The organism is Mycoplasma sp. E35C, from assembly GCF_019873825.1.
Taxonomy (GTDB): domain Bacteria; phylum Bacillota_I; class Bacilli_A; order Mycoplasmatales; family Mycoplasmoidaceae; genus Mycoplasmoides.
Map to the genome: position 1 here is coordinate 403,701 of NZ_CP068418.1, position 230,686 is coordinate 634,386.

Sequence of the window (230,686 nt, forward strand, 5' to 3'; positions counted from 1 at the left end):
GAAAATCATATATTAACTGAATTTGGTAACAATTTATCTGGTGGTCAAAAAGCTAGAGTTTGTATTTCTAGAACTTTAATTAAAGATTCAAGAATCATGATTTTTGATGATTCACTAACTGCACTTGACAACATTACTGCTAAAAAAGTGCTAACAAATATCTTAGATAACTATCAAGAACGCACTAAAATTTTTATTAGTCAGCAAATTAGAATTATTAAAGATTTAGATAAAATTATTGTTTTAGATAAAGGTAATGTTGTAGGTTTTGATACACACAAAAATTTATTAAATAATTGTCAAATTTATCGTGAAATTTACGAATCACAAAAGAAAATTGGAGATGATGTCTAATGAAAAATATTAAACATTTAATCCAATTCTTAAAAGACGATAAAAGAGCGATTATTGTGATGATGGTTTTAACAACTTTTAAGTCATTATTTACCATCACAGGATCAATTATTTTTGGTTATGTTATTGAAAATATTTTTGTTAATATCACCACTGAAAATCCTGAATTAGCAAATAAAAATTGAATAGAATTATTAAAATTTTCGGGAATTTTAATTGCTGTCTATATATTTTTATTTGCAAGCTACATAACAAGTGCTAAATTAAGCATTCGTGTTGCTTATAAAACAACAGTTAGAATTAGAGACATTGTTTTTAGAAAAATTCATAAGCTTGATCTTTTAACATTAGAACGAATTATGAATGGTGAAGTGATCAATAAAGTTTCGGTTGATATTGATCTGATTTCAGCAAATTTATCAATGTTTTTAAGCGAAATTTTATCAACGCCAATTGTTTCATTTTTAATCATTATTTCGTTGTTTGTAATTTCACCATTTTTATCATTAATTACGGTATTTTTAATGATTTGTATGTTTGTTGTGCAAATTATAATGATCAAATCTGCTAATAAACATCAAAACAAAACTCAGGATTTATATGCGAAAGTTTCAACGTTTATTGAAGAGCATGTCCAACAATATGAATTGATTAAATCATTAGATATTACACAATCTGTTAATAAAGAATTTGAACAATTATTAGAACAATATTTAAAAGCCAATTTGAAATCTAGTAAGTTGTTTTCAGCAATTTATCCAATCAACTTTTTATTTGAAGATACCATCATTGTTTCATCATTTATTTTTAGTTTATTGTTTTATGCATTCAATATCACTTCTGGTTCTTCAATTGGTATTTGATCAACAATCAATATCGGTTTAATTACTACATACAATTTGATGCTGCGTTTTTCATTAGGAGAACTAGGATACTTATTTAGAATTTCAGCTGATGTTCAGATTACAATTGTTTCAATTAGAAGAATTAAGGAATTATTGGATTTAAAACAAAAGTTTGAATATGAAAATCACAAAATCAACCAATTGAATTCAATAAAATTTGAAAACGTTTCTTATTCTTATGATAATAAGAATTTAGCTCTTGATAATATTAGTTTTGAAATCAAAGCTAAAACCTCAACAGCATTAGTTGGTGAAACAGGTTCTGGAAAATCAACAATCATGAATTTAATATCAAGATATTACCAACCAACAAATGGCAGAATTTTGATGAATGATTTTGATTATAAGCAACTTGATGAGTTTGATTTTAATAATAAAATCAGCGTTGTTTTGCAAGATAGTATTATGTTTAGTGACACGATTTATAACAACATTGCTTGCATTAAAAAAGATGCTACTAAAGACGAAGTAATCAAGGCTGCGAAAGAAGCAAAAATTCACGATTTTATCGTAAATTTAAAGGATGGTTATGATACTTATATTGACGAAGATTTATCAAATTTATCTAATGGTCAATTGCAACAAATTGCCTTAGCAAGAGCGTTTTTAAGCGATGCTGAAATTTTAATTTTGGACGAAGCAACTTCAAGTGTGGATTCAAAGACTGAAAAGAATATTCAAGATGCTATTTTTAAAGTGATGAATAAAAAAACTGTAATTTTAATAGCTCATAGATTATCAACAATCATTAATGTTGACAACATTATTGTGATGAAAAAGGGTAGAATTATTGAAAGTGGATCACACGATCAATTAATAGCTAAAAAAGGTTATTATTACGAACTAAATCAAGCTAATGTTGATGAGTCTACGCTAATGTAGCTTGTAAATTTGGTATAATATATAAGACTTATTTAAATAATAAGCAAAATTAGACATTAAAATCTAGTTTCAACCGTTTAAAAGTGGTTATAAAAATAAATAATAAAAGTATTGATTAATAAATCAATCACCACCATAACGAGTCTATCTGGAGGAAAAAAATACAATGTTTGCAGTTATTGCATCTGGTTCTAAACAGTACCGTGTAAAATTAAACGACGAAATCTACGTTGAAAAAATTAATTCAGAAGTAGGTTCAAAAGTTGTTTTTGATAAAGTGTATTTTGTGAACAACGTGTTTGGCAAACCATTTGTAGCAGGAGCATCTGTTACTTGTGAAGTTGTTAAACAAGGTAAACAAAAAAAGATTAACGTAATCAAACACATCTCTCAAAAACACCACTTAAAGAAATACGGTCACAGACAACCATACACTAAGCTTAAAGTTGTAGAAATCAAGCACGGATAAAAATGATTCACATAACTTTGTACGCAAGTGCGATAAAAATCGAAGGCCACGCTTTTTTTGATAATCCTGGTCACGACATCGTATGTGCTGGAGTTAGTGCGATTGTTTTTGGTGGGATTAATTACTTCGAACAGAATGAAGTTAAGATTGTTAAAGATGATGAAAACAGCTTAATCTTCTTAGAATTATTAGAAGTAAATTTAAAAAACCTAACAGCAATCAATGTCATGAAAACTCAATTATGAGTGATTGCTAAAGTCTATGATAAAAACATCAAAATTATTGATGAAACAAACAAAATCGTAACAGGAAAATAAGCTATGAAAAAAATCTGATTTCAATTAGACCTACAATTTTTTGCTTCTAAAAAAGGTGTAGGGTCAACTAAAAACGGACGTGATTCAAACCCGAAATTTTTAGGTGCTAAAATTGCTGATGGTCAACAAGCAAAAACTGGTCAAATTATTTACCGTCAAAGAGGTAACAAAATCTGACCTGGTAAAAATGTAGGCCAAGGTAAAGACGACACATTATTTGCGCTAGCTAATGGTGTAGTAAGATACACTAAATTCATGGGTAATAAAACCAAAGTTAGTGTTGTTGTTGAACAATCTAAGTAATTTTTAAACAAAAAATTAAAATCTAAAACCAGTAGGGAAATTAATAAAACCTATATGGTTTTTTTATTTATATGACTAAAAAAAAGATTAAATATTTGGGATGTTTTGTTGGTGCTAAACGACCTAATTTTATGTTAGATATGGTTAAAACTGTTGTTGATTATAATGCAACAAGTTTTATGTTTTATAGTGGTCCGCCCCAGAATTTTAGAAGAGTTCCTACTTCTGAATTTAAGTTAAAAGAAGCTCGTGAATATTTAGCTAATAATAATTTAGCTGATTTGGGTGATAACTATGTTGTTCATGCCCCTTATTTAATTAATTTAGCTAACGGCGACAAAGATAAAAGAAAAAGAAGTTTTGATTTTTTTGTTGATGAACTAAGAAGAACATACGAGTTAGGTGCAAAATATTTTGTCTTACACCCTGGTTCTGCTTTAAATGTTAAAGATAAAAATGAAGCAATTCATCATTTAGCGAATGAATTAAATAACGCCATATCACAAACCAAAGATACAATTATTTGTTTAGAAACCATGGCTGATAAAGGTCAGCAAATTTGTTCAAAATTTGAAGACATCAAACAGGTAATTGATTTGATAGAAGATAAATCAAGAATTGGTGTTTGTTTTGATACATGTCACGTTCATGATGCTGGTTATGATTTATCAGATACAGAAGGAATTATTGCTGAATTTGATCGTGTGATTGGTTTAGAATACCTATATGTTATTCATTTAAATGATTCAAAAAATCCCAAGGGTTCTAAGAAAGACCGTCACGCTAATTTAGGTTATGGAATGATTGGTTTTGATAATTTAATTAACTTTATTTATCATGACAAAATTTGTGACAAAATCATCATTCTTGAAACTCCATGAATTGATGATGAAAAACTGGGTGAACGACCTTTATATAAAGAAGAAATTCAAATGATAAATCAAAAAAGATTTATTGATAATTTAATAAACAAAGATGAAAAATAATCAACTAGATAACTATTTAAAAATCTTGAATGACAATAAATATCGCATTACTAGTCCAAGAAGATTGGTATTAGAATGTTTATTAGACAGTTCAGATTATCATTCAATTGAAGACATTATTGATCACATTGAACAAAAAACCAATAAAAAACCAAATATTGCTTCAATCTATAATGTTTTGCAAACATTCATTCAACTAAATATTGTTGATTCTTTTTTAAATACTTCTCATGATTTAAAGCGCTATTACACAATCAAGCATGAACATCATGAACATATTTATTTCATCAATACAGCAGCTAATCAAAATAAAGATCTAAATACACTAGTAATTCCAGAAGAAATTAACAAATCATTAGTTGCTTATTTCAATAAACTAAAAATCAAACATCCGCAATATTACATTGTAGTTTCAGGCGAATGTAAAGACAACATAATAACGCATAAAAACGATGAAACCAAATAATTTAATTAACGATTCAGAATTGAATTTTAATAGTATTGATGAGATCATTAATCATTTAAAAAATGATAAGGATATTTCTGGTGATGAAAGCAAAAAGTTTTACATTTCATTATTAGAACTAATCAATCAAGATGTACATAAAAAAGCTTTTAAAAAAGCTTTAAGTGCTGTTCAAGAAGAATTAGATACAGACTATCTACCTTTTGATTTAATTAAGTATTTTGTTCAAGCTTCATATTTAATTAAACGTAAGATGTATGAAAGTGAATTTGATTGATTAGAAAAGCTAGAAAAACAAGAATTGATAAATAAAACAATTATCAATTTTTCCGATAATTTATGATATTTTGATTATTTAGCTACTAAAAATTCTGATTATTGAGAAAGTGATGATTTCGAATTTTTTCGCCCAATTTTTATTGCTAAAACCTATGATAATGCATCTAAATTAATGGCAGCTCAATTACTGCAAAATATCGAAGCTTTTCATGATTTAGAATTCAAAGTTTATAACAATAAACTTAAACAAAACTTTGATGTTAAATTAACAAAAGATAACATCTGATCTGATGGAACCGAAAACTATTTCAATGCAGTATTAGATGATATTGAAACGCATTTTTATAAAGATCCATCAAAAGACCAATTGGCTGGTGAAATTGTAAATAACATCATGCTTGAATATTATCCAAGTTATTGCGACTTGGCTAAACCAAAAGAATTAAGCACTGGAATTATTCAGTATGTCAAAAATTGCTTTGACAACCAAAAACCAAATCATAAAATTGATCCAATCATTTATGATTTGATTCATAACACTATTAATTAATAATTAATAATATTTGTTATTGTAAAATTATAAGAGTATATAAAATAGAAAATATCGTTGATAAACCAAAATAGTCATGTTTAAAATTCGCGAAAAGACAAATGCTGATCACAAAGTTAAATATTTATTAGATGTTGATCAAAAAACTTGAAATGATGCTTATACTAAAAAGGTTAAAGCTGCTGTTAAAAATGTAAAACTTCAAGGATTCAGAAAAGGACATGTGCCTTATGATGAAGCGATTAAGTACGTTAATCAAGCAAGTATTTTTGATAAAGCAATCAATAGTTTAACTAACCCGATTTACTTAGAATTAGTTAAACAAGAAAAGCTTGGTGAATCTGATACAGTTATTGAACTTCGTCCAGAAGTTGAAGTTACTGAATTAAGCGATGATAAATTAGTTCTTGCTTACATTTTTGAAACAGTTCCAGAAGTAACATTAGGTGATTACAAATCAATCGATGGCTTCATTGAGTTTAAAGAAGTTAGCGAAGAAGAAGTGCAAGCTGAAATTACTAGAATTTCAAAAACAGATAGCACAGTAGTAGAAAAAGCAGAAGGATCAACTTTACAAAAAGGTGATATTGCCTTCTTAGATTTTTCTGGTGAAATCGATGGCAAAGCGTTTGAAGGTGGTAAAGCAAAAAACTACGAATTAGAAATCGGTTCAAACTCATTCATTCCAGGATTTGAAGATCAAATGGTTGGTATGAAGGTTAATGAAAAACGTGATTTACACCTTAAATTCCCTGCTGATTATCATGTTAAAGAATATGCTGACAAACCAGTTTTATTCAAAGTTAAGCTAAATGCTATTAAAGAAGTTAAATTACCTGAAATGACTGTTGAAAAAATCAACGAATTAATGAAAACTTCTTACAAAACATTAGAAGAAGCTAAAACTGATATTAAAGCAAGAATTCACCGCAATAAAGCTGAACACACAAGACAAATGAACACTATGCTATTAAATGAATTTGCTAACAGCAAGTGTCAATTCTCTCACATGCCAAAAGCTTTATTAGATCCGGAAGTTGAACGTTTATACCAACAATTTGCTCAACAAATGGGTCAATTAAAAATGACTATTGAAGACGCTCTTAAATTACAAAATTTAACAAAAGAACAACTACTTAACCGTCTAACAGAAGAAGCAACTAAAACAATTAAATTAGTTTTAGTTTTAGAAAAAATTTCATCAGTTGAAAAAGTTGAAGTTAGTGAAGCTGAAATCAACGAAGAAATTGAAGAACAAATTAAATTAGTTGGTGGTGGTAGAGAGCTAGAAGCGGCTCAATCAGAGGCTTTAAAGAAATATTTAGAAAGCCAAAAAGAGATGTTCGAATCACTAATTCTTAATAAAAAAGTTGTAGAATTAGTCATCAAACAAAACCTTAAAAAATAAAATATCAAAAAATTAGCACTTAATAATAATGAGTGCTAATTTTCATGTTATAATTTATTATTATTCAAATTGGTTCTCATTTGAAAGGAATTAAAAACACTAAGATATGGCAACAGCAAAAGGCTCATTAAAAGCACCATTATTAATATCAAGAAAGATGGTTGTTTTTCCTTATAACAACTATGTTTTGAATATTGGACGCTCGCGTTCAGTAAATATTATTAAAAAGATTAAAGAAGAAAATGATAGCAAATCAAAATCTAGTAATGATGTTGCCAAGATTTTAGTTGTCGTTCAAAAGAACGATTCAATCGACAAACCAACTGTTAGTGATATTTATAAATACGGAACGCTTTGTGAAATTACTAAGATTCACGAAGAAGTTGACCGAGATACTGGCGACATAACTTATGAAGTATCAATTCGTGCGCTAGAACGTATCAAAATTAATACAACTAACTTAAAAAATGTTTCACTAGAAGAATACATTGAACCTGTTGGTTATAGTGTTTGCAAATCAACCCTATCAGTTCCAGCTAAAGAATTGTGTGAAACAATTCAAAAAGAAGGAATTTTAGATAAAGATGATTTTAAGAAATTATCAAAAGCAAGTTTAACCAGCAAAGAACTAGACCGTATTTCATTAAATTTAGCTGCTAATGCTAATTCTAGTTTAGGTTACAATTTATTATCTGAACACAACCAACAAGCAATCTTAGAACAAGACGATATTAAAGAACGTTTTGAACTATACTTTAAGTTCTGAAGAAAAAACCGTACAAACATCAAGAATTCTGAACGTAATGAAGAGATCAAACAAATTGAAAAAATGATTGATCTCAAGATGAAGAATCAATTAACTAAGCAACAAAATGAATATTACCTACGTGAAAAATTAAAAACAATTAAAGAAGAATTAGGTGATATTTCTAATCGTGAAGATGATGTTGATAACATCAGAGCTAAGGTTGCTAACAACCCATACCCACAACACATCAAAGATCGTATTATTTCTGAAATCGATCGTTATGAATCAACAGCTCCTTTATCGCAAGAAGCAAATGTAATTAAAACTTATCTTGATTGATTGGTAAATTTACCATGATGACAAGTTAAAGATAATAACTTCCAAATTGATAAAGTAACCAAAACATTAGATGAAAACCACTATGGTTTATCTAAGGTTAAAGAAAAGATTATTGAATACTTAGCGCTAGCAATGCGCACTAAGAAAACCAAAGGACCAATTATGTGTTTAGTAGGTCCTCCTGGGGTTGGTAAATCGTCATTAGTTAAATCAATTGCAGAAGCACTAAATAAAGAATTTGTGAAGATCTCACTGGGTGGGGTTCATGATGAATCTGAAATCCGTGGTCACCGTCGCACTTATGTTGGTTCAATGCCTGGTCGTATCATCAAAGGTATGAAAAAAGCAGGTGTAACTAACCCATTATTCTTATTAGATGAAATTGATAAGATGGGTCAATCTCAAAATCACGGAGATCCAACAGCAGCATTACTAGAAGTTTTAGACCCTGAATTAAACGATAAGTTTAACGATAATTACATTGAAGAAGATTATGATCTATCAAATGTAATGTTCGTGGCAACTGCTAACTATGTTGAAGGTATTCCAGAAGCTTTATATGACAGAATGGAGATCATTGAATTAACTTCATACACTGAACATGAAAAGCTATCAATCGCTAAGAATTATTTAGTTCCAAGAGCACTTAAAGAAGCCGAATTAACCAAAGAAGAATTAGACTTCACTGATGCTGGAATTATGCACATTATCAAACACTTTACCAAAGAAGCTGGTGTAAGAAGTCTTGAACGTGTTTTAAAACAAATTGTTCGTAAATTCTTAGTAGCAAGTTTAAGAAGTAAGAGTTTAAAATCACAAACCATTGATATTCCAGAAGTAAAACACTACTTGAAAAAAGAAGTGTTTGACTACACCCAAAAAGATGAACAAACAATTCCTGGAATTGTTAATGGAATGGCTTACACCCAATATGGTGGTGACTTATTACCAATCGAAGTAAGTTTAGCACAAGGTGGTAAGGGTAATGTTGTGATTACAGGTAACTTAAAAGAAACCATGAAAGAATCTGCTAATGTTGCCTTGGGTTATGTAAAAGCAAATGCTACTGAATTTGGTATTGATACGGACATCTTCCAAAAAGTAGATATCCACATTCACGTTCCAAGCGGTGGTATTCCAAAAGATGGTCCAAGTGCTGGAACAGCATTAACAACTGCAATTATTTCAGCATTTACTTCTAAAAAAGTTAGTCCTTCAATTGCGATGACTGGTGAAATTACTTTACGTGGTAAAGTATTGCCTATTGGTGGGGTAAAAGAAAAAACAATTTCAGCTCACCGTGGTGGGGTTAGAACGATCTTCTTACCAGAAAAAAATGAACGTTATTTAGACGAAGTTCCAAAAGAAATCTTAAAAGATTTAGAGATCATTCCTGTTAAACATTACAGAGAAATTTACGATAAAATTTTCGGTTAAATAATCGCTTAAATAAATTAAAATAAAGCTTGTTAAAACCAAGCTTTATTTTTTGTTTAATAATGACAAAACAAAGACAATTTTATGTTTATTTTAGTTTTTTAATGCGTCAAATCGTTAAAAAACCATTTGTTTGAGCGACATTTTTTGTTTATTTTTTAATGTTGCTTGTGATACTTTTGATCTTTCCTTTAGTACAAAGAATTTCATCGACTGAATATTGAAATAATCCTGTTATCAAGATTTCAACTTTCATAGTGCCAGTTGCTTCAATTTTTGGCATTATGTTAGCGATGTTTTTATTTAAACAAGGTGAAAGCGATGGTACAGAGCTTATTATTATTGCTAAACCTGTATCAAGAAAAATCTATGTATCAGCCAAATACTTAGTCTTATTTTTGGTATCACTAATATTCAGTTTCTTGATTTCATTAATGGGTTTAATTGCCAAAATCAATCCATTATTAAGTGAAGAAAACATGGCTGATTTAATGCTTGGTATTTTTATTGGAACATTCATTAATTCGTTATTTTTTGGTTCGCTTTCAATCTTAATTTCATTCGGATTATCAAAAAATAGCACAATTGTAACTGTTTTTTTAGCCACATTTTTATTAAATTTCCAAACCCCTTTATCACAACTATTTTTTGATCGACCATCAACAATTTTAAGAACAAAAAACATCTTATTAAACGATGTTGAAATTCAAACCAAAAAAAGATCTAATAGCAATAAACCATCAGCAAAGCTGATAGTTTATCAAGCTAATCCAAATGAAAGCAATTCAAACAATCAATCAATTAAAGAATTATACGAATGAGCTGAAACACAAAGCTTTTATAATAATTCTTACTACATTAATTTAGGTAATGCGGTTAATTCTATTTATAACCTACAAAGTTTATCGCCAGATAAAAATAGCTCAATTAACTTCTTAGCATTAAATACTAAATATAAATTCGAAAAAGTTTTTAATCCTAATGAGTTTCATAATGTTGATTTATATATTCCAACATCATCAAAAACTGGTGCGTTTAATTTAACCAGATATAAAGCTTTTTTAACTAATCCAGATCCTAATAAGAACACAGGACAAATCAGAGCGATTATTCCACCTACTTATAGTTATTTAGATGAACAAACTAATAATTATAAAACTGAAAATGCTAGTTATGATTTATATCCAAACCAGTATAATGAAGATGAAATTTTAACTAATTTATTTAATCATTTTTATGATGAAGTTTATACTTCAACAGATAATAGCCAACAAAAATCAATTGAAGCTATCATATCTGAAATGGTAGAAAAATACAGCATGATGGAATATGAAAATACTGAAGAAACCAAAAAAACCTTAATGCGTGAGTTTTCTTCTGATATTTCATTATTAAACGAATTATTCAGAACACCAAACTTGATGTATAAATTCATTAAAGCTGTTGATAATACACAAGGTTTATCAAATAAAGAAGCAGCCAGAGCTGTGTTTAAAAGAAGAGTTGAAACCTTTTATGCTTTGTCTGATACCAATGATTTAACAATTCTTAGTAAGAATTTAGCTAATTACAAAAAAACTATTGATGCAAAAGATACATTATTTAAGAATATTCCTGATGCTGATAATTATGAAGAATTTAAAAATTACATTCCACCAGCAGCTAGTTTAATTCTTAATAATTACATTGACATTAATTCTTTTAAAAATTTAAGTGTTCAAAACTTTAAGTTGTTATTTTATCACCGTATTTTTAGTAACTACTTAGCATTATATTTAGGCGGAATTATAAGCACTGATCGAATTAGACAAGAGATTGAAAACGATAATAAAAAACAACCATACTATGTTAATCTTAAATTTAATTTAATCAGGGATGATCAAATTAATGATGTCTTTGAAGCACAAAGATTACCAATCATAAATCCTTGAATTATTGTGATTGTGATGATTGCAATTTCAGCATCATTATTAGGAATTTCAGCAGTTTTATATTATTCAAAAGATTATGCTTAATAACGAAAATATTTTAGAAGTTTTTGACTTAACAAAACAGTTTAAGAAAAAACAACCACCAGTTATAAATAAGTTAAATTTTACGGTAAAAAAGAACCAATATCATGTTTTTATTGGTGCTAATGGCGCTGGTAAAACAACAACAATTAAAACAATAATTGGTGCATTTAAAAAAACTAGTGGAAAGATCTTAATTAAGGGTATAGATAGTGAAATTCCCCAATCTAGAAAATGTATTGGTTATGTTCCTGAAATTTCCAGATTTCCTAACACTTTAACTACACTTGAATATTTAACTTGAATGGGACGATTGTCAGGTTTAAATAAAAATCAAGCTAAAGAATTAATTATCAAAAAACTCAATGAGTTTAATATGATTAAATTAGCTGATGCTAATCCTAATAAATTTTCATCAGGTCAAAAGAAAAAGATTATTTTAATTCAAGCATTATTAACTAATCCTGAATTATTAATCCTAGACGAACCAACTGCTAACTTAGATCCAAAAGCTAGAATTGAATTCTTGAATTTTATTAAAGAATTGCAAATCAAAGATAAAACTTCAATCTTCATTTCGTCTCATGTATTAACCGAAGTTGATCAGTATGCTAATAGCATTACCATTCTTGATGGTGGTAAAGTTGTTTTTAGTGGTGAGTTGGATGAAATTAATAAAAATGGATTGAACGATAAAAAATATGTCTTAAAAGTTAAAGACATATCTGCTGCTAAAAAAATCTTTAATCAAGCAAAAATTAATTGAATATTTAACGAAAAAAACGAAGAATTTTATCTGTATTTAGAAAATGAAATTATTGCTAATGATTTATTGCATGATTTAGTTTTAGAAAAAAACACAATTTATCATTTTGCTAAACACATATTTTCAATCAATGAAATCTATGAACACTATATTAAAGTGGGTTCAGTTCAAACTGCTAAATAGTATTAAAATTTTCTTCTAAATAAGCAACGTCATCATCTTCTAGAATTTGAATTCTTTCAGTATGAATTGCTTTATTTGTTTTGTCATCAAATTCCATTAGAATTGCATTTAATTGCGCTCCTAATGGAGATACTTCTAGTCTAAAACGTTCATTATGATCTAAGAATTTGATGATTGCATTTTGTGCTCTTGCCCCAATAACACTACCAAACCCAGGACCACACAAACCAACATCAGTAACATAAACCATTTTTCTTGGCGTGATTCTTAAATCGGCTGTTGGAATGTGGGTGTGAGTTCCAAGGATTGCTGAAACTCTACCGTCAAAATAAACGCCTAAGGCATTTTTTTCACTTGTTGTTTCGGCGTGAAAATCAACAATATGCAAATCAGATTGATCATTTTCAACAATCTTATTTAAATCATGAAATGGATTGGTTAAACTAAAGTTTAATTTAACAGCTTCACCTAACAAATTGGTAATTCTGATTGTTTTATTTTTAACTTTAACAACATTTGTTCCCACACCAACATTAGCATACTGAAAACTTGGATCTAAGTTGTATGGTCGAACGATATTATCTTTTGTTTTAAGGATGTCAAAAACTTCTTTTTTAGCCCAGGTGTGGTTCCCCATTGTAAAAAAATCAATGCCATAACTCATCAATTCGTTATAGTGTTGTTTAGATAACCCTTTACCGTGCGTGCAGTTTTCAGCGTTTGCTATCACATAATCAACTGCATAATTTTTGATCAATGATTTCAAGTGTTTTTTGATGATCTTTCTACCATTTAAACCAAAGATATCACCTAAAAAAAGAATCTTCATATTATTAATAATGATTTATATTAAAAAAATACGATCAATTTTTGTATCAAATTGGTCGATGTCAAATTCATCATTTAACATAAAATCATAAGCTATTGATATTTTATAATTTTTGGATTTTAATTTAGCAAAAAATCGATCATAATATCCACCACCATGACCTAGGCGAATGTTTTTGTTATTAATGCTAACTGATGGAACGATAAATAAATCTAAATCATTATTTAATGATTTAATGTCAGCAATTGGCTGTTTGATTTTAAATTTTTGATCATACAAAAAGTTAAAATCTTGAATTTGATAAAAATTCATTTCATCATTTTGTTCAATTCTTGGTAAAAAAACTTGATATTGATTAGCTAATAATTTCTTTATTAAAGAACTTGTATCAAATTCATAAAATAAGTTACTAAAAATCCCGATTTTTCTATATTGATTTTGGTTAATAAAATCATAGACTTGATTAGTTAATAACTGATCAAGTTTTGGCTTTTGATCTGTGTTAGCAAACGCTTTTAATTGTTCTAATATTTTAGTTCTTATTAAGTTATTATTCTGGCTTTGCATAACTAATCAATTTATGATTTTTTAAGATCTCTTGCGTGCCTGCTTTTTTATCTTTAAAAGTTACTTTAATTGTTGAGTCATTAATTTCTCTAACAATACCTTCACCAAAGATTTTGTGATAAATTACTTCACTAATAAAATAATCGTGCTCTTCACTTTGAGTTGAGTTTCATGCGTTAAGAGTTGATGAATTTTTCTTGCTATCATACCAACCATCTTCATCGGTTAAAAAATCATAGCGTTTAGTTATGATTTTTGAATTATCTTGTTTATCAACTACATCATCACTAATTTCATTTAAAAATCTTGAAGGAAGATATTGATCGCCAGTTCGTTGTTCGCGATCTTGATGCGAACAAATTCATAATTGCTTTTTAGCACGAGTGTAAGCAACATATGCAATTCTGCGTTCTTCTGCAATTTTTTCTTTGGAATTAAACGCATTGATTGCTCTTGAACTTGGCATAATGTTTTCATTCATATTAATGATGAAAACATTTTCAAATTCTAAACCCTTAGCACTATGAATAGTCATTAATTTTAGTGCGTTTTTATTCTTGATATTTTGATTGCTGTCAATATCACTTTCTAATGCTAAATTTTCAATAAAATCGTTGATTGTTAATAATTCATTACTTTCTTGTTGGTATTCTTTTTCATAATTCAAGATGAAATCAGAAAACTCATTAACAGCATTGATCTTAGAAGGTTCAGCAATAAAATCTTGATAGTTAGTTTGACCAATTATGATTTTTAATGTTTTAGATGGAGTCAAACTATCTTGTTGGTCTCTTAAACTTTCAATAAGTTTTTTAAACTTATTGACATTATTTTTAGCATTCGTTTTTAAGTTAGTTTCATCTAAATAATTTAATGCTTCAAATTGTGTGATATTTCTTTTTTGCGCAACTTGCTTGATTTCAGCTAACGCACTTTCACCGATTGATCTTTTTGGTGTATTGATAATTCGTTCAAAAGCAATATCATCGTTTGTATCAACTAATTTTAGATAAGCAATTAAGTCCTTAATTTCTTTTCTTAAAAAGAATTTATAACCACCATAAATTTCATATGGAATACGATTTTCTTTAATTAATTTTTCTAATGTTAATGAACTAAAATTGGTTCGATATAAGATTGCAAAATCTGAGTATGAACATTTTTTTGAATCGACCATTTCTTTAATTTGTTCAATAACAAAACGGTTTTGATAATCAGTGTTATAAAAATGAACTCATTTAGGTTTATTACCTAAATCAGTTAAATCATAAGAAATTAAAGATTTAAAATAACGGCTATTGTTATGTTTAATTGCCTCATTTGCTAGATTTAAAATTGCTTGTTTTGAACGATAATTTTGCGTTAAATATTTAATATTTAAATCAATAAAATCTTCACTAATTGAATCACCAATTTCACTACTAGCACCACGTCAACCGTAGATTGATTGATCAGGATCACCTACTAATAAAAAGTTATGGTTTTTTTCTCTTAATAATTTAACAATTTTATATTGAATTTCATTAGTATCTTGGAACTCATCAACTAAAATTGCTTCATATCGATTTTGCCACTTCTTTAAAACTAATTGGTTTTCATTAAACAACTTATAAGTAACATTTAATAAGTCATTAAAATCGATTGCATTTAATTCAATTAATGCTTTTTGATAATCATGATAAAAACGATCAAGTGCTTCAAGCACTGCTGGTATGAAAATGTAATTTTCACCTAATTTATTTACATCAGATTTTAAGAATTGACGGATTGTTAAATTATAGGTTTTAGCATCATTGATTACTGACATTATTCTGGTTCTTTTGAAATCAGAATAATAAGCATAATAGTGTTGGTATTTTTCAGATTTTAATAAATCATCAATGATTTTTGATTGATCAACTTCGTCCAGAATATTGAATTTTGGATCTAATCCTTCAATGCTATGAACTTCTTCTCTTAATACTTGAGCACAAAAACCATGGAAGGTTTTAAAATTAACCTTTACTTTTTCTTTATTTAAAAGCCCTAACAAACGATGGTGCATTTCTTTAGCAGCTTTGTTAGTAAAAGTGATGGCTAAAATTTTATGTTCAGGAATATTGAAATGCTCAATTAAAAAAGCAATTCGTGAAGTTAAAACCTTAGTTTTACCAGTGCCAGCTCCTGCTACGACAAAAAGCGGAACTAAGTCACTAGTCACAATTTCATATTGTTGTTTATTTAAACCTTTTAGATAGTTATTCATTATGATTCGATCTCAAAATTACCTGGTAGATTTATTTCAATTTTGCTTGGTGTAATTGGTTCATTAATTTTAATTAAATCAACTTTAGTTTTTAAATCAATCATCACTAAATGCGCTATTGAATCATGCAGTGCAATTTTTTTAGAACGTACGATGATTGAAGCAAAAATAATGAATAAAATTAATGCATAAATTGAATAAAACCCTCTAAAAATACTAATAAAAATAATGATATGAATTGGTTGATTTAAGATGTTAATTACCAAGAACAAATTAGTAATCCTAATTTGTTCTTTCTTATCAAATGCAAATAAACTTATTCCCATCAATAAGATAATGCCAACCAACAATCCGTAAATTAATAAATTATGCAAGAACAAATGACCAATATATTTTTTGTATTCTTGTCGCTCAATTAGTTGAATCTTAAAAGCTAAACGAAATAACGTTTTACCCTTAGTTAAATAAGGAATTAAAACAAAATATAAGCTAAATAAAATAAAAGTATTGATTGCTACAACAATAAAAAAGACGCTAATCAAATAATCAGTTCAATATTTATCAAATAAGAAATTAATTAAATAATTAACACCAAAAGTAATTAAACTAACAAAAAATAAATCAAACAAACCAGCAAAAATTCTTAAAGATGCTTTTGCTGGTTCGTATTTTTCTTTAATGTTTTTTTGTTGGTTATAAAAGATAACATCCATTATTTACTATCATTAAATTTTGTTTGAATTCAAGATAATTTAGGTTTAAACTTCAAGAAATAATCTTTTCATAAAGGATCTGAAATTTCTTGAAGGTATTTGTTCTTTTCGTATTTTGGATAAAATCTTAACAACAATTCGTGAGTAATTTTAATTGCGTTACGTTTGTTGTAATCTGAGAAGTTTGAAGTTAATAATAATGAAATGAAGTGATAATAAGTTGTAATAACAGCAGCAAATTCTAATTCAGCTTGGTATTTATCATTTCATTCATTAACTTTTTTAAGGTGATCAAACTGGTTGATTTGAAACAAGATGTCATAAATGTTGTTACCTAAGCTGATTTCTTTTCTACGCTTAGCTGCTACTTTTTTGAACAACACACATTTTTTAGCCTTGCCATAAACTTTTAATACAAAAATACCTGGTTGGTAGTGAGTTGTATTAAACTTAATTTTTTCATCAACTAATAATTTAGTTTTAAATAGTTTGTCATAAAAATTAAGTGATGATTTTAAAATTAAACTTTTATTAAAAGTTTCATAGATTTCTAAATTGTTATTTTTAGCATCAGCAATTTCTTTTTTAACATCATAAAAAGAAGGTTCGTCAATTAAGAAATTAATAACATCAACTTCGTTATTTAGTTCTTTGATAACATTATTTAAGTCATCAAGAATAGCTGGTTTAAAAGTAACTAATTGGTTGGTTAATAAAGTATATTCGCCACTAGCTAACTGAATACCTAGATTAAAAGCTTCACCCATTCCTAGTGATTGTGAAACATTAACAATTTGATAATCTAAATCAGGATACTTGCTTAATTCTGTTTGTCAAATTTTAATCACATTTTCATTAACATCATCATTGACAAAGATTAGCTCATGATCTTTGAGATTGTTAATGTTGAATAAAGAGTTTAAAGAAGTTTTTAAATTGATAATCTCTTGGCTAAGATAATAAATGATTGAAATTTTTGACATAATTCTATTTATTATATAACATAATAAAACTAGTTTTATTAAGTGGTTTTATTAATAAGTTAGTTATAATATTTTTGATTATTTATGGATCTTATGAAGTTTAATGGTGAGAAAAAATTCGTATTCGATATTAAAAATATCGTTAATTTCAACATCCAACAAATTAATAAAACTTTTTTAGATTCCAATTTATTTAACGAATCATCATCAAAAATCTCTAAAAATAATTACAAATTACTAAAAGCCAATAATGAAGATTTTTTTGATGTTCAGTCATTATTAAATGAAGAATCAATTGGTGATATTGTTAATTTTTCTTTAAAAAAAATTAACAGTATTATCGGAACAAATGCATTAAATCATTTTGATGTGATTCGTCATGATGAATATGGTGAACCGTTTTTTGTAAACATCACTCATATTAATAATGATTTTGAAATCGAAGCAAACCAGTCACAAGACTTACGATTTGTTTTTGAATTATATGTTAAAGATTATTCTTATTTAAATCAGTATTGTGACAAGATCCAAATTAATTTAATGTTTGATGAAATTAATAAAATAATTTCAGGAAACTTTGTATTTTTTAAACAATCTTCTGAAGTTGATTTTAATAATTTTTTAAAACAAGTTTATCGCAATTTTTTCGCAAAAAACTTCTTAAAAGAACATTTAGCTAACAACTCATTAAGAAGCCAAATTCGTTTATTCGAAGATTTAGCAATTAACAAACAAGATAACTCGTTTTATCTATCTTCAAAATTAAAAAACCAATTTGTTAAATCTTTAAAAAACCTTGATGAAAATAATGAATTAAATATTGATCATGAAGAATTTTTTTATTCAATCAATATTTTAAATTTCATTATTTTAATGATTTATGAAGATTTAAAAGCATTCTTTCAATCAAATAAACCAGTAAGCTTTTTAGATTTCATTCAAAGAAAAACTAATTTAAGTAATGTAAAGTCTAATGCTTATGCTGAATTAGATTTTTTAAATCTATTTAATTACATTAATAGTAAGTATTTCTTTAACCACGAACTTAATATTCAACAAGAAGAAGTTGAAAGTTTAGAAGATGCTCTTGATTTGATTAATGAATTTTATGAACTGTATGAGTTTGAAGAAAAATCATTATCAGATCAGATTTTAAATTTCGAGATTTTATTAAAAGATAAACATTTAGATAATTATCAAATTATTGTTTTGATGTTGATGTATCCTGAAATTTTTGGTTTAGATACCAAGAATTATATGAATACCAGTTTGGAAGTTTTATATAAAACTTGTGAACAATTTAATGTTAACGACCAATCTGATTATCAAAAAAAACATGATGCAGTTTTATGTGAATTAAACCAAAACTATGAATGTTTTATTAATCCAAATAAAGATTTTTTAATTATTAAAAGTTTTTTTGAAAACCTCAATTTATTTGAAATTTATAACTGAGCATTGATATATGATCATTTATATGAATCGAAATATTTAAGTATTTCTAATGCTTTTTATCAACAAAAGAATGATCAACCGCAAATCATGCGTGAGTTATTAAATGAACTAAATCAGTTAAAATACTACACACTAAAACAAATTTATGGTTTGGGTAATATCGAGATCGTGCTTAATAAATTAATGCAATACAATGATTTTGACAACACGATTAATCAATTTATTAAAACGATTAATCGTGATGATCAGATGTATGGAAAATCCAAAGAACGGCGTTACTTATTATTAGGGATTATTACTGCATTTTTATTTGGTTTAATGGATTTTTTAACAACGATCTTTTCAATCCTTCCAGTTAAACAAGAAGATGCTGAAATCTCTTCAAAAAACATTGCAAGTATTATTGTTATTGCAGCTGGTTCGTTTTTAGCAACGGTTTTATTAATCATCTTGACAATCAATGTCTTTAAAAGACATTTTAAAAATAAAAAGAACAAAAATTAGGTTATGGATTCTATTAAAAAAAACTTAGAAAAATTAAACATTAGCACAACTTATCCTTTTTATATTGACAATGTTAATGTCAAGTTTTTTAACAGTTTACAACAACACCCCAATAAGTATTTTGTTAATAAAATCTTACCTAAAATCAAAAACCAACTAGATAGTGATGAATTAGAAAAACTAAAAGAACTAGATGATTTAACAAGAAAAGATCGCATTAAATTAATGCTAAATTTAGCATTAAAAAAGATTGTTTCAAAAACAGGTTCAGCTGATTATGATTTTTTTAAAATCATAAATTACGACCAATTCCACGAACCACTTTATATCTCTGAAAAAGAAAGTTCGATCAATGAACTGGCTAATGAAACTTATCAAGAAAGACGTTATAACTACTACATTGATGTTAATAAGGATAGTTATCTATACCAATACGCCCACCGAATCAACTTATGATTTTATTTAAATGAAGAAAATAAAATTTTATCTGGTTCATTCAGTTTTGAACTAGTTGATCTTGATGAACAAGATCTTAATGATGAGATGATTTATGAAAAAATTTATCTAGTTTCATTGGTTAGATATTTTATTTTCAAACAACTTTATCCATTATCATTAAACAATTTATTATCAATCATTGATAATGATGATTTCTTATCAAATTTTGATAAGAAAAACGAACGTGAACAACAAAATAATTTAAATAAAAATATTTATAAAAAATCATTAAGCTATGAAGTATTAAAAAGTAACTGGGACAATTTGATTACTGAAAAATTCTTAGTATATAAAAACTATGATGAAAATAAAATCAACCAATTAAAAGATGATTTATTTTATGCAGTAATGAATTTAACGATGATCAACTTGGTATTGTATCAAGAGTTAAAGTCTTACTTTAACTCTGATAATCCTGAATTGATTTTAAGTATTCTTAAAAACCCAACTCAGATTAAAAGCGATCCTGACCAAAGACCTTTTAATGACTTTATTGAGTTATCAAAATATTTAAAAGAAAAGTATAAGAAAAAACATCATAAGAAGATTGAATGAAACAAGATTGATAATTTTAATGAACTAATTGATGAAGTTAGTCGCCAGCAATCATCAGAAGATTATGAATCATTTAATACATCAATTAACTTTTTAGAATTAAAAGTTAGTGATGATCAATTGTTCTTATCATCTAGTGATTTATTGATGCAAAATCCGAACTTATTCTTAATATATTCATTAGTCATCAATCCACACCGCTTTGGTTTAAATTCTAATACTACTCAAATCGTTTCTTATAACGATTTGATGAAGAATCTAAAAAACCTACATTTAACGAATTTATCAAAACCAAATTTAATTAAAGACATCAACCAATCAGAAGTTGAAATCAATAAGAATTATATTAGTTACATCAATGCTTCTAGCGATGTCGTGATTATTAAAAAAGACGATCACAATTTAATTGATTTATACATCTGAGCATTAATTTATTCTGAAAGTCGTAAGTGGATTCATCATGATATTGAATATGACTTTAATAACGATCGGATTGTTAAGAACTCAACATTCTATCGTCAAAAAATTGAAGCACTCGAAAACTTAAAGTTTGACTGGTATGATGATTTTTATGGAATCCCAACAATAAAATCAATTGTTAAAAAAATTGATCAGATTTCTAATATTAAATCATCAATTGATATTTTAGTAGCAACAATTAAACAAAAAGATGCGTTACTAAAAAAAGACTTTGAACGTAAAACGATGGTAATTGCTTATGTGGTTGCTTTATTCATTGGATTTATTAACTTCTTTGGGATGATCTTTACGATTTTAGCCGTAACTGAACCAGAAAAAGGCGTTAATACAACCAACATTATTGTTATTTCAATTGCCTCGTTCTTAATTTCATCGCTAATAGGGATTATTAGTTTCTTCTTATTTAAGTTATCTAGAACTAGAAAGAAGAAGTAAGGATAAATAATTAGTTTTCACAAATATTAAGCACAACAAAGATGCTTAATATTTTTTTTATTTTTACAGCTACTAATCTATTTAGATTAATTTTTTTGTTTTAAAAAATTAAAAAATACATATTATATACAAAAAATATTTTTATGAATTATTTTTACATTTATTAAAATATCTTTTCGAGGGGCAAAAATATCACCTAAAAAATGTATATTAATTGACTTAATTTTTATTTAAGTCTTTGATTACATTGCTATTTAGGGCTGTTATGAATTTTTATTAATAATTTTATATAAACAATGATTACTGAAACGTTATCCAAGACATTGAGTAATACTGATTTATGAGCAGCTATTATCTCAACAATTGGTATTATTGCGCTCGGCTTCATTCTTGTTAAAGTGAAAGTCTTTAAACAAGAATGAAAGGGCATTTTAAATTCCATCGTACTAAAAGTAGCTCTTCCTGCATTAGCATTAACAGGATTCATGAGCAATATTAGTATTGAACAATTAAAAGAAGAAGGAGTAATTTTAGGAGTAGGTTTTGCTTTTTATATTGTCTTCAATATTATTGCATTAACATGAGTAAAATATTTCCCAAAATTATTACCTAAGAAATTTAATAAACAAACACAACTACAGATCCAAAATCAAAACGGATCAGTTCAAGATGCTTCAGTTAATACTGAAGCATTAAGCAATCAACAAGAAGATACTGCAAAAAGAGGGTTAGTGATGTGAATGATGCTAATCTTTGGAAGCACAACTTTCTTTGGATTACCTATTATCAGGGAGTTATATCCTAGTGATGGTGTAATTGCTGCTAATCTTTGAAATGTTCCATACCGTGTATTTTTATACTCATTATGTTTCATGGTGATGTCAGGATTGAAGTTTGATAAGCAAAATATTGCAAAATCAACTAAAACTGCTTTATTAAACCCAATTGTTATCTGTACATTCTTAGGTATTGTGTTGTGACTAACGCAATTAATTCCAGGTGCTTCTGATTTTGGCAAAAACTTTGTTGTACTACCTAAAAATGGTAATGGATGATTTAACTGAAAAGTTACCATGCCATATTTCCACAAGCCTATTAGTACAATTGGTAGTTTATCTTCACCATTAGTTTGATTATCAATTGGTATTACTTTAGCTGGAACTAAACTGGTTGATTCAGTTAAAAACCCGTGAGTTTGATTATTCTCATTCCAAAAATTAGTGATTATTCCATTAATTGTTTTCTTAATTATGTTGGGTCTGGTTTGAAGTGGATCAATTGGTAAAACTACAGCAATTCCAATGTTGATATTTGCTTCAACACCGCCTGCAACAGTTGTGGTAGCTTATTCAATGCAATACAAAGTTTGCGAAAAATTTGCTTCACAATGTTCAGCACTTGCAACATTACTAGCTATTATTTTTATTCCTTTATGAATTATTATTGGTGATGTTGCTTTTAGTGCAATTATTTAAGTACATTAAGGATATTAGTTAATAATGAAAGTAATATGTTTTGGTGTTAGAGAAGTAGAAAAACCATTTTTTGAAAAATTCAATAAGGGTTTTAATTATCAACTAACATTAAGAAGTGAAGCATTATCTAAAGATAATGTTGAATTGATTAAGGGTCATGATGCTGTTATTTGTCGTGCTAGTGACAAAATAAGCAAAGAAGTGTTAGATTTTGCAAAAGCAAATAATATCAACTATGTATTAACTAGAACTGTTGGTTATGATCATATTGATATTGCTTATGCTAAGCAATTAGGAATCAAGATGGCTAGAGTACCTAGTTATTCGCCAACTGCAATTTCAGAAGTTGCTGTTAGCATGGCTATTGCTTTAAGTCGCAAAATTATTCATTTTTCTCACAAAGCAACTAATAAAGATTTTAGATTTGATGGTACTGGTTTTGCTAAAGAACTTAAAAACTCTGTAGTAGGGATTTTAGGTACGGGTAAAATTGGTTATGAAACAGCTAAAATGTTTGCTGGTATAGGGGCTAAGGTAATTGGTTTTGATCCTTATATTAATGAGCAAGCTAAATCAATCCTTGAATATAAATCAATGGATGAAGTAATTGCGCAATCTGATATATTATCTGTTCATATTCCGTTTATTAAGAATGAAAATGAAAAGATGATTAATGATAGCTTTATTAACAAAATGAAAGATGGTGCGATTCTAATTAATTGTTCAAGAGGGCAATTACAAGATGATCAAGCAATCTTAAAAGCAATTAAGAGTAATAAGCTTTATGGTGCAGGCTTAGATGTTCTTTATGATGAGAAGCAATACTTTGGTAAACAACTAGAAAAAATCAATGATCCAGTGGTTCAGGAATTAATTGATTTATACCCAAGAGTTTTAATCACTCCACACATTGGTAGTTATACTGATGAAGCTGTATCTAATATGGTTGAAATTTCATATCAAAACCTTAAAGAATATTTAGATACAAAAGACTGTAAAAATAAAATTTAATCCATTGTTAAATTTCTTTAAAAATAATTAAATTTTACGGTAAAAATAGCTAAAAATAAAATATTAAGCTGATTGTTTTAATGCATAAAGCTTAATATTTTTTTATATCTAAATATACAAGAATTAAGAGTTTATTATTCTTGATATTTAATTACAAAATGAAGCAATAAAAAGTATGATATTTTTTTAATTTATTCAATGTAATAAACCTGATTAATTTAAATCTAAAATACAACAACCAAATAGTTCTATTTCTTTATGTTGTTATTTTTATTTATTGTGTTATTGATATTCTAATACAAATGTTAATATTACTTTTTCGTTATTAATAACAATAGTTATTATTTGCTTTAATTTCAAGGCAAAAAAATTAATGAATTGTGAGTTAATGTTAGAAAGGAAATAATGTGTCCAACAATTCACAAACTGGGCTAAACAGCAAACCAGAATCTAGTTTTGCTAACGCTCCAATGTCTAAAAAAATTGGATTTTTTTCTGCAATGTTAGTTGTAATTGGATCTTCTGTTGGTGCTGGAATTTTTATTAAAGCAGGTTCAGTATTAGGAAGCTCACAAAATTCAATTATCTTTGCAATTTTTGCTTGATTATTAGCTGCTTTTGCCGTAATTTCTATGGCAATGGCACTAATAGAAATAGGAAGTGCTAGAAATGATAATCTATCTTTAATCGGATGATGTCAAACGTTTAATTCAAGAATTATTTATAAATCATGTAAGAACTTCATGGTTTATATTTATTTACCATTAACATATTTTTTTATGCCACTTTATGTGGTTTTATCAATTCAAGATGGAATAAGTGCAATAATTCCTAACACTAATGGCTTTAATACAAAAGCAGACTGATCAATCTTAATGGTGATTACAATTTTAGTATCAGTTTATTTCATAGTAATTAATGGGATTTCTTCTAAAATGGGTAATATTCAAAATTGAATTATTACTAGTTTAAAATTCTTTCCACTAATGTTTGCAGCAATTTTAGGTTTTGTAATTGTTGGTATTAATGGCGCTGTTACTGATAAAAATTACCATGCTGAGTTTAGTCCAGAATTTAATTTAACTAATTTAGGGCAAGAAGGAAAAATTGATTTTTCTAAATTATTAAGTTTAAATTCGCTATCACCTGGATTTGGTTTATTCATTGCAATGGGTGCAATCTTCTTTGCATTTGATGGTTTTTATGTAACTGCTGGTATTCAAACTGAAATGAAAGAACCTAAGAAAACTCCTTGGGCAATCTTATTTGGAATGATTGTTGTTACTGTGATTTATTTAGTAATTGCAATATCAATGTCAATTGGTGCTAAACAAGGTTCACCAAGTGGGTTTCAAGAGTTTTTATCTAGCCATAACCTTAACTGATTGTATGCTTTATTCCAAATTTTAATTGGTGTAGGCATGCTTGGAATTATTAACGGATTTGCTTTATGATCAACTCGATTTATGGAAGATTTAATCCGTGCTAATGAGGTTCCGTTCAGCACAAAATTAGTTAATAAAATCAATGATAAAAGAGCTGTTATTGGGATTTTGTATAACTTGGTATTAGTAATTCCAATAATTATTGTTTTCTCAATAATTGGTGGTCTAGGTTATGTTGATTCTGCTGGTTATGGACAAAGTTATGGAACTGGTAGTGCTGAATTATATTCATTTGCTGATTTAATGGCAACATGAACATCTGTAATTGCATTTGCTTATATTTTATTTGCGATTATTGGAGCCATTAAAAACCGTAAAACTAATCGAATTAAGGTGCAAAAAAGTAAGTTCTTCTTACCAATGGCATACAGTTCAATCATTAGTATGATCTTACCAATCTTCTTTACGTTCTTTGCTCCGATTGCTGATTTCTTCTTGATGTTTTTAATTCCTATTAATGACAACTGAATTACGACAGTATTAGTGCCAAGATTAATGATTGTAATCGTATTAATGCTATTCTTAGCATTAATGTTTATTCCAATCTGAATTGAAGATTATATGATGATCAAAAAGTTTGGTTCAATTGAAAAAGGTGAGATTGATAAGATTAACAGAATGGCAATTGTGACCAACAAAACTTTAAAAGAAGCATTATTAGCTCAGATTAAAAATGAGAAACGCACCATTCTAAATGAAGAAGAAAAAAAGATCTTAAAAATCAATAATCTAGAAGAAAGTAATCTAACTTTTATTCCATTTAGATATTAGTTGATTAACAAAATCATTGCTTTTTATAAAAACTTGTTAAGTTGTTATTTTGTTTGTTTAATCTGTTAAAAAAGATTATTTTTTAAACACCAATAACTTATTATTGAATTCTTTGTGGATCAATAATAAGTTATTTTAATCAACAATGTATTTTAAAACATCTTGTTTAGTTCATCCTTGATTTGAATCGAAGTTAATTTTAATTCCCAGTTTATTAATATCTATACCTAACTCAAAATTAAAGTTAGTATAAGTAAATAAATTATTATGATCAACACTAACTACAGTAGGACAAAATTTTAAAGCATTTTTATCAAATAATCAGATATGATCTGATTTATAATCCAATTTCATTAATGTAATTCCGTCTAATTTTGTTGAAGTTAAATCTAAATAATCAATTAGATTTTTTTTAGCTAATTTAAGAGCTAGTTTATCTGGAATGATCATTACTAAATCCTTTTTTTGAATCGGTTTAGAATTAAGAACTAAATCATTGATCCATTTTGATCTATCTAGATAACCGATATTAAACTTATGAGTTTTATTCTTAGATAAAACATCAACAAAATTATTAATCGTTTTTTTAAATTCACTAAATTTATTAATATTAGCTTTTAGTGTTATTTGATTAGATAAAACCTTTTTAGCAAATATCTTATTCATTTGAGCTTGCAAACTGACAGTTTTGTTATCTAAACGATCATTGAAATCACTTAAATCACTTTTGAGTTCGTTTAATGATTTATCTCCAAAAATATCTTCTAAAAAAGCGTTTTGTGTTTTGATGTATTCTTCATAGAAAGAAAAAAGTACATATTCATAAAATTCTTTGACTGCTTTTTTAGTTTTTATTTCAGTCATTAAAACATTAGCATCAAATTTATTAATTAAAGAAAACTTAAAATCAGCAACAACAATTCCTTTGCAAGATTTAGCTTTTTGCATTGTTGCATTTTTGTATGCTTGTATTAATTTTTGGTTATTAAAAACACCAGGACATTTTAAATTATTAGCATAATAACTAAGCGGTTTGATTAAAAAAATACCAATATTTTCAGGTGTTTGTTTAAGCTGTTTGTATATATCAACAATAGATAGTGCGCTAAGTTCTGAAATTGTTTTAGCAGACAATAATTGTCTGATACTTGTTTTTTCTAGAAGTTTTTTAATTTCTTCTTTTTGATCTTTTTTAGTAATTAGTCCTTGTTTTTTAATAATCATTTAATGTTTGCTTCTTTATTTAATTTATTGATTATATTAATCTTATTATTTATCAATAATAAAAACCTAAATAAAGACGATTAGTAGTTGTGAAATTGGTTTTTAAAAAAGAATTGATTTAACAAAATCTATAGTTTTATAGTTTATTCTTAACTAACTATTGATAAGAATATTTATTTTAATATCCTTATTATTGAGATTCATTAATAAAAACAACTAACTAAAATTATTAATTAAGCGAACAATTATCAATATGGAAATGAATGACAATAAACAATCATTAGATTTAGAAGAGAATAATAATACCGACGATGATCAAAAATGAATTAATTCTTCTAATGAAGCTTTGGGCGAAGAAATTGAATATTGAAAAAATCAATTTAAAGACAAAATTATTTTAGTTGATTATGAGATAAAATATCAACAAGTTTTCTTTGATTTTTTTAAAGAACATTTTAATGATTTAAAGCTTAAAAAATTAATTGGTTTTGATTTTTTACAAAAAATAAAGCAGATTCGTGAATATGATTATAAAAATGATGAAGTACAAGAATTAATTTTAGAAGAAAAAGAAGAAAAAACTTATTCAAGATACGATCTTGTCAAAACACTGATAGAACAAAAAAGTGTGGACATTGTGTTGGCTGCACCTCCTTTTTTGAGTAAAGAAAAACAACAAACATTCAAAGAGTTTTGCGATTATCTTATCAAACATAATAAAAAATTCTTATTTGCTAATTTTGATTATGCATTTCAATGAATTAATGATTTTATTGTCGATAACAAGATCAGAATTGGGTTTAATGTTGCCAGTGGTTTTAAAGATCGATACTTTGGAAAAGGTGAAAACAGTACATGAAACAAATTATTTTATACCAATTTGGATTATGAAAAAACTGTTGAAACCAATCTTGAGACTAAAAGTATAATTTGAACTAAAGAAGATTTTAATGAACATCCTAAAGTTTTTATAAAAAATAAAAACAAAGAATTTTTGATATTTTTTCAAAGTGATAATCCAAAGAAAAAAGAATTGAAAGCAATTACTTCTAGAAATATAACTTGAAAAGATATTCCTACAGATTATTATGACGAGGTTATTTGTCACCGAGGATTGATGCAATGTTTAACATCAAATAATTTTATATATGAAGGTTATTGTTTATCTAGCGATTTAGAATTTGTTGATCGTTATAAAGAAAAGTTTTCAAAACTTTTACCTAATTCTAATAAAGAACCAATTCCATATGTGATTGTTAGAAGAAAGAAACCTTCTTTTGTTGATAAAAAAGTTAGCGAACCGATTATTGGTTATAACCAAATCTTTTATGGCGTTCCTGGTTGTGGTAAAAGTTATAAGATTTCTGAAAAAATAAAAAAAGAAGGTGCAAAATATTTTAGAACAGTCTTTCATCCAGATTATTCTAATGCTGATTTTGTTGGACAAATCATTCCTAAAATAAATGATGATCTAAGTGTTAGTTACTCATTTAACCCAGGCCCGTTTAGTTTAGCTTTACAAGAAGCTTATAATAATTTAAATGAACCAGTATATTTAATTATCGAAGAAATTAATCGTGGTAATGCAGCAAGCATTTTTGGAGAATTATTCCAGTTATTAGACCGTGATGAAAATGGTTGTAGTCAATACGGAATTAACCATGTTAATTTAATGGACTTTTTAATTAAAAACAACGGTAAAAAAGAACAAAACATTAATGCTTTAAAATTGTTAAATCAGAATAATTTTAGTTCTGAAAACGATCATGAAAATTATCAAATTTATATTCCTAGCAATTTGATAATTTTAGCAACAATGAACACAAGCGATCAGAACGTCTTTGTTTTAGATACAGCATTTAAAAGAAGATGAGAATTTGTTTCAATTTCAAATGAATTTAGCGAACAAGAAGAACATCAAAACTATTTCATACCAGGAACAAGATTAACTTGGAAAAAGTTTTTAAACAAAATTAATAACGAAATTCTTGACACTAAAAGATCGTTCTCAACCCTTGAAGACAAACGCTTAGGTAAGTATTTTGTTAGTAAAAAATTCTTAATTAATCCAAATGATAATAACCAAATTAATAACAACGAAATAAAAAATAAGTTTGCTCAAAAAGTCTTTGAATATTTATGAAACGATGTCTTTAAATTTGAACGCAAAAAAGTGTTTAAGGAATCATATTTTGATGATCAAAATATGAAACAAGAGATTAAAACATCAGAAGATTTGATTAATGCTTTTGTTCAAGGTTATGAAATATTTGATGAATCCGTTGATATCAAATTCTTTAAGAAAGATGAAATTAATCAACAACAATAAGAAATACTATTAAGCATAACTACATAGCGTTTAAGTTAATATTTGAATTAGGAATATTAAGCATAACTAAAGTAATCATTCAATATTTTTATTGTTTATTTTTCTTGTTAATTTAGATATAAAATTAAAATGGTGTTTTTATTAAAACAAACGATAAAGCATTTATTAAATAAAGATATTTGACAATGAGCGAAAATAACAAAACAGAAACTAATACTAGTAAAAATATGAATAAAACTTTAATACCAAATTCTCTTAAAGAATTAAAAAAAGCCATTTATGATTACAAATCACAATTTGAAAATAAAGTTATTCTTTGTGATTATGAAGAATTTTTACAACCAGTTTTCTTTAATTTTTTTAAAGAAAATTTTAAAGATTTAAAGATTAAAAAACTTATTGGTTTTAATTTAATGGATGAAAATAAGCAACCTATTAAGTATATTTTTGAAAACAATGATATAGTTAAAGAAAAACTTGATGGAACTAGTGGTTGGAACAACAAACTTTTTAATGATATTTTAGTTAAGGAAAACGTTGATATCGTTCTTGCTTCACCTCCTTTTGGTAGTGATGAAACGAAAAAAGCGGAGTTTAAAAAAAACTTAGAAGAACTTATAAAAGAAAATAGAAAGTTTTTATTGGTAACTTTTAATTATGCGATTAGATATATTAATGAATTAATTATTCAAGATAAAGTTCGTATTGGTTTGCGATCAAGCTCTTTTTTTAGAAATCGTTATTTTATAAAAGGTGATAATAGCGGTTGAAATAGGTTCTTTTATACAAATCTAGAATATGAATTTGTTGATCAAAAAAATGATGAAAAATACATAAAATGATCCAATAAAGATTATCAAGAGCACCCTAAAGTATTTTTTAAAAACGAAGAATTATTGCTTTTTACTTCAAATAATAGAAAGAAAATTAAAGCAAAAATAGCAAGAAATTTAAGTTGAAATAACATTCCGTCTGACTATTACGATAAAGTTGTTTGTGAAGTAGGTTTTGCACGACATTTAGCGCAGAAAGGATTTAAATATTTAGGTTCATGTGAAGCTAAGGATTTGGTTTTAAACAATGACACACAAGAAAAATATCCAAAAATTTTATCTAACGATAAAAGAACTACATACATCATTGTTCAAAGAAATAAACCCTTAAACGAAACTAAGAAATCTATTAAGGGATACAACGCAATATTTTATGGACTACCTGGTTGTGGTAAAAGTTATAAGATTTCTGAAGAAATAAAAAAAGAAGGTGCAAAATATTTCAGAACAGTCTTTCATCCAGATTATTCTAATGCTGATTTTGTTGGACAAATCATTCCTAAAATAAATGATGATCTAAGTGTTAGTTACTCATTTAACCCAGGGCCGTTTAGTTTAGCTTTACAAGAAGCTTATAATAATTTAAATGAACCAGTGTATTTAATTATCGAAGAAATTAATCGTGGTAATGGAGCAAGCATTTTTGGAGAATTATTCCAGTTATTAGACCGTGATGAAAATGGTTGTAGTCAATACGGAATTAACCATGTTAATTTAATGGACTTTTTAATTAAAAACAACGGTAAAAAAGAACAAAATATTAATGCTTTAAAATTGTTAAATCAAAATAATTTTAGTTCTGAAAATGATCATGAAAATTATCAAATTTATATACCTAGTAATTTGATAATTTTAGCAACAATGAACACAAGCGATCAGAATGTTTTTGTTTTAGATACAGCATTCAAAAGAAGATGAGAATTTGTTTTGATTTCAAATGAATTTAGCGATCAAGAACAACATCAAAACTATTTCATACCAGGAACATCATTAACTTGGAAAAAGTTTTTAAACAAAATTAATAACGAAATTCTTGACACTAAAAGATCATTCTCAACCCTTGAAGATAAACGCTTAGGTAAGTATTTTGTTAGTAAAAAATTCTTAATCAACCCAAATGATAATAGCCAAATTGATGACAACGAAATAAAAAATAAGTTTGCTCAAAAAGTGTTTGAATATTTATGAAACGATGTCTTTAAATTTGAACGCAAAAAAGTGTTTAAGGAATCATATTTTGATGATCAAAATATGAAACAAGAAATCAAAACATCAGAAGATTTGATTAATGCTTTTGTTCAAGGTTATGAAATATTTAATGAGTTTGTTGATATCAAATTCTTTGATGAAAAACAAACCAATCAAGAATAATTAATATTATTTGTTCTAATGAGAAAAATCGATGACATTAAATACAAATGATCTGATAAACATAATGAGATTATTTGTATGCCAAGCAGCGCTAATGAAAAAAGTGATAAACGTTTTGTTGGCATTAAGGTTGAAAAAAGTGATGAAAATAATAAGAAAAGAATTGTTAAATTCTTTTATCCAGAAGCATATAAATTAAGTATTGAAGATGATTATGAAAATGATGATTTAGTTGAAATTAATGATGATAAGAAAGATTTAATTCTTAATGATATTCAATTGATCTTAGAATCAATTTATTTGCTATCAAAACATGCGTCTGAAAACGATGAACAAGACGAAGAATTAGATCACAATTTGCCACTTAAAGCAATGGAGTATATTATTAATGACTATTTAATTAACAAAAGATACATTAATAATCAAAAAGAATATAAGGTTGGAATTTATGACAAGATCAACTGAAAAAGAACATTACAAAACCAACCATTTATTTCTAATACCAACATCATTTATCCTTATTTTGTTTCAGAAATTAAAACCCATAAAGATAATTTAATTACAGAAATCTATATGTATTGCGTTAAGCAATCATTTGATTATTTTGGTTGATTTTATGATCTTCAATTTGATGAAACAATTGATTATAATCAATTGTTTAATCCTGATAAATATCTAGCAGCCATTGATTCTGAATTACATAAAACATTCATTGAACAATCCCAAGAGCGATTAGTTAATATGAGAAATATTATTAGCTTTTTTGCTCGTAAAAAAGCTAATAATCAAAACCTTGGTTATGGAATTGATAAATATGAATTAGTCTTTGAAAAAATGCTTGATAAGTTGTTTAGTAATGTTACTGATAAAAGCATTTTTTATCCTCAGGGGTATTGAAAAATTGATGATAAAAATGAATTAAAAACTCCTTTACGACCAGATTGTATTATGGTTGATAATAATGATCTTTATATTATTGATGCCAAATATTATCGCTATGGTATTAGCAAAAACCCAAATGATTTACCAGATAGTAGTAATATGGCTAAACAGATAATTTATGGTCAATATAACTATTTTAGAAATATTTACAACCATGTTTATAACATCTTTATTTTGCCTTATAAAAAGCAAAATAAAGATGATCAAACCCTGAAATATTTTGGTTATGCCAGTCTTAATTGAAATTATGAAAATTTAGATCATCAAAAGATCAGAGGTCTTTTTATTGATCTTAACTTCTTAGTTAATAATTGGTTTAAAAACAACCACGAAATTAAAGAAGAATTTAAAAAAATAATCAAGAATCATTAATAAAAAATTACTATCCAAAATGGATAGTAATGATTTGTTAAAAAATAGAATTAAAACTTAATTAGAAAGTATGAATTGATTTAATTCTTTTTCATTTCCAGGAAACATGTCATATACTATTTCTTCTTTGTTTCCAATTATCGCATCTGAAATTTTAAAAGATATAAATTCAATTCTTATTCTAATCGACTTCATAAACATAGGATATATTAAATTAGGACCTACAGCAAAGATTATTAACATAATAATGCTCATTCCTGTAAGTGCTTTGTCGTATGTTTTGAAATAAAATCATGATCATTTAATTATGATGCTTAATAAAATGATTGGGGTTATATAACTAATAATTGATAAAGCCGCACCAACACCAATAATTGCGTTATTTTTCGAAATAAATCCATATATTAATAAACCTATTCCTATTATTAGTGATAATAGTGTTCCTCAAATGATTTTAGCGAATAAACTGTATTTATCTATTAAGCGTTCAATTTTTGTTTCTTGTTCAACTCAGAACGGAGTATTTCCTTTTACTACTTTCATATATTTTATTTAGTTTTTATCAATCAATTAAAGCTTGTTAATTTTTGTGTGATGATTTTAATATCGTTTTTTTAAGAAATAATATTAGCGATTTTTTATAAACACAAAACTAAATTAATGAAACCAAAAAAAAAAAAAAAACAAGACTATAGCAAAAATGATGATTGATAATCATTAATTTAAATAACAATATATTTGTTAATAAAAAATTACTATCCAAAATGGATAGTAATTTTAAAATCATTCTTTTAGATATATTAATACTGCTGAGAATAAAGGGTTGAAATTAACATATCAATTTCTTGCCATTTATCAGGGAATAAATCTGGAACTTGCATTTCATCTTTGTTTCTGTCCATAACTAAATTTAAGAGTTCAATTATGAAAAGAATTCTTATTTTAACAGCATTAATAAAGAAGAATAAAGCCATGAAGTAGAAAAGAAATGTGAATGGAGTTACGATAATTGCAAAGTATATCATCTTTCTATCGTACTTTTTGAAATACCATCACAATCATTTATATGTAATAATGGTTGAAGCAATATTAAATATAAGCGATAAAGCTATAAAAACTATAAAGTATATATAACCATTTTGGCTAAATAATCCAATGAATAAACCAATACCAATTGCAATTAAGATAATAGGTATAACTTGTATTCAAAACATTTTTGTTAGCTTATGGAATATTTTTTTTAGATTATTTTGATCGTTAAATCATTCTGGCTGGCTGCCTTTAATTATTTTATTTTTCATAATATAGATTAACGTGCTGCTTGTTTTTCATCATTAGCTAACTTATGAACTTTTTGCATTCAAGGAAAATTGCGAGACATACGAATAACTTTAATGTTATTTTTATATTTAACTTTTTCTAACGCCTTTAACATAGACGAAATTGGTTGAGTTATTCTTCTTTGCCCTATATTTATTCCGTGTAATAATAAATTGGTTTCTTGTACGATTTCTTGATTATCTGCAAAAATGTAAATTTTGTTATTTCTTAATTCTCTATATTCTTTGGTTTGATTAAATGCTGAATTTAAAAGCTTTAATGATATTTTAAAAGCAAAAGCTTCGCTAGCAATTCCTCCTAAATTAGAATTGGTGTAATGACCGTTATCGAATCAATCAGATCATTCTACTGGATCATTTGCTTCCCATTCTTCATTAGTTAAATAAGCTATTGCTGCTCCTGCCATTATTTCATCACCGTTAGAATAAGCTCCATCGATGAAAACGAATATATCACTTGCTTTACAAGTTTTTAAAAAGCTATCTCATTGGTTATTGTTAGTAATTTGCTCTCTAGCAACTTTGTTAAGAATTTCTTCTTTTTTCATAGATGATTATTTTTAGAATTATTTTTTAAAAAAATTAATGGTTAACAATCACAAACGGAATAAATTGTTCACGTTTGAAAAATAAAATCTTAATTTTATGTTTTTTAAGTAAATAAATATACAAAATCATCGAAGGAATAAAGTCCAACAACATTCCACAACCAAACATAATACTGATATTTAATAACGACGGAACAAACACACCTGTTGTGTATAAAATAAACATCATACCGTAATATCCGATATCAATACAAAGTGATTGGAATAACATGTAATTTGTTTTACCTAAACCATAAAAAGTACTATCAAAGATAGTAGTATTAAACATGAAAGTGATATAAAACCCAGTTTGAATTAAAACAATATAAAACACTGTTTCATAACTATCAACATTATAAACATACTTTAACAAGGGTTTTCATACAGGTATGAAAACTAGTCATAATGCAACAAAAATACTAATTAAAATTAGATAACTAAATGTTTTTTCTTTTATTGCAATTCTTGCTTGATTAGCTACGTCTTTTTTAATGACATCAGCCAGAGCTAATGTTGGTAATAATAATAAATCTCAAATAAAACTATTAGCAATTCAATAATTACCTTGTTGGGCAACTAAATTAATCATTCTAATAATCATTAATGAGAAAACTAAATTTCTTATTAATGATTCGATTCCTGAAAAAGAACCTACTTTAAATCATGATAATAATCATCTAAAAGTTAGTTTTTGAGGTTTAAAGAAGTCAAAAGTAATCTTGTTAATTAAAAACAAGGATATGACAACGATAATTGTGTTTACAATGATGTTTGTAATTGGTATTCCGATCACACCAATATTTAATGAAAAATTTAATTGGCTGACTAAAAATACATCAAATGTTATTGATAAACCTGACTGAATAAGCAGTATGAGGTAAATATATTTATCTTTTTCAAATAAATTAAACACTAAAACTATAAATCTTCATATAGTTAAGAATAATGCTGATATAGTTTCTAATCTTACATATGTTACAGTTTGGTCAATTAATTCTAAATTTTGACCCATCAAAACAACAAGTTGTTTTGCAAAAATAATAACTATAATAGCTATTAAAATATATGTTAAGCTAATGGTAATTAAGCTTGTTTTAATTCGATTAGAAAGCGTTTTGTTATCTGAATTTTGTTCTAGTGTTAAATTATTTTGTTTAAGATTTGCTTTTCCTAATAAAAAGAAAAGTGGCAAAATTAAACCTTCTTGAATAACTTCATAAATTAGATTAATCCATGAAAGTTGTGATGCAATGTTTATATTATTAGCATCAGGAAAACTTCCTAATATATGAATTCTTATAACTTTATAGATGCTAGGTATGAATAAGGTTAAAAAGATAGCAAAAAACATTTTGTAGTCAATTTCGCGAAAAATTGTTTTTAAACTAGTTCTGACCATAAATTATCAATCCTTGTTTTGTGATTATCAATTCATGTATATAAATAATCGACTCAGTCTTTTGTTTTCTGATATCACTTATTGTTTTTGTTTAGCGAAGCGTTAATTTTATCTATTCTGTAAATAAATTTATCTGATAGATTTTTAGCTATTTCGCTATCGTTATAAGTTTTTAAACCTATTTTCAACTCTTGGAAAATTTTATCTACTGGCTTAGATGGATCGCCAATATTTATTCATAAAATTAAGATATAACAAACATCTAGTCAATTATGATCAATAGAAACACTATCCCAATCAATAATTCCGTTTATTTTACTTAGGTTGTTATCAAAAACTACATTTAATGGCGAAATATCATTATGACAAATCACCTTATTGGATTGAGTGTATTTTTTTGATAATGTATGAAATTCCTTTGTGATATTAAGAATTTCTATTAAGTGTTTTTGATCAGTAAAACCAACTTCATCAAAGCAATATCCATCTATATAACTAAAAATATTGCGATGCTTGCTATCAATTCCAAGGAATTTTGGAGCATACTTAAAATTTTGTTTTTCAAAAAAGTTTAAAACATCATAAACTAATTCATCGTTGTGATGTTTTGGTCTTCTTACAGTGTCATTTATTCTTATGACATCTGGGTGTGTCCTACCTCCTTTTAATTTAATTTCAATTTTCATATTAAAAACATTAATGTTGTTAATACAAATTAATGAAAACAAAAAAAAAAAAAAAGCAACCCCCAAAATTCAAAGAAGATTGAGGGTTGCTAAATTTAATAGTTAAATTTAAATATTAGAAGAATTATCTAAAACACTATCACTACAATAAAACTGATATTCACTAATCATTAAAAATATGTTAGGATTTTTATGAATTTATTTTTGATGGAAATAAATTCAAAACATTAGACTCCTTTTTTATCTATAAATTTATTATTTAAAATTAGAGTTTCTTTTATCGTCATTTTCTTTGTTTTCTTATAAGTTTTTTCCTTTTTTACTGACTAAGTAATAGGTTGGAATTTTTGATTTTTTTCATGTAGGTAATATCTATTATCAAAAATAACATGAAGTTATTCTTGATAATTAAGACATATCTAAATGCATAATTATTATTTATTTTTGCATTAGTTAGAGACATTTATTATTTTTATAAAATAGCTTTATTATGATCTTTGTTTGTAGGGGATTCAAAGATATAATAAAGAAGAAATATGAGCTCATAATAAACAAAACAAACACAGCCATTAGATGGTATGGGCTGTGTTTTTTTTATTATTAAAACGATTTAAACCAATTAAATTAATTTTGTATATCAGAACTTTAATAAAAATAGATAAAAAAATTAAAAACTTGTGCGATATTAAGTGTTAAAAATCATAAATTTAATTAAGAATTTCTGATATTAATTTTTATTTTTTAATCTAATTAAAAATAGATGTAAAAAGAAAGAAGGGTCTTCTATCAACTTCAAAAAAACTGTTTATGAAATCTTAAAAACATCTTGTCATAACGAACAAAATTTAAAGTTGTTTAAATCAAAATTGCGTGTTTTGTTTATGAAGGTTTTATTTAAAGCTGAAACCAACATACCAAGTGCATTTACTGATCGTTTTAATATCATGATGGAAATTTTTGATGGTTATGAAGATGTTGCTAAGAAATTTGTTAAAGAATTTGATGCTGATGTATTTAGTCAGTTTGTGGCCGAAGGAATGGCATCAATTCAAGATTTTCAATTTGATGATTTTCAAACTTTCTGTTCTAAGAATGGCAAGTTTGTGATGGTATTGTTGTATTTATTAAAAGAGATTGTTGATAGTTCTTGATTTTCTTTTAAAAACGTTTGATTAACTGAAAAATTCAAAGAATGTTATGTAGATGAATTAAAAGCAAGCAAAATTAATTTATATAAAAAGATAAATGGATTTAAATCAGTTTATATCTTTGATGAACTGATATTTTTGATGAATTATCTAGACAATATAAAACTTGAAAAACAAGAAAAAACCATAAACCCTGATGATGAAAATAAGATATTAGAATATCGTAGAGCGAGTTTAGATTTAATTTCATTTATGAAATTTAAAAAGCCAAAAGAATTATTAAATAAAGGAAATTTACTTTATTGTTTAAATCGCAAACGCTTTATTTTAAATGTTATTCCAGCTCTTTATGAATATGGGCTAGAATGATTAGAAACAAATAAATACAAATTTAGCGATAAATGTTCTTTTGAATCATTCACTCAATTAGATGCTAAAACCCAAAAAGAACTGACCTTATATCCTGGTCTAAAAATGATGAAAGACTTGTTTATAGACAATGAATTTATTAAAAATGATAATTTTTTAAACAAGCATTGTTTTGAAAATAACTGCAATTATGACAAGTTAATTATGGAATTTTATGATGTTGCTAATGGTGCTAGAAAAAGATTTATTGATAAAAATGTAGATTAAACTTTTTTTAAATAAATTAGTTAAATTTACCGAATATTTTGATTATTTTTGAATAAATTATTTTGCTTAAAAATAATCAAGATAAATATAAATGGCATTTGTTAATTAATGATTTAATTCAATAAAAAATAAGAAATTTATTGAATAATTTGGTTTTTAATAAAAACAAATATTTTAATTAAAACCCCAAATAAAAAAAAAAAAAAAAACTATATTAAAAGTGTCAAATAATAAATTCATGAAGAAAAAAATTTTACATAAATTAATCACCACATTTTCATTTGTTAGCTTTTCTTCATTAGTGCTGTCTTCTTGTGTTAATGTGGAATCTATTAAAGCTGGAACAGAACCTCCAAGCGATACCGATAAAAACAAAGGAGGTGGTGATAATGTTAATAAACCAATCAATGGTTCTCCTAATGATCAAACACCGCCAGCTGATAAAACAGGTCCAGTAACTGATTTTGAATTAGGTGATCAACCACATGATTTTGATAGAGAAATAGAAGAAGTTCAAACGTATTTAGATTCTTTAAATGAAGAGTCGTTTAAATTAGTTCAATCTAAAGATAATGATCAAGAATTAGATAAATCTCAAACAGATGTTGATCAAGTTACAAGTGAAAACTTTAAATTAGTTAATGCTAGTTCTAATAGTCCAGAAGGTTGAAAATCAAGCTATGCTCTGACAACAAGTCAACAAAATGCAACAGTTACATTAACTGTTAGCCTTCAGAAAGAATCAGTAACATTACAATCACAAAGAATTACTTTTAGCGGATTTAAACAAATTAGCCAGACAATTTCAAGTAGTTTGATTACTGATGTAAAAGTTGGTGAGAAAGATCATCAAACTGATCAAAAAGCATTAGACTTAGGAAGTGCTGAATTTAAAACTCTTGTTGATTTGAATAAACAAGAATCATCAAGTCCTAACGCAACAACATTAGGATTAACCGAAGGATTACTTAAATCATTTAATGATAACGGTGTTAATAAAGATAAAATCCAATCAGTTTTAAGCTCAAGTCCAAAAGCTCAAAAAGAAAATTTCTACATCATAGGTAAAGCTAAAGTAGAAAACGCATGAAAAAATGAAGGCGATTTCCATGTTAATTTCTACCTAACACCAAAAGAAAATGAAAAGCTTTATTTAGGAATAAAGAATACAGACCTTAAATTAGAAATTCCAGGAATTTTAATTAAAGACATTATTCCTGATGATTTAGAACTTACAATTAGTAAATTAAAAGATAATATTGCTCAATTTGATGCTAGCCAACAATCAAATCTAGAAGCGTATAAAAACCTTATTAATTCTGAAGCTGATAGTTCAAAATATCGATTTAATGAATCTACTCAAAGATTAACATTTACAACCGATGCTGGATCTACATTTAGAATTAACCCACTTCAAATTCCTTATATTGAACAAAAAAATAATCACAAAATTTTATTCAAAGTTAGATATATCTTTGATGGTCAAAAAGTTAATTACGACTTCTGAAGAACAAAAGTTAGATACAAGAAAATAGTAAGAGATAATAACTTAACTTCAGAAGCAATATCAAGTTCAGAATTAAATAACAACGATAATTTAATGAATTTCTATAACAATAACACGAATGGTAACGTGGATACTGATAGTAAATTCTTCTGAACTGGAACCTACTATTCAATTACTGACAATAATGTGGATAGCACAGATACTGAAATCTGAGGTGACCAAAATAAAGATAATGGTGATGGTGTTTATCAAATGGTTAACTGAAAAGCTAATTCAAACAGCAACAACCGTGATGAATTAATGGACTCAAATAAAGATGAGGCATCAAACTACATTCTATACACAAGAATTGGGTATAACAAAGAAAATGCTGACTCATTTGCACACTACTGACCAAAAACACTAACAATTCTTCACATTAATAACAAAAAATAAACTAGATTAAATTCCAAACTTAAATAAAAATATAAGGACCATTAAGGTCCTTATTTTTTGCATATAATCTTCTATAAAATAAAAAAATCTTACCCAATTGCAATGGGTAAGATCATATAAAAAATCTCTAAATTATTAATGGTGCCGAATACGAGAATTGAACTTGTCTCTGATGCTTACCATGCATCTGTTTTACCACTAAACTAATTCGGCATAACTAAATAATTATACCTAAATAAAACTAATAACGACTTACAATCTTACGTTATTAAATACCAAATAATCTTGTTCAATGATATTTTGCTTATGAGTTGAAAGATCTGATTGATCCATAATTTTATTTTTAAGCTCGCTATCAATCAAATCTGAGATTTGGTAATGTTCTCTATTTAAAATGCTTAAAACCCTCTCAGAGCCCTTCCCTGTCGCTTTAGGAGTGTATTTTAAGATAGTTCTTGATTGTCAATCAGAATTTTCTGATTTTAATTCATCAAGTGAACTGTATTTCTTGCTTTTAAAGTTGGAAATATCAAAGTTGGAATAGATCTTAGCAACCAAATGGTTATCTTGATTAAGATAAACTGGAAAAAACTGAATGTTGGTTATTGTGTAATTGATCGTAATTACAACTTTGCCATCTTTGGTTTCACCATTAATTGTATTTGTTCTTATCCCTGAATTTTGATCATTAAAATAAACTACACTATGAAAAGTTGAATATCCTAATAGTGTGCTGATGGCTGAAAAAGGATTTTGGGATTTGTATTTATTTTCAAAATAATCAGCATATGGTTTTAATGTTTTATTGTTATCAAAGTATTGATTAGTTATTACTTTAGCTTGTTCAAAGGTTGTTATTTGATTGGTATCTGGTTTTGAGTTTGAACATGCTGATAAGACGGTTGGAATTAAAAATAATCCTGATAAGTTTAAAGCAATAACTTTAAAGCTAAATCGTTTTTTTGATAACTTCATTTGTTAATTTTTATTGATTATTTGCTTAATTATAAAACATAAGAATTTATAAAAAATTAATTAGAAACCACTATTAAAAATAATAGTTTTTACTTCCTTATTATATAAAGAGAGGATTTTAGCTAGTTTTAAATAGATATTTTTTAAGCACTTTTTTAATTCAACACACTTGCTTTTTTTGTTTAGAAACAAAAAATCAAAGCGATTAAACCATAAATCTAATAAGTTTTATTCTGATGAGTAAAAAAGTTTAAAAATCTTAATAATATAAATAATATTATTAACAAAAATTGTGGTTTTAAAACTGTTGAAAACAAGCTTTTAGCTCATTAAAATATTTGTAATTAGCATTCGAATTATGAAACTAAAACGCATCAATAAAAAAACTTTTTTAACCACATTAACAACATTACCATTACTTAGTCTTGGTGGTGTAGCATTAAGTGGTGTTACTTCTTGAAATAACGATCAATCAAGCTTTATTTTAAGCAATCATGAAGCTAGTGCTGTTAGTAATACTGATAAAAAAGTCTTAAAGAAATGAGATAACAATCTAGAAAAATACAGCAAAATTGATAATGATAGAACTTTATTTTTAGGTAAAAACTTCCTAAGATTAAACAATAGCGTTGTATTTGATACTAACCAAAAGAAATTGGTGCAAAAAACAACAATTGGTGTTTATGATGAACTAAACAACCAATTACAAGCTATCGAATTATCAAACGATTACAAACAACTATATTTTATTGATGATAATGATCCTTCTAAGGGTTTTGTAGTTTCAGATGATCAAAATAATGCTATTTACTACCCAATTGATATCAACGCTGGATTAATTGATAAAAACAATGCGTGATCAGTAAAAACTGCAGAAGCTGCAATCAATGTTGCTGCTTACCAAACAACACTTAGTGATGATGATAACAACTTATTAAATAAAGCTCGTATTGTTAGCTTTTCAGTAGTTAATAACAAATTAAAAGTTGTTGTTTATAACCAAAATGGTAGCTTTGAAGTTGAAAACATTCCAGACATCAACAAAGCATTTAAAAAAGTTAAGGTTGTTAAATCATTCTCAATTAATGGTGCGTTGTTTGCTGGATTAAACTTCTTTGATGAAGATAATCACTTAATTGGATCACAAATCATTAATATTAAAAATGGTTTCTATATTAATGGTGGTGCTAGTTTTGATATCAACCGTCAAATCAATGCGATGGTTTATGATGCAGAACACAATGCAATCTATGTTCAATATCACTTCATAAATGAAAACACAACAAGAATGTGATATTACTCAATTTCACCAACTGATCAGTTTGGTCAAATTGGCACAATTCCTAATGAAAATTATTTTTCAGACCTAATTTATATTAAAGGTGAAGGGATTGTTGGTGTTAATAAACAAAAAAGTAATTTAACTTTATACCCATTCCAAAAAGATCGCATTTTAGCTGCTCCAACATTTAAAGATGTTGCTTCAAGTTATACTAATGACTTCTTTAAGATTAATTCAGATAAAGTAACTAACATTATCTTTGATCAAAAAAACCAAAAGTTTAATGTCTTTTATAATGACAATATTTATACTGATGGTTTAGTTTCATTTAGTCTTAATGATTTCAAAAACAAATCAGATGTTTATCAATCAATTGTTCCTGTTTATGTTGATGAAGTTAAATTAATTGATGAAATGAACAAAGCTAGCTGACAACAAAGCTTTGCTTCAATCTATGCTAAAAATAATTTCAATGATGACTTTAAGAGTTTTTTAGTAATTCCTGAATTTTATAAAAATCTAGAAACTCAATCAAAATTAGCACAAGATCATAATTGAAACTTATCATACCAAGCTGATGAAAATGAAGGTTTAATTAATTTAAAACTGAAATTAAAATACGAAGACAGAACATTAGATTTATTAGATCGTAATATTTTTGGTTTTGAAAATGTTAATGTTGATGACATTAAAATTAATTACAACAAACTATCACCATTACTAAATAAAACACCAACTGAAATCAAACACTTATTAAGTGAAGAAAGAACTAAAGAAGCAACCAAACAAGCAATTTTTGATCTATATGGATTTGATTTAAAATACAAACAATTACCATTTGATGTCAAAATTAAAGATAGTTCAGTATTAGGCGATATTAACTTCGAATTTAGTTTTTTAACGATTAAAAACAATAAGATTACTGCTAACTTTAAACAAAATGATTTAGTGCAAAAAGACGCATTAATTACAGCAAATTCAACAAATAATGATGGTTTATTAACCTTTAATAATAACTTCAAATTATCAGTTGAACGTTGATTTATTCCAGTAGTATTAATTGCTGTGATCTTGGGAATTTTATCAATTGCTGCAATCATCTATTTTGCAATCATTCAAAGAAAATATCCAAAACTATTCGCTAACTTAAAACACAAAATCATCGCTTTAAATCCAAGTGCTAACTACAATTCAAACAATCAAGATAATTATGTAGTTAGTGATCAACTAAAACAAAAGATTAAAAAAGATCTTGATTACAAACCAACCAAGGAGATTAAATTAAAAGCAAAACCAAAAAATAAACCCTTTGACAAATTAATCAATAACATTAAAATAAGTAGAGCAAAGAAAGATTTAGAAATCAATAAAACAAAAGAGATCTTAATCGAAGATAAGCACACAACATCAAACACATACAAAACAACAAACAAGGCGGCAACGATTGACATCTTCCATCAAAAGATGGCACGAGATGAATTGAGTTGAAACCCTGAAATTAAATTAACAAAACAAATTGCATAAACTAAAATATATATACTATGGCAAAGATTAAAACACTAACAGCTGCTGAATACATTAAAGAAATCGCAGACCAAACTGATTTAAACGTTCAAGACATTAGATTAGTTATTAATTCATTACAAAACGTTTTAGCTAAAGAATTAGCTACAACTGGTGAAGTAAGATTATTTGATATTGGTAAATTCAAAGTTAAAACAACTGCTGCAAGAACTGGAATTAATCCAAAAACTAAAGAAAAAATCCAAATTCCAGAAGGTAAGAAATTAAAAGTTACCATCTCAAAAATCCTAAACGATAAAGTTTTTGGTGAAAAATAATCAATCTTAATCTTTTATAATACTTTTAATGAGCTAATCATTAAAAGTATTTTGTTATTTATATAAGTAATTTATGGCATCTAACTACAATGAAGGTAATATAAAAGTTCTTAAAGGACTAGAACCAGTAAGAAAACGTCCAGGGATGTATATTGGTTCAACTGATATTAGAGGATTGCACCACTTAGTGTGGGAGTTGTTTGATAATGCCGTAGATGAAGCATTAAATGGCTCAGCTAACAAGATTGAAGTAATTCATAAAGCTGATGGATCGATTGTTGTATCTGACAATGGTCGGGGGATTCCTGTTGGTAAAAATCCAAGCACAAAATTATCAACAGTTGATACGGTTTATACAATATTGCATGCTGGTGGAAAATTTGATGATCAGGCTTATAAAGTATCAGGTGGTTTGCACGGAGTTGGGGCATCTGTAGTTAATGCTTTATCATCAAAATTAATTGTTGTTGTTCATCGTGATGGTGGCATGTATCAATCAATTTATGGCAATGGTGGTGAGATCATTCAACCATTAAAAAAGATTGAAAAATCAACCAAACACGGAACAACCGTGCAATTTTGACCAGACAAAACAATCTTTAAAAATACGCAATTTAATTCTTCAATTATTAAAGAACGATTGCACGAATCATCATTCTTATTCAAAGGTTTAAAGATTGTTTTTATTGATGAAAACAATCCAGAATTATCACAAACATTTATTGCCAAAGATGGAATTTTAGAATACATCACTTATATCAATGAAAATAAGAAGGTTATTTCTAAATTAGTGCCATTTAAGGGTGAATATGAACGCATTGAAGTTGATGGTTGTTTGCAATATACTGACAATGAATCTGAGATCATCGTATCATTTGCTAACTCAGTAAAAACCAATGAAGGTGGAAGTCATGAAAATGGTTTTAAACAAGCAATGATTGAAACGATTAATGATTATTCTAAGAAATACAAACTAATTAATCAAAAAGATAAGGGCTTTGATTGAAGTGATATCAAAGAAGGGCTTAATGTTGTTTTAAGTGTTAAGGTTCCTGAAAAAATTATTGCTTATGAAGGTCAAACTAAAAACAAATTATTTACCCAAGAAGCAAAGAATGCAGTTTATAAAATTCTAAGCCAGCAATTGTTTTATTTCTTAGAAGAAAATAAAGCTGACGCAAAGCAATTAATTGATCGTTTTAAATTAATTAAAGAAGCTAAAGAAGCAGCTAAAAAAGCCAAAGAAAATACCAAGAAATTAAAGAGTGCTAAAACTGAACGGGTGTTGTATGGAAAACTTACTCCAGCACAACAAAAAAAACCAGAATTAAATGAGATCTTTTTAGTCGAAGGTGACTCAGCGGGCGGGACTGCTAAATCTGGTCGTGACAAGCGTTTTCAGGCAATTTTACCACTGCGTGGTAAAGTGGTTAACGTAGAAAAATCACGCTTACAAGATTTATTAAAAAATGAAGAAATTTTATCAATTATTACCTGTTTAGGTTGTGGGATTGGTAATAACTTCAACATTAAAAATTTAAAGTATCACAAGATCATTATTATGACCGATGCTGATACTGATGGTGCGCATATTCAGGTTTTATTATTAACGTTCTTTTATCGTTATATGCGTGAATTGATCGAACAAGGAAAGGTTTATATTGCACTAGCTCCACTTTATAAAATAAGTGCAAAAAACTCATCAAAATCAGCATTTGCTTGGGATGATTACCAACTTAATGAATTCAAAGAAAAATTCGGTTCATCATACGAAGTGCAACGTTATAAAGGTTTGGGTGAAATGAATTCTGAACAGTTATGACAAACAACAATGGATCCAGCCAAACGCCAATTAATTCAAGTATCAATTGAAAATGCCGTTCAAGCTGAAAGAAAAGTAGCCATCTTAATGGGTGAAGACGCAGCGATTCGTAAGAATTGAATTAATGAAAATGTTGATTTTAGTGTGGAAGAATAATGGATAAAAAAAGAATATTTAAAAAAGATCTTGATGACATTATGTCATTGAGTTTTGGGCGATATGCTAAATACATCATTCAAGAACGTGCATTGCCTGATATCCGTGATGGTTTAAAGCCAGTGCAAAGAAGAGTATTATACGGGATGTATAATTTAGGTTTGTATTACAACAAACCCTACCGTAAAGCTGCTGCTACGGTTGGTGAAGTAATCGGGAAATTTCACCCACACGGTGATTCATCAATTTATGAAGCGCTTGTACGTATGACGCAAAGTTGAAAAAACAACATCCCTTTAATTGACATGCAAGGGAATAATGGTTCAATTGATGGTGATAATGCTGCTGCGATGCGTTATACCGAAGCGCGTTTGTCTCAATATGGGAACATCATGCTAGATAATATTCATAAAGACACTGTTGTTTTTATGAATAACTTTGATGATAGTGAAGTTGAACCAACTATTTTACCAAGCTTATTACCTAACTTATTAGTAAACGGATCAACCGGAATTGCTGCTGGGTATGCGACCAACATTCCGCCATTTAATTTAAAAGAATTGATTGATGTTATTATTTTAAGAATTGATTCACCTAACTGTAAGTTAGATTCAATTCTTAAAATTATGCCAGGACCAGATTTTCCTACTGGTGGAATTATTTTAGATGATGACGGGATTAGAAATGCTTATCTAACAGGTAAAGGTAAGATTGTTATTCGTGCTAATATTGTTACTGAAAACAATAATTTAATTATTACCGACATTCCATTTGAAACTAATAAATCAAATATTATTCGTGCGATTGAAGAAATTATTGAAGCTAATAAATTACCACAACTAATTGAAGTTCGTGATGAATCTGACCGTTTTGGTATTCGTATTTTACTTGAAACTAATACGAAGGATCAAAAAGTAATTGAAACGATTAAAAACTACTTATACAAATACACACAATTACAGATCAATTACAACTTTAACCATGTTGTTATTGATCATAAAAAACCAATTCAAATGTCAATTTTTAACTATCTAGATAGTTATTTAAATCACGCATATACTGTGTTGCGTAATGGTATTAATTTTGATCTTAAAAAAGATTTAAAACGTCTAGAAATCATTAATGGTTTAATTAAAGCTACAAGCATTATTGATCAAATCGTTGCCATCATTAAAAAATCAGTTGATAAACAAGATGCAATTAATAATTTAATGGCTAAATATGGTTTTAGTCACCTACAAGCTGATGCAATTGTTTCTTTACGACTTTATCGTTTAACTAATACGGATGTTGTTTTATTAAAAGAAGAAAAACAAAGTCTAGATGAAAGAATTAAAGCTCATAAGATTTTATTAAATGACCAAAATGCTTTAAACCAACATTTAAAAGAAATCTTGAGGGGTTATAAGAAGTTATTTAATACTAAACGTAGATCAGTAATTGGTGGTAATATTGAAAAAATTGTCATCGATGAAACTGAAATCATCGAGAAAAAACAACTTTATGTTGCATGTTCAACTGATGGCTTAATCAAGAGTTTAGCTTATGATAATTACAAAAACTTAAACCTAGCAACATTAAAGATTAAACAAGATGATAGCTTGGCTGATTTAATTAAAGTTAATTCACTAAACAAGATTGCTTTGATTACTAATTATGGTAATGTTGTTGTCATTAATGCGCACAAAATTAAAGAAGCAAAACCACGTGAAATTGGTATGGATATCAACGAATTAACGACAATTAAAGATAATGAAAAAATCGTTAAATTAATCGAAATAACCAACCAAAATCAACAAATTGTTTTATTGTCAAAACTAGGAATGATTAAGAAAATTTCTAGTGCTGATTTAAACCAAATTAAATCAACTAAACCAACTGTTTGTATGAGCTTAAAAGATGATGATGAATTAATTTCAGCCAACATCATCAACGATGTGAAATCTGAAATCGTTTTAGTTACTAAAAATGCTTATGTATTAAGATTCTTAATTGATGAAGTAAGCACAACTGGGCTTAAATCAATGGGAGTAAGAGCAATTAAATTAAAAAATGATGATTACTTAGTAAGTTTTGATGAAATCAAAACTTCAACTGATCAGTTGTTATTAATTAAAAATCGTCAATTAAAAAAACTTAAAGTTTCTTTAATTGAACCACAAGCAAGAGCCACTCAAGGTAAGAACTTAAATACAACTAAAAATAAACAACCACTAATTGGTGCTTATTTATTAAACCAAAATCAACTAAGTTTATATGGTCAAAATCTTGATCATGAACTTATCAATTTAGAATTAGATAAATTAGCTATGGGTAATTTATCTTCTGATTATGTTAATTTAAATCAAGAGTATAAATCCTTCTTTTTAAACCGATTAAATAATGAATAAGAAATGTCAGGGTTGTGGTAATTTTTTATCAGACAACATTAATGATTTAGGTTATTGTGTTGATCTAAATCGCTTTAATTTATGCAAACGTTGTTTTCAATTCAAGCACTATAAAAAAATTGATGATGTTAAAAGCGTTGTCAAGGCTGATATTGATCAATATTTAAATAGCCTAGATTTGTCCAAACACTGCGTTTTTTATCTCGTTGATCCGACTAATTTCATCTTTGATCTAACGATGATCAAAACCTTAAATAAGGCTGATAATTTTTATTTAATCTTCAATAAGATTGATTATTTGGCTAAAAAGAACAATCTAGATTTAATTAAAAACCAGTTATTATTAAACCTAAAAGACAATGACATTATCTTAAAACCTGAACAGGTTTTATTTAATTCGATTTATCTTTCTTATGATTTAAAAAAGATTGATTTTTTAATTAAAAAAGCTCATAAAAAACATAAAAAAACGATCTTTTTAGGTCAATCAAATGTTGGTAAATCTTCGTTAATTAATAAGATTTTAAAGCTAAATGATATTGATAAAAAACAATACTTAACAACATCACCATATTTAAATACAACATTGCAAATTAACCAAATTAAAAAGCGTGAGTTTTGCTTATTAGATACCCCTGGTTATTTGGATGAATCAAGTGGTTTATATCAATTAGATCCTAAACGCATTAAGCGTTTAGTATCACAACAATGAAAGAATCCTGTCACTTATCAAATTACATCTGATCAAGTATTTTATTGCGAAGATTTTATTAAACTTAAAGTTAAATTAGCACCAAACATTAATCGCACATCAATAACTTTTTATTGTCCAAGTGCTTTAAGAATTCACCGCACATCAATTAAAAATGAAAATATGATTGATCAAAAATTAAATCAAATTTTCACTGATCTAAAAGACTTTAATTACTTAACTAATGATAATCACAATCATTACGAATTAAATGAAACAAAAAACAATTTATTAATCAACGGTATTGCTTTAATTAAATTTAATAAGGACATACAAGCAGTTGATATTTATCAAAAAAACAAATTAGAATCATATTTATTAGAGCATTGTTTAATTTAGATTTATGAAACAAATAATTATTTTTGGTGGTAGTTTTAATCCGATTCACAACGGCCACATCAAGATGGCTGAAAAAGCACTTGAACAAATAAAAGCTGATCGGGTTTATTTTGTGCCAACTTATCGTTCAACTTTTAAAGAACCATTTAAGGTTGGCGATAAACATCGTAGATTGATGGTTAAAAATGCTGTTAAAGTTAATTCTAAATTCCATACGAGTTGGTATGAACTAAACAACAAAAATGACAAATCTTATTTAACAGTTCAATATTTTAAAAAGAAGTTTCCTGATGCTAAAATTTACTTCTTAATTGGTAGTGATAATTTAGAAAAATTCCACTTATGGGATGAAGCAGAACAAATAGCAAAAGATTGTCAGTTATTGTATTTTTCTCGCGATAACCAATATTTAGATCACAAAAACATTAAGAAGTTCAACTTCATAAAAATTGAAGGTGAAAACGTTGATATTTCATCAACTGAAATTAGAAAAGGGATTAAAGTTATTGGTTATATGGACCAAGCAAACATTGATTATATTAATGAAAATGGTTTGTATATTACTGATCGATTAGAACACTTCTTAAAAACTAAAAAACGTTATGATCATTGTTTAAGAGTTGGTAATTTAGCAAGACGATTTGCCCAACTAAATTATCCAAAGCAAGCACAGCGTGCTTATGTTGCTGGCTGTTATCACGACTTAGCCAAAGAATTAGATGAAACTACAATGGTTAATTATCGTAATAACTGAGATCGTTCTACTCACCCAGAACCTTATAAAGAAGGTTTATCTTATCGAACCTTACATGGTTATGTAGGTGCTTGGATCTTAAAATACCAATTTGGATACAAAGACGATGAATTGATTAATGCTGTGTATTATCACACAATTAAAAGTGATAATCCAACACCACTAGAAAAAATTGTTTATCTGGCTGATAAGTTAGAATACGAACGTGTTAATCAGGATATTAATCGTTATTTCAAAATTAATAAGGCTAAAAATTTAGCTTATAAAAACATTGATAAAGCATTTGAATTAACTCAAAATGAAGTGCAAAAATATTTTCAACTTTTTCAAAAACAAAGAGAAGATAAATAAACGCTATGTGATTGTTGTAGCGATGGCTGATGAAATTGATTTAGTTATCAAAAAATATAACTATCAAAAAGTCAGCAATTCACTATTTTTATACGAATCTAAATTAATTAATGATGTTGATATTGCCATTTGTGGAATTGGTAAAACCAACGCTGCAATGTGCGTTCAACATTTGATCGAATTAGATTGTTATAAGAATATCATTAACATCGGTATTGCTGGTGCTTATAATCATGATTTAAAGCCAGGGCAATTAGTTGAAATTAACAATTTAATTTATGGTGATGTTGATGTTACTTATTTCAATTACGCTTTTGGACAAGTGCCAAAATTACCTAAAAATTATCAATTAAAATCAGGTGATTTTACATGTGTTAGCACTGATAGTTTTATCTCACGATTTAATTATTTAAAAATCATAGAAAAGCTAGAAATTCCCGTAGATTTGTTCGAAATGGAAGCTTGTGCAATAGCTCAGGTTTGTCATATTAACAACTTTAAAAACTTAAAGGTTTATAAGGTAGTTTCTGACTATATTAAACTTAATGAAATGACTGAAAAACTTGATGAAAAATTAGCTAATCATGTTTTAGAAAAAGTTGATTTTAGATTTAAAGTTTTTGATGAAATAACACAAAAAGAATTAGTTCTTAATAAAGAAGAATTAATTAATTTTGCATACCAAGTTATCTTTAATTGATTTCAAAAAACATTTGATAATCAATAATAATTTTGACTAACTAAAAAAGCCAATTAAACAACAAAAAAACACCAAGCGAACTAGTGCTTGGTGTTTTTAGTATTCAAGATTTAATTATTCAACCTTAGCGTATTTGAAGTGTAATGTGTGCTTATCAACGATGTGGTCGTGAATAGCTTGCATGAAGTCACCAACATAATAAGGTTTGTTTAAGCTGTGTTTTTGTGTTCTATGATTTTTATAGTAAGACAATTCTTTTGCTTCAACATCTAATCCATAAACAGTTAATGTGTAAATGTGATCAGCATTTGGTGGATAACATCCAAAATACATTAATGATTCTTCATAAGTGTTAGCAGTAAACATTTCAGGTAAAATACCACCAAGTTTTTTGCTAGATTTATTGTTAGCTACAAATGTTCTAGCTACACTTGAGTTATGACCTTGTCATAAAATATCATCAGCATAACGACCAATTTTTGTAGCATATCATTTTGTATGATCTAAATAAGATTGGTTAGCTTCAATCTTAGTTTTTTTAATATTTAATGCTACTCAGTGAACAAAAGCAAATCCAATAACAGGAGTTGAGTCATAATCTTCAATTAAAACCGCATAGCTTTTAGCACCAGGAATTGGTTCTCATTCTAAATCTAATGAGAATGAAGAAAATGGAGTGTTATTACGATTTTCACTAGCACCACCATGTGCTACTAAATATCCAGATTGATCAATCATTTTTGATCAAACATGTTTATTGTTACCAATTGAATGTTTTTTCATTAATTATGTTCTCCTCTAGCTTATTGCGGCTTGTATCAGAAGTGTAATTCGTGTTCACCAACACAGTGGCTAATAATCTTATTATTTAATTCAGATAAGTTAAATTGTGCTGGTAATTGCGTATCTTCAACATCTAAACCATAGATGCGAATTGTGTATAGGTGTGTATCATCTGGTGGAAGTGGTGGTAAGTAGTCACTAGCAGCTTTTGGTTTATTTTTAAACTTATTAGGGACACATTCAATCATTACCCCTCTTGAAACATCAGTAGCTGCTTGAGCTGTTGAGTTTAAACCTTGGATAATGCTTTGATCATTAATGTTTGCAGCATAAGCTAATTGATTGTTCTTAATGTTTGCCACAATTCAGTGAATAAACGCTTGTCCAACAACACGAGAAGCTTCATAATCTAATAAAACTAAAGCATAGCTTTTAGCACCTTCGATCGGGTCTCAAGCTAAATCTAGACTTTCATATCGCCCATTTTTTTGTTTAACAGTTTCATTTTTTAAATAAATACCGTTATCTCTTTGTTCAAAACATTCTGAACGAATTGCTGTTTTTTTATTCATCATAGTAAAGAGTATTATTGACACTATTATCACTATTATATAGTTAAATCAAAAAAATAATAAAAATACTGATAATTTATTTAATTTTTTTAAAAATCAACTTTATCTGGGTGATAGCCAGAACTTTCGCAATCTGTTAGTTCATCGATCGTTTTTACATCAGCTTGATCGATCATAAAACCAAAGACATCAAAGTTAGATTTAATGCGTTCATTGGTTTTTGATTTAGGTAATGGAACAATATCTTTTTGAATAATTCACTTAAGAATTAATTGAGCCACACTAACTTCGTATTGTTCTGCTAATTCAACTAATTTCTTTTGTTCTAAGATCTTAGATTGTGAAAATGGTGATCATGCTTGAATTAAGATGTTATTCTTTTTACAATAGTCAACGATTTCAGGTTGTAAGCATCCTGGATGAAATTCAATTTGATTTACCATTGGTAAAATTTTAGCCGTCTTTTTTAATGCTTCTAGATGATGTTCTAAAAAGTTACTTACACCAATCGATTTGATCTTACCTTCTAGGTATAATTCTTCCATTGCTCTTCAAGTTTCAGCATTAACTTCTTGTCAATTATCTTTAAAATCTGCACCTATTGGTCAATGGATTAAATAAAGATCTAAATAACTAACACCTAATTCTTCAATCGTATTATAAAAAGCATCCTTAGTTGATTGATAACCTTTATCTGTGTTTCAAACTTTTGAAGTAAGAAAGATCTCACTGCGATCAATCTTAGATTGTCTTATCCCTTCACCAACTGATTTTTGATTGTTATAAATTTTAGCGCCATCAATATGACGATATCCAGTTAATAATGCTTGTTTAACAGCATTAATACATTCATCGCCTTCTTGAAGTTTATAAGTGCCAAAACCAATGCTTGGCATTTTATAATTATTAGCTAATAAGTTATATTTCATTTCTTAAATTTAATCTTTCTGATTGCATTTATAAATATACTTATAACATATATAAAAATAGATATTTTTATCGATTATTTTTAATTTTTTGCTTGTAAAAATAGCGGTTAAACTTTATGAAAAAGTTTAATCTTAATGTTTGATATATTAGTTTTTTTATTTAAAAAAATTTATAATAAATCACGAGATAATTAAAGTTAATTTAACTATCATTCTTAATTGATCTTAGTGTCAGTTTTTTATCATTGATTATTAAAGATAACTCACTGATTTATTATTTGTTCTTTTCAAAAGTAAAATTATTTTTTTAAAGAAAATAATTACTAACTTCAATTAAGATAAAACCAATTTATTTTTTAATTCATAAGTATTATTTATCAATTATTTTGATTGATAAGATTTTGATTTTAAATTGGTTTTTTAATCAAAATGTTATTTAAAAAATGAAAACATCAAATACCACAAGAACAATTAAGTTAAACGATGAAACACTCAAAATAATAAATGATAATTTAAAGAAACTAAAAGCTATTCAAACCAGCAAGAATTCAAATGGGAAAATTTCAATTCATGAGTTTGAATATAAAAAATATAAGTTCAAAGCTCATTTAACAACTAATCGTAAATTTGTAATTCAATTTGTTGGTAAGAGTGATGATAACACAAGTGATATCTTGGATGAATTAGTAACAATTTTCTTAGATCCAAATTACAGCGTAAAAAAGAAAAAAACTAATAAAACTACTCAACAAAATCAAACACAACAACAAGAAGAAACATTAGTAGTTATTGATGATAGTTTAAGCATTGATAATACTAAAACTATTGCTACCAAAAAAAAGCAAGGTAGACCTAAGAAAAACACAAAAACACTTGTTGAAATAAAAACACCTGAAATTAATAATCTAGAAGAAAATAAGGTTAAATCTAATGATTCCGGAGCAATTAATTCATTAGATGATTTGAACAATAATCAATTGAAGTTAATTGATCATTCAATAGCACCAAGTGATTATACTGTTGATGATTTTGTGCAAAAAATTAAGGATATTACATTAAAACTTAATTCACTTGAAGAAGAATTAAATAAAATAAATAAAAAAATAATTTTTGTTCATGCTAATAGCACTACAATTGGTTGTGATGAAGTTGGTGTTACAGAAATTGCAGGTCCAACAGTGATGTGTGCAGCTAAAGTTAAAGAAGAGCACATTGATGAATTAATTAAAATGGGTGTAAGGGATTCTAAACAACTAAGTAGAAAAGAAGTGTTTGAATACTACGAAAAAATTAAGCCGTTCGTAAAATACGTTATCTTTGCAGGAGATGACTTAACAGGCGTTAATCCCTATTTACAAATGTATAACAACAAAAAGAACTTAATCATGGCTTATATGCATAATGAAGCATTAAGTATCTTTAAACAAAAATATGATATTGATTGCCCTGTGATTTTAGATCAGTTTTGTTCGCAAGAAAAATATTATGAATATCTTGATTATCTAGATAAAGAAATAATCAAAATTAATGTAATGGAAACAAGAGCTGAATCTAAATATATTAGTGTGGCTGTTGCTAGTATTATTGCTAGATATTATTATCTAAACAAAATTAAATGAATTGCTAAGCAATTAAATTTTAATAATTGGGAAGAATTAATAGGTGAAAATGCTAAAAAAATTATTACCGATTATATTAATAAAAACCCAAGAGAAGATTATTCAAGATTCTTCAAACTAAAATTACTTTAATAAAAAGCTTAATAAGCTAAATAAATCTAAAAAACAACATATTTAAAGCTATCAAAATTGATAGATAAATATGTTGTTTATTTTTAATTAATTAAAAGGAATAAAAGTTAGTGAATTAAGCGTTCTGATTCCTTTTTCTTTTCTATGCATCTTTTTTAGCACAGATAAAGAGCTGAATGGTAATAATATTAATCATTGTTTTTTATCAAAAACTGATAATTTCAATTTCAAAACATATAAATATGAAAGCACTGTTAATCAAATGATGTTTCAACCAATCCAACCAGCAAAACCTGAACCTCTAAAGAACCATAAATCTAATTGATGCATTCATTTTCTGCTATGAAAAATTTCTAGTTCTTCACCACCAATGTAACCACTATAATCAAATGAAGTTGAATAATCATTTGCTGTTGGAGATTCTTTTTGTATAAGACTACGAGGATAACCCATTCATCCCATAAAGAAGATAGCAATAATAAGTAAGATTGAAAAACCTAATAGAAATTGCAGAATTTCTAAAAAACTAAATACTGTCAATTTATTAGAATTTTTAAGTGTTTTTAGTTTACTAAAATCATTATCTTTCTTAGATAAAAATATAAATAATATTCCTAAGAATAAGATTACAAAAGTTGTAGTTAATGGTAAAAATCAGAATATTTCTTTTTCGTAATCTATATTTTCATCTTTTCAAACAAGATAAATAGTTAATGAACTAATTAAAACTAAACTAATATAGATTAATAAAAACTGAAAATCTTTTCTTTTAAATAGTTTCAAAATTATCTATTTTACCTTTCTGACTATGAGTTGGTAATTATTGAATTTTTAAAATCATTATATTTCTATAACTTTACCAAAATTTATAAAAATTTGTTTAGATTTACTAAATCTAAAAAACAACATATTTAAAGCTATCAAAATTGATAGATAAATATGTTGTTTGTTTTTAATTAAATGGAATAAAAGTTAGTGAATTAAGCGTTTTTTCTTTTCTATGGTTATTTCTTATCACAGATAAAGAGCTGAATGGTAATAATATTAATCCGTGTTTTCTATCAAAAACTGATAATTTTAATTTTAAAACATATAAATACGAAAGCACTATTAATCAGATGATGTTTCAACTAATTCAACCCATCAAACCTGTGCTTCTAAAAAAATGTCAATTTAATTGATGCATTCATTGTCTATTTTTAATAAGTTCTAGCATCGAATCTTCAAAATCAAAATTCTTATGACAACCAACAACAAGAGGAACTAACCTTGAACCACCACTAGCAGTGTTCGTATAAGACATCCCTCCTCACAACAACATGACAAGGAAAACTAAAATACTAAAACCTAATAATATTTGCAGAATTTCTAAAAAACTAAATATCGCTAATTTATTAGATATTTTAAATGTTTTTAGTTTATTAAAATCATTATCTTTCTTAGATAAAAATATAAATAAAATTCCTAAAAATAAGATTACAAAAGTTGTAGTTAATGGTAAAAATCAGAATATTTCATTTTCATAATCTATATTCTTATCTTTTCAAACAAGATAAATGCTTAATGAACTAATTAAAACTAAACTAATGTAGATTAATAAAAACTGAAAACCTTTTCTTTTAAATAGTTTCAAAATTATCTATTTTACCTTTCTGTTGTGTAAGTGAATGCTAATTCTTCTTGGCTAGTTTTATCTAACGAATCACTATATCTACTTATAACAAAATCATAATAGCCATCTTCAGGAATTTTTACCTTAATAAATTCGTAATTATTATAACCTTCAGATTTTTGTATTGTTTGACCCTTGGTATTACGTATTTTTAGATCAAAATCTTTAATTGCTGGATTTTTTATATCATTTTCATTACGATAAACATTTTGTCATATTCTAGTAGGTTTTGAATTTTTGAAAAAATCTCTTCCATTATAACTTCATGATAAACTTGTTCTTAAAATATCTCCTTTTTTAAAGAACTTATTTTTAATAATTAATTCATTACTACTTTTATCATAGCTTGTATAAGGGCTTAAAGAAATTTCATTATAATTTTTTCATTTAATATATCTTAAATTATCAAAGGATTCTTTTAACTTAGAATAATCTAGAATTCCTGCTCCAAAATCTTTATTTAAATTTGATTGTAAATTTGATTGGCCGTTGGTATTAGAAGACACATTTGAAGTGGCTGAACCTAAAGCAGCTTTAGCAATAATTCCGTTTCTACCTAACTGATATTTTTCTTTATATAAGATCATAGTATTAGCTACTACACCTGAAATAAAAGGAGCAGAATAACTGGTTCCATAACCTCTGCGATTTTCAAAATTATAGCGTTCTCCATTAGCTAATAATAACGGGCTATTGCTAGTATCTGATCCTTGAGAAGAAAATGATGATATAGAACCTTTTTTATCATTAGATCCAACAATTATCGAATTATGAGATAATTGCATATTATTTAATTTTTTATTGTTTTCATCACCATCATTACCTGCCGAAAAAACAAAAACAAAATCTGGATTATCATGAGCTACTAAATCTATATATCTAGATCTAATATTATATGTGTATTTTCCCTTGCCGTATTCAGCACCATGCGAATTATTAACAACTTTTATGTCTTTGTGAGATAAAATATAACCTATTTCATTATCTAAACCTATGATATCGTTGCCTCATTCAACACCGTTATATTTTATTCCGTATAGTTTTAATAATGGATTAACACCAGATCTGCCTCCTATTATAGAACCTACTTGTGTTGCGTGTTCACTATAAGTTGGTCAAGATCAAAAATAAGTATTTATGTTATAAAACAAGCTATTATTATTTTCTACTGGAGAATCGCTGTTAAAATAATATCTATTTGTATTATCAATTAAACCACCTGTTATATCTTCTTTACCTCCAACTTCTAATACAGCAACGGCTATTTTTGAATTCCCTGCATTTTCATATCTTTTTGTAGCTCTGATAGCTTCATCTCTAAATTTTTTTTCATATTTATTAGATATAAAATTTTGGCTATAATCACCATATTTAGATGAATTATTAGAAGTTATATTACCATAATATTCACTGTTATTCGGTTTTAGATCTGATCCTTTTTTATTGTTATCAAAGCTAAAATTTTCAACTCAAGAACTGTTATTTAAGAAATCAGTAACTTTATTTATTTGTTGTTCATCAACATAAGCCAATATTAAACTTTTTATTGCTTCGCTTTTTTTAACAAATAAAAATCCAGTTTCATTTTTAAGCGTTTCTACTAATGAAGTTACATTTAAAGGACTAATATCTCTTTTGATTTCTATTAGAACTGTTTTTTTATTTATTTCTTGTTTACTTATCTTTTGATTGTCATAAGTAGTTTTTGTCTCTTGATCAGATTCAGAAAAAGAGTTTGGGGTTTGAAGGGATGTATTTTGAAGAATAGTTTTACCAACTTCATTATTTTCTTCATTTAAAATATCTTTTTTTACTTCTAAATTGCTAACTGATAAAGCTGAAAAAGGAAGTAAAGAAAAAGAAATTGATGAAATTATTTTTAGTATTTTTTTCTTTATCATAATTTATTAACTTTTAGTTTTAAATCCCTATCTTACAATTACTTTATCAAAATTTATAAAAATGTGTTTAAATTTACTAAATGCAAAAAAATCAACATATTCGCAACTATCAAAATTGACAGATGAATATGTTGATTATGACAATAAAACCAGATTTAAAAACTTAATTAAAAATTACTATCCTAAAAAAACCACAAGCTTAAAAAAATTTATCAAATTTTTATATTCTTATTTGGTTATGAAAAATCTTTTTTATTTTTAGGTTTAGGTTCTTGTTTATCTTCTTCTTTAACTTTATCTTGATTTATATCGCCGCCAAAAAATTGTGCTGAAAAGCTATTCATTTTTGAAAGCATTTCATTCATTTTTTTGACTTGTTCTTCGTTACTAAAAGTTTGACTGGTTAGATCTTCGGTTAGTTTTTCAACAATGTTGTTGATATCGCCCATATCTGAAATATCAACATTAGCATTACCCATTAAGTTTTTGGTGAATGATAAGATATCCAAATAAGAAGCAGCTTGTTCAAAGCCTAGTGCTTTTAATAATTCGGATTCTGTTACATCATCACTAACATTTAAACGTTCTTTTAATTCTTGGGTAGTTAGCTGTAATTTCTTTGCTAGTTTATTTAACATCTTGATTAGCGCTTTCTAGTAGATTGTCTCTAATTTCTTCTAATAATGCTCTTGCTATTATTAGTTGCTTGCGTTTAGGTTTATTGATTTCAAAAAAGTAATTGTGTTTTTTAAAGAAGTAATTAGTTTTTTCTGCAATTGTTAGATAAGCATTATTGTATTTATGTTGTAAATAAATAGTAATACTAATTGTGATTGCAATAACTAAAAAAGCAAAAATCGAAGCCTTAGATTGTGCTTCATCGTCCAGTCTTGGTTTGTTGTTTTCATCTTTATTTATTAATAAGATAGCTGCATAAGTTGCAATTAAAACAATTAAACCAGTAGCTAAGCCGATTGCTAAGATAATTCAGGGACGTTTCTTTTCTTTAATACACCAATTAATGCCATCAATTATTTCGCTAACGTTCCGATCGGGTCTCATGGTTGAAGTCATATCGGTTTTTTATCAAAATCCTTCTTTAAGTTTAATTTAGAAATTAAATCATCAAAAATTTGCTTATTGATTGTTGCTTGGTATGTGTATTTTTTGAAATATGAATCTGACATCACAAAAAAGCCTTCATATCCAACGTCATTTCCTCATGAGTTTTCAATTTTTCACTTATTAATTGTCAGTTTATCCATTGCTTCAATTAAGTATTTAGCTGCTTGAGCTGATTTTTTAGCACTAATTAACTTATTGAATTCAAGATCAATTTTATTAAATTGATCTAAATCTAAATCAACCCCAACTAAAACCATAGCGTGATTTATTGCTGATAGTCAATAATCTAATTGATCTGATTTTTCTAAACTTAAATCAACATTAAATAATGTTTGATAATCAAAAGCTTGATCATCCCAGAATGTGCGAGCTTGGTTTAAGTATAATGATTTAACTTCGCAACCAAATCATACAGGTTGTTTATTTAGTAATTGTTTGATTACTAAATAACTAAATAAAGCTTGTTCGATGTTATGGTGTAAGATGTCTTCACCTTCAATTACATTGTTTAAATATTTAACGCTAAAAGTTTGGTTAAATGGTTTTTGTTGTGAAGGAGCGTTAATTACAGAAACAAAACCAGTTTTTTCTAAAAACTCACTGAAGTATTTTTGATAAAAACTTAATGGTGTTAATTTTTGGTCAACCACTTTTGTTGTGTGGTAATTAAAACGTGATTCTGAACCATCTTTGCTATCACTTTTAGTTATCTTTGTATAACTAAAATCAAAGCTTTCTGGTAATTTTCCATAAATCGTGCTTAATAAATAAAATACTTCATCTAAAGCTTTAGTTTTGATCTTATTTAATTCAGATAATGGTTTATCTTTATTAGCAATAATCTTAGCTGCTGCTTGGTTTAGTTTTAAGTTAATTAAATAATTAACGTGGTGGGTTGATGAAGAGTTAGCTGAATCTGGCATCACATACTTTGGCACTAATCCATATTTTTTAATGACATTAGTAAGCATTGTTCATTGACCACCATCAGCTACACCGTTTCTTAAAATAAATGTTAAAGTGCGGTCGTTTAATTTTTGATCTCTTAGTTCAGTAATTGTTTCTAAGAAATAATTACAGCGTTCAAATTTATCTCAAAAAGCAATATAAGCTTGTGATAATTCTAAATCATCAATGTTTAGTTTTTTTGCTAAGCTATTTCTTAATAAATTTAAACCAGCAAAAATTCAACATCTACCAGTAGCAAACTGATTAACAACATCTAATGTTGTTAAATCAACATTGAATGATAGCGAGTTTTGTGCGAAGTTATAGCCATTATAAGCAACTGCTTTAACACCATTAGTATTTAAGATGTTAGTAATTTGCTTATTAAATTTAGTTCGGCTTAATGCTTGAACTTGTTTTAATGAGTCTTTTAGTTCTAATTTTGCCATTATTTAACTCCTTTCACATTAGCACCTAGTGGATCAAAACCGTCAATTAAGATTGCTTTTGAATTGATTGCGTCTTTTAAGATTTCTTCAATCTTTAATTGTTTAGTGAATTTAACTAAGCTTTCGTCAACAAATTTAGGATTTTCAAAGAATTTATTAGCTGCTGATTTTGAAACAACAACATCAATTAAATAGTCATTAAATCAAGCATCGTTCATGTAGAAGAACCCTTTGTTACCAAACTTATCACCTCATGAGTTTTCAACTTTTCATTTTTTGAAAACAAAAGTGTTAATTAAATCACTAGCAAATTCGTATTGGTTAATCTTCTTAGCTTTTTGATATTTTTTAGCTAATGCTTTTTGGTTTTTTAAAGTTTTTTGCTCATCAAAATCAACACCACATAAAGTCATTGCGTGGTTTGAAGAAATGAAATAGTGTTTTACTTGTTCAGTGCGATCAATATCGAAGTTGATATTAAATAATGCGTTGTAATCAAATTGTTGATTATCAAATCCACCAGTTTTATTGTTTCTGTAATGATCAACATCACAAGCAAATCACATTGTTTGTTTTGAAATTAGATTAGCTAGTGCAAATAGTTTTAATAAGTTTTTTTCAATATTAAAGAATTGGAAATTCTTTGCTTCAAAAACGTTGTTTGAATCTTTTAATTCGTATTTTTGGTTAATCTTATATTCATCATTACCAATTGTTCAAAGATCCATAAAGTCATTAGAATCATATTTCACATATTGTTGTGAGAATTCTAATGGTGTCATAGCTTTGATAAAACTAAATTCAGCTTTGATTTCTTTTAGTTCATCTTTTTCTTCTTTTTTATCGTTATTATCAGCAACTTTTTGACTAACTTCTTGTTTGCTATCTTTTAGATCTTGGTTTTTTTGATCTGCTTTTTCTTCTTTTGGTTTATTGTCTTTGTTTTCTTCTTCTTTTTTAGCATCAGCAACATATTGTCAATCAAATTTAGTTGGCACTGGACCGTATGCTAAAACTAACATTTCAAGAACTTTTTTAAGGGTATCTTTAATAACTTGTTCTTGTTTTTTCTTATCTTTTTGGTTAGCACGAATAACTTTTGTTGCTTTAATTAAGATGATTTGTAATAACTCATTTAAAGCAAAAGTGTTGTGACCAGAAAAACTATCTGGCATTACTTCTTGGGGTACTAAACCGTATTTATTTACTAAGTTATCAAAATAACCAAACCAACCACCATCTTGGCCAGCTTGTTGTAATTCCATTCTTAACTCACGATCATCTAAATCAACATTAGCTTGATCAATCATTTTGTATAAGAAACGATTAGCACGTTCGTATTTATCCCAAAAATCAATGTATGTTTGTGAAAATACGAAGTTTGATACTTTAAGATTTTCAGATGCTCTTCTTCTTAATGGGTTTAAACCAGCAAAAATTCAGCAGCGACCACTCATATCTTGGTTAGTGATGCTTAATGATGGTTTTTGGGCATCAATTAAGAAGTCAGTGATATTTTTATCAGGATTAAAAACATTAGTTGCTAAAGTATTAATGTCATTAGCTACTAGCGCATTTCTTGCTAATAAATATTCACGATTTTTTTGATAACTTTGATTTTTTTTCAGATATTTTTTGTAATCTAATTTGTTATTTTTATCCATATTTTAATACCTTCTCATTTCACGACTAGCATCACGATTTTTTAAACTATCGCGCTTGTCATGAAGTTTTTTAGGTTTAGCTAGATAAATGCTAACCTTGATTTTGTTTTTTGAAAAATAAATTTGATAAGGAATGATCACTAAAGATTGTTGTTTTTTAACTAAGTCAATCTTTAAGATTTCATGTTTATGCAATAAAAGCTTTCTGGTTCTAGTTTCATTATTAGTTTTAGAAGTATCAAAGCGATATTTTGGCACTAATAAATTAAGTATGTAAGCTTCATTTTTGCGAATAATGACATAACTATCATCTAGACTTCCATGACCCAGAGCTAATGATTTAACCTCATTACCTGTTAATGAAATGCCTGCTTCATACTTATCAAGTAGTTCGTAATTAAATTTTGCTTTTTTATTATTAACTAATAATCGCATTAAGCTTTTTTAAATTTTGAATTGATAGTTTTTCTTAATTCTTTAAAGTCAAAACTAACATATAAAAGCAAGAAGATTGTTAGTGCATTGAATAAGAAGAATAAAACTATTAAGATGTATCCAAAAGCCGAAATACCTAGTTGATATTCGTTTGGATTTTGATCAACAGCACCTTTGATATTAAACGCATAACCAAATGAAGCATTTTCACGGATATCATTCATTTCTTTCGGGAAATCATTGATATTAGAAATAAATACTCCTAAAATCATGATTAATGATGTGATGATCATTGCAAAAGCAAAGCCAAAGTTTTTAATATTAAAGGCTTTTTTAGCAGAAGAAGTAGATAAATTTGTGTAATTTTTATCTTTAAATCCTATGATGTAATAAGCAATACCAATTACGGTATTGATTAAAAATAAAGCGATGCAAGTAACACCATAAGGTGTTAATGATAAACCTTTTAGTAATTTTGAACCACGACCAACGACATTATCATCAGTTACAATGTTATTTCAAAATAAACCAATATCACCTGATTTGTCTATTGTTCATGTTTTATTAATTACAACACCAACAAAAACTAATAAAGATAATATTAAAAAACTTACACAAAAGATTGCAGATAAAATAAAGCGTCAAAAATCAATATCTAATAGTTGATAAAATTTTGAATTCGCTCTTTGTTCTTGGATTTCTTTTTGTAAAGCTTCAATTTTACTATCAATATCTGGTGTGTTCATTTTTAGCATAGGTTTTATAACTTCATTCTTAAGATTTCTTTAGACAATCACACAGATTTTTTCTCTTTAACTTGGATCATGTCTTCGATTCTGATTCCACCAACTTCTGGGATATAAATTCCAGGTTCAATTGTTACAATTGCATCAACGCCTAATTTTTGAGTATAAGCTGATGATACGTTTGGTTTTTCATGGATGTCAATACCAACCCCATGACCTGTTGAGTGAGCAAAAGTGCCCTTGAATTCAGAACCATCAATAATATCGCGACAAACTTTGTCAACTTCTTGACCAGTTAAATCACTTCTAGCAACATTAATTCCTGCTTGGTTAGCTTTATCAACCATCTTATAAGCATTAATTAATCTTTGGTTTTTTGGTTTGTTTAGAACTCATGTTCTTGTGATATCACTACAAAAACCTTGATAGATTGTTCCAAAATCAATGGTAATAAAATCACCGTCTTTAAATTTACGGTTAGTTGGTTTGTGGTGTGGTTTTGAACCGTTTGGACCAGAAGCTACAATTGGATCAAATGAATTTTTTTCACCACCAGCTTCAATTAAAGCAAAAGTTACCATCTTAGCTAATTGCATTTCAGTCATGCCTACTTTTAGCATTTCAGGTAGTTTGTTACCAACTTCTTTAGTAATTGCTATTACTTTCTTTAATTTTTTTAATTCAGTTGGTGTTTTAATTGCTCTTAATGTTTGCGTATCGATTGGTGTTTGCTTTTCACTAATCTTATCAAGCATTGGTTGGTATTGGTATGTTAAATAATCAGCTTCAATTAATAAGTGCTTGATTTTTAATTTTTTAGCAACATCACTTAAAGCGTTGGCTGATAATAAAACAACTTCAGTATCACTAATTGATTTTGAAGCTGCTTCAAAATAACGAGAGTCAATTATTAAAACTGATTTATTTTTTGTAACTAATAAAAAACCAGCAGAAGAATTAAATTCTGTAAATCATAAACGATTTTGGTCAGAAGTGAATAAAATTGCGTCTGCTTTGTGTTTTGATAATTCAGTTTTAATAATGTCGTGTTTGAATTTGTAATCTTCCAACAACATTATTTACGTTTAACCTCTTTGTGAACTGTTGTTTGACGACATCTAGAACAGTATTTGTTTAAACTTAGTTTTTCAGGATTTTTCTTAGCATTTTTTCTTGTAATGTAATTAATTTCATTACATGCATCACATCCTAATCTAGTTCCACGTTTTTGTGCCATATTAAATTATTTTCCTTATCAATTTTTATAAAATAACTTCTTATATTTTAAATTAAAAATATTTAATTATGAAAATAAAAAACGACTGGATAGTCCAGTCGTTTAAATGTAAATATTAATTAGTTGTTAGAAACAAATTGGATTAAAAATAAATCTATTAATTTGCTCTTTAAAAAATTTGAAAATTTAATGGCGCGCCGAAAGGGATTCGAACCCCTGACAACAGGCTTAGAAGGCATGTGCTCTATCCAACTGAGCTACCGGCGCATCTTGTAAGAGATGTTTTAAACACTCTTACATATTATATATTATTCTCTTATTAATGGAATAACTAAATTATTTACACCACTATTTGTTCGAGCTAATTCAGCTGATGGTAAGTAGTGCACAACAAATCCTTGTTGTAATAGTAAGTGGTTAGTAATCTTGTTACGATCATACACAATTACTTCGGTTGGTTTGATCATTAATACTTCTAAGCAAGAATTGTTTGCTTCACTAATTGAATTCATTTCATCACCACCACCTGAAAGGATGAATTTTGGTCTTCTTTTGATGATTAATTCAATTAATTCTTCAAATGAAATGTCAATTTCTTTGAATTCAACTTTATTTAAGCCATCAATATCTTTTTGATTTGAAGCTAATAATTCAAAGAAGATGATTTCACCTAATACTTTTTGATTAACAATAAATTTATCATAATCTAAGCTAGCAATTATTTGATTCATGCTGACAAATTCACTGCTGTCTTTTTTAGCACAAACAATAATTCTTAAAATTTTATTATTTGGATCGTTGTATAAATTTCTTGCGAATAATTCAATACCTAGAACATTAGTATTTTTTGAAACACTAATTAATAATGTATTTTTATTAACCAATAAAATATCTTCATTAGCTAAATAACAATTGTCATTTTCTCTTGAGAAATAAAGATTAACATTGTTAAATCTTGGGTGGAATTTAACTAGATATTCATAAAACAATGTGTGGCGATTGAAATAATCATCATTATGTTTAAAGATTACAACCCCACTACCAATTGTTGAAAAATAACGTTGTTGTAATAAGAAATCATTTAATGGTTCAATATAATAAGCGCTATCACTTAAAACTAGATCACTAAAGCGATCAATAATTAATGAAGGAACTTCGTTTTTCTTCACTCCTGCAATCATTGCATTAATCATTTCTAAGTTTGAATTAAAGCTTCTGAAATAATTAAATAATGTGTTGAAAGCAGATAAACTAGTAATCTTAGCTTCAATAATGAATCGTTGAATAAATTCTTCTTTTAATTCATCACCACCAGCATCTAACGCGCTAGCCAACATTACATTTAAATAATGAACCTTAACACCGTTTTTTTGTAAAATTGCACTTAAAATATCATGCTCTTTTTGAATTCTTTCTAAGTGTTTAGAACTACTAAATGAAGCATCAGATTTTTTAATAATGCGTTCAACTTCAATCCCTGGACGGTATAAAATAACTTCTTTTAATTTTGAAGCATTACTATAAACATTGAAATGATCATGTTCTTTAGCTTTTAAACGAGCTGATAGATCATCAATTGTTGTTAGTTGGGTGTTGTTAATTGGTTTAGCTAAATTAGCTTTTTTAGCAACTTTTTTCTTTGATTTTTTAGTTGTCTTTTTCTTAGATTTTTTCTTATTAATTGCCACTTTTAAACCCTAGCTAATTACAATACTTTTATAATACTTTTATAATTATATTATTAATAAAAAATAATTATATATAGTTTGATCTGTTATTAAGATGTTAAATGACAAGCCAATGATGATTGCAATTGCTGGTGGCAGTGGTTCTGGTAAATCAACAATTACGCAATTAATTATTAAAGCAATTAAGAAGCATACCAATCTAAAAGTATCAACTGTTTGTTTGGATAATTATTACAAACCTTTTAGTGAATTATCACTAGAAGCTAGAAAAAAACTTAATTATGATGATCCAAACAGTTTAGATTGAGATCAAGTTTATAATGATCTGATTAAGTTGCAAAATAATCAAGCAATTAAAATGCCTGTTTATGATTATAAAAACTACACCAGATCTGTTAAATATAAACTAATAAAACCAAGCGATATTATTATTTTTGAAGGGATCTTATCATTACATAATGAAGATATCTTAAAACTAACTAACTTCAAATTATTTATTGACACTCCATCTGATGAACGTTTAGCTCGAAGAATTGAACGTGATTGTTTAGAACGTGCCAGGGACATTAAACAGGTTTTAAAACAATGACGTGATCAAGTAAGAATCATGCACCGTAAGTATGTGCAAAAACAAAAAGAAGAAGCAAACTTAATCTTACCGTGATATACCCTAAATCACGAAGGAATGAGTATTATTCAGAATGCAATAATTAAGATTGCCAAAGATCATGCGTTATAGATTGACTGATCATTCAAAAGTAAGAGCTAAACAACGTTTAATTCTTAAAGAAAAAGATGATATTTTCATTGAATCTGAAATCAATGATATGTTAGAAAAAATCATTCCTTATCATATTGATGATAAGAATTTTGGTTACTTTGAATTTCCTAAAGAATATTTAATTGATAAGAAAAAACGTTTATTTGCTGTTATTCAATTAGATGATGGCATGATTGTTAGTATCACACCAATTTCACCAAGAAAATTTTTGAATATCTACAATAACTAAAAAGATAAAATGAACCTAGAAATTGCTTGATTTTCTAGGTTCATTTTTAGTTTATTTTAATCCTTATTTACTTGATTGTTAATTTTATGATAACCATCAAAATTATCGTTAATTAAATTAAATTTAGTTCTAATCTTTGTTCTGATTTGCTTATTGATTTTTGAAGAAATTAATCAATAAAAAAGATTAACTAATGCAATAAGTGAAATGAAGCTAAAAAATAAGATAATATTGATTCTGATTGCTATTGAATAATCTAATTTCATCACATAATTTAATCATGTAAAATACACCAAAATCATGATGCTAGGTAATGAATAAATGATGTTGATTAGAATTGTTAAAAAATAAATTTTAGCACTGATTTTATCAATAAATTTAAAGTTTAATAGATCCTGAGCAAATAAGATGAAAATTAATAAACTATGATAACCATGTAATGGAGCAGAATAGATTGGCAGAATTTTAAACATCATATTAGCTCTTGAATTCGATAGGTTATATGTCGATTTATGAATCGGTGATATGTTCGCTTTTAGATTATTAATGATCGTATTATATTCGTGTTTATATCAATAACCATTATCATAATCCTTAATTAAATTAGCTACATCAATTGCTTTAAAATAACTAAAATAAATAACGTTATATTCTCTGGAAATACTATATAAGAATCTGGTTTGATATTCTTGTAAAATATCAGGACTTATTTCATCGTGATCGTGACAATGTTTAAAGGCTAATTTAGCTATCAGTTTTTTGGTTAAATAAATGCTTAAAGCAATTATTAAGTTATAAAACAAATAGATAAGAATAACAAAAACACTTGATGTAATGATCCTGATGTTTGTTTGATTAACATCAAAAAGCATTCCATAAGCAATTGTTGAAGCAACAATAATAGCACTTAAAACAAAATGGATAATTAAAGGAATTGAACCTTTAAAATAAAAAATTTCTCTGATTTTTGGATTATTAATAACACCAGATCAAGCTGTTGAAATTCGGTAAAAAATTAAGATATTTACATACGGTAATAAATAAATCAAAAATGGTAGTTTTAATTGATTGTATCTATCAATGTGTGAATAATCATAACTTTTAGAAAACGATAGCATAATGTATATAAATAAAAAAGAATCGATTTTAATTGATAGTTAAAATAGTGAATAAAGCGATTAAAACTTTGAGTAAAAAAAGGTATAAAACTAGATGTATAAAAATTGATTTATTATTTTGTAATACCGCTAATTATTAATACTATAGTTATTAAAACTATTTAGCACCTTAAATTTATTTGATTATACAAAAAACCTATTAATGAAATAAAATTCATTTATAAAGTTAAAGTGTTTTTGGATGATTAAAATTATTTCAAAATAAATATATTTTGAAATAATAATGTTTTTTAGTTATATAATCGCTAAATTTATTCTTAATCCAGTCTTAATTATTTAGCGTAAAAAAGTGGATCATTATCATAAAAATTGATGAAAATAATCTATTCATCAATTAAGTATTCATAGTCACAAATAACAATTACATCATTAGCTTTTGCACCCATGGCTTTAAGTTGATCTTCAACTCCCATTGATTTAATTTTTTGTCCTAGTCTTGTGATGTTATCAAGTGTAGTTTGTGGAATTTTCTTAAATCAATAAGTCAATTTTTTTGATGAAACAATTCAACGGCCTTCACCATCTTTAATTACATCCAGTGGATCGTCATCAATTGTTTTTTCACCATCATAGTGATAAACTTTTTCAACAACACTTGGTGTTGAAAAAGGGTTTTCTTCGTCAGAAGTTTTTAAGGTTTTTTCGTATAAATCAAATACTAAATTAACGAGGTTACCAACATCACCGTTGATTGCTGAAATTGAAGTGATTGAAATGTTCTTTTTTAATAAATAACTACGCAATTTATTGAAATTTTCAATAGCACCATCAGCATCCATTTTATTAGCAACAACCATCATTTTTTTATTGACTAATAGTTGTGAATACTTCTTTAATTCTGTCATGATTTTTTCATAAGCATCAATGACATTTTCATGATCAAATGGATTCATTGAAATTAAGTGAATTAAAACTTCACAACGTTCAACGTGTCTTAAAAAATCATGACCTAATCCATAACCTTCGCTGGCATTTTCGATCAATCCAGGGATATCAGCAAACACCAAACGTTTATTATTATTTTCAACCATCCCCAAGATTGGCACTAATGTTGTAAATTGGTAATTAGCAATCTTTGGTTTGGCATTTGATAGTTTTGAAATCAATGTTGATTTTCCAGCATTAGGATAACCAACAATTCCAACGTTAGCTAAATATTTAAGTTCTAATCGAACAGATCGTTGTTCTCCTTCATCACCTAATTCATATAAATTAGGTGCTCTTAATGTTGAAGATTTAAAAGCAGCATTACCACGGCCGCCCTTGCCGCCATGACAAATAATAAATTCTTGTTTATCACGAATTAAATCAACAATTACTTCATTGGTTGCTTCGTCATAAACGGTTGTTCCAATCGGAACTTTAACATACTTATCTTCACCATTTTGTCCAGATGACATATCAGGCTTACCATTATCACCATTACTAGCACGAATAATCTTAGAATACTTCAAGCTTAATAATGTCGATTGGTTATGATCAGCCACTAAGATAATATTTCCGCCCTTGCCGCCACTTCCACCAGCAGGACCGCCTTTATCATAGTGAGCTTCTCTTCTTCAGGCAATAATTCCATCACCACCATTACCTGCAATTAATTTAATTTGACAACGATCGATAAATTGCATATTTACTTATTTATTATAATCGCTTATTGTAATTGTTTCTTCTTTATTTGGTTTTAATTTATGAATCATTTTTTTGCGTTCGGTTTTTTGATTGTTTTCAGTTAATAAATCATTAACATAAACATAATCATTTTTAAAATCAAAACTAATCAAGATTTTATTAGTAAGATATACCAAAATAAAAAAACTGATAAAAAATACGGTTAATACTAATATTATTCGAGCAAAGATAATTAATCCTGTGTTAGAAAAATCAAATAATCCAGACAAGATCGTTGTTATCATTGCAACACTCAAACTATAAGTTAAAGGAATAAGATCATAGCCTGTTTGTTTAAAGGTGTATTTAATGAATAATATTAATAAAAAATAAACTAACAACGGCGGGATGATAAAAGCAAAAATTAACGGATTAAAGTTACGCTCATTAACCATCATATCCTTGTTAAAAATTACGCCTTCACCTAGCACTCAGTTAAATTTTAAAACATTAAATTCACCGAATAAAACTCAGATAATTACATAATATCCAATAACAAAAAACAATAAGAATAATGTAATTATTCAGGGCTTGGTTTTTTTGTATTGTGAGCTTTTAAAATAATTCATAATAACTATTAAAGAATTTCAATACTTTAATATAATATTCTATTTAATAATTTTTTTATATCCAACTTAGTTATTAGCTCAATTTATTATGTAAAAAAATATCAAGCCAATTACATATAATGTGCTTGATATTTTGTTTTTATTAATTAGTTTTTAATTAAAGAACATTAGTAAATTCGATGTTTTCGAATTTAACACTTCAAGAAGAGAATTTTGTAATTGTTAATGTAAATTCTACTGATTTTTTATTTTCTTTTAGTATGAAATTGCTTCCTGAAAGAGTGTAAGATTTAGTTAAATCTAATTGTCCGTTTACTGGTTGAGCATCTTCATCTACAGCTTTAGCTGAATAAATTTTAGAACTACCAGGAATTTTTTGGTATTTTTCAGGAATACTATTAGCAGCTTTTAAACCTTTGCCATCTACTGTAATAGCTTTAAGGAAGTTTTCAAAATCAACTTTTTGTAAAAGCATACCAATTTTGTGACCAAAAGTATTTGTTGATGGTAATTCTTTTTTCTTTGCTAAATCTCTTATTGCTGCAAAAGATGTTAAATTAAAGTTTCCACCATTAATTGTTAATGTTAATGTGCCAACGTTTCTTAATGCTTTAATAGATTTTTCATCGAATTTATTAGCTAATTCAAATGAATGAGTAGACATTTCTACCTTAGGGGTTTTTTCAGTTTCTTCTTTTTTCTTTGGATCAGGTGTTGTTTTATCTGGATTTTCGCGTTCACCAGTTTCTAATCCATTAGCATCACCACCGCTCTTCTTAGTTTCTGTATTAGGTGGAGTTTGTTTTTCTCCAGAACCACCGCCTTCTTTTTTCGTATCGCTATTTTGAGTTTTATCAGTACAAGAACTTAATACGATGGGAGCAAAAATAGCCGAAGCAAAAAACAATCTCTTCAAACTATTTAATTTTCTATTTTTAATCATAATTTATGTAGAATTTTGATCGTTAATAGATTGAGTGTCGCAAAAAAAAAAAAAAACAAGCCCTAAGCATAAAGAGATAACTAAAAATAAATAGTTAGCTTTAATAAGGCTTGTTTTTAATGTGTTTTGCAATTAACTAATGCTTTGAAGATCTTTTAGATTTAAATTTATGTTTTTTATTTTCTTTTTCTAATTTTTTTAAAAACACATTATCATCACAAATGATAATGAAAGAAAAAAATGAATTAGGACTAATTTTCGATTTAGTCATCTTAATAATCTTGGGGATCGAATTCTTAAATCTAATGTATGTAAATTTATACCAATACAAGATGTAAGTATAGTTCATTAAAAAATAAATACACCCTGTGCCTAACATTAAAATTAATGCGATTTTTTTATCAGTTTCTTTTGTGGTTGGATAAAAATAATCCGTAAGATAAACCACGCACAAGACAGCAACAATATACGAGATTAAGATTGCTAAATAAAAGATGACAAATATCCCTCAGTTTTCCCCGCCTACTTTAAGATATTGGTTTTTAATCTTATCGTATTTAAGCTTATCAACTTCGGTTTCAATTACAAACAAAAAATGAAAAAAACCAACAAAAGGCAGCAAGTATAATCAATTAAATCGGGTTTTAGTTAAGAATTTATCTGCTTGTTTAGTGCTACTGGAAACAAAAAATTCTTGCCAATTTAACTCTTTGGGTTTTTTAATTGAAGCTAACTTGTGTTCTTGCCAACGATTAGGCAAGACATCAACTGTGCTCAGGGCTTTGTTTTCTTTCATTATTGTTTAAATAAAAAATCAATCTTTTAATTATTTATTTGCAATCAACTAATTTAGAATATTATCTACTTAAAAAATAAAATAAATCAACGATAAAATAATTACTTAATTATTAAACATTATCAACATAGTTGATAACAAAATAGAATTTAGTTCATTATTTTATTGATAATTAATATTATATACTAAATGTTTTAAGTTAATTTAATCTTATCTTTAATCAAGATCAGTTATGGTTTATTAATAATATTAATAAAACTGATTCTTTAATTGAACAATTAATTTTTTTTGCCTTCTCTGCTGTTGAATTGTTCGTAATAACCAAAGTTTAAGAAGTTTAATATTAACTTAACAGCTCAATCAAAGAAGTATTTTTCAATATAACCTTTTTTATTATCACGGTCATAAATTAAGCTGTATAAGATGGCACTAATCGGGATTCCTGGTGCTTGTTTTCTTTCTTCTAACGGAATTGTTTTACCATCTTTGTCATACCAATCAATTCATAATTCATTATTAGTTTGAATTGTAATGGTTGTTCTTGGACTTAAACCATTGGCAGCAAATGATTCTAAGTCAATGTTTGCTTTTGTTAGTGTCAAACCTTTGGTTTGATCATCGATTACTAATTGCGAATCATCACTTGGAATAAAAGCAAAAGATAAGAAGGCATCAACACCTAGACTTTTAATCTTAGCAATCAACTTAGCATCGGTTCTGAATTTAAAAATAAAATTCTCACGATCAACAAACCAGTTATCACTTAAAATATTCGTATATTGTTTAAAATAACCACCTGATACACCAAGGTTCGAATACTTGAATTGAACAATTCTTTTAACTACTGCATCAGATCAAGCATCATGGTATCAAGTGAAAAACATCATTAAAGATTTGTAAATATCTTCATAAATATCTTGATCAAAATTATCAAACAAGAATTTATTAAATGCTTCTCAATCTTCGTTGATATTGGCATTTTTTAATTTTTCAACAACCTTGAATTCGTATTTATCAAACGGGCTTTCAATTAGATTTCTACTACCATCATCTGGATAAAAACTGTGTGTGGCATTATCAAGTTCTTTAGCATTATTTGAACTCTTAATTGAAGCTAATAATCCCTTATCGCGTTGAAGTCTTTTTAATAAAAATTCTTCGTTTTGACGTTTTAAAATGTATGAATTATATACAGGAATACTTATTGTTGGTAAGATCACTGATGCCAAAAAAACTCCTAAACAAGACCCAACGACATGGCGTGCTCTTTTTTGTTTTTTAACTTTTGGTTTAGCAGTTTTTTTCTTTGTTTTTAATTTCACTGCATCAGTTTTTTTAACCATATTAATTAATGTCAATTAACCTTTATATATACATACAAAAACAAATCGATTTATATGTTGATTAAAAATGCTTTAAATTTATTATTGATTGTTAATTTGATAATCAACTAACAAAATAATAATATTTATATTATAAACTGAAAACTCATACTGTGTTTTTTTATTAATTTAATATTTATAATATTATCTAGATTATGAAACGAGCAGATTATTGCGTAATCGGGATCGGCCGATTCGGAATTAAAGTCGCAACTAAATTAAAAGAATTAGGATATAACATCCTTATTCTTGATAAAAATAAAGAAAAAATCAATGTTGAAGCCAAGCGTTTTGATTACGCAATTCACTTAGATGCCACTGACATTATGTCGTTATCTGATGTTGGAATTAACAACTTTGATACGGTAATTTTATCTGTAAGTAGCATTGAAGAATCAATTATTATTGCTACCAATCTAAGAGAATTAAAAGTTAAAAACATCATTGCCAGAGCTAAAAACGATGTGCATAAACGGGTATTAAAAACATTTGGGGTTAAAGAAGCAGTAATTCCTGAAGAAATCGTTGGTGAAAACGTGGCGATGCGTGTTGTGCATAGTATTAATAGTGAAATTATTTCAATTGATGAAGACATCAGTTTAGTTAGGGTGTATGCAACATCAAAAGATGTTATTAATAAAAAACTGATCGATTTAAATATTAGAAACAACTCACGTGCAAATATTATTTCAATTACCAGAGAATATAAGAATATTTATCCAATCGGTCCAGATACGATGATTTTAAAAAACGACTTAGTCACAGCAGCTTGCGGAAATAATGATATTAATCGTTTTTTAAACCTAATGAGTTCAGATAGAAAGGAAAAGTAGGATGTATAATCACAATTTAATCGAGAAAAAATGACAAAAAGTATGAAGTGATAACAATACTTATCGTTTTGATATTGATAAATCTAAACAAAAATACTACGTTTTAGATATGTTCCCTTATCCAAGTGGTAAGGGATTGCATTTAGGCCATGTTAAAGCATATATGGCTACTGATGTGATTTCAAGATGAAAAAACGCATTAGGTTATAACGTCTTACGTCCGATTGGTTGGGATGCTTTTGGTTTACCTGCTGAACAGTATGCGATTCAAACTAACAACCACCCTGCTTTATTTACTCAAGAAAATATTAATAACTTCAGAAAACAATTACAAACCTTAGGTTTTAATTATGATTATCGTCTAGAAGTTGATACAACTAATCCGAATTATTTCAAATGAACGCAATGGATCTTTAAGAAATTATACGAACACGATCTAGCTTATCAAGCCGATATTGAAGTTAATTGATGTGAAAAATTAGGCACCGTATTAGCTAATGAAGAAGTATTAACTGATGAAAATGGTAATAAGGTATCTGAACGTGGTTCACATCCAGTTGTTAAGAAAAAAATGCGTCAATGGGTATTGAAAATTACCAAGTTTGCTGATGCATTAATTGATGATTTAGAAGAAATTAATTGACCTAATTCAATTAAAGCAATGCAAACTAATTGGATTGGTAAATCAACTGGTGCAACAATTAAATTTGATGTCGAAGGTTTAGATAATCAACAAATTGAAGTATTTACTTCACGTGCTGATACTTTGTTTGGTGTTAGCTTTATTGCTTTAAGTTTTGATCATGAATTGATTAAACAAAAATTAATTACTAACAAAAACCATCATATTGAAGAATTCATTAAAACTAATAGCGCTGACCAAACTGTTAGATATGTTGGGATTGATAGTAAATATCACGCAATTCATCCAATTACTAAGAAGAAAATTCCGATTTATATTGCTGATTATATTATTAGTGATTATGGAACTGGTGCAATCATGGGTGTGCCAGCTCATGATGAACGTGACTTTAATTTTGCCAACAAATATAATATTGAAATTATTCCCGTTATTTTAGCTGATAATTACCCTTGTTTAATTGACGCTCCACACATTAATTCTGACTTTATTAATGGTTTAAATAATCAAGATGCAATCAATAAGATGATCGAATATCTTGAAGCTAATAAACTGGGGGCTAAAAAAACTAGCTACAAACTAAGAGACTGGATCTTTTCACGCCAAAGATATTGAGGTGAACCATTCCCTGTTGTGTTTGATGAAAACAACAACCCACACTTAATTCCAGATAGTGAATTACCTTTAAAACTACCAGATCTTAAAGATTTCTCACCAAACATGGACGGAAAACCGCCATTATCTAAAGCTGATGATGCGTGATTACATCCAATTATTAATAACCAAAAATATACCCGTGAAACTAACACAATGCCGCAATGAGCTGGTTCTTGTTGATATTTCTTAGGATATATCTTAAAGTTATTAGATATCAATAAAACACACTTAGATCAAAATTATATTGATTTAAACAGCCCACAGGCTAAAGAATTATTTGATCACTTTATGCCTGTTGATTTATATGTTGGTGGTCAAGAACATGCAGTTTTACACTTGTTGTATGCACGATTCTGATATAAATTCTTACACCAAATTGGCGTTGTTAGTTCAAAAGAACCGTTCTATCAATTAATGAACCAAGGAATGGTATTAAGTGAAGATGGTTCTAAGATGTCAAAATCTAAGGGTAATATCGTTAATCCTGATGATTTGGTATTATCACATGGTGCAGACAGCGTAAGAACCCACATAATGTTCATGGGGCCGCTTGGCGCTAGCTTAGCATGAAGTTCTAAATCATTAAACGGGACAAGAAAATTCTTAGAACGTGTTTATAACTTATTTGATAAGGTTGAAATTAACGATCAACCATCAGAAGCTTTAAATTACGATTATCACAACTTCTTAAAGAAAACTAACGAACACTTAGAAAACTTCGAATTTAACTTAGTAGTTAGTGAAATGATGATCTTTATTAATGCTTGTTACAAACAGCAACAAGTTAATAAAGAGATGTTAAAAAACTTCTTAATCGTTTTATCATTCTACGCACCATTCTTAGCTGAAGAATTAAATCATAAACTTAATAATCAAGAATTAATCTTCAATATGAGATTGGCTAAATGAGATGATAAATACTTAGTAAAAAACCAAGTAGCAATCTCATGTAGTGTTAACGGTAAATTCAAATTAGTAAATGAATTTAATATTGATGCAAGCGAACAAGAAGTTGCTGATTACTTCTTAAATCAAGAAGTTATTAAAAAACAAACTCAAGATAAGCAAATTGTTAAAACGATTTTTGTTCCAAACAAGATTATTAACTTTATTATTAAATAAAGTTTAATTAGATAACAAAAAAATATAAGCAGATTAAGGGGCGAACTGCTTATATTTTTATTTTGTTATTAAAAATCTCGAGTTGTATCACTCATAATAATTATAATATAAAATAACCGATTATATTAATTTGTCAAACACTTTATTAAAAAATTTTTTATCAAAACAATTTTAATGATCAAAAAAGAACACAATTTATTGATATTTACTTATCAATAAAATAAAAAAATACACAACAATGTTGTGTATTATATGAAAAAATTCGTTTAATAAATGTTCTTAACTATTTAATTAACAATTAAGAATTAAGTTTTATCTTTTGTGATAACTTAATTTTTTTATTTGATTGATAAACGCTTATTAACAATCAAGCTCCAAGAGGTATTAGGATTAATCCGACTGTTCAAGCGTATTGGCATATAGAATAAATTCCAATGCTAATAAAACTAAACAATATAAAGACTATTCCCAAGATAACCTTAATTATCGATAGTTTGTTCATAAATAAAATATCTAGTTAATTATAACAAAAGCGATTTTGATCAATTTATTAGTTTTGATAACTAATAATTATGCATTTTATTTGCAAACAAAATAATTAGGTATTTGTTAATCAAATTAACGCCCTTCTTATTAGATTAAAATACTTATTAAATAAGAATGATTACGGTTATTATTTAATTAAAAAACAACGGTAAAAATTAAGATTTTAATTAAATTATTACTTTTGTTTTTCTCATTTTGTATTTTTGGTTTTAAGATTAATAAAAGGTAACTTAATTCTTCTTTGATAATTATTGTTTGCAATTATTTTTCTTAAATCTTCTAAATCATTATTAACAACATTTTGTTGTTGATTTTCTAGATCTAAAATAAGCTCATGAATACGATTTGTTTGAACACAAATAATGTTGGGATTGTTATTAAAACTATCTTGTTGAAAATTCTTATTTTCAAAAGGAATAATAATCTTAATATCAGTATTTAAAACAGATTTTATGCATTTGTAATTGTCAATAACTGACTGGATTTCAATTGCAAAATCATGTTGTTTTTGATTTTTATTAATTAAAAATGTTTGTTGGTTTTTGTGTGTGATTCCTGTGGCTGATTTAGAAACTTCATAAGTAATTAAATAAACATTTTTATTGGTAATTACAACATTATTTAAATAAAAAAAGCAATTGCTTTTTGTTTTTGTTGAGCTAAAAAAAACATCATTAATTAAGTAATAATTAAAGCTTTGTGTTTTTAGAAAATCCTTAATTTTTTTATGAATTAATTTAATAGTTCATAATGTTTTATTGCAATAAATTCATGTATTCTTTTTAATCACTTTTGTTCATAAAAGTGCGGTAAAAATAGCAATCATTGCTATTGCGATTAAAACATATATTGTGATTTCAATATTCGGATTTGAAAACATATTTTATGTTGTTTGATTTAGTTCAATTTGTTGTTTTTGTTCAGCAACTTCTTCATTAATATTAACTTGAGAATTTTGTGTTAATTCTTTATCTTCTTCTTGATTATTTAGATCATTAATTTCATCATTAATTTTTAGTTTTAAAGCTTTTTTATCACGTGATGATTTGATTATGCCATCAATTATTAATGCTAAATAAATTAAAGATGGAATTAAGATAATTAATACTCTTCCAGTTACTTGACCACTAAGAGCTAAAACACCAGGAACAATACCCAATAAGAAATCTGTATCACCTCATGATAATTGTGCTGCTGGCACCCATCCAGCACCAATGAAAACTCATGGAATGAATGTGATAATTATTCCGTTGATAAAAGCACCAAGAACACAACCCCAAATTCCACCTTTAACATTGCCAAAAACACCGCTAGTTGCACCTAAGAAAAAGTGCGGGATTACACCCGGTAATAATACTGGTAATACTTTATTGTGTGACGCTACGCCGATTGAAATTCCCATCACAATAAATCCAGCTGTTAATGAAGAAACAAAACCAATAATAACTGCATTTGGTGAATAAGGGAAAACAATCGGACAATCTAAGGATGGTTGAGAATTTTTAATAAATTTAGTTGAAATCCCCTTAAATGAAGGAACAATTTCATCAATAATCATTCTTACACCGAATAATAAAATTTCTACTCCTGCAGCAAAAGTAAATGCATCTAAAAACATCTGGACTACCCAGTTATTTGCAGCATGCGGGCCAAATAAATCATATAAGGTTTTAGTAACTAACGGTCATTCTTCAACAGGAATATTTTTTGGTGGAATAAATAAGGTTTTTTTACCAACATTATACATAATACCTTCTGGAATATAAATCACCATGAAGATTATTAGCATTGTGATCGATACTGAAATAAAGGTATTTTTAAAGAATTGTAATCATTTAGGGAAATTAATCTTATCAGCACATTTAATGTTTTGACCTTTTTTAATTTTGTAGATTGCTTCGCCAATTCAACCAGCAGTGACATAAGATAATGATCCAGCATGAGCTAATGAAACATCATCTTGTTTGCTGATTTGTTTTACAAATCTTTTACATGCTGCGGCTGAAATTACCATATAAACCGACATTAATAATGCCGATGAAATAAGTGCAATTGCATAATCACCTGGTTTTGATAAATCTAAGAATTGTTGGTTATTAGCATGAGCTAAAACTGTTGCCAACATAATTGACATATAAAGCACTAAATGGCCAGTTAAATAAACATATTTAAACCGTGAAAAACCTGCTAAAATCAGATTTAAAACAATCGCCATAACCATGACGATACTACCTAATTGTGCGGTTTGTTCGGATATTTTAAAAAACTGCGTCGCAAAAGCATCGCTATTAGCAATCGTTCCACTAACCTTAAATAAATCTTGGAATAATACTCTAAAATTGGTTAATGGAATTTGGATCACCATAGCACCTGCATTAAGAATTAAGAATCCAGCAAGTGTTTTGAAAAAAGAAATGATTATTTCACTAAACTTTTTTCTTAATAATATTGATCCAAGCAGTGAAAATAATCCTACTAAAATTGCAGGCGTTCCGAATAAGGACTTAAAAAATCCTAAGAAAAACTGACTAGCATCAATTGCTATACTAGTATCCATTACTTATATATTTGTTATTTTTATCTAATTTAGTTTGTTTAATTTACAAACATTACTAATAACTCCATCTATTTGGTTTTTCAAAGCTGATAAGCTAACTAAATATTTACACTGGATTAATTCATAAATTAAATACAACAAGAGATCATGATCATTATTGTTATCAATAATGATCAATTTAATTCAGATAAAACTAATTAATAGTTTTATTTAATTAATATTTTTAATAAACAAGCTTATTAAAAATAAGAAAAAACAAGCGCAAATTTGGCTTGTTTTATTTTTTTATCTTATTTTATTTTTTACGCATTGCCATTAAGCATGCAGTGTTGATCACGTTTCATGGTTGATCGAATTCTGGTTGGAAGAAGAAATCAACATAAGCTAATTGATCAACAGTCATTTTGTGTAAGATGGCTAGTGACATTGCATTAATGTTTGGAGTTAAATCATGTTTAGCCATAATTTGTGCCCCTAGAATAACCTTAGATTTCTTATCAAAGATTAATTTAAACATTACTTTATCTTTTAGTTCTTCTGGCACGAAGCTCATTTTGTAATAATCATGAACTAAAACGCTATCAATTTCTAAGTTTAATTTTTTAGCAAATACTTCATTGATTCCAGTTGAAGCAAACTTGTAATCAAATACAGCCAAAGCAGATGAACCTTGAACACCAGGGAATTTATGTTTTGCTTCGATTAAGTTTTTAGCAGCATATCTTCCTTGTTTTCTAGCATTTGAAGCTAATGCGATACTAATATCAATATTTGCTGGATTAAATTTAATTAAAGTGGCATCACCAACTGCAAACACATCCTTAGCACTTGTTCTTTGGTATTCATCGATTTTAATAAATCCATTTGGTAATAATTCTAAGGTATCTTTTAATCATTCAGTATTTGGTTTAACACCGGCAGCAACGATTACTAAATCAGCGGGGATGCTTTGGTTTGTTGTAACTACACTTGATAGTTTTTTGTCACCTTCAAACTTAGTTACACCTTCATTTAACACGAATTTAACACCGTGCTTAGCCATTTCAGATTGCAACACTGAAGTGAATTCTTTATCTAAGTAAGTTGGTAAAATTGTTGGCGTAATATCAACAACTGTTACATTTTTATTAGCCTTAGCAAATGATTGAGCAGCTTCAATTCCAATGTAACCACTTCCAATTACTACAACATTTTTAACAGCTGGATCATCAATTTTTGCACGAATTTTCTTCGCTCATGCACGCCCTCTCATGTAATAAACATTTTCTAATTCTTCACCTGGAACATTTAATGTTCGTGGCACAGAACCTGGGCTGATGATTAATTTATCATATGATTCAGTTTTAATTTGATTGTTTGATAAATCTAAAACTTCAATAGTGTGAGCATCTGGGTTAATTTTAGTAATTTGGTGTTGTTTAAACACTTTAACACCTTTTGCTGACATTTCATGTTCATTAGAATAACGAATTGTATCTAGATCTTTAACAATTCCTTCTAAATGTAATTGCATACCACATGATAAGAATGAGATGAAATCTCCTTTTTCATATCAATGTAATTCTGCATCTGGGTAAAGTTCTAAAACTTCATTACAAGCTTCAAAACCACCGTGTGATGATCCTAAGACGATAACTTTCATGAATTTCCTCCAATGTTTTGTCAATTTAATTTATGCGTGTTTATATAAATTAGCATATTTAGATTTTCATTGGGAAATATTACTTTAATAATGAAGAATAAAAGTTATTATTTAGAAAATAATGGCGATTTACTAATGTTTAAACTGTTATTTTTATTAGCTTCATCTTGGATTAGAACAACTGATTTAACTTCTGGAATTTCACTTTTTAAGATGTTTTCTACACCATCTTTATAGGTCATATCAACTAAATCACAACCATTACAATTACCTAATAATTTAATGGTTACCACCCCTTTATCGTAGTTTTCAAAAGAAAGATCCCCACCATCACGGCGGATTAATAATCTTAAATCATCTAATAAATCTAAGATTAATGCGATGACAGTTTGTTTTCTTCTTGCCATAATTTAAAACTTTTTAGTAACCTTATTTTCTTCTTTATTAATCAAACGTTTAATATTAGCTCGGTGTTTTCAAATTACCGTAGTTGATAAGATCAAATTAACAATGCCAAAAAATACAATGATATGCCAATCTGATTGATAAGTTAAGTATGTAATGTGTTTAATATCAAACCATCATAAATAATCCAAATATGGAATGAATCCTAAAAATATTAAAACAACAAAACAACTAATACTTGCTAATGAAACATATTTTGTTATCAAAGTAATGCTTCATCAGATAATTGCAATAATAATAAACCATCATGGTGATACAACCAACACAAATCCAGCAGTTGTTGCTACAGCTTTACCACCTTTGAATTTGGAAAAAACTGGATACATATGACCAAGAATTGCTGATAGCGGGGCTAGATAAGTTAAGTAATAAATTTTATTGATTATGCTTTCATCAATTTCAATAATTGATGGTTTAATTCAGAAAGTGTAAATTAAAAAGATAATTGCAAATGGAACTACGGATTTAAAAATTTCACCAATACCAATGGCGATTGCCACTTTTTTAGGAAACACTCTAAACGAATTTGTTGTGCCTGGGTTTTTTGAACCATATTCACGGACATTTTTCTTAACAATTAAACTAGCAACATCAGCAAACATGATTGATCCAAATAAGTAACCAATAATGATGCTTAAAATTACTAAAACACTTATATAGCCAGCTAAATTCATAAATTATTTGTTGATGATTTTAAATTGATTATGACCAAGAATAATTTTTTGATCATCTAATTGCTTATTAAAATGCGATTTCAATAAATCATTTAAATGATCAATAAAAATCGATTCAACATTATGGCCAATATCAATTACATTAATATCGTGATTAATCGCATTAATTCATGCAGATCATTTTAAATCACCCGTGATTAAAATGTCATAATTTTTAAACAGATCAATATCTTGTTGGTTTGAACTATAACCACTACCCAAACAAATTAAACCCTTCTTTAATGTTTTTTTATATTTAGAAGTTGATAAGTATTTAACTTGATCAATATAAGGAATCGTTTTTAGCTTTTTTATTAAATCATCAAACTGATGATTTAATTCAAATTCATAATAATGATTGATTGGTTGATTGTTGTATTTTTTAATATCTAACAACTTAAAAAAGTAAGCATGAGCTCCATTTTGATTGAAGTCATAAGCAGTGTGTAATGCTAAAAAACTACGGTTATTTTTAAAAAAATCATCGTATGCTTGCTTGATAAAATTATCAGTTTTTAAATCATTTTTATCAATAAACATCGGGTGGTGTGAAATGATCAAATTAACATTGTGTTTTTTAACAATGTTGAAATTAAAACGATCATAATCAGCACAAATTAACACTTTTGTTAATTTGTTTTTTAAATTTTTATGATTAATCAATTTGGCATTATCAAATGCCAATTGGTTTTTTAGCGGGAATGATTTTAATAAAAAATCCGTAATTTTTTTAACTTGCATATTTTGATAAGAATGTTTGATATTCTTTTAATGCAATTGTTTGAAGTTTTGATCTAGCTGTTTCAGGAATATTATTAATTAAAGCTTTTTGTTCTTTAACATAACCAATTAATTCTTCACTTATCTTATCTTTTAGAATTGGGCCTAAAACATAATCAGTATTTGAATATGAAAAATCATTATCAACTTTAATTGCTTTGATAATTAAATAATAATGTTTATTTTCATAAATAATCAGTTCATCAATAATTTGGTAATGATTTTTTAATAAGAAATATCTTAATTTAATGTGGTTTCTTTCTGGTTGTAAAATAAGGGTTTTTAATTCCACAACTGAATTAGAGATAATATCAGTAATTTTAGAAACACCCATTCCAGCAATCACGCAGTAATCAATCGAATTTTTGATTGATAAATTCTTTAATCCATCATTAACAATATTAATGATACGATCTTTGCCTGCAATTTTTTTGGTATTAGAAATTGCTTGTTTTAATGGTTCTAGATTGATATCAATATTTAATACGTATTCTGTTCGATTACTATTAATTAATTCAACCCCTAAATGTCCGTGATCACATCCTACGTCAGCAACTAAGAAAGCATTGTCGATTAATTTGGCAATTGCTTTAATTTTCTGAGTCATATTTTAAGAATGAACGTAATCTTGCATTTTTTGAAGGATGTTTTAGTTTTCTTAGTGCTTTTGCTTCAATTTGACGGATGCGTTCTCTGGTTACATTAAACTTGTTACCAACTTCTTCTAAGGTCATTTGTGAGTGATAAGGACTTAATCCATAACGCATACGAATAATTTGTTCTTCTTTCTTAGAAAGAGTATTTACAAATAGTTCGTTAATGTGTTCAGATACAATGCGTTTTTCAGTGAATTCGTCAGGTTTTAAGATGTCTTTATCTCTAACAAAATCAACGAATTGCGATTCTTCATCATGACCAACTGGTTTATCTAATGAAACTGGGTCAATATTTAATTTTTTAATGTCAGCAATCTTTTTAGGAGTAAACCCATGAACTTGACCACCCATTTTTTCAGTTAATTCTTCTAATGTTGGATCACGACCTAATTGTTGAGTTAATACCCGTTCAGTTTTAATCAACTTGTTGATTGTTTCAACCATATGAACAGGAATTCTAATTGTTCTTGCTTGATCAGCAATCGCTCTTGTGATTGCTTGTCTAATCCATCATGTTGCATAAGTTGAAAACTTATTACCAAGTTTATAGTTAAACTTAGAAATCGCTTTCATCAATCCGATTGAACCTTCTTGAATTAAATCAACGAAATCTAAACCACGATTTAAGTATTTTTTAGCAATTGATGTTACTAATCTTAGATTTGAAGTTACAAGTTGGTTTACAGCGTATTCTCTCGTCTCTTCATCGCTACTTCCAAGTAATTTAGCTACCTGAATTTCTTCATCAAAAGATAAGATTTTAGATGAACCTAAAGTTCCCAAGAACGCTTTAACGTTATCTTCAACTTTATCACGAGTTGAAGCACCCTTAACTACTAATTCATCTAGGTTGTTATCGATTTCACTTAAGTCTTGTGATTTTCTAAATAATGAAATCTTTTCTTCAACATTTGCTTCTAATTTAATGCCGTTATCTTTTAATTCTTCTAAGATTTCTAAATCTTCTTGTTCATTAAATTCGTAATTTTTAAGAACACTGATAATGTCTTCATTTGAAAGATTTTTACTTTTCTTAGCCTTAGATAAAATTAATTTTGCCGCTTGAATTGTGTCGTGATCATTGTTTTTAGGCTTCATTGAAGCTTCTAAAACTTCATAATAAACCAAGTCATTTTTTTCATTACTTGGTGCATGTTTTGGTTTACGACCTCTTTGACGTTTTTGAGTTGTGATCGGTTGAGAAGAATCAACTTTAGAATCGCTGATTAAGAATTCTGACATATCACGGTCAAAATTATCAAGTTCATCTTGTTCACTGAAATCAGTTTCAACAAATGATGAATTATAATTTTCAGCTTTGAAATCTTCGAAGTTGATTTCATTATCATCATCAAAATCTTCGTCAAGAATTTCTAATTCAGCTTCAACTGGTTTTGTCTTAGTTAGTTTTAATTCTTCTTTTTTATTAGTTTTTGATTTTTTAGTTTGATCTTGACTAGATTTAGTTTGCTTAGTTTCTTTTGTTTTTTTAGCTTCAACTAAATTTTTAGTTGAAGTTTTATTTGAAGCTGAAGTATCTTTTTTATTATTAACTTTTGGTTCTTCTTTTTTGGTTGTTGCTTTGTTTTTAGAAGATAATTGTTGCTTTAAAGTTAATGGTTCAACTTTTTTATCACTAACGGTTTTCTTTGATTGATTAGAATTAGCTTTGGTTGTTGATTTAGTGATAGTTTTAGAAGTGCTAGATTTTACTTCTAATTCTTTAACTTTTTTAGTGTCCTTATTTACTTTTTTCGCTTGCTCTTGTTTTTGAGCTAATGCAAGACGTTCTTTTAAAGAAAGTGTTGCTGTTTTTTTAGATTTTAAAGCAGCTTTATTTGATGCTGTTGAAGTAGTTTTCTTTGACATTATGGTTATTAAAATGGCAAATGTGCAATAGTTAATACCATATTATAAATTAAAATAATAATTTTTATTTTTCTTTTGAATTAGCTACTTCTTTAATCATTTTAAGATCTTTAAGTTCAACCAACATGAACAATCCATATTTTTTGATTAAATCCAGTAAATCTCTTTTAGTTTTAATCACAATATTTCTTTTAGAAATATTTTCTTTTACTTCACAGTTTCTTAATAACTTGTTAAGTTTATCTTGGGTATTAACTTTATTAAAATGGCGAAGATTTTTTGCCGTATTAATATAGGACTTTAAACTTTCTTTTAAATCTTTAAAAATGTCTAATTTTGAAAAATGCATTTCAACATTTTTAATAAAATCTTCAATGATTTGATTAAAGATAAATTGATTAAGATTATCTAATGGTTCTTTTTCTTTATTTTCTTTGAGTGCTTTGGAATAAAAAGAATTAATATTTTTATATATTATATTCGTAAAACTATCTAAAAAATTGCTAATGAATTCATAACAAAAATTAATTGCTCTAATCTTATCTTCATCATCTAATTGATCGATATTTTGGTTATTGATTACAGATTGTAAAAAGTATAAGAAGAAAAATCTTGTTGGTTTGTAAAAATTAAGTTTGTTAACGATGTTAGTTCTAGCTTTTGATAAATCTTCATAAACATAACAATCTGCATAAATTAAATAAAATTCGCAAATGCTAATTGCTGCATTAACAAAATTGAAAATTTTACTTTTTAGTTGTTTATCATCAATTGGCGATTCATAAATGAAACGATAAATATCATCAGGCTGTTTAGTTTTATGATCATCAAAACCATCAAACTCATTACTAACTTCATCATAAAGTTGATTTGATAGATCGTTAGTTTTTAAATAAGCAACATTTTCTTGTTCTTTTTTGGTTGATAGTTTGTTATTAATTAACGCTTTAAGTCGATTAATCCCATCATCAGAATGATAAACTTCATCAAGATCTTTTTGAGTTATACCTTCATAATTCAATTTTGATACTTTATGAATTTTATTAGCAGCTAACAATTTAATGCATTTAGTTGTCGCATTTTTACCAGCTTCGTCATTATCCAAACATAAAACAATTTCATTAATCTTATTTAGTTTGAATTTAATTAAATCAATTTGGTGTTGGGTTAGTGCTGTTCCCATGATTGCTACTGCATTCTTGATCCCGATGCGATATAAAGCAATAACATCCATATAACCTTCACATATATATAGAATGTTATTGTTATTATCAAAATTTAAAGCGTGGTAGTTATATAAAATATCACCCTTAATGAAGTAATCAGTTTCAGGCGTGTTTATGTATTTAACATCATCATTAGAACTGATTGTTCTACCCGAAAAACCAACAACTTTATTAAATTTATTTCTGATCGGAAAAATTACTCGATTAATGAAATAAGAATTATCAGAATCTGAGATATATTTGACATATCTAAGATTGGCTAAAATGATTTTTTCATCAACTTCTTTATTAAGGTGTTTTTGATAAAACACCTTTAAATCTTCAACCATGCGTTTGGTTGTATATGTTTTTGGATGAAACCCGATTTGGAAATCATTTAAAATACTGTCATAAGATAAATAACGTTTATCTAAAAAATTACGTAATTCTTGATTTTTAGCATACTCTAATCTCAAATTAGTTGTTGCTTTTGTTGTCAAAAATTCAATTAAATCATAGAATTCTTTATCTTCTTCTTTAATAGGATCAGCAGCTTCAAAATTAGCTGAAAATCCAAGTGATTTTAGATCAATATTTTCAATTTCAATGATCTTTTTAATTGCTTGATAATAATCGAGATTTTCTTTTTTCTTAACGAATTCAATAATATCACCAGCTTCATTACAACTAAAACATTTTCAGACTTTTTTAGTATCACTAATACTTAGTGATGGTTTATTATCACTATGAAAAGGACATAATGAAATATAGTTTGATCCCTTTTTATTAATATTGATGTATTTAGAAATTAAAGAAGATAAACTAATATTTTCACGAATATAACTGGCAATTTGTCTGAAGTCGTTATTCATCTAAACTAAAGTTGTTTTTTATTCATTTTTTAAGATCAGCAATTGGCAATTTAAATTGTTGCATGCTATCACGTTCTCTGATTGTTACAATACCTTTTTCTAACGAATCAAAATCATAAGTTAAACAGTATTTTGTGCCGATTGCATCATATCTACGATAGCGTTTACCAATCGATCCAGAACTATCAAAATCAAAACGGTGATAAGTGTCACTAATTGATAATAAATCACTATAAAGCTCATAAGCTTTATCTTTTAATTTATTAACCAAAGGTAAGATTGCTAATTGATATGGTGATAATTCAACTGGTAATCTTAGCACTTCGCGTTTGTCGTTATTTTCTAATTCTTCAACACAATAATGGTTTGAAATCAAAGCATATAACAATCGTTCAATCCCTACTGATGGTTCAATCACATCTGGAATTAATTTCGAACCATCAAGATCGTTTGTATAATCTAATGGTTTATTAGAATGATTTGAATGAGCACTTAAATCAAAGTTTCCACGATGAGCTAATCCCCAAAGTTCAGAATTCCCGTGAGGGAATTTGAATTCAAAATCAATAGTTCGGCTTGAATAGTGTGCTAATTCTTCTTTATCAATATCGTGTTTTTTAATTTTATCTGGACTTAGTTGCAACTTGTTAAATAAGAAATCTTCAATCTTATTAACAAAAAAATCAAACTTATCACTTACTTGATCAGGTGATAGGAAATATTCAATTTCGAATTGTTCAAATTCTCTAGTTCTAAAAATAAAATTACCTGGTGTAATTTCATTTCTAAACGCCTTACCAATCTGAGCAACTCCGAATGGTAATTTCATTCTTTGAGTTCTTACAACGTTTTTAAAATTGATGAAAATCCCTTGTGCTGTTTCTGGTCTTAAATACAGAGTATTTAATGAACTTTCAACTACCCCTTGGAAGGTTTTAAACATTAAATTAAATCGACGAATTTCAGTTCAATCATGATTTTCACACTTAGAACATTTAACATTCTTATCTTTAATAATGTTTTGTAATGTGCTTAGTTCGGTATTTTCAGTAATCTTAATGTTACTATCTAATTCTTCAATTAATTTGTCAGCACGATAACGTGTTTTACAATGCTTACAATCAATTAAAGGATCTGAAAAATTATCCAAATGCCCTGATGCTTTTCACACTTCTGGATTTAAGATAATCGAAGTGTCTAACATTTTCATATCAGGTTGTGAAAACACAAAGTGTTTTAACAACATTTGCTTAAGATTATTTTTTAATAAAGCACCAAGTGGTCCATAATCTCATGAATTTGCTAATCCATTATAAATTTCAGATGATTGATAAACAAATCCATAGTTTTTTAAATAATTAACTATTTGTTCTTGCGTCAAGTCCATAATAATAATATTTTAACTTTTTATATAACTAAAAATCTGTTCTAAATAAATTCCAGCATTGTGATAAATTGATTTTGCTAATCCCTTTATTAAAGATATGTATTGTTTATGCTCTAAAGCAGAAAATTCGTATGAAGTTTTATAAATTAATGAAAAAAAGTTAGTCATAAAACTTTTGTTGTATAAAAATTCATTATATTTATAAGCACACTTTTCACAAACACCCACCATATCTTTGAATGATAAAGTGATAACTTGTTTGTTATTACAATACCCACATTTAGTTAAATCATAGCCTAACCCTTCAATCTTAATAATATTTAATAAGATGTAAATAATGATCGTTTCATTACTATAAGTTTTATTGTTAACAAAATTAATTACATCATCATAAAAATTAAAGTAATTGGCTTCTAATAAACCTTTTTTCTTGCTAATGTATTCATTCATAACAAGAATTGGTAAAGATTCACTAATGGTTGCATCTTTGGTATCAATTGGATGGATTTTTTTTAATTTTGATAACCGTTCAACACTTCGTGATTGAAAAAATTCAAAGTTATGTAATGAACCAATTGTGATGTATCTGCCATTTTTGGATAAGATTTTCTTCGTGCCTAACGCAATCAAACTAATCAAGGAATTATCTTCAAATAACACCTTAATAATCTGATCAAATTCAGCATAATCAAAATAATCGATTAAATAACCTTTTTTTGTTATAGCACTCATTTCTTATGACCTAATGATTTGATTAGATAATCATCGTTGCGTCATTCTTTTTCAACTTTAACAAAAAGTTTTAAATTGATTTTGCAATCATAAATATTTAATAATTCCATTCTAGCAGCCATACCAATTTTTTTAATCATTGAAGCGTTTTTACCAATAATGATTTTCTTTTGTGACTCACGTTCTGTAACGATTGCACATTCGATGTTGAACATCTTTTTTTCTTGATTGTAATTCTTAGTTTCAAGAATTACAGCCACTGAATGCGGAACTTCTTGATAAGTAAAATTCAGAATTTTTTCACGGATAATTTCGGTAATTTCAAAATTATCTTTTTCATTTTCATCAAGTTGTGATTCTGGAATTTCATATTGTTCATCTAACAATTGATATAAACCATCATCAATTTGATCATTAACTTCATCAACTAATAAATTAGTTTTTATTGTTTTAACGACATTAAATGAATCACGAATTAATTTATCTGCTTCATTGATATTATCTTCATTTTTAATCAAGTCAATTTTTGAATAAATTACGATTAAATTATCAATTTTATATGACTTGATAATGTTTAATAAGTTGATAAATTCTTCGCTGATTTTTTTAGCACTATCAACAATTAAAATACAAGCATGAGCATGTTTATAAGCTTGTTTAATTTCGCTGTTTAAAAATAAGCTTAACTTATTAAAACTCTTATGAAACCCAGGAGTGTCAAGTAATAAATAATCAACTTTTTCATGTTCAATTTTATGAGCAATAACATTTCTTGTTGTTTGATCATACTTAGAAACAATTGCTACTTTATTTTTAGCAATCTTATTAATTAAAGTTGATTTACCAACACTAGCTAATCCAGTAATGACAACAATTCCTGATTTTTTCATACGCACTTTCTGATTTTTTTAATAACTTGATTCAAGATTTTATCTTGAATATTTAAGGTTACATATTCATATGCATCACTTTGCTCATGATCAAATTCTAATAGATGCATTAAACCATGAATAATCATTCTAATCATTAAATATAAATAACCTACTTGATATTTTTTAGCATCCTTAGCAATCTTTTTTGAACAAATGAAAATTTCGCCCAATAATGGTGAAACGATTTCAACATTTTCTCACAAGCAAACACTAATCACGTCTGCTACGTATTGTTTATTTCTTAATGAAGTATTAAGTTCTAAACTACGGGCTTCACTAATAAAATTTAGTTCGTAATATAGTTTATCTTTGATTTTGAAATGCGCTGAAAAACAATTATTAATAATAATTAATAATTGTTCTAAATCGTCTTTAAGAAATGCTGGTGGTTTAATTACATCAAAATGATTAATCATACTTAATTAATTATAGATTAATCGATTTGATTAAATGTTGATACAGAACAGATTTACCTAAATAAAAACTAATTGTTCCAACCGATTCATTAATCGATTTTTTAGTTGTCAAAATTAGGGTGTTATCTTGATTTTCATCGATATTAAATTTAATTGCTTCATTAGAATTCTTGTGATAACCCAATAAATAATGTGCTTTATTATTTTTAATAAATTGTTCTAGATCACTTTGATCAGCATATTTTATGTAATATTGATTATCAATTCTTTGGTAAGTAAAGTTGGAATAAACATTAACCTTTATTAAAAAGACCATACCAATAAAAGTAATAATCACAATCAAAAGACCAGCAATAATGCTATTAATTATCTTATTCATAATCGTGCAAGTTTATCCTGTTTTTAAAGTATTTCATAAAGCTATTATCATGCTCAATCATGATTGTTAAATTGTTCTTAATAATGTGTTTTACAATAACTTCAAACACGACATGTTTAACCGATTCATCAATGTTATTAAGCACTTCATCTAATAAAAATAATTTATTGCGAACATTATATGAATGTAATAGTTTTAATACTTGATTTTGGCCTGAACTTAGATTGTATTTATCAGCATCAAAAAGCTTAAAATACTCGATGATTTTTAATAATTCTGGTCTTCTGTTTTTCTTCATAAATTCAATTAATCATTCATTGTCTAATTCAATATTAGTCTTTTGATCTGATAAATAAACGACGTGATTTAAGAAGAATTCATTGCTATATTTATTAATATTAACTTCATTGATATAAATTTCTCCTGATGATAATAATTGACGTTTAATAATTGATTTAAGTAATGTTGATTTCCCAGATGCATTTTTGGCATACAAAAATGTTGGTGCATTGATTGTTAAATTTAAATCATTAAATATTGGATTTTGATCAAAAAATAAATAAACATTTTTAAAACTAACAGATTTAATTACTCTTGTTCGATCAATCAAATTATTAACTTCATTTTTTAATAACAAAAGATTATTAACTTTTTGGTATGAAATATAAAACTCATAACTTTCATTCATAAATCTAATCAAACCATCAATGCTACTAATCAATAATCCCTGTAATGTGCTGACATAAATTAGGGTTGCTAAATCAATTGTGTTTAAATTGATAATTAATGAAATTCCAACAACTAATGTGATGCTAGTAATAAAATACTTAATTAGTTCAAAAACAGAATTACTAACATTGACATTTAAATGGATTTTCTGGTTTAAATTCTGATTTTTCTTAAAAATATCATTAACTTTATCATTTCAATAATGATAAAACCCTTGATGTTGGGAATTAATAATGGTTTTATGAAATTCATATAAGTATGTTTGCTGTTTGATTTGTAATTCCTTAGATTTTTGGTTATATCCTTTAAATCACAATAAATTTAAGATCAAATAAATTAATGAAACAACACTTTGAAATAAAGTGATAAATAAGAAGAAAACATGAATTTTATGAAGCAAAATAATTGCAGTAATAACAATTAAAAAGTTATTAATAAAATTAGATATTTTCTTAATATAAAAAGTTAAACAAGTATTTAAATAATCATCATATTTATAGATTGTGCCAATATCATCTTTGATAACCTTAATTGTTTTAGGTAAACTGAAAGTATATAAAAAAGTTTTTCATCAATATTGGTATTTATTCTTAATTAATTGTTGTTGTCAAATATTCAACAACCCTGAACCAATTAAGTTTATTAACTTAATAATAATGAAGGTAATGATGATAATTAAGATGTTATTAATTACTGAAGTATTTATGACATCATTGATTAAAATTTTAAATAAAAAAGTTAATCCAATACTACTAAAAGTAATGAGTAATTCAATCATTAAAAATATCAAAATATACGGTAAATTTATGATATTTTTAAATCTAAATTGCGTTTTATAATTAACAGGAATATAGTTTTTAAGATCAGGTTTTACAAGAATAATTACACCCGCAAATAATTCTTTGAATTCATCATAATTAATTATTCTTTTTTCATTATTTGCAGAATCAAAAACAACGAATTTATTATTCTTATTTTTAACAATCACAAAGTGATTAAAATTATCTGCTTTTAATAAACAAACTAAGTATTGGTTTTTAATCTTAATTAGTTCATCAAATGTTGCTTGGTAAGATTCACAATTCAAATAATGCGCGTTAGCAATACTTTCAAATTGAGCAATATTAATTCCCTGATTGTTAATATGCGTATTAGCTTTAATCATGAAATCATTTAGTTCATAACCAAAATGATGTTGATACAACATCATGATTACACTAATGCCACAATCATTACGATCTTTTTGCTTAATTAATTTCACAATATTAAATTACATATCAAGATATGTTTTTTATCTCTAAAAAACACAAAAATTAATTAAGCAAAATAAAAAAACACCAATTCTTTCCACTAAAAATTGGTGTTCTTTAAGTTTTTTGCATAATGGCTTTAATCTGTGATTAAAGTAAATCGGTTAGATTCTATACTGACAATTAATTCAACAAAAACGTTGATTATAAATAAATTAGAAAGAATAAATTAAATGGTAATTAAAAAGGACAAAAATATCTAATAGAAAGGAGTAAAAACAATATGAAAGAAAAAAATTAGTAAAAAAATTAAATCAAGAGAATGATAATAATTATGAAAAATAAACTAATTAATTGTTTTTCTAGAATTGGGTTAAACCGATTGGATAAGTTAATTATCAGAATCTAGATCAGCTAATATACTGCTAGTTTCGATATTGGTCTTTGTTTTTTTATTTAGTCTGTCTTTATTAACAACAATAAGTGCATTCTCAGTTGTCTTGTTATCATCAGCATTAATGTATAAATCAGGCGAAATAAAATTTACAGGATAATTTTGGTTTTCAGGGTGATTAATTAAGTAATTTCAATTGTAATCCAAACTTCGATTCGAATGAATCAAACCGCTAATCTTCTTGCCAATAATCGTAATAGTCGTTTCATCACCATCAGCATCACTATTCCCAAACACAATATGGGCGTTACTGCTAACAGATTGTCTGATCTTACTATTAATCTCATCATACAATCTTCCGGGGAATTGCCTGTTGAGTTGATACATAACAATCAGTTTATCAGCACTCAATCAATCTTGATTTAAAAGATCGATATTTCTTAAATCAACTTGGCTACTTGAAATCTTAATTTCTTTCACCAAGAATTCATAAGATGATTCATCATTAACATCAAAAAATTCGGTTAAATCAGCATAATCAATATCATGAATTGTTTTTTGTTGAATTAACTTAATAATCGCATTAATTGAAGTTCCAATCTCATAACTAATCGCTTCAAAACGATCAAGCACTGGTAGATTAGATAATTTTTGGTTTAAATCATCGTTTCTAATTAAGTTCGTAGCCGTTGCTTTTTTTAATAATAAATACAAAGCATCTGAAGCTTTTTCATAAGTTAAATTACCTTCATTTGCTGATGGCATTAGTGCATAAGATAAGGTAAGAATATTCTTTTCAGCTGTTTTTTGAACAATATACTTAGCACCAGCTGTGCCAACTCCTTTACCTAATCCAGCAACAACAATACAGATGTCACAATCTTCTAGAATTTGATCTAGATTGCTATCAAAATATTGCGAAATTGCATTGTGGGCTTTTTGAATATTTCCACCAGTTCCATAACCATTTGTGTATGGTGTGTCAATCAGTAATTTAATAGATTTTGAATTATATTTATTTTTTAAAGTTGCTAGATGTTTAGCATCAGTATTTAATAAATAAAAAACAACTTCATCATTAATTAAATGATTAAAATTTACAGCAATATATTCAACGATATTTGAACCAGCATTACCAATACCAATCACCTTAATTTTTTTGTTATTTTTATACTTACTAACAAAGAAATTTTCTTGGTTATTAAATTGATTTAAATTTGATGAAAATGTTTGATTTTCTCGTAAATTATTGTTAAAAAAATCTTCATCAAAATAACCTAATTTTGGTAATTTTTCTAAATCCAAATCATTCTTATCTGAGTTTATTAATTTGTCGAATTCAGAATATAAAACCTTTAGCTCTTCTTTTGCTTGTTCTATTGAAAAATCTTCGTATTTTTTCTTATCTGAATCTGACATAACTTAAATATTATTTGGCACTCAATTTAGTTAAAATGCTATTGATTTCTTTATTGATTGATAGCAAGATTGCTTTCTTGTCACTTTCATGATCGTAGTTGTAATCATGTTGTGAAATAATGTGATTATCAATTTTGTTAATTGATAGATCAAATTCGTATTGTTTTTTGATTGCTAAATATGATTGTTGGTATTGTTTTTTAGCAGATCATAATTTTAATGAATACAATTTTGAAATCTCAACATCATTAACTAACTCATTTTCTTTGTTTAATAAGTTGTTAGCAATTGCACTATTACGATTAGTGTTGATAATAATTTGTTTGATTTCTTTTTTGAACTCTTGCTTGATTAATTCTAGTTCTTTATTAATGTGATCAACAATTGGAACAATGTATTTTTGAATGCAAGCATCTAAATCTTGTTTTGATAAATATTGGTAATTTAAGAATTGATCACTTGTTTTAATTAATAAGTTGTATGAACTATCTTCTGCTAAGTTTAATAAAGCGTTGTTGAAATATTGTTCAATAATGTCGTTTAAATCGTTGTTATTATTTTTTGGATTTAATTTCTTAAATACATTAGCTTTAACCTGATTTAAACCAACGTTCATTTTTCTAGAAATAATGAAAGTATCATCTAGATAAATATTAATGCTGGTGTGATCATCTAATACATCAATAACTAAACTATCAGAAGCGTCTTTTAATTGTTGAGTTGCTAAGTAATTTAATTCTTGACTACTAATGCCACATACTTTTAAACCTAATTGGTTAATTGTTTGTTTTAAATCAGCTAATAGATTTGATTTTGTATGATAAACCAATAAGATTGCATAATAATCAGTGTTGGCTACTAATTCGCTTGCCGCATTTTTAGTATTTTTTTCAACTGTTTTATAAATCTTATAATCAATAATTTGATCAGGATTTAATTTAGTCTTATTAGAATTGAAAACAAACTTTTTAATTTCGTTGTGAAATTGATCAGCACTTAAATAATTAATCACATTTGTTGCAACTTGAGTTGATTTTAAGTCATTAATTAAACCATCAAAATTAAGAATTACTTTTTGAATCAACATTTTACTACGTTGATTAATCAGATCTAATTGTTGTTGGATCTTTTGTTGTAATAATGTTTTATTAATAACTTTATTTTCGTCGTATAAGTTGGTGTTTTCAATAGTTATTTGACGCAATAAGTGCATTGATTTGTCATCATTAGTTGATAGCACCAAATCAATACTTTCTTTTTTAAATGTGATTGTTGCGTAAGTTTGTTTTAAGTTATACATACTATTTGAGATGTTCTAATAAGAATAGTTTGGCTGATCGTGATCGTTTGTTTTTTTCTAACTCTTCAATTGAAGGTTCTAATCCCTTGTTGAAGTGATTTTTGTAGTTTAATAATAATTCGTTATTGATTGGAACATTGCTTAAACTATCAGTTGATGTAAGTTTTCTAAAGGCCTTTTTAATCATCTTTTCTTCTAATGAATGGAATGAGATAATTGCTAATCTACCATTTTTATTAAGAATATTAGGAATGATTTCTAAAACCTTTTGCAATACTTCTAGCTCATTATTAACAGCAATCCTGATGGCTTGAAAATACTTTCTTGCTGGATGTTTTTTTTGATAAAGTTCTGATGGCTTAACATTCTTTTTAATCAATTCAACAACTTCTAATGTTGTTAAATCTTTTTGTTCAAATGCATTTTTAAGAGCGATTGCTACTTTTTTACCATCTGAAATTTCACCATACTTTTTAAAAATCGTAATTAATTGATTAACTGTTGAACTCTTAATTAATTCTGTTGCATCAAGTTTTTGCTCTTGGTTCATACGCATATCAAACTTGCCAGCTTGATGATAACTAAATCCGCGAGTTGCTTGATCTAATTGATAACTAGAAACCCCTAAGTCAATTAAACAGCCATCAATTTTTTCTATTTTTAAATTAGCTAGATGTTTTTTGACATTAACGAAATTATCTTTAATTAATGTCACATTGTGATGTTCTTTGAATAACTCTTTACAATGGTTGATTGCTATACTGTCTTGATCAAAACCAATTAAATGACCTTGATCGCTTAGCGCTTTAATGATGTTATAACTATGCCCACCAAATCCAATTGTTAAATCAAGATAAGTCCCGTTTTTATTAGTTATTAAGTTTTGCATCACTTCTTTTAATAAAACGGGGTAGTGAATGTCGTTATTAATGATCATTGTCCATTGCTTCGGCTAATTCAGTGAACTTATCAAAGTTATCTTCATTAAATTGATCGTACGCTTTTTGATCTCAGATTTCAATGTGATCACCCATACCAATAATGACAGCTTCTTTAGATAAACTAGCCATTTGTTTGAAATTAGCTGGAATTAAAATTCGGTTAGCACTATCAATTTCAACTGTTGATGAGTTAGCAAACAGCAATCTGCGGTAGTTTCTACTTTGTTGGCTGTTGCTTGATTGTGCCAAGAATTTATTAGCATACTTATCAAATTCTTCAGGTGTACGTAGTTCTAAACAACCATCTAACCCTCTTGATAAAACCACACTGTCTTTAATTAGGTTTCTTAGCTTAGCTGGAATGCTTAATCTACCCTTAAGATCAATATTATGTTGATAGTTGCCGATAAACATATTATTAACCTCCTTTGGATAGAACTTCTACGTATTAATATTCTAAATTAAAATCTCCCACTTTCAAACACTTTTCACCACAATTATTTTATCAACCTTCTAAACACCTTTATTTTAAAGGTTTTTAAACTAAAATTTTTTTTGGTTATAAGTAAGAAAAAAATGACCTGGCAAGGTCATTTTTTAACGATTTTGATAATTTAGGGGGTTAAAGTGGGAGGTTATTCGTTCTCATCATAACGGTTTGAATCAAAGAAATTACCTTCTTGGTATGAATCAGGATCAAAATGTTTAATTTCAGGTAAATCATCAATTGATTCAATTCCGAATAAATCAAAGAATTTTTCAGAAACATTATATAAGAACGGACGGCCAGGAGTATCAGCACGGCCAACTTCAACGATTAATTGTTTTTCTAATAAATTATCAACTAGATTTAATGAATCTACACCTCTGATTTCATTAATTCTACTTCTAGTACAAGGTTGGTTATATGCAACGATTGCTAATACTTCCATCATTCCCTTGTTTAATGGGTTTTTGAATTTTTCAGAAACATAGCGTTGCATTTCAGTTTTAACAGCAGCCTTAGTTAAGATCTTATATCTACCACCATAGTTTTTAATTGTTAAACCAAAGTTGTGATTGTGATCATAACTATAAATCATTTTTTCTAGCTCATTAAACAATTCATCTTGATGTAATCGTGGCACAATCTTATTTAATTCTTGTAAGTTCATCCCATTCTTACCAGCCACATATAAAGCAGCCTGAATGATTGCTTGAATTGATAATGTTTTTTTAACATCAGTTGTTGATATTTCATCTGGATTTTCTAAATCATCAACAATTTCACTAGTTTGAGAGATTGCATCCTGAACAGATTGATAGAACTTTTCATTATCTTGGGTTTCAAAATCAATTGTTGAATTACCAATATCTTCAAATGTTGTTTTTTTAGGTTTAGCTGTTAGTTTATCAACTTGTATAGAAAAATCTTTTTGATCTTCTAAGATTTGTGATGTTGATAATTCTTCAATTGGTTTATTGTTATTTAATTTGAACTTTTTAGTTACTTTTTTAATCTTAGTTGTTTTCATAATCAATTAATGCTTAGGATTGTTATTTTATTCTTCTATATTATTGTTAGTTTCAACTTCTTGGAGTTGATCATTATCATCCAAACGAATTTCACCAGTATGAAGTGCTTCTAGTTTTGCTTCTGAATCATAATCTTCTTGCTTATCATCAATTAAATCATTAAGTTGTTGGATAATCAATTCAGCTTCATATAAGATTTGTTTTGATGTTGGTTTTTTAGCTTTTAGATCAATCACTTCATTATTTTCATCAAGTAGATTTTGTTCTTTGGCTTTATTTAGTTTTTCTTGTTCATCAATCTTACGTTGATTAATTCTGATATTAATTTTTTCTTCTGGTGATAGTTTTGCATAATCTTCTTTTGATACATAATATTCACCATACTTTTTCTTAAAGTATTCTTCACGTTGTTTGAAGAATGCTTGTCTTCGTTGTTCTTGGATTTGTTTAATTGATTCTTTTAATTCAGCTTCATCTTGCTGTTGGCGTTTGATTGCATCATCAATTGATTCTTGCACGATGACAATTTTTGAAACATCAATTAATGAAATAAAGATTTCAGCATCATCTTCATTTTGTGATAAATCGATTTTTTGCTCTCTTACTAAAACTAATAAACAAACAAAAGCTGTAACAAAATATCGTAAGCTTAATTTGTTTGGATCAATTTGTTCAAAGACTGTTTGTAGATCTATTTTTTGATCATATTGATCGTTTAATAATCTTTTAATAATACTTAAGATTTCAGCCTTAACATCTTCGATTGATAATTCTTCAATGACAATCTTGTGTTCGGTAATTGTTTTGATTTTCAGTTTTTCAAACACCCGCTCCATGGCTGCTTTTAATTTCTTAGGATTAACATAATCAGGTAGTGGAGCTTCTGGTAGATCGTTAGTTGTTAATTTGAAAACATCCCAATCATCTTCATCTTTTGAAAACAATGAAAAACGTTCTAATTGCATCTTACTTAATGAAGGAAGTAATTCTGAATAACGTTTATATTCAATAATTCTTTTGACAATTCGATCACGTTCATCATCGTTATTTAGATCAATTTTTTGTTCATCATCAAAACTAGGAATTGATAAATCAGATTTAATTCTTAATAACTCACTCGCCATGAATAAATAATCTGACACCACATCAAGATTAATCATGTGCTTGTTAATGTATTCAAAATATTGGTTGGCTAATTCAGATAAATCCAGTGCCATGATGTCCATTTTTTTATCTTTAATTAAATGTAATAATAAGTCAAACGGACCACTGAAGTGTTTGAATGATAGGTTTAAAAAATCATCAGCAATATTTAAATTAGGTTCTTCAATTAATGCTTCTGGTTGTTTGGTGTTGGGTTTACGGTTTCAATATTCAACAACAAATTGATCGTGGTGCTTTTTATCAACTAGTTCAAAATCATCATAACTAATATCAACAAACAAATCACATTGATAATTATCAGGTAATTTGGAAATGATTAATTGATCAGCAAACTTAATTGATTGTTCAATAATTTTTTTGCCACCAATAATAAATAGATCAACAACACTAAAATCAATTAGTGCTTTTTTAATATCTGAATATAAGAATAATTCATTATTATGCTTTAATTCGCTTTGGTGTTTTTTTGAAATCACAATGTTTGCACGATTGTCTAACAATTTATTAATTGCAACATACGTGTTATACCCCATGATTATTGGGTGGTTAATCGTGGTTTTTTTAAAATGTTGTAATTCTTCTTTTATTTCTCACGGAATATTATTGTTCTTAGCAATCCCATGATGGTTATCTTCACACCAAATCAATTTGATCATAGTTATTAAGTAATTTACTTAAATTTTTATCATATCTAGATTTATAGATAATAATCGTTTTACTTATTTTTATTAATAAAAATATAAAAACAGTTATCGTTGGTTGATAACTGTTTTTTAGGTTTGTTTTATTTTTTATTTTGCCAATCTTTTAGTTGTTTATCATAAACTGCTTGGATCTTCTCATTAATCGTATTAATTAAATAAGTTGATTCAGTTCTTGAATATTCGATTGGATTTAAGGGTTTTAAAAATTCAATGAAAATTTTATGTGATTTAGCTTTCTTAAAACCTGGTTGAACTGGTCGTTTTTTATCTGAGATTTTTTCCATTCGTCCTTGTGTGTTGAATAAACTAAAGGGAACGATTGGACAAAATGCTTTGTAAGCAGCTTTGATTGCACCCGGCTTAAACTCAGCGTTTTGGTGCGAAAAAATTCTAGTTCCTTCAGCAAAGACACAAACAGATGTTGATTTTAATAATTCAATCTCATCAAGGGTTGCTTTGGCTGCTTGACGGATATTATTACGATCAATAAAGATAACATCAATCAATGACATAATTTTGCCAATTGATTTTTTTTGTAGTTCAGTTTTAGCTACAAAAGTTAGTTCAGTAATATCTTTTAAATGGTTTGCAATCCAGATTAAAACAAATGCATCAATGTTGGATTTGTGATTACCAATGAACAAAACGGGTTTTTTGGGAATCTGATCTTCATTTTTCATGATAATCTTAATTCCTTTAAAAAACAATACCCGACAAGCTAAGATATAAACTGTTCTAAAACGGCTTTGCTTTGAATAAAAACTGGCATTATTTTTATAAATACTCGCTTTAATTAAAGCAACTAAATATCTAATTAAAAATTCAATGCCAACGAATGGAAAGATTAAAAAAGCTAATAATCTTAATATAAAGCGCATTAAACTCTTTCAGCCACTACTAATGCAATTAAATTATCACCTTCGTATGAAATTGATAAGTGTAATTTAATTTTTTCATTTAAAACACATTCATAAGCACCATTAACTTTTCTGATTTCAAGTTGTGTGAATTCATCTTTAGTTTTTAATGCTTTAAAGATTGCTTCTTTAAATGCTCAACGTACAGCTAAAAATACATTTTGGTTAAAATCACCAATAATTGCTCTGTATTTATCTTGTTCGTGATCAGTTAATAATTTTTTAATAAATTCAGGTGATTTCTTTTGTTGCAATCTTGCGATATTAGTTACATCAATCCCAACGCCAATAATCATATTTTTTTGTCCTCTATGTTTAATTATTATTAATTACTCTTATTATTATATAATACCCAATTTTTTATATAGCTAAATTAAACGCCTATCTATATATTATTTTTGACCATATAAGAATGATTTAATTATTTGGTTAGTTTCCAAACTAATTTTTTCGACTTTAGTTAATTGACTAATTGCTGTTTTAATCATATGAACGCTTGTTTCAACATTTCTGATTTTATTCATAAATGCAACGCGATCATAACCATTATCACTCATCTCTTGAATTTGAACTGCTTGTTGTCCAACTTCTTGTTTTAGTTTTGAGTTTTCTTCGGTTAATCTAGATAAATCGTTTTGAACTTTATCTAAACGAGCAGTTGCTCGTTCATAATATCTTAAAGTTTCAACAATCCGATCAATTAATTCATCAACAGTTTTAGTGTTATAACCACCTTCATGAAGATAATCAATTTCGATTCTTTCTAATTCTTTTGAAGTTAAGAGTTTAATATCTTTATTATTAGCCATGCTATCTTTTTGTTTTTGTATATTTTAGAATATCAAAAAAACATTGAATTAGTTTTATTATGTCAAACAATAATTATTCAATTAAAAATCTTGATGTTAATGTAATTAAACAGTTTATTGATGCATTAAAAGATTTTGAGATCAATAATGATAATCAATATATTTACAAACGATTTAATTATTTTGACCAATTAATAATTAGTGTTTATAAATCTAACAGTGTTTTAATTCAATCAACTAAATCAGCAACCAAGGATATTTTAAGTAGTTTTATTAAGCAATATTGTTCATGAGAAAAATCTGGTTATCAAAATCAAGAACAAAATAATAAAAATAAAAAATCTACAAAAAAAACTGATAAATTATTAATTAAATCTAATAATCAATTAGGTTTAATTAATCAAACAACAATTGGTTGCGATGAAGTTGGTGTTGGTGAATATTTCGGGCCAATCGTTACTTGTTGTGCGTTATTATTAAAAGAAGATGTTAATAAAGTTATTGAACTTGGTGTTAAAGATTCTAAGTTATTAACTGATGAAAAAGTGATTGAGATTGCTAATCAATTAAAGCAATTTATTAAGTTTAAAATCTACTGTGGTGATGTAAAAACTGGCACATTATCATTCAATAAAATGTATGATCAGTTTCAAAATCTAAATGCTTTAAAAGCATTTATGCATAATCAAAATTTAAATGCTTTTAATCAAGATTATCAAATTGATTGTCCAATTATTCTTGATGAATTTGTTAGTCCTAAAAAATATTATGAACATTTAAATAATTTTAAGATCAGTCCAATTATTAAAATTGATCACATGGAACAAAAGGCTGAATCTAAATATTTAAGTGTGGCTGTTGCTAGTATTTTAGCTAGAGCTTATTATTTAGATTTTGCTAAAAAATTATTGAATAAAATTGATTATCAACAACATTATAAAAACCTATTAGGTTCAGATAATAAAACATTAGAACGCATCAAAGAAGTGATTGCAAAAAACCCTTCATTTAATTGGAAGAAAGTTTTTAAAACTTTCTTCAAACCACTTCAAGAATATCTAAATATTCTTGAACAAAAAAAACAACCTAGCTAATTGATTTAGTCAGGTTGTTTTGGATTTAAAAAATATTATTAATTTTAGAATGCTTCAATAAAACTAAATTCACCAAGATTAACTTGTCATTTGTTATCAAATCAATTTTCATAAAAGTATTTCATTATTAAATTGAATTTAATCGTTTTAGTTTTTTCATCTATATTAATTTTATTAATGTAGAAAATATACCCTTGCCCTTGATTATTAGAATTGATTGTTTCATAAATATAGTATTGTTGATCACCTAATGATTTTTTCTTACTTAATGGCTTATCATCAACTTTTATTAAGTTGATGAATGATGAAAAATCTTGATCTAAGATCAGCATTGCTGATGTTATTATGTTGTTTTGATCTTTATGATTAATAACTAATGAATTAGCTTCTTGAGTTTTTAGATTTTGATAATCCTTCTTAACAGAAGCAACATAACTTTCATTGGTTAAATTAGAATTAACCATTTCAAGATCACTTTCATTTGGATTTTTTTGTTGATCTTCAATAATTTCTTTTAGTGCTTTAATTGAATTTTCATCAAATTTTTTATTTAACTTTATTTGATTGTTAGCAACGCTTATTTTCGTTTTTTGATCAGAAGCTTTATAAACTTTTAGTTTATTATCTTGTTTTGGATCGCTTGGATTTAGTTCTGTTGATGGTTTTTGTGGAATTGAAGGGGTGGTTTGTTTTGGTGGATTTTTGTTATCATCAATTTCAGTTTTGGCTGAATGATTGCTGCAACTACTAATAACTACTGGTGCTATAAACGAACTAATGATTAATAAATTTTTGAATTTAAACTTCATAATTGATGTTTAGTTTTGAGAATAAAAATTATAGCATAAAGTTATTTATAACTTTTTTGATTAAAGCACTAAGTGCAATATTATTATCTTAAATAAGATAAATTGTTATCAATAATATAGATTTTATTTCAGTTATTTAAAGTGATTCATCATAATAATCATCATTTACTTTTTTAATAAATTCAACATCATTAAATAAGAAAGCATCTCATTTATCATCCACTAAATCAAATTTATTTTTTATTTTTTCACGTAATTTTTTGGTAGCTCTTTTTGAAATAAAATAATAAATTCCAGAGCTTAAAATAAATGATAATGTAAAGCCCAAACAAAATACAGCTTCAACAATACCAAAAAGTTTATTATCAGCACTAAATGTTAAAAAAGCTAAAAAACTCATAATTAACATGAAAAATAAATATGGAATTGAACAACAAAAACTCGTAAAAATAGCTGAAAAATAAACTTTGAATCCAATTTTATCAATCAACTTAAACTGCAGTAGTTTTTCAGAACACAGCAAGAATAAAATCAAGCTATGATAACCATGTAAGGGATTATTATAAAAAGGAAGGTATCTTAAAAAAGTTTCTGGATCCCAAGAATGACGATAATATCTTCTAGTGCCATAATCTGAAACTTTGTTCGATTTTATTGTAGTTAATATCGTTTGATACTCATGATCAAGTAAATACCCATTTTTGTAATCACTAAAAATATTAATTACATCTACTGGTTTATAAAAACTGAAATAAATAACAAAATAATTCCTGGTAATACTATATAAAAATCTAGTTCTGTATTCTTCTAATAAATTGGTTGGTAATTGTTCAAAATCCAAACAATGTTTAGTGCTTTTAAATACCAATAATTTCTTGGTTAAAACAATGCTTATTGCTATTAATAAACTATAAATCAAATAAAGACTAATCACATAAGCAAATGTTATACCAGTCATAATTTTGACATCAATGGTTTGTGGAAATAACAACCCATAAACAGCACAACTAACCAACAATAAAATCGCTAAAATACCATGAATGATATAAGGAATTGAACAATAATTATAAAAAATATGTCTTATTTTAGGATTGTTTATCGCCCCACATCATGCAGTTGAAATTCGATAAAAAATTAAAGCATTACCACGAGGCAATAAATATAATAAAAATGGAAGTTTTAACTCACTATATCTTTTGATGTGTCAATAATCAAAGCTATTGTTTAACGGTAGCATTTTATTGGTATTAATTATTAATTTATAAACTAATTTTTATATTAGTTTAAAGTTAATCAACTTACTTATTATTATATTTAATATTTAGGATTGTTAAGTTGGGATTAAACAACATTGGTGAAGTTGGTTTTTTAGATTTAAAACCAACAATAAACAACATGTTGTTTGAAGCGTTTTGTTGGAATTTGGTAGTTCATTGATTGGTTATATCTGTGGCTACAAAGATATTATTACCATCTGAACCAGGAACATTTTTATTATCATCAAACTGTCCGCTAACATTTTGATCATTATAAGTAATAAACGCTTTAAGTTTATTACGATCAACGCTTGGTGCTAAGAATTCATCAATGTTATTGCGATAATAACCAATGTAAGAAAATACTTGTGGAGTTACGGTATTGCGATTAAGAAATTGTTTTTGATTATCGTTGAGATAATAATCATCCGTAATAATACTTTTAGCATACACCTTGTATGAATAAGCATTGCTAACTAAAAACTGACCATGAATACCGAATTTAACAACAACTAAAATTTTATATCCAGATAAATCATTAGCATTATAAGGAATGCTAATTGGATCAATTATTCAATATTTATCTTTGATTTCTAAACCTAAATAATCTTCACCAACTTGGTTATATTTTTTAGTAACCGTTGTTGTCATTGTGTCAGTTGATAGATATTTAGAATTATTATCTTTTGATGATTTTGCAACTAATGAACTAGGATCAGTTTCATTTTTATATGCTGAAAAATTATTATGTGATTGCTTATCACCAGAGATAGCTCTGATTGAAATTTGTGTTGGTTTTAAGTTAGTAACAATAATGCTATTAACATTAAATGAAATTTTGTTTTTGTTATATAGTTCGTTAGTAACTTCAATTTTGCTATTATTCTTAGCTACTAATTTAACAACAACATTACCTTCAGCATCATTGGTCGGAATATCTCTAACATCAAAATCACCCTTGATAAAAAAATCAGTTAAATCAGCTGATAAGAACCGTTTTTGAAACAAACTGTTCATAAGTGTATCAGCTTTATCTTCTAAGCTAGAATTGTTCTTATGAATTTTAGTGTGATTGTTTTTAGAATATTCACCAAATGCATCTGGTTTGATTAGATCTTCTAGACTATTCCAAGCAACATCACCTAGAATGATATTTCTATCATAGAAATTATCAAATACTTGAACAGCAATATCATTAACTTCATTAGAAAAACCTTGTAGTTTTAAATCTACTGGTTCAGTTTGAAGTTCTGGATTTGCTCGATCAATTAAACTTAAACTAACATCAACTATGCCTGATTTATCATCAGCTTTTTCGATGACAAACTTCTGTTTAAAATTATTGAATTTATTGTCCAACGCAACACTTAGTTTTGATGGATCTAATTGAGAAGCCAACACCCCTCTTTGGCCGCCTTGTATTATTACATCCTTAGGTTTTATTCTTTTTAAAACAGTATCTGCTTGGTTTAATAAAACTTCATTAGGATCAATCGGTTTTTTTGATATTGGCGTTATCGGATTTGAGATTTTAGGAGTCTGTGGTTTAATTGGTTGTTTGTAATATTTAGAAGCTAAATTATTACAACTAGAAACAATTACACTAACAACGCTAAATAATCCGATTAAATTCAGTAATTTAAACGTTTTTCTTGATTTCATGAGTGTTATGTAGATTAAGGGGTTTTTAATGCTACTTAAACCCTAGAACAAAGCAACTTTATTCTTTTATTTCAGGCGATTTTTTAAAAGTCAATTTGTTTTGTAGTATTAATAATTTTACAACTTTATAATAAAAATATCGGCGAAAACCGATATTTTTTTATGTTGTTTAATGATACAAAAATTTTAATTATTTTTGTTGATATTTGATGTTTAAGAAAGTCACTCTAGTGTCGATCATTGTGCGGCTTGTAACTCTCTTATCTTTGTAACCAATAATGAACATCATGTTATTAGATTGGTTAGCTACATAGTTTGTAGAATAGTTATTTTGATTGTTGCCAGCTAAGAAAATTGGAGTTCCGTATTGACCTTCAACATTCTTAGAATAATCAAATGCTGGTGAAACGGTTTCATCACCGTATTTAATTCAAGATCTTAATAATGTTCTATCAATTGTGAAGTTTTTTTCTTGTAAATTAGCATCGTAGAAACGTCCAATTCTATTACGGTATTCACCAATTTGTGTGAATATTTCAGTAAGGATTGTATTTCTATTTACTTTTTGTTCATTTTGGGTTTGATTATTACCATAATCTTGTCAGTAAACTGATTTACCGTAAATATCATATTCATACGCATTTGTTGCGATGTATTGGCCATCTTTACCGAACTTAGTAACAACCTGAATTGTGTATTGGTTTAAAGAAGGGAATGTGTAAGGGATGCTAATTGGGTTAAATTTCCAGTATCTGTGATCGATATCAAGTCCTAAGTGATCACCTTCTTCTACAAGGTATTTGCTCTTAACTTGGGTTCTATCATCAGCACCATAAGCCATACCCACATTTTCAGTGTTTTCTTGTTTTGACTTAGCCACTAAATTAGCATCTTGGTAGTCTTTAAAATTATTTACAGACTGAACGCTTCCAGCTCAAGCACGAAGAGTAACTTCAGTTGGTCTTACGTTGTTAGCTTTAATTCCTCTAATTGAGAAGCTTACGCCATTATCACCCTTAACAACTAATGATGTTGATCCTGGTTTTGCACTAATGGTTACTACAACTGAACCATCATCAGCATTAGTTGGAGCTTGATTAACAGCTACTTCACCTTCGATGTATAAATTAGTATTAAGAGTTGGGTTTTTTAATCTAATGAATTCATTTAAGTAAGATTTTTGATCAACTTTACCAGTTCATTCGAAATTCTTACTTTCTTTTGGAGCTAATAATTGTTCTAATGTTAATCAATTAACATTACCAATAAGCACGTTTTTGTCATAAATGTTGTCAAAAATCTTATTAGCTATATCGTTGTTTTTATTCTTGAACCCTTCAAGTGTTCATGATTGAGTTCCTGTTCTTAATGAACTGTATTCGTTGTGTTGTAAATAAAGACTAACGTTAGCTGTTCCTAATTGATCATTTCTTTGCGTAATAGTAAAATGAGGAGCAAAATCACTTAGATCACTTGGTAATACTGCTTTTAATCTATCAACAGTTAAAGAAGTAGCTGGCATACTTCCAGCACCACCTTCAACGATGATATCCTTAGCTTTCATTTGTCTGATGATGCGAGTAGCTTTTGTGCTTAAATTGATTGCTGAACTTGGCACAGTAGGATCAGGAGCTGGAGCTTCTTGAAAACCATCGTTAGGATCATTTTTTTTGTCTTTTAAACTTGCATCAGGATCAGTTAATCCAGTACAGCTAGCTGCTGCTAACGTTAAGAAAGAGCTTATCCCTAGAAAACTTACGAATTTTAATAAATTTTTTCGTTTCATTTTGAAAATTTAAATTTATATTTTTTAATTAAAAAATATCATAACAAAACCCACACAAAAAAGATTGATTATTATTAATTAATCTTAAATGTTTTCTTAATGATTAGAACAAGGTATTTTTTATGATTGTCTCCGTTATTATATATTAAAAATTAAAAATAAGTAAGTCTTTATTTTTATTTCAGATTACTCTACTTAATAAAATAAAGATTATTTTATTACAAAAATCATTAACTAAATTTAAGTATTAAACTGAATGATTAATAAAAAAACAGATTGCTGAATTTCAGCAATCTGTTGTTATAAAAAGCTTTGATTAGAAATAACTAATTAGCCAATTTATGGTTAGCAGTGATAATTGCATAAACACTACCAACAATAGCACCAACGCATAGTAATACTAAAAAAATAATAATCAAAATTTTTGATCAAAGTGGTAACTTGTCAAGTTTAGAATTACTTTGATACTGATAAACTTCATTATGAGTTTTTTCAGTTTTATTAATAATTTCTGTAGTTTTATTTTCTTGAGCAAGTTGTTCTTGGATAATTTTGGTATGCGATTCTTTTAGCTCTTCAATATCTGGTTGACTAGTTTGGTTGTTGCTATCTTTAGACATTATTGGGATTTAATTAATAATTCAACTTATTTTTGGTTTTTAGCTTGTAAGTATAAAGCACGTAGCATTGGTGCTAAACCAAGTCCTAATTCATTAGAACCAGTGCCAGCAATATCACAGTGGATTAAATCAACACCTTCAGCAAATTCGTTTAAGAAGTTAGCAGCACGTGAAGAACCACCTTCTGGACGGTTTGTTGAGTTAGCAATGTCAGCTAATTGTGATTTTAATAATGCTAAGTAATCTTCGTGCATTGGTAATCTTCATACACCTTCACCAGCTAATTCAGCATTAGCTTTGAATTCTTCTCAGTTCTTGTCTGATGAAGAGAAAACACCAGTGTAAGTTTTACCTAAAATGTAGCTCATTAATCCTGTTAATGTCGCAACGTCAAAGATTCTTGTTGCTTTAACATCTAATGCAGCGTATGAAATTGCATCAGCTAATACTAAACGACCTTCTGCGTCAGTGTTATCAATTTCAACAGTTTTTTTGTTGTAAGCAACAACGATGTCATCTGGACGTTGAGCTGTTGGGCTTACTAAGTTTTCAGTTAATGGAGCTAATGCAACCACATTAGTTTTAACTTTGTTTTTAGCTAACGCTAAAACTGTTGATACCACAATAGCAGCACCTGACATATCATACTTCATATTTCTCATGTGTGGTCCAGTTTTAATGTTCATACCACCAGAGTCATAAGTAATACCCTTACCTACGTAAGCAAATTTTTGTTTTGAATTCTTATTATTTAAGTATTCAACAACCATGAAACGGCATTCACGTTCAGAACCCTTATTAACACCATATAAAAGGTTCATTCCCATCTTTTTAATTTGATCTCTGTTATATACTGAAATCTTAACGTTCTTTAAATCTTTGAATTCTTTTTGGAAAACTTCAACAAAAGTTTCTGGGTAAAGTTCATCAGATGGAGTGTCTTGTAATTTTCTACTTAATGTTACTGCTTCGGCAACATTTTTAGCTGCATCGTATGCTGCTTTAAATTCTTTTGAAACTTTAACGTTGAAAGTTGGTTTTTTATCTGGTTTAGATTTACGAGTGAACGGAATAACACTTGCATATTCGATTGCACAAGCTAATAGAATTGATAAGCTTTCAACATCAGCATTAGTTGCTGTTAAAAAGCTGTCAATATCAACATTAACTTTATCTTTTTGGGCACAGAACATTTCAACTAATTTTTTGTATAATCTAGCACCATCAAATTGAGTTGTGAATTCAAATAGCAATACACCATCTTCTTTTTTAGAATAAGAATATTGTTTAACCTTATTATTAAGCTTAGCTTGGATTAATAATGGTTGTTTTGAAGATGATTCAGTTTTTTCTTTCTTTTGGTTGGTTTTCATTTTGTTCTTTCTTAATAATTTATCTAGAGATAAAATGATGATTTTATTTAATTTAAAATATAGTATATTTTATAAAAAATTTTAACATTAAAAAAATTAATAATTCATTGATATATGAATTAATTGATAAAAAATTTATAATCCAAATTCACAAAATGAGAAATAAACTGATTAGTGAAAAATTTCAGCAAGTGCCATTGTCACTAGGTGGTCTAGGTCTTGGGACAATCGGGATTGCTTTTGCTTGAAATGCATTATTAAGTCATTTTGGTTTAAATAAAGCTAATAAACCAGATTATGACTTATCAATCTTGATAATTACGATTATTTTAGCAACATTAAGTTTGTTGTATATCATAATCATGAGCATTAAATTTGCTCTTAATAAGAAAAGTATTTTTAGTTTTTTAAAAGATCCAAGACAAGCTGGTTTTGTTTTTCCATTTTTTATGGCAATATCTAGCTTTGGTAACTTCTTGGGATTTTTAAATCAAAATTATTTTGATAACACTTTTTGGTTTAGCATCATTCTTAATATTATTGTTAATTTTGCCACCTTGTGTCATGTGTTAGCTTTAATTTATTTTATTAATGTCGTATTAGCCAAACACGATCTAGATAAAGATGAAGTTTATGCTTCATGAACGATGCCATTAGTAGGATTAGGAATTTCAACAGGGTTTTATAACAATCTTGGTATCAATAATAAGGGTTATTTAACTTATTTCCAAATCTTATGATTGGTTTGTGGGATTTTATTCTTGGCAATTTTTTTATTAGTTGGTTATAAACAATACTTTAAGGGTCATAAGGATAAAAATGATATTGCTTCAATGGCAATCATGGCTTCACCACCTAATTTATTATTAGTCGGTTTTTTAGTTAGCTTTGATCCTAATTTAACCCAAAATTCATTAATCCATTTAAATGCCAAGTATTTCCAAATCATCGTTTATATCTTATTCTTCTTTGGTATTGTTGGTATCTTTATTTATTTCTCAACTTTAATTAAATTATTAGTAATCAAACAATCAGGTGTCGCTTGGGTTTCATTAACATTCTCATCAGCGATCACTGCCACTTCAATGTTTAAGATTATTGATATTTTCGAACCACTTGGTGTTGAATTTGGTGGTTTAAAAAATGTTTTAATCACAATTGGTTTAATCATGATTTCAGTTGGATCAATCATCACATCATATTTAAACGTTTATGTTTTTGTTAAATTCAAAACATGATTTAAATACAGATCACAAGTTCATGTAACAGGCATGATTTAAATTAATTATTGATACAAAACTTTAACCCCCCTATCATTTGATAGGGGTTTTTGTTTGCATTTTATATCTTGATATGAATTATCGAATAAGTTAAAGAATCTTGTTATATCAAGTTTTAATGTAGGTCGGTTTTATTAATTGATTAATAAAAAAATATCTGCTGATTGATTAGCAGATATTTTTAGAGTATATATTGGTTTTTATTATTTCTTATTAATTTGGTGACGAATTGGTTGTTGTTGGCTTGCTTGTTTTTGAGCTGGTGCTTGTTGTGGTGGAGGAGTTGGTGATTTAGTTGGTTGTTTTAATGTTTGTGGAGCTGTTGGTTTAGCAGCAGGAGCTGAGATTGGTGGTTTTTGTTTAATTTCAGCTGATTGATCTTGCGCACTATTCACTGGTGCTGTTGGTTCGTTTGCTTCGTCAGTTACTTCACCAACATAACCAACACCATCAGATACACTAACCATCGCATGACGAATTACACGGTCGTATAATTTATAACCTGATTTCATCACTTTACATACATGATCAGCTGGGTAGTTTGGATCACTGATTTTATCAGAAGCACTCATGTATTTTTCATCAAACTTATCACCAGGTTTGATTTCTAGACGGTGAATATTAACAGTATTTAATCAGTTAATAAATGAGTTTAATACCATTCTAAATCCACTTACATAGTTTTTAATAGCTGGATCTAGTGAAGCAAAATCTAATGCGATTTCTAATTGGTCAACGATGTTAATTGCTGAGTCAATTGATTTTTCAATTGCGTATTTTTTTGCTTCTTCTAATTCTTCTTTTTTACGTTTATCTAATTCTTCGATACGTTCGTTGATCTTTTTTTGTGCTGTTGCTTCAACGTCTTGAATCTTCTTTTTGAAGTTTTCATTAGTTAATTCTAAACGTGAATCTAAATCAGTAATGTAAGCATCAACGTTGTTGAATGATTTATCTAATTTTAAGAATTGTTCAGTTAATAATTCGCTAACACGTTGTAATTTGTGTTTTTGATTATTTGAGTTTTGAACAAAGTTCAACAGATCAGTTAAGATTTGTTTAATTTGTGCTTTTTCATTAGCAATATTAACACTAGAAGCTTGTGGTTGACTAGTTGTTGTTTCTTGTGCTTCTTCTTTGTTGTTTTGGTCGTCTAACATTTCTTCTACTTCTTGGAATTCATCCATCATGTTTTTATCTTGATTGTTCATTTTTAATTACCTACTTTTTGTTAGCCTTCTCACGAATCTTTCTAATGTCATCTAGTGTCTTAATGTCTTTGATGGTGTTTAGCACACGATTGAATGCTAAGGTTTGTTGTTGCTGTTGGTTAGCTTGTTGTTCAACTTGTTCTTTAATTGGAGTTGAACTGTCTGATTGGAAGTTTCAGTTTTGTTGTTCTTGTTGTAATTCTTGTTGGTTGTATTTTAATTCTTTAATTTCACGAAGGGCTAACTTGTTGAAGTGCTCAACTTGTAAGTTTGGTAGTTTTGCCACTTCTTCAAGACTTAATGAACCATCGTTAGTCTTATTGATATCTGCATATACAACGTGAATTACTAATGATCCTTTGTCAAAGTGTGATCGAGTTTCAAAGTCATATCGAGCTTCTAGACCCATGTCTTTAATGATTACTTGATCACCAGCTTTTGTGCCAGGTGGTATTCTTACATTAATCAGTTTGTTGATTGTCGGAACTTTGATAATACCACCAATTGAAGCTAACATCGGATCAACTAATGCTTTAACGTGAATGTCGTTGTTTTTGATTGTAAAGAAGTTTGATGGAATAACTTTAAAGATAACTGTTAGATCACCTTTTAGATTGTTCGGGAAGATATGACCAAAACCTGGGTAGTTTACTGAGATATTTAGTTGTGAAGTGATTGGTAGTTTGATATCTAATGTAATCGCTTCATTTGTATATGATTTACCTAAACAGTTCTTACATGCAATTCTGATTAACTTACCATAACGGTTACATACAGCACACGATTCAACATTACCTTCAACATTACGACATGCTGGACATAATCTGTATGGTTCATTAGCAGTTAGATCAATTCCTGTTGCTGAACAATGATTACATGGAGTGTGGCGAGTATATTTGATACGCTTAATTGCATTGTTGAATAGTAACACTTGATGCACTTCAACTTCTTTAATGACATTAATTTCGTTTAAGCGTTCAATTTGAATTAAGTTCGGTTCTTGATATTTCTTGCCAGTAGCTTGATTTGTTTCATTTTCACCCAAGCGTCTTAATAATCTTGATTTGAAATTGCTTAAATCATTAATTGCTTTGGCAAGGTTTTTCGAATTATCGTTATCTTCCATTTTTACACCTGCTTGTTTTCGCAACAACTTAATGCTGTAATCATATGCTTGATCAATTGATGTGTGCATTGGGCGAACTGGTTGTTGTAAAGGGTCATAATCAGTTTGTTCATATACTTTATGATCGTCACTTTGTTCTTTAATCGCATCATCACTTTCAATTTGATTGATTAAGTTATCGTTTAAGTTTAGGTTTGAATTGACGATCGTTGGTTCTGTGATGTTGATAAATTCTTTATTATCATCAACAACTTCGTAATTGTTTTCATCACTAACGATGATGTTATCATCGTTGTTTTCAATGATAATGTCGGTTGCATTATCATTCTTATTAGCTTGAACTTGATTATCTTCGCCTAATAGATCTTCAATTGATAAGAAGTCGTCTTCTTCTTTGGTATCAAAAGAAGTTGATTTTTTATTATCTTCTTCTTCACCAAATAACGCTTTGAATTCTTCTTCTCTACGTTGTTCTTCTGATTGATTAATTTGAGCGTTTATTGCACGGTTAGCTTCTAACGATTCAACTTCAACAACCTTATCAAGGGCTTTTTGGTTTTGCTCTTCTACTAATTGCCAGTCTTCTTGTTGGTTATCTGATTGTTTTAATTCGTTGATTAATTCTTTTTGTTTTGTTTCTTGAAGCTCTTCTTCGATGATTGCTTCTTCGATTTTGATCTCGTCGTCTTTTTTTTCGACTTGTTGATTAGTTGGTTGTGCTTCTTCTTTAATTTCTAGTGTTGCTTGTTCTTGTAGTAATTCTTCTAGATCATCAGCACTTTCTTCTTCATACCAATTCTTTTCAAAAGCAACAGGTTCAACTAGGTTATATTCTTGTGGTCAGTTAGCTTCTGATTTAGCTGGAACTTTTTCTGGTTTAATTTCAGCCAGTTCAAACTTAATTTCTTGTAAATTAGAAAAATCAACAGTAACGATTGGAATTTCTTTAACCTTAGTTTGTGGTGCTGAAACTTTTGGTTTAGCTTTTTCAACTTCTGGTTGAACTTCTTCTTGTGGTTGATCTGAACTTGGTTGTTCAACTGGTTGCTGTTCAGTTTGAAGTTTAACTTCATCAGTTGACTCAGAAATTGGTTGTTCTGATTCAGTTTGTTCTTGCGTTTGTTGTTTAGTTGATTGTTCTTGTGAAACTTCTTGAACTTCTTTTTCTTCTTGTGTTGGTGTTGCTTGTTGTGCAGCTAATTGTTCAGTTGTGAATTCAGTTTGTTCAGCTGTTGGTTGTTCAACTTGTTCAGTAGTTTTAATTTCTGGAGCTTGAACTTTTGGTTGTTCTTTAACTTCTTGTTTATCTTCTTCTTGTTTAACTTCAGAAGTTGTTTGTTGAGTTGTGCGGTTTTTAATTAAGAATGATAGATCAAACGGACTGCGTAAAGTTGAAGTAGCATTTTTCTTCTTAGAGAAGTCAACAATTTCAGGCATGTTGGCTTCGTCAAAGTCATCATCACTGACTTCTTCTAATTCTGGCGCTGCTTGTTCAGTTTGTTCTTCTTCTTGTGCTTGAGTTTCTTGTTGTGCTTCAATTACTTCTTCAACTTGTGTTGGTTGTTCAACTGTTGATTCTTCTGCCTGAACTTGTTCAGCTTGTTCTTCTTGGGTTGGTTGCGCTTGAACTTCTTCACTAGCAGTTTGTTGTTCTTCAACAACTTGTTCTTCTTGTTGTTCAGCTGCTTTTTGTGCTTCTTCTTCTTGACGAATTAATTCTTCAATCGCTTCAGTTGTTGTTTGTGGTTTTTCTTCTGTAACTTCAGCTTGAACTTCTTGGCTTAGTTCAACTTCTGGTTCAGTTGTTAATTCTTCTTGCGCTTGTTCAGTTACCACATAATCATCTTCAACTGTTGTTTGTGTTGGTTGAACTTCTTCAATAGAAGATGCTTGAACATCTGGAACTTCTGATTCTTCTTGTTCAAGGATTGCTTCTTCTTCACCACGAGTTGAAATGAAGTTATTATCATCATCGAAATAACCTTCTCAAATTCATTCGTTGGCATCATTATAATAACCATAATCAGGATCACCAATAAAGCGTGTCCATGACATGTCTTCATCTTCTTGATCTTGTTGAACTGTTTGTTCTGTTGTTTCTTTATTATCATCAAACAGTTTTTCATTTAGATCAATATCACTAGTTATTTCTGGTGATACTTCAACTGTTTCAGTTGGTTTTTCACTATCATCAAATAGTTTTTCATCAAAGCCTGATGATGGTGTTTCATCAACTTTTTCAACAGTATCGTCAAACAGACGTGGTTCATCAGCACTAGTAGTAGCTGCTTCCACATCAATGATTTCTGGTTCAGTTTCAATTGTTTTTGACGCTTCTTTTGACTTGGCTCAGAACCCACCCTTTTTGTCTTTTTTCTTCTTTTTCTTCTTTTTGCCAAAGTCTTCATCATCATCTAATCAATCATCGTCAAATGAGATGTCATCAAATTCGTCAGCGGCATTAATCGTATCAAAGAACGAATTAAAAATATCAGGGTCAATATCTAGATCACCTTCACGATCTAAACCATCATGACCATACTTATCGTATCGTGCCTTCTTTTCTTCATTTGAAAGCACTTCATACGCTTCATTTACTTCTTTAAACAGTCGTTCAGCGTCAGCATCCCCTTGGTTTGTGTCAGGGTGATATTTTTTAGCCAGCTTTCTAAACGCGCGCTTTATTTCTCGTTCATCTGCGTCTCTGTCTATCTCTAATACTTCGTAATAATCGCGCTTTTCTGCCATAAAAACCTATGTTAATCTATAAAAGATCAATAAAATGTCTAGTATATACTCTGTTTAAATTATAACTAATTAATTTTTATTTTTTGAACGGATTTATTCAATCATTAGCTTATCAATAAATTCTTTAATAAAGTGATAATAAAGTGACTTATTAATTAGATGGGGTAAATGAGCTGCTTCATCAATAATTCTGGTTGTGAGTTTATTGGTAAATTTACTAATAAATTCAATTGATTTATGGGGTGGGATTACTGCATCATTTTCTCCAAAAATCAATAATACGGGTTTGTTGTTTAACGCACTATAAGCATTGGTTAGCAATTGTTTGGCATTAGTTGATAAGAGATTAAAAAACAACGGTAGTTTTTCTTTATTATCCTTATAGATCTTTTTAAGCCAACTAAATAAAGAAATTTGATCGTTAGTTGTTTGTTCATCACTCAGTTTTTGTAAGGATGATTTGAATCCAAATGATTTTAAAGAATCAACAATTCTTTTTTTATCAAAACTATAGATTGATGGATTCAAGGGAGCTTCAAGAATTAATGCTTTGATTTTGTTGGGAATTAAATAATTAACAACACTACAAATCCCACCACCCATGGAATGACCAATTAATATTACGTTATCTAGTTGTTTTTGATTAATAAAATCAACAACTAGATCGCTGAATAATTCTAGCTTTAATTGTTTTTTATTATCCTGATCTAATAAAAGGTTATTTCCATGTCCAGGCAGATCAAAGGTGTAATAATTGATTTGATCATTCTTAAATGCTTTAAAGATTTCAGTATGTCTGGCATGTGATGAACTAAAACCATGAACAAAAACAGCATTATATTTAGAACGCTTAATTTTTTGTTCATAACTTAATAGTTCAATTTTTTGTTGCATTGGTTTTAGTTAATCAGTTATATTCTTAGTTTTTCTTATCAAAAACTAATTGCACACGTTTGGTGCTTTGTTTATTATTATTCTTTTGATCTTTCAGTTCGATCTTTTTAGTTTTCATTAATAAACTGTTGTATTCGTCTGTTAGTGTGTTGTCTATATCATTCAGACTTCATTCTTCAATTTCTTCGTTGATTTCAGTTTTGTATTTATTAATGAAGTTAGGGTTATAAATTTTAGTTTTGTGGTTATTTTGTTGGTTTTTAGCTCTAATTTGGTTAATGTTTTTTTCGAAATGATTGTTAATAGATTCAAAGATCTTCTTATCTTCTTTTAGTGATTCGTTTAAATCATTAACATTAAATGAACGTAAGGTTTTTTTAGTCAGTTCATCCTTCTTTTCATTAACAGCTTCATAAACCACTTCATTAGATAATGAAGTTAGTTCAGATGTTAAACTTTGTAATTTTGTTTCAAGAGCTAGATCATTAAATGAGTTAGCACCTAGTTCAAAGTCTTCAAAGTGTTTTTTAGCTAATTCTCTGGTTGGTTGGTTTTGGATATTAATCACCTGGTTAGTTGATGATTTTAATATCGCAATATCACGTTTTAAGGTCTGAATTTCTTTATCCTTAGCATTAACATCTAAGAATAATTCATTAATTCTTAATTGGTTTGAGTGCGTAGTTTCTGCCATCACTTTTAGTTGTGCTAAAAGTTGGGTAACTAGTTCATCCTTTTTAATTAAACGCACTTCTAGATCGTGGTTGATTTGGGTTGATAGTTGGTTGAACTTGGTTTCAATACCAGTTTTTAGTTGGTTGATTTCAACTAGTGATTGTTCTTGGTTTTGAACGTTTTGGTTTTGTTCTAAAATTTGCTTATATTCATTAACTTGTTTATAAGCATTGCTAATAATTTCTTGTGCTTGTTCACTAGCTTGTTTTAAGATTTGCTCACGTTCTTTTTCTAGATTTAATCTAGCTAGTTCCATTTGACTGCGATGATTTTGGATTTCTTTTTTCATATCATCACTAATCAATTCAATATCAATTTGGCGTTTGTTTAATGAATCATTTAGTTCATCTAAATCTTTTGAACGTTTTTCTAGATGCTCTTTGTATTCTTCTAGTTTAGCAATATTTTTTAAGTAATGTTCTTCAACATCTTTTAGCGCTGATTTTGTTACTTTGTTAATATCAATTTCTTGATTAGATAACTCAGGCTGTTTTGATTCAACCTGATCAAAATCAACAACCTTAGTGGCATTTTCAATTTCTTCTTTGGTAATATCTTCAATTAAGAAATCATCAAAAGCAGTGTTTTTTTGCGCTGTTGGCTGTTTGATTGGTTGGGTTTTATCAGTTTTAATTTCACGATCATCAAGATTAGTTTTTAGATAATCTTTGGTATGATCAGGCATTGAATTTAATACTTCATTAGTTGAAATCAGATTGTTAGTATCATCATTGGGTTCGTATTGAACATCTAGAATGTTGGTTAGATCAACTTGTTGTTCTTCGTGATCATCTGTTTGTTCAAAATCATAATTACTACCATTTGTTAGATGTTCTTCATCTTTGGTTTTGGTAATAATATCAGTTTTTTCATTAATAAATTTATGTGTTGAATCTTCTTCAAAAACACTTGATATTGATTGCTTAATTGGATTGATATCATCAACTTTAATATCATCCTTATCTATTTTTTTATTATTATCCTGATTAATCTTAATTGGTTCATTAGTATCATCTTGTGTGCTGATGTATGAACTTAAATTTTTAGTAAACGCTTCTATTAAGTTATTATCAGAATCTTCGGTTGGATCATCGCCAACAAAACGAGTTTTTTTAATCTCGTCATCAACTTTTAGATTAGCTTTATTTTTAGTTTCATTGTCATTAATAAAACTAGAGCGGTGGATTTCAAAATCTAAATCAAGATCATCTTCTTGATCGTTTATGTCGTTTAAAATACTTTTTTGTTTAGTAACCGTGCGGTTTTTTGATCAGTTTTCATAATCACTAATCACATCATCCAAGAATGCTAAATCATCCTTAGTTGATTGTTTGTTTTTATTGTTATTAGTGTAACGGTTTTGATTATCATTATCCAAATTTAATTCTTTGATTAAATCTGAATCAAAATCATTAAACTTATTAGTTTTTAATTTATTAGCACTTTGTCGCTTATTAAAATAAAACTGATTTCTTTTATTGTCTTTATTATCCATCGCTAATCTAAAAGTATGCTTTTATTTTAAATTAAATATTAAATAAATAAAAAAGTCATCACACACAATTAAATTGCTTAATGCTGCTTCATTTCTGACCTGACATGTTTCACGTTAATTGTTGCAATGACTAAATAATTTTAATATATCTATTATTTAAATTCAGGATTTTTTTTATCTAAAAGTTTTTGAGTTTTCTTTTGCTTTTTGTGATCCTTCTTTTCTTTGATTCTTTTTTTAGCTTCTGAAAACTGTTTAGCTCAAGCTGAATCTAATCCTTCATCATCATCTAAGTATTCAATAATCTTACCATTTGATGGTGTTTTTTTGGTTAATTCTAATGGTTGATTGTTAATTTCTTTAGACTTTTGAAAGGTCTCATTAACTTGGTTAATTGCCTTATCTAAGTCCATGATTTTTTTATTAGTGCGATCATCATCACTGATTTTTAGAACTTTTTGTAATGATAATTGTGAAGCATTAATTTTATCTAGTTGGTCTGAAATTGATTTTGATACTGATAATAAATGGTCATTATCGTTGTATTTTTTAACCAATAAATTATTTAATTTATCAAGATCAGTATTTTCAGCTGTTAATAATTCAACTTGAGCTGCTAATTCTTTATTTTTTTCTTGTTCAACTTTGATTGCTTCGTTTAACTCACGATTGGTATATACAATTAAATCATATTCAGATTTAATGCGCTTCATTTCATTAGTTGTAAGTTTAGCTGTTTCTTCTGCTTGTAATAAAGCGTTCTTCATTACTTCGATTTTAGCTTCGTTAGCAATTAAAATCTTATCAACTTCGTTCTTATGTTTTTCATAAGTGCGCTCAACTGTTTCTTCGTATTCTTTAACTTCTTGTTTTAGTTTTTGTTCTAATTGAGCAAACTTAATCTTAACCCCTTCTTTAATTCCATCATTAATTAATTGGTTAACGATGTCAGGTTGATCTTTGATGAATTTCTTAAATTCATCATCTTTGTGTTTAATTTTAGTTTTTAATTGGTTTACTAAAAGATCTTTTTCTTTAACCTTAGTTTTTAGTTCAAATGATAAGATTTCATAATTACGTAATACTTTTTTAATCTTATCAATTTCAGCATAATAATCCTGAGTTCTTAATGCAATTTGGTTTTCAGTATTGACATCACGTTCATAAATTTCGTGCATTAAGTTGCTATTTTCTTCTTTAAGCTGAGTTACTTTTTCTTTTAGTTTGTTGTAATAATCAGAAATCTTTTCAATCTTACGATCATAAAAATCTTTCATTTTTGTGATCTCTTCTTCAAAGATTTTCTTAGTTTCTTCTTGGCTTCTAACAAAATCTTCTTGGTGTTTATTTTTGATTTCTTCTACTTCTTTATAAAATTTTAGTTCTAAGTCTTTTTTAGTAGCTTCGTGTTCAGAGACAGTAACAATATGATCAAAGTGTTTTGATTTACCGTTTTGAATCAATTCATTTTGTTCATTCAAGAACGCAATGCGTTCTTTTTCTAATTCAGCTTTTTGTTTGGCTAATTCTGCTTTTTCTAATTCTAGATCAGTAAAATTCTTATTCAGAATTAACTTATCTAATTCTCTTTGTAACGGCGCAACAAACTTATATGTCTTGATGTATTTGTGTAAGTGTTCAACTCACAAATGATCAGGCATATTATTTTTTTTGGCTCTTAAATAACTTTTTTTAGCACTTTCTAAAAAGTCAGAAACATCATATTCTTTAGCGTTTGGATGTTGGGTTAAAAACGCATTAATACAATACTCAGCTTTGTTGGCATCAAAGTCTTCTAGAATTTGTTCTTTGAAATTCTCATCAAGACTAAAAACTTTATCACTACTAGACATTAAAAACTTAATTTTTATATAAATATATAAGTATCTAAAATATTATATTATATTCAAAAAATTATGAAGACTTACGATCTATTGATTTTAGGAGCTGGCACTAGTGGTATGTATTGTGCAACTTATGCTAGCATGAAAGGATTGAGTTCAGCAATCATTGAAATGACTGATCAGATTGGCGGTCAACCTACGCACTTATATCCATTTAAAAAGATTTATGATTTTCCCACAACTAATGGGATCTTAGCATTAGACTTCATTGACCAACTATACCAACAACAAAAAACCTATATTAAAGACGGTTTAATTACTTATTATTTAAATAGTTTAATCACTGACACTAAGTTTAATGAAGATAAGAATATGTTTGATATTAAAATATCAAACAACCAAGAAATTAGTGCTAAAAAAATCATTATTGCAACAGGTAATGGTGGTTTTGAACCAATTAAATTAAATGAAGAATTAATCCAAAATCAAGATCATCAATCAATTCATTACCAAATCAAAGATTTAAGTTTTTATCAAGATAAAAAAGTTATTTTTTTAGGCGGGGGAGATAGTGCGGTCGAATTAATTAACCAACTGGCTGATTTAAAAATAACCAAATCACTAAGCATCATTCACCGCAACACTAAATACAGAGCCAACCAAAATTTAGTTGATTTAATTAATCAAAAAGAGATTAACCAATACTTAAATCAAGATGTAGTATCAATTAACAATAATCAAATTAATTTTGTTGATAAGAATAATCAAAATCAAACAACACTTGATTTTGATTATTTAGTTGTCCAATATGGTTTAAAACCAATTAAGTCATTGGCTTGTTTTGATTATTTAGATCAGGATTTTAATAATAATTTCGAAGTTAATGATTACCAACAAACTTCTGATAAAAATGTTTATGCAATTGGTCTAGCTGCTAATTATAATAAACGCCCAAACCTAATTATTACAGGTATGAATGAAGCAGTTGTTGCCATCAAACATATTAATGATGAACTAAATCCTTATCATCGTTCAACTGATTATTTATTGAAATAATTTTGTTGAATAAATACTTATATTATCAACATTATTTTTATCATTATTTATTAATTATTTTATCTAATAAAGCTATTTAATTTTTATAAAAATTAATGATGATTATTTTGTCATTTTTTAGGACAAAATAATATTTTTTTATTCGTCATAAATCAGAATTTTTTCTCATTATTTTTTTAAAGCTCTGCTTTTAAAAAATTCTGGTCACCCATTATCATAATCAATATTTTGATATTGATTGGATTTTGATTTTTTTATTGCATACATAAACTATCTAGATACAAAAAATATAACTAAGTTTATGCATAATCACTTTTAGTTTAATTCTTACTTAGCGTAAGAAGAAAGGTGAGAAGTTTTTACAATATGGACTATGTATATGAATTCTGAATGCGTTCGTTTTCAGAATTTTTAGGAATTGCTTTATTAATCTTATTAGGTAATGGTGTAGTGGCTGCGGTTAGTTTTAAAAGAATGTCAGCTAACCAACCAGGTAAGTATGTTTTAGTGGCATTTGCCTGAGGACTTGCAGTATTTTTAGGGGCATTAGTTTCATCATCACTGAATGGTTATGGACATTTAAATCCAGCACTAACATTGATGGATATTATTGTTAGTTCTAAAAAAGAAGTGATTATAGATAATTCAATTTATACGTTAGCAGTAGCAGCATTTAATGTTAGTTATACCCGTGCTTATATTATTGTTTTCTTTGTTTTTTTAATGTTTCAACTATCTGGCGCAATGTTTGGTCAGATCGTTTTAAATTTCATTAACTTTAAGTTTTTAAAAGATAAAGAAAATGATATTTTCACGATCAGAAATATGCATTGCACTACTCCTGTTTATAAGAATAAAGAAGATAAAGCTACGATTTTTAACTTTGCTTATGAACTAGTTGGCACCATGGTTTTATTAGGTGTTATTTTAGCTCTTGGTTCTAATGTTTTTGGCAATATTCAACTTGGTAAATTAGAAGGTGTGGCCGTATTTTTCTTAGTATCAGCAATCGGTATGTCACTAGGAGCAGCAACAGGTTATGCGATCAATCCAGCCCGTGATTTTGGTCCAAGAATTATTTATTGATTAACGATTAAAAAATTCAGAAAGGATGATGTGGTGGCTAAGTTTGCTAATTGAAATTATGCATGAGTTCCTGTATTAGCACCGTTGGTTGCAGGTATTATTGTTGGAATATTCGGAATTATTAAATAAGGTATATCAAAAATGAAACAAAAATATGATGTAGTTATTATTGGTGGTGGAATTATTGGTTCTGTAATTGCTTATCAATTAGCAAAATATAATTTAAAGACTGTTTTATTAGAAAAAAATCCTGTGTTTGCTGACGAAACAACAAGGGGAAATTCTGGAGTAATTCATGGTGGATTTGATCCAGATCCACATAAAATTGAAGCTAGACTTAATGTTTTAGGTAATAAGATGTGAAGAGAAGAAATCTTCAAACATCTAGATTTTCCAAGAGCACAAGTTGATTCATTAATTCTTGCTTTTAATGATGATGAAATGGATGATGTTCATATGCTATATGAACGTGGGTTGACTAATGGCGTGCTTAAAGAAGATATGCAAATTCTAAACACTCAACAAGTCTTAAAGAAAGAACCTAACATTAATCATAATGTTAAAGGTGCTTTGCTATGCACTTCATCATGAGCAATTGATCCAGTAAAAGCAACATTAGCATTTTTAGGCGCAGCACAACAAAATGGAACTGAGTTAAGAAAAAATGCTAATGTGACAAAGATAAAATATAGCAACGATCAATTTGAAATCACAATTAATAATAATGAACTAATTACTTCAAAAAATATTATTAATGCCGCTGGTCATTATGCTGATAAGATTGCTGAATTAGCTAATTATCCTGACTTTAAACAAACAACAAGAAGGGGTGAATATCGGATTTTAGATCGTTCATTGAACGGTATTGTTAATTCAATTTGTTTTATGGTGCCAACCATTCACGGTAAGGGTGTAGTTGTTGCTCCAATGTTAGATGGTCATGTTCTAGTTGGTCCAACTGCAGAAGAAGGTATTGATAAACAAGACACAAGATTAATAACAGAAGCTAAGTTTAAATACATTGGTGAAATTGGCAAAAAAATTATCCCATCACTTGATATGTCAAAAACAATTATGACCTTAGCTGGATCTCGTCCAATTGATATTAAAACTAATGATTTTGTTATTGGTTATGCAAAACAAAATAATCACTTTATTAATGCTGCTGGAATGCAATCACCAGCTATTGCATCTGCACCCGCTATTGCACTAGAAATTGAAGAATTACTGCGTAAAAATGATACAAAATTAGATTTAAACAAAAATTATAATCCAAACTTTAAGATCTTTTATTAATTAAAAAAACAATATCAAATGAGCAATAAAAAATATATCATGTCATTAGATTCTGGGACTACTTCATGTAGAACCTTAATCATTGATCAAAAGGGTGAAATTGTTTCAGTTTGTCAATCTGAATTTACGCAATTTTTTCCACATTCTGGTTGGGTAGAACATGACCCAATTGAAATCTGAACAACACAATTAGGAACGATGCAATCTGCTAAAAATCAAGCAGAAATTCATACCAGTGAAATTGCAGCAATCGGGATTACTAATCAACGTGAAACAATTGTGATGTGAGATAAAGAAACTGGTTTACCAGTTTATAATGCGATTGTTTGACAAGATAGAAGAACCAGTGAGTATTGTGATGAACTAATCAAACAAGGCCATGAAAAGATGATTAGTGAAAAAACTGGTTTAATTATTAACCCATATTTTAGTGGAACTAAAATTAGATGAATTTTACAAAACGCCGAAGCAGCTAAGAAAAAGTTAGCTCAGAATAAATTATTATGCGGAACGATTGATACTTGATTAATTTGAAAACTAACCGAAGGTAAAGTTCATGCTACCGATGTTACTAATGCATCTAGAACGATGCTATTTAACATTCACACATTAGAATGAGATCAAGAAATCTTAGATTTATTAGAAATTCCAAGATCAATTCTTCCAGAGGTTAAATCTTCATCTGAACTATATGGTTATAGTGAACCAAGATTTTTATCACAACGATCAGAACACAAAGTGCCAATCTCTGGTGTAGCTGGTGATCAACAAGCAGCATTATTCGGACAATTATGCACTGATGTTGGTATGGTTAAAAACACTTATGGCACAGGTTGTTTTGCTTTAATCAACACAGGAACAAAAGCGATCCAATCTAAAAATAGGTTATTAACTACAATTGCTTGAAGAATTAAAAATCAACCAACAATTTATGCTCTTGAAGGTTCAGTGTTTATTGCTGGTTCTGCAATTAAATGATTAAGAGATTCAATCAAAATTTTATACAGCGCTTCTGAGTGTGATTTTTATTGTGATCTAGCAGAACAACAAGAAGAACAAAATGTTTATATTGTTCCTTCATTTACTGGTTTAGGTGCTCCTTATTGAGACTCATATTCAAGAGGTGCTATCTTTGGTTTAGAACGTGGCACAAAAAGAGAACACATCATCAAAGCTACAGTAGAAGCCATTGCTTATCAATCTTATGATTTACTAAAAGCTATGGAAAAAGATTTAGAACAAAACATTAAAGTTCTAAGGGTTAATGGTGGTGCTAGTAATTCTAACTATTTAATGCAATTTCAATCATCAATTTGTAATCTAGATGTTGAACGTCCAATTAGTGTAGAAACAACAGCACTAGGTGCAGCATTTTTTGCAGGTTTAGCCGTAAATTATTGAAATTCTCTTGATGAGATTAAGAAAATTTATAAGGTTGAAAAAACCTTTAAACCCTGCTTAAATCAAGCTGAAATTAATAAGAAAATTAAAGGTTGAAACGAAGCTGTTAAAAGAACGCTTAGTTGAACTAAAAGTATTGAATAATTTTAGTTAAAAAACTAATAATTTTTATTAATCTAATTAATACTAAAATATTAAAAATTAACGGTAAATTTTAATAAAAATTAAATTTTATCCAAATTAAAAAATTTAAATATGAAAAAGATAATTAATAATCCTAACGATATATTAAATCAAGCAATATCTGGTTATGTAGCTGGTTATAAAAATTTAGTAAAACAACTTGATAATTTACCCATTGTAATTAGAAAAAATAAAAAACAAAATAAGGTCGCATTGATCTCTGGTGGAGGTAGCGGACATGAACCTGCTCACTTAGGTTATGTTGGTTATGGAATGCTTGATGCAGCAGTTTGCGGAGATATCTTTACTTCACCTAGTGCTGATAAAATTTATGAAGCAATTAAAGCAACAAATTCTAATAAAGGTGTTTTGTTAATCATCAAAAATTACAGTGGTGATGTCATGAATTTTGAGATGGCAGCTGAGATAGCGCTGGCTGAAAATATTGATGTTAAAAAAGTGATTGTTAATGATGATATTGCTGTTGAAAATTCAACATATACAATCGGAAGAAGAGGTGTTGCTGGAACTGTATTAGTTCATAAAATTTTAGGTGCTGCTGCAGAATTGGATTATTCATTAGAACAATTAGAAGAACTTGGCAATAATCTAGTTAGCAACATCAAAACAATTGGTATGGCAATTAAACCTTGTTATGTTCCGACATCTCAAAAACTAAGTTTTGATCTAAATGATAATGAAATTGAAATGGGAGTTGGTATTCACGGAGAACCAGGTATTCAAAAAGAAAAATTTAGTTCAGCTGATGATCATGTTGCTTATATGATGAATAAATTATTAACTGAATTTGAATTTAATAAGAACGATGAAATCGCAGTTATGATTAATGGCTTGGGAGCTACAACTAATACTGAGTTATTTATTGTAAACAACAAAGTATCTAGCATCTTATCTAAGCATCAAATAAATGTTTATAAAACATTTATTAATAACTACATGACTTCATTAGATATGGAAGGTTTTTCAATTACTTTATGTAAGTTAAATAAAACCACAAAAGCGTTATTGGATCACAAATCAGATGCAGGATTTTTTAAGGTATAGTTATGAACAATGTAATTAAAGTATTCAACAATATAGCCGCAGTTATTATTGAAAATAAAGACTATTTAACTGAACTAGATCGTGCTATTGGTGATGGTGATCATGGCATTAATTTAGCCAGAGGTTTTGAAAAAGTTCAAATCGAATTAAAGAATTTAGATGATAAAAATATCGCTGAAATATTTAATAAAGTGGCAATGACTTTAATCTCAAATGTTGGCGGAGCTAGTGGAGCAATTTATGGAAGCGCTTTTCTTAAAGCAGGAATGTATCTTAAATCAGTTGAACAATTAAATAATGATGTAATCACTATGATCTGAGAAGAAATGATCAAAGCAATTCAATCTAGGGGTAATGCTAAGATTAATGAAAAAACCATGTTAGATGTAATTATTCCAGCTTATGAAGCATATACATTAGCAATCAAGAATAATGATCTTAAAACAGCATTCAAACATGCAGAACAAGCAGCAAAACTAGGTGTTGAAAAAACTAAAGAACTAATTGCAACCAAAGGTAGAGCTTCTTATCTTAATGAACGTTCAAAAAATCATATTGATCCAGGTGCTTATTCTAGTTATTTAATAATTAAAACAGTTTATGAGTCTTTATAAAATAAAACTATGGTTGGTATTGTAATCGTTTCTCATAATTACAAACTAGGAGCTGAAATCATTAACTTCGTTAATGAAATGAAGTTTGCTAAGTTTGAAATCATCAATGCGAGTGGCATTGATGAAAATACTTTTGGTTCAGATCCACTAAAAATTAAACAAGCAATTCAACAAGCATGAACTGATGAAGGAGTATTAATTTTTGCTGATATTGGATCATCAATTCTAAATGCTCAAATGGCAATAGAATTCTTAGATGAACAATTTGATAAATCAAAAGTAATTATGGCTGATGCTCCAATTGTTGAAGGCGCATTAGTTGCTGTTTCGTTGAATGTTGAACAAGATAATGTGATGGTCAAAATTCTTGATGAATTAGCTAAATTAAAGACTCTTAAAAAAGTTTAATTTGTTCAAAATTTACGGATATTTTTAACAAAAAAGACATCAATTAAGCGTTGATGTCTTTTTGTTTTGTTTGTTAGAAATTTATTAAAATTTCAAAACAGATTATCTATTAACAGTTAAGAAAGTCATGTTTGGATAAACCGTTCATTTAGCATCAGGTTGTGATTTAGATTTTAAACCAACAACGAAGACATAGTTAGTTGACACATCATCACGTAAACTAATTCTTCAGTCATCGTATTTACCTTGTTCATTTTTAAGAGGTGAATCAACCATTGGGTTACCACCTTTTTCATAAGTGTTCTTAGAACTATCAAATGAATCAACTGTCGCTTTTGCTCCTGTTTTTTCATCAAGGGTATCACCATAAGTAATAAATGATAATAATTTTGATCGATCAATTGTTTCTTCCAAGAACTTATTCATGTTGTTTCTGTAAGTTCCGATATAACTAAACAATAAAGTTAAGATTGTATTACGTATAACATAGAATCTTTTATCGTTACCAACATTTTCTGTTGTTACTGGATAACCATAGTCATTTGCGTGAACTTTTTTAGCAAAGATTTCAAAATCATACGCATCAGTTGGAACAAATTTTCCATCAATGCCATATTTAACAGTTGCTCAAATTTTATAATCACCAATTCTTGTTGATAAATAAGGAATTTGAAGTGGGTTTATTGATCAATCTGTATTTTCGATTTTTACCCCTAAATTATCTTTGCCAACTCGATAAAATCTTCTTTCAATCCATAAACGGTTAGCATCTCCGTCAACACCTCATCTATCACCTCTGTTTGATTTTTGATCTCCAGGGAAAACTAAACCTTTGCCCGCTTCTACTTTGTGGTTAAGTTCGCTTGTTGTGTCATAAACATTGAAGTTATTAGTTGAGAACTGATCACCATAAGCTAATTGAACAGATAATTGTGATGGTTTTAAGTTAATTGCAGTAATGCTATTAATTTGGAATTCGATTAATTCATCACCAGCTTTGTTGTTAGTAACTGTAATTTTGCCACCATCTAAACCAGTTAATTTAACAACAGAATTACCTGCTTCATCTTTGGTTGGTGATTCATTAACTGTCATTCTTCCTTCAACAAAGAATTGTTGAGAATTAGAAACATCTTTGAATTTTTCGTGGAATAAATTGTTTAAATGAGAAGTTTTAGCACCATCTTCTAATAATCTAGTTGATGAAGAAGTAGTGATTGCTTCTTGCTTCATTAGATCTTCAAAACTAACATATTTAGCATCACCAATATTAATATCTCTTGAATAGAAATTATCAATAAAGTCAATCGCAACATCATTAACTTTATTTGAAAAACCTTCTAATTTAAATGAAAAAGTTCTTGATCTTTTTCTAGCATCTTGTCTGTCACGTAATGTTAATGTTGTATTAACAATACCTTCATCATCATTAGCTGAAATAATTTTGAATTCTTGATTAAATGAATCAAATTTACTATCTAAATGAACACTTAATTTATCAGGAGTTAAACTTTTAGCCTTAACATTCTTAGTTCCGTTTTCAATAACAATATCTTGAGGTTTTAGCATTGCTAAAACCGCATTAGCTTGATCAACTATTGAATTTGAATTGTCATCAACTGGAACTGTTGGTTCAGTGGGATTGCTAACAGGAGGATTAGGATTTATTGGGTTCTTGTTTTTATAATCATCTATTGGGTTTTTATTGTCTAAAACTTGCTCTTTTCAAACAACATTAGTGCAGCTTGAAGCAATGATCCCTACGATAGAAAAAACAGATAAGAATGCAGATGCTTTTGCTAGATTTTTCTTTTTCATATTTAATAACTGTTTAACTAATGAATAAATCGTGTTTATAGTTTTGTTCTTAATCTCTTAAATAAAATGATGAGCTTTATTATTTTTGTTTATTAAATACCATATTTATGTAAAACAAAACTAATCAAATTTATATTTTACATCATTATTTTATTTAATTCTATTTTAAACCCTTTTTGATTTATTTACAATAAGATTTTTTTAAACTGATTAAAGTTGTTATCAATTAACAATTTTAAGCTTAGTTTTTACTTAAATATTTAAGTAAATATTATTTGAATTAAATTAAAAAATAATAAATAAAAAATTAAGAAATCATCGATAAAAACGATGAATTTCTTAAATCTCTTATACTTATTTAACGTGTTAAATAAGTGTGGTTTTTATGATTATTCTATTTACCAGCTGGACCTTTGATGTGAAGAATAGTTATTGTGTTTAATCATAAATATTTATCAAACAATTCTTCGTTGATACTGTTGTAAGCAATTCTTGAAAACAATAAATAGTTAGTTGCTTCTTCTCTATTTGAATCAATTAATTCTTCTCGATTAGCTCTAGGTGCAGTGCTAGAGTCTTTTAATTGACTTCTACCTTTACCATCTTCACGATTATCAGATCCAAAGATTTGTAAAGCAAACTCGTTCCAGAAGAATGCTTCATTATCTTTTAAGGTATTAGAAGTATTACTGTAATATGTTTTTAATTCATTATCACTTTGTAATAATTCATCTGAACTAACAGCTTCACTAGTTAAATTATTACCACGAACAATTTTTTTAGCTCTTAATCTAGTTCGATAGAAATCTTCTTCTACTTTAATACCATCATAGATATATCGAGATTTAAATAAGATCTTGGTATTATTTTTTGGTGGAATGTATGGAATTGTAATTGAGTTTATTTTAAACTCTTTATCATTATCAACTTTTAATTTAATACGGTTAGATACTTCATCAAAAACATAAGCACTATTAGGTTGGTGTGCTTCTTTTTTATAAGCATCTAGATTTGATTGGTTTTTTGGATCAAAGAAAGCATAACCATCAATATCTAATGTTCCAACTGTAATATCAATATCATCAGGTAAGATGTTTTTAGCAACCAACCCTGGAACATCAACTTCAAAATCAGATGATTTTGATTTGATCTTTAAGCTATGTCCTTTTTTAGGCACTAAATAAAAACTTACTTGATATTGCCCTTCATCTCTTCACAATAAACTAACAGAGGCAGAGCCTGTTAAATAAATATCTTCTTTTTTAAATTCAGGATATGTTTGTTTAATTTTTTCAATCTTTTGTTGGCTTAGTGCGCTAACAAAATAATCACTAAAACCATTCTTAGTGCTAGCTGATCCATCTGGTCAAACTGGGGTTTGTTTATTTAGATCAATAATTGTTTTGTAATTAACATTACCTAGATTGATTGCTTTTTTAGTTTGTCGGTTGTTTTTAGCTCCAACAGTGATCTCATCAAAAATTGCACCATCAATTGATGTGGCAATCGATTTAAAACCACTAAACATAATCTCATTTGATTGAACGGTTTTGTTTTTCTTACTAAAACTTACTTTAATTGATACCGTTCCATTACCTTCACTACGTGATGAAACTTCAAGGTTTTGTTTTCAGCCAGCTGGTAAAATACTTGCATTCAATAAGATAAAGTTTTTATCACTAACATCAGCCACCTTAATCGTTTCACGATTAAGAATATTATTCGTATTAGCTTGCACAACACGAAATGAATTATCTGATAAAGAATTAATAAAACCCTGAACTTGTTGATATTCAACATCTAATTCGTTTTGAGGTTTGTTATCATCATTAGTTGAACTAGCTGGTGGGGTTTGCGGATTAATCGATGGGTTTGTAAGATTAGGATTAGAAACACCATCAATTGGCAATTTAGTTGGTGGGTTGGAATTAATTGGTTTTTCTTCTTTTTTATTAGCAATATTTGTGCAAGAAGATAATATTAAACAACCAGCTGTAATTATTGAAAAAGTATTAGCTAAATTTAAAAAAGCTTTTTTCTTCATATTTCACTCAAAGATGATTATGTTTTTTTGATCTTTTTAATTATCTATTTATAGATAATTGGATAATATTAATTTTATTCTTTTTTTAAATAATAATCTAGTCATTTTTATTATTTAATTAAAAAAAGAGGGACGCTCCCCTCTTTTTTCTACAAAGATGATATGATGCTATTTTAATTTGATAGCAATCAATTAAACTCAGATCGTTTATTTAATACTTATTGATTAATATAATGTGGTTTTAATTAATCATTAAAGACTAGATAAGCTATCCATCTTCACGTCTTGTTTTTGTTCTTCACTAGCAATAAACATTGGTAAAGAAATTAGACGCATTTTTTTAGCTTTTACTGAACGTGGAAAGACTGTTAAGTCTTGGTTGTAAATTGTTACTTTTGAGTTGTATAATCTTCTGCTTGAAGCAATTTCAGTTTCAACATATTGACTTGAACTCATTAATTCAGCCACTACTGATGAAGATTTAAGGTTTGGATAGTTTTCAAAGTTAATTCTGATATCACGGCTTAATGTATCAATAATTTTTTGATTTTCATTAGCTTTGGTAATATCAGTTCCAGCATTAGTCATTGAACGAAGTTTGGTAATGTTTTCCATCGTTTCTTTTTCAAACTTCATATAACCTTTAGTTTCTTCTAACAGTTTGATTAACATATCTTTTCTTTTAGTTAGATTAACATCAATCGCACTGGCAGCTTGGTTTACTTCAACTTGTTGACGGTTAAAGCTATTACCTCATTGGTATCATTTAACCGTTAAAATAATCCCACCAATAATTGTTAATCAACTAAGGATATATAAGAATCATCATAAACCAACATCACCACTACTAGCTTGAGAAGAAAATGTTGTGTTATCAACATTAGGATTAAATCCTGCTTCAGTTTTTTTATTTGGATCGACTAACATTTTATTTATATCTCCATTATATTAATCATTTAACTCTTTTAATTCTAATAAAAGATTTTTTAATTTGCGAATGATACCGTTTAATTCAACATTTTTTAATTCATCATTATTGACAGGGTTAACAATAATGAAATACCCATCATCATTAGCTTCGATCGAGATTCTTGGGTCGTAATTATTACGAATTTGTTCTAAGATTTCAGCATAATAATCTTCTTGGTTTTGTTTAATAATCTGATGAGGATTTAATAATCATAACTTAATCTTTTTAGTTCAATTATTAAATGTCGGATTATCTTGCTTATTAGTTATTTCATTATATAGATCATAATAACTCTGATCTAAATTTGATGAAATCAAGAAGGTATGATTGTTCTTATTTTGTTCTTTTGGTAAGAAGAAAATCTTCTTAGGTTCAGTAATATCAAAGAAACGTTCAAATTCAACAGGAATTGTTTTAGGTCCAACGTGCGCACCAACTACGGTTACATAATCAATTAGAATTTCTGAACGGTATGATTGGTATAAACAATCAAATTCAACAAACCCATCAGCATTATTATGACGTTTTAAAACCTTAATTCATGGTCGTCTTGCTGGTTCTTCATTAATGAAGAACAAATTTTCTGGTTTATCAATTCTTGATAGTATGTAGTTATAGTTTAATTCTTTTTGGTTGGTGATTTTGGTGGCAAAATTGTTTTCATTAGCAATCTTGTATTGGTTATCAAAGTTATACCATTCACGGTTGATTGTTGGTGATAACATGGCTGACATCATGCTTCTAGCTAATTGTTCAAAGTATGAATAAATAATATTTTTAACCTTGTTAGCAGCAACATTAATATCATCAAAACGATCGTTGATAACTGAATTAAAATTATATGAAGTATTAATCGCATCAACCACATAATCATCTGGTGGCATTAAGTTGAAATGATCGCCAATTTTTGAAAAATTCAACGCATTATTCGGGAATTGGCGATACCAAGTAACATAATCTTCTTGTGCTTTGATTGTGAAAAACTCCATCACATCAGCATCAATCATATCGTTGTTGGTATTAATCTTATAAAGTTTTGAAAACTCTGAGTTTTCAAACTTTAAGTGTTTCTTTTGATCTGTAACAATATCAAGATTATTCTTAAAGTTGGTTAATAATAACAAGCTTTGTTCAAAATCAACAAACGGCGTGTTTTCAATATGAGTGGCTTTTAAGGTTTCATATCGTGTTACTGTTCTCGTTCTTAGACCATCACCGTCATAATAAGTTTCAACAGCTTGATATGGAAATGTCATCGTGTTAAACGTTATGATGTCTCTGAAGTTTAAAAGCTTGACATAAGAATTAATGATCGGTGTGTTTTTATACTTAAAAATCATCGAAGCACTAATGCTTAAAAACCCATCTTGACGATTATAAAAATTCCATAATGTTTGGTTACAATTATTCTCATAACCAAGCCCTAGTTTTTTAGATACATAATCAATTATCGTGTGACACGATAATTGATTGGTAAATTGTAATGATAACTTTTTATGTTGATCAAATAAATAATTAATTTCAGCTAACTTATCTGATTTGTTGTTTTCAAATTCTTTAATGATCTTTCTATTTTTTAAATAGATTGGCATTAAGAATAATCCCAAGATTAAAAAGAACGAAACAAAGATAAAGAAGTTGGCAACTTTTCTACCAAGAATCTTATTGGTTTTTTTCTCGTTTTCAATTGCATGTTCTAGATTGCTAATCTGATTTCTTAAATCAGTTTGCTGATTTACTTCTTTATTATTAGCATTTAATAAATTATTTAAATACTCATCAAGAATTAATGGCACATCGTTGTTAATCTTCTTATAAAAGTTATTAATTGGATCAACAGTTACTTGTGTTGGATTTAATAAATAACTTTTATTTTGTTGATTAATTGGATGACTAACACCTTGATCGTTGTCAGTTAATTCTTGATTGAGTTCGTTGTATTTTGTTTCCATAGAATCAGTTATTAAAATTATACATTTTAATAAATCATCAACCTTTTGTGTATCAAGATCGAACTCTTAAAAATAACCAAAGCATTATCTGGTTATCCAAAAATGCTTAATAATGCTTTTTTATTATTAAGCATTTATTCTTATCTTTATAAAATATTTATAAAGATATAAGAATTAGTTTTGATTATGGCAAAAAATAAGAAGCAAGAATTTTATTGGGGTGGATCAACTGCTGCTACCCAAATTGAAGGGGCATACCAAAAAGATAATAAGGGCATTAACATCCAAGAATTGATGTTAAATGGACCAGGGGGAATGTTATCTAATAAACCAGATAAGAATAATCTTAAACTTGTTGGTATTGATTTTTATCATACCTACGAACAAGACATTAAATTGATGGCTGAACTGGGTTTAAAGATGTTTCGCTTTTCAATTGCTTGATCACGCATTTATCCTAATGGTAATGAAACAAAACCCAACCAAAAAGGCTTAGAGTTTTATAAGAAATTAATTAAAACATTAAAGCAATATAAGATCGAACCAATGATTACTTTAAATCATTATGAGATGCCTGTTTATTTAGCAAAAAAACATAACGGTTTTTTTGATAAATATGTTGTTAATCAATTTGTTAAATATGCAAAAACAATCCTAACAACATTTAAGAATGATGTTAAGTATTTCATTACGCATAATGAGATTAATATGATGCTTAAATATCCCTTATTAGCTAGCGGGATATTTAAGCAAAAATCAGAAGTTGATGATGTGATGTTATTACAAACAATTCACAACATGATGTATGCTCATGCTAAGGTGGTAAAGTTAGCCAAACAAATTAATCCAGAAATTATGGTTGGTTGTATGTTATTAGCCACACCAATTTATCCAGATAGTAGTGATCCAGCTGACATTTTATTGGCATACCAAAAAAATGAAGAAAACTTCTTATATAGTGATGTGATGGGTAATGGCAAATACCCAGCATGGTTTGATGCTTATCTAAAAACTAATAAGATTAAATTAAATATTACTAAGAATGAATTAGATATTATTAATAAATATCCATCTGATTTTATTGCAATTAGTTATTATTTTTCATGAACGGTTTCATCAGATAAGAATAAAGCTAATTATTGTGATCCAACACCATTTTATATTCCTGGTGATTCTGAAAAACGCTTTAAGAATGCTAAATTAAAACAATCTGAATTTAATTGAACAATTGATCCAACAGGTTTATATTACATGTTAAATGTAATTAATAATCGTTATCAAAAACCAATCTTTATTGTTGAAAATGGAATTGGTGTAATTGAACAATTAAATGAAAACAATACGATCAATGATGATTATCGTATTGAATATTTACAAGCACATATTGATCAAGTAAACAAAGCCAGAGACAATAACATTAACATTATTGGTTACTTGATGTGAAGTCCAATTGATGTTGTTAGTGTCTCTGGCAATTTAATGTCTAAGCGTTATGGATTAATTTATGTTGATCGTAATGATGATGGTTCTGGAACGCTTAAGCGTTATAAGAAGAAATCATATTATTGATATCAACAAAAGATTAAAACTGATTTTAAATAATTAATTAGATATTAATTAACTTGGTTTAGCAGTGCTTTCTGCTGGTTTATTTTCTTTGGCTGAAATGTGTAAGATTGTTACAGCATTTAGTCATAAATAGTTAGTTCGATCTTTTGCTTCTTTGTATGAGATTCTTGGGTATAACAAGTAATTTGTTCCTTTATCATCGTTAATAATGAACTTGGTGTTACCTGTTACATGAAGCAATTGTGGAATTCCCAGGCTTTTTTCTGTTGATGTAATTAAATTTTCATCAAGCCCACCTTTTCAGAAGAAGTCACCTCCACCATCAATATCTCTAGGATTTCTTTCGGTGTTTAATCAGTAAATACTTAACTTAGAATCAATTTTAGTTAGTTCTTCAGAACTAATGGCAACAGAACTTTTATCTTTTTCAGTTAAAACTTTCTTAACTCTTAATTTTGTTCCAAAAATATCAGATATATAGATCTTAGTTCCATCAAAAATGTATTGAACCTTAAACAATACTTGTTCAGTATTATTTGCACCAATATAAGGAATCTTAATTGGGTTGATCGTATATGGTTTATCGCCTTCAATATTAATGCTAATTTGGTTAGTTTTAGCATCATATTTATATGTGCTATCAGTTTTTGCTAATTCTTTATAAGCATCAACGTTTGATTGATCACGATTCTTAGCATCAAAAGTAGTTTCATTAGTAAACACACTTGATACAAAGACATGAATTGAATCAGGTAATAAGTCTTTGATAACTAAATTATCAACCGCAATCTCAATGTTTGCATTCTTCTTAGATTTAATAAGAACTGGATTATTATCATCTTTTGAAACAAGGTGATAAGTTAGTTGTCAGTCATCTTTATTTTCTTTATAAGCTGATTGAACTTTAAATGATCCAGATAAATAAAGATCAGATGAATCTACACCATCTTTATCTTGAGTTAATTTCTTAGCACTATCATTAAAGATCTTAGTAAATAACTCATTAAAGCCATTAGTTTTAACACCGTTAGATGTAACTTCTTTATTTAATGTAACTAAATTCTTAAATCCTGCTGTATCTAATTTTAAAGCCTTAACTGTTGTTTTTTGATCTTCATTAATCTTTGTATTAACTAAGATTTTATTAGCAATATCTAAGCTAATTGATTTGAATCCATGGATTGTAATTTTCTTAGTAATATCTTGTTGAGATTGTTGAGAAAATTTAACAGTTAAATCTAATGAACCTTTAGTGTCATTAGCATTAGTTAATTGATAACTAACTGTTCAATTAGCTAATAACTTAGCATCAATAGCGTTAGCTTTTAACTTAACGATATTATTTTTAACTTCACTAGCTTTTTTAGTAGCTATATCAAGTTTTTGATTATTATCAACTCACTCAAAACTATTAGCATTAAGTTTGTTAACTGCATCACTTAGAGTTTGTTGATTGTTGTGTTCTTCTGTTTGAAAACCTCTAATAGTAATATTCTTTGTTGTTTTAGATTGATTAGATTTTCTATTAGAATAAACAACTTTAATTACAACTTCACCTTTTGATGGATCTTTTGAAACAATGCTTATTTCTTTAGTCCATTCTGGACTAATTAGTTTGTCATCTTTTAGTGTAAAGTGGTTAGCATCAATATTTTTAACTGAAGTGTTAGTTTTGTCGATCGTGTTTTGATTATCAGTTAGAACAAAATCTTCTTCTTTTAAATTATTGAAAAATTCATTAACTTGATTTTCATCTGAAATAATCGATCTATTGTTGTTATTACTACAACTAGCAATCGTTGTAGTAATAACTGAACTTATACCTAGTAAACTAATAAATTTAAAAATATTCTTCTTTTTTGTCATTTGTTTAGAAAATAAAATCTAGGCTTTTACCTAGAAATATATAAATCTAACTTCAAAAATAAATCACTTCTATTATATAAGAAAGATAATTCTATAGATTATCTTTTTTGAATTATTGATAGTTGATTGGTTGGGGGTAGATATAAAAAAATACCTAGACGAGCTAGGTATTTAGTCAAATAATAACTTGTTATTTAATTATTATTTTTGTGAGCTTCCGCTTTGTTGTGTAGATGAAGCAGCAGTGAAGTCGTAAGTGAATTCTAAGCTTGCTTTATCTTTTTCATCAGTAGCATCTTTTTTAGCTAGGCTTAAAGTTAATTTAGATGAATTGTCATTAACTTTATCTACTTTTGTAACAGAGAATTCTCAATCTTTTGGTAATTTAGATTTAGCATCTTCTGTTAATGGGAAGCTTTCTTTTGTAGCATTAGCAGCTGTTAATTCTTTTGCAACATTGAAGCTTTCTTTAGTTAATGCTTTTAAGAATTTATCAGCATCATCTTTAGTAGCTTCTTTTTGTTGTTCTTGTTCTGTTCCAGCGCCTGTTCCAGTGCCAGTGCCAGTTCCTGTTCCAGTTTCAGTTTCAGCTTTAACTGTGTGTTTGAATCCAGTAACCTTAATTTCTTTAGAAGCATTTTCACTTCCTTTAACAGCTTTAACAGTTACTTTGATTTCACCAGCTGCAGCATCAGTAGCGTTGATATCAGTTGCACTAGCAGTTGTTGTTACTGTTCAACCAGTAAGTTTGTCTTTTTCTGCTTTAACTAATTCAAATTTAGAAATATCTTTAGTTTCAACTTCAGCTTTTGCAGTGATTTTTTCATCTTGACCATTAGAACCTTTTTTGTAAGATTCAATGTTAGCTTCAGTTAATGCGTTTAAAACTTTTTCAGCGTCAGTTTTTGAAACATCTTTAGAAGCTTCAGCACAGCTAGCAGCAGCTAAACCAACTACTGAACCTAGTCCTAGTAGACTAAATAATTTAAAAATATTTTTCTTTTTCATTTCCTAATTAAGATATGTTTTTGATCATGTGTATTACAGAACTTAAAATTGAAAAAATGATTCTGTAAATTCACAAATCTATAACAAAAATAATCTTCAAATATTCTAAAAAATTGAGATTTTCAGAAAAACAACCGTTTTTTTTTTTTTTTGTTTTTAGTTTTATTTTTATTCTTAAAAAGATATTTAAAATAAAGTATTTTATTTAAATTATTTAGTTATTCCATAAAAAAATAAGTTTAATTATTTTAAATTTATACTGATTTTGTGTTTATATAAAAAAATACCTAGACTAGCTAGGTATTTGAGTTTGTAATAATTAATTAAATAATTATTTTTCTAATGTGAAAACTAAGTCTGTGCGTGTTACTTTTTCATCAGTTTTCTTGCTATTAGTGAAACTTACAGTAACAGTAACTTGTTTTTTTGCCTTGTCTGGTTTAGCTTCATCAACTGAAATTGTTCAACCATTAGGAACCTTAGTTTTAGATTCGTTCTTAAGAGTGAAGTTTTCTTTAGTTGCACTTTCAGCCATAGTATCTTTTGCAACATCAAAGTCATTAGTTGTTAATTCTTTTAATACTTTTTCAGCATCTTGTTTTGAAACTTCAGCTTCAGGTTTAGGTTCATCTTTTTGTGGAGGAACTTCTTCTTTTTTGCCGTCATCTTTTTTGTCATCAGTTTCAGCTTTTACAGTTTTCTTAAATCCTGTAACTTCGATTTCTTTAGAAACTGTGTCGTTTCCTTTTACAGCTTTAACAGTTACTTTGATTTTACCTAATGCAGCATCAGCTTCATTAATAGTATTAGCTGTAGCAGCAGTTGTTACTGTTCAACCAGAAAGTTTATCTTTTTCTGTTTTAACTAAATCAAATTTAGTAACATCTTTAGTTTCAACTTCACCTTTTGTAGTGATTTTTTCGTCTTGGTTGTTAGAACCTTTTTTGTAAGATTCAATGTTAGCTTCAGCTAATGCGTTTACAACTTTTTCAGCATCAACTTTTGAAACATCTTTAGAAGCTTCAGCACAGCTAGCAGCCGCAAGACCAACTACTGAACCTAGTCCTAATAGACTAAATAATTTAAAAATATTTTTCTTTTTCATTTCCTAATTAAGATATGTTTTTGATTTGTATAGCTTGATTATGTTTTTGATAGCAATACATTAGATAAGCTATACGCAATCTATAACAAAAATAATCTTCAATAATTCTAAAAAATTGATATTTTCAGAAAAACAACCATTTTTTTTTTTTTTTGTTTTAAGTTTTGTTATTCTTCTTAAAATATTATTTAAAATAAAGCTTTTAATTTAAATTATTTAGTTATTCCATTAAAAAATATTAATTATATGTATTTAATTAATTTATTGAATAAACAAAAAAGCAAATAACTAGACTTTGATCTAGTTATCTGCCTTTAATTATTAAAAGTTTCTAATATTATTTTGATTTTAAATAGATAAATCTATTTTTTTATTTAGCAGCAGCACCGCCACCACTTTGTTGACCAGATGCACCTGCTCCACCTTGGCTACCACTTCCTGATGTTTCAGAAGTAGTTTTAGTAGCAAATTCATATTCAACTTCGTGAGTTAATTTATCATCACCTTTAGTTAAACTTAAAGTTAATTTTGCTTTAGCATCTTTCTTTTCAGCTTTATCAACTTTAAAAGTTCAATCTGTAGGTAAAGTTTTTTGAGCATCAGGTGTTAAATGGAATTTTTCAGGAGCAAGATTTGCATCAGCTGTTGTTCCTTCTTCAGCAGTAAAACTTTCTTTTGTTAAAGCTTCTAATTTAGTTTTAGCTTCTTCTTTAGTAGTTCCAGCTTTGTTTGCACCTTGTTCACCTGTTCCACCGCCTTGTTGTTGACCAGCTGCAGGAGTTTTAAATCCAGTAATTTCTAATTGAGTTGCTCTTGTAGCAGTTTCATTACCTTTAGTTGCTTTAATAGTTACTTTAATTTTACCTTCAGCTGCAACTTCGCCATTTTCAGCTTTAGTGATAGCAATTGTTCAACCTTTAGCTTTAGCGTTGTTCTTTTCAGTTTGAACTAAATCAAACTTAGTTACAACATTAGTTTCAACAGTAGCTTTGTTTTCAACTTTAGTGTTTCCTTGGTAAGCTTCAATTTTGTCTTGTGTTAAACCGTCAATGAAAGATTGAACATCAGTTTTGCTAGCATCAGCAGATGCACCATCAGTAGAACAGCTAGCAGCAGCTAGACCAACTACTGAACCTAGTCCTAGTAGACTAAATAATTTAAAAATATTTTTCTTTTTCATTTCCTAATTAAGATATGTTTTTATTCGACATAATGCAGAACATAAAATTGAAAAGACTTCTGCATTAGATCAAATCTATAACAAAAATAATCTCCAATAATTCTAAAAAATTGATATTTTCAGAAAAACAACCATTTTTTTTTTTTTTTGTTTTAACTTTTATTATTCTTCTTAAAATATTATTGAAAATAAAGCATTTAATTTAAATTATTTAGTTATTCCATTAAAAATTATTAAATAATATATCTTTTTTAGATTATTTAATTCAAAACAATTCACAGACATAAAAAAATAAATACCTATGAAAGGTATTTATCTTAGATTAATGAAGTCAAATTTACTATTTCTTAGTGTATTCGTATGTAAATTCTGAATTAGCTTTTTCGTCGTCTTTATTTGAATCTTTTTTAGCTAAGCTTAAAGATAATTTAGTTTTTTCACCATCTCTTTCAGCTTTAGTAATGCTAAATACTCAATCAGTAGGTAACTTAGTTTTTTCAGTTTCTACTAAATCAAAATCAGTTTGTTTTGCAGTTTCAGCAGTTACGTTTTCTTTAACTGTAAAGCTTTCTTTTTTAAGAGCTGCTAAGAATTTTGTAGCATCATCCTTTGTGAATGCTTTTGCTTCATCACCTTGTTGTTTTTCTGGATCAACAGGTTTATTTTGATCTTCAGTTTTGTTTTCTTCTTTAGCTACTGCTTTAAATCCAGTAATTTCTAAAGCAGTTGTTCTTGTAACTGTTTCAGTTCCTTTAGTAGCTTTAATAGTTACTTTAATTTTACCTTCAGCAGCATTTTCTCCATCTGTTGCTTTAGCAATAGCGATTGTTCAACCTTTAGCTTTAGCGTTGTTCTTTTCAGCTTGAACTAAATCAAACTTAGTTACATCTTTAGTTTCAGTTTGAGCTTTGTTTTCAACTTTAGCATCACCTTTGTAAGCTTCAATTTTGTCTTGTGCTAAACCGTTGATGAAAGCTTCAACATCAGTTTTGCTAGCATCAGCTGATGCACCATCAGTAGAACAGCTAGCAGCAGCTAACCCAACTACTGAACCTAGTCCTAATAGACTAAATAATTTAAAAATATTTTTCTTTTTCATTTCCTAATTAAGATATGTTTTTATTCGACATAACAACAGAATATAAAATTGAAAAGACTTCTGCGTTAGATCAAATCAATAACAAAAATAATCTTCAATAATTCTAAAAAATTGAGATTTTCAAAAAAACAACCATTTTTTTTTTTTTTTGTTTTAACTTTTATTATTCTTCTTAAAATATTATTGAAAATAAAGCATTTTATTTAAATTATTTCAATATTCCATAAAAAATAAGAATATTTATAAAAGTTAATAAATATACATAAAACAATTACAACTAGACAAGAATAAAACAAAATACCAGCATCTTTAAATGCTGGTATATTTAAAACTTATTTAACAATCAACTCTATTTATTTAGTTGGTTTATCAATATGTAAGATTGTTACTTTATTAGGTCAATAATACTCAGTCTTATTTTGACTAGTATTATATTGAATTCTAGATAATAATATGTAATTAGTTGCTTCGTTTAAATTAGAGTTAACTGTTTCTTGATAGTTCTTAGAACTATCCTTAGCATTAACTGCATTTGTTTTATTATTAATTAAAACACTAACACCTTTACCATTATCTTTATTAGCTTCACCTTTGATTTGTTGATCTTCGTTTCAGAAGTAAGTTTCTTTACCTTCGGTATGTTTTTTACGCATTTGATAATAAACTGGAAGTTTAGTATCAATTGCTGTTAGTTCATGACTAGCTATGGCATTAGTTGTTAAACTACTGGTTGCTGTTACTTTTTTAGCACGAATTGTTGTGCTAAAAAAGTCTGTATCAACTTTGGTTCCATCAAAGATGTATCTAGCTTTAAATAAGATCTTGTCATTATTGTTTGGTGCAATATAAGGGATCTTAATTGCATCAACATTATAGATTTGGTTCTCATTAATCTTAATCTTAATTTCATTATGATTAACATCATAATAATACCCATGATCATTACTTTTGATCTTATCAATATATGCTTGTTTGTTTGATTGTTTGTTTTGATCAAACATAATGTTGGGAATATTAATTGAACTAACTGATAATTCAACATCATCTGGAATGATGTTTCTAACAATCATTCCAGGGATATAAACTTCAAGTTCTGGATATGATGGTGACTTAATACTTAATGGGTGATTAGTTTTAGATCTTAAATAATAAAATATTGGTCCATATTCTTGTGACTTACTATTTGGACGATAGATTTTATCAATAACAGCTTGACCTTCTAAATAAAGATCATTAATACTAAATTCATTTCTTAATTCATCTAAGGCATTTTGATTAGCTTTTTTAAATGAATCATAAAAACCATTAGTTAATTCTAAACCTGTTGATTTATTAGGCGTTGAACGTTTAAAACGGTTGTTGTTATCAGTTTGATCATTATCTTGTTGAACATCATTCTCATCCATTTGATCATGATCGAGCACCTCAGATAAATTGATTTGGTTATTCAGATCTTTTAGGGTTGAAAAATTAGCATCACCACCATCTAAGATATCAACAACATAATCATCATTATCATTTAATTTAACCCTTTTAATAAGTTTGTCAGCAATCTCAGTACCTAAACTTTTAAACCCGTCAAATTGGATTTCATTAGATCTGATGTCAGCTTCATTATCCTTACTAAAAGTAACATTAATAGTAGCCATTCCATTAATGTTGCTATAACTAACAATTTCAACCCGAACGTTTCAACCCCTAGCTAATTCATTAGTTTTTATTAATTGAAAATTATCAGGCACTAAATCTTGGGGTCTTGTTGTATATCTATTTAAATTATCATGCGTTTTAGTATCAACAACAATAAAACTAGACGGATCTAAGGTATTGGCATAATTTCTTAACCGTTGAGCATTTGATAATGTCATAACTGGTTGATTAACATTATCATCAATCACTTGATCATCTGATGAACCATCAGATGATCCTTGTGTTCTTGATGCTGGTGGGGTTTTATTTTCACCACTATCTTTATCAATGCCAATACTACTTGTGCATGAAGATACTAAAATGCTTGATACAAAAAACAGACTAAATAATTGACTAACTTTAAAAAGATTGTGCTTCTTCATAAAGAAAATACGTATTAATTAAATAAACTACTAATAAATATTATTGATTAAGACCACAATATGATCTTATACTTATAATCAAAGTTTAAGATCAAATAAACTTCAATTAGGCGACATACATTTTATTATTATATAAGAATAAACCAACATTTGGTTGGTAGTGTTATTGAAATTCTTGATAAATCATAGATTTATCTTAATCAATAATTATATAATTATTGCTGGTGTTAATTTTCTTATGAAGGATTCAATTCATAAACTAAAGGCAAATCATTTTTGGTTAATGAAAGTTATGACCGTTGTTTTCTGGTCACTACCAGATCTTAATGATGGTTTTAAACACCACAAGCGAATTAGATTAATCAGAGCATTTTATGCAACATTAATTGTTTTTGCTTGTATTGTTAGTTTTATTGCTCTAGTTATCGTCCCTTCACCAGAATCACGAGAAGGGTTTGCTACTTTTGTTAAAGTAGTATCGTTATTGAGTTTTTTCGTCTTTATTACTGACTGGATTGGTCATTTAATTACTTATCGTTATTTAGATAACAATAAGCACGTTAGTTTATTTAAATTAACAATTAAATACATCTTTTCATTTAGTAGTATCGTGATTATTTTGTGTATCTTATCTTCTGCACAAGCAATTAAATACTTTTTAGAAGCAAATGATAAGAATGCTGAATATGTGTTTACAGCCTTTTCTTCATTAGGGCTAGTAAGAATTGTGCGGTTGTTTATGGTGTTGTCACTGTTTTCGCCGTTTGCAGCAATTACGAATGTCTTTGTTGAACAAAAGAAGTTGTTAACATCAGTTTTTTTCATCATTATTATTCTGATCATCTTATTTGCTTTGATAATCTGATCACAAGAAACTGTCTATTTGTTTAATCAAAAATTAGCTTATTTAGCTAGTGTTAGTGACAATTATGCTAATTCATCTGAATTTGATATCTTTATCAAATTAAATAAATTAGATCCAGCTTCTAGTGCTTATCAAAGCTTAATTAATAAGATTAACCATCAGCAATATGAAGATGCAAAAAACCTTTTATCACTTGATGATAAAAATAATTTAGATAGCTTATCAGTTGGTTATATTAAGAACTTTGGTGAAGCATTCTACTTCACCACAATTACACTTACAACTGTGGGTTATGGTGATTTTTCACCACATGCTCCAATTTCAAGAGTGATTGTTAGCTTCATTTCATTATTAGCGATCGCGATCGTTGCCATCCCATCAGGGGTTATTGCTGGTGCTTTTTTAAGTGAGATGCAAAAAAGAAGTAAAAAGAAGAAAAACCAAAAAGCAAACCAAAACCAACAAAACCAAAACGAAGAGCCAAATAACAACACTAACTGCGAAAACCAAGCAGTCAAACCTAAGTCTGATGATCATAGAAAGAAGTCATTGGATGATTACGAATTTATTGAAATTAAATTTTAACAATGGAATTTTTAAAGAAAGAAACAAGATCTAAAAAAGCGATTAAAAACGCAACTAAAGTAGTTAAACGCGGCAACATCTTAATGTTAGCTATCGGGCTATTATTAGGGACTAGCTTCAATGCTGTTGTTGCTTCATTAGCTAATGACGTAATTATGGCTGCAATTGCTAAATTATATGGCAAAGACAGCATCGATAAATTAGAATGAAATGGAATTTTATACGGTAAATTCTTAGCTGCTTTAATTAGCTTCTTAATCATTACTATCATTCTAGTAGCATTCTTATTCATCATTTATTACATCGTTGAAATCGTTAAAGAATGTAGACAAAGAAAACAAAAAATTGCTGAAGTTGTTGAAGAAAAACCTGCTGAACCAACTGATCAACAAAAAATGATTACTTTATTAGAAACAAACAACACTTTATTAAAACAACAAATTGCTTTATTATCAAAAGCTCACAATGTTGAAATCTTATCAAACCAATTCGGTGATAAAGTTGTTGAAGTTCCATTTGATGCAAAAGCAAATGGTGATAAAAAATAAATCTAATAATTAGTTAATCACATAAATCACATTTAAAGATCAAACACCCAGAATTATCTGGGTGTTTTTTATTGTTTGTTTAAGCTGGATTGTCAAATCATTAAGGGGTGATAAGAATTGTTTTTAAAGCTTATTGTTGGTGATATATTAGAGTTTTATGATTGGGATGATAGTTGGATATAAAAACAAATAAGGGTTGGTTTTAATAAGCTTTAAAACCCTTATTAATTTGACATCAAGATTAATCATTTGCTTGCATCAAATCATTAAGGGTTTTTAGCTTTTATACAGTTTTATTGAATTAAATTTTAAGCATTAAATATCAGGCATTAAACCCTTATTAATTTAGCACTTTGCTTGGGCATTACTTCACTTAATAACTAATCAAAAAACCATCTATTCAATCACAATTACAATAAAAAACACATAGCATATGCTATGTGTTGGTTTTAATGTTTGATTAAAACTTAGAACTTAATAATATGATATGGGATTATTGACTATTTGATTAGAATTTAATAGCAATTTTTAATACGCCATCTTCTTGGTTAGCAAAGAAGCTGTAAGCTTCAACGATCTTATCAAATGGCATTGTGTGAGTTACTAATTTAGTTAAATCAACACGTTTAGTTTCAATAATTTCCATTAATCTTCTCATTCTTTCTTTTCCACCAGGACATAGAGAGAACGCAATCACACCGTCGTTTAGACCAGCACCGATTGTTGATAAAGGAATTTTAATATCATCACTATAAACACCTAATGAAGAAACAGTTCCACCTGGTCTGATTAATTCCATAGCTTGTGCGAATGTAGCTTGTTTACCTAAACATTCAATAGCAGAGTCTAACATTCTACCATCAGTAATTTCAGCAACACGTTTCTTAACATCTTCTTTAGTGAAGTTAATAGTGTGAGTAGCACCCATTTGTTTAGCCATTTCTAGACGGCTGTCGTTTCCATCGATTGCAATAATCTTAGAAGCACCTAGTAATCTAGCACCGTTAGTAGCACATAGACCAATTGGACCTTGAGCAATTACCCCAACGAAGTCACCGATTTTAATTCTTGCATTTTCAGCACCAGAAAAACCAGTTGACATAATGTCTGGACACATTAATACTTGTTCGTCTGTTAAGTTAGAAGGAATTCTAGCTAAGTTATACATTGCGTCTTTAACTAAAATGTATTCAGCTTGACATCCGTCCATCATGTTACCAAATTTTCATCCAGCTGTTAATTTGTAACCGTATTTTTCATTTTCACCATCTTGTGAAGATTGTCCACCTTGACAAGCAGCAGAGTGACCACTTGGAGTAATCGCACCAGCTAACACTCTTTCATTTAATTCATAACCTTTAACTTCATCACCAAAAGCAACTAATGTTCCAACAGCTTCGTGACCTAATGTTAAACCTTTAGCAACAGGATATTCACCTTTTCAAATGTGGATATCTGTTCCACAGATTGTTGTTGTAGATACTTTAATTAAAGCATCGTTTGGACCAATCTTAGGTAATTCTTTTTCAACAATTTTAATGTTACCTTTTTCAAAGAAAGCTAATGCCTTCATTGTTTTAGGTAAATTACTTACTGATTTCATATCAACTCCTAGCAATTTTTTTACGATTTAATTATAAACCTGTATAAAATAAATTTTTGAAAAATTTTTAAAAATCTGAGTGTTATTTTTCTTATATTTTGTTTTTATGTTATATTAATTATTTTTTATATTTTTTTATGTTATAAATGGGCGATGAAAAATTATGGTGAACTTAATGATAAAAATAAGCATTAATTTCAATCAAAACCTAGGATTTATCAGGATTATAGATAAAAAATAGATTGGCTATTTTAGCCAATCTAATCACGATTTTTCTTATCTTCTAATAGCTTTACTACTTCATCAAATAGCCGTTCTGGGTTATTTGATAGCCGTTTAATTCGACCTTTTTGAGCTACAGAAATTTTTCCATTTGTTTCACTAACAATAAACACAATCGCATCAGTTTTTTCACTCAACCCTACACCAGCACGGTGTCTAGCACCGTATGAAACATCTAATAATTGTCTGGTCATTGGGAAATAACTTGATATTGATGTTAATTTCATATCACGGATAATGATGCCACCATCGTGCAGCGGTGATTTCTTATTATAGAAGACCGAAATAATGAACTCAGGTGAAAAATCACCAACAATCTTATAACCAACATTGATGTAATAATCCAGATTGTCTTCTCGTTCAATCGCAATAATGCCACCAATCTTGTCAGCTGATAATTTAAGCAACGAACTGCTTAAATTATCATAAAAATCATTAATCGTTCGCTGATCATCTTTCTTTTTAAAGATCTTTTTAATTGATTTAAAAAGTGAATCATTTTCAGCTTTTTTAGAAAAGATAAAGATTGTAAATTGGATCAATATTACAACCATTATGATTAAAAAAGCAACAAGGATTAAGATCAGCAGGACAGAATTCATTTATAACACTATATTACTACTATTTTATATTTTTATCTTCTTCGATTTCAAAATCAATACGACGTAAGCGGTTATCAGTTGATAAAAGTTTAACATCAACTTTTTCTGAAATCTGATAACGCTTGTTATTCTTTTTACCAACTAATGTGTCAGTATTAGGGTCATATTTATAAAAATCACCATGGATATTATTTAAGCGAACTAAACCTTCAATTCCGTTATCTAATTCAACAAACATTCCGAAATTAGTAATCGTGCTAATGGTTACTTGCTTAAAGTATTGATTCTTAAAGCGTGACATGTATTTAACTGATAAGAAGGCATTAACATCACGTTCACAATCAAGTGCGTTAAGTTCTTTCTTATTAATAAATTCACATCAGTTATACAATTCAGTTTTTAATTCGTTGCGTTGTTCGTCTGTATATGCTTGTCTATCAAAGATATTCATTCACAAAATACGGTGCACGATATTATCAGCATATCTTCTAATTGGTGAAGTGAAGTGCGTATAGTTACGTGAAGCTAATGAGAAGTGTTGTAAGTTTTCAGGTGAATAATTAGCCTTATTCATTGAACGTAATAACAACTTGTTGATTAATTTAATTGCTTTATTATCTTGGTTTTTAATTAATCAAGATTGGATGTCAGTTGATTTAATATTACTTAAATCACCTGAGATTTCAAAACCAAGAATTTTAGCTGCTACACTGAAATTGTTTAATTTATGTAGTGGTGGTTTTGGGTGAATGCGATAAATAAAATCTAATTTATGATCAGCGGCAAATAAACATACTGCTTCGTTAGCTGCAACCATGAAGTCTTCAATCATTTCTTGTGCTTCACCGTGAGGTTTTTTAACAATGTTGATTGGTTCAAACTTATCATCTAGTTCGATGGCAATTTCATCAACATCAAATGCTAAATAACCACGTTTGATCTTCATTTGGCGTAAGATTTTAGCTAAAACCTTAGCATCATCCAGCATTGTTCTGATTTTAGGTTCAACATCATTTAGATCGTTTGTAGCTTTGAAATATTCATTAACAATTTCATAACTAAAACGTTTATGAACATTAATGATTGCTGGGTAGTATTCATAATTAACCATCTTACCAGTGCCATCAATCACTAAATCACCAACAACAGCAAACTTATCAACACCTTGATTTAATGAACATAAATCATTTGATAATTCTTCTGGTAACATCGGAATTACTTTGTTGGCTAAATATACTGATGTCGCTTTATTTCTTGCTGAACGATCAAGTGGACCGTTAAATTTAACATAGTGACAAACATCAGCAATCGCAACTTTTAGATTGTAATTACCATCATCTAGTTTTTTTACATAAACTGCATCGTCTAAATCTAGGGCTGATGCTGGGTCGATTGTAATGAATTCTAGATCTCTTAAATCTTTACGAATATTTTTTTGGTGATCATCTAATTCGTATTTTAAGCTCTTAGCTTCATTTAGGGCATCTTGATTAAAACCAAATTCAATTAAATGGTTATAAGCAATGGCATCAATATCAATACCAATATCTTCTTTTGAACCAATCTTTTGAATTAATTTAGCATAAATGGTTTGGTTTTCAACCTTAATGATTTCAAACAAAATGCGATCATGTTCATTTAGTTCAGCATAATGCTTATCTAATAAAACCTTATAAATGATCTTAGGATCATCTGGTAAGATTAAATATTCATGACCAGTATCTTGGTAAGTTCCAACATATTGTGTGCGATTGCGTTGTTTGATGTTTAAAACACAAGCATCAATCAGTTCATGACGGTAGTTTTCATTTTGAACGCTTAATGGTGCAAATTCAACAACGTCATTATTTAATGCATTATTTAGATTGATATTATGAACATAATATTTTGATAGCTCATCACCATCAATCTTAATAAACCCATTACCATTACTACCCATTGATAGTCTTCCGACCATAATGTTGGTTAGATCTGGTGCTGAGTTTTGATAACCTAATACCACTTTGTTGTTATTAAGTTTTTTTAGTTCGCCCCTTAGTAATAACTCATCAATTTCTTTATAAATTGCAGATTTTGAGTGCTTATGGTTTAGTTTTTTAACAATGATACCTGGTGGAATTGGTTTTTTGTTTTCTAACTTTACAATTTCTAAGATATCACTAACTATGGTTTGTTTTTTATCGTTCATAACTCAAGAATTTTTATTAATTGATCAACCTTAATCTTATTTGATCACGAAGTGATAAATTAATCCGATGATTAAAAAAATCAACATCAGAATAAACATCGCGATTTGCAGAATCTTAATGATCCCACGGTCTTTGGTTTTTTTGAAGATTTCTAAATCTTGTCCAGATAATGAAGCTAAGCCCCCTGTTGTTCCTGAGTTAGATAAACCTAACCCGATTAATAGAGCAACGATGGCTAATACGAACATGACAATTTCAGTAGCACTCATACAGTTCTTTTATTTATATATATTTAATATGTAATTTTATAATAAATTTTATTTTTTAATTTGATTGTATAGTTGTTTTATCTTTTTATTATAGTGAGCCAACCCTGTTCTTGTAATTAAATACCCTTTGGTTTGTAGTAATTTACTTAATTCATTTAGTGAAGCATCAGGGTGATCAAGTTTAAGATAACAATAGATTTTAAAGATTTCAGTTTGGTGATTAAAACATTGATCAGCAATGATTGCATTGATCATGGGTTTTAATTTTTCATTAAGATTTATTGTTTTAGTTAAGTTGGCAATATCAAGATTATTACTTGAATATGCTTGTTTGATTATCTTGCGTTTCATGTTGATATCTTCGTATTCAAAACGACAAGAAAACGCATTAATGAATGCTAAAAAATCCAAGATTACCTGAATTTTTTTAACATACAAAACATATTTATTTTTTCTTGATGTTAGTTTGAATTGATCAAAATTATTTTGGATCAATAAATTATTAATTAACAACGCTTTATGTTGTTCATTAAAGACCAATTCTAAATGTTGGTTTTTAGATTTTGGTGAAGCTAAATTACCCACACTTAAAAACAGTCCACCAAAAAAAGCACGCATATTAGTTTCATCTAATTGATCAGCATTGATATTTAATAACTGTTGATCTAATTTAAATGTTAGTTCATAATCTTGTTTTTTTAAACGGTTTTCTGAACGATTATGTTGAATTTGGTTTTGTAATTCTTGATCTAATAAGATTAAGATTTTTTTTAAAAAAATGATCGTTCTTGGGTGTTGTGAAACATAGCTTTGATAAGAATCAAAGCTATGTGTTAGTTTGTTAAAAATAATTCCGTTTAAAAAGAATTTTGCACTTTTTTTATCTAGTGTTTGGTTACAAATTTCGTTCTTAACTTCTTGACTGAAAGTCAACATTATTTATGTAATTTTAAATAGTCATTAACAGCTAATGCTGCAACAGTTCCATCTGATACGGCTGTTGAGATCTGACGAATTTTCTTCTGAACACAATCCCCAGCACCAAATAGACCTTCAACGCTTGTTTTCATACTGTTATCAACAACAATATAACCTTCATCATTTAAAACATTAAGTGGTTTTAAAAAGCTAGCGTTGGGATTAGCTCCAATGTATGGGAATAAACAATCAATTTTGATTTCAGAAACATCATTAGTTTTTAAGCTCTTAACTTTTAAACCTGTTAATGTTTTATCACCAATATAACTATCAACAACGCTTGATAAGATAAATTCAACGTTAGCTTTTTCTTTTAGTTTTTCAACAGCAATGCTATCAGCTCTAAATTCATCTCGACGGTGAATTACATAAACTTTATTACAGAATCCTGATAGATACATCGCTTCTTCGATCGCACCATTACCACCACCCACAACAGCAACATCGCGAGATTTATATAATGGTCCATCACAGATGGCGCAGTATGAAATTCCTTTTGATTCATACTTTTCATCACCTTCAATTCCTAAACGTTTTTCAGTTGTTCCAGTTGCAACGATTACTGTTTTAGAAATTAAAGTCTTACCATCTTCTAGATAAGTTAAGAAATAACCATCTTGTTTTTCAACAGTGCTTACTTTTGAATAAAAGAATGGCACTGATAAACTATTTAGATGGCTAAACATATTAACGGCCAAATCAGGACCCTTAATTGATTCAAAACCAGGGTAGTTATCAATAAAACCAGTTTTTAAAATTTTTCCCCCAGGTGCTGAACCTTCAACAACACAAACATTAATGTTTGCTCTTTTTGCATAAATTCCAGCTGTAATTCCAGCTGGTCCACTACCAATAATAACTAGATCAAAAAGATCGTTCTTGGCATCTACTCGATATGACATGTTTTAATTAAGATTTATAAAAATAATAACTTAATTATATGCTTAATAATTTAAGTTGATTATTTAGTGTTATTTTCTTGTTAGTCGTTCTAGACTAGTTTGGTTATCTTTGTATTCTAATTTGATGTCTAAACTACTGATTTTTGAATCAGATTTTAGATGGAAGATTTTACTAATGGCTAAGATCTCATCTTCGATGTTGAAATAAACCCCATAAGTTACTAAACAATCATCAATCTTATGGTTTGGTAATGCTGATTTAATCGGTGCTAGATCATTGCAAATCATCGTAATTTGTTTGTGTTTAACAACAGGCTGACCATTATCTGCAAAAATTGAAAAGTCCTTAAAAGACATTGTGTTTGAATTATGATAAACCAATAACTTACGATTTAATAACACCTGATTAACGTATAAGATTTGTTTATTTTGATCAAAATAAACAACCTGATCAGTCTTAGAAAAAGAAGACGATAAAAAGTCTTCTTTTCCAGATAACTGTTTAAACATATTGATGTCAAACTGGGTATAAGGAGTGCGATATAGTTCCTCATAATCATGACTGACAACTTCGTTAAAATCTAAGAAATTAATGAAAAAACCAGTTTTATAGTTGGGATGAACAAAATATCCCGGTTTTGATTGATTATCTAAAACATTATAAGCACACAATGTTGCAAATACTCTTCTGATTAAATTACGAGAAATACCAAACTTGATTGATAATTGTCTTTCAGAGGGAATTCGCTTACCAGGTTTTCATTGTCCTGACTGAATCTTTAGAAATATATAAAGTAAAACCGTATTGTGCATCTTGGATACAAAAATAGTATTTTTATACAGTCTAGATTATAAAATAATTTAAAATTTTTTTAGGTGCTATGAATTATCAACAACAATGGATTAGATTAGCAGAACAACTTCACTATGATACTGGTTATGTGTTTTGCAATCTAATTGATCCAGCTTTAATTAACCACATTAATTTTGATAAAAAAACTGAACCATTATTATTTTTTATCATCTACGACGTAGATGATAAGCAATTATTAATCTTTGATAATACGAATGGTTTTAGTTTTGATGAAATTAAGAATCTGGCTAATTTTTATCAAACTAATAACGAACAATACCATGCTTATTTCAGGTCGTTATTAAAGTTAGGTGATAGTTTTGAATTTATTAATCAAAATGCCAGTGAAGAAAATGGTTATTATTTTTTAGTTAATAAAGTTAATAACGAACTAAACCTTGATGATTTAAGACAAACTGAACGGGGTGAGTATTATTACCGCACTAAGTTTAATAATGGCACGTTAATTAGAATTAAGAACTTAAAAAAACACTATGAATTAGAAGAATTCAAGGTGATTGCTAATCGCTTGAAACTAATTTATCAAAAGTTCATTAATACCAATAAACTAAACATCTTTGTTTTATATAAGAAAAACCATGGTTTTTATGATTTAGCCACACCAATTATTGCTCCAATTAGTTCTTTTGCTAATGCAAAAGCACTACCTAAAACTAAAAAACCAGAATTAGCAATATTAAAAAATGATCAAACCAGAATTATTATTGATCATACGATTAATTGGAACAATAAGAATATTTATATTAAAGGTTATATTGGTTTATTAAAAAAACCTGATTTTAAAAAAGCAGGTTTATATCTTTATGCTAATAACAAATTAATTAAAGGCATTAATTCATACCAACGTTATCGTCCTGAAATGGTTTTTGGAGATGTTCATCATTTAAATAATAAATACATCTTTGGTGAATTAGAACTATCAAATATGGATATTAGTATTTCTAATGATTCGTTTGTTTATGATAGTAAGTTTGAAAAACAATTATTAAAATTCTTAATTGATACCATTGGTGATGAAAAATACCTTAATGATGATAAATTAAGTGGTGTTATTAAACATACCAATGAAATTAATCTAGAAGAACCAACTGATCAAAAAGAAGATAATAATAAAAAAGAAGTTGAACAAAAAACAACTGAACAAGAAAACAAACAAGAAGTTAATGATGATCAACTAGAAGACATTAATCAAGAAGCTGATAATAAATATGTTGTTGCAATCAATGATACAAAAGCAATTATTGAATTCAGCGAACAAGCAAACCAATTGTTTTCAACATCATTTGATGCAATAACTGATCAAATAATAATTAAGGTTGATGTTAATTTAGATATAGTTAAAACTTTGTTAAAAGATAAAACTACAAAGCGTAGTTTTATTAAGCTGGTTGCTAGTTTAGCTTATGCTAGACAAACTGCAATTACTAACAATAATTCATTAGAAGAATACTTTGATTTAATTAATAAATTAATGGCTAAAAAATCAGATAATTCTAAATAAATTTAATTGATTAAATTGTTTAAAAACATCGAGTAAAATCTCGATGTTTTTTTATTAATTTTTAAATTAATTTAGTGTTCTTTTAACAATTATTTTTTAGGTTAAAAAATATTAATAAATTTGCAAAATCGACGGTAAAAATAAAAAAATATTAAGGTGGTTTTATCCACCTTAATACTCGAAAAGGAATGAAAGATTTATCTTATTTTGTTTAACCGATTTTATAAACTTCTTTAACGAAGAGCAATTTTATATCTTGTATTTTTAATATTATTTAGTTTTGATATTTGTAAAGTTTAAATCTTATATATAAACTCTTATTTATTAATATATGTGATTAATTTTCAATTCTACCCTTAATGGTTGTTAGTCAGATTTTATTTAAATCTGATGGTATGTATCATTTTTAACTAAACAGAAATATAGCTTTAATGTTTAATTAAGGTTTTAAATAATTATTAATATTATTTTTATTTAGTTTTTCCAGAAGCGCCACCTTTAGGGCCTTTTTCTTTTCCTTCACCAGCTTTTGGATCTTTAGCTCCTTCTTTTCCGCCAGCTTTAGGGTCTTTAGCTCCTGTGTCGCCGCCAGCTTTTGGATCTTTAGCTCCTTCTTTTCCGCCAGCTTTAGGGTCTTTAGCTCCTGTGTCGCCACCAGCTTTTGGATCTTTAGCTCCTGTGTCGCCACCAGCTTTAGGGTCTTTAGCTCCTGTGTCGCCACCAGCTTTTGGATCTTTAGCTCCTGTATCACCACCAGCTTTAGGGTCTTTAGCTCCTGTGTCGCCACCAGCTTTTGGATCTTTTGCTCCTGTGTCCCCACCAGCTTTAGGATCTTTAGCTCCTGTGTCGCTGCCAGTTACAGGTTGGTTAGGATTTACTGTTCCGCTTTTTTTACCTTTGTCATCTGCTGATGCTCCTGGTTTAGCAGGTGTTGTTGATGAACTACCACCACCAGTTCCTTTACCTTGATCTTTAGATGTATCGCCTGTTTTAGGATCTTTAGCACAGCTTGCAGCTGCTAATCCTACGATAGAACCGAATCCTAATAAAGTAAATAACTTAAATATGTTTTTCTTGCGCATTGTATTAAATATATTAAATTGTGATTGTTATTTAATTCAAACTCTATGCAAAGATAGAATTATCATTAAAAAATGTTTAAACTCTAGGTCTACTAGAATTAGTAATTTGAAAATTCATTAACTCTAGATTTCCTAGAATTAACTTGAATCAAACTCTAGCTAAACTAGAATTACGATTTAAGAAATTTATATAAATTGACTTTTCAACAAATATAATCACTTTTATTCTGATTAGTTAAATTTTTAATTAAAGTTTGCCAGAAAGGCGTTTTTTTTTTTTTTTTTGTTTTCTTCTTATTTTATTGCCTAAAACAATGATGTTTAATTAAATTATTTAATCGAACCAATATAAAAATAAAAATATTAAGGCAGTATGAAACTACCTTAATACTCGAAAAGGAATGAAAGATTTATCTTATTTTTTGTTTAACCGATTTTATAAACTTCTTAAATGAAGAGCAATTTTATAATTGATATTTTTAATATTATTTAGTATTAATATTTTTAAAATTTCAATCTTATATATAAACTCTATTGTTATTAATATATAGATTTAATTTCAATGCTACCTTGATAGTTTTTAATCAGATTTTATACAAACCTGATAGTATGTATCATTTTTAACTAAACAGAATAGCTTTAATGTTTAATTAAAGTTTAAATAATTGTTGTTATTTTATTTTTTAGGCTTTGCAGCAGGAGCTGGTTGAGCTTTACCTTTTTCACCTTGTGCAGGAGCTGGTTGAGCTTTACCTTTTTCACCTTGTGCAGGAGCTGGTTGAGCTTTACCTTTTTCACCTTGTGCAGGAGCTGGTTGAGCTTTACCTTTTTCACCTTGTGCAGGAGCTGGTTGAGCTTTACCTTTTTCACCTTGTGCAGGAGCTGGTTGAGCTTTGCCTTTTTCACCTTCAGCAGGAGCTGGTTGAGCTTTACCTTTTTCACCTTCAGCAGGAGCTGGTTGAGCTTTACCTTTTTCACCTTCAGCAGGAGCAGGAGTTTCAGTTTTACCTTGGTCTGAACCAGTAGCAGAAGCAGGAGGAGTTTGAGTTTTACCTTGGTCTGCACCAGCAGCAGGAGGATTTGTTACTTCACCACTTTTGTTCTTTTTATCATCTTCTTTTTTTGGTGTAGTAGGAGTAGTGGCTCCTTTACCTGGATCTTTAGGTGTTTCACCTGTTTTAGGATCTTTAGCACAGCTTGCAGCTGCTAATCCAACGATAGAACCAAAACCTAATAAAGTAAATAGTTTAAATATATTTTTCTTGCGCATTGTATATAGTAAATAAAGATTTAATTAATTAATTTAAACTCTATGCAAAGATAGAATTATTATTAAAAAATACTTAAAACTCTAGATACACTAGAATTAATTATTTAATAATTTTCATTAACTCTAGAAACATCTAGAATTAACTTGAATCAAACTCTAGCTAAACTAGAATTCCGATTTAAGAATTTATATAAATTGACTTTTCAACAAATACAATCAACATAATTCTGATTAGTTATATTTTTAATTAAAGCTTCATCGACCTCGTTTTTTTTTTTTTTTGTTTGCGTCTTATTTTAGTATGGAAAATAAAGGGTTTTAATGCTATTTTTTAACTAAACCAGTATAACAACATTAAAAAATAACTGTTTTTAAGTTATTAAACCCATACTTTATGATTAAACCCTTATTAATAAAGCAAATTATACTTAAAATAAGCAGTAAATAAAAAATTACTATCCGTTTGGCGGATAGTAATCTTCAATATTGTTTTTAAATAATATTAGAGTTATTAGCTAATTATTTACTTATTAACCTTATCTAAGATTTCGTTTAGATAAATTGTGTTTTCAAAATTGTATTTAGACTTAGATTTACCAAAATGTCCATATACTGCTAAATCAGCATACTTAGTATCTTTTAATTTTAAAAGATCAATAATTTCTGAAACAGTGTGGTTGAAGGTTGATTTAACAATCTTATTGATTTTTTGAATATCAATTGTGTTGGTATTAAAACAATTTACAACAATATCTAATGGTTTTTCTACACCAATTGCTCATGAAATGATTACTTCACATTCACTAGCTAGTTTTGCTTCAATAATGTGTTTAGCAATCCAACGTGCATAATAAGCACCTGAACGATCAACTTTGGTGTAATCTTTACCACTATAAGCACCACCACCGTGGTGAGCATAAATTCCAAAACTATCAACTAATAGTTTTCTACCTGTTAATCCAGTATCAGCAATTGGTCCACCACTGATAAATAAACCTGATGGGTTGATTAGTGCTTCATATTTTTTATCAAAGCCATATTTGGTTGCAATTTCATCCATAATAAACTTTTTAATAAAAAGTTTAAATACACCTAGATCAACATTTTCATCATGTTGAACTGACATTAAAATTGTTTTTAATTCAACTTGGTTGTTATCTAAATAATTTAAGCTCACTTGAGCTTTCATATCATAATTAGCATGGTTGAATTTTTTATCATCAATTAGTTGTTTAGCTAAACGCACTAAATCATGAGCCATCATTACGGCTAATGGCATTTTATTGGTTGTTTCATCACACGCATAACCAACTGTGATCCCTTGATCACCAGCTCCGATCTTATTATCTTTTTGATCTACTGATTGAGCAATATCATGTGATTGTTGGTTGATGTTAGAAATAATCGTAAAACTAGATTTGTCATATCCTAATTTTGTTACAACATTTCAAGCAATATTTACATAATCAACCTTAGCTTTAGTAGTAATTTCACCACCAATCACAATTAAACGATTAGAAGCTAATACTTCACAAGCCACACGGCTGTTTTTATCTTGAGCTAAACATGCATCTAGAATGCTATCTGCAATCTGGTCACAGATCTTGTCAGGATGACCACTGCCCACACTTTCAGCAGTGTATATTCCTTTTCTATTATGTTTAAGAGTAATACTATTCATACAAAAATGTCCTATTAATTATATATAAGTGATTATTTTATTAATTTAGTTATCCATGAGGTTGGTAATTAAATAATTCACAATCATGGCTGCGTTATCACCAGTATACATCTTTTTAGGAATCAACGGTTTGATCTTTAATTCATTAATTTGTTGGCGCAGATAACTATTAGCACTTACTCCACCACCTAATAAGATGGTTTGATATTGAACTGCTTGGTTTTTGATTTGTTCTTTAACCCGTTGTATTAAGTCATCAATAATGAATTTTTGAAATGAAGATAGCACTGCTACTTTATCAAAATCAGGTTGGTTTTTGTGTTGTTGGATGTATCTTAAAACTGCAGATTTAAAACCTGAGTAACTAAAAGAAGATAATTTGTTATTCTTTAAAAATTGGATGCTTTTAGCTTTATTAACATCAAACATTTGATCAATCATTGGTCCAGCTGGGTATTTTAAATCCAACTCACGACCAACTTTATCATACACTTCACCAATCGCATCGTCTAAGGTTTCATCTAACAACTTAATGTCATTAGCTGATTGAATATGATAAATCGAAGTATGACCACCAGATACCACTAAACCTAGGGCTGGGTATTTAACTTCATCATGGCGATGGTTTGGTGAATTGTCATCAATTGTTGCTGAAAACAAATGACCGTATAAATGATTAATGCCAACAACATCAACATCTAATAAATAACCTAAGGTTGTCGCAAATACTTTTGCCACATGTAAACAACCTAATAAGCCTGGATTTTTTGTATATGCAATGATGTCAATATCATTAATATCAACCTTTGCTTCATTTAATGCTTCAAATAAAGTTTGGTGCAATATCTCTTCGTGATAGCGTGCGGCAATTTCTGGCACTACGCCACCGTAATTAGCATGTACACTTGATGATGATTTGGTTTTGGTAGTTATGATTTGATTATCAATTGCTATAGCAATTGATAAATCATCACAACTAGATTCAATGCCTAAAATGACTTTGGAGCCCATACTTGCTAATTTTATATTAATGAATTATTTTTTAGAATCAATTATTTTCAGCTAGTTTCTTTAAAACGAACATAAGCATTAATTAAACTGGCTTTTTGTAAATCATTAATTGGAGCTTCAATGAAGTTATTAACATTTTTTATATCTTTAATGTAATATGCTGACTTAATTAGTTCACTTAGTTTTTTATTATCTTCTGCTTTTTGCAATTGTTGTCTTAAATTAGTTAAGTGTGTGGTTAGTTCTTTTAGTTCGTTAGTTAGTTGTTCTAATTTTTCAATTAAAGTTTGAATTTTTTGTTCAATTTGATCTTGTTGTTCAGCAGTTAATTCATCTTGTAATTGATTGTTATTTAGATCATTCTGTAAGCTTTCAATCTCTGATTGAAGCTTTCTGATTTCTTCTTGTTTTTCTTTGTTTTGAGTTTGTAGCGCTTTTATTTCATCACTATTAGTTTCATCAAACCATTCTTGTTCATCAACGATCCCTGTTTCTGGTTGAGAAATCTTTCTTAATGGTGAAGTGTATTGCACAAAATTAAAGTTATCTAATGGTCCGTATTTGTATTCAGGATCATCTGGATCACTATCTTCAACTTCAGCAACAAAATCATCATTTGTTTGATCAACACCTTCAAGTGCTACTTGTTTAATCACATCATAGCTTTGGTTTAATAATTCTGGATATTGATCAATATTTAGTTTGTTAATCGTAATTAAATCTAATGCTAATGGTGTTTGTTTTGGCGTAACGATATGAAAATCTTCACTGGTTGGTTTGTCTTCATCTTTTAAAAACTCACCACCTTGAGCAGCATAAATTGCATCACCATTAAACATGATTGCACCATTAATTCTTTTAGAAGCTAAATTGTTTAAAATAACCGCTGAATCTGAGTTTAATAATGCGGTTGATCTAGTACCTGTTACAAAATTATTAGCATTCAATCCTGCTGATGCAATGTATTGATAAACTTCACTAAAATCGTTAGTTTGAATTTGCGTATCTAATGGATTAACGGTTGGTTGAGCATCATTTTGGGTTTTAATCAAATTAGCCACTGAATAAATTGAACGTTCATCTTCAACAATTCCTAATTTGTTATCACTAAAACGATCTTTGTATTGATCTGAACTGATGGTTTTAATAATATCAGACCAATTGCTTTGATGATCAACTAGTTGATCAATTACTTCACCACGGTAAGCAAAAACAAATGATTGAAAAAAATAAGGAACTGAATATTCTAGTAAGTTAATTGGTTGATTTTTAATCGAATAACTCGTTAAAATTTGTTGAACTTGATCAGTAAATAATCCCAACGCGTCATTAGCATTATTAATTTTTATCAATTCATTTTCATCATTAAGATAACTTAAATTAAACTTCGTTCAATCGATTGGTTGTAAGATTCCTTGTTCAATTAAATCAATAACAGCATACGTTGAAGCTGTGCCAATCGTATAAGTTTTATTCTTAAAATTAGTCATCAAATTTTCATTTGATGAAACAAAATCAAATTGCAAGTTGGTGTTTTCATTGCGAATTTTGCTCATTAGTTTTGGTGACATGTATGATTCAAAATTAGCATACACAAACTTCTTATTTAATAAGTTTTCGTTGTTTGATGCTTGACAACTAGATAAGATAAATGCTGGCAATAATAAACCAGAAAATAATAATTTAAAACGTTTTTTCATATTTATCTGCCTATTTATTAATTGAACGAACAATTTTTTCTTTGTATTTCACTTTTTCAGATAATGCTTTTTTAATAACAGCAATAATCGTCGCAAAGATTCCAACAAAAGTTAAAATTGCACCAAAAGCAATTGCTCAAGCTTTAATTCCCTTACGAATTGAATATAATTCTGTAGCAATTGTTCGTGAAGATCCACGCACAAATGAAGTGATGACAAAGTCATCAAATGAAGTTGCAAAAGCAATTAATCCACCAACAATAATAGCTGGCATTAAATAAGATAAAGTAATCTTAAAGAAAGTTTGAATACGGTTATAACCAAGATCTTGCGAAGCTAAGATTAGATTTGGGTTCATCTTTAACATTCTTGGATAAATTGATACCAAAGCAAACGGGGTGCTAACTGAAATATGTGAAACAATGATCGTAAATAATCCAAGTGGTTGTAATAATAAACTTACTCAAATTAATACAAATAAAGTGATTAAACTTAATGCTGAAATAATGTCAGGAATCGCAATTGAAGTATTAGAAACTGACATAATCAGTTTTTGGTATACTTTTTTATTTCTCCAGATACCAAAGGCAGTAATTGTTGCTAAAAATACTGAAATTGGGGTTGAAATAAATGCCACAATCAATGAGGTTGTTAGTGGCGTTAAAAAGTCACCTTCAGCAAGTTGTTTGTATGCATCAAAGGCTTTTGATGGATCAACGTTATTGAAGTTTAAATTAACATTACCTCTTTCAGTCGCACCATTAAATGAAAGGATAACAATGATTAATAATGGTAAATAAATTAAGCCTAAGATAATAAAAATATATCCCTGGCGTAAGATTGTTTTTAATTTATGCATTACTATCAATTACCGAATTAATCTTTCTACGTAACAATGCACGTTTTTTGAAGTAACTAATTGTTTTTGGTAAGACAAAAACAAGAAGATAAAATGACAGAATAATTAGAGCTAAAACTAAACTTAAAGCACTTGCTTGTGAGATTGCTACTTTTGATTCTAGACCATTAGCACCTAATGATAATAAATAAGTTCCGATCAGTTGGTTGTCATTAGCATTATTAACAAAGACTGAAATTCCCACGGTTGTAAATGCAGGTAATAATACTAAAGTAACACCTGAAATGATTGCGTTTTTACAATAAGGAATTACCACTTTAAAAAAGCTAATGAAGTAGTTATATCCCAAATCTTGTGATGCTAACATGTAGTTTTTAGGCATTGAAATCAATACCGTATATAAAGGTAAGATCATCAATGGCATGAAGATATAAACTAATCCTAATAAGGTTCAACCATCACCAAATGTGCTATTTTGTTCTTGGAAAAATAAGTCTAATAAGGTTTTTAAACCAATTACTTTGATTAAAAAACTATTTCAGATTGGTGCAGTTACTAATGCAACAACACTAAAACGGAATAACTTGTTTTTTGATATTGATAAAACATAAGCAAAAGGAAAAGCAATCAATAAACAAATAATTGTACAAGCAATTGCTAAATATCCTGATTGCACAATTTTACGTACCGTAAAATTATCAATAATTGAAAAGTTATCAGCAACCGTTACTGAAATTTTTCCATTATTCGTATCAATAATTGATGGTGTAAAAGCGTTAACTAAAACGATGATTAATGGAATGATGAAGAATAATAACAACATCAAAACATATGGCAAGATCAATCAGGTTTTTTTAGGTCCTTTGAAGATCTGTGTAAATGAGTGTCAAGTTTTACTAAACATCTTCTTGTGGCCTCATCATATGAACGTCCATTTCGTCAAATTTTAAACCAACATGTGATCCGACTTTAACTTCGTCAATGTTATCAACTGTAATCTTGGTTTTATCTGACATTAAGCATTCAATTTCTCACAACACACCTTTATATGAAGCTTTGATAACTTCAACATTAAACATTCCTTTATCTTTTTCAACAACGTCAAAATCTTCTGGACGGATTAAAACACGAACTTTATCATCTTTTTTAAAGTCGTATTCTTCATCAGTATCAATGATTTCACCAGAACTTAATTTGATTTTGTAATCACCTAAATAAGTGCCATCAAAAATGTTAGCAGCACCAATAAATCTGGCTGTTCATTCGTTGATTGGTGAGTCATAAATAATATTAGGCTTACCAACTTGTTCAATGTCACCTTGTGACATTACCACGATTTTATCTGATAGCAATAATGCTTCTTCTTGATCGTGAGTTACTAAGATAAACGTAATATTTAATTCTTTATGAATTCTTTTTAATTCGTTTTGTAATTGTTTTCTTACCTTCGCATCCAGCGCACTTAATGGTTCGTCTAATAATAAAGTTTCAGGTTCAATTACAAGCGCTCTGGCTAGTGCTACTCTTTGTTGCATACCACCTGATAGTTCAGATGGGTATTTATCTTCTTTACCAGCTAATCCAACAAGATTAATCATTTTAGTTGCTCGTTGGTGGATTTCTTCTTTTGTTAATCTTCTGGTTAATACTTTATTTTCAAAAGCTTCTTTTTTGATAATCGGATAAGTTTCTCAATACGAAATTCACCCATCAACATTTTCAAGTTGTTTTAAAACTTTGTCATACTTTAAGTCAATTGGGCGTTTCTTTTTATAGTTTTCTTTTAAATTATCAATTTCACTATTCAAACGAATAATGTCATTTTGGTTAATGGCTTCTGATAATTTTGATTCTAATTTGATCAGCGCTTGTTGATACTGAGCAAATCGCATTTCATCATTTTCATACATCCAATAACTTTTTTCGTATTCTTTACGAATCTTATTTAACTTATTAGTTAAATCGTTTTTTTTCTTATTAAGATCGTTAATTTTAGCCACAGATTTCTTGTGGGCTTCTTGCTTAATTTTTTCAGCTTGTTCTGATAATTTAGGATCGGTGTTTTCTTTGGGAACACGCATGATTTTTAATCCATAACAAATGTTGTTATAAACATTCATATTTGGAAACAATGCATAATCTTGAAACACAGTAGCAAATGGTCGCTTATGCACTGGCATATCTTTGATATCAATGCCATCAATTTTGATTTGACCATAAGTTGGTTGTTCAAATCCTGCTAACATTTTTAAGGTCGTAGTTTTTCCACAACCAGAAGGACCTAATAAGGTCACGAATTCAGATTTGTTGATGTCTAGGTTCATGTCTCTAACAGCGACAAAACCATCATCAAAAGTTTTATTAACATTTCTTAATTGAATAAAAACTTTTTCTTCCAATTCCGATTAATCCTTTCGATGTTCTAATAAAAATTTACAATCAAAATTATAAAGTTTTTTTTATTAAAAATACAAAATAAAAAATCTTTTTTTATCTAAATGGTTTTCATTTTAAAAATATTAAGAAAAAAACTTCATGAAACCCTTTATTTATCAAGGTTTTATGAAGTTTTAGAATTTTTAGATTTCTTGAAGTTTTTTTAGTTATTTTTTGATCAAAAAACTAATTTGGTTTTTGTATATTGGTTAGACTAAGAACTACCCCTAGAACAATTGCTAATAAAATTACAATTACCACCGCAATAATGAAGGCTAATTTGTAATTATTTTTCTTAGGTTTTTGTTGGTTGTAATTATGGATTGGTTCGTGACGTGTGATCTGAAATTCTTCAGATTTAATAGCATTAGAATTTGTTAGTGTTTTTTGAATTGTTGCACTGTTGTAGTTAGAATTTGTTAATGTTTTTTGTGCATTAGTTCTAATTACATCTGGATTTGGTTGTTCGTTGATTGGTTGGTGTAATGCTTCATCTTTATTGGTATTTAATAACATTGTTGTTGAAACATTATCATGATCATTCTTCTTAATGTATTGATAAAAATTCTTCTTTTCACCTTCAACAATTTGGTCGATATTATTTTCAATATTTTCAATATCTACGGTTTGTTTTTTAGCAACAATATCTTCATCAGTTGTATCTTGATTTTGTTTTTCTTCTTCAAGTTCATAATCAACTTTACCAGTTTGATTAATTAAGATCTCTTCAGAAGGTTGGGTGATTTTATTTTCTTCTTCATCTTGATCATCACTAAATAAATCATTTGTTGTTACACTAGTGGTGTGCTGGAATTCATCATCACGGTATTTTGGTTTAATATCAAGTGGATCGTTAGTTACTTCTTCAAATAATGAAGAAGCTTCAAAACCGTTATGAACTTTGTTGCGTTCAAAGATTGAATCATCAATATTCTTCTTTTTAGCTAAATAAATTTCTTCTCTGATTTCATGTTCTTTTTTAAATAAAGTTTTAGAACGATCAACTGGTGGGGTTTGATTAATTTCAAACTGATCTAATGTTGATATAACATCTTGATCATCAGTTTGTTGGTTTGTTGGTTCATCAAAGTGAATTTTATTAGTTGGTTTATCAAAATCTTGTTTATCTAGCATTTTGCCAAATACACCATAAGATTTTGGAGTTGTATTGTTGCTTTTTTGGTTAATGTTATTAGCTGGTTGGTTGTGTATTGGTTTGATGATTGTTGGCGTTTGTCTTTCGATGTATGAAACATCATGCACACTTAATGTATTAAATGTCCCAGTATTGTTTGAATAAAGATCATCAATGTTATTGATGTCAAGATGGTCTTTAACTGGTGTTGATGTCGTTTTATCAGCCGTAATTAATTCAGATGGTGTTTTTGATAATTCTTCTTCATCAATTTTAGCCGTAACTAAAGTTTGATTTGTTGTTTGAATCAAATCATCACTTTCAAAATCATCATCTAATTCGTTAATGAAATCAGCCGTACTATTAATTAAAGCGTCATCAATCGTATATTTTTTGTTATTATTTTGCATAAAAAATACAAACCACTAATAAAGATTATATTAATATTATTTATCTTCGTTTTCAATGATTACTTCATTAGTTTGATCAATTGAAAAATTTTCTTCAGTATTTGATAAATTTAATTCTTCAATTATCTTATCTGAATCCACATAAACTTTTGAATCATCAAATTCATCATCTTCATCGCTATTATGATCAAACTTTGTATCAACACTTATATCATTTAGTGATGGTTTAATTGAATAATTAATTTCATTACGCTTAATGAAGTGCAATCTAATTGGGAATTTTGATAGCATATCATCTAATTCAATATCTTTTTTGATGTCTAATGCTACTTGATTGAAATCATTTTCAGCAACCTTAGATTTAACAACGATATGAATTCGATAACCAGATTTTAAAATTTTGAAACTATCAAAATATTGTTCTTTATATTTCGATAAAATTTCAATTAACTTTTTACGTTTTAAATCTTCATCTTCTTGGTTATTTCATCTAACTCCTGGTCTTGACGCTGATAAACGATCAGCAATTTGAGTTATTCATGCATAAAATGATTTTGCGTTTTTAAATAAACTGCGGTTTCCGTGGTGACAGTTAATTGCATCAATAATGTCATTATCCAACTTAAAGTATTTTGCAATTGCTACCCCTGCTTTAACATGGTCTGGATCTAATAAATCTTGATTTTTTCAATATTCTTCTTGGTTGATTGACTTACCAATATCATGTAATAAACCACAAACCTTAGCTTTTTCTTTATTTAAGCCTAATTGTGCAGCAATCTTTTCAGCAATCATTGCAGCTTCAACACTATGAAGCAATACCATTTGCGTGCATGAACCACGGTAGTTTAATCTACCAATATATTCATATAAACCTTCTGGAATGTATCTAGAATTAATTAAATTTAATTTCTTAAGGGTTTCTTCTCCGATCTTAATACATTCTTTTTCAAAATCTTTTTTAACTAAGAATAACTTACGATTTAATAAAGTTTGATCTAAAATTGAAGGACCTTTTTCAAGCATTTCATTAAGGATTACTTCTAAGGTTCTTTTAATTAAAAATAAACTAATTTTATTGAATGAAGATAAGGTAATTTTTTTATTTTCAGGGTTGATATCTAATGCTAATCCAGTAAAGAAACTTTCAATCATTTCTTTGGTTTGTCCACCTTTACCAATTAATTTAGCATAAATATCATTGGTAGCTTTTTTATCCGTCTTACCATCTTTATCTCTTACTTCAAATTTAATATCAGTAGATGAAGTTACTCTAACCGTTGGTCCAAAGTTTGATACATTAGATAATGTTTGCAAAACAAAAGAAGCATAATCTTCTTTAAAACGTTTTTCTTTTGAACGATATAACTCTTCTTCGTCTTTGATCATTTTGTCAAAGTCATTTTTAATATAAGTTCGATATTCATCTAAAAGTAACTCTCTTGCTTTATCAGCATTAAGTTCCATTTTTTCTAACATCTTGAACTTCTCTTCAGTTCTTCTGTCATTTAAACGTTTTTCTAGAATACGAATTTGATTTCTGGCTTCTTTTAAATCACCTAGTGATTTTTGATGGCGGTCTTCAATAATGATTTTTTCTGTAAGTACAGAAAGAAAAAAAGACTTAATATCCTTGAAGTCTTTTTTTGTAAAAAACTTTAAATTGCTTTTGAATAAATGATACTCATCTAGTTTTTGTTCCAATAAATGTTGTTTATTGATCGTAACTAGTTCTTTCTCAAGATTTTTTTGGTATGCTTCAGTTTCTTTTAGAAACTTAAATTCATAATATTTTAAAGTAATAAAAACGATAACCAAAATCGCTAATGTGGTTAGTAAACCAACAATTAGATATAGCAAAATTAAAGCCGTTGTATTCATATATAAATAATTTTATATTATTGTATTATCATTTAATTTTGCAAACAATTTGCTTTTAATTAACTCTGATTATTGTCATTTAATTTAGCAAATACTTCATTCTTGATTAGTTCGTATGTTTGGGGCGATTCTTTTAATTTGGTAATTAAATTAGATCTACCTTGGCAAAGTTTTTCTTCTTGGTATGAAAACCAACTACCAGCTTGTTTGATAATTTCATAATCAATTGCTAAATCAATAATTTCGTTAATTTCACTAATTCCAGTATTAAAGAAAATATCAATAAATGTGCAAGCCATTGGTGATGCTAATTTATTTTTAGTAACAGTAGCTTTTGATCTAATTCCAATTGGATTATTATTAACATCTCTTAGAATTTCAGCTCTTCTTAATTCCAGTCTTGTTGAAGAATAAAATTTCAAAGCCTTTCCACCTGTTGTGATTTCTGGATTACCAAACATTACACCAACTTTTTCTCTTAATTGGTTAATAAAAATAACAGCCACATTATGTTTAGCTAGTAGTGGTTGAATTCGTGATAACCCTCTTGACATCATTCTGGCATGAGTACCCATCGTTTGATCTTCCATTTTACCTTCGATTTCAACCTTAGGCACCAAAGCAGCCACAGAATCGACAACAATTAAATCAATAAGTTCAGTTTTAATTAATGATTTAATAATTTCAAAACCTTGTTCACCATAATCAGGTCTAGCTACAATCAGTTTTGATAAATCAATACCCAAACTTTTGGCATATTTTAAATCCAAAGCATGTTCAGCATCAATAAATGCAACTCTATAATCCTTTTGAATTGCTTTATTAATTGTTGACAAAGCTAATGTGGTTTTTCCGCAGGATTCGTTACCATAAATTTCAACAATTCTTCCTTTAATAAAACCACCAGTACCTAAAATATGGTCAAGTTTTATACTTCCAGTTGAAATAAATTCATCCTCAACTATTTTTTCATTATCAGTTAAGTAAATATTAGATTTACCAAACTTTTCTTGTAAAACTTTAAGGATTTGTGCATTAGTTGTTTTTTCGTTATTTTTCTTAATTTTTAGTTCGTTCATAAATTTCTCTAAATTCTTTTTATTCAACATATGTAAAAATCCTTAAAAAAGAAGAAAATTTTTTTAAATAAAAATTGTTGTTTTGTTTATTTATATTCTAGTAATAAAAATAAGAAATAATTCAGTCTATTAATTAGAACTTTAAACTGTTTTGCTTTAAAAGAGCTTAATTATTATTTTTAAAACTAAAAGATCTCTATTAATAATAAAAGTATTAATAATAAGGTGAATTAAAAATATTTAAATTATTTAGTTAAGAAAAATAAACCTATCGAGTTATCTCTTAATCTATTTAAAACTATAAATTTATTTATTAAAGTTATTAATTAAAATTAAATAAAAAATTAAAAAAATACGGTAAAAATTGCTTTTTATAGTTTCAAAAAAAAAAAAAAAAAGAGCGTTGTAAAACGAATAAGGGTTGGAGCCTTCCGATTTTAAGAACTAACAAGTAGTTTAAAGTCGTATGGCTTTTCCGTTAGTTTAATTTTAGCATAAAATTTTAAAAATAAAAATTTAATTTTTAAAATTTAAGGAGTGTGGATTATTCTACGAGTTTTTGAAAAAAATTGTTAGGAGTTTTTAGGGGTAAAAAAGGGCCCCAATGTGCGTCCGTACGCAGGCAGGATAAGGAACTCCTACCACTCTGGGTTTTTTACAAAACTAAAAAAGATAGATCTTTTTTAAAAATTGCTAGCAATTTTCCTAAGCGTGCTAGAGTTCGTTGTTTTCTTACTCTGTAAGTAAAAACCAGTCTTTTTTTAAGAAATTCATTGGTGCTTTCAAGCATTTAATACCAGTGCTTAATTCAGTGGTTTAGTAGAAAAATCTATAACGCATTTTTTTAACAAACTTATTTAATCCACTAAACCATCTTCATTAAAAGCACTGATGAATTCTTTTTAACTAGCATATGTGCTTCTTATTTAAAAATCACTAATGCTATTTTTCAATAACAAAACCAAGTTTTACAGTGCTCCGAATACTAAAATCAAGGCTAAAAGTCTCTCAAAAACTAGCTTTTAACACTTACGCTTTCTGGTTAAAATTTCTATTGATAGCACTAACGCTTTAATGATTGTTAGCTTCAATGTTTTACCAACCAATAGCATTAACGCTTTAAAAATCTTGGCTCTCAACTAAAATCAATAGTTCAGAACAATTAAATTAACATCTAAAAGCTTTTGTTCCTGGTTTTGTTATCAACCAGCAAGCAGTCGTGCTTAAGCATTATTTAGCATATGTGCTTTTTGATTTTTCCAACAGTAATGCTCTAAACAAGTTAAGCACAACTGCTAAAATTGGTTTTAATCCAACGCCTTACAACTAATTTTTTACATCAAAACCCAATGTTTTCCAAGGTTCTAAACCACCCAAACTTAAGACCATTTCTACTACGATAACGCTTAAAAAACACTCTAAGCACCCTTATGCTTCTTTGTTTTTCAACACCAATGCTTTGAACAAAAAAGCCCTTATGCTCTAAAACAACCAAACCCCTATGCTACTAAAAACCAACACATCAATGCTAGCAACAACCCTAGCACTAATACCCTAAAATCACAAAAACCACTAAAACCTTAAACCCATTAACACACGCATACCCTTAAAACTCTCATAAATCGTTTGTATGCGTTAATTCTGTTTAACTAATAGATTTTATTGTCCAACTCATTTTAACGCTTCTATACGGCTTTATTTGCGTTTTAACCATATCTAAACAATACAAACATACCCTTCAAACGCATTTTAAGGGGTTTTAGAAGGCTAAAACTGGTTTAGCTATGGTTTTATACTGATTGATGTTGCTTAGCTTCTTAAAAGCTCTGAAAAATAAAAACTCTATTTTTTTGCTAACTAATCAACTAATTCTCTAGATGTTTGTTTTTGATTTTTTTATCTCTGTTGGTTTTTGAGAAACTTTTTTATTTAAAACTAGTTTGTTTTTTGTAAAGAATAATTTTAACCTTGTAATGTATTTAATAGTTATATAAAAACCAGTTATTTAAAAACTAAAAAACAATAACTATTATATTTAGTTTTTTAACTATATTTTATCTATACTAATAACCATAAATACATTAAAAGGTTAAAAATGTTCTATATACTTGTATATAGAACACAAAAAGGCTAATCTCATTTTAGAGAATAGAGTAATGTATAAAATGACTGCTCAAAAAGCACTAGTGCTCTATGCTAGCAATTTTATAAATTTTATAAATTGATAGTTATTAAATTTTCACTGTTTTTTAGTGTCTGATGATTGTAATTATATGACTGGACTTATATGAAAGTCATAAAAGTTTTCAGACTGTAGCACTTGTTTTTATTCCCTAGAACGCTCTTAATTTTATGAAAGATGTATTGTTCAGTGATTGGATAAATATAATCTTCGCTTTGTCAGTTGATTATCCCTTCCAGATTATTAATTACATACCTTTTAAATTTACTCAGTGCTTTAGCTATCACAGAGTTGGTATTGGTATCTAAAAATTCTTGTCGGTATTTTTCAATTGTTGTTATTAACAACTCTGGGGTTTTCTCAGAACATTGCTTAATGTCATCATAAGCATCTTTTCTAACACTCTTATCAACATTGTCATAAAGTATCTTAGTTGGATTGATTGCTTTATGTAAGTTCTGATGAATTAAATGGTATTTGTCTAAAATCTGCTTTGCGTTAAGTGCTTTTGCTAAATACTTAAATTCCTTTGCTCCGTCTGAACAAAGTATCAAACTCTTAGCTTGGTTGGTATAAAACTTATCAATTAGTCTTAATGTCTCGTTTTTGTTATCAATCGCTCTTTGGACTGGATTTAAGCTATCGTGATTTTTTAAGATAACAATATACTTACCATTAATCAACTCGTTGTTTTCATTTTTACCTTGGTGAAAGAAAAACAATCGCAATCTGCGTTTTTTAGTTTTATTATTACCAACCTTGAATTTTATGTAAGTATCATCAACATTAATATACAAGTTCTTAAAACTATCAAGGGCTATTTTACTTCCTTTATTATATATAGGGTCAGAGTAAATCCGTTTTAGTAGATTTGAAAACTGCGTTCTTGATATGTTGTGGTTAAAACTCTTTCTTATTTTCTCAATGACACAATTATTAACAATTATCTGTTCTTTGATTGCTTCTAGTATAAGCTCGTTGTATCTAAATCTGCGTTGTAAGTTGATTGCGTTATCTAGCAAAGAAAAATAAATCTTGTGCGATGTTAAATAAATAAGGGTATCTAGGAAAACTAGGACTTCTATAAATGGTGTTATCCATTTTAGATGTCCTAGTTCAATCCCGAGTAATATACTGCTCAATATATTTTTAACCAATAGATAAAACAATTCAATTCCAAAGTTTTGAATCTCTATTTTTTTGTTTGTTTTAAACAAAAAACAAAAAATACTTATAAGTTAATTTAAAACCTATAAGTATCTTTATTTGGTATTTTTTAAAATTAAAAACTTAGTTATGCTGTTTTATCAGCTTTATCATTTGCATATTCATTAATGTTTTTAGAAAGTCAAGCTGAAAGACTAATAAGGCCGTTGAATGCGATTTCTTTTAGATATTTTTCCATAATAGTTATCACATTACTCTTACGAATAACTTTAGTCTCATACATACTTTGGAATTGTCTTAATATTTCTTCTTTATTACAATCATCAATTCATTGTTTGATTGTGTCTGCATAAGTATCATACTCTTTATGATCGTTGAATTGTTTACTTAATAATTCTTGGATCTTTTGAGCATCAATCCCAAGGATTGCATCAATTTCTTCTAAATATCCTCTGCGTTCTTCTTGGATATATTCTTTAATACTAAATTCTTCATCAATTTTTATCTCTCCAGATTCAATTTTGTTAATTAATTTTATTAATAATTCTTGTTCGTATTTTGAACAACGAATTAATTTAGAATTAATTTCTTTAATAATTTTATTAGCTAATTCTGCATCTTTATTATCAAGTGATTTTTTATATTGAATATATAATTCAGTTAAATTATTAAGGTCATAGCTATAACCACTAATTGTTTCCTCGTAAGATTTGATTTCAATATGAACTTTATGTTTTTCTTTAACTTCTTTAGGAAGATTTTTATAAATTTTTTCCCAGTTTTCAAATTCTTCTTTTTGTAATTTGTATTCTACTTTTTCAATTCTAATATCACCTGTGGTTGAATTGATTTCTTCAAATTCATAAATCTTTCTGTTGAAAGATAACTGTTCTGGAATCCCTCTATATCTCAACTTGCTAAGTCTAGAGAATTTTTTAGCAAACCAATCTCTTTCTTCTGCTGATTGCTCTGATGCTAAAAATCTTTGATCTTCTGAGATGTTTTTTTGCTTTACCAATTCAGCTCTAATTTCGTTAATTTCTAAAATGATTTCTTTTAATCGTGATTCAAAGAAATCTAATTCATTATCTGAAATGAATAATCTAGCAGCGTTTTTTAAATTTTCTCTCATCAAATGTGATCGTTGATAACATTTGATGAAACCTGATTGTTTTTTATACTCAGTTTCATGAGTTAAAATACGATTAGTTCTAGAGATTGCTTGAAATAATCTGTGATAATCTAGAACTTTATCTAAATAGATAAAGTTGATATATTTAGAATCAAAACCAGTCAATAATTGGTTTACTACTATCACAAGGTTGATCTTGTTTTTTTCTAGTGGATTTTCACGCTTTAAGTTGTTAGCGATAATTTCTTTCATACCTTCGAAATTAGCGACATGAGAATCATAAGTTTGACGGAAATCATCCAAAATTTCTTTAGCCATTTCTTTTGAACAAGAACCTTTATCAACCAAACCATCTCCTTCGTTTTTGTTAAAAGTGATGGCAATATTTAAAGCTTTTCAATGAGAATGATCTTTTTCGTGTACTTTGTCGTTAATTTCTTTATTGTATTGTTTAAATAATTTGTAATACTCAACCGCATTATTAATTGAAGTGGTAGCTAAAATGTGTCTGAAAAACCCACGAGAACTACGATCATGAAATTCTTCAAAAATATCTTTAACAACACTATGTTTATGTTCTTCTTTGTTGTAGTGTTCATTAAAGAATTTTCTTAAATTTGGATCTTTTTCAATGTCTAATGATGTTAGTTTGTTAAAGAATTCATCTTCAGCTTTTGGGTTATCTGGATACTTAGCTTTAGCTCATTGTCTAATTACTTCACGGTCATTGTAAGTTGATAGGTTTTTTTCGTTTTTTACAGGTAAAACATTGTTATCTTCAATCGCAGATAACATTGTATAGCGGTGTAATTGTTCACCAAATAACCCTTTGGTTGTGATTATGTATTCTTTTTTGTTTTCTTCAAAAATAGGAGTTCCAGTAAATCCAAAGAATAACGATCTGTTATAAGTACTTTTAATGTTTGCTAACATCTGACCGTTAGTGCTTCGGTGTGCTTCATCAATAATAAAAACGATGTTTTTATTTTTAAACTCATCAATTAGACTTTTATATGGATGGTTTTCTTCATTAAAGGTTTCGCTAAAAGCAAGTCTACTCATCTTTTGAATAGAAGTGACAATAACCTTTTTGTTAGACGTTTTTTTCTCTAACAAACCGGCTAATTTATTAACGTTTTCCGTATTATGAATATCCATTCCATTAGAAAACTCTAGGAAGTTAACATATGTTTGTTTATACAGCTCAACCGCATCTAATAAAAAGATAATCTTATGAATATTTTCATCAAAAGTGTTTAAAATTTGAGCTACTTTAAAACATGTTAATGTTTTACCAGATCCTGTGGTGTGGTAAATATAACCACCCCCACCGCCTTTGTTAGACCAATTATGATCCTTAACAACATTACAAATCGCTTGAGTTGCGTGATACTGATAGCTTCTCATGATCTTGAGTGTTTTATCAGTTTTATCAGCAACCGAACCAAATGTAAGTAATGTGTGGATCATTTGGGTTGTTAAAAATTGATCACACACAACTTCCCATTTTTCAATCTTTTGATTATTAAAGTTTGCTCATTTAAAGATCAAAAGATCATTGAATTGTTCAGGTCGTTCAACGTTGGCAAAATATTTCATTTCACTAGGAGTCATTACTATGAATAGTTGAACTAAAGAAAAGATCCCTTTAAAAGATTTTTGGGTTTTATAACGCTTAATTTGTTCGATTGCTTCGTTGATATTAACACCTTCTTTTTTAAGTTCGATATGAACTAACGGCATCCCGTTAATTAGTAACGTAAGATCACCGCGCTTTTGAGACCCGTTGTGTTCGCTGAGTCAAGTTTCTCTAGCAATCTGATATTGGTTAAAACCTTTAGCTACATCATTCTTTTTAAAAAGTGTTAAATTAACATCACCTTTATCAGGGTGTTTCTTTTTATCACGCTTTATTGAAATTGAACATTCATAAGGTTGATTTAATCATCGATTAATTTCATACGGCGATGTGTATTTGTCGTTTATTTTTTCAATAACCTCTTTCATTTCATCGTCAGTTAATTCTTCGCCGTTTAGCTTTTCTTTTTCTTGATTATTGATTTCTATAATCTTCTTTCAGTTAGCTATAAGCTCTTTACTTGTATTGTATGATGTTTTTAACTCTTGCCAACCACCTTGCTTTGTTAGTTTTTCAACAATATTATCTTGAAATTGTTTTTCATCATCAAAGTGTTCCATATGACTCCTTAATTATTTAGTTTAGAAAATTCCCTATTCATAAAACTTTCTTTTATATCCCTTAACTTCTTTATCTTATTATTGATTTTACCGATTAATTTATCAAATTTATTAAATAATTCACCGATTTTTTGTTGTTCTGCAAAACTAGGCATGAAAATTTGGATATCATCAATATCATTAGTAGTTAATTGTTTAATTACACCACCTTGTTTAGAAAAGTTATATTTAGTCAAAGAATTTTTAATAAAGTTAACATTCGCTAATGTTCTAGGGATTAAACAAATAGTTCTATATATAGGATAAAAGGGGTAATCTCTAACTTCTGGATATCCTATCGTTCCTCTACTTGACATAGTTACACAATTGCCTTTTATTTTATAAGAGTTTGTATAGCCAACAATAGCATTAAGGCCTAACCCATTTGATACCAAAGGAAAAGGATAATATTTTGTTTTTACATTGCTAGTATTATGAGGCTTGTCGCCACCAATTTGAACTAAAAAATTTTTTATTAAAAAAGTAAGTTGTCAGGCTTCTTCAAAACCATTAAATCTAATAGTCGGTGTGTGTGTGTGTGTGTGTGTGTGTTAGCTTCGCTAACAAACATCTTTGCTATCAAAGCGTTTTTTAATTGTTCTAACTTTGTGACTTTTAAATGATTGAATAAAATATCGTTTTCTATTTTTTCAGATAATGATGAATGTCTTTTTTGTTTTTCTGAATCCGATATTCATTGACTATTTAATCACTTAGAAAACTCTGCTATTTCAAGGTTGTGAGTAACAGACCCTCTTGCTAATTTTTGAATCGATTTAAAATGATAAATAAAAAAATCCTTGATGTATCTTTTAGAAATTTGATCATCAAAATCTAATTTTAAAAACCTATCATCTAGAAAGGCATAAGTTAAATCTAATTCAGCTAATCTACCTGAATAATTACCTTTGCTAAAAATGAATAATCCACCTTTTTTATATAGATGAAATTTTTTATTAGTATTTGGAAATAGTCAATATTTGCAAGAAATTATTTTATCAGTCAGTCGATCGACATCTGATTGAGCTGGATATGGTATCCCACTCTTAACATAACCTATTGAAGCGTATTCACTAAGAGGGACCGGATTACTTTGCCCTCTCACCAATCACAAATGATCAGACAACTTTATTTTCTTATTAGAGCTCATATCTTATTTATCCAACAAGCTAATTAATTTATCGATCCCTTTTTGATTATGCTTATCAGTTTCTAGTTCTTTTAATAAAGCAACCAATTCTTTTTCTTCACCAAAGTATTCCATATGACTCCTTAATTATTTAGTTTAGAAAATTCTCTATTCATAAAACTTTCTTTTATATCTTTTAATTTCTTTATCTTATTATTGATTTTATCGATTAATTTATCAAATTTATTAAATAATTCACCGATTTTTTGTTGTTCTATAAAAGATGCAGTGAAGATTTGAATACTTTTTATATAAGCAGAATTTATATATTGAATGGGGCCAATCGTCGGAGCGAATTTATAATCATTCAATGCATATCTTATAAATTTAGCATCATTATTAGAAAAAGGGGTTAAGCAAGCCACATCTTTTACAGGGTAGAAGTAATAATCTCTATATTGAGGGTAACCTATGGTTCCAGCTCCTGAAAGAGTAATACAATTTTTCTTTATTATAAATTCATTTGTATACCCCATTAAAGCATTTTCACCTTTTCCGTTTCCAATCATCGGATAAGGGGTTCTTTTTGTTTTTTGAGATTTTATAATTCCAGGTCTTTTACCGCTTCTAAAAACATCCAATATTTCACTTAAAGATACACGGTGTCACTTATCTTCAAAACCATTAAATCTAATAGTCGGTGTGTGTGTGTGTGTGTGTGTGTGTGTGTTAGCTTCGCTAACAAACATCTTTGCTAACAACGCCTTTCTAACTTGTTCTATTTTTTGAAGTTTTAAATGATTATGCAAAATCTTGTTTTCAATTTTCTCAAACAACAAAGAAGGTTTTATTTGGAACTCTAAACTGGGTATTTGTTTAGTACTTAACCAATCGTTAAATTCATTTACAACAAATATCTGAATTGCTGTTCCGTTCTTAAATTTTTGGATCGTTTTTTTGTTGTAAATAAAAAAGTTTTTTATGTAACTTTTTGATATATTATCATCGATAATAATTTTAAAAAATCTTTCATCGATAAACGCTTTTTCTAAACCTAATTCAACTATCTCACCAACATTGCCACTTCTAAAAATCATCAATTGTCCTTTTTTAATTAACGAATCTTTTGGTGCAAAATTAGGCAATAATCAATATTTATTAGAAGTTATAATTCCAGTATTTTTATCTACATCAGATTGCGTAGGATAAGGAATTGAATTTTTAACATAACGAGTAGAAGCACACTTATCAATAGCTCCTGGTGATCGACCTTGCTCCAATTTCAAATGATCAGATAGCTTTATTTTCTTATTTAAATTCATATCTTATTTATCCTACAAGCTAATTAATTTATCAATAGCTTTTTGATTATGCTTATCAGTTTCTAGTTCTTTTAATAAAGCAACCAATTCTTTTTCTTCACCAAAGTATTCCATATGACTCCTTAATTATTTAGTTTAGAAAATTCTCTATTCATAAAACTTTCTTTTATATCTTTTAATTTCTTTATCTTATTATTGATTTTATCGATTAATTTATCAAATTTATTAAATAATTCGCCGATTTTTTGTTGTTCTGTAAAAGATGTGGTGAATATCTTTATATTATTAATATAATTTGAGTTTATAGTTGGAATAAGGCCTACCATTGGCATAAAATCATGAATATCTAATGCATATCTTATAAACTTAGCATCGTTATTTAAAAAAGGTATAAGACAAGCAACATGATCTAAAGGGTAAAATGAATAATTTCTATATTCTGGATAACCTATCGTTCCAGCACCCGAAATAGTAACACATTCTTTTGTGATTACAGCTTTGCTTGTGTAGCCTAATATTGAATTCTCGCCCTTTCCATTTCCAATAAGAGGGTAAGGGGTGTTTTTTGTATATTTAGTAGATTTAACAATTCCTAATTTGCCTCTTCCATTATAAAGTTTAATTATATTCTTCAACAGAACAGGGGTTCAACTATTTTCAAAACCATTAAATCTAATAGTCGGTGTGTGTGTGTGTGTGTGTGTGTGTGTGTGTGTTAGCTACGCTAACAAACATCTTTACTATCAAGGCGTTTTTTAATTTTTCTATTTTTTGAAGTTTTAAATGATTGTGTAAAATATCATTTTCAATTTTTTCAAACAACAAAGAAGGTTTTATTTGGAACTCTAGACTAGGTATTTCTTTAGTTCTTAACCAATCATTAAATTCGTTTATAACAAATCCTTTTATTACAGACCCTCTCCTAAATCTTTCTATGGTTTTTTTGTTGTAAATAAAAAAATTCTTAATGTATTCTTTGGATATTTCCTTATCAAAAACGATTTTGAAAAACCGAAAATCAATGTAAGCAAAATCCAAATCCAATTCCGAAACCATCCCAACATCGCCATATCTAAAAAATACTAATTCACCTTTTTTAGAAGTTTTGATGTTTTTTCAAACATTAGGCAACAACCAATATTTATTGAAACTAATTTTTCTAGTAATTTTATCAACATCAGCTTGAGAAGGATAAGGAATTGCTCCTTTAACATATCTATAGCTAGCATAGTTAAAGAACGGAGAAGGACATGTCTCACCATTTTCCAATCACAAATGATCAGACAACTTTATTTTCTTATCAGAACTCATATCTTATTTATCCAACAAGCTAATTAGTTCATCGATCGCTTTTTGATCATATTTATCAGCTTCTAGTTCTTTTAATAAAGCAACCAATTCTTTTTCTTCCTGATCGATTTGAGTTTTTAACTCATTCATCGGATTGTTATATTTATTTATTAATTTAGTTAAAAGAGCAACAAAATCATTGATTTGTTCATCTACTAAATCCTTCATTCCTTTGATAATTGGTTCAATTCATTTAAACACAAACACTGGTTTTGCTTCTTGATAATTTATTTCTTGGATTTTAGTAACTGTTTCATTTTTTAATTCTTTTTGTAAACCACTATTGATTGAATCAATATCTTTTCTCTTATAAAACAGTTGATAAATTTCTAACACTTTTCTTTCAGAAGTTGATAATGTTTCTGATTTAATTATTTCATCAAATTTATCATCAAACGTTTGTTTAATCTTGGTCTTAGCACACTTAATGTTGTTATCTGTAAAGATTTCATGAACTATATCATTTAGTTCTGAAATAGCTATTTTCTTATCATCTTCTGAATAAAAAGCATCACGATATTCTAATTCCAATTCTTCTAATAAGCAATTAATTTGATTGCTTATATCAGTAGATAATTCTTCATTACTTCTGATCTTGTTAATCTTTTCAATTAATAAAGTTTGTTGAACTAAATCAATAGGTAAAATTCTTCCTTGCGGTGTACCTTTATCTGGGTTTTTATCCTTAACGCTTTTAGTTCAAGTTCAATCAATCTTATTTAAAGATTCTTTCAATTCTGATTTATCGTTTATGATTTCATTCCATCTACTATCAAACTCATTAAAGATTTTGTATTTGTCAATTAATTTAATTTTATCGGCAAAAGTGAATAATTCTTTATCAATTTCTTCTCTTAAATCATTGTACTTATCATTATCTTCTTCGATTATTTTTTTGGTTAAATAACTAGCAAAATCTTCGAACTGTTTATAGCATTCATTCTTATAGTTTTCAACACTTTCACTTTGTTCAATAGCATCGTAAATTTCGCTATTTTTAGATACAGAATATCTTTGGTTATTCTTTTTAAACAATAGATCTTTTAGATCATAAAACACATCTCAATAATCATTAAATTCATCAATTTCATTGTTAGGGATTGTTCCATAGATTGTTGAGTAAAGATCGTAAGGACTTTCAGATTTAGTTGTCGTTACATATTTAGAAATATTTAAATTGTAATCGTTTTTAACGATTTCAGATTTATCAACTAATCTAGCAAAATAAGGGATGTCTTTTCTAGCAATAACGGCATCAACGATTTTTTTGGTGTGACAACCTAAAAGCACATTGGTTGTGTTTTCTTTAACAAACTCTTGGCTAGCATCTATAAATAGAACATCTTGTTTTTTATTATCTCGCTTCTTTCTAAGAATAATAATACAAGTTGGAATCCCTGTGTTGGCAAAAATCTTTTCAGGTAATCCGATGATTGTTTCGATATTATTTTTTTCTATCAAATTCTTTCTAATATCATATTCTGAATTACCTCTAAACAACACACCATGAGGCATAACAATCTGCATGATGCCATCACTTTCTAAGTGATATAAACAGTGTAATAAGAACGCAAAATCAGCACGCTTTTTAGCTGGTGCTAACCCATAACCTCTAAATCTAGGGTCATTAGTTTTATTTGAAGGTATCCAACTAATTGAATATGGTGGGTTGGCAACAACGCAATCAACTGTTTTTGGTTTCCCTTCAACAATAAATGGTCAGTCTTTATCTAGAGTATCTCCTTTATTAACATTAATAAGTGAAGGGTTTACTCCGTTCATTACTAAATTCATTCTTGTAAGGTTATAAGGAGCTTCTAATATTTCTTGAGCGTAATAAGTTACATTAACAGTTTCTTTTTTTGAGGTTTTAGTTCTATTAACTTTTGATCCAGTAGCAAACTTTAATTTAGTACCAATATTAATTAATAAAGATCCAGAACCTGAAGTTGGGTCATATATTGAGATTTCTTTTTTGTTATTTAATGAAGCAATCGCAATTTCTGACATGATAGTTGAGATCTCATGTGGGGTGTAAAACTGCCCAGATTTTTTTCCAGCCGTATTAAATTTATTTAATAAATATTCATACACATAACCTAAAACATCATAGTTTTGATTAATTCTATGCGTAGGAATTTCATTAATTATTTCGATCATTTGTCTGACTTTACTAAGATTGTTATCTTTATCAGCATCTAATTTTTTTAAGTTATCATAAAGGTTTTTGAAAATGTCTTTATAAACTTTCAAATAATTATGATGGATATTTTCATTAAAGTAATTTAAAGAATCCGTAATAAGGTTGATCGAAAATTCATTCATTTTCTCAATTCAACTTGAAAATAAGTAATCATATCTAATGAAATAATGAACTCTATCATAGATTGCATTATATGTGTTGTTAACAACCTTTGATTTATTTGGTTCATCTAGTTCTTTTATTTCTTCTTTGCTTAATTCTCTTCTTTCATACTCGCGTTCTAAATCGTCTGATAAGAATTTATAGAAAATTAAACCTAAAAGAACATCTTTATAATTGTGGGAATCAAACATCATTCTGGTTGTGTTACAAAAATCCCAAATCTTACTTGCCAATTCTTGCTTTGTCATCGTTCAATTTAATCTTTATTACATTTACAAAATAATAGATCATAAACAAGTTTATGATCATAACATTTTGTTTGTATGATATCATTTATATTTTAGTAAATAAATAAAAGAAAAGGTAGCTTTAGTGGGTAAGAAACATTAAAAAACAACTTATGCTGATATGAGTTATTCATATTTATTGAATTTTAGCTATCTACTTATTATCTTCTTCTTGATTTAAATTGCTATAAACTCTTCATAACCTTTTTTAGCTAATTCTTCATAAGTAATGAATTTTAATGAAGCAGAATTAATACAATATCTCATACCACTTAATCCCATCCGTTCATCATTAAAAAACATTTTAGTTTAGAATACTTTAATTATTGCAACAAAAACTAGAACCCAAGAGAAGCTAAATTGAATGCGCCCTATAAATACACAATAAGTTTAAAAAAAATTATCCAATTTTAATGTCATGGTTTAAAAGTTAGCTAATTATTTTTATCAAAATTACCGTTTATTTTAATTATTTTTAAAGTTTTAAATAAATAATTATTAACAAATAATCAATTTGTTTTTTCAATAAATTATTAATAAGATTTAATGCTTATTAAAAGCTATAAAAATATATTTATACTTATTTGTTGAAAATGAATAGTTTTAATTTTTAGCAAATAAATTAAATATCTAGCTTAATAATGAAAATATTTCACTATAAAAGTAAATAATATTATTTATTAATAGCATTTGTTTTATATATTTATTAATAAAAAATTTATCAATAAAAATAGTCATAATTATAATAAATTTTTATATTTCTAGCTAAATTTACCGTAAATTTTTAATTTTTTTAGATTTAGAATAACAATTATAGTAGGTTGTTTTTAATTAAAAATTAAATTGTTTAGTCATTGAAAAATTCAATAAATTACTAAGCATTTCTTTCAAAATTTTTTTACTTTATTTTAAAGATGCTTTTAATTATTTTTTAAATGAAAAAGCTTTATTTACAATAATCTTTTATCTGCATATAAAATATGTGTATATGAATAAAAAGTTAAAAATATTTAGATTTAAAAAATTGCTGTTTTTACCAGTAATTTTGACACCGTTAGTTTTAGCTAGTTGTAGTAATAAACCAGAAGATGATGGTATAAGAAATCCAGCAATTGATGGTCAAAGTTTAGTTATTAATTCTGACATGATTAATAACAATAATGATAATCTAATTAAGAAAATTGAATTCGCTACCAATAAATTGGTTATTTCGCCAGGAAATGGAATTGATGGAATATCATTAAACCTTATGAAAAACGGAACTGACCCTATGAAATTCGAAGGGTTAAATTGAATGCACGAAAACAATAGAATAAGACAAAGAAGACATACATTCTTTAACGATAATAAATTAGGTGTAATGGATAAAGATTTTCAAAACTTGGCTAAATTAATCAAAATCAATGATCAAAATGTTGTTCTTCATCAAATTACAGAAGGTGTTCCTAGTGGTTTTTATAGTTATGATGGAATGCAAACTGCAGATGGAAGCATTCAATTTACTTTCGGGATCAAAAAAGCTAAATACGAATCTAACACAATCACTATGGATTTAGTAATTAATGGTAAAGGTAATTCTTGATCAACAACTGTATCTAACTTTAAAATCACTAACGTTTAAAATCATTAATTTAAATAATAAATGATTAATTTAATTAAATAGATAATCTTAAAGATAAATAAATTTTAACTGGCTTAATAAGCCAGTTTTTTTATTATTTTTAAATTTATAAAGTTAATTTAATACAGCATTTTTATCAAAATTTACCGTATATTTTTAATTTTTTATGAAAAATTAACTAATGTTTTTCTGTATTAATTTAAATATTTTTTGATTTTATTTTTTAGTTAATAAATTAAAAAAATAAGCTATATATTTGTTTTAAATTTAAAAAGCAAAAAGATGCATTAATTTCAGATAAAAATATTAGACAACTTTTTAGTTATATAAATGCTTTTTTACTTGATATTTTTTAAATATAAATAAAATATCAACACATATGAATAAAAAATTTAAATTTCTTAAGTTAAAAAGATTGGTATTTTTACCAGTCATTTTAACTCCGTTAGTTTTAGCAAGTTGTGGTTATGGAAACAATGAACCAAAGCCAATAAAGGATCAAGGTAAAAAGGTTGATGAACCTAAAAATAATGAACCTATCAAAAAAGAAACAAAACCAAATGATGATAATAATAAAAAACAAAATACACCAATCGATAATGATCCATTAAATAAAAATAAGAGTCAAAAGATAATCATTAATTCTGAGAAGATTGAAAAAAATGAAAATAAATTAATTAATCAAATTGAATTAACAGATAATAAGTTTTCTATTTCATCTGGAAATGGTATTGATAGCTATTCAGTGCAATTAATGAAAAAAGGAACCCCACCATTCATGTTTGAAGGTATAAACTGAATGTATGAAAATAGTGGTTCAAGTTCAAGACAACGAAGACACTCATTCTTTAATGAAAATAAATGAGGTGTGATAAAAGAAGATTTTGAGAATTTATCTAAATTGATCAAAATCAACGGTAAAAATGTAGTAATTCGTCAAGTTACTAAAGGAATTCCTAACAATCCAGTTTTCTATAGATATGACGGAATGCAAACAGAAGATAAGAGTGTAGAATTCACATTAACAATCAAGAACGTTAACTTTGAAAGTTCATCAATAACTATGGATCTTGTTCTTAACGGAAAAGATAATTTATGAAGTGCAACAGTTTCAAGCTTTAAATTTACTAATGCTTATCTTTAAAATACATAATTAATAATATTTAATTAACCACTTAATTAAAATTGTTTAATAAAAAAATAAAGTCCTTATGCTTCTGCTTTGGGACTTTATTTTATTTGTTGTAAATATCTTTATTATTTATCGCTTTCTTGCTTATCTAAGATGGCAACGAATTCTTCATATCCTTCTTTAACTAAATCTTCATAGGCAATGAATTTTAAAGAAGCTGAATTAATGCAATATCTTAATCCGCCAGATTGTTTAGGACCATCATTAAAAACATGCCCAAGGTGGCTATCAGAATTTTTGGCTTTTACTTCTGTTCGGACTAGATTGTGTGATAAATCTTCTAATTCTTGAATTATATCTTTACTAATTGGTTTAGAAAAAGCTGGTCAGCCACAACCTGAATCAAATTTATCTGTTGATAAGAATAATGGTTCATTGCTTGTAAGATCAACATAAATTCCTTTCTTAAAATGTTTATCATATTCATTAACAAAAGGGCGTTCTGTAGCTGAGTTTTGGGTTACTTCAAATTGTAATGGTGTTAGTTCTTTTTTAAGAACTTCAATTGGTTTTTTTGTATATTTTTTCATATTAAATTAAGTAATTAAACAAAAAGATATAATTCTTAAAATACCAAGATTCTAAGAATTAAATCCTTGTGTTTTGATTTTTTATAAATTAATTAATTCCTAATTAAATTAACTATTAAAGATCGTTTAATCCAGATGAATGTTTATGATCTTCTTTATTTTTTTCATCATTAATTGCAACTTCGGTTGTAATTAATAATGCAGCTACTGAACAAGCTTTTTCTAATGCAGTTTTTGTTACCTTAGTTGGGTCGATAATTCCATTATTGATCATATCAACAAACTCGTTAGTTTCAGCGTTATAACCATAGCCTTTTTGTTTGCTATTTAAGATGTTGTTAATGATCTTAGAACTGTTTTGTCCAGCGTTTTCAATAATTTGACGACAAGGTGCTGATAATGAAGATTTAACAATTTCATAACCTAATGCGATTTCTTCATTTGATTCTTTAACTTGTTTTAATACTTCAATAGCATTAATTAAAGCAACACCACCCCCAGCAACAATTCCTTCTTCAACGGCTGCTTTGGTTGAGTTTAAAGCATCTTCAATTCTTAATTTCAGTTCTTTTTGAGCAACTTCAGTAGCACCACCAACATGGATTACAGCTACACCGTTTGATAAGTTAGCAATACGCTTAGAAATGCGTTCTTTGTCATATTTAGATGTTGTGTTGGCTAATTTAGCTTCTAAACTGTTTAAGTACTTGGCTAAAACATCTTTTTGACAAGCACCATTAATGATTGTGGTTTTATCTTTTGAAATCACCACTTTTTCAGCAGAACCTAGTTTGTTTAAATCAACATCTTTAAATTCAACACCAGCAGTGCTATCAACTAAAACAGTATTAACACTGATTGCTAAATCTTCAAGGGTAGTTTTTTGAGCTTCACCAAATTCTGAACACTTAACACTTACTACATTTAAAGTGCCACGTAGTTTATTAATTGCTAAAGCAGTTACTACATCTTCTGCAATATCACTAGCTACGATTAATAACGGAGCACTTGATTCAATGCTAGCTTCAAGAAGGGGTAGGATTTCTTTAACAGTATTAATTTTGTTTTGTGATACTAAGATCTTTGGATTACTTAATTCACTTAGCATCTTTTCAGAATCAGTTACCATGTAAGGTGAAGAATATCCACCTTTGAATTCTAATCCATCAGTTGTATCAAGGGTTGTGTCAAATGATTTAGCATCATCAATTGAAATCACACCATTTGGACCAACAATATCCATAGCCTTAGCAATTAATTCACCAATGTATTTTGAACCTGATGAAATTGCCCCAACTTGGGTAATTTCTTCAATTGATTTAATTGGTTTTGACATACTTGATAAGTATTCACAAACCAATTTTGAAGCATTTTCAATCCCTTTTCTTAAATTAACAGGATTAACACCATCGTTGATTGCTTCGATTGCTTTATTAACAATTTCGTGGGTTAGAATGGTTGCTGTTGTTGTTCCATCACCCGCAATATCATTAGTTGAAATCGCAGCTTCTGCAATCAATTTAGCTCCCATGTTTTCAACTGGATCAGCTAGTTCGATTTCTTTAGCAATCGTTACTCCATCATTAGTAATTAGTGGAGCACCGTATTTTTTTTCAATTAAAGCATTACGACCTTTTGGTCCAGCTGTGATTTTTACTGCTTTTGCTAATTTATTAATTCCTTTTAATAATTTAGCTCTTGCTGCGCTTTCAAAACTAAGTTCTTTTGCCATTATTTAATTACTCCAATAATTTCATCATAACCTAACATCTTGTAGGTTTTATCATCAACATTAATCGTTGTGCCTGCGTATTCTTTAAAATAAACAACATCATTAATTGTGATTTTAAATTCAATTTGTTGTTGTTTGCTATAAACCAAACCATCACCTAGTGCAACTACTTTACCTTTGGTTGAGTTTGATTTATCTTCTTCATTGATACTAGTAATAATTCCTAGTTTAGAAGTTTTTTGTTCAGATAAAACTTCTACTAAAACATTGTCATGTAATGGTTTGATGTTCATAGTCTATTATTTCATTAATACGAAGTTATTTTTATTATCAGGTTTAATTTCAAATAATTCTGAGTAGTGTAAGATTGCTTTTTTAGCTATTAGTTGGTAATTTTCTAATGCTTTTGTTAAATCATCAACATAGTAAGTGAAGATTCCATAATCAATACCATGACCTGTATGAACAACTTTGTCATCAGTAATAATAATTACACTAGCAGCTAGTTTAGCATTGGCTAAGGCAAAAATTTCATCACGGTTATTTGTGAAATGAACTAAGAAATGAGTTGAGAATTCATCATTACCAATTTCACGGTTAGGACAGATCTTCTTGCAAATTTCACTAATCTTTTCACCAAAAGTTGTTTTTGATACTTCAGTCATTGGGAAGTAGTGAGTGATTGCTCGTTTATAGTCGAATAACAATTCAGATTGTTTGTTAATCTTCTTCATTGTTTCTACTGCAATAATTGGATACATTCCATTTGCAGTTTCACCTGATAACATAGTTGAGTCACAACCTCTTTCAACAGCAAAGAAAACGTCAGTTACTTCTGCTCTTGTTGGTTGAATATTCTTTTCAAGTGAATCTAGCATTTGAGTTGCCACAATTACACGTTTATTAGCAAATCGGCATGCTTTGATGATGTATTTTTCTCAATAAGGCACTTCGTAATAAGGGATTTCTAATCCTAAATCACCACGAGCAACCATAATACCATCACTAGCTTCAATGATTTCATCTAAATTTTCAATGGCATGACGAGTTTCAACCTTAGAAATCACTTGAACATGTTCCATTTTGTGTTGTTTTAGAATATTACGGATTTCTTCAATATCCTTAGCGCTATTAACAAATGAAGCAGCAATGTAATCAATGTTATTTTTTAAACCAAAAACGATGTCGTTATAATCTTTTTGACTTAAGAATGGAATTGAATATTTCGCATTTGGTAAGTTAATGCGTTTTTTAGTAATAATTTTATGTTCGTTTTTAGCAATCGCTCTGATGTATGAAAAGTCATGAGCAATTTCAATAACTTGAAGTGTTAATTTACCATCATCAACTAAAACAATAGAACCTAATGATAAGTCCTTAGCCATATTGTATTTTTTAGATGAATCAGATACTGAGAATTCTAAATTAGTTCCCAACACTTCACGGTTGGTGTGAATTTTAACAATTTGGTCTTTTTTCACAACATTGTCAGTTTCACTCATCTGATCAACACGGATTTCAGGACCGTTAGTATCAAGCATGATTGAGATTGGTAAGTTCAATTCCCTAGCTACACTGCGAGCTAAGATTATTCTTACTGCTTGCTCTTCTTGATTACCGTGAGAAAAATTTAAACGAATTGTTGAAACTCCGTTTAAGAATAATTCTTTTAGATTTTCTCTTGCATTGGCAACAATCTCTTGTTTAGCTGGATCTTCTAAATCAGCTAATTTAAATAATTTATAGGTAATTGAAGGACCACATGTCGCAACAATTTTTGTTCTTTTTAGAAAGTTTAAATCAAATTTATTATGCTTCTTATTCATTGAATTCCCCATTGATACGATTAATTAAATTAATTAGTTTAATTCTTGAAGGATTCTTCTTACTTAATGCTTCATCAAAACTATAAGCCTTAATTTCATCACCATCAAGTCCTAATACGACATTGTATTCTTTCTTGTTAATTTGTTCAAAGGCTTTGATTGCAAATTTCATTGCTAAAATGCGTTCTAATGGTGTTGGCACCTGACCACGTTGACCATAAGTTAAGTAATTAACATTGGTTTTAATATTTAGTTGATCATTAATTTGTTTAGCAATTTGTTTTAAGCTATCACGTCCTTCTTCGCCATAGATATGTTCGCACACGATAATTGTGATTGTGCGTTTTTTATCTTCTAGCATTCTTTTTGCTACTAAATCAACAATTTCTTGGGTTGATTTAATGTTTTCTGGTGTGATTACTAAATCTGCTCTGGTTGCTAGTGCTGCATAAACTGCTAAATCACCACAGTGACGACCCATTACTTCAGAAATTGAAGCACGGTTGTGAGAAACACATGTTGATGAAATTTCTTGAATTGTTCTTGTGATGTGTTCTAGTGCTGAATAAAAACCAATTGTATAGTCTGATGAGCTTACATCATTATCAATCGTTCCCGGCATACTAATAACATTAATGCCTAGTTCTGATAGTAATTTTGCACCCATATATGAACCATCACCACCAATTACTACTAAGGTGTTGATTTTTTTAGCTTTTAGGTTGCTAACTGCTTTTTTGCGTACTTCTAAATCTTTGAATTCAACTAACCTTGCTGAGTAAATGAATGTTCCAGAATCAAAGAAATGATCAATTACTTCTTGCTGGTCTGCTAATTTTATATTGTCTTCAACCAGACCCTTATAACCTTCATAAACTAGGTATGGTTGTATATTATTTAATAACGCTTGTTGAACTAATCCATAGATCGCAGCGTTCATTCCAGGAGAATCTCCCCCAGAAGTTAAAATCGCAATTCGTTGCGTTTTAATAGCCATAGAAATACCTATAATCCTTAGTGCTAATTATAATAAATTATTTGTTATCAAACAATAACCCTAATAGTTCTTCTTTAGTGATTGTTCCGATGTATAGTGGTAGATTGAATTTATCTAAAACTTGTGAAACACTCTCATAATCAAACTTAGTGTTAATCAGTTCATTTTGAATTTCTTCAATTTGAGCAACACTTAAAAAGTCACCATTAAATTTAATGTCTTTAATTAATCCCTTGTCAGTGTTAAGTGAAACTTCTAACTCACCACCAGTAAAGCGTTTTTTGTTTTTGAATTTAAATTCTTGGCTTGAACCATAAATTCAGTCTCAAGTTTTAAAGTGATTTTCTGCACGATCTTTAATTCAATCGTGTGCTTTTTGGTCTAATTTGATTTCGACTAATTCTGGATATTTTTTAAAATAGAATTTTGTTAATTCTTCAATGAATCATTCTACTGATTTTTTATCAGTTAAATGATCAATAATATTAGTTACCCGTTTTTTAATTGAATCAATTCCCTTAGCTTCAATCTTCGATTTATCAACATGTAAATAACGTGATAAACGGCTCATGTCAGTATCATATAACAATGTACCGTGGTGTAAGATTTTATTACCATATAAGTATTGTGCAGTTCCTGAGAACTTCATACCTTCGATTTCTAAATCATTACGACCTTTGAATGTAGCATTGATTTTTAAACTATTTAAAAATTCAATAATCGGTCTAGCAAAATATTCATACGCATTGCTTCTTTTATCATCTAAATAATCAATGTATGAATAACACACATTACCAATATCTTGATAAACTGTGCCACCACCTGAAAAACGACGAATTAAATTAACATTATCTTTGTTTGTTTCATTGATGTTAATTTGAGCTAATGTGTTTTGGTTTTTACCAATGAAAACAGTATTAGCATTTTGTCATAAATAAATGATTGGTAATTCTAATTTTAAGTGTTTTAATAGATATTCTTCAGTTGCTGCGTTAATGTAGCAGTCTGTTGAGTTTGATTTATAAAAATAAGCCATATTTGTTTTTAGTATAAAAAAGACCCTTAAAAGGGTCTAATTTATGATTTTTAAATCTCTTAGTGTTTGTGGTTGAAGTGAGTGTAAATTGCTTGTTTAGCACATTCTGAAATTACTTCAGCAAGAGTTGGGTGTGGGTGAATTGCTTGTTCTAATTCAAAGACAGTCAATTCATTTTCCATAGCCAATGCGATTTCAGAAATCATATCACTAGCTGTTGTTGCGATTAATACACAACCTAAAATTTCACCGTATTTCTTACCAAACATTAACTTGATGAAACCATCAGTTGAACCGTCAGCAATCGCTTTACCATTGATTGCCATTGGCATTTTAGCAACAACATATTCAATACCCTTTTCTTTTAGTTGTTGTTCAGTGTATCCGATTGTTGCTAATTCTGGGTAAGTATAAACTACACCTGGAGTTTTTAGTGGATCTACAGTTTTTGGTTTTCTACCTAAAATGCAATCAACTGCGTATGTTGCGTGGTGGTAAGCATAGTGAGCTAACATTACTTGACCAGCAGCATCACCGATTACATAGATTGAATCACAAGATGTTTGTAGTTTGTCATTTAGTTTAACACGACCACGTTCATCTCTAGCTACATTGAATGAACCAAATACTTCATCATTAACTACACGACCAACACATTCAAGGATGTATTGAGCTGGTAATTGATAAGCTGTACCATTATCTTCATAGATAATAGAACCATTTTGGTACCCTAAAATCTTAGCATTAAATGCAATATTAACACCAAGTGATTTCATCTTCTTGTTCATGAATTCACTAGCATCATTATCTAGTGTTTCACATAAACAATGAACACCTTGTAAGATTGTTACTTGTGTTCCTAGTGAAGCGTATAAGCTTGCAAATTCAATACCAATTACACCACCACCAATTACTACTAATGATTGAGGAACTTGTGGTAATGATAAAGCAGCAGTTGAATCAATAATTCTACCTTCAGCACGACCTTGATCAAAACCAGGTAATGGTAATTGTCTAGGAGATGATCCAGTTGCTACGATAATGTTTTTAGTTGTGAAATTTTGACCATTAACTGACACGGTGTGTCCATCAATAATTCTAGCTTCACCAACGATTGTTTCAGCTTTAGCTGTTTTTAGGATTGTTTTAACACCATTAACAAGTTTGTTTACAACTTGTTCTTTACGTTTTTGAACGTTTGGTCAGTTGATTGCTGGAGTTGAAGATGGTAAATCTAAACCGTATTCAGCAGATTTGTTAATGTAGTGTTTTACTTTAGCGGTTTGTAGTAAAGTTTTTGTTGGAATACAACCAACGTTTAAACAAACTCCACCGTAAGTTCCGCGTTCGATCACTAGGGTTTTTAAACCATTTTTAGCAGCATGTTCACCAGCTACATATCCACCAGGTCCAGCCCCAATGACAATGACATCATAGTTATACATGGTTAATTAATTTATAAAAAGATTTAGGTAATTAAATTAGTAAACCGTCTAAGTTTTCAACGATTTCTTTTAATGTTTTAGCAAAACGGCCGATGTCTGCACCATCAATTCATCTGTGGTCAGCAGCAACTGTAATTGGCATAATTTGCTTAACTGCGATTTGGTTATCTTCTGTTCTTGATAATCTTTCTTCAACAGTACCAGTAGCAATGATTGCAACTTCTGGGAATTTAATGATTGGAGTACCGAATAAAGCACCAATTGAACCGAAGTTAGTTACACTAATAGTTCCTTCTGATAATTCAGCCATACCTAATTTCTTAGAACGAGCTTTTTCAGCTAATGAAGCTACTTCTTTAGCAATTTCAATTACTGATTTATCTTGAGCAGCTTTAATGTTTGGAACCATTAAACCATCAGCAGTATCAACAGCGATACCTAAGTTAATGTTTTTCTTTAATACTAATCTGTTATTGTTCTTGTCGTATTGTGAGTTGAACATTGGGTGAATTACAACAGCTTTAGTAATTGCTTTTAGTAAGAATGGTAAGAATGATAGCTTAACATTGTAGTTAGCCATTACTGAATCTTTAACTTGTTTTCTGTAAGCAACTAATTTAGTTACATCAAAATTGAAAGTTAAAACAGTTGTTGGAACTTCATCATTAGCAGTAGTCATTGCTTTAGCAATAGCTTTTCTTACTGATGTAATTTCTTTGTAAGTTTCATTTGCATTAGATGAAGCAGCAGGCGCAGCAGCTGGAGCTTGGTTAGCAGCAGCAAAAACATCGCTAGAAAACACCTTAGCACCGTTTGCTGGAGTTACATTGTTTAAATTAACATTTAAATCATTAGCAACAGCACTAGCTAATGGAGTAGCTGCAAATGGACTTGGCATTGCTGATGGCATAGCAGCAGGAGCAGGTGTAGCAGGAGCTGAACCAGCACCAGCTTGGTCACCGAATAAGCCAAATAGTTTATCCGAAACTTTCACTTCACCAACTACTGAAGCACCAGCTGCTGGAGCAGCAGGAGCAGGTTCAGCAGCAGCAGGAGCTGGAGCTGGGAAGCTTGGAGTAGGAGCAGGGAAGCTTGGAGCAGCAGCTGGTGCTGGAGCTGGAGTTGCAGCAGCAGGAGCTGGCGCAGCACCACTAGCATCACCGTTAAGAATTAACATTGTTTCACCAACGTGAACAGTTTGTCCAACTGAAACAACGATTGAAGTAACAGTTCCACCTTGTGGAGCAGGTAAGTCAGTTGTAACTTTATCAGTTTCAACTGAAAACATTGAATCACCTTCTTTAATAGTGTCACCAACTTTTACATAGATTTGAGCAACAACACCTTCGTGTAGCCCTTCACCAACATCGGTAAATTTATATTCAAACATGGTTATTTTTTTATATCTTTCTATAAATTATGAAAATATAATAGATTATAAATTAAAAATAATTTTTAATAGACATCTTTTAAGGTAATAAATATCGCTTTTATTGAGCTATTAAAGCTAATAAAAACGATAGATATTATTTAAAAATTTAAGCTAATAGTTCGTTGATTGCATCAATTGTTCTTTGTTTAAGATCAAATTGAATTGCTTCACCTTTTGCTAATGGAACTGTAATATCAAATCCAGTTACACGCATTGGAGCTTTCTTTAAGCTGCTGAATAATTTTTCATTAACTCTTGTAATAATTTCAGCACTTAAACTGAATGATTTAACAGCTTCGTGAACAACTAATAAACGACCAGTTTTTTGAACTGAACCTAAAACTGTAGCTCAGTCTAATGGCTTAATAGTTCTTAAGTCGATTAATTCAATATCACCAGCAGGGTATTGTTTAACGATTTCTAAAGTATCAATTACGTTTGAACCGTAAGTTACGATAGTTAATTTGCTACCTTGTGTTAAAACGTTAGCTTTACCAATTTCAACAATGTATTCACCAGCAGGAATTTCTTGTTTGAAAGCACGGTAAATTTTCTTAGGTTCAAAGAAAATAACTGGATCTGGATCGTTAATAGCAGCTAACATTAAACCTTTTGTGTCATAAGGAGTACATGGCATAACAACCTTAACACCAGGAATGTGAGCATAAATAGCTTCTAATGATTCAGAGTGGTGTTCAAGAGCTTTAATACCACCACCCATAGGCATTCTTACTACTAATGGAGCGTTTAATTGACCTCTAGTTCTGTGTCTAATTCTTGCAGCGTGACAGAATAGTTGTTGCATAATTAAGTAACTGAAACCAGAGAATTGGATTTCAACAACTGGTTTTAAACCAACGTATGAAGCACCAATAGCAGAACCCATAATTGCATTTTCAGCAATCGGAGCATCTCACACTCTTTCAGCACCGTGTTTTTGTTGAAGACCTTTAGTTGCTCTGAATACACCACCTTCAAACCCAGCGTCTTCACCATATAATACTACACTCTTATCTTTTGATAGAGCGATATCTAAAGCGTTGTTTAAAGCTTCGATATTATTTACGATAATTTTTTCACTCATTATTTAAGTTCTCCAATACAAGGATTATTTATTTTCAAAGTATTTTTTAGCAATTGCTTTTTGTTCAAGTAGATCTTCTGGTAAAGTAGCGTAAGTGTGATCAAACACATCATCAATAGTTGTTTTAACGTGTTGTAACATTACTTGGTATTCTTCTTCAATCTTAGCTTGAATTTGATCAAACATAGTTTGTTCTTTAGCATCGTCTCATAGACCTTTAGCTGTTAAGAACTTTCTAATTCTTGCAATTGGATCTGATTTTTTGTTTTCTTCTTCTTCTTCTTTAGTTCTGTAAACTGAAGGGTCATCTGAAGTTGTGTGAGGTCCTTGGCGGTAAGTAATGAATTCCACAAGGATTGGACCCATACCACTTCTAGCATATTCAACAGCTTCTAACATTGCATCGTATGAAGCTAATAAGTCGTTACCATCAACTCTTACTCTTGGCATGTTTACTGCGATTGCTTTAGTTGAAATATCACTAGCAGCAGATTCTAAGTGAGTTCTAGTTGAAATAGCGTATTGGTTGTTGTTTACACAGAAAACTGTTTGTCATTTGTGAATTGAAGCCATGTTCATTGCTTCATAGAATTCACCTTCAGCAGTACCACCATCACCGATGAAAGTAACAGCAGCAGCTCTTTCTTTATTGTATTTTAGAGCATAACCAATACCAGCAGCTTGTGAGTATTGAGCACCGATTGTGATGTTTACTGGAATTACTCTAACACCTTCATCAAAAACGTTTCCTTTTTCAGAACCATTTCAGTAAAGCATTAATTGGTAAGGTTTAACCCCTCTGTGTAACATTAAAGCACCTGATCTGAAAGCTGGTACTAATCAGTCTTTCTTAGTCATTGCCATTGAAGTAGCAATTTGTAAAGCTTCTTCACCAAGGTTTGGTGCTAATGTAAGCATCTTACCAGAACGTTGTCAAATTAACATTTTCTTGTCAAGTTCTCTTGATAAGTTCATGTAGTAGTATGCTTCAATAATTCTATCGTCTGATAACTTTTGAACATAGTTAGGGTCAATTAGACGACCTTCGTTGTCAATTACCTTATGTAAAAGTTCAGGAATTTTATTTTTAACAATGATTGCCATATTTATTGTTGTGTCCTTTTATAAGTTTTACTTTATTAAATTTTTTTAGCACAATTATTTAATACTTTGTTTAAAGTAGTTTAATCCTAATGCTTGTAAAATCGCACTAATAATAAAGTTAAATGGTTTGTTGTAGTGAGGTAGGAAGAATACATCAGCAAATGCAATATCAACAAGAGTTAATTTTCTTTGGATTGCTAATGCTAAGAAGTAGATAACTTCAGAGTGGTTAGTTTTTGCTGAACCTAATTGAGCACCTAGTAATCTTAAAGTCTTAGGATCAAATACTAATTTAATCTTAACTTTGTCATAAGTGTTCATTCATTCAGGACGGTCAGCATCTTCAAAGTAAGAGCTAGCTACTTCAATACCACGAATTTTAGCAACTTCTTCAGAAATACCAGTAGAAGCTAAGTGGTGACCAAAGATATGAATTGCGTTAGTACCAACGATGTTTTCTAACTTGATGTTATCCATACCATTAATGTGACTAGCAGCAACTACCCCGGTTTTAACAGCGTTTGTTGCTAAGTCAACGTTTTGGTATTCACCAGTTGCAGCGTTCATGATTGCAGCAGCACCACCGATTGCATAAACGTCTTTAATTGAAGTTTGACAATATTGGTCAATAATTAACGCACCGTTTTTAACTTTGTGTGCATCTGGTAATAATGAAGTGTTTGGTAAGAAACCGATACATTGAATTACTAAGTCAGCTTCAACTTTTTCTTGTTGGCCATCTTTTTCTAGAGTAATTCCTTTGATTACTTTTTTACCACCTTCAGTGTCAACTAAGTAACCTAGTACCTTAGTACCACAACGTACGTCAACACCTTCTTTTTTCATAGTAGTTACTACGTCTTCACCAAATTCTTTATCAAAGTAATTTGCTGCAGGTCTTGGTAGCATATCTACTAATAATGTCTTTTTACCGCGAATGTGAGCAGCTTCAATTAATTCAACACCGATATAACCAGCACCAATTACGATAACGTTTTTAACATTAGGTTTTTTGAATTGGTCAATGATTTCTAATGCGTGTTGGTAAGTTTTACAAGCAACTAAACCTTCAATACCACCACAGTATTTTTCAGTAAATGGTAAGCTAGCATCAGTTGTTGTAATTGGTCATGAACCAGTCGCTAAGATTAGTTTGTCATAACTATCTTCGAATGTAGTGTTTTTTTCTAAATCACGAATAACAACTTTTTTGTTTTTGTGATCAATAGCCATTACTTCGTGCTTCATGTGCACTTTAGCACCCATTGATTTAAGTTGTTCTGGATTAGAGTAGAACAAATCAGTTGTGTCTTTAACAACACCACTAACAGCAAGAGCAATACCACATCCTAAGAATGAGATATTGTCGTTACGGTCGTAAGCAACTACATCTAATTTTGGATTTTCAGCTAGCATCGTGCGGATTGCAGATGTTCCAGCATGGTTAATTCCTACTACAATTACTTTCATTTGTATTTTTTTATCCTTATGAAATCTCTATAGATATTATTAATGATAATTTGATTAATTTTTATTAATAAGTATTTTTTTATTAAAAAGCACTTAGTTTAAAAACTAAAATCTGATGTTTTTTTAAAAATAACCCTTGACAAAATAAATAAAATTATTTTGAAAGACGAATTACATCACGCATAATCATGATTTCTTCGTTGGTTCTTACTTGATAAACATTTAATTCACTATTAGCATCAGATAGTTTTCTGTAATCTGAATATTTATTATCAAATGCTTTTGGATCAAGTGAAGCTTTTAATAAGTAAAGTTTTTTCACAACTTCTTGAACAACTAGTTTTGAGTTTTCACCAACCCCAGCAGTGAATACTAAACCATCAATTGGAGCTTGAATTTGGTTTGCATATTTAACAATGTAATCTGCCACTCTTTGTGTGTAGATGTCTAATGTTGTTTGTGTTGCTGGTAGATTTTTTTCAACATCACGCATATCAGCATAATTACATAAACCTTGTAATCCTGATTTTTTGTTTAAAGCGTTGATTAAATCATCCATTGATTGGTTAGTTTGTTTTGCAATATATTGGATTACTGATGGATCGATATCACCACTTCTTGTACCCATTACTAAACCTTCAAGTGGAGTGAATCCCATTGATGTATTAATTGATTTTGAATCTTTAATTGCAGCCAATGAAGCACCATTACCTAAGTGACAAACAATTAAATTTACCGTTTTTTTGTTTAATAATTCTTCAAAGCGTTGAGTTACATATCGATAACTAGTTCCGTGATAACCATAGCGACGAACTAAGTGTTTTTCTTTTCATTCACTTGGAATTGCATATGCTCATGAAACTTCTGGCATTGATGTGTGGAAAGTTGTATCAAATACCGCAACGTTTTTAGCAGATGGAATTAATTCTTGAACAACTTCAATAACATCACCTTCTGGTTTGTTATGTAATGGAGCTAGTTTTGCTAACTCATGAATTTGTTCTAATACTTTTGGTGTAACTAATACTGAATCTTTTCAATAAGCACCTTGCACCACACGGTGACCCACACCAACAATTTCATTAAGATCATTAATTACTTTATGTTTTTTTAATGAATCTAATAAATGAGTTAATGCTTCTTTGTGTGTTGGAAAAGCAGTTTTGCCATCAACTTCTGTGCCATCAGCAAATTCGTATTTAAACGCACCATCAATAAAGATACGTTCACATAATCCCTTAGCTAATACTTTTTCATTAGCATCATATAATTGGAATTTAATCGAACTTGATCCAGCGTTGATCACTAAGATTTTATTCATTTTGTTAATTTGTCCTTTACTTATTTTGAATAATGATAAATTAACAGATTTTTTTGTAATGAATAATTTCTTATTATTGAATATTCAATAATCTGGCTAACCAATTTTTACATCTTCGTCAATATATGAATAATTTGACTTGATAACATCACTCTTAACTCATGCCAGAATTGACGTGCTTACACCTAGTTGCCCAATAATCATCAAAGCAATCAAGAAGACTAATGGAATGAAAATGATCGAAGTAATATATGGCGTAATTCCGACTGATAATCCAACCGTTCCAAAGCCTGATGAGTATTCAAAAAAGACATCCATCATACTGAAGTGATGTTCAGGCAATGACGCACTTAGAGTAATATGAACACCAACGATTGCTACGATTAAAAAGATACTACTTAATGTCGTAATTAAAAAAGCATTTGATGTTGTATCAGCTGGAATTGAACGTCGGAATAATCTAACTTGTTTATAGCCTCTGAATTTTTGGAAAATTGCAACCATTACTAATGCAAAAGTTGTCGTTCTAATCCCCCCAGCTGTTGATGAAGGGGCAGCACCAATAAACATCAATAAACTAAATATTAACTTCGTTGTATCAGTTAAATTGTATGTACTAATTGTTGAAAATCCTGCTGATCTTGTTGAAAAAATCATGAATCATAAATTCATTACATAATTCAATCTTGGATTAGCTCCATACACAACTTGATACAGATCTTGTTTGGAATTAATATTTAATGATGGTTCAAAAATTATGTTGGCATTTGATCTGGTTGCTTCATCATAAATTTGATCCAAGATTTGATATGAACCATTTTTGGTTAATAATTCAACAGGACCAACAACAATTATTGGTAATAACAATAACACCGTTGAAGTAATTAATGAAAGTTTAGTAAAGATACTAAACTTGTATTTAAGGGTGTTTTTATAAAGTTTTTTGTAACGAATTTTTTCGTAAATATCAAAGATTGTCGGATAACCAATACCACCAATAAAAAATTGGGTTGCAGTAATAAATAACAACACAATATGGTGGTCGTTACGAAAGCTAGCTAATGAAAACGGACCAAAGATATCAAACCCTGCATTATTAATTGATGATACTGAATGAAAGATCCCAGCTCATATTGCATTAGGCACATTATGATATGTAAAAAAGAATTGGTGTTTGTTATCAACAGTTAATTGTGAAGCTTTGAAATCAACTAATGATCAATCATTTTTTGGAGTTGATGTTAATAAATTTTGTTGTTCATAAGTTGGCGTGAAATAAAAATATAATCCATAAAAAATCGAATAAATAATCTGAAAAATCATCACTGCAATTACAGCAACAATTATCGTTTTTGAAGTCGTTGATAATTTCTCACCACCACGTTCAGATTGGAGTAATAATGTTTTTTCTAAAGTTGAACGATCTTTAAAAATCTTCGCAAAAATTCGTCAAATTAAATATCAAAAGACAACGAAACCAACACCACCAACTTCAATCAGAATTGCTAAAATAACCTGACCAAAAATCGTGTAAGTTTCGCGAACAACTACCGTGGATAATCCTGTATCACTAAATGCGGATGTTGCTATAAAAAAAGCATCAATAAATGAATATCGTTCTTTTTCAATAGTTGGTTGACTATTTAATCCATCAAAAGTCAGACTAGTAACTTTTTCATAACCATCTTGCACATGTTGTAATGATACTGGTATGTATAGCAAGATCGATCCAATCAAAATGAAATAAATATAGAAATGAGCAATCTTCTGACTGATCGTTTCACCAATAAAAATAATCTTTAAGATCTTTTTGATCTTTTTTTTCTTATCAAGGGTTAGATTATTCTTCTTATTGCGTTTCATCACCTAACAATCTTAAATTAAATTAGCTTCAGTGGCTTGAAATTCGTTTTTGGAAATTTCTAACAACTTAATGGTTGTGTCTTGATTGTCTTTGACATACTTAACACTCATATAGTCATCATAATAAATATCGTTCTCAAATTTAGCATGATGTTCTTTGTTGTTATTGATATATTCTAATAATTTAATATTCTTTTTCACATCAATTTCAGCATTAATGTATTTATGTAAAAAATATTGAGCATTAATTGATGAATCAACCAACCATGTATTGTTATTTAATTCTTGGACCATACCAACTTCATCTTGTTCGTCATAAATTCGACCAACAAGTTGTTCTAATAGATCTTCCATACTAATAATTCCGATTGATTCATAATCATTGAAATTATTAACAACAATTGCTAATTGCACCCTGTTGCGCTGCATCGATCTTAATACTTCATCGAGTTTGAAATCTGACAATACATACAACGGTTTAGTTAGATAATTAATTCAATTATCTTCATCTTTGTTTTCAACAATACTTAAATATTCTTTTAAATGTAAAACTCCAATTGTTTTATTTTCATCATTAACAATCGGAATTCTTGAAACGTTATCAGTTAAAAAGTGTTTTTTAATCAACGAAATCGAACTATGTTCATGTGCATAAGTAACTTCTGATCATTTCACCATTTTTTTATCAATGGTAATTTCATCAAAATTAATCGCATTTTTGATTAATAACGCTTCTTCTTCTTCTAAAATTCCTTCATTTTTAACTTCATCAATGAAAAAAGCAACTTCTTTTTCACTAGTTTGAGTTTTTGAATATTTTTTAAACATTTTTGACAATAAATAAGTTATTGGCAAAACTAAATAATAAAAAAATCCTAAGATGAAGCTAAATAATAATACTGTTTTGATTGGTCGGAATTTAGCTATTGATTTAGGAACAATTTCTCCAATCAGCAACGTAATAAATGTTGTTACAAAAATCGCAATCGATGAAGCTAATGTTTCATCTGGCACAATCTTATTAAACAGCAACGTTGATAACGTAGAAATAATAATATTTGCGATATTATTGCAAATTAATATCGTTGATAAGGTTAAAGTAAAATTCTTTAACAGTTTATTGATAATCTTTGTTTTAAGCTTTTTTTGCAGCTTATGTTCTTTGATGTAACTATTCCATTTGAAACTAGTTAAGCTAGTAAAAGCTGTTTCAGAAGCTGAAAAAATAATTGAAATAATTAAAAATCCAAAGATTAAAATGCCATAAAGCACATAAATAGCTATCGTTTGGCTATCATTTAGATTTGATGCTGTACCCGAGAGGGACGGACTTTCAGAGTTCATATAATTTAAATAATTAAATTAACTACGATTATATTATATTGGATAAAACCTTTAAATGTGTAAGCTAGAATTTTAACAAAAATAAAAATCAATTTGCTTACCGTTTTTTTGATAAAAATTTAGTCCTTATTAATATATTAATAAGGGTTATAATATTAAGCGATATAAAGAACAATTTAGGGGGCAAAGTTAATGTTAATCGGTATTAGCGGTATGGTTGCGAGTGGTAAGAGTGTTTTATCAAAGCGCATCCATGAACATTACAAAACATCAATGTTATTAAAAGAATTTAAGGAAAACGACGTCGTTTTTAATAAATTCTTGGAATGGTTGTATGAAAAACAACCAAATACAGAAATAAGTTTTCAAGCTTATATTTGCGAAAATCACTCAACAAAATTAGAAGAAATTTGACAGGAATTCAAAAGAACTAATAAAAATCCTGATCATGATCACATTATTGTGGATCGTTTCTGTATTGAACACAACATTTTTGCGACATTAATTTTGTCTAAAAAAGGTGAGAAATTTTTAAATGCATATCAATCAATGTTTGATGCAATGATTGATGAAAAAGAAATTCCTGATATCGCAATTTTCTTAGATTTAAATTTTGAAAATTTCAAGAAAAGATTGTTTCTTAGAAACCGTGATGTTGAAGTAGTAAACTTCGATCAAAATTTAGAATATTGGAAAGAATTACATCAAAATTACCGTAAAAAATTCGAATTTTTATGTAACAAGTACAAAGTAAATGCTTACTATATTGATACTAATAATTTAACTGAAGAAGAAGTTTTTCAAAAAGCAATAGAAATTATTGATAACCACAAGAGATAGTCATGATAGTAGCTATTAGTGGAATGGTAGCTAGCGGAAAATCTAGCTTATCTAAAAGATTATCAACGCATTATAAAAACGCAAAATTGTTATATGAATATGAAGAAGATGATGTTGTTTTTCAAAAATTTTTAGAGTGGTTATATAACAAAAATAGTTCAATTGATTTCGCTTTTCAATCATATGTAATTCAAAACTATTCAAGGCACCTAAAACAAGCAATTAATGAAAATTATGAATACATAATCGCAGATCGCTTTAATCAAGAACACTTTATTTTTGCTAAAAACAAACTTAGTTTAAAATCTGATAAGTTTTTAAGAGGATATGAAGCATTATTTGATGTTTTAATCTCAGAAGATAAACTTCCTGATTTGGTTATTTATTTAGACTTAAGTTTTGAAGAATTTAAGAAAAGAATTTTCAAAAGAAATCGTCTAGTAGAAACTTCAACATTCAATGATAATTTAACATACTGGCAAACACTGTATGCTAAATATAAAATTGAATTTCAAAATCAACAAAAAAAGTTTGGATTTAACGTTGAATATTTAGATACAAATAATAAGAATGAAGATCAAGTTTTTAATGAAGCAATTCAGTTAATAAATCGATATAAAAAATAAATAAAAAAACGAGTTCATAGCTCGTTTTTTTATCATTTTTACCGTGTTTTTTTAATTTTTTATGAAACTAACTTCTTAGTATTTTGAATTACTAATTCGTTTGTTTCTGGATTAACTGTGCAAATATATGATTGATTTTTTTCAAGTTTATTTTCAAGAATTTTTTTAGCCAAAAAGTTCTCTACTTCTCTTTGAATATAACGTTTTAATGGGCGAGCACCAAACGCAGAATTTGCACCGTTTTTTGCAACTTTTTCTATAACTTTTTTATCGAAATTAATCACAATTTGTTGCTCTTTAATTCGCTCAGTTAGATCGTTTAATAGTTTAGCTGAAATATCTAAAATATCTTTGTCTTTTAATGAATTAAATGTCACAACTTCATCAATTCTATTTAATAATTCAGGGCGCATGATTTTCTTCAATTCTTGGAATGCTTTCTCTGGATTGTTAGCAAGAATATTTTCTGCACCAATATTTGAAGTCATGATGATGATTGTATTTTTAAAATTCACCATTCGGTTGTGATTATCTTTTAATTGTCCATCATCTAGAATTTGTAAAAGAATGTTTAAAACATCAGGGTGTGCTTTTTCGATCTCATCGAATAAAACAACAGCATAAGGTTTTGTTCTAATTGCTTCAGATAATATACCTGGTTGATCATAACCAACATATCCAGCTGGGGCTCCTATTAGTTTAGCCACTGAATGTTGTTCCATGAACTCAGACATATCAATTCTTACCATCGCTTTTTCATTATCAAATAAACAATAAGCTAATTTTTTAGCAACTTCTGTTTTACCAACACCAGTAGGTCCTAAGAATAAGAATGAACCAATCGGACGATTTGGATCATTAATCTGAGCTCTTCCTCTTAGTACGGCATCTGATACTTTTTGTAATGCTTCTTCTTGACCTTTTACGTATTTTGATAAGTCATTTTTTAAATTCAATAATTTTTGTTGCTCTGATGCCACAAGCTTAGTTAAAGGTATTTTTGTTGATTGCGAAATTACCTCTGCAATTTCTAATCTTGTAATTGAAGTTTTTATTAAATTGTCGGTAAAATTAGACAATTCCTTAGTTTTTCTTTCGATTTCTTCTTGGCGTTTTGGGATCTCTAAATATAACAATTTAGAAGCCATTGTATATTCACCTTTTGCTTGCAATCTTTCAATTTCTGCATTGATGTTATTAACTTCTTCTTTTAATTTATTAATGCGTTCATGAATCTTTTTTTGTTCATTTCATTTATTCATCAACACATCTTGTTGATCAGTTAATTCTTTAATTTCTTTTTTAAGTTGATCAATTCTTCCTAATTTAATTTCAGGATTTTCTTTTTTCTCTTGTTCTAAAGCAGCAAGCTCAGTACTTAAATAAATAACTTTTTGTTTTAAATTATCAATTTCTGGTGGTAGTGAATGAATAATTGTTTTAATTTTTGCAGCAGCTTCATCAATTAAGTCAATTGCTTTATCAGGTAAATAACGATCTGAAATATATCGTGATGACATTTCTACAGCAGCAACTAGAGCATCGTCAAATATTCTTACTTTATGAAATGCTTCTCATCGTTCTTTTAAACCACGCATAATTGTTAATGCTTCTTGTTTGCTAGGTTCATTAACAATGATCTTTTGCATTCTTCGTTCTAACGCACCATCTTTTTCGATGTACTTACGATATTCATCGATAGTTGTTGCACCAATAACTTTAATTTCACCTCTTGCCATCATTGGTTTTAAGATATTAGCAGCGTCCATGGCTGAATTAGAAGAATTCTTACCCATTCCAACTAATTGATGAATTTCATCGATAAATAAGATGATTTTACCGTTAGATTTCTTAACTTCTTTTAAGATATTATTTAATCTACTTTCAAAACTTCCTTGGTACTGAGTCCCAGCAATTAATGAAGATAATGACAGTTCTACTACTTCAACATCTTTTAGATTATCAGGAACATCATTATTAACAATTTTTCTAGCAAAACCTTCAACAATTGCGGTTTTACCAACTCCTGGTTCTCCAATTAAAACTGGATTATTTTTATTTTTACGGCTTAATATTTCTATTAGTCTTCTAATTTCTTCTTCTCTTCCAATTGTGGGATCAATCGTATTCTTAACAATTTCATCATTAAGATTTCTTGAATATTTATCTAATGAACTTTTTTCTTCTGATGGTGTAAAACTTGCGAACATATTTTTAATCTCCTAACAATTGCTACAAATTAATTATAACAAAAATTAGCACTCGTTATTGTTGAGTGCTAATAATTGAATTGTTTGTTTTTATTTATTTTTAATAATAAAAATAAAAGTTCTGCTTTTTTAATTAAAAATCCTAATAAAATGATAAAAACCCTTTAAACTAATACGATGGATGTAGTTAAAGGGTTTTTGTTTTAATTTATCAAAGATAAATTAGATTTTTAATAAGCCATGGAATTTGCTAATAGCGTCTTTTGCAGCTCTAATTTCAGCACGGTGGGTATTAATATCTGTTCCTTGACCATACATTATTCCGCCAGCATATAGATTTACTGAATAAAGATTATTTTCTTGATCAAAACGTTTGTCATAATAAATCTTCATATTCAAACCAGTTGAATGAATAATTTCTTGGAAGATTGATTTGTAATCAATAGTTTCAATCAATTCACCGTTTGAGTGATAGCCAATAATTGTATCTTGTAAGATCTTTCTTACAGCATACTCGCCTTGATCTAAATATAATGCTCCAATGAATGATTCAAAAATATCTTCTAAAATTTTTGGAGATAAAGCTGTTGATTTAACACCAAAGCCAACTTTTACATAATCAACTAATCCTAATTGTTTAGCTGCTTTAATTAAAGTTTTTGACTGAATAATCTTAATTCGATCTTTAGTCATTTCTCCTTCGGTTGAATCTGCTTGGTTAAATAAATATTCAGCCACAACCTTGTTTATGATCGCATCACCCAAGAATTCTAAACGTTGATAGTTATAATCTAACTTTCTTTCATTTGAATAAGAATTATGAGTTAATGCTTGTTCATAAATTGCTGTTTTATCCGTAGTTATCTTAAATTTCTTTAATAATAAGTTGATGTCATCTGGCTCTTCTTTTGCATAAAAAACATCCTCTTGTTCATCAATACCTTTGTTATTAAATTCGTTAAGATTATCTTGTTTTAAATCATCATAAATAACTGGATAATTATCTTTGATGTAATTAGCAATCTTACCAATTTCTTGATCAGTAATGCTTTGTTGATTATTAAAAATACGATCAACTTTTTTATTAACAAATGTAGGAGATTGATTAGATATTTTTTGTTTTAGGATGTCAGATTTTGTATCACCTGAGTTAGTTTCACTCATTTGAACATATTTTTTAAAGCGATTTAAATAAAAATCTTGACTTGGATTTTCTGGATCTAATCTAAAAGCGTTAATTTTCTTTTTATTAACAACATTTGATTGAATTGCTTCATCTTTAATTTCAATAGTTACTTCTTCATTTTGAATTGCTTCTGGAACATCAAAATATTTCGGAGTATCAGCAATTATTTCATCTTTAATTTCTACTGTTGCTGTTTTATTTTTACTACCAGGTTTTCTTCCTCTTCTTGGTTTAACTTGAACTGTTGATTGATCTTCGTTTTTATCAATTTTTACCGTGTATTTTTCATTTTTTTCATTTAAATCTACAACGTTATTTTCAACAGTTTTTACTTCATTAATTTGTTGAGATTGATCTGATAAATTATCTTGGATTCCGTTATTAGTAATTAAGTTTTGATCTTTTCTTAATTCAGCAACACCTCTAGGTTTTAAGCGATAAGTTCTCTTAACTCTTGAAATAGTATTAGCATCATTTTGATTTAAATTAAGATCAACTGGTGTTTCGTTATTATTCTTTGTAAACTTTCTTTTATAAACACGATTTGTTCTATTAAATTGTTTATTGTCCTGGTTAGTATTTAATTCGTTATTAGTTTGTGAATTTAAAGCACCACCAATTAAACCATTAGTTTTTTGAACTTCGTAACTTTTCTTAATTAATGAATTAATCGGATTAATATAGCCAACATTTATATTTGTTGGTGATTGTTCGTTGTTATATTGATTTCTTTTAATTCTCTTGCGATGATAATATCCTGCTCTTTTTTTATTTTTATCATCAGTTGCGAATTTAGAATCTTTTTTAGTAACTCTAACTTTGTTTTTGTTATTTGTTTTTAAATCGTTTTTATTGGTAGTTGCAACCCTAATCTTCTTAGCTTCTTGAGCGTGAAGTTCTTGCATTTTTTTACGATATTCTGGATCGTTTAAAGGAACTGGTTTATAAGTATGTTTTCTACCTGTTTGGCCTAGTTGGTGTAAAAACTTATTTGATGTTGATAACATCGGGAATAGTCTTGGAACTGGACGATCTTCTCTTGGTGAATTATCAACTTTTTTATCTCTATTTTTTTTAGTTTTTATTCCATTAAATTGTCTTTTCTTTTTAATGTATTTTCTTGGCTTTTTTTGCGTATTTTCTTTATTATTTTCCATAAATATAAAATCAAACTAAATTATCAAAAAAATATAAATTTTATAAATTTAGCAATTAATCTAATTCAAAAAAATTAATTAAATCTTGATTGATTTTTTCAATTAGGTTATTTATTAAACTTTCGTGAGCTAAACGAATTGTTGAATAAAATTGTTTAGCATCGGCTGAACCATGTGTTTTTAATACAAGTTGTTTTAAACCTAAAACAATGGCACCTGCGTTATTTTTATAATCAAATGTTTTAGTTATTTGATAAATAACATTAGCTGAGAATAATGCTCCCAGTGGGTTAATTTTATAATTTTTCTTTAAAATTTTTGCAACTGATTTTAAAGCACCTTCTAAAGATTTTAAAACCAAGTTACCTGAATAACCATCACTAACTAATAAATCGCACTCACCATCAATTAAGCCGCGAGGTTCAACAAACCCCTTAAAGTTAATTGATTGATCGTTTTCTAACAGCTCATGCGCTTCTTTGTGATAATCAAAACCTTTTAGTTTTTCAGTACCAATATTTAAAAGCCCAACAAGTGGTTGATATTTTAAAACATTGACGATGAAAGTATTAGCCATCTTGGCTAAATAATAAAGCTCTTGACCACTAAATTCTTTATTAGCACCAACATCTAAGAAATAAAATCCTTTTTTAGTTGTCGTTGGCACATATGACATAAAACCAACTTTAACTTTTTCATGGATCTTATTAATCATGTTGTAAGTTAATGCCACATAAGCAGATGAAGAACCTGCTGAAACAATGGTATCAACCTCTTTGTTTTTTAATAATTCAATTGTTAAATACATTGAACTATCTTTTTTACGATAAGCACTAAAAACTGAATCATGCATCGTAACAAAATTAGTTGTATGAACAATTCTGTATTTTAAAAACTTTTTGTTTTTAATCAGTGGCTCAATTTGGTTTTGATCACCTACTAAAACAAAGAATAAATCTGGATGTTTTTTAGCGTATTTAATAACGGCTTTGACTGCTTCACTAACTGGGTTTTCAAACCCCATACAATCAACGGCGATTTTAAACATTATTGAACACCTACATAATATTGATATATCTTTTGTGATCCGTTAATCGCTTCACAATAAATACCAAATTTTTCTGAGATCAATTTAACAATGGTTCTAACTTCTGCACTTGAAGTATTCTTACCATGAATAATTAAAACTAATTCTGGTTTCTTAACTTCTTTGATTAGTTTTTCAACTGTATCTAATAAACACTTGTAGATGTCACGATCACTAACAACAATTTTCTTGTTAATGATTCCAATGAAGTCATCTTTTTTAACATTTAATCAGTTATATTTAATGTTTTTAACTGAAGTTGAAATGCAAGCAGAACCTGTTGATTTGATGATTTTGTTTAATACTTTAATGTTATTTTTTAAAGTATCAGCACGCATATAACCACTAATTGCACTTAATGATTCAATGAAGTTTTGGCAGATCACCAATTCACAATTAATGTATTTTTTAATTTGAGCAATTGCTTCTTTAGCAGCCAGCGCTAGGTTTGTATCATCAATAACGATAATAACGTTCTTAGATTTAACTTTATAGATTGCTTGAATGAAGTCTCTGATTGTTGGATTACCAGTTGCTGATGTATCAATAAATTGATCAACATCATAATTTTGAACAACCATTTTACCCAACACTCTTGAAGGTACGGTTGTTAAAATTCCTGTTTCATCTTTAAAGTTTTTAGCTTTTGATAAATCAATGTTGGCAGAAGCTTTAATTTCAGCAGTTTTATGATTATCCTTATCATCGTCTTGCTTACGTTCTGAAACTTGACGATTCATATTTTCAATCTTAACTTTTAAGAATTCACCATAAACTTGCGCTTCTCTTAGTACCACATCTGGAGTTAGTGTATGAGCATGAAGTTTAACAATACCATCATCTTGGTTATTGATTAATACCAATGAATCAACAACTTTTTCAATATCTTTTTTGAACTTAGATTCATTAAACTTCTTCTTAGTTTGGCTATCTTCAGCTTTTAGACCAACTTTTAATAAGAATTCTGTACAATACCCATGACCTTCTTCAACTAATTCTTGTTCAGCTTTTGAAGATAGAGCTTTTTTATTAGCAAACTCTTTATCATTGGCAATATTTGAGAAATCTTGAATTAGTTCAGCTTGCATTCCTTCTAAGAATGAAACTAAACCAAACCCACCAGAATCAACAACGCCAGCTGTTTTTAGTGCTGGTAACATTTTTGGTGTTTGTTCTAAAGCATTTTTAGCAGCATTGATGGCAATTTCAAACAATTGTTCAACGCTTTTAATTTCATCTTGCTTCTTCTTTAATTCTTCTGCTGTTAATCGAATTACAGTTAAAATTGTTCCTTCAACAGGAGATTGAATAACACTATAAGCAACTTCTTTAGCTTCTGTAAAACAATTAACTAGTTCTTTAATACCAACTTCATTGCTATCTGGTAATGATTTAACAAAACCCTTAATGATTTGCGAAAAAATCACCCCAGAATTACCACAAGCACTCATGAATAATCCTGTTGCAAACACTTTACCTAACTTATGAATACTACTAAAGTTGTTGTCAACAATACTATCAACACCACCCTTCATCGTAATCTTCATATTAGTGCCCGTATCACCATCAGGAACAGGGAAAACATTTAGGTTATTAATGTATTCATATCGAGTTGAAATTACATTATAACCTTCAATAAACATTGTTTGCAACTGTTTGGTGGTTAGTGAATCAGATGCCATAAATAAATATCTATCCTTTTATATCTTTGATTATAAGATTTATGAAATACGGATGATTATCATCCCATCTTGAAAGTTCATAATAAATCGTACTTTGTGCCATTAAGCAAATTTGGTACGGTCTTACATCGTTTTTGCAAACAACTAATATAGTAATTGTATCGTTATCAATAATGATATCTTCATCAGACAATTCACCAACAATTCCAGGAACTAATTTGATAACTTCTTTTAATCAACCTTTGATTAGTTGATCATTATACGTTGTTTTAGTTATTTCCATTTTATTTTCGTATTATTTTATCAAATTTATATTTTTTGTATAGCTACTAAAAAAATCCTTGATTTTTTAAATCTACTAAAAACCAAGCATCAGATTTGGTTTGATATTCGCAATTATCTAGGTATTTCAAAATAAAGTCATCATCATAATTCTTTAAGTCAAAGATGATTTTATAACTATGTAATAGTTGGTGTTTGTAATTATTTTGATTATTTTGATACTCTGGTTTTGAATACTTATAATCACCAACCACTGGGTGATTTAAGTATGATAAATGAGCTCTGATTTGGTGTGTTCTACCTGTAATTAATTCCACTTCTAATAATGAATAATTCAGTTTTTTGAAATAATACAAGGTTGAGTATTTGGTAATAATTGTCTTGTTATGATCGGTTTTATAATCCTGAATTTTTACCAACGATTTAGTTTCATCTTTATATAAATAAGCAGTTTGCGTTGCTTTTTTTGGTTTGATTTCACCATGAACTAAGCAGTGATAGAATTTTTTTAAATCACGATTTTTAATAATCTCATTTAATGCTTGTTGGGCTTTTAGATTTTTAGCAGCAATCATGATGCCTGTCGTATTTTGATCTAAACGATTCACAATACTTGCCACATAACTTTGGTTATTTAAATAATCATATTGGTTGGTAGTCACCAAATAATGCAGCACCCGATTTTGCATATTATCGTGGTGATTTTTATCATTAGTTTGTTGAGCTGGTATACCTAATGGTTTTTCAAAAATAATTAAATTTTCATCTTCAAAAATTAAATCTAATTCTGGTTTTGCTTCAAAGAAATTTGGCAACGCTTTTTTATCATCAGTTCTTTTAAAATCATAATAACTAATGACATCATTAAGTTTTAAGTAATAATCAAAATTAGCTCTTTTATTATTTATTAAGATGTCTTTTTTTCTTAACATCTTATAGATATTTGTTCTTTTATAATTCTTTAAAACTTTTAATAAGAACTTATCTAATCTGATGCAATCATCAACGGTTTTTATCTTAATGGTTTTTTTCATAACTTATTAAGTTCATATAAAATGATGCCCGTTGATGTTGCCACATTCAACGATTCAGCATACTTATTGTTGATGCTAATTTTAATAGTTTTAGTTGCAGCATTTAATAAGGTATCACTAATGCCATTACCTTCATTACCAAAAATAATGATATTACCTGATGCTTGATCAAATTCACTTACATCAATTGCATTAGGTTGATTGGCAGTGGCAATCAAACTTAAGCCTTTTTTATTGATTACTTCAATGAATTTATTAAGATCATGAATGATACTAATTTGGTTAGAAAAAATCGCACCAGCTGATGCACGTATTAATTTGGGATTATATAAATTAACTGAATGATTGATAAAAATCTTATTCAAATCAAAAGCAGCTGCGTTTCTTAGAATTGTGCCTAGATTGTTAGGATCTTGAATGTTATCTAAAAATAAGTAATTATATCGATCGCTTAATTCAAATGATTGGTGGTTTAATTGTTTAATTAAATAATAAAAATAACAATCCCCAGCTTGGGTGTTAATTTCTTTTAATTCTTGATTTAATTGATCACTAATTTCAATTCATTGAACTGGATGATCTTTTAATTTGGTTTTGATTTCATTAATAATTTTTTTATCAAAACTTTGCGTAACAAAAATTGTATGAGGTAATCAATTATTGTTTAAAGCAATTAAATTATTCTTAATCCCTCCAACACAAAAATAATCACTTAAATGTTTGTTATAACCATTTTTATAAGCAATTTTTAAATCTTTAAAAATTGGGTTATTCTTCGAAGTTATCTTATGAAAGTTGATCATTATCAATTGTTTTTAAATAATCATCAAGCACTTTAATTAATTTATAAAAATCCTGCTTGTTGTCTAAACTAAAACCACTGGCAAACTTATGACCACCACCATTAAACATAGCAGCAAAATGGTTAATTGGAATATCGTATGAACGGATTGAACCCTTTCATTTTTGTGATTGATCATCAAAATAAATTGCCGTTCAAATTTTTACACCATCAATATTATTCAAAGCATGAACCATCGTCATTGGTGATTTGATACCAAAGCGTTTGTGAGCACCTTTTCTGATTGCAATGTATGCTAAGCCGTTATTGGTAATTTTGGCGCGATTAACAACGTATGAATAATATTTGTGTTCTAAGATTGGTTTTAAATAAACAGCGTCATGCACTTCATTACGATTAAATCCAGTGGCTAGGATTTCTGCTGTCATTTTAAAGGTGCTTGGTGTTGTTGCTAAATATAAAAATCGACCAGTATCAGTAATAATTCCCGCATAAATATATTTGGCAATAATCGGTGTTAATTTAAAGCCCATTCACTTAATAAATCAACCAATCATCTCAGCTGTTGATGAATATGTTGGATCTACTCATTCAATTAAACCGATCGTTTCAGTTTTAGGGTGATGGTCAATCCGAATAATTTCTTTTACTAACTTATGTTGTCCAGTTAAAATCCGTTCAGCATTAGCAGTATCAAAAACAATTCCCAATGATTTTTCTAAAAATTCAATATCCACCTGGTGTTTTTCAAACGGAAATAAACTAGCACCCAATTCTGGGTCTAGTTTATATGTCCCTGCCACATAAACTTTTTTTTCAGGATAAATATTGTTAACTAATTCTTTAAAAGCAAATGCTGATCCTAAAGCATCAAAATCAGGTCGTTCATGAACGAAAAAAGTAAGGTGGTCAAATTCCTTAACCTTAGCTCAAATCTGATCATGCACTTCTAATTGTGGTCTCATGGTTGGTTTAAATCAAATATCTTTATGTCTTGATTAATTGAAGCATCAATCACGACATCTAAAAAATCTAGTGATGCTTCAATTTTGTTAATTGTCTCAATCTTAGGATTGGTAGTTGGTTTTTTAGGAGCATAAATTGAACATGCATCATCATAAGGTAAAATAGAAACTTCATAGGTTTTTATTTTTTTAGCATGATCAATTATTTGGTTTTTATCATAACACAATAAAGGGCGAAGCACTAATAAATCTTTAGTTGCATTCGAGATTGTTTTCATGCTGTTGATTGTTTGTGATGCTACTTGTCCTAGTGATTCACCCGTAGCAATGCAATCATAACCATATTTTTGCACAAGTTTTTCAGCAATCTTATAAAAAGCTCGACGCATTAAAGTGATACGGTAATTTTCATATTTTGAATGTGAAAGTTCTTTAAGAACATTACTAAAATTATGAATAAAAATTTTCGCATCATTAACTTCATTATGCTTGGATACAATTTGAGCTAATTTAACGGTTTTATCTAATGCTTTAGCACTTGTATGTGGTGGTGTGATGAATGTTAAATAATCAACATGCATACCTCTTTTGTATAAAAGATCACTAGCCACAGGTGAATCAATTCCGCCTGATAATAAAACTAAAACTTTACCAGATGATTTAATTGGCAATCCATTTGCGCCTTTATATCGTTGTAAATATAAAACAAATTGATCTTTAATAATGTCGATATAAATCTCGTTTGTTGGATCATTAAGATTAATTGAAATATTTTTATTTTTTAAACAATGACCTGCTAAGATTTTTTTAATACTTAAACTATCATGTGGATATGATTTATCTTTTCTTTTGATTTCAAAAGCAATTTGATCATTATCATTAGCTAATGCTAATACTTCGTTTTTTAAGATTTCAAGATCGTTAATTAATGTTTTAACAACACAAACATAATTAATCCCAGGGATCTTAACTAAGATTTTAACTAAATCATCCTGATCGCTTAATTGATAATCACTAATCTCTAAATGATCATATAATGACATCACTTTAAGATTGTATTGTTTGATTGCACTAATGATATTTTGTTTGAGTTGATTAATAAAATCAACACGATTGTTATTTTTTAATCACAATTCACCAAATTTAATGACAATCTTATGGTTATTTTGATTCATAAATCAACTTTAAATAATTCTGTTTTTTCTTAAAAATTCTAAATCAGCGTGACCAAATTTTGGACTGATTCCTGTTTTGATATGATCGTTGTATCATTTTTCAGCTTGATCAATATAAGGTTTAACATCAGCTGGATCAATTTGCATATCAACGATTTCAACAACCCTTTTGTTAATATCAAGTTTTTCTGGATATTTATAATCTTCTGGTCGTAAAAAAATGATGCCAAATCGACCATATTTTGCTTTTCTTAAATATAGATACAATGACAATTGCATTACATATTCTTTTTTAACCACTGGTTTTTGGTTTTCATCATATCATTCTTCATACTTAGCACGTTTTTGCTTAACAATCGGCATGCCATCATTATCTAGCATCATTCTTAATTCATCATTAACCGTTTTATAAACCAACTTATCAATTGATGAAGTTTTAATTTCTAGCATTGGATGGTTTTGATCATAAATAATTTGACCGTTCTCATCAACAGGTTCACCATCAGGAATTCCACCAAAGATCGGATTCTCCTTAAAAATATCATAACCAACTCTATTTGGTTCATAAGCTTTATAATTAACTTTGAATTTTTCAATGACAAAATCACGCACCTTGGGTTCAATTTGCACCCCTGCATTGGCTAATGTTGGATCCATACTTTCAGAATAAAGATTAACCATCTTTAATCATTCCATAAATGGCGAACTATAAGCATTCACTCCTAAAACAGTCGGAAACCTACTACCTGTGATTTTTTTAAACCTACTACCATAAGTTTTTTTATAGTTATCAGTTAAGATAATTTGATTGTCTTTGATAAAAAAACAATCTTTTAGATTGAGATCTTTTTTAAATGGCATATGTATTTATTAAAATTAATTATATAAAAACGATGTTTAATAAAAGATATGTCATTAATGATAGTTTAAGTATAAAAAAAATCGACATTAACCAAATTAATGGTTTGTATGATTATTTTTTAAAAGTAAAAAATTATCATTACATTGGATTAGATGAAAATAATTTTAATCTTGTTAGCTTAGAATCTTACATTCAAAATCAAGTATTGTTGTGATCTAAAAAACAAAGATATTGTTTTGTAATTTATCAAAATAATGTGATTGTTGGTTTCATTACGATTAATATTGATAAAAATAAGGGTAAGCTTAATTATTTATTGAATAGTGAAAATGATAGTTTATTTATTGATTTAATTAAATTCATTATCAAGATATCAAGATCAACTGATTTGAATTGAATTTATTTAGAAATTCATAAAGATAATCAAAAAACTAGCAATATTTTACGAGAAATTGGCTTATATCGTTTAGAACTTGTTGATCTGATTGAGATAAATATTTTAGAAAATCAATCAATGTTAGCATCTTATGATTATTGAGCTAAAAAAGTTTAAATCTTTTATAATATTTAAGGTATAAAACCAAACTGCGCCCATAGTTCAATCGGATAGAACATCTGACTTCGGATCAGACGGTTATGGGTTCAAGTCCTATTGGGCGCGCCATTAAGAACTAATAAACTAACTAAAACAAAAACCAGGGTTTTCCCTGGTTTTTTTATTTGTTTAAGTGGTTATTGTTGGTTATTTTATTCGGGTTGGTTGTTGCTTGAATCTGATTGGTTTTGAATTTCTTGCTTTTGATCAGGATTGTTTAATTCTTGAATTGGTTTAGGGAATTTAATATCTAGTTCTTGTCAATTCGGGATTTTTTCTAACATTTCTTTATCAAAGAAAAACTCATTAAATTGTTCTTCTAAATTGATTCTTTTCTCAACTTTATATGTTTTTTGAATTGACAAACGAATTGAACGAGCACACAAACCAGAAATTAAACAATTGATTAATAGAACAATGAATGGAGCTCAGTTAAATAATATCCTCAAGTCAGAATTAATATTTAAATCTAAAAAGGTTAATGAAAAGTGATCAAAAATTGGTAAATAAAAAGCAACCAAGTAAATTAAACTTATAAAAGTTCAATAAAAATATAAGAAGTAATACTTTTTAGTTAAGATTTTTTTATTAAGAATTTTTTCGCAACTTTTTACAAAACCAACATAAGTAAATGAACCTAAAAAAAGAGTATAGTTTAACGGCAAAATTAATGATGTAAATCCACCAGTTAAAAATCTTGCTGATAACGAATCACTCGTTCAATTATTAAACCGCTCACTACTAGTTATTTTTCCCATTACAAAAGCTAATTTAGCATTATACGGTTTAAAGTAAGAAAAGATATTATTACCTAATCCATAAGTAATTGAATGCAATAAATGCTGATAATATAAATCAATAGCTTTTTGATCTAAATCAATTTTTTCATCACAAAACTTTATTGATGATGATCATATTCAACGTTTAGTTAAAAATGCCAAAATAAGATTTAAAGCAATTATCACAGCAGAAAACGATGCATATATTCCGACGTTTAAAATTATTAATTGATTATATGTTAAATTAAAAGTTGATTCTTTATTTTCTGGATTATTAATAAGCCATGGAATTAAGAAAAAAACAATAGGTATCATTATTAAAATTAAAATCGTCGGGATTAACAATGATATTGTTGGTAAATGATGAAATCTTTTCTTAATTTGGGGATGAATAAATAATGCACTTCATGCTGCACAAATTTTGATTAAAATAGATACATTCACAAACGGCATAATCATAAAGAACAACGGTATTTTTAGTTGTTTAAATTGATATAAATGCCAATAATCGTAATTCTTTTTTGATAAATACATCTCTATTTCTTTCGATTAAACAATAGTTATTGTTAATTATATTTTATAGCATGAATTTACTTCTTAATCAAAATTATTAAAATATGTTGATATACAAAAAAATCATAGGTTTAAAACCTATGATTCTTTGTTAAACGAAGTTATTCTTTTTTCTTCTTTTTATCTTTTTTCTTCTTAGCTTTTTTCTTGTCGTCTTCGTCGTCGTCTAAGAAGTCATAATCATCGTCGTCATCTTCACCTTCTTCTTTATCAAAGATGGCTGCTGCTGCGTCTTCGTCGAATTGTGATAATCAGTCATCAGCATCAACTGAGTCAGTATCAACACCCTTGAATACAGGAATATCAGCTTCGATATCAACTTCTTCTGGATCACCTTGAACATATACGAATCAGTTACCATTTTCATCAAAGTCACCTTCGTATCATTCTCATTCACCATCTTCTAGGTAGTAACCGAAGTTTTCATTACCAATGTAGTCATCAAAGTTGATTTCACCGTTTTCATCTGCATAAATTCAGTGTTCACCTTCAACTTCTACTTCTTCAACTTCTTCACCTTCAGCTTGTTCAGCTTCTTCTGAACCTTCTTCATCAGCTGGTTGTTCTTCTTCGTATTCTTCGGCTGCTTGTTCGTATTCTTCGGCTGCTTGTTCGTATTCTTCAACAGCTTCTTCTACAACTTCTTCAACTGATTCTTCATACTGATCAGCAGGTTGTTCTTCAACAACTTCTTCTTGATATTCAGCTTCAACTTCTTCGTATTGTTCATCAGCTGGTTGTTCGCTATATTCTTCTTGTGCTGATTCTTCTGATTGAACTAAGAATTCTTCACCATCAATTGCTTGTGTTGGGTCAGCTTCTAATTCTTCTTGTTCAATTGGTTCTAATGAATCAACTTCTTCAGATTCTTCAACTGCTGCTTCTTCAACTTGTGAGCTGAAATCAATGATTTCAGGTTCTGGTTGTTCATCTTCGCTGATTGTTTCAACTTCTTCTTGTTCTTGTTGTTCTTCAGCTTGGATTTGTTCTTCTACTGATTCTTCTTCTGGTTGAGCTTCAACTTGTTCTTCATCATTTCTGAAGAAGTTATTTTCTTCATCGAAGTAACCATCTCAGATTCATTCTTCGTTTTCATCGTAGTGACCGTATTGATCATTACCAACGAATTGTTCTCAGTATTCAACTTCTTCTTCAACTACTTCTTGGTCTTCTTGAGCTTCTTGTTGTGCTTCTTCTTGAACTTCTTCTTGAGCTTGTAGTTGTTCTTCTTCTATTGATTGTTCAACATCAGCTTCTTGTTGAGCTTCTTCTTGTGCAGTTGAATCACCTAATCCAGAAGCAAAGTCAATAATTTCTGGTTCTGGTTGATCTTCTTGGCTGATTGCTTCAACTTCTTGATCTTGTGAAACTTCTTCTTCTGAAATTGCTTCTTCTAAGCTTTCATCAGCGCTAGCTTCATATTGTTCATCAGCTGATTGTTCTTGTTGATCAGCTTCGTCATTTCTAAAGAAGTTTTGTTCTTCATCGAAGTAACCATCTCAGATTCATTCTTCGTTTTCATCGTAGTGACCGTATTGATCATTACCAACGAATTGTTCTCAGTATTCAGCTTCTTCTTCAACTACTTCTTGTTCTACTTCTTCAGCTTGAACTTCTTGTTCAACTTCTTGTTCAGCTTCTAATTGTTCTTCGTCAGCTTGTTCAGCTTGAACTTCTTCTTCAATAGCTTCTTCAACTGATTCAGCTTCATCAGCTGCTTGTTCTTCTTGTTGTTCTTGTGAAGTTTCAATATCTGCTAAGTCAGATACGAATTCTTCTGGTTGTTCTTGTTCTAAAGCAGTTTGTTCAACTTCTTCTTCGTTTCTAACGAATTCTTGGTTTTCATCGAAGTAACCATCTCAGATTCATTCTTCATCTTCGTTGTAGTGACCATAGTTTTCATCACCAACCAACTTCATTCAGAATTCTTCTGCTTCTTCTTCAACTGGTTGTTCAACTTCTTCTTGTTCTTCAACTTCTTGTTGCGCTTCAGAATCAGCAGCTAATTCTTCAACTTCTTGATCTTGTTGAACTTCTGGTTCAGCTTGAACTTCTTGTTCAACAGTTGTCTTATCTTCTTCTGGTTGTTCTTCTTCAGAAATTGCTTCTTCAACTGTTAATTCTTCTTCATCAGCTAAATCAGATACTAATTCTTCATCTTGTTGTGTTTGTTGTTGACTAGATGTTTGAACTTCAACTGGTTCATCTTCTAATTCAACTGTTGGATCTAATTCTAATTGAACTTGTTGTTCTTCTGTTTTTCTTTCGAAAATTTTAGCTTCTTCTTCGAAATCTTCTTCAACAGTTGTTTTATCTTCTTCGTCAAACTCTTGTTCAACAGTAGTCTTATCTTCTTCTGCTACTTGTGCTTCTTGTTTTTCAACAACTTGTTCAGTCGTTGTTTTATCTTCTTCTAATGAAGCGTCTTGTTGAGCTTCTTGTTCAACAGTAGTTTTATCTTCTTCTACTGGTGTATCTTGTTGAACTTCTTGCTCAGTTGTTGTTTTATCAACTTCTTGTTGAGCAGTTTGTTCTCCAACAACAGCTTCAATTGATTCTTGAGCATCAATTGATACTTGATCTGGTTTTTCAAACGCTTGTGCTGGACCTTCAATGATTGTTGTAGGTTCAGTTTGAATTTGTGCAGTTTGTTGTTTTAATGCTTCTAATTCTTGTTGAAGTTTTTCTAATTCAGCTTCAAGTTCTTGTTTTTGAGCTAATTCAGCTTCTAGTTCACTGAACGATTCTTCTAATGCTTGTTCAACTGTTGCTTGAGCAACTTCTTGTTCAATAACGTCACTAGCAACTTCAACATTTACTGTTTCAGCACTTAATTCTTCATCAGCAATCGTTGGTTGAACGATCGGTGCTTGAACTTCTTCATGAGCTTGTGGTTGAACAACTGGTTCTCTTGTTGTTGCAATTTGATAGTCAGCTGAAACTAATTCAACTTGTGAAACATCAACACTTAGTGCTTCATCAGCAGTAACTTGATCAACAAGGTTGATTTCAACGTTAGCTAAATCAATTTCTTTTGTTGCAAAGACATCAACAACTGGTTTAGCCGGGGCGCTTACTTGAATTTGTTCAACTGGTGTAGGTGCTATTGCTAATACTGGTGAAATTGTTAATGTATCAGTTGATTTAAATTCAAACGCAGGTTTTTGTTGTGCTGGTTGAACTACTTGTGGTTGAACAGCAACTGGTTGAATTGGTTGAGCAACACTTGGTGCAACTGGACTAATAGCAATTGGAGTAACTGGAGTTTGAACAGCTTGAACAACTGGTGTTTGACTAACTTCTGTTTGTTGCGCTTTTCAGAAGCTTTGAGGTTCAAACTTATCAGTAGCTAATTCAACATTGTTAATATCAACATTAATTGTTGATACTTCTTCAATAACACTGTCTTGAACAATCGGTTGAACGATTGAACTTTCAGCTAATGTTGGCTTAAATTCAAATAAAGCATTAACAGTTGGTTGAGCAACTTCTTGTTGAGCAACTTCTTGTTGAACAACTTGTGTTTGTGGTTGAACTAATTGTTCTTGTGAAACTACATCAGATGCATGTTTAATTTCAGCGTATGGTAGTTCAGAAACTGTATCAACGAATTGGTGAAGGGTTTTGTAGTTAGATTTAGTTGGCTTTACAAATTTAATTGAATCAGTTTTCTTAGTTGATTCAACTTCTTGTTTAGTTTGTAACTCAACTTCTTCTAATAGTTTGTTTGCTGTTGGTGTGCTATCTGAAATGAAGTTTTGGTTTTCATCAAAGTAACCATTTCAAACTCAAACATTGTTCTTATTATAGAATCCGTAGCGTTGATCACCAATGAATTGGTTGAAGAATGGTTCAGCATCTTGTTTTTTAGCTTTTAATTCTTCAGTTGGTTTTGCTTCATACTTAATGAATTCTTCTTTTGAAGCTGGTTTGAAGTATTCATCTAAGTTTGTATCTTCTTCTAGAATTGAAGTTCTAGAAATTGTTGTTTTAGTTTGTTTTAATTGTTCAGTTACTTCGTGCTTGTTGCTTGGAATGAATTCATAATCATCATCGAAGTATCCATCAAATACTCAGTCATTATTAGTATTGTAGTGACCGTATTTTTCATTACCAACAAATTCTAATCAGAATGGTGCTTGGTTTGATGATCATTCATCTAATACAGATGCATCAACAATAGCATCATCATGGATCTTAGCTTTATCTCAAGTTAAAATGCCATATTCTTCATCAGTTGATTTTTGGTAGTATGACTTAACAAGTTCGTTCTTAACTTTTTGTTGAGGTTTGAACTCAATAACTTCATCAGCAGTTAATTCAGCACGTGGTGATTTAACTTCTGGTTCATCTTCTGGTTGTTCTTGTTCATCAACATAGACAACACTTGTTTTTGAAGGTTTGAATCTTCTAGATTCAGCTTCAAATTCAAGGTTGTTTTGATTGTTTTTCTTTCAAGATTCAAACAGACTTGAGAAGTTAGATTCAGAAGCTTGTGCATTGTTGAATAAATCAAATTCAACTTTATCAGGTTTGAAGCTACCATCTTCATCAAAGTGACCAGTTCAGATTCAAATACCATCGTTGTCGTAGTATCCATACTCTTCATTACCGATGTGTTTTTTGTATCTTGGATCATCCAACAACATCTTGTGTAGGTCAGATTCTGGAGTGATCTCAGTAGTTTTTAAAACCTTAGGTGCAGCTGGTTTTTTAGGATCTTTCTTCTTAGGGAAGCTTTGTTTTTGTTTTTGAGCAAGAACTTCTTCTTCAGTTTTAAATTCGTGAGTTGGGTCAGGAATTCAGTTTAATTCTTGGTCAAATACCCCGTGTCAAATTCAAACTTTTGAAGAACCTTCAAAGTGACCATAAACAGGATCACCAATTAATTCTTTTCAGAATTTCTTACGTTCTGATGATTTGATTGCTGATAAGATAACATGCTTAGTTCCATAGAACGGCACTTCTTCTTCATGAGTGAATGGAATTCATTTTTGAAGTTTAGAGAACTTACCTTTTCAGTTTCAAGTTTTGTTGTTATAGAAACCATAGTCACTATTACCAACAAAGCTTTCTCAGAATCTTCTTGAAGGGTCAGTCTTTTCTTCATTGAACATTTCATCGATCACTTGGGTTGGAACGATGCTGTTTTTAGATTCTTGAGTTGAGTTGTCGTTTAAATCAAATAAACCTTGTGGAGTGTAGATTTCTTCACTTGTAGAAGCATCTAAATCATAATCATCAATGATGTCTAATTCTGTTGATTTTTCATCATCAACAATTGGTTCATCAGCTGATAATTGAGCTTGTGAAGCTTCGTATTTGATTTGCGGTTGAATTGTATTGATGATTTCATCATCTAATAAGCTTAGATCTAATTCATCATCAACGCTAGCTGTATCAAATTCTTCAAAAGCAGCTAATTCTTCATCAAGTTTTTCAGTATCAATTAAATCATCAATTTCAAATGATCAAACGTTATTTAATTGATCATCAGCTTCTGCTTGTAAGCTTAATTCAACTTCTGGTTTAACAACTTCTTGAGTTGGGCTTGTTGGTTGATATTCAACAGCTTGAACTGGTTGATTGTTATCAGCTTCAACAGTAGCTTGGTTGATAATAACAACTTCTTCAAGTGCTGGTTTTTCTTCTTCACGAACAACTGCTTCAAAGTTATTTTCAGTTGTTGGTAAGAAGTCTTCTGTGCTTAATTTAGTTTGTTCAATTAAAGCAGTTGCTTTTTCTTCTGTTAATTCGATTACTTTAGTTTGTAATCGTTCAATCATTTCGTTTTGTTTTGCAACAATACGAAGTTGTTCTTTCATTCGTTTGTTGAACGAATGAATAATGTGACTTAATTCTGGCTGTTTGTTTGATTGTGCTACTACTAAATTGTTTTGTGATTGATTTTGGTTATCAACTACTGTTAATTCAGCTGTGCTAGCAAACGGATCAAAGTCCATTAATTGTTGAGTGTAGTTACTTTGATCTTGTTTGTTTAATTGATTAAATCCTGCTGGTGCGTATGGGTTTTGGAAAGGATTTTGGTTGTTGAACGGTTGATTAAATCCAGGGTATGGTGGATAGAAATATGGCGCAAACTGATAAGGGTTTTGGTAAGGGTTGAAATAAGGATTGAACGGTGGTCTGTTGTATGGATTGATTGGACGAACATATCCTCTTGGGATATACATTCTAGAATAAATCGGTTGGTTATTCTTATCAAATCCATTAACTCTTGGTTCAAATGGTTTTTGATTTTGATTAAAACCTAATGATGGATTGTATTGATCATCATTAAAAATATCGTGATTTTGGTTTGATACAACAACATCATTAAAGCTTGGGTGGTATTTATTTCTTACAACAAATTCACCTTCTTTTTCACTATTCTTATCGTGTTGCATTTCATTAGAAATCACAACTCTTTTTTCATCGATGTTTTTTAATTTCTTGAAATGATCACTATATTTTTCTTCTTTTAACTCTTTAGTGTATTCTAGTGCTGAATCAGCATAGAAAGCTTCAGCTTTGATTTCGTCTTTAATTTCTTCTTTATTCTTAATTGTATCTGTTGAAGCTTTTTTAGCTAATAGTTCAAAATTGTCTTTTTTAGACTCTAGATACTTTTTGTAATAATCTGAATAACTTAAAGATTCTAATC

General features: G+C 28.3%; 183 protein-coding genes, 3 tRNA genes and 1 other RNA gene (2 of these 187 only partly in view). 53 read left to right on the top strand and 134 right to left on the bottom strand.

Annotated elements, in window-relative coordinates:
* From JJE79_RS01730 to JJE79_RS01785, 12 genes are all read left to right on the top strand, one after another.
* On the top strand, positions 1-354 hold the 3' end of the coding sequence (locus JJE79_RS01730) for an ABC transporter ATP-binding protein (protein WP_222926763.1). Its footprint begins 1,407 nt before the window's first position; 354 of the gene's 1,761 nt are visible here — the last part of the coding sequence; the start codon falls outside the window, past its left edge; it ends in the stop codon at positions 352-354.
* The gene (locus tag JJE79_RS01735; protein WP_222926764.1) at positions 354-2,141 is read left to right on the top strand and encodes an ABC transporter ATP-binding protein; all 1,788 of its coding nucleotides are present in this window, start codon (positions 354-356) and stop codon (positions 2,139-2,141) included. Before JJE79_RS01730 ends, JJE79_RS01735 begins: the two co-directional genes overlap by 1 nt.
* Before the next feature lie 166 nt (positions 2,142-2,307).
* Positions 2,308-2,610 (top strand): 50S ribosomal protein L21, encoded by a 303-nt coding sequence (rplU, locus tag JJE79_RS01740; protein ID WP_222926765.1) that lies wholly within the window; start codon positions 2,308-2,310, stop codon positions 2,608-2,610.
* A 2-nt stretch (positions 2,611-2,612) separates the two neighbouring features.
* Positions 2,613-2,927 (top strand): ribosomal-processing cysteine protease Prp, encoded by a 315-nt coding sequence (locus tag JJE79_RS01745; protein ID WP_222926766.1) that lies wholly within the window; start codon positions 2,613-2,615, stop codon positions 2,925-2,927.
* Between the two features lie 3 nt (positions 2,928-2,930).
* Positions 2,931-3,230, top strand: a complete 300-nt coding sequence (gene rpmA, locus JJE79_RS01750) for a 50S ribosomal protein L27 (protein WP_222926767.1) — start codon at positions 2,931-2,933, stop codon at positions 3,228-3,230.
* 71 nt (positions 3,231-3,301) lie between these two features.
* A complete protein-coding gene (locus JJE79_RS01755) occupies positions 3,302-4,216 on the top strand; it encodes a deoxyribonuclease IV (protein WP_222926768.1) in 915 nt (304 codons plus the stop codon).
* Positions 4,206-4,682: a Fur family transcriptional regulator gene (locus JJE79_RS01760; RefSeq protein ID WP_222926769.1), complete on the top strand. Its 477-nt coding sequence runs from the start codon at positions 4,206-4,208 to the stop codon at positions 4,680-4,682. Before JJE79_RS01755 ends, JJE79_RS01760 begins: the two co-directional genes overlap by 11 nt.
* The gene (locus JJE79_RS01765; protein ID WP_222926770.1) at positions 4,669-5,511 is read left to right on the top strand and encodes a DUF3196 family protein; all 843 of its coding nucleotides are present in this window, start codon (positions 4,669-4,671) and stop codon (positions 5,509-5,511) included. Before JJE79_RS01760 ends, JJE79_RS01765 begins: the two co-directional genes overlap by 14 nt.
* 76 nt (positions 5,512-5,587) lie before the next feature.
* The gene (tig, locus tag JJE79_RS01770; RefSeq protein ID WP_222926771.1) at positions 5,588-6,919 is read left to right on the top strand and encodes a trigger factor; all 1,332 of its coding nucleotides are present in this window, start codon (positions 5,588-5,590) and stop codon (positions 6,917-6,919) included.
* Between the two features lie 106 nt (positions 6,920-7,025).
* Complete coding sequence (gene lon / locus JJE79_RS01775; protein ID WP_222926772.1) at positions 7,026-9,443, top strand: endopeptidase La; 2,418 nt, start codon at positions 7,026-7,028, stop codon at positions 9,441-9,443.
* A gap of 62 nt (positions 9,444-9,505) precedes the next feature.
* Positions 9,506-11,458 carry an ABC transporter permease gene (locus JJE79_RS01780; RefSeq protein WP_222926773.1) on the top strand — a complete coding sequence of 651 codons (1,953 nt, stop codon included), beginning with the start codon at positions 9,506-9,508 and terminating at the stop codon, positions 11,456-11,458.
* On the top strand, positions 11,451-12,404 hold the full coding sequence (locus tag JJE79_RS01785; RefSeq protein ID WP_222926774.1) for an ABC transporter ATP-binding protein: 954 nt from the start codon (positions 11,451-11,453) through the stop codon (positions 12,402-12,404). Before JJE79_RS01780 ends, JJE79_RS01785 begins: the two co-directional genes overlap by 8 nt.
* On the opposite strand, the gene JJE79_RS01790 is transcribed toward JJE79_RS01785, so the two are convergent.
* From JJE79_RS01790 to JJE79_RS01810, 5 genes are read right to left on the bottom strand one after another with little or no spacing between them, the layout of a single operon-like run.
* Positions 12,397-13,233 carry a TIGR00282 family metallophosphoesterase gene (locus JJE79_RS01790; RefSeq protein ID WP_222926775.1) on the bottom strand — a complete coding sequence of 279 codons (837 nt, stop codon included), beginning with the start codon at positions 13,231-13,233 and terminating at the stop codon, positions 12,397-12,399. The two genes, JJE79_RS01785 and JJE79_RS01790, sit on opposite strands and share 8 nt — an antisense overlap.
* Positions 13,234-13,248: 15 nt before the next feature.
* The gene (locus JJE79_RS01795) at positions 13,249-13,800 is read right to left on the bottom strand and encodes a 5-formyltetrahydrofolate cyclo-ligase (protein ID WP_222926776.1); all 552 of its coding nucleotides are present in this window, start codon (positions 13,798-13,800) and stop codon (positions 13,249-13,251) included.
* On the bottom strand, positions 13,784-16,045 hold the full coding sequence (locus JJE79_RS01800) for an ATP-dependent helicase (RefSeq protein WP_222926777.1): 2,262 nt from the start codon (positions 16,043-16,045) through the stop codon (positions 13,784-13,786). Before JJE79_RS01800 ends, JJE79_RS01795 begins: the two co-directional genes overlap by 17 nt.
* Positions 16,045-16,758, bottom strand: coding sequence for an RDD family protein (locus JJE79_RS01805; protein WP_222926778.1), 714 nt, complete (start codon positions 16,756-16,758; stop codon positions 16,045-16,047). Before JJE79_RS01805 ends, JJE79_RS01800 begins: the two co-directional genes overlap by 1 nt.
* Positions 16,758-17,741: a glycosyltransferase family 2 protein gene (locus JJE79_RS01810; RefSeq protein WP_255565867.1), complete on the bottom strand. Its 984-nt coding sequence runs from the start codon at positions 17,739-17,741 to the stop codon at positions 16,758-16,760. Before JJE79_RS01810 ends, JJE79_RS01805 begins: the two co-directional genes overlap by 1 nt.
* Positions 17,742-17,825: 84 nt before the next feature.
* Here JJE79_RS01810 and JJE79_RS01815 point away from each other — a divergent pair, with 84 nt between their 5' ends.
* From JJE79_RS01815 to JJE79_RS01835, 5 genes are all read left to right on the top strand, one after another.
* Positions 17,826-19,700, top strand: coding sequence for an MPN337 family protein (locus JJE79_RS01815; RefSeq protein ID WP_222926779.1), 1,875 nt, complete (start codon positions 17,826-17,828; stop codon positions 19,698-19,700).
* A 3-nt stretch (positions 19,701-19,703) separates the two neighbouring features.
* Positions 19,704-21,668, top strand: coding sequence for an MPN338 family protein (locus JJE79_RS01820; RefSeq protein ID WP_222926780.1), 1,965 nt, complete (start codon positions 19,704-19,706; stop codon positions 21,666-21,668).
* Between the two features lie 296 nt (positions 21,669-21,964).
* Positions 21,965-23,143, top strand: coding sequence for an AEC family transporter (locus JJE79_RS01825; protein WP_222926781.1), 1,179 nt, complete (start codon positions 21,965-21,967; stop codon positions 23,141-23,143).
* 24 nt (positions 23,144-23,167) lie between these two features.
* On the top strand, positions 23,168-24,154 hold the full coding sequence (locus tag JJE79_RS01830) for a 2-hydroxyacid dehydrogenase (RefSeq protein ID WP_222926782.1): 987 nt from the start codon (positions 23,168-23,170) through the stop codon (positions 24,152-24,154).
* A gap of 407 nt (positions 24,155-24,561) precedes the next feature.
* A complete protein-coding gene (locus JJE79_RS01835) occupies positions 24,562-26,370 on the top strand; it encodes an APC family permease (RefSeq protein ID WP_255565868.1) in 1,809 nt (602 codons plus the stop codon).
* Positions 26,371-26,505: 135 nt separating this feature from the next.
* On the opposite strand, the gene JJE79_RS01840 is transcribed toward JJE79_RS01835, so the two are convergent.
* Positions 26,506-27,594: a hypothetical protein gene (locus tag JJE79_RS01840; protein WP_222926783.1), complete on the bottom strand. Its 1,089-nt coding sequence runs from the start codon at positions 27,592-27,594 to the stop codon at positions 26,506-26,508.
* 259 nt (positions 27,595-27,853) lie between these two features.
* On the opposite strand from JJE79_RS01840, the gene JJE79_RS01845 reads away from it, so the two are divergent.
* From JJE79_RS01845 to JJE79_RS01855, 3 genes are all read left to right on the top strand, one after another.
* Positions 27,854-29,923 (top strand): AAA family ATPase, encoded by a 2,070-nt coding sequence (locus JJE79_RS01845; protein WP_222926784.1) that lies wholly within the window; start codon positions 27,854-27,856, stop codon positions 29,921-29,923.
* A gap of 185 nt (positions 29,924-30,108) precedes the next feature.
* On the top strand, positions 30,109-32,127 hold the full coding sequence (locus JJE79_RS01850) for an AAA family ATPase (protein WP_222926785.1): 2,019 nt from the start codon (positions 30,109-30,111) through the stop codon (positions 32,125-32,127).
* Between the two features lie 18 nt (positions 32,128-32,145).
* Positions 32,146-33,441, top strand: coding sequence for a hypothetical protein (locus JJE79_RS01855; protein WP_222926786.1), 1,296 nt, complete (start codon positions 32,146-32,148; stop codon positions 33,439-33,441).
* A 57-nt stretch (positions 33,442-33,498) separates the two neighbouring features.
* Here the strand turns inward: JJE79_RS01855 and JJE79_RS01860 are convergent, their stop codons facing one another.
* From JJE79_RS01860 to JJE79_RS01880, 5 genes are all read right to left on the bottom strand, one after another.
* Entirely contained in the window at positions 33,499-33,984 is a 486-nt protein-coding gene (locus JJE79_RS01860; protein WP_222926787.1) for a hypothetical protein, read from the bottom strand.
* A 257-nt stretch (positions 33,985-34,241) separates the two neighbouring features.
* Positions 34,242-34,742, bottom strand: a complete 501-nt coding sequence (locus JJE79_RS01865) for a hypothetical protein (protein ID WP_222926788.1) — start codon at positions 34,740-34,742, stop codon at positions 34,242-34,244.
* A gap of 8 nt (positions 34,743-34,750) precedes the next feature.
* Complete coding sequence (locus tag JJE79_RS01870) at positions 34,751-35,329, bottom strand: hypothetical protein (protein ID WP_222926789.1); 579 nt, start codon at positions 35,327-35,329, stop codon at positions 34,751-34,753.
* A 34-nt stretch (positions 35,330-35,363) separates the two neighbouring features.
* Positions 35,364-36,767 (bottom strand): MATE family Na+-driven efflux transporter, encoded by a 1,404-nt coding sequence (locus JJE79_RS01875; RefSeq protein ID WP_222926790.1) that lies wholly within the window; start codon positions 36,765-36,767, stop codon positions 35,364-35,366.
* Positions 36,749-37,453, bottom strand: coding sequence for a phosphotransferase (locus JJE79_RS01880; RefSeq protein WP_222926791.1), 705 nt, complete (start codon positions 37,451-37,453; stop codon positions 36,749-36,751). Before JJE79_RS01880 ends, JJE79_RS01875 begins: the two co-directional genes overlap by 19 nt.
* Positions 37,454-38,334: 881 nt before the next feature.
* On the opposite strand from JJE79_RS01880, the gene JJE79_RS01885 reads away from it, so the two are divergent.
* Together JJE79_RS01885 and JJE79_RS01890 are read left to right on the top strand one after the other, a co-directional pair.
* Positions 38,335-39,237 carry a hypothetical protein gene (locus tag JJE79_RS01885; RefSeq protein WP_222926792.1) on the top strand — a complete coding sequence of 301 codons (903 nt, stop codon included), beginning with the start codon at positions 38,335-38,337 and terminating at the stop codon, positions 39,235-39,237.
* 238 nt (positions 39,238-39,475) lie between these two features.
* Positions 39,476-41,179 carry a hypothetical protein gene (locus JJE79_RS01890; RefSeq protein WP_222926793.1) on the top strand — a complete coding sequence of 568 codons (1,704 nt, stop codon included), beginning with the start codon at positions 39,476-39,478 and terminating at the stop codon, positions 41,177-41,179.
* 139 nt (positions 41,180-41,318) lie between these two features.
* Here JJE79_RS01890 and JJE79_RS01895 read toward each other — a convergent pair.
* Both JJE79_RS01895 and JJE79_RS01900 read right to left on the bottom strand, forming a co-directional pair.
* Positions 41,319-41,392: transfer RNA gene (locus JJE79_RS01895), tRNA-Thr, on the bottom strand.
* Between the two features lie 39 nt (positions 41,393-41,431).
* Positions 41,432-42,154 (bottom strand): hypothetical protein, encoded by a 723-nt coding sequence (locus tag JJE79_RS01900; RefSeq protein WP_222926794.1) that lies wholly within the window; start codon positions 42,152-42,154, stop codon positions 41,432-41,434.
* Positions 42,155-42,512: 358 nt separating this feature from the next.
* Here JJE79_RS01900 and JJE79_RS01905 point away from each other — a divergent pair, with 358 nt between their 5' ends.
* From JJE79_RS01905 to JJE79_RS01935, 7 genes are all read left to right on the top strand, one after another.
* The gene (locus JJE79_RS01905; RefSeq protein ID WP_222926795.1) at positions 42,513-44,960 is read left to right on the top strand and encodes a hypothetical protein; all 2,448 of its coding nucleotides are present in this window, start codon (positions 42,513-42,515) and stop codon (positions 44,958-44,960) included.
* Positions 44,961-44,977: 17 nt separating this feature from the next.
* On the top strand, positions 44,978-45,277 hold the full coding sequence (locus tag JJE79_RS01910; protein ID WP_222926796.1) for an HU family DNA-binding protein: 300 nt from the start codon (positions 44,978-44,980) through the stop codon (positions 45,275-45,277).
* 73 nt (positions 45,278-45,350) lie between these two features.
* Entirely contained in the window at positions 45,351-47,255 is a 1,905-nt protein-coding gene (gene parE, locus JJE79_RS01915; RefSeq protein ID WP_222926797.1) for a DNA topoisomerase IV subunit B, read from the top strand.
* Complete coding sequence (gene parC / locus JJE79_RS01920) at positions 47,255-49,645, top strand: DNA topoisomerase IV subunit A (RefSeq protein WP_222926798.1); 2,391 nt, start codon at positions 47,255-47,257, stop codon at positions 49,643-49,645. Before parE ends, parC begins: the two co-directional genes overlap by 1 nt.
* The gene (locus JJE79_RS01925) at positions 49,638-50,735 is read left to right on the top strand and encodes a GTPase (protein ID WP_222926799.1); all 1,098 of its coding nucleotides are present in this window, start codon (positions 49,638-49,640) and stop codon (positions 50,733-50,735) included. The genes parC and JJE79_RS01925 overlap by 8 nt, the downstream gene beginning before the upstream one ends.
* Before the next feature lie 4 nt (positions 50,736-50,739).
* Positions 50,740-51,840 carry a nicotinate-nucleotide adenylyltransferase gene (locus JJE79_RS01930; RefSeq protein ID WP_222926800.1) on the top strand — a complete coding sequence of 367 codons (1,101 nt, stop codon included), beginning with the start codon at positions 50,740-50,742 and terminating at the stop codon, positions 51,838-51,840.
* On the top strand, positions 51,788-52,567 hold the full coding sequence (locus JJE79_RS01935; RefSeq protein WP_222926801.1) for a 5'-methylthioadenosine/S-adenosylhomocysteine nucleosidase: 780 nt from the start codon (positions 51,788-51,790) through the stop codon (positions 52,565-52,567). The genes JJE79_RS01930 and JJE79_RS01935 overlap by 53 nt, the downstream gene beginning before the upstream one ends.
* An 87-nt stretch (positions 52,568-52,654) precedes the next feature.
* Here the strand turns inward: JJE79_RS01935 and JJE79_RS01940 are convergent, their stop codons facing one another.
* The 3 genes from JJE79_RS01940 to JJE79_RS01950 all read right to left on the bottom strand — a co-directional run bounded on the left by JJE79_RS01940 (position 52,655) and on the right by JJE79_RS01950 (position 54,824).
* A complete protein-coding gene (locus JJE79_RS01940; protein ID WP_222926802.1) occupies positions 52,655-53,323 on the bottom strand; it encodes a YbhB/YbcL family Raf kinase inhibitor-like protein in 669 nt (222 codons plus the stop codon).
* A 20-nt stretch (positions 53,324-53,343) separates the two neighbouring features.
* Positions 53,344-53,895 carry a YbhB/YbcL family Raf kinase inhibitor-like protein gene (locus JJE79_RS01945; RefSeq protein ID WP_222926803.1) on the bottom strand — a complete coding sequence of 184 codons (552 nt, stop codon included), beginning with the start codon at positions 53,893-53,895 and terminating at the stop codon, positions 53,344-53,346.
* Positions 53,896-53,984: 89 nt separating this feature from the next.
* Positions 53,985-54,824 (bottom strand): aldo/keto reductase, encoded by an 840-nt coding sequence (locus JJE79_RS01950; RefSeq protein WP_222926804.1) that lies wholly within the window; start codon positions 54,822-54,824, stop codon positions 53,985-53,987.
* Positions 54,825-55,267: 443 nt separating this feature from the next.
* Between JJE79_RS01950 and JJE79_RS01955 the strand changes: the two genes are divergently transcribed.
* Positions 55,268-56,575, top strand: a complete 1,308-nt coding sequence (locus tag JJE79_RS01955; protein ID WP_222926805.1) for a hypothetical protein — start codon at positions 55,268-55,270, stop codon at positions 56,573-56,575.
* A gap of 87 nt (positions 56,576-56,662) precedes the next feature.
* Here JJE79_RS01955 and JJE79_RS01960 read toward each other — a convergent pair whose 3' ends face one another.
* The 13 genes from JJE79_RS01960 to JJE79_RS02020 form a co-directional block, all read right to left on the bottom strand.
* Positions 56,663-57,358 carry a hypothetical protein gene (locus JJE79_RS01960; RefSeq protein ID WP_222926806.1) on the bottom strand — a complete coding sequence of 232 codons (696 nt, stop codon included), beginning with the start codon at positions 57,356-57,358 and terminating at the stop codon, positions 56,663-56,665.
* Positions 57,359-57,527: 169 nt separating this feature from the next.
* Positions 57,528-58,208 (bottom strand): hypothetical protein, encoded by a 681-nt coding sequence (locus tag JJE79_RS01965; protein ID WP_222926807.1) that lies wholly within the window; start codon positions 58,206-58,208, stop codon positions 57,528-57,530.
* Between the two features lie 11 nt (positions 58,209-58,219).
* Positions 58,220-60,148, bottom strand: coding sequence for a S8 family serine peptidase (locus tag JJE79_RS01970; RefSeq protein WP_222926808.1), 1,929 nt, complete (start codon positions 60,146-60,148; stop codon positions 58,220-58,222).
* 236 nt (positions 60,149-60,384) lie between these two features.
* Entirely contained in the window at positions 60,385-60,786 is a 402-nt protein-coding gene (locus JJE79_RS01975; RefSeq protein WP_222925957.1) for a hypothetical protein, read from the bottom strand.
* Positions 60,776-61,210: a hypothetical protein gene (locus tag JJE79_RS01980; RefSeq protein WP_222925958.1), complete on the bottom strand. Its 435-nt coding sequence runs from the start codon at positions 61,208-61,210 to the stop codon at positions 60,776-60,778. The genes JJE79_RS01975 and JJE79_RS01980 overlap by 11 nt, the downstream gene beginning before the upstream one ends.
* Entirely contained in the window at positions 61,180-62,670 is a 1,491-nt protein-coding gene (locus JJE79_RS01985) for a C1 family peptidase (RefSeq protein WP_222925959.1), read from the bottom strand. Before JJE79_RS01985 ends, JJE79_RS01980 begins: the two co-directional genes overlap by 31 nt.
* Positions 62,670-64,334, bottom strand: a complete 1,665-nt coding sequence (locus JJE79_RS01990) for a C1 family peptidase (protein ID WP_222925960.1) — start codon at positions 64,332-64,334, stop codon at positions 62,670-62,672. Before JJE79_RS01990 ends, JJE79_RS01985 begins: the two co-directional genes overlap by 1 nt.
* Positions 64,335-64,337: 3 nt before the next feature.
* The gene (smpB, locus tag JJE79_RS01995; protein ID WP_222925961.1) at positions 64,338-64,769 is read right to left on the bottom strand and encodes an SsrA-binding protein; all 432 of its coding nucleotides are present in this window, start codon (positions 64,767-64,769) and stop codon (positions 64,338-64,340) included.
* Complete coding sequence (locus JJE79_RS02000; protein ID WP_222925962.1) at positions 64,769-65,524, bottom strand: hypothetical protein; 756 nt, start codon at positions 65,522-65,524, stop codon at positions 64,769-64,771. The genes smpB and JJE79_RS02000 overlap by 1 nt, the downstream gene beginning before the upstream one ends.
* Before the next feature lie 5 nt (positions 65,525-65,529).
* Positions 65,530-66,591 (bottom strand): aminopeptidase P family protein, encoded by a 1,062-nt coding sequence (locus JJE79_RS02005; protein ID WP_222925963.1) that lies wholly within the window; start codon positions 66,589-66,591, stop codon positions 65,530-65,532.
* Positions 66,591-66,752 (bottom strand): 50S ribosomal protein L33, encoded by a 162-nt coding sequence (gene rpmG / locus JJE79_RS02010; RefSeq protein ID WP_222925964.1) that lies wholly within the window; start codon positions 66,750-66,752, stop codon positions 66,591-66,593. The genes JJE79_RS02005 and rpmG overlap by 1 nt, the downstream gene beginning before the upstream one ends.
* 190 nt (positions 66,753-66,942) lie before the next feature.
* A tRNA-Arg gene (locus JJE79_RS02015) sits at positions 66,943-67,019 on the bottom strand.
* 41 nt (positions 67,020-67,060) lie between these two features.
* Positions 67,061-68,440, bottom strand: a complete 1,380-nt coding sequence (locus JJE79_RS02020; protein WP_222925965.1) for an arginine deiminase family protein — start codon at positions 68,438-68,440, stop codon at positions 67,061-67,063.
* 94 nt (positions 68,441-68,534) lie between these two features.
* Between JJE79_RS02020 and udk the strand changes: the two genes are divergently transcribed.
* Positions 68,535-69,179 (top strand): uridine kinase, encoded by a 645-nt coding sequence (gene udk, locus JJE79_RS02025; RefSeq protein ID WP_222925966.1) that lies wholly within the window; start codon positions 68,535-68,537, stop codon positions 69,177-69,179.
* Positions 69,169-69,450 (top strand): hypothetical protein, encoded by a 282-nt coding sequence (locus JJE79_RS02030; protein WP_222925967.1) that lies wholly within the window; start codon positions 69,169-69,171, stop codon positions 69,448-69,450. The genes udk and JJE79_RS02030 overlap by 11 nt, the downstream gene beginning before the upstream one ends.
* A gap of 56 nt (positions 69,451-69,506) precedes the next feature.
* On the opposite strand, the gene JJE79_RS02035 is transcribed toward JJE79_RS02030, so the two are convergent.
* The 6 genes from JJE79_RS02035 to JJE79_RS02060 form a co-directional block, all read right to left on the bottom strand.
* On the bottom strand, positions 69,507-70,568 hold the full coding sequence (locus tag JJE79_RS02035) for a hypothetical protein (protein ID WP_222925968.1): 1,062 nt from the start codon (positions 70,566-70,568) through the stop codon (positions 69,507-69,509).
* Positions 70,569-70,951: 383 nt separating this feature from the next.
* Entirely contained in the window at positions 70,952-72,256 is a 1,305-nt protein-coding gene (gene obgE / locus JJE79_RS02040) for a GTPase ObgE (RefSeq protein ID WP_222925969.1), read from the bottom strand.
* A gap of 6 nt (positions 72,257-72,262) precedes the next feature.
* Entirely contained in the window at positions 72,263-72,865 is a 603-nt protein-coding gene (locus JJE79_RS02045; protein ID WP_222925970.1) for an MPN565 family protein, read from the bottom strand.
* Positions 72,866-73,022: 157 nt separating this feature from the next.
* Entirely contained in the window at positions 73,023-73,808 is a 786-nt protein-coding gene (locus tag JJE79_RS02050) for a hypothetical protein (protein ID WP_222925971.1), read from the bottom strand.
* Between the two features lie 136 nt (positions 73,809-73,944).
* Positions 73,945-74,604: a hypothetical protein gene (locus JJE79_RS02055; protein ID WP_222925972.1), complete on the bottom strand. Its 660-nt coding sequence runs from the start codon at positions 74,602-74,604 to the stop codon at positions 73,945-73,947.
* 278 nt (positions 74,605-74,882) lie between these two features.
* Complete coding sequence (locus JJE79_RS02060; protein WP_222925973.1) at positions 74,883-75,947, bottom strand: hypothetical protein; 1,065 nt, start codon at positions 75,945-75,947, stop codon at positions 74,883-74,885.
* Positions 75,948-76,141: 194 nt separating this feature from the next.
* Here JJE79_RS02060 and JJE79_RS02065 point away from each other — a divergent pair, with 194 nt between their 5' ends.
* Positions 76,142-76,819: a TrkA family potassium uptake protein gene (locus JJE79_RS02065; protein WP_222925974.1), complete on the top strand. Its 678-nt coding sequence runs from the start codon at positions 76,142-76,144 to the stop codon at positions 76,817-76,819.
* Between the two features lies 1 nt (position 76,820).
* Positions 76,821-79,238, top strand: a complete 2,418-nt coding sequence (gene leuS, locus JJE79_RS02070) for a leucine--tRNA ligase (protein WP_222925975.1) — start codon at positions 76,821-76,823, stop codon at positions 79,236-79,238.
* Between the two features lie 721 nt (positions 79,239-79,959).
* On the opposite strand, the gene JJE79_RS02075 is transcribed toward leuS, so the two are convergent.
* From JJE79_RS02075 to JJE79_RS02190, 24 genes are all read right to left on the bottom strand, one after another.
* Positions 79,960-80,664, bottom strand: coding sequence for a hypothetical protein (locus tag JJE79_RS02075; protein WP_222925976.1), 705 nt, complete (start codon positions 80,662-80,664; stop codon positions 79,960-79,962).
* Between the two features lie 3 nt (positions 80,665-80,667).
* Positions 80,668-82,341: a PTS ascorbate transporter subunit IIC gene (locus JJE79_RS02080; RefSeq protein WP_222925977.1), complete on the bottom strand. Its 1,674-nt coding sequence runs from the start codon at positions 82,339-82,341 to the stop codon at positions 80,668-80,670.
* A gap of 295 nt (positions 82,342-82,636) precedes the next feature.
* The gene (locus JJE79_RS02085) at positions 82,637-83,983 is read right to left on the bottom strand and encodes an FAD-dependent oxidoreductase (protein WP_222925978.1); all 1,347 of its coding nucleotides are present in this window, start codon (positions 83,981-83,983) and stop codon (positions 82,637-82,639) included.
* Between the two features lie 107 nt (positions 83,984-84,090).
* A complete protein-coding gene (locus JJE79_RS02090; RefSeq protein WP_222925979.1) occupies positions 84,091-84,390 on the bottom strand; it encodes a NifU family protein in 300 nt (99 codons plus the stop codon).
* A 3-nt stretch (positions 84,391-84,393) separates the two neighbouring features.
* Positions 84,394-85,122, bottom strand: coding sequence for a glycerol-3-phosphate 1-O-acyltransferase PlsY (plsY, locus tag JJE79_RS02095; RefSeq protein ID WP_222925980.1), 729 nt, complete (start codon positions 85,120-85,122; stop codon positions 84,394-84,396).
* A gap of 3 nt (positions 85,123-85,125) precedes the next feature.
* Positions 85,126-85,902 carry a Nif3-like dinuclear metal center hexameric protein gene (locus tag JJE79_RS02100; RefSeq protein WP_222925981.1) on the bottom strand — a complete coding sequence of 259 codons (777 nt, stop codon included), beginning with the start codon at positions 85,900-85,902 and terminating at the stop codon, positions 85,126-85,128.
* A complete protein-coding gene (locus JJE79_RS02105; protein ID WP_222925982.1) occupies positions 85,892-86,548 on the bottom strand; it encodes a class I SAM-dependent methyltransferase in 657 nt (218 codons plus the stop codon). Before JJE79_RS02105 ends, JJE79_RS02100 begins: the two co-directional genes overlap by 11 nt.
* Positions 86,532-88,466 (bottom strand): RNA polymerase sigma factor, encoded by a 1,935-nt coding sequence (locus JJE79_RS02110; protein ID WP_222925983.1) that lies wholly within the window; start codon positions 88,464-88,466, stop codon positions 86,532-86,534. The genes JJE79_RS02105 and JJE79_RS02110 overlap by 17 nt, the downstream gene beginning before the upstream one ends.
* A 64-nt stretch (positions 88,467-88,530) precedes the next feature.
* Positions 88,531-90,543, bottom strand: a complete 2,013-nt coding sequence (gene dnaG / locus JJE79_RS02115) for a DNA primase (RefSeq protein WP_222925984.1) — start codon at positions 90,541-90,543, stop codon at positions 88,531-88,533.
* Positions 90,536-91,930: a glycine--tRNA ligase gene (locus tag JJE79_RS02120; RefSeq protein WP_222925985.1), complete on the bottom strand. Its 1,395-nt coding sequence runs from the start codon at positions 91,928-91,930 to the stop codon at positions 90,536-90,538. Before JJE79_RS02120 ends, dnaG begins: the two co-directional genes overlap by 8 nt.
* A gap of 12 nt (positions 91,931-91,942) precedes the next feature.
* Positions 91,943-92,662, bottom strand: coding sequence for a DNA repair protein RecO (gene recO / locus JJE79_RS02125; protein ID WP_222925986.1), 720 nt, complete (start codon positions 92,660-92,662; stop codon positions 91,943-91,945).
* Positions 92,650-93,552, bottom strand: a complete 903-nt coding sequence (gene era, locus JJE79_RS02130; RefSeq protein WP_222925987.1) for a GTPase Era — start codon at positions 93,550-93,552, stop codon at positions 92,650-92,652. Before era ends, recO begins: the two co-directional genes overlap by 13 nt.
* The gene (ybeY, locus tag JJE79_RS02135; RefSeq protein ID WP_222925988.1) at positions 93,516-94,010 is read right to left on the bottom strand and encodes an rRNA maturation RNase YbeY; all 495 of its coding nucleotides are present in this window, start codon (positions 94,008-94,010) and stop codon (positions 93,516-93,518) included. Before ybeY ends, era begins: the two co-directional genes overlap by 37 nt.
* A gap of 10 nt (positions 94,011-94,020) precedes the next feature.
* Positions 94,021-94,389 (bottom strand): hypothetical protein, encoded by a 369-nt coding sequence (locus JJE79_RS02140; RefSeq protein WP_222925989.1) that lies wholly within the window; start codon positions 94,387-94,389, stop codon positions 94,021-94,023.
* The gene (locus JJE79_RS02145; protein ID WP_222925990.1) at positions 94,382-96,379 is read right to left on the bottom strand and encodes a cysteine peptidase family C39 domain-containing protein; all 1,998 of its coding nucleotides are present in this window, start codon (positions 96,377-96,379) and stop codon (positions 94,382-94,384) included. The genes JJE79_RS02140 and JJE79_RS02145 overlap by 8 nt, the downstream gene beginning before the upstream one ends.
* 380 nt (positions 96,380-96,759) lie before the next feature.
* On the bottom strand, positions 96,760-98,181 hold the full coding sequence (locus JJE79_RS02150) for a cell division protein FtsZ (RefSeq protein ID WP_222925991.1): 1,422 nt from the start codon (positions 98,179-98,181) through the stop codon (positions 96,760-96,762).
* Between the two features lie 10 nt (positions 98,182-98,191).
* Positions 98,192-99,481, bottom strand: a complete 1,290-nt coding sequence (locus JJE79_RS02155) for an MPN316 family protein (protein ID WP_222925992.1) — start codon at positions 99,479-99,481, stop codon at positions 98,192-98,194.
* Position 99,482: 1 nt separating this feature from the next.
* Positions 99,483-100,418 carry a 16S rRNA (cytosine(1402)-N(4))-methyltransferase RsmH gene (gene rsmH, locus JJE79_RS02160; RefSeq protein WP_222925993.1) on the bottom strand — a complete coding sequence of 312 codons (936 nt, stop codon included), beginning with the start codon at positions 100,416-100,418 and terminating at the stop codon, positions 99,483-99,485.
* Entirely contained in the window at positions 100,408-100,836 is a 429-nt protein-coding gene (mraZ, locus tag JJE79_RS02165) for a division/cell wall cluster transcriptional repressor MraZ (RefSeq protein ID WP_222925994.1), read from the bottom strand. Before mraZ ends, rsmH begins: the two co-directional genes overlap by 11 nt.
* A 221-nt stretch (positions 100,837-101,057) precedes the next feature.
* Positions 101,058-101,936: an SMC-Scp complex subunit ScpB gene (scpB, locus tag JJE79_RS02170; protein ID WP_222925995.1), complete on the bottom strand. Its 879-nt coding sequence runs from the start codon at positions 101,934-101,936 to the stop codon at positions 101,058-101,060.
* Positions 101,937-101,963: 27 nt separating this feature from the next.
* Positions 101,964-103,757: a segregation/condensation protein A gene (scpA, locus tag JJE79_RS02175; protein WP_222925996.1), complete on the bottom strand. Its 1,794-nt coding sequence runs from the start codon at positions 103,755-103,757 to the stop codon at positions 101,964-101,966.
* A gap of 128 nt (positions 103,758-103,885) precedes the next feature.
* Complete coding sequence (locus JJE79_RS02180; protein ID WP_222925997.1) at positions 103,886-104,683, bottom strand: 1-acyl-sn-glycerol-3-phosphate acyltransferase; 798 nt, start codon at positions 104,681-104,683, stop codon at positions 103,886-103,888.
* The gene (locus tag JJE79_RS02185) at positions 104,683-105,018 is read right to left on the bottom strand and encodes a holo-ACP synthase (RefSeq protein WP_222925998.1); all 336 of its coding nucleotides are present in this window, start codon (positions 105,016-105,018) and stop codon (positions 104,683-104,685) included. The genes JJE79_RS02180 and JJE79_RS02185 overlap by 1 nt, the downstream gene beginning before the upstream one ends.
* Before the next feature lie 96 nt (positions 105,019-105,114).
* Positions 105,115-105,531, bottom strand: coding sequence for a hypothetical protein (locus JJE79_RS02190; protein ID WP_222925999.1), 417 nt, complete (start codon positions 105,529-105,531; stop codon positions 105,115-105,117).
* A gap of 59 nt (positions 105,532-105,590) precedes the next feature.
* Here JJE79_RS02190 and JJE79_RS02195 point away from each other — a divergent pair, with 59 nt between their 5' ends.
* Positions 105,591-106,625, top strand: coding sequence for a ribonuclease HIII (locus JJE79_RS02195; protein WP_222926000.1), 1,035 nt, complete (start codon positions 105,591-105,593; stop codon positions 106,623-106,625).
* A 44-nt stretch (positions 106,626-106,669) separates the two neighbouring features.
* On the opposite strand, the gene JJE79_RS02200 is transcribed toward JJE79_RS02195, so the two are convergent.
* From JJE79_RS02200 to JJE79_RS02225, 6 genes are all read right to left on the bottom strand, one after another.
* Positions 106,670-107,434 carry a hypothetical protein gene (locus tag JJE79_RS02200; RefSeq protein ID WP_222926001.1) on the bottom strand — a complete coding sequence of 255 codons (765 nt, stop codon included), beginning with the start codon at positions 107,432-107,434 and terminating at the stop codon, positions 106,670-106,672.
* A gap of 136 nt (positions 107,435-107,570) precedes the next feature.
* Entirely contained in the window at positions 107,571-108,671 is a 1,101-nt protein-coding gene (locus JJE79_RS02205; RefSeq protein ID WP_222926002.1) for a hypothetical protein, read from the bottom strand.
* A gap of 61 nt (positions 108,672-108,732) precedes the next feature.
* Positions 108,733-110,352 carry a hypothetical protein gene (locus JJE79_RS02210; RefSeq protein WP_222926003.1) on the bottom strand — a complete coding sequence of 540 codons (1,620 nt, stop codon included), beginning with the start codon at positions 110,350-110,352 and terminating at the stop codon, positions 108,733-108,735.
* 190 nt (positions 110,353-110,542) lie between these two features.
* A complete protein-coding gene (locus tag JJE79_RS03825) occupies positions 110,543-112,138 on the bottom strand; it encodes a hypothetical protein (RefSeq protein ID WP_255565812.1) in 1,596 nt (531 codons plus the stop codon).
* A 326-nt stretch (positions 112,139-112,464) separates the two neighbouring features.
* Positions 112,465-112,758, bottom strand: coding sequence for a hypothetical protein (locus tag JJE79_RS02220; protein WP_222926004.1), 294 nt, complete (start codon positions 112,756-112,758; stop codon positions 112,465-112,467).
* Positions 112,759-112,784: 26 nt separating this feature from the next.
* Positions 112,785-114,131, bottom strand: coding sequence for a leucyl aminopeptidase (locus JJE79_RS02225; RefSeq protein WP_222926005.1), 1,347 nt, complete (start codon positions 114,129-114,131; stop codon positions 112,785-112,787).
* Between the two features lie 155 nt (positions 114,132-114,286).
* Between JJE79_RS02225 and JJE79_RS02230 the strand changes: the two genes are divergently transcribed.
* Positions 114,287-115,411: a permease gene (locus JJE79_RS02230; protein WP_222926006.1), complete on the top strand. Its 1,125-nt coding sequence runs from the start codon at positions 114,287-114,289 to the stop codon at positions 115,409-115,411.
* Positions 115,412-115,614: 203 nt separating this feature from the next.
* Here JJE79_RS02230 and grpE read toward each other — a convergent pair whose 3' ends face one another.
* From grpE to JJE79_RS02260, 6 genes are all read right to left on the bottom strand, one after another.
* Positions 115,615-116,622, bottom strand: a complete 1,008-nt coding sequence (grpE, locus tag JJE79_RS02235; protein ID WP_222926007.1) for a nucleotide exchange factor GrpE — start codon at positions 116,620-116,622, stop codon at positions 115,615-115,617.
* Between the two features lie 10 nt (positions 116,623-116,632).
* Complete coding sequence (gene topJ / locus JJE79_RS02240; RefSeq protein WP_222926008.1) at positions 116,633-120,496, bottom strand: terminal organelle assembly protein TopJ; 3,864 nt, start codon at positions 120,494-120,496, stop codon at positions 116,633-116,635.
* A 93-nt stretch (positions 120,497-120,589) separates the two neighbouring features.
* Entirely contained in the window at positions 120,590-121,390 is an 801-nt protein-coding gene (locus tag JJE79_RS02245; RefSeq protein ID WP_222926009.1) for an alpha/beta fold hydrolase, read from the bottom strand.
* Positions 121,391-121,415: 25 nt separating this feature from the next.
* Positions 121,416-123,620, bottom strand: coding sequence for a hypothetical protein (locus tag JJE79_RS02250; RefSeq protein ID WP_222926010.1), 2,205 nt, complete (start codon positions 123,618-123,620; stop codon positions 121,416-121,418).
* A 47-nt stretch (positions 123,621-123,667) separates the two neighbouring features.
* Positions 123,668-123,755, bottom strand: an RNA gene (gene ffs / locus JJE79_RS02255) — signal recognition particle sRNA small type.
* Between the two features lie 17 nt (positions 123,756-123,772).
* On the bottom strand, positions 123,773-125,473 hold the full coding sequence (locus tag JJE79_RS02260) for a hypothetical protein (RefSeq protein WP_255565813.1): 1,701 nt from the start codon (positions 125,471-125,473) through the stop codon (positions 123,773-123,775).
* 63 nt (positions 125,474-125,536) lie between these two features.
* Here JJE79_RS02260 and JJE79_RS02265 point away from each other — a divergent pair, with 63 nt between their 5' ends.
* The 7 genes from JJE79_RS02265 (at position 125,537) to dhaM (ending at position 132,573) form a co-directional block, all read left to right on the top strand.
* Positions 125,537-126,520 carry an NAD(P)/FAD-dependent oxidoreductase gene (locus tag JJE79_RS02265; RefSeq protein WP_222926011.1) on the top strand — a complete coding sequence of 328 codons (984 nt, stop codon included), beginning with the start codon at positions 125,537-125,539 and terminating at the stop codon, positions 126,518-126,520.
* A 366-nt stretch (positions 126,521-126,886) separates the two neighbouring features.
* On the top strand, positions 126,887-127,735 hold the full coding sequence (locus JJE79_RS02270) for an MIP/aquaporin family protein (RefSeq protein WP_255565814.1): 849 nt from the start codon (positions 126,887-126,889) through the stop codon (positions 127,733-127,735).
* Between the two features lie 12 nt (positions 127,736-127,747).
* Positions 127,748-128,902: a type 2 glycerol-3-phosphate oxidase gene (gene glpO, locus JJE79_RS02275; RefSeq protein ID WP_222926012.1), complete on the top strand. Its 1,155-nt coding sequence runs from the start codon at positions 127,748-127,750 to the stop codon at positions 128,900-128,902.
* An 18-nt stretch (positions 128,903-128,920) separates the two neighbouring features.
* Positions 128,921-130,447 (top strand): glycerol kinase GlpK, encoded by a 1,527-nt coding sequence (gene glpK / locus JJE79_RS02280; protein WP_222926013.1) that lies wholly within the window; start codon positions 128,921-128,923, stop codon positions 130,445-130,447.
* A 111-nt stretch (positions 130,448-130,558) separates the two neighbouring features.
* On the top strand, positions 130,559-131,551 hold the full coding sequence (gene dhaK, locus JJE79_RS02285) for a dihydroxyacetone kinase subunit DhaK (protein ID WP_222926014.1): 993 nt from the start codon (positions 130,559-130,561) through the stop codon (positions 131,549-131,551).
* 2 nt (positions 131,552-131,553) lie between these two features.
* A complete protein-coding gene (dhaL, locus tag JJE79_RS02290; RefSeq protein ID WP_222926015.1) occupies positions 131,554-132,165 on the top strand; it encodes a dihydroxyacetone kinase subunit DhaL in 612 nt (203 codons plus the stop codon).
* 9 nt (positions 132,166-132,174) lie between these two features.
* Positions 132,175-132,573, top strand: a complete 399-nt coding sequence (gene dhaM, locus JJE79_RS02295; protein WP_222926016.1) for a dihydroxyacetone kinase phosphoryl donor subunit DhaM — start codon at positions 132,175-132,177, stop codon at positions 132,571-132,573.
* A 102-nt stretch (positions 132,574-132,675) separates the two neighbouring features.
* Here dhaM and JJE79_RS02300 read toward each other — a convergent pair whose 3' ends face one another.
* The 4 genes from JJE79_RS02300 to JJE79_RS02315 form a co-directional block, all read right to left on the bottom strand.
* Complete coding sequence (locus JJE79_RS02300; RefSeq protein ID WP_222926017.1) at positions 132,676-134,391, bottom strand: hypothetical protein; 1,716 nt, start codon at positions 134,389-134,391, stop codon at positions 132,676-132,678.
* Between the two features lie 394 nt (positions 134,392-134,785).
* Positions 134,786-136,435: a hypothetical protein gene (locus JJE79_RS02305; RefSeq protein ID WP_222926018.1), complete on the bottom strand. Its 1,650-nt coding sequence runs from the start codon at positions 136,433-136,435 to the stop codon at positions 134,786-134,788.
* Between the two features lie 252 nt (positions 136,436-136,687).
* Positions 136,688-137,362 carry a LemA family protein gene (locus JJE79_RS02310; protein ID WP_222926019.1) on the bottom strand — a complete coding sequence of 225 codons (675 nt, stop codon included), beginning with the start codon at positions 137,360-137,362 and terminating at the stop codon, positions 136,688-136,690.
* Between the two features lie 21 nt (positions 137,363-137,383).
* The gene (locus JJE79_RS02315) at positions 137,384-139,357 is read right to left on the bottom strand and encodes a hypothetical protein (protein ID WP_222926020.1); all 1,974 of its coding nucleotides are present in this window, start codon (positions 139,355-139,357) and stop codon (positions 137,384-137,386) included.
* A gap of 186 nt (positions 139,358-139,543) precedes the next feature.
* On the opposite strand from JJE79_RS02315, the gene JJE79_RS02320 reads away from it, so the two are divergent.
* On the top strand, positions 139,544-140,959 hold the full coding sequence (locus JJE79_RS02320; protein ID WP_222926021.1) for a glycoside hydrolase family 1 protein: 1,416 nt from the start codon (positions 139,544-139,546) through the stop codon (positions 140,957-140,959).
* Positions 140,960-140,974: 15 nt separating this feature from the next.
* On the opposite strand, the gene JJE79_RS02325 is transcribed toward JJE79_RS02320, so the two are convergent.
* The 6 genes from JJE79_RS02325 to JJE79_RS02350 form a co-directional block, all read right to left on the bottom strand.
* The gene (locus JJE79_RS02325) at positions 140,975-142,792 is read right to left on the bottom strand and encodes a lipoprotein 17-related variable surface protein (RefSeq protein ID WP_222926022.1); all 1,818 of its coding nucleotides are present in this window, start codon (positions 142,790-142,792) and stop codon (positions 140,975-140,977) included.
* A gap of 201 nt (positions 142,793-142,993) precedes the next feature.
* Positions 142,994-143,800: a lipoprotein 17-related variable surface protein gene (locus JJE79_RS02330; RefSeq protein ID WP_222926023.1), complete on the bottom strand. Its 807-nt coding sequence runs from the start codon at positions 143,798-143,800 to the stop codon at positions 142,994-142,996.
* A gap of 331 nt (positions 143,801-144,131) precedes the next feature.
* Positions 144,132-144,905 (bottom strand): lipoprotein 17-related variable surface protein, encoded by a 774-nt coding sequence (locus JJE79_RS02335; RefSeq protein WP_222926024.1) that lies wholly within the window; start codon positions 144,903-144,905, stop codon positions 144,132-144,134.
* A 370-nt stretch (positions 144,906-145,275) separates the two neighbouring features.
* Positions 145,276-146,085 carry a hypothetical protein gene (locus tag JJE79_RS02340; protein ID WP_222926025.1) on the bottom strand — a complete coding sequence of 270 codons (810 nt, stop codon included), beginning with the start codon at positions 146,083-146,085 and terminating at the stop codon, positions 145,276-145,278.
* A gap of 340 nt (positions 146,086-146,425) precedes the next feature.
* Positions 146,426-147,184: a hypothetical protein gene (locus JJE79_RS02345; RefSeq protein WP_222926026.1), complete on the bottom strand. Its 759-nt coding sequence runs from the start codon at positions 147,182-147,184 to the stop codon at positions 146,426-146,428.
* Between the two features lie 353 nt (positions 147,185-147,537).
* Positions 147,538-149,256 carry a hypothetical protein gene (locus JJE79_RS02350; protein WP_222926027.1) on the bottom strand — a complete coding sequence of 573 codons (1,719 nt, stop codon included), beginning with the start codon at positions 149,254-149,256 and terminating at the stop codon, positions 147,538-147,540.
* A gap of 283 nt (positions 149,257-149,539) precedes the next feature.
* On the opposite strand from JJE79_RS02350, the gene JJE79_RS02355 reads away from it, so the two are divergent.
* Positions 149,540-150,706, top strand: coding sequence for a potassium channel family protein (locus JJE79_RS02355; RefSeq protein ID WP_255565815.1), 1,167 nt, complete (start codon positions 149,540-149,542; stop codon positions 150,704-150,706).
* A 2-nt stretch (positions 150,707-150,708) separates the two neighbouring features.
* Entirely contained in the window at positions 150,709-151,254 is a 546-nt protein-coding gene (locus JJE79_RS02360) for an MscL family protein (protein ID WP_222926029.1), read from the top strand.
* A 508-nt stretch (positions 151,255-151,762) separates the two neighbouring features.
* Here JJE79_RS02360 and JJE79_RS02365 read toward each other — a convergent pair.
* From JJE79_RS02365 to JJE79_RS02395, 7 genes are all read right to left on the bottom strand, one after another.
* On the bottom strand, positions 151,763-152,857 hold the full coding sequence (locus JJE79_RS02365; protein WP_222926030.1) for a zinc-binding dehydrogenase: 1,095 nt from the start codon (positions 152,855-152,857) through the stop codon (positions 151,763-151,765).
* Positions 152,858-153,117: 260 nt separating this feature from the next.
* Complete coding sequence (cdaM, locus tag JJE79_RS02370; protein WP_222926031.1) at positions 153,118-153,741, bottom strand: diadenylate cyclase CdaM; 624 nt, start codon at positions 153,739-153,741, stop codon at positions 153,118-153,120.
* 19 nt (positions 153,742-153,760) lie between these two features.
* A complete protein-coding gene (rnr, locus tag JJE79_RS02375) occupies positions 153,761-155,929 on the bottom strand; it encodes a ribonuclease R (RefSeq protein ID WP_222926032.1) in 2,169 nt (722 codons plus the stop codon).
* Positions 155,930-155,965: 36 nt separating this feature from the next.
* Positions 155,966-156,199 (bottom strand): preprotein translocase subunit SecG, encoded by a 234-nt coding sequence (secG, locus tag JJE79_RS02380; protein ID WP_222926033.1) that lies wholly within the window; start codon positions 156,197-156,199, stop codon positions 155,966-155,968.
* Between the two features lie 48 nt (positions 156,200-156,247).
* Positions 156,248-157,135, bottom strand: coding sequence for a DNA-binding protein WhiA (gene whiA, locus JJE79_RS02385; RefSeq protein WP_222926034.1), 888 nt, complete (start codon positions 157,133-157,135; stop codon positions 156,248-156,250).
* Positions 157,135-158,079 carry a thioredoxin-disulfide reductase gene (trxB, locus tag JJE79_RS02390; RefSeq protein ID WP_222926035.1) on the bottom strand — a complete coding sequence of 315 codons (945 nt, stop codon included), beginning with the start codon at positions 158,077-158,079 and terminating at the stop codon, positions 157,135-157,137. Before trxB ends, whiA begins: the two co-directional genes overlap by 1 nt.
* Positions 158,080-158,148: 69 nt before the next feature.
* Positions 158,149-158,892, bottom strand: coding sequence for a winged helix-turn-helix domain-containing protein (locus tag JJE79_RS02395; protein WP_222926036.1), 744 nt, complete (start codon positions 158,890-158,892; stop codon positions 158,149-158,151).
* Positions 158,893-158,960: 68 nt separating this feature from the next.
* On the opposite strand from JJE79_RS02395, the gene JJE79_RS02400 reads away from it, so the two are divergent.
* Positions 158,961-160,454: a hypothetical protein gene (locus JJE79_RS02400; RefSeq protein ID WP_222926037.1), complete on the top strand. Its 1,494-nt coding sequence runs from the start codon at positions 158,961-158,963 to the stop codon at positions 160,452-160,454.
* Positions 160,455-160,924: 470 nt separating this feature from the next.
* Here JJE79_RS02400 and JJE79_RS02405 read toward each other — a convergent pair whose 3' ends face one another.
* The 20 genes from JJE79_RS02405 to JJE79_RS02500 all read right to left on the bottom strand — a co-directional run bounded on the left by JJE79_RS02405 (position 160,925) and on the right by JJE79_RS02500 (position 188,473).
* Positions 160,925-161,536 carry a hypothetical protein gene (locus JJE79_RS02405; protein WP_222926038.1) on the bottom strand — a complete coding sequence of 204 codons (612 nt, stop codon included), beginning with the start codon at positions 161,534-161,536 and terminating at the stop codon, positions 160,925-160,927.
* Positions 161,537-162,212: 676 nt separating this feature from the next.
* Positions 162,213-162,806 carry a hypothetical protein gene (locus tag JJE79_RS02410; RefSeq protein ID WP_222926039.1) on the bottom strand — a complete coding sequence of 198 codons (594 nt, stop codon included), beginning with the start codon at positions 162,804-162,806 and terminating at the stop codon, positions 162,213-162,215.
* A 523-nt stretch (positions 162,807-163,329) separates the two neighbouring features.
* Complete coding sequence (gene metK / locus JJE79_RS02415) at positions 163,330-164,487, bottom strand: methionine adenosyltransferase (protein ID WP_255565816.1); 1,158 nt, start codon at positions 164,485-164,487, stop codon at positions 163,330-163,332.
* Positions 164,488-164,532: 45 nt separating this feature from the next.
* Positions 164,533-165,498, bottom strand: coding sequence for a tRNA (adenosine(37)-N6)-threonylcarbamoyltransferase complex transferase subunit TsaD (tsaD, locus tag JJE79_RS02420; RefSeq protein ID WP_222926040.1), 966 nt, complete (start codon positions 165,496-165,498; stop codon positions 164,533-164,535).
* A 41-nt stretch (positions 165,499-165,539) separates the two neighbouring features.
* Complete coding sequence (locus JJE79_RS02425) at positions 165,540-167,198, bottom strand: spermidine/putrescine ABC transporter substrate-binding protein (protein WP_222926041.1); 1,659 nt, start codon at positions 167,196-167,198, stop codon at positions 165,540-165,542.
* Between the two features lie 10 nt (positions 167,199-167,208).
* Entirely contained in the window at positions 167,209-168,057 is an 849-nt protein-coding gene (locus JJE79_RS02430) for an ABC transporter permease (protein WP_222926042.1), read from the bottom strand.
* Entirely contained in the window at positions 168,050-168,961 is a 912-nt protein-coding gene (locus tag JJE79_RS02435) for an ABC transporter permease (RefSeq protein ID WP_255565817.1), read from the bottom strand. The genes JJE79_RS02430 and JJE79_RS02435 overlap by 8 nt, the downstream gene beginning before the upstream one ends.
* Positions 168,954-170,456, bottom strand: a complete 1,503-nt coding sequence (locus JJE79_RS02440; RefSeq protein WP_222926044.1) for an ABC transporter ATP-binding protein — start codon at positions 170,454-170,456, stop codon at positions 168,954-168,956. The genes JJE79_RS02435 and JJE79_RS02440 overlap by 8 nt, the downstream gene beginning before the upstream one ends.
* Before the next feature lie 223 nt (positions 170,457-170,679).
* Positions 170,680-172,038: a hypothetical protein gene (locus JJE79_RS02445; RefSeq protein WP_222926045.1), complete on the bottom strand. Its 1,359-nt coding sequence runs from the start codon at positions 172,036-172,038 to the stop codon at positions 170,680-170,682.
* Between the two features lie 36 nt (positions 172,039-172,074).
* On the bottom strand, positions 172,075-173,919 hold the full coding sequence (locus JJE79_RS02450; RefSeq protein ID WP_222926046.1) for an HD domain-containing protein: 1,845 nt from the start codon (positions 173,917-173,919) through the stop codon (positions 172,075-172,077).
* A 59-nt stretch (positions 173,920-173,978) separates the two neighbouring features.
* Complete coding sequence (gene recA, locus JJE79_RS02455; RefSeq protein ID WP_255565818.1) at positions 173,979-174,998, bottom strand: recombinase RecA; 1,020 nt, start codon at positions 174,996-174,998, stop codon at positions 173,979-173,981.
* 2,283 nt (positions 174,999-177,281) lie between these two features.
* Entirely contained in the window at positions 177,282-178,202 is a 921-nt protein-coding gene (locus tag JJE79_RS02460) for an Mbov_0401 family ICE element transposase-like protein (protein WP_222926048.1), read from the bottom strand.
* Positions 178,203-178,474: 272 nt separating this feature from the next.
* Positions 178,475-181,678: an HsdR family type I site-specific deoxyribonuclease gene (locus JJE79_RS02465; protein WP_222926049.1), complete on the bottom strand. Its 3,204-nt coding sequence runs from the start codon at positions 181,676-181,678 to the stop codon at positions 178,475-178,477.
* An 8-nt stretch (positions 181,679-181,686) separates the two neighbouring features.
* Positions 181,687-182,238 carry a restriction endonuclease subunit S gene (locus tag JJE79_RS02470; protein ID WP_370630558.1) on the bottom strand — a complete coding sequence of 184 codons (552 nt, stop codon included), beginning with the start codon at positions 182,236-182,238 and terminating at the stop codon, positions 181,687-181,689.
* Positions 182,193-182,867 (bottom strand): hypothetical protein, encoded by a 675-nt coding sequence (locus JJE79_RS02475; RefSeq protein WP_222926051.1) that lies wholly within the window; start codon positions 182,865-182,867, stop codon positions 182,193-182,195. Before JJE79_RS02475 ends, JJE79_RS02470 begins: the two co-directional genes overlap by 46 nt.
* Before the next feature lie 122 nt (positions 182,868-182,989).
* The gene (locus JJE79_RS02480; protein WP_222926052.1) at positions 182,990-184,168 is read right to left on the bottom strand and encodes a restriction endonuclease subunit S; all 1,179 of its coding nucleotides are present in this window, start codon (positions 184,166-184,168) and stop codon (positions 182,990-182,992) included.
* 122 nt (positions 184,169-184,290) lie between these two features.
* Complete coding sequence (locus JJE79_RS02485) at positions 184,291-184,803, bottom strand: restriction endonuclease subunit S (protein WP_222926053.1); 513 nt, start codon at positions 184,801-184,803, stop codon at positions 184,291-184,293.
* A gap of 37 nt (positions 184,804-184,840) precedes the next feature.
* Positions 184,841-185,479 (bottom strand): hypothetical protein, encoded by a 639-nt coding sequence (locus JJE79_RS02490; protein ID WP_222926054.1) that lies wholly within the window; start codon positions 185,477-185,479, stop codon positions 184,841-184,843.
* 3 nt (positions 185,480-185,482) lie between these two features.
* A complete protein-coding gene (locus tag JJE79_RS02495) occupies positions 185,483-188,131 on the bottom strand; it encodes a type I restriction-modification system subunit M (protein WP_222926055.1) in 2,649 nt (882 codons plus the stop codon).
* A gap of 216 nt (positions 188,132-188,347) precedes the next feature.
* Positions 188,348-188,473 (bottom strand): hypothetical protein, encoded by a 126-nt coding sequence (locus tag JJE79_RS02500; RefSeq protein ID WP_255565819.1) that lies wholly within the window; start codon positions 188,471-188,473, stop codon positions 188,348-188,350.
* Positions 188,474-189,158: 685 nt separating this feature from the next.
* Between JJE79_RS02500 and JJE79_RS02505 the strand changes: the two genes are divergently transcribed.
* Positions 189,159-189,791: a hypothetical protein gene (locus JJE79_RS02505; protein ID WP_222926056.1), complete on the top strand. Its 633-nt coding sequence runs from the start codon at positions 189,159-189,161 to the stop codon at positions 189,789-189,791.
* Positions 189,792-190,170: 379 nt separating this feature from the next.
* Positions 190,171-190,935: a hypothetical protein gene (locus tag JJE79_RS02510; protein WP_222926057.1), complete on the top strand. Its 765-nt coding sequence runs from the start codon at positions 190,171-190,173 to the stop codon at positions 190,933-190,935.
* Positions 190,936-191,048: 113 nt separating this feature from the next.
* Here the strand turns inward: JJE79_RS02510 and msrB are convergent, their stop codons facing one another.
* From msrB to JJE79_RS02580, 14 genes are all read right to left on the bottom strand, one after another.
* Entirely contained in the window at positions 191,049-191,513 is a 465-nt protein-coding gene (gene msrB, locus JJE79_RS02515; protein WP_222926058.1) for a peptide-methionine (R)-S-oxide reductase MsrB, read from the bottom strand.
* A 115-nt stretch (positions 191,514-191,628) separates the two neighbouring features.
* Positions 191,629-193,245 carry a chaperonin GroEL gene (gene groL, locus JJE79_RS02520; protein ID WP_222926059.1) on the bottom strand — a complete coding sequence of 539 codons (1,617 nt, stop codon included), beginning with the start codon at positions 193,243-193,245 and terminating at the stop codon, positions 191,629-191,631.
* Positions 193,245-193,538 carry a co-chaperone GroES gene (locus JJE79_RS02525; RefSeq protein WP_222926060.1) on the bottom strand — a complete coding sequence of 98 codons (294 nt, stop codon included), beginning with the start codon at positions 193,536-193,538 and terminating at the stop codon, positions 193,245-193,247. The genes groL and JJE79_RS02525 overlap by 1 nt, the downstream gene beginning before the upstream one ends.
* Before the next feature lie 6 nt (positions 193,539-193,544).
* Positions 193,545-195,071 carry a pyruvate kinase gene (gene pyk, locus JJE79_RS02530; protein ID WP_222926061.1) on the bottom strand — a complete coding sequence of 509 codons (1,527 nt, stop codon included), beginning with the start codon at positions 195,069-195,071 and terminating at the stop codon, positions 193,545-193,547.
* Positions 195,064-196,068, bottom strand: coding sequence for an ATP-dependent 6-phosphofructokinase (locus tag JJE79_RS02535; protein WP_222926062.1), 1,005 nt, complete (start codon positions 196,066-196,068; stop codon positions 195,064-195,066). Before JJE79_RS02535 ends, pyk begins: the two co-directional genes overlap by 8 nt.
* Positions 196,069-196,105: 37 nt before the next feature.
* Positions 196,106-197,104: a lipoate--protein ligase gene (locus JJE79_RS02540; protein ID WP_222926063.1), complete on the bottom strand. Its 999-nt coding sequence runs from the start codon at positions 197,102-197,104 to the stop codon at positions 196,106-196,108.
* A gap of 59 nt (positions 197,105-197,163) precedes the next feature.
* The gene (gene lpdA, locus JJE79_RS02545; RefSeq protein WP_222926064.1) at positions 197,164-198,549 is read right to left on the bottom strand and encodes a dihydrolipoyl dehydrogenase; all 1,386 of its coding nucleotides are present in this window, start codon (positions 198,547-198,549) and stop codon (positions 197,164-197,166) included.
* Positions 198,550-198,580: 31 nt separating this feature from the next.
* The gene (locus JJE79_RS02550; RefSeq protein ID WP_222926065.1) at positions 198,581-199,939 is read right to left on the bottom strand and encodes a dihydrolipoamide acetyltransferase family protein; all 1,359 of its coding nucleotides are present in this window, start codon (positions 199,937-199,939) and stop codon (positions 198,581-198,583) included.
* Between the two features lie 148 nt (positions 199,940-200,087).
* Entirely contained in the window at positions 200,088-201,065 is a 978-nt protein-coding gene (locus JJE79_RS02555; RefSeq protein WP_222926066.1) for an alpha-ketoacid dehydrogenase subunit beta, read from the bottom strand.
* A 24-nt stretch (positions 201,066-201,089) separates the two neighbouring features.
* On the bottom strand, positions 201,090-202,169 hold the full coding sequence (pdhA, locus tag JJE79_RS02560) for a pyruvate dehydrogenase (acetyl-transferring) E1 component subunit alpha (protein ID WP_222926067.1): 1,080 nt from the start codon (positions 202,167-202,169) through the stop codon (positions 201,090-201,092).
* A 54-nt stretch (positions 202,170-202,223) separates the two neighbouring features.
* A complete protein-coding gene (locus JJE79_RS02565) occupies positions 202,224-203,639 on the bottom strand; it encodes an FAD-dependent oxidoreductase (protein ID WP_222926068.1) in 1,416 nt (471 codons plus the stop codon).
* 154 nt (positions 203,640-203,793) lie between these two features.
* Positions 203,794-204,960 carry an acetate kinase gene (locus JJE79_RS02570; RefSeq protein WP_222926069.1) on the bottom strand — a complete coding sequence of 389 codons (1,167 nt, stop codon included), beginning with the start codon at positions 204,958-204,960 and terminating at the stop codon, positions 203,794-203,796.
* Between the two features lie 96 nt (positions 204,961-205,056).
* Positions 205,057-206,823 (bottom strand): potassium transporter TrkG, encoded by a 1,767-nt coding sequence (locus JJE79_RS02575; RefSeq protein ID WP_255565820.1) that lies wholly within the window; start codon positions 206,821-206,823, stop codon positions 205,057-205,059.
* A 12-nt stretch (positions 206,824-206,835) separates the two neighbouring features.
* Complete coding sequence (locus tag JJE79_RS02580) at positions 206,836-208,167, bottom strand: CNNM domain-containing protein (RefSeq protein WP_222926071.1); 1,332 nt, start codon at positions 208,165-208,167, stop codon at positions 206,836-206,838.
* A 192-nt stretch (positions 208,168-208,359) separates the two neighbouring features.
* On the opposite strand from JJE79_RS02580, the gene JJE79_RS02585 reads away from it, so the two are divergent.
* Entirely contained in the window at positions 208,360-209,007 is a 648-nt protein-coding gene (locus tag JJE79_RS02585) for a deoxynucleoside kinase (RefSeq protein WP_222926072.1), read from the top strand.
* A gap of 2 nt (positions 209,008-209,009) precedes the next feature.
* The gene (locus JJE79_RS02590; RefSeq protein ID WP_222926073.1) at positions 209,010-209,633 is read left to right on the top strand and encodes a deoxynucleoside kinase; all 624 of its coding nucleotides are present in this window, start codon (positions 209,010-209,012) and stop codon (positions 209,631-209,633) included.
* A gap of 59 nt (positions 209,634-209,692) precedes the next feature.
* Here JJE79_RS02590 and JJE79_RS02595 read toward each other — a convergent pair whose 3' ends face one another.
* The 10 genes from JJE79_RS02595 to JJE79_RS02640 form a co-directional block, all read right to left on the bottom strand.
* The gene (locus JJE79_RS02595) at positions 209,693-211,843 is read right to left on the bottom strand and encodes an ATP-dependent Clp protease ATP-binding subunit (RefSeq protein WP_222926074.1); all 2,151 of its coding nucleotides are present in this window, start codon (positions 211,841-211,843) and stop codon (positions 209,693-209,695) included.
* A gap of 222 nt (positions 211,844-212,065) precedes the next feature.
* Positions 212,066-214,186, bottom strand: coding sequence for a ribonuclease III (rnc, locus tag JJE79_RS02600; RefSeq protein ID WP_222926075.1), 2,121 nt, complete (start codon positions 214,184-214,186; stop codon positions 212,066-212,068).
* Positions 214,187-214,241: 55 nt separating this feature from the next.
* Complete coding sequence (plsX, locus tag JJE79_RS02605) at positions 214,242-215,234, bottom strand: phosphate acyltransferase PlsX (RefSeq protein WP_222926076.1); 993 nt, start codon at positions 215,232-215,234, stop codon at positions 214,242-214,244.
* Positions 215,234-216,955, bottom strand: a complete 1,722-nt coding sequence (locus JJE79_RS02610) for a DAK2 domain-containing protein (RefSeq protein ID WP_222926077.1) — start codon at positions 216,953-216,955, stop codon at positions 215,234-215,236. The genes plsX and JJE79_RS02610 overlap by 1 nt, the downstream gene beginning before the upstream one ends.
* Before the next feature lie 10 nt (positions 216,956-216,965).
* On the bottom strand, positions 216,966-217,238 hold the full coding sequence (locus JJE79_RS02615) for a hypothetical protein (RefSeq protein ID WP_222926078.1): 273 nt from the start codon (positions 217,236-217,238) through the stop codon (positions 216,966-216,968).
* A gap of 46 nt (positions 217,239-217,284) precedes the next feature.
* A complete protein-coding gene (locus JJE79_RS02620) occupies positions 217,285-218,271 on the bottom strand; it encodes an RluA family pseudouridine synthase (RefSeq protein ID WP_222926079.1) in 987 nt (328 codons plus the stop codon).
* Complete coding sequence (locus tag JJE79_RS02625; RefSeq protein WP_255565821.1) at positions 218,250-219,074, bottom strand: RNA methyltransferase; 825 nt, start codon at positions 219,072-219,074, stop codon at positions 218,250-218,252. Before JJE79_RS02625 ends, JJE79_RS02620 begins: the two co-directional genes overlap by 22 nt.
* Positions 219,058-220,038 carry a bifunctional oligoribonuclease/PAP phosphatase NrnA gene (locus tag JJE79_RS02630; protein ID WP_222926081.1) on the bottom strand — a complete coding sequence of 327 codons (981 nt, stop codon included), beginning with the start codon at positions 220,036-220,038 and terminating at the stop codon, positions 219,058-219,060. The genes JJE79_RS02625 and JJE79_RS02630 overlap by 17 nt, the downstream gene beginning before the upstream one ends.
* The gene (gene thiI, locus JJE79_RS02635; protein WP_222926082.1) at positions 220,023-221,213 is read right to left on the bottom strand and encodes a tRNA uracil 4-sulfurtransferase ThiI; all 1,191 of its coding nucleotides are present in this window, start codon (positions 221,211-221,213) and stop codon (positions 220,023-220,025) included. Before thiI ends, JJE79_RS02630 begins: the two co-directional genes overlap by 16 nt.
* Positions 221,214-221,222: 9 nt before the next feature.
* Positions 221,223-222,074: an MPN551 family DNA-binding protein gene (locus tag JJE79_RS02640; RefSeq protein WP_255565822.1), complete on the bottom strand. Its 852-nt coding sequence runs from the start codon at positions 222,072-222,074 to the stop codon at positions 221,223-221,225.
* A 32-nt stretch (positions 222,075-222,106) separates the two neighbouring features.
* Here JJE79_RS02640 and JJE79_RS02645 point away from each other — a divergent pair, with 32 nt between their 5' ends.
* The gene (locus tag JJE79_RS02645) at positions 222,107-222,628 is read left to right on the top strand and encodes a GNAT family N-acetyltransferase (RefSeq protein ID WP_222926083.1); all 522 of its coding nucleotides are present in this window, start codon (positions 222,107-222,109) and stop codon (positions 222,626-222,628) included.
* Between the two features lie 34 nt (positions 222,629-222,662).
* A tRNA-Arg gene (locus JJE79_RS02650) sits at positions 222,663-222,739 on the top strand.
* Between the two features lie 83 nt (positions 222,740-222,822).
* On the opposite strand, the gene JJE79_RS02655 is transcribed toward JJE79_RS02650, so the two are convergent.
* Both JJE79_RS02655 and JJE79_RS02660 read right to left on the bottom strand, forming a co-directional pair.
* Positions 222,823-223,983 (bottom strand): hypothetical protein, encoded by a 1,161-nt coding sequence (locus tag JJE79_RS02655; RefSeq protein ID WP_222926084.1) that lies wholly within the window; start codon positions 223,981-223,983, stop codon positions 222,823-222,825.
* 140 nt (positions 223,984-224,123) lie between these two features.
* Positions 224,124-230,686, bottom strand: partial view of an EAGR box-containing protein gene (locus JJE79_RS02660; RefSeq protein ID WP_222926085.1) — the 3' portion only. 118 nt of this gene lie beyond the right edge of the window; only the last 6,563 of its 6,681 coding nucleotides appear in the window; its start codon lies off the right edge, out of view; its stop codon occupies positions 224,124-224,126.